General features: G+C 50.6%; 208 protein-coding genes, 1 tRNA gene, 1 pseudogene and 2 other annotated features (2 of these 212 cut by a window edge). Of the genes and pseudogenes, 111 read left to right on the forward strand and 99 right to left on the reverse strand.

The features are described from left to right. The 5 genes from hisB to hisL all read right to left on the reverse strand — a co-directional run. On the reverse strand, nt 1-983 hold the 5' portion of the coding sequence (gene hisB, locus I2D83_RS09570; RefSeq protein WP_180776973.1) for a bifunctional histidinol-phosphatase/imidazoleglycerol-phosphate dehydratase HisB. 85 nt of this gene lie to the left of the window's left edge; 983 of the gene's 1,068 nt are visible here — the first part of the coding sequence; it begins with the start codon at nt 981-983; its stop codon lies beyond the left edge, outside the window. A gap of 15 nt (nt 984-998) precedes the next feature. Next, nucleotides 999-2,072, reverse strand: coding sequence for a histidinol-phosphate transaminase (hisC, locus tag I2D83_RS09575; RefSeq protein ID WP_181846600.1), 1,074 nt, complete (start codon nt 2,070-2,072; stop codon nt 999-1,001). After that, a complete protein-coding gene (gene hisD / locus I2D83_RS09580; protein ID WP_180776971.1) occupies nt 2,069-3,397 on the reverse strand; it encodes a histidinol dehydrogenase in 1,329 nt (442 codons plus the stop codon). Before hisD ends, hisC begins: the two co-directional genes overlap by 4 nt. A gap of 5 nt (nt 3,398-3,402) precedes the next feature. Then, nucleotides 3,403-4,302 (reverse strand): ATP phosphoribosyltransferase, encoded by a 900-nt coding sequence (gene hisG, locus I2D83_RS09585; RefSeq protein WP_015839996.1) that lies wholly within the window; start codon nt 4,300-4,302, stop codon nt 3,403-3,405. A 122-nt stretch (nt 4,303-4,424) separates the two neighbouring features. Beyond that, nucleotides 4,425-4,546 (reverse strand) — a sequence feature (His leader region). Next, nucleotides 4,522-4,569 carry a his operon leader peptide gene (gene hisL, locus I2D83_RS09590; protein WP_106389040.1) on the reverse strand — a complete coding sequence of 16 codons (48 nt, stop codon included), beginning with the start codon at nt 4,567-4,569 and terminating at the stop codon, nt 4,522-4,524. Its footprint overlaps the feature before it by 25 nt. Before the next feature lie 284 nt (nt 4,570-4,853). On the opposite strand from hisL, the gene I2D83_RS09595 reads away from it, so the two are divergent. Continuing rightward, entirely contained in the window at nt 4,854-5,699 is an 846-nt protein-coding gene (locus I2D83_RS09595) for an SDR family oxidoreductase (RefSeq protein ID WP_205947999.1), read from the forward strand. 619 nt (nt 5,700-6,318) lie between these two features. On the opposite strand, the gene I2D83_RS09600 is transcribed toward I2D83_RS09595, so the two are convergent. Both I2D83_RS09600 and I2D83_RS09605 read right to left on the reverse strand, forming a co-directional pair. Further along, a complete protein-coding gene (locus tag I2D83_RS09600) occupies nt 6,319-7,020 on the reverse strand; it encodes a response regulator (protein WP_015839999.1) in 702 nt (233 codons plus the stop codon). A 106-nt stretch (nt 7,021-7,126) separates the two neighbouring features. Beyond that, entirely contained in the window at nt 7,127-8,731 is a 1,605-nt protein-coding gene (locus I2D83_RS09605) for an ATP-binding protein (protein WP_205948000.1), read from the reverse strand. Between the two features lie 420 nt (nt 8,732-9,151). Here I2D83_RS09605 and I2D83_RS09610 point away from each other — a divergent pair, with 420 nt between their 5' ends. From I2D83_RS09610 to I2D83_RS09655, 11 genes are all read left to right on the forward strand, one after another. After that, nucleotides 9,152-10,522 carry a 2-hydroxycarboxylate transporter family protein gene (locus I2D83_RS09610; RefSeq protein WP_015840001.1) on the forward strand — a complete coding sequence of 457 codons (1,371 nt, stop codon included), beginning with the start codon at nt 9,152-9,154 and terminating at the stop codon, nt 10,520-10,522. Between the two features lie 115 nt (nt 10,523-10,637). Next, nucleotides 10,638-11,522, forward strand: a complete 885-nt coding sequence (locus I2D83_RS09615) for a fumarylacetoacetate hydrolase family protein (RefSeq protein ID WP_181828403.1) — start codon at nt 10,638-10,640, stop codon at nt 11,520-11,522. 88 nt (nt 11,523-11,610) lie between these two features. After that, nucleotides 11,611-12,675: a [citrate (pro-3S)-lyase] ligase gene (gene citC / locus I2D83_RS09620; RefSeq protein ID WP_205948170.1), complete on the forward strand. Its 1,065-nt coding sequence runs from the start codon at nt 11,611-11,613 to the stop codon at nt 12,673-12,675. Nucleotides 12,676-12,698: 23 nt separating this feature from the next. Further along, nucleotides 12,699-12,989: a citrate lyase acyl carrier protein gene (citD, locus tag I2D83_RS09625; RefSeq protein WP_015840004.1), complete on the forward strand. Its 291-nt coding sequence runs from the start codon at nt 12,699-12,701 to the stop codon at nt 12,987-12,989. Continuing rightward, a complete protein-coding gene (gene citE, locus I2D83_RS09630) occupies nt 12,989-13,864 on the forward strand; it encodes a citrate (pro-3S)-lyase subunit beta (protein ID WP_014915099.1) in 876 nt (291 codons plus the stop codon). The genes citD and citE overlap by 1 nt, the downstream gene beginning before the upstream one ends. A 53-nt stretch (nt 13,865-13,917) precedes the next feature. Next, nucleotides 13,918-15,447, forward strand: a complete 1,530-nt coding sequence (citF, locus tag I2D83_RS09635) for a citrate lyase subunit alpha (RefSeq protein WP_205948001.1) — start codon at nt 13,918-13,920, stop codon at nt 15,445-15,447. 25 nt (nt 15,448-15,472) lie between these two features. Next, on the forward strand, nt 15,473-16,000 hold the full coding sequence (gene citX / locus I2D83_RS09640) for a citrate lyase holo-[acyl-carrier protein] synthase (protein ID WP_080516310.1): 528 nt from the start codon (nt 15,473-15,475) through the stop codon (nt 15,998-16,000). Continuing rightward, the gene (gene citG, locus I2D83_RS09645) at nt 15,978-16,883 is read left to right on the forward strand and encodes a triphosphoribosyl-dephospho-CoA synthase CitG (RefSeq protein ID WP_205948002.1); all 906 of its coding nucleotides are present in this window, start codon (nt 15,978-15,980) and stop codon (nt 16,881-16,883) included. Before citX ends, citG begins: the two co-directional genes overlap by 23 nt. 314 nt (nt 16,884-17,197) lie before the next feature. Then, a complete protein-coding gene (locus I2D83_RS09650) occupies nt 17,198-17,953 on the forward strand; it encodes a flagellar brake protein (protein WP_180776962.1) in 756 nt (251 codons plus the stop codon). Nucleotides 17,954-18,385: 432 nt separating this feature from the next. Then, entirely contained in the window at nt 18,386-18,592 is a 207-nt protein-coding gene (locus tag I2D83_RS22545) for a hypothetical protein (RefSeq protein ID WP_015840009.1), read from the forward strand. Beyond that, nucleotides 18,582-19,952 carry an APC family permease gene (locus I2D83_RS09655; protein ID WP_015840010.1) on the forward strand — a complete coding sequence of 457 codons (1,371 nt, stop codon included), beginning with the start codon at nt 18,582-18,584 and terminating at the stop codon, nt 19,950-19,952. Before I2D83_RS22545 ends, I2D83_RS09655 begins: the two co-directional genes overlap by 11 nt. Nucleotides 19,953-20,164: 212 nt before the next feature. Here the strand turns inward: I2D83_RS09655 and sbcB are convergent, their stop codons facing one another. Continuing rightward, on the reverse strand, nt 20,165-21,592 hold the full coding sequence (gene sbcB, locus I2D83_RS09660; protein WP_181844276.1) for an exodeoxyribonuclease I: 1,428 nt from the start codon (nt 21,590-21,592) through the stop codon (nt 20,165-20,167). Between the two features lie 266 nt (nt 21,593-21,858). On the opposite strand from sbcB, the gene I2D83_RS09665 reads away from it, so the two are divergent. The 12 genes from I2D83_RS09665 to I2D83_RS09720 all read left to right on the forward strand — a co-directional run bounded on the left by I2D83_RS09665 (nt 21,859) and on the right by I2D83_RS09720 (nt 35,123). Continuing rightward, a complete protein-coding gene (locus I2D83_RS09665; RefSeq protein ID WP_015840013.1) occupies nt 21,859-22,809 on the forward strand; it encodes a siderophore ABC transporter substrate-binding protein in 951 nt (316 codons plus the stop codon). Nucleotides 22,810-22,830: 21 nt separating this feature from the next. Beyond that, nucleotides 22,831-23,790, forward strand: a complete 960-nt coding sequence (locus I2D83_RS09670; protein WP_015840014.1) for an ABC transporter permease — start codon at nt 22,831-22,833, stop codon at nt 23,788-23,790. Then, entirely contained in the window at nt 23,780-24,787 is a 1,008-nt protein-coding gene (locus I2D83_RS09675; protein WP_181828406.1) for an iron chelate uptake ABC transporter family permease subunit, read from the forward strand. The genes I2D83_RS09670 and I2D83_RS09675 overlap by 11 nt, the downstream gene beginning before the upstream one ends. After that, nucleotides 24,784-25,542, forward strand: a complete 759-nt coding sequence (locus tag I2D83_RS09680) for an iron ABC transporter ATP-binding protein (RefSeq protein ID WP_015840016.1) — start codon at nt 24,784-24,786, stop codon at nt 25,540-25,542. The genes I2D83_RS09675 and I2D83_RS09680 overlap by 4 nt, the downstream gene beginning before the upstream one ends. 133 nt (nt 25,543-25,675) lie before the next feature. Further along, complete coding sequence (tmaR, locus tag I2D83_RS09685; RefSeq protein WP_005967626.1) at nt 25,676-25,993, forward strand: PTS system regulator TmaR; 318 nt, start codon at nt 25,676-25,678, stop codon at nt 25,991-25,993. Nucleotides 25,994-26,309: 316 nt separating this feature from the next. Continuing rightward, complete coding sequence (locus tag I2D83_RS09690) at nt 26,310-28,583, forward strand: ComEC family protein (RefSeq protein ID WP_205948171.1); 2,274 nt, start codon at nt 26,310-26,312, stop codon at nt 28,581-28,583. Nucleotides 28,584-28,620: 37 nt separating this feature from the next. Continuing rightward, complete coding sequence (msbA, locus tag I2D83_RS09695) at nt 28,621-30,369, forward strand: lipid A ABC transporter ATP-binding protein/permease MsbA (protein ID WP_181846926.1); 1,749 nt, start codon at nt 28,621-28,623, stop codon at nt 30,367-30,369. Continuing rightward, a complete protein-coding gene (lpxK, locus tag I2D83_RS09700) occupies nt 30,366-31,367 on the forward strand; it encodes a tetraacyldisaccharide 4'-kinase (protein ID WP_205948003.1) in 1,002 nt (333 codons plus the stop codon). Before msbA ends, lpxK begins: the two co-directional genes overlap by 4 nt. 112 nt (nt 31,368-31,479) lie before the next feature. Then, nucleotides 31,480-31,662 carry a Trm112 family protein gene (locus I2D83_RS09705; RefSeq protein WP_005967647.1) on the forward strand — a complete coding sequence of 61 codons (183 nt, stop codon included), beginning with the start codon at nt 31,480-31,482 and terminating at the stop codon, nt 31,660-31,662. Continuing rightward, nucleotides 31,659-32,411: a 3-deoxy-manno-octulosonate cytidylyltransferase gene (gene kdsB, locus I2D83_RS09710; RefSeq protein ID WP_015840021.1), complete on the forward strand. Its 753-nt coding sequence runs from the start codon at nt 31,659-31,661 to the stop codon at nt 32,409-32,411. The genes I2D83_RS09705 and kdsB overlap by 4 nt, the downstream gene beginning before the upstream one ends. A 303-nt stretch (nt 32,412-32,714) precedes the next feature. Further along, on the forward strand, nt 32,715-34,028 hold the full coding sequence (gene pelN / locus I2D83_RS09715) for a pectate lyase PelN (RefSeq protein WP_015840022.1): 1,314 nt from the start codon (nt 32,715-32,717) through the stop codon (nt 34,026-34,028). A 201-nt stretch (nt 34,029-34,229) separates the two neighbouring features. Beyond that, entirely contained in the window at nt 34,230-35,123 is an 894-nt protein-coding gene (locus I2D83_RS09720; RefSeq protein WP_205948004.1) for a YcbJ family phosphotransferase, read from the forward strand. On the opposite strand, the gene elyC is transcribed toward I2D83_RS09720, so the two are convergent. Next, complete coding sequence (gene elyC, locus I2D83_RS09725; protein WP_205948005.1) at nt 35,075-35,923, reverse strand: envelope biogenesis factor ElyC; 849 nt, start codon at nt 35,921-35,923, stop codon at nt 35,075-35,077. The two genes, I2D83_RS09720 and elyC, sit on opposite strands and share 49 nt — an antisense overlap. 166 nt (nt 35,924-36,089) lie before the next feature. On the opposite strand from elyC, the gene cmoM reads away from it, so the two are divergent. From cmoM to I2D83_RS09760, 7 genes are all read left to right on the forward strand, one after another. Continuing rightward, complete coding sequence (gene cmoM / locus I2D83_RS09730; RefSeq protein WP_015840025.1) at nt 36,090-36,875, forward strand: tRNA uridine 5-oxyacetic acid(34) methyltransferase CmoM; 786 nt, start codon at nt 36,090-36,092, stop codon at nt 36,873-36,875. After that, the gene (mukF, locus tag I2D83_RS09735) at nt 36,872-38,197 is read left to right on the forward strand and encodes a chromosome partition protein MukF (RefSeq protein ID WP_015840026.1); all 1,326 of its coding nucleotides are present in this window, start codon (nt 36,872-36,874) and stop codon (nt 38,195-38,197) included. The genes cmoM and mukF overlap by 4 nt, the downstream gene beginning before the upstream one ends. Continuing rightward, the gene (gene mukE / locus I2D83_RS09740; protein ID WP_010277044.1) at nt 38,178-38,900 is read left to right on the forward strand and encodes a chromosome partition protein MukE; all 723 of its coding nucleotides are present in this window, start codon (nt 38,178-38,180) and stop codon (nt 38,898-38,900) included. Before mukF ends, mukE begins: the two co-directional genes overlap by 20 nt. Nucleotides 38,901-38,951: 51 nt before the next feature. Continuing rightward, nucleotides 38,952-43,391: a chromosome partition protein MukB gene (gene mukB / locus I2D83_RS09745; protein WP_181838226.1), complete on the forward strand. Its 4,440-nt coding sequence runs from the start codon at nt 38,952-38,954 to the stop codon at nt 43,389-43,391. Between the two features lie 409 nt (nt 43,392-43,800). After that, on the forward strand, nt 43,801-45,531 hold the full coding sequence (gene ldtD / locus I2D83_RS09750) for a L,D-transpeptidase (protein ID WP_181844272.1): 1,731 nt from the start codon (nt 43,801-43,803) through the stop codon (nt 45,529-45,531). Between the two features lie 179 nt (nt 45,532-45,710). Further along, nucleotides 45,711-46,259, forward strand: coding sequence for a peptidoglycan L,D-endopeptidase MepK (gene mepK, locus I2D83_RS09755; RefSeq protein WP_015840029.1), 549 nt, complete (start codon nt 45,711-45,713; stop codon nt 46,257-46,259). A gap of 81 nt (nt 46,260-46,340) precedes the next feature. Continuing rightward, nucleotides 46,341-46,988, forward strand: coding sequence for an MBL fold metallo-hydrolase (locus I2D83_RS09760; protein WP_180776953.1), 648 nt, complete (start codon nt 46,341-46,343; stop codon nt 46,986-46,988). Nucleotides 46,989-47,066: 78 nt separating this feature from the next. Here the strand turns inward: I2D83_RS09760 and I2D83_RS09765 are convergent, their stop codons facing one another. The 4 genes from I2D83_RS09765 to pncB form a co-directional block, all read right to left on the reverse strand. After that, nucleotides 47,067-48,257, reverse strand: coding sequence for an amino acid aminotransferase (locus I2D83_RS09765; protein WP_205948006.1), 1,191 nt, complete (start codon nt 48,255-48,257; stop codon nt 47,067-47,069). 315 nt (nt 48,258-48,572) lie between these two features. Further along, nucleotides 48,573-49,682, reverse strand: coding sequence for a porin (locus tag I2D83_RS09770; protein ID WP_277395612.1), 1,110 nt, complete (start codon nt 49,680-49,682; stop codon nt 48,573-48,575). Nucleotides 49,683-49,977: 295 nt separating this feature from the next. Next, nucleotides 49,978-51,378, reverse strand: a complete 1,401-nt coding sequence (gene asnS, locus I2D83_RS09775) for an asparagine--tRNA ligase (RefSeq protein WP_015840033.1) — start codon at nt 51,376-51,378, stop codon at nt 49,978-49,980. 309 nt (nt 51,379-51,687) lie between these two features. Then, nucleotides 51,688-52,893 (reverse strand): nicotinate phosphoribosyltransferase, encoded by a 1,206-nt coding sequence (pncB, locus tag I2D83_RS09780; protein WP_181828414.1) that lies wholly within the window; start codon nt 52,891-52,893, stop codon nt 51,688-51,690. Nucleotides 52,894-53,116: 223 nt separating this feature from the next. Here pncB and pepN point away from each other — a divergent pair, with 223 nt between their 5' ends. The 3 genes from pepN (at nt 53,117) to I2D83_RS09795 (ending at nt 57,737) form a co-directional block, all read left to right on the forward strand. Further along, entirely contained in the window at nt 53,117-55,732 is a 2,616-nt protein-coding gene (gene pepN / locus I2D83_RS09785; RefSeq protein WP_205948007.1) for an aminopeptidase N, read from the forward strand. A 205-nt stretch (nt 55,733-55,937) separates the two neighbouring features. Then, on the forward strand, nt 55,938-56,948 hold the full coding sequence (gene pyrD / locus I2D83_RS09790) for a quinone-dependent dihydroorotate dehydrogenase (RefSeq protein WP_180776950.1): 1,011 nt from the start codon (nt 55,938-55,940) through the stop codon (nt 56,946-56,948). A 201-nt stretch (nt 56,949-57,149) separates the two neighbouring features. Further along, a complete protein-coding gene (locus tag I2D83_RS09795; RefSeq protein WP_205948008.1) occupies nt 57,150-57,737 on the forward strand; it encodes a cell division protein ZapC in 588 nt (195 codons plus the stop codon). A gap of 55 nt (nt 57,738-57,792) precedes the next feature. Here I2D83_RS09795 and I2D83_RS09800 read toward each other — a convergent pair whose 3' ends face one another. Continuing rightward, nucleotides 57,793-58,896, reverse strand: a complete 1,104-nt coding sequence (locus tag I2D83_RS09800) for a YcbX family protein (RefSeq protein WP_205948009.1) — start codon at nt 58,894-58,896, stop codon at nt 57,793-57,795. A gap of 109 nt (nt 58,897-59,005) precedes the next feature. Here I2D83_RS09800 and rlmKL point away from each other — a divergent pair, with 109 nt between their 5' ends. The 7 genes from rlmKL to I2D83_RS09835 all read left to right on the forward strand — a co-directional run bounded on the left by rlmKL (nt 59,006) and on the right by I2D83_RS09835 (nt 69,184). Continuing rightward, the gene (rlmKL, locus tag I2D83_RS09805) at nt 59,006-61,123 is read left to right on the forward strand and encodes a bifunctional 23S rRNA (guanine(2069)-N(7))-methyltransferase RlmK/23S rRNA (guanine(2445)-N(2))-methyltransferase RlmL (RefSeq protein ID WP_205948010.1); all 2,118 of its coding nucleotides are present in this window, start codon (nt 59,006-59,008) and stop codon (nt 61,121-61,123) included. Between the two features lie 3 nt (nt 61,124-61,126). Continuing rightward, nucleotides 61,127-63,055 (forward strand): ABC transporter ATP-binding protein, encoded by a 1,929-nt coding sequence (locus tag I2D83_RS09810; protein ID WP_205948011.1) that lies wholly within the window; start codon nt 61,127-61,129, stop codon nt 63,053-63,055. 226 nt (nt 63,056-63,281) lie between these two features. Continuing rightward, entirely contained in the window at nt 63,282-64,526 is a 1,245-nt protein-coding gene (gene pqiA, locus I2D83_RS09815; protein WP_241007296.1) for a membrane integrity-associated transporter subunit PqiA, read from the forward strand. After that, nucleotides 64,486-66,153, forward strand: a complete 1,668-nt coding sequence (gene pqiB / locus I2D83_RS09820) for an intermembrane transport protein PqiB (protein WP_413232269.1) — start codon at nt 64,486-64,488, stop codon at nt 66,151-66,153. The genes pqiA and pqiB overlap by 41 nt, the downstream gene beginning before the upstream one ends. After that, on the forward strand, nt 66,153-66,719 hold the full coding sequence (gene pqiC, locus I2D83_RS09825) for a membrane integrity-associated transporter subunit PqiC (protein WP_181828422.1): 567 nt from the start codon (nt 66,153-66,155) through the stop codon (nt 66,717-66,719). The genes pqiB and pqiC overlap by 1 nt, the downstream gene beginning before the upstream one ends. A 314-nt stretch (nt 66,720-67,033) precedes the next feature. After that, nucleotides 67,034-67,201, forward strand: coding sequence for a ribosome modulation factor (gene rmf / locus I2D83_RS09830; protein ID WP_010276992.1), 168 nt, complete (start codon nt 67,034-67,036; stop codon nt 67,199-67,201). Nucleotides 67,202-67,624: 423 nt separating this feature from the next. After that, nucleotides 67,625-69,184, forward strand: coding sequence for a methyl-accepting chemotaxis protein (locus I2D83_RS09835; protein ID WP_205948014.1), 1,560 nt, complete (start codon nt 67,625-67,627; stop codon nt 69,182-69,184). A 115-nt stretch (nt 69,185-69,299) separates the two neighbouring features. On the opposite strand, the gene I2D83_RS09840 is transcribed toward I2D83_RS09835, so the two are convergent. After that, nucleotides 69,300-69,389 (reverse strand) — tRNA-Ser (locus I2D83_RS09840). Nucleotides 69,390-69,667: 278 nt separating this feature from the next. Between I2D83_RS09840 and I2D83_RS09845 the strand changes: the two genes are divergently transcribed. Continuing rightward, on the forward strand, nt 69,668-70,405 hold the full coding sequence (locus I2D83_RS09845; RefSeq protein ID WP_194430108.1) for a phosphatase: 738 nt from the start codon (nt 69,668-69,670) through the stop codon (nt 70,403-70,405). A 64-nt stretch (nt 70,406-70,469) separates the two neighbouring features. After that, nucleotides 70,470-71,048 carry a TorD/DmsD family molecular chaperone gene (locus tag I2D83_RS09850; RefSeq protein WP_015840046.1) on the forward strand — a complete coding sequence of 193 codons (579 nt, stop codon included), beginning with the start codon at nt 70,470-70,472 and terminating at the stop codon, nt 71,046-71,048. Between the two features lie 93 nt (nt 71,049-71,141). On the opposite strand, the gene I2D83_RS09855 is transcribed toward I2D83_RS09850, so the two are convergent. The 3 genes from I2D83_RS09855 to mdtH form a co-directional block, all read right to left on the reverse strand. Beyond that, a complete protein-coding gene (locus I2D83_RS09855; RefSeq protein WP_015840047.1) occupies nt 71,142-71,708 on the reverse strand; it encodes a lipoprotein in 567 nt (188 codons plus the stop codon). Nucleotides 71,709-71,910: 202 nt separating this feature from the next. After that, on the reverse strand, nt 71,911-72,558 hold the full coding sequence (gene grxB, locus I2D83_RS09860; RefSeq protein WP_205948015.1) for a glutaredoxin 2: 648 nt from the start codon (nt 72,556-72,558) through the stop codon (nt 71,911-71,913). 181 nt (nt 72,559-72,739) lie between these two features. Beyond that, nucleotides 72,740-73,945, reverse strand: coding sequence for a multidrug efflux MFS transporter MdtH (gene mdtH / locus I2D83_RS09865; RefSeq protein ID WP_015840049.1), 1,206 nt, complete (start codon nt 73,943-73,945; stop codon nt 72,740-72,742). 315 nt (nt 73,946-74,260) lie between these two features. On the opposite strand from mdtH, the gene rimJ reads away from it, so the two are divergent. From rimJ to murJ, 4 genes are all read left to right on the forward strand, one after another. Next, entirely contained in the window at nt 74,261-74,845 is a 585-nt protein-coding gene (gene rimJ, locus I2D83_RS09870) for a ribosomal protein S5-alanine N-acetyltransferase (protein ID WP_015840050.1), read from the forward strand. Nucleotides 74,846-74,854: 9 nt separating this feature from the next. Beyond that, nucleotides 74,855-75,493 carry a YceH family protein gene (locus tag I2D83_RS09875; RefSeq protein ID WP_180776938.1) on the forward strand — a complete coding sequence of 213 codons (639 nt, stop codon included), beginning with the start codon at nt 74,855-74,857 and terminating at the stop codon, nt 75,491-75,493. 28 nt (nt 75,494-75,521) lie between these two features. Continuing rightward, the gene (locus tag I2D83_RS09880; protein WP_205948016.1) at nt 75,522-76,487 is read left to right on the forward strand and encodes a Gfo/Idh/MocA family protein; all 966 of its coding nucleotides are present in this window, start codon (nt 75,522-75,524) and stop codon (nt 76,485-76,487) included. A 127-nt stretch (nt 76,488-76,614) separates the two neighbouring features. Beyond that, nucleotides 76,615-78,150 carry a murein biosynthesis integral membrane protein MurJ gene (gene murJ / locus I2D83_RS09885; protein ID WP_205948017.1) on the forward strand — a complete coding sequence of 512 codons (1,536 nt, stop codon included), beginning with the start codon at nt 76,615-76,617 and terminating at the stop codon, nt 78,148-78,150. Nucleotides 78,151-78,263: 113 nt separating this feature from the next. Here the strand turns inward: murJ and argS are convergent, their stop codons facing one another. Next, nucleotides 78,264-79,994 (reverse strand): arginine--tRNA ligase, encoded by a 1,731-nt coding sequence (argS, locus tag I2D83_RS09890; protein WP_015840054.1) that lies wholly within the window; start codon nt 79,992-79,994, stop codon nt 78,264-78,266. A 657-nt stretch (nt 79,995-80,651) separates the two neighbouring features. On the opposite strand from argS, the gene I2D83_RS09895 reads away from it, so the two are divergent. Beyond that, entirely contained in the window at nt 80,652-81,197 is a 546-nt protein-coding gene (locus tag I2D83_RS09895) for a VOC family protein (protein ID WP_181828426.1), read from the forward strand. A 501-nt stretch (nt 81,198-81,698) separates the two neighbouring features. Then, nucleotides 81,699-82,457 (forward strand): copper homeostasis protein CutC, encoded by a 759-nt coding sequence (cutC, locus tag I2D83_RS09900; RefSeq protein WP_015840056.1) that lies wholly within the window; start codon nt 81,699-81,701, stop codon nt 82,455-82,457. 169 nt (nt 82,458-82,626) lie between these two features. Here cutC and cmoB read toward each other — a convergent pair whose 3' ends face one another. From cmoB to I2D83_RS09925, 5 genes are all read right to left on the reverse strand, one after another. Next, nucleotides 82,627-83,613, reverse strand: a complete 987-nt coding sequence (cmoB, locus tag I2D83_RS09905) for a tRNA 5-methoxyuridine(34)/uridine 5-oxyacetic acid(34) synthase CmoB (RefSeq protein ID WP_180776933.1) — start codon at nt 83,611-83,613, stop codon at nt 82,627-82,629. Continuing rightward, on the reverse strand, nt 83,610-84,353 hold the full coding sequence (gene cmoA / locus I2D83_RS09910; RefSeq protein ID WP_182099630.1) for a carboxy-S-adenosyl-L-methionine synthase CmoA: 744 nt from the start codon (nt 84,351-84,353) through the stop codon (nt 83,610-83,612). Before cmoA ends, cmoB begins: the two co-directional genes overlap by 4 nt. A gap of 173 nt (nt 84,354-84,526) precedes the next feature. After that, entirely contained in the window at nt 84,527-84,922 is a 396-nt protein-coding gene (locus I2D83_RS09915) for an MAPEG family protein (protein ID WP_014915147.1), read from the reverse strand. Between the two features lie 152 nt (nt 84,923-85,074). Further along, entirely contained in the window at nt 85,075-85,887 is an 813-nt protein-coding gene (locus I2D83_RS09920; RefSeq protein ID WP_080516295.1) for a DUF72 domain-containing protein, read from the reverse strand. A gap of 91 nt (nt 85,888-85,978) precedes the next feature. Next, complete coding sequence (locus tag I2D83_RS09925; RefSeq protein ID WP_015840060.1) at nt 85,979-87,196, reverse strand: EAL and HDOD domain-containing protein; 1,218 nt, start codon at nt 87,194-87,196, stop codon at nt 85,979-85,981. Nucleotides 87,197-87,670: 474 nt separating this feature from the next. On the opposite strand from I2D83_RS09925, the gene aspS reads away from it, so the two are divergent. From aspS to ruvB, 6 genes are all read left to right on the forward strand, one after another. Then, nucleotides 87,671-89,467, forward strand: coding sequence for an aspartate--tRNA ligase (aspS, locus tag I2D83_RS09930; RefSeq protein WP_181828429.1), 1,797 nt, complete (start codon nt 87,671-87,673; stop codon nt 89,465-89,467). Nucleotide 89,468: 1 nt separating this feature from the next. Next, entirely contained in the window at nt 89,469-89,912 is a 444-nt protein-coding gene (gene nudB, locus I2D83_RS09935) for a dihydroneopterin triphosphate diphosphatase (protein ID WP_010275904.1), read from the forward strand. A 23-nt stretch (nt 89,913-89,935) separates the two neighbouring features. After that, entirely contained in the window at nt 89,936-90,679 is a 744-nt protein-coding gene (locus I2D83_RS09940; RefSeq protein ID WP_015840062.1) for a YebC/PmpR family DNA-binding transcriptional regulator, read from the forward strand. Between the two features lie 63 nt (nt 90,680-90,742). Then, entirely contained in the window at nt 90,743-91,264 is a 522-nt protein-coding gene (gene ruvC / locus I2D83_RS09945) for a crossover junction endodeoxyribonuclease RuvC (RefSeq protein ID WP_015840063.1), read from the forward strand. A gap of 91 nt (nt 91,265-91,355) precedes the next feature. Further along, complete coding sequence (gene ruvA / locus I2D83_RS09950) at nt 91,356-91,973, forward strand: Holliday junction branch migration protein RuvA (RefSeq protein WP_205948018.1); 618 nt, start codon at nt 91,356-91,358, stop codon at nt 91,971-91,973. Nucleotides 91,974-91,980: 7 nt separating this feature from the next. Further along, complete coding sequence (ruvB, locus tag I2D83_RS09955; protein ID WP_015840065.1) at nt 91,981-92,991, forward strand: Holliday junction branch migration DNA helicase RuvB; 1,011 nt, start codon at nt 91,981-91,983, stop codon at nt 92,989-92,991. Nucleotides 92,992-93,069: 78 nt separating this feature from the next. Here the strand turns inward: ruvB and I2D83_RS09960 are convergent, their stop codons facing one another. From I2D83_RS09960 to I2D83_RS09970, 3 genes are all read right to left on the reverse strand, one after another. After that, entirely contained in the window at nt 93,070-94,449 is a 1,380-nt protein-coding gene (locus I2D83_RS09960; protein ID WP_205948019.1) for a carbohydrate porin, read from the reverse strand. Nucleotides 94,450-94,616: 167 nt separating this feature from the next. Further along, on the reverse strand, nt 94,617-94,922 hold the full coding sequence (locus tag I2D83_RS09965) for a PTS lactose/cellobiose transporter subunit IIA (protein WP_005967750.1): 306 nt from the start codon (nt 94,920-94,922) through the stop codon (nt 94,617-94,619). Nucleotides 94,923-95,087: 165 nt separating this feature from the next. Beyond that, entirely contained in the window at nt 95,088-96,416 is a 1,329-nt protein-coding gene (locus I2D83_RS09970) for a PTS sugar transporter subunit IIC (protein WP_015840068.1), read from the reverse strand. A gap of 461 nt (nt 96,417-96,877) precedes the next feature. Between I2D83_RS09970 and I2D83_RS09975 the strand changes: the two genes are divergently transcribed. Then, a complete protein-coding gene (locus I2D83_RS09975) occupies nt 96,878-97,837 on the forward strand; it encodes a LacI family DNA-binding transcriptional regulator (protein WP_015840069.1) in 960 nt (319 codons plus the stop codon). Nucleotides 97,838-97,925: 88 nt separating this feature from the next. Here the strand turns inward: I2D83_RS09975 and znuB are convergent, their stop codons facing one another. Then, a complete protein-coding gene (gene znuB / locus I2D83_RS09980) occupies nt 97,926-98,711 on the reverse strand; it encodes a zinc ABC transporter permease subunit ZnuB (protein WP_180776925.1) in 786 nt (261 codons plus the stop codon). Continuing rightward, complete coding sequence (znuC, locus tag I2D83_RS09985) at nt 98,708-99,466, reverse strand: zinc ABC transporter ATP-binding protein ZnuC (protein ID WP_015840071.1); 759 nt, start codon at nt 99,464-99,466, stop codon at nt 98,708-98,710. The genes znuB and znuC overlap by 4 nt, the downstream gene beginning before the upstream one ends. A 76-nt stretch (nt 99,467-99,542) precedes the next feature. On the opposite strand from znuC, the gene znuA reads away from it, so the two are divergent. The 3 genes from znuA (at nt 99,543) to lpxM (ending at nt 103,121) form a co-directional block, all read left to right on the forward strand. Then, nucleotides 99,543-100,562, forward strand: coding sequence for a zinc ABC transporter substrate-binding protein ZnuA (gene znuA / locus I2D83_RS09990; RefSeq protein WP_205948020.1), 1,020 nt, complete (start codon nt 99,543-99,545; stop codon nt 100,560-100,562). A 12-nt stretch (nt 100,563-100,574) separates the two neighbouring features. Continuing rightward, on the forward strand, nt 100,575-101,897 hold the full coding sequence (gene mepM / locus I2D83_RS09995; RefSeq protein ID WP_015840073.1) for a murein DD-endopeptidase MepM: 1,323 nt from the start codon (nt 100,575-100,577) through the stop codon (nt 101,895-101,897). Nucleotides 101,898-102,149: 252 nt separating this feature from the next. Next, the gene (gene lpxM, locus I2D83_RS10000; RefSeq protein WP_015840074.1) at nt 102,150-103,121 is read left to right on the forward strand and encodes a lauroyl-Kdo(2)-lipid IV(A) myristoyltransferase; all 972 of its coding nucleotides are present in this window, start codon (nt 102,150-102,152) and stop codon (nt 103,119-103,121) included. 134 nt (nt 103,122-103,255) lie between these two features. Here lpxM and pyk read toward each other — a convergent pair whose 3' ends face one another. Further along, nucleotides 103,256-104,698 (reverse strand): pyruvate kinase, encoded by a 1,443-nt coding sequence (gene pyk, locus I2D83_RS10005; protein WP_015840075.1) that lies wholly within the window; start codon nt 104,696-104,698, stop codon nt 103,256-103,258. A gap of 257 nt (nt 104,699-104,955) precedes the next feature. Continuing rightward, the gene (locus I2D83_RS10010; RefSeq protein WP_010275858.1) at nt 104,956-105,825 is read right to left on the reverse strand and encodes a MurR/RpiR family transcriptional regulator; all 870 of its coding nucleotides are present in this window, start codon (nt 105,823-105,825) and stop codon (nt 104,956-104,958) included. A gap of 398 nt (nt 105,826-106,223) precedes the next feature. Between I2D83_RS10010 and zwf the strand changes: the two genes are divergently transcribed. Together zwf and I2D83_RS10020 are read left to right on the forward strand one after the other, a co-directional pair. After that, nucleotides 106,224-107,699, forward strand: coding sequence for a glucose-6-phosphate dehydrogenase (gene zwf / locus I2D83_RS10015; protein WP_180776923.1), 1,476 nt, complete (start codon nt 106,224-106,226; stop codon nt 107,697-107,699). 168 nt (nt 107,700-107,867) lie between these two features. Next, entirely contained in the window at nt 107,868-108,509 is a 642-nt protein-coding gene (locus tag I2D83_RS10020) for a bifunctional 4-hydroxy-2-oxoglutarate aldolase/2-dehydro-3-deoxy-phosphogluconate aldolase (RefSeq protein WP_181828434.1), read from the forward strand. Nucleotides 108,510-108,710: 201 nt separating this feature from the next. On the opposite strand, the gene purT is transcribed toward I2D83_RS10020, so the two are convergent. After that, nucleotides 108,711-109,889: a formate-dependent phosphoribosylglycinamide formyltransferase gene (gene purT, locus I2D83_RS10025; RefSeq protein WP_205948021.1), complete on the reverse strand. Its 1,179-nt coding sequence runs from the start codon at nt 109,887-109,889 to the stop codon at nt 108,711-108,713. Nucleotides 109,890-110,089: 200 nt separating this feature from the next. On the opposite strand from purT, the gene I2D83_RS10030 reads away from it, so the two are divergent. Next, nucleotides 110,090-112,141: a S9 family peptidase gene (locus tag I2D83_RS10030; protein WP_205948022.1), complete on the forward strand. Its 2,052-nt coding sequence runs from the start codon at nt 110,090-110,092 to the stop codon at nt 112,139-112,141. A gap of 363 nt (nt 112,142-112,504) precedes the next feature. Here the strand turns inward: I2D83_RS10030 and I2D83_RS10035 are convergent, their stop codons facing one another. Beyond that, on the reverse strand, nt 112,505-112,735 hold the full coding sequence (locus tag I2D83_RS10035; protein WP_015840081.1) for a DNA polymerase III subunit theta: 231 nt from the start codon (nt 112,733-112,735) through the stop codon (nt 112,505-112,507). Nucleotides 112,736-113,105: 370 nt separating this feature from the next. On the opposite strand from I2D83_RS10035, the gene ftnA reads away from it, so the two are divergent. From ftnA to I2D83_RS10055, 4 genes are all read left to right on the forward strand, one after another. After that, nucleotides 113,106-113,612 (forward strand): non-heme ferritin, encoded by a 507-nt coding sequence (ftnA, locus tag I2D83_RS10040; protein ID WP_015840082.1) that lies wholly within the window; start codon nt 113,106-113,108, stop codon nt 113,610-113,612. A gap of 282 nt (nt 113,613-113,894) precedes the next feature. After that, complete coding sequence (locus tag I2D83_RS10045; protein ID WP_205948023.1) at nt 113,895-114,251, forward strand: YebY family protein; 357 nt, start codon at nt 113,895-113,897, stop codon at nt 114,249-114,251. A 557-nt stretch (nt 114,252-114,808) separates the two neighbouring features. After that, nucleotides 114,809-115,021: a cold shock protein CspG gene (gene cspG / locus I2D83_RS10050; RefSeq protein WP_010275831.1), complete on the forward strand. Its 213-nt coding sequence runs from the start codon at nt 114,809-114,811 to the stop codon at nt 115,019-115,021. 356 nt (nt 115,022-115,377) lie between these two features. Next, on the forward strand, nt 115,378-115,524 hold the full coding sequence (locus tag I2D83_RS10055; RefSeq protein ID WP_205948024.1) for a hypothetical protein: 147 nt from the start codon (nt 115,378-115,380) through the stop codon (nt 115,522-115,524). A gap of 42 nt (nt 115,525-115,566) precedes the next feature. On the opposite strand, the gene I2D83_RS10060 is transcribed toward I2D83_RS10055, so the two are convergent. Beyond that, entirely contained in the window at nt 115,567-116,049 is a 483-nt protein-coding gene (locus I2D83_RS10060) for a cupin domain-containing protein (RefSeq protein ID WP_181844200.1), read from the reverse strand. 274 nt (nt 116,050-116,323) lie between these two features. Continuing rightward, nucleotides 116,324-116,551 carry a YdgH/BhsA/McbA-like domain containing protein gene (locus I2D83_RS10065; RefSeq protein WP_181844199.1) on the reverse strand — a complete coding sequence of 76 codons (228 nt, stop codon included), beginning with the start codon at nt 116,549-116,551 and terminating at the stop codon, nt 116,324-116,326. Nucleotides 116,552-116,754: 203 nt separating this feature from the next. On the opposite strand from I2D83_RS10065, the gene I2D83_RS10070 reads away from it, so the two are divergent. After that, on the forward strand, nt 116,755-117,822 hold the full coding sequence (locus tag I2D83_RS10070) for a malate/lactate/ureidoglycolate dehydrogenase (protein WP_205948025.1): 1,068 nt from the start codon (nt 116,755-116,757) through the stop codon (nt 117,820-117,822). A 38-nt stretch (nt 117,823-117,860) separates the two neighbouring features. Further along, entirely contained in the window at nt 117,861-118,556 is a 696-nt protein-coding gene (locus tag I2D83_RS10075; RefSeq protein WP_205948026.1) for an extensin-like domain-containing protein, read from the forward strand. 244 nt (nt 118,557-118,800) lie between these two features. Here I2D83_RS10075 and I2D83_RS10080 read toward each other — a convergent pair whose 3' ends face one another. The 5 genes from I2D83_RS10080 to yebS form a co-directional block, all read right to left on the reverse strand. Beyond that, nucleotides 118,801-119,901, reverse strand: a complete 1,101-nt coding sequence (locus I2D83_RS10080; RefSeq protein WP_205948027.1) for a hypothetical protein — start codon at nt 119,899-119,901, stop codon at nt 118,801-118,803. A gap of 308 nt (nt 119,902-120,209) precedes the next feature. Beyond that, nucleotides 120,210-120,401, reverse strand: a complete 192-nt coding sequence (locus tag I2D83_RS10085) for a YdfD/YebW family protein (protein ID WP_015840090.1) — start codon at nt 120,399-120,401, stop codon at nt 120,210-120,212. 118 nt (nt 120,402-120,519) lie between these two features. Continuing rightward, a complete protein-coding gene (rsmF, locus tag I2D83_RS10090; RefSeq protein WP_205948028.1) occupies nt 120,520-121,974 on the reverse strand; it encodes a 16S rRNA (cytosine(1407)-C(5))-methyltransferase RsmF in 1,455 nt (484 codons plus the stop codon). A gap of 144 nt (nt 121,975-122,118) precedes the next feature. Then, nucleotides 122,119-124,761, reverse strand: coding sequence for a PqiB family protein (locus tag I2D83_RS10095; RefSeq protein ID WP_205948029.1), 2,643 nt, complete (start codon nt 124,759-124,761; stop codon nt 122,119-122,121). A 2-nt stretch (nt 124,762-124,763) separates the two neighbouring features. Further along, nucleotides 124,764-126,044 (reverse strand): membrane integrity lipid transport subunit YebS, encoded by a 1,281-nt coding sequence (gene yebS / locus I2D83_RS10100; protein WP_205948030.1) that lies wholly within the window; start codon nt 126,042-126,044, stop codon nt 124,764-124,766. A gap of 292 nt (nt 126,045-126,336) precedes the next feature. Here yebS and I2D83_RS10105 point away from each other — a divergent pair, with 292 nt between their 5' ends. The 3 genes from I2D83_RS10105 to prc all read left to right on the forward strand — a co-directional run bounded on the left by I2D83_RS10105 (nt 126,337) and on the right by prc (nt 129,721). Next, complete coding sequence (locus I2D83_RS10105; RefSeq protein ID WP_015840094.1) at nt 126,337-126,843, forward strand: GAF domain-containing protein; 507 nt, start codon at nt 126,337-126,339, stop codon at nt 126,841-126,843. 84 nt (nt 126,844-126,927) lie between these two features. Continuing rightward, on the forward strand, nt 126,928-127,686 hold the full coding sequence (gene proQ / locus I2D83_RS10110) for an RNA chaperone ProQ (RefSeq protein ID WP_205948031.1): 759 nt from the start codon (nt 126,928-126,930) through the stop codon (nt 127,684-127,686). Between the two features lie 19 nt (nt 127,687-127,705). After that, a complete protein-coding gene (gene prc / locus I2D83_RS10115) occupies nt 127,706-129,721 on the forward strand; it encodes a carboxy terminal-processing peptidase (RefSeq protein WP_015840096.1) in 2,016 nt (671 codons plus the stop codon). A gap of 138 nt (nt 129,722-129,859) precedes the next feature. Here the strand turns inward: prc and I2D83_RS10120 are convergent, their stop codons facing one another. The 6 genes from I2D83_RS10120 to potA all read right to left on the reverse strand — a co-directional run bounded on the left by I2D83_RS10120 (nt 129,860) and on the right by potA (nt 135,469). After that, nucleotides 129,860-130,717, reverse strand: coding sequence for an AraC family transcriptional regulator (locus tag I2D83_RS10120; RefSeq protein ID WP_205948032.1), 858 nt, complete (start codon nt 130,715-130,717; stop codon nt 129,860-129,862). 46 nt (nt 130,718-130,763) lie between these two features. Next, nucleotides 130,764-131,396 carry a YbhB/YbcL family Raf kinase inhibitor-like protein gene (locus tag I2D83_RS10125; RefSeq protein WP_205948033.1) on the reverse strand — a complete coding sequence of 211 codons (633 nt, stop codon included), beginning with the start codon at nt 131,394-131,396 and terminating at the stop codon, nt 130,764-130,766. 206 nt (nt 131,397-131,602) lie between these two features. Then, nucleotides 131,603-132,646: a spermidine/putrescine ABC transporter substrate-binding protein PotD gene (gene potD / locus I2D83_RS10130; RefSeq protein ID WP_205948034.1), complete on the reverse strand. Its 1,044-nt coding sequence runs from the start codon at nt 132,644-132,646 to the stop codon at nt 131,603-131,605. 90 nt (nt 132,647-132,736) lie between these two features. Then, nucleotides 132,737-133,513, reverse strand: coding sequence for a spermidine/putrescine ABC transporter permease PotC (potC, locus tag I2D83_RS10135; RefSeq protein ID WP_205948035.1), 777 nt, complete (start codon nt 133,511-133,513; stop codon nt 132,737-132,739). Next, nucleotides 133,510-134,370, reverse strand: a complete 861-nt coding sequence (gene potB, locus I2D83_RS10140) for a spermidine/putrescine ABC transporter permease PotB (protein WP_205948036.1) — start codon at nt 134,368-134,370, stop codon at nt 133,510-133,512. The genes potC and potB overlap by 4 nt, the downstream gene beginning before the upstream one ends. Beyond that, nucleotides 134,354-135,469: a spermidine/putrescine ABC transporter ATP-binding protein PotA gene (gene potA, locus I2D83_RS10145; protein WP_205948037.1), complete on the reverse strand. Its 1,116-nt coding sequence runs from the start codon at nt 135,467-135,469 to the stop codon at nt 134,354-134,356. Before potA ends, potB begins: the two co-directional genes overlap by 17 nt. Nucleotides 135,470-135,827: 358 nt before the next feature. Between potA and pepT the strand changes: the two genes are divergently transcribed. Continuing rightward, nucleotides 135,828-137,060: a peptidase T gene (gene pepT, locus I2D83_RS10150; RefSeq protein ID WP_015840106.1), complete on the forward strand. Its 1,233-nt coding sequence runs from the start codon at nt 135,828-135,830 to the stop codon at nt 137,058-137,060. A 76-nt stretch (nt 137,061-137,136) separates the two neighbouring features. Here the strand turns inward: pepT and I2D83_RS10155 are convergent, their stop codons facing one another. The 8 genes from I2D83_RS10155 to rluE form a co-directional block, all read right to left on the reverse strand. Further along, on the reverse strand, nt 137,137-138,258 hold the full coding sequence (locus tag I2D83_RS10155; RefSeq protein WP_205948038.1) for a ribosomal protein uL16 3-hydroxylase: 1,122 nt from the start codon (nt 138,256-138,258) through the stop codon (nt 137,137-137,139). Nucleotides 138,259-138,393: 135 nt separating this feature from the next. Then, entirely contained in the window at nt 138,394-139,848 is a 1,455-nt protein-coding gene (phoQ, locus tag I2D83_RS10160) for a two-component system sensor histidine kinase PhoQ (protein ID WP_205948039.1), read from the reverse strand. Then, complete coding sequence (gene phoP, locus I2D83_RS10165; RefSeq protein ID WP_015840109.1) at nt 139,845-140,534, reverse strand: two-component system response regulator PhoP; 690 nt, start codon at nt 140,532-140,534, stop codon at nt 139,845-139,847. Before phoP ends, phoQ begins: the two co-directional genes overlap by 4 nt. 382 nt (nt 140,535-140,916) lie before the next feature. Beyond that, a complete protein-coding gene (gene purB, locus I2D83_RS10170; RefSeq protein WP_205948040.1) occupies nt 140,917-142,287 on the reverse strand; it encodes an adenylosuccinate lyase in 1,371 nt (456 codons plus the stop codon). Between the two features lie 150 nt (nt 142,288-142,437). After that, nucleotides 142,438-143,076, reverse strand: a complete 639-nt coding sequence (hflD, locus tag I2D83_RS10175; protein ID WP_205948041.1) for a high frequency lysogenization protein HflD — start codon at nt 143,074-143,076, stop codon at nt 142,438-142,440. 2 nt (nt 143,077-143,078) lie between these two features. Then, the gene (mnmA, locus tag I2D83_RS10180; protein WP_015840112.1) at nt 143,079-144,185 is read right to left on the reverse strand and encodes a tRNA 2-thiouridine(34) synthase MnmA; all 1,107 of its coding nucleotides are present in this window, start codon (nt 144,183-144,185) and stop codon (nt 143,079-143,081) included. 138 nt (nt 144,186-144,323) lie between these two features. Next, nucleotides 144,324-144,770 carry an NUDIX hydrolase gene (locus I2D83_RS10185; RefSeq protein ID WP_181828453.1) on the reverse strand — a complete coding sequence of 149 codons (447 nt, stop codon included), beginning with the start codon at nt 144,768-144,770 and terminating at the stop codon, nt 144,324-144,326. After that, complete coding sequence (gene rluE, locus I2D83_RS10190) at nt 144,763-145,389, reverse strand: 23S rRNA pseudouridine(2457) synthase RluE (RefSeq protein ID WP_205948173.1); 627 nt, start codon at nt 145,387-145,389, stop codon at nt 144,763-144,765. Before rluE ends, I2D83_RS10185 begins: the two co-directional genes overlap by 8 nt. 131 nt (nt 145,390-145,520) lie before the next feature. On the opposite strand from rluE, the gene icd reads away from it, so the two are divergent. Continuing rightward, entirely contained in the window at nt 145,521-146,774 is a 1,254-nt protein-coding gene (gene icd, locus I2D83_RS10195; RefSeq protein ID WP_015840115.1) for an NADP-dependent isocitrate dehydrogenase, read from the forward strand. A gap of 49 nt (nt 146,775-146,823) precedes the next feature. On the opposite strand, the gene I2D83_RS10200 is transcribed toward icd, so the two are convergent. The 3 genes from I2D83_RS10200 to I2D83_RS10210 form a co-directional block, all read right to left on the reverse strand. After that, nucleotides 146,824-147,930 (reverse strand): 4Fe-4S binding protein, encoded by a 1,107-nt coding sequence (locus I2D83_RS10200; protein ID WP_205948042.1) that lies wholly within the window; start codon nt 147,928-147,930, stop codon nt 146,824-146,826. A gap of 443 nt (nt 147,931-148,373) precedes the next feature. Next, nucleotides 148,374-148,724 (reverse strand): Mor transcription activator family protein, encoded by a 351-nt coding sequence (locus I2D83_RS10205; RefSeq protein ID WP_180776898.1) that lies wholly within the window; start codon nt 148,722-148,724, stop codon nt 148,374-148,376. Nucleotides 148,725-149,208: 484 nt separating this feature from the next. Beyond that, nucleotides 149,209-149,943: an XRE family transcriptional regulator gene (locus tag I2D83_RS10210; protein ID WP_180776897.1), complete on the reverse strand. Its 735-nt coding sequence runs from the start codon at nt 149,941-149,943 to the stop codon at nt 149,209-149,211. A gap of 389 nt (nt 149,944-150,332) precedes the next feature. Here I2D83_RS10210 and I2D83_RS10215 point away from each other — a divergent pair, with 389 nt between their 5' ends. The 20 genes from I2D83_RS10215 to ihfA all read left to right on the forward strand — a co-directional run bounded on the left by I2D83_RS10215 (nt 150,333) and on the right by ihfA (nt 172,743). Then, a complete protein-coding gene (locus I2D83_RS10215; protein WP_015840119.1) occupies nt 150,333-150,590 on the forward strand; it encodes a hypothetical protein in 258 nt (85 codons plus the stop codon). Between the two features lie 395 nt (nt 150,591-150,985). Continuing rightward, nucleotides 150,986-153,154, forward strand: a complete 2,169-nt coding sequence (locus I2D83_RS10220; protein ID WP_181828455.1) for a sensor domain-containing phosphodiesterase — start codon at nt 150,986-150,988, stop codon at nt 153,152-153,154. A gap of 165 nt (nt 153,155-153,319) precedes the next feature. Then, complete coding sequence (locus I2D83_RS10225) at nt 153,320-155,065, forward strand: sensor histidine kinase (RefSeq protein ID WP_205948043.1); 1,746 nt, start codon at nt 153,320-153,322, stop codon at nt 155,063-155,065. Then, nucleotides 155,062-155,811 carry a LytR/AlgR family response regulator transcription factor gene (locus I2D83_RS10230; protein ID WP_182099653.1) on the forward strand — a complete coding sequence of 250 codons (750 nt, stop codon included), beginning with the start codon at nt 155,062-155,064 and terminating at the stop codon, nt 155,809-155,811. The genes I2D83_RS10225 and I2D83_RS10230 overlap by 4 nt, the downstream gene beginning before the upstream one ends. Before the next feature lie 184 nt (nt 155,812-155,995). After that, nucleotides 155,996-157,219 carry an L-lactate MFS transporter gene (locus I2D83_RS10235; protein WP_205948044.1) on the forward strand — a complete coding sequence of 408 codons (1,224 nt, stop codon included), beginning with the start codon at nt 155,996-155,998 and terminating at the stop codon, nt 157,217-157,219. 238 nt (nt 157,220-157,457) lie between these two features. Continuing rightward, entirely contained in the window at nt 157,458-158,795 is a 1,338-nt protein-coding gene (gene ugpB / locus I2D83_RS10240; protein ID WP_205948045.1) for a sn-glycerol-3-phosphate ABC transporter substrate-binding protein UgpB, read from the forward strand. A 30-nt stretch (nt 158,796-158,825) separates the two neighbouring features. Then, nucleotides 158,826-159,674 (forward strand): glycerophosphodiester phosphodiesterase family protein, encoded by an 849-nt coding sequence (locus tag I2D83_RS10245; RefSeq protein ID WP_205948046.1) that lies wholly within the window; start codon nt 158,826-158,828, stop codon nt 159,672-159,674. 166 nt (nt 159,675-159,840) lie between these two features. Continuing rightward, nucleotides 159,841-160,722 (forward strand): protease HtpX, encoded by an 882-nt coding sequence (gene htpX, locus I2D83_RS10250; protein ID WP_015840126.1) that lies wholly within the window; start codon nt 159,841-159,843, stop codon nt 160,720-160,722. Between the two features lie 341 nt (nt 160,723-161,063). Next, nucleotides 161,064-162,230 (forward strand): oligogalacturonate lyase, encoded by a 1,167-nt coding sequence (gene ogl / locus I2D83_RS10255; RefSeq protein WP_015840127.1) that lies wholly within the window; start codon nt 161,064-161,066, stop codon nt 162,228-162,230. A 214-nt stretch (nt 162,231-162,444) separates the two neighbouring features. Then, nucleotides 162,445-163,236 (forward strand): DNA-binding transcriptional regulator KdgR, encoded by a 792-nt coding sequence (gene kdgR / locus I2D83_RS10260; RefSeq protein WP_015840128.1) that lies wholly within the window; start codon nt 162,445-162,447, stop codon nt 163,234-163,236. A gap of 255 nt (nt 163,237-163,491) precedes the next feature. Further along, entirely contained in the window at nt 163,492-163,755 is a 264-nt protein-coding gene (locus I2D83_RS10265; protein ID WP_205948047.1) for a YebO family protein, read from the forward strand. Nucleotides 163,756-163,881: 126 nt separating this feature from the next. Next, a complete protein-coding gene (locus tag I2D83_RS10270; protein WP_241007297.1) occupies nt 163,882-165,261 on the forward strand; it encodes an amino acid permease in 1,380 nt (459 codons plus the stop codon). Between the two features lie 280 nt (nt 165,262-165,541). Continuing rightward, nucleotides 165,542-167,470, forward strand: coding sequence for a threonine--tRNA ligase (thrS, locus tag I2D83_RS10275; RefSeq protein WP_015840131.1), 1,929 nt, complete (start codon nt 165,542-165,544; stop codon nt 167,468-167,470). A gap of 3 nt (nt 167,471-167,473) precedes the next feature. After that, nucleotides 167,474-168,016, forward strand: a complete 543-nt coding sequence (gene infC, locus I2D83_RS10280; RefSeq protein WP_015840132.1) for a translation initiation factor IF-3 — start codon at nt 167,474-167,476, stop codon at nt 168,014-168,016. Between the two features lie 111 nt (nt 168,017-168,127). Then, nucleotides 168,128-168,325 (forward strand): 50S ribosomal protein L35, encoded by a 198-nt coding sequence (gene rpmI, locus I2D83_RS10285; RefSeq protein WP_004263702.1) that lies wholly within the window; start codon nt 168,128-168,130, stop codon nt 168,323-168,325. 43 nt (nt 168,326-168,368) lie between these two features. Next, nucleotides 168,369-168,725 carry a 50S ribosomal protein L20 gene (rplT, locus tag I2D83_RS10290; RefSeq protein WP_005968887.1) on the forward strand — a complete coding sequence of 119 codons (357 nt, stop codon included), beginning with the start codon at nt 168,369-168,371 and terminating at the stop codon, nt 168,723-168,725. A gap of 100 nt (nt 168,726-168,825) precedes the next feature. After that, nucleotides 168,826-168,949 (forward strand) — a sequence feature (Phe leader region). Next, nucleotides 168,831-168,875 (forward strand): pheST operon leader peptide PheM, encoded by a 45-nt coding sequence (gene pheM, locus I2D83_RS10295; protein ID WP_106120997.1) that lies wholly within the window; start codon nt 168,831-168,833, stop codon nt 168,873-168,875. Its footprint overlaps the feature before it by 45 nt. Nucleotides 168,950-169,056: 107 nt before the next feature. Beyond that, a complete protein-coding gene (gene pheS, locus I2D83_RS10300; RefSeq protein ID WP_205948048.1) occupies nt 169,057-170,040 on the forward strand; it encodes a phenylalanine--tRNA ligase subunit alpha in 984 nt (327 codons plus the stop codon). Nucleotides 170,041-170,054: 14 nt separating this feature from the next. After that, nucleotides 170,055-172,442, forward strand: coding sequence for a phenylalanine--tRNA ligase subunit beta (gene pheT, locus I2D83_RS10305; RefSeq protein WP_205948049.1), 2,388 nt, complete (start codon nt 170,055-170,057; stop codon nt 172,440-172,442). 4 nt (nt 172,443-172,446) lie between these two features. Beyond that, on the forward strand, nt 172,447-172,743 hold the full coding sequence (ihfA, locus tag I2D83_RS10310) for an integration host factor subunit alpha (RefSeq protein WP_009112984.1): 297 nt from the start codon (nt 172,447-172,449) through the stop codon (nt 172,741-172,743). Nucleotides 172,744-172,804: 61 nt separating this feature from the next. Here the strand turns inward: ihfA and I2D83_RS10315 are convergent, their stop codons facing one another. The 4 genes from I2D83_RS10315 to nadE all read right to left on the reverse strand — a co-directional run bounded on the left by I2D83_RS10315 (nt 172,805) and on the right by nadE (nt 177,152). Continuing rightward, entirely contained in the window at nt 172,805-173,236 is a 432-nt protein-coding gene (locus I2D83_RS10315; RefSeq protein WP_205948050.1) for a nitrous oxide-stimulated promoter family protein, read from the reverse strand. 137 nt (nt 173,237-173,373) lie between these two features. After that, nucleotides 173,374-175,092 (reverse strand): ABC transporter ATP-binding protein, encoded by a 1,719-nt coding sequence (locus I2D83_RS10320; protein WP_180776885.1) that lies wholly within the window; start codon nt 175,090-175,092, stop codon nt 173,374-173,376. A 132-nt stretch (nt 175,093-175,224) separates the two neighbouring features. Beyond that, complete coding sequence (yddG, locus tag I2D83_RS10325) at nt 175,225-176,112, reverse strand: aromatic amino acid DMT transporter YddG (RefSeq protein WP_205948051.1); 888 nt, start codon at nt 176,110-176,112, stop codon at nt 175,225-175,227. A gap of 215 nt (nt 176,113-176,327) precedes the next feature. Continuing rightward, nucleotides 176,328-177,152: an ammonia-dependent NAD(+) synthetase gene (nadE, locus tag I2D83_RS10330; RefSeq protein WP_205948052.1), complete on the reverse strand. Its 825-nt coding sequence runs from the start codon at nt 177,150-177,152 to the stop codon at nt 176,328-176,330. 226 nt (nt 177,153-177,378) lie between these two features. Here nadE and osmE point away from each other — a divergent pair, with 226 nt between their 5' ends. Further along, nucleotides 177,379-177,711 (forward strand): osmotically-inducible lipoprotein OsmE, encoded by a 333-nt coding sequence (gene osmE, locus I2D83_RS10335; RefSeq protein WP_015840139.1) that lies wholly within the window; start codon nt 177,379-177,381, stop codon nt 177,709-177,711. Nucleotides 177,712-177,806: 95 nt separating this feature from the next. Here osmE and I2D83_RS10340 read toward each other — a convergent pair whose 3' ends face one another. The 11 genes and pseudogenes from I2D83_RS10340 to kduI all read right to left on the reverse strand — a co-directional run bounded on the left by I2D83_RS10340 (nt 177,807) and on the right by kduI (nt 190,210). Continuing rightward, complete coding sequence (locus I2D83_RS10340) at nt 177,807-179,201, reverse strand: L-cystine transporter (RefSeq protein WP_015840140.1); 1,395 nt, start codon at nt 179,199-179,201, stop codon at nt 177,807-177,809. Between the two features lie 239 nt (nt 179,202-179,440). After that, nucleotides 179,441-179,947 (reverse strand): annotated as a pseudogene (locus I2D83_RS10345) (metal-dependent hydrolase); the annotation flags it as partial. 110 nt (nt 179,948-180,057) lie between these two features. Further along, complete coding sequence (paeX, locus tag I2D83_RS10350) at nt 180,058-181,020, reverse strand: pectin acetylesterase PaeX (protein ID WP_205948053.1); 963 nt, start codon at nt 181,018-181,020, stop codon at nt 180,058-180,060. A 354-nt stretch (nt 181,021-181,374) separates the two neighbouring features. Beyond that, on the reverse strand, nt 181,375-182,097 hold the full coding sequence (locus tag I2D83_RS10355) for an oligogalacturonate-specific porin KdgM family protein (RefSeq protein ID WP_194430141.1): 723 nt from the start codon (nt 182,095-182,097) through the stop codon (nt 181,375-181,377). A 247-nt stretch (nt 182,098-182,344) separates the two neighbouring features. Beyond that, on the reverse strand, nt 182,345-183,634 hold the full coding sequence (locus tag I2D83_RS10360) for an ABC transporter substrate-binding protein (protein ID WP_205948054.1): 1,290 nt from the start codon (nt 183,632-183,634) through the stop codon (nt 182,345-182,347). 15 nt (nt 183,635-183,649) lie between these two features. After that, a complete protein-coding gene (locus I2D83_RS10365; RefSeq protein WP_180776877.1) occupies nt 183,650-184,777 on the reverse strand; it encodes an ABC transporter ATP-binding protein in 1,128 nt (375 codons plus the stop codon). A 13-nt stretch (nt 184,778-184,790) separates the two neighbouring features. After that, nucleotides 184,791-185,696, reverse strand: coding sequence for a carbohydrate ABC transporter permease (locus I2D83_RS10370; protein WP_010299968.1), 906 nt, complete (start codon nt 185,694-185,696; stop codon nt 184,791-184,793). Next, entirely contained in the window at nt 185,689-186,579 is an 891-nt protein-coding gene (locus tag I2D83_RS10375; protein ID WP_005968854.1) for a carbohydrate ABC transporter permease, read from the reverse strand. The genes I2D83_RS10370 and I2D83_RS10375 overlap by 8 nt, the downstream gene beginning before the upstream one ends. 47 nt (nt 186,580-186,626) lie before the next feature. Next, a complete protein-coding gene (gene pelW, locus I2D83_RS10380; protein WP_181828466.1) occupies nt 186,627-188,258 on the reverse strand; it encodes a pectate disaccharide-lyase PelW in 1,632 nt (543 codons plus the stop codon). 272 nt (nt 188,259-188,530) lie between these two features. Continuing rightward, entirely contained in the window at nt 188,531-189,292 is a 762-nt protein-coding gene (gene kduD / locus I2D83_RS10385; protein ID WP_015840148.1) for a 2-dehydro-3-deoxy-D-gluconate 5-dehydrogenase KduD, read from the reverse strand. A gap of 81 nt (nt 189,293-189,373) precedes the next feature. Next, nucleotides 189,374-190,210, reverse strand: coding sequence for a 5-dehydro-4-deoxy-D-glucuronate isomerase (gene kduI, locus I2D83_RS10390; RefSeq protein WP_015840149.1), 837 nt, complete (start codon nt 190,208-190,210; stop codon nt 189,374-189,376). Between the two features lie 366 nt (nt 190,211-190,576). On the opposite strand from kduI, the gene I2D83_RS10395 reads away from it, so the two are divergent. After that, nucleotides 190,577-190,909, forward strand: coding sequence for a cupin domain-containing protein (locus I2D83_RS10395; RefSeq protein ID WP_010275594.1), 333 nt, complete (start codon nt 190,577-190,579; stop codon nt 190,907-190,909). Nucleotides 190,910-191,008: 99 nt separating this feature from the next. Here I2D83_RS10395 and hxpB read toward each other — a convergent pair whose 3' ends face one another. Then, entirely contained in the window at nt 191,009-191,680 is a 672-nt protein-coding gene (gene hxpB / locus I2D83_RS10400) for a hexitol phosphatase HxpB (protein WP_205948055.1), read from the reverse strand. A gap of 288 nt (nt 191,681-191,968) precedes the next feature. On the opposite strand from hxpB, the gene I2D83_RS10405 reads away from it, so the two are divergent. Then, complete coding sequence (locus I2D83_RS10405) at nt 191,969-192,517, forward strand: YniB family protein (RefSeq protein ID WP_205948056.1); 549 nt, start codon at nt 191,969-191,971, stop codon at nt 192,515-192,517. Nucleotides 192,518-192,596: 79 nt separating this feature from the next. Here the strand turns inward: I2D83_RS10405 and I2D83_RS10410 are convergent, their stop codons facing one another. The 5 genes from I2D83_RS10410 to I2D83_RS10430 all read right to left on the reverse strand — a co-directional run bounded on the left by I2D83_RS10410 (nt 192,597) and on the right by I2D83_RS10430 (nt 197,246). Further along, nucleotides 192,597-193,457: a fructosamine kinase family protein gene (locus I2D83_RS10410; protein WP_205948057.1), complete on the reverse strand. Its 861-nt coding sequence runs from the start codon at nt 193,455-193,457 to the stop codon at nt 192,597-192,599. Between the two features lie 270 nt (nt 193,458-193,727). Beyond that, nucleotides 193,728-194,585, reverse strand: coding sequence for a metal ABC transporter permease (locus I2D83_RS10415; protein WP_015840154.1), 858 nt, complete (start codon nt 194,583-194,585; stop codon nt 193,728-193,730). Continuing rightward, nucleotides 194,582-195,445 carry a metal ABC transporter permease gene (locus tag I2D83_RS10420; protein ID WP_180776874.1) on the reverse strand — a complete coding sequence of 288 codons (864 nt, stop codon included), beginning with the start codon at nt 195,443-195,445 and terminating at the stop codon, nt 194,582-194,584. Before I2D83_RS10420 ends, I2D83_RS10415 begins: the two co-directional genes overlap by 4 nt. Beyond that, complete coding sequence (locus I2D83_RS10425) at nt 195,445-196,335, reverse strand: manganese/iron ABC transporter ATP-binding protein (RefSeq protein WP_180776873.1); 891 nt, start codon at nt 196,333-196,335, stop codon at nt 195,445-195,447. Before I2D83_RS10425 ends, I2D83_RS10420 begins: the two co-directional genes overlap by 1 nt. Then, the gene (locus I2D83_RS10430) at nt 196,332-197,246 is read right to left on the reverse strand and encodes a metal ABC transporter substrate-binding protein (RefSeq protein WP_205948058.1); all 915 of its coding nucleotides are present in this window, start codon (nt 197,244-197,246) and stop codon (nt 196,332-196,334) included. Before I2D83_RS10430 ends, I2D83_RS10425 begins: the two co-directional genes overlap by 4 nt. Nucleotides 197,247-198,195: 949 nt before the next feature. Here I2D83_RS10430 and I2D83_RS10435 point away from each other — a divergent pair. The 3 genes from I2D83_RS10435 to rlmA all read left to right on the forward strand — a co-directional run bounded on the left by I2D83_RS10435 (nt 198,196) and on the right by rlmA (nt 199,501). Continuing rightward, nucleotides 198,196-198,312, forward strand: a complete 117-nt coding sequence (locus I2D83_RS10435) for a DUF2627 domain-containing protein (protein WP_085996916.1) — start codon at nt 198,196-198,198, stop codon at nt 198,310-198,312. 41 nt (nt 198,313-198,353) lie between these two features. Beyond that, on the forward strand, nt 198,354-198,563 hold the full coding sequence (gene cspE, locus I2D83_RS10440) for a transcription antiterminator/RNA stability regulator CspE (protein ID WP_005968829.1): 210 nt from the start codon (nt 198,354-198,356) through the stop codon (nt 198,561-198,563). 107 nt (nt 198,564-198,670) lie between these two features. Next, entirely contained in the window at nt 198,671-199,501 is an 831-nt protein-coding gene (gene rlmA, locus I2D83_RS10445; protein WP_205948059.1) for a 23S rRNA (guanine(745)-N(1))-methyltransferase, read from the forward strand. Nucleotides 199,502-199,564: 63 nt separating this feature from the next. Here rlmA and mntP read toward each other — a convergent pair whose 3' ends face one another. The 5 genes from mntP to manX all read right to left on the reverse strand — a co-directional run bounded on the left by mntP (nt 199,565) and on the right by manX (nt 204,020). Further along, entirely contained in the window at nt 199,565-200,137 is a 573-nt protein-coding gene (mntP, locus tag I2D83_RS10450) for a manganese efflux pump MntP (protein ID WP_015840159.1), read from the reverse strand. Between the two features lie 425 nt (nt 200,138-200,562). After that, nucleotides 200,563-201,021, reverse strand: coding sequence for a DUF986 family protein (locus I2D83_RS10455; protein ID WP_205948060.1), 459 nt, complete (start codon nt 201,019-201,021; stop codon nt 200,563-200,565). Between the two features lie 198 nt (nt 201,022-201,219). Beyond that, a complete protein-coding gene (locus I2D83_RS10460) occupies nt 201,220-202,062 on the reverse strand; it encodes a PTS mannose transporter subunit IID (protein ID WP_014699846.1) in 843 nt (280 codons plus the stop codon). A gap of 14 nt (nt 202,063-202,076) precedes the next feature. Beyond that, complete coding sequence (locus I2D83_RS10465) at nt 202,077-202,874, reverse strand: PTS mannose/fructose/sorbose transporter subunit IIC (protein ID WP_205948061.1); 798 nt, start codon at nt 202,872-202,874, stop codon at nt 202,077-202,079. 177 nt (nt 202,875-203,051) lie between these two features. Then, complete coding sequence (manX, locus tag I2D83_RS10470; protein ID WP_181844170.1) at nt 203,052-204,020, reverse strand: PTS mannose transporter subunit IIAB; 969 nt, start codon at nt 204,018-204,020, stop codon at nt 203,052-203,054. 567 nt (nt 204,021-204,587) lie between these two features. Here manX and I2D83_RS10475 point away from each other — a divergent pair. Then, nucleotides 204,588-206,144, forward strand: coding sequence for a TerC family protein (locus tag I2D83_RS10475; protein WP_015840163.1), 1,557 nt, complete (start codon nt 204,588-204,590; stop codon nt 206,142-206,144). Between the two features lie 108 nt (nt 206,145-206,252). Here the strand turns inward: I2D83_RS10475 and sdaA are convergent, their stop codons facing one another. From sdaA to pabB, 3 genes are all read right to left on the reverse strand, one after another. Beyond that, nucleotides 206,253-207,617 (reverse strand): L-serine ammonia-lyase, encoded by a 1,365-nt coding sequence (sdaA, locus tag I2D83_RS10480; protein ID WP_180776868.1) that lies wholly within the window; start codon nt 207,615-207,617, stop codon nt 206,253-206,255. Nucleotides 207,618-208,012: 395 nt separating this feature from the next. After that, the gene (locus I2D83_RS10485) at nt 208,013-208,606 is read right to left on the reverse strand and encodes a CoA pyrophosphatase (RefSeq protein WP_180776867.1); all 594 of its coding nucleotides are present in this window, start codon (nt 208,604-208,606) and stop codon (nt 208,013-208,015) included. Then, nucleotides 208,603-210,045, reverse strand: coding sequence for an aminodeoxychorismate synthase component 1 (gene pabB / locus I2D83_RS10490; RefSeq protein ID WP_205948062.1), 1,443 nt, complete (start codon nt 210,043-210,045; stop codon nt 208,603-208,605). The genes I2D83_RS10485 and pabB overlap by 4 nt, the downstream gene beginning before the upstream one ends. Before the next feature lie 130 nt (nt 210,046-210,175). Between pabB and I2D83_RS10495 the strand changes: the two genes are divergently transcribed. Continuing rightward, a complete protein-coding gene (locus I2D83_RS10495) occupies nt 210,176-210,415 on the forward strand; it encodes a YoaH family protein (protein ID WP_015840167.1) in 240 nt (79 codons plus the stop codon). Nucleotides 210,416-210,456: 41 nt separating this feature from the next. Here I2D83_RS10495 and I2D83_RS10500 read toward each other — a convergent pair whose 3' ends face one another. Next, nucleotides 210,457-210,801: a RidA family protein gene (locus tag I2D83_RS10500; protein ID WP_015840168.1), complete on the reverse strand. Its 345-nt coding sequence runs from the start codon at nt 210,799-210,801 to the stop codon at nt 210,457-210,459. A 192-nt stretch (nt 210,802-210,993) separates the two neighbouring features. Here I2D83_RS10500 and I2D83_RS10505 point away from each other — a divergent pair, with 192 nt between their 5' ends. The 5 genes from I2D83_RS10505 (at nt 210,994) to rnd (ending at nt 217,714) form a co-directional block, all read left to right on the forward strand. Next, a complete protein-coding gene (locus tag I2D83_RS10505; protein ID WP_205948063.1) occupies nt 210,994-212,931 on the forward strand; it encodes a DNA repair helicase YoaA in 1,938 nt (645 codons plus the stop codon). A 115-nt stretch (nt 212,932-213,046) separates the two neighbouring features. Continuing rightward, the gene (gene tsaB, locus I2D83_RS10510; protein ID WP_181828477.1) at nt 213,047-213,748 is read left to right on the forward strand and encodes a tRNA (adenosine(37)-N6)-threonylcarbamoyltransferase complex dimerization subunit type 1 TsaB; all 702 of its coding nucleotides are present in this window, start codon (nt 213,047-213,049) and stop codon (nt 213,746-213,748) included. Between the two features lie 99 nt (nt 213,749-213,847). Next, nucleotides 213,848-214,492, forward strand: coding sequence for a Slp family lipoprotein (locus I2D83_RS10515; RefSeq protein WP_228483918.1), 645 nt, complete (start codon nt 213,848-213,850; stop codon nt 214,490-214,492). 201 nt (nt 214,493-214,693) lie between these two features. Beyond that, nucleotides 214,694-216,379, forward strand: a complete 1,686-nt coding sequence (gene fadD, locus I2D83_RS10520; protein WP_155116470.1) for a long-chain-fatty-acid--CoA ligase FadD — start codon at nt 214,694-214,696, stop codon at nt 216,377-216,379. A 210-nt stretch (nt 216,380-216,589) separates the two neighbouring features. Further along, complete coding sequence (gene rnd / locus I2D83_RS10525) at nt 216,590-217,714, forward strand: ribonuclease D (RefSeq protein WP_205948064.1); 1,125 nt, start codon at nt 216,590-216,592, stop codon at nt 217,712-217,714. A 220-nt stretch (nt 217,715-217,934) separates the two neighbouring features. Here rnd and minE read toward each other — a convergent pair whose 3' ends face one another. Genes minE through minC form a run of 3 tightly spaced genes read right to left on the reverse strand, consistent with a single transcriptional unit; the run spans nt 217,935 to nt 219,727 of the window. Then, complete coding sequence (gene minE, locus I2D83_RS10530) at nt 217,935-218,204, reverse strand: cell division topological specificity factor MinE (protein ID WP_015840174.1); 270 nt, start codon at nt 218,202-218,204, stop codon at nt 217,935-217,937. 3 nt (nt 218,205-218,207) lie between these two features. Further along, the gene (minD, locus tag I2D83_RS10535; protein ID WP_015840175.1) at nt 218,208-219,020 is read right to left on the reverse strand and encodes a septum site-determining protein MinD; all 813 of its coding nucleotides are present in this window, start codon (nt 219,018-219,020) and stop codon (nt 218,208-218,210) included. Between the two features lie 20 nt (nt 219,021-219,040). Beyond that, a complete protein-coding gene (gene minC, locus I2D83_RS10540) occupies nt 219,041-219,727 on the reverse strand; it encodes a septum site-determining protein MinC (protein WP_010275486.1) in 687 nt (228 codons plus the stop codon). Nucleotides 219,728-219,863: 136 nt separating this feature from the next. Here minC and I2D83_RS10545 point away from each other — a divergent pair, with 136 nt between their 5' ends. The 3 genes from I2D83_RS10545 to I2D83_RS10555 all read left to right on the forward strand — a co-directional run bounded on the left by I2D83_RS10545 (nt 219,864) and on the right by I2D83_RS10555 (nt 221,935). Next, nucleotides 219,864-220,121 carry a YcgL domain-containing protein gene (locus I2D83_RS10545; protein WP_015840176.1) on the forward strand — a complete coding sequence of 86 codons (258 nt, stop codon included), beginning with the start codon at nt 219,864-219,866 and terminating at the stop codon, nt 220,119-220,121. Nucleotides 220,122-220,715: 594 nt separating this feature from the next. Continuing rightward, the gene (locus I2D83_RS10550) at nt 220,716-221,372 is read left to right on the forward strand and encodes a fumarylacetoacetate hydrolase family protein (protein WP_015840177.1); all 657 of its coding nucleotides are present in this window, start codon (nt 220,716-220,718) and stop codon (nt 221,370-221,372) included. A gap of 116 nt (nt 221,373-221,488) precedes the next feature. Next, nucleotides 221,489-221,935, forward strand: a complete 447-nt coding sequence (locus tag I2D83_RS10555) for a YcgN family cysteine cluster protein (RefSeq protein WP_015840178.1) — start codon at nt 221,489-221,491, stop codon at nt 221,933-221,935. 134 nt (nt 221,936-222,069) lie between these two features. Here I2D83_RS10555 and mgtS read toward each other — a convergent pair whose 3' ends face one another. After that, nucleotides 222,070-222,165: a protein MgtS gene (gene mgtS, locus I2D83_RS10560; protein WP_015840179.1), complete on the reverse strand. Its 96-nt coding sequence runs from the start codon at nt 222,163-222,165 to the stop codon at nt 222,070-222,072. A gap of 316 nt (nt 222,166-222,481) precedes the next feature. Here mgtS and I2D83_RS10565 point away from each other — a divergent pair, with 316 nt between their 5' ends. Beyond that, complete coding sequence (locus tag I2D83_RS10565; RefSeq protein WP_010275471.1) at nt 222,482-222,679, forward strand: DNA polymerase III subunit theta; 198 nt, start codon at nt 222,482-222,484, stop codon at nt 222,677-222,679. Nucleotides 222,680-222,770: 91 nt separating this feature from the next. Here the strand turns inward: I2D83_RS10565 and dsbB are convergent, their stop codons facing one another. Together dsbB and nhaB are read right to left on the reverse strand one after the other, a co-directional pair. After that, complete coding sequence (dsbB, locus tag I2D83_RS10570; protein WP_015840180.1) at nt 222,771-223,301, reverse strand: disulfide bond formation protein DsbB; 531 nt, start codon at nt 223,299-223,301, stop codon at nt 222,771-222,773. A 195-nt stretch (nt 223,302-223,496) separates the two neighbouring features. Further along, a complete protein-coding gene (nhaB, locus tag I2D83_RS10575; protein ID WP_205948065.1) occupies nt 223,497-225,077 on the reverse strand; it encodes a sodium/proton antiporter NhaB in 1,581 nt (526 codons plus the stop codon). Between the two features lie 231 nt (nt 225,078-225,308). Here nhaB and fadR point away from each other — a divergent pair, with 231 nt between their 5' ends. Continuing rightward, nucleotides 225,309-226,028, forward strand: a complete 720-nt coding sequence (gene fadR, locus I2D83_RS10580; RefSeq protein ID WP_015840182.1) for a fatty acid metabolism transcriptional regulator FadR — start codon at nt 225,309-225,311, stop codon at nt 226,026-226,028. A gap of 101 nt (nt 226,029-226,129) precedes the next feature. Here the strand turns inward: fadR and I2D83_RS10585 are convergent, their stop codons facing one another. The 6 genes from I2D83_RS10585 to I2D83_RS10610 form a co-directional block, all read right to left on the reverse strand. After that, entirely contained in the window at nt 226,130-227,671 is a 1,542-nt protein-coding gene (locus tag I2D83_RS10585) for a SpoVR family protein (RefSeq protein ID WP_181828480.1), read from the reverse strand. A 240-nt stretch (nt 227,672-227,911) separates the two neighbouring features. Beyond that, on the reverse strand, nt 227,912-228,811 hold the full coding sequence (locus tag I2D83_RS10590; protein ID WP_043881758.1) for a tagatose-bisphosphate aldolase: 900 nt from the start codon (nt 228,809-228,811) through the stop codon (nt 227,912-227,914). 36 nt (nt 228,812-228,847) lie between these two features. Beyond that, nucleotides 228,848-229,381: a P-loop nucleotide/nucleoside kinase family protein gene (locus I2D83_RS10595; RefSeq protein WP_205948066.1), complete on the reverse strand. Its 534-nt coding sequence runs from the start codon at nt 229,379-229,381 to the stop codon at nt 228,848-228,850. Beyond that, a complete protein-coding gene (locus I2D83_RS10600; RefSeq protein WP_181828482.1) occupies nt 229,378-229,815 on the reverse strand; it encodes a PTS sugar transporter subunit IIA in 438 nt (145 codons plus the stop codon). Before I2D83_RS10600 ends, I2D83_RS10595 begins: the two co-directional genes overlap by 4 nt. 6 nt (nt 229,816-229,821) lie before the next feature. Continuing rightward, nucleotides 229,822-230,100, reverse strand: a complete 279-nt coding sequence (locus tag I2D83_RS10605; protein WP_205948067.1) for a hypothetical protein — start codon at nt 230,098-230,100, stop codon at nt 229,822-229,824. A 60-nt stretch (nt 230,101-230,160) separates the two neighbouring features. Then, nucleotides 230,161-230,686, reverse strand: partial view of a PTS sugar transporter subunit IIC gene (locus tag I2D83_RS10610; RefSeq protein WP_181845017.1) — the final stretch only. 812 nt of this gene lie beyond the right edge of the window; only the last 526 of its 1,338 coding nucleotides appear in the window; its start codon lies off the right edge, out of view; it ends in the stop codon at nt 230,161-230,163.

Consider the following 230,686-nt stretch of genomic DNA (forward strand, 5'->3'; position numbering starts at 1 on the left):
CTTTCCACACGGTGATGATCGTTACGCCCCTTGGTTTTCAGGTGCAGCGTACAGGCCATGGAATAAGACAGCGAGCGGAAGAAGTGTTCGACCATTTCCGTGCTCAGGTCGCCCACGCGCTGGTAGCTGAACTCCGCCTTATATTCCAGATGCGGACGCCCGGAAATATCCAGCGCACAGCGTGCCAGACACTCGTCCATCGGCAGGACAAAGCCAAAGCGACCAATACCGCGTTTGTCACCCAGCGCTTTATTCAACGCTTCGCCCAGCGCCAGACCGGTATCTTCCACCGTGTGGTGATCGTCAATGTACAGATCGCCTTTCACTTCAATATTCATGCGGAAGCCGCCGTGGGTGGCGATTTGATCCAGCATGTGATCGAAGAAGCCGACGCCAGTGTTGATTTTGCTGCCGCCTTCCTGATCCAGCCAGACGTTCACGTCAATCGCGGTTTCGCGCGTAACGCGGTTAACGTGGGCATGACGATTGCGTTTGGTTAACTGGTTGGTAATCGCTTGCCAGTTCAACCCGCCGCGCTGGTAGAGCAGGCCAGTAATGCCCATGTTTTGCGCCAGTTGGATATCGGTCTGGCGGTCGCCGATGACGTAGCTATTTGCCACATCCATCAGGCCATTATTCAAATAGCTGGTGACCAGTTCGGTTCTGGGTTTGCGGCAAGCGCAGTTATCCGCTGGCAAGTGTGGGCAAATCAGCACTTGTTCAAACTGGATGCCCTGCGATGTCAGAATCTGCATCATCAGGTTGTGCGGTGGATCGAAGGTTTCTTGCGGAAAGCTTTCGGTTCCCAGTCCATCCTGATTCGTGATCATCACCAGCGTATAGCCAGCTTTTTGCAGCGCCAGCAGCGAGGGAATGACATCTGGTTCCAGCGCCAGTTTATCCAGACGGTCAACCTGAAAATCCTCAGGCGGTTCAGCAATCAATGTTCCGTCACGGTCGATAAAGAGGTATTTCTGGCCCACGTGAGCTCCTTAAAATTAAGCGTTGATGCCCGGCAGTGATTGTAATGCAGCAACAACGCGTTCGCATTCGTAGCGGTTGCCGATAGTAATGCGCAAACAGCCTGCAAGGCTCGGTTGCTTATTTTGGTCACGCAGAATAATGCCCTGATCCCACAGTGTTTTAAATACAGACGGGGAGGCGGTAAAACGAACCAGCAGATAGTTACTTTCGCTGGGGAAGACTTCTTCAATGCAGGGAATGTCTTTTAAGGCATCGCTCAGCCAGCGGCGAGCGGACGTAATCTCTTCAACATTCGCCTTCATTTTGGCGATCCCTTCACGGCTCAGCGCCTGCGCCGCAATATCTGCCACGGGGGTGGACAGAGGATAAGGGGCAATAACTTTCAGCAGAAGCTGAATCACTTCAGGGTTTGCCAGCGTAAAGCCACAACGCAATCCGGCGAGCGAAAAGGCTTTAGACAAGGTACGCAGAATTACCAAATGAGGAAACTCGTCCAGCCAGACCGCGGTAGTCGCCTGCGGGCAGAATTCAATATAGGCTTCATCGATAACGACCAGCGCTTTTCCCTGTGCCATCGTGAGCAGCTGGCGTAAATCTTCTCGTGCAATCAGGTTGCCGGTCGGGTTATTCGGGCTGCAAACGTAAATGACTTTGGTGCCATCCAACTGTGCCTCGATAGACTCAAGATCCAACTGCCAGTCAGCTTTACTGGCTGCGGTGCGACGTTCTACACCAAACGTTTCGGCGCTAACGGCATACATACCGTAGGTCGGTGGACAGAACAGGATGGCGTCTTTCCCCGGTTCGCAGAATGCACGGATCAGTAATTCGATGCCTTCGTCGGCACCGCGGCTGACCAGAACCTGCTCCGGCTGAACACCCGCATACTCGGCGTAACGATTGATGACCTGTACCGGCTGACATTCCGGGTAGCGGTTCAGCGTCTGTAGCGTCAACTGAAACGCGGGGGCTTCCGGGTATTCATTGGCGTTCAGCCAAACATCGCCGTTGCCGCCCAGACGACGGGCAGACTGGTAGGGGGTTAATGCACGGACGTTGGCACGTGCCAGTTGTTCAATGCTGCTCATGCTTGCTCCTTCAGTGCTGCGACACGCAGGGTAACGGCGTTTTTGTGGGCAGTTAGCTGTTCGGCCTGTGCCAAGGTTTCTATCGTCGGTGCCAGTTGCAGTAACCCCTGCGGCGTGAGCTGCTGTACGGTCATGCGCTTCTGGAAATCGGCCAGACCCAGGCTTGAATAGGTTGAGGTATAACCATAGGTCGGCAGAACGTGGTTAGTACCGGAGGCGTAGTCGCCAGCGGACTCCGGCGACCAGTCGCCGAGGAACACGGAACCGGCGCTGGTGATGCTATCAACCAGTGATTCGGCATCGCGCGTCTGGATGATCAGGTGCTCTGGGCCATATTGATTGCTGATCTCAACGCACTGCGCCAAATCACGTGCGACGATGACGCGGCTACTGGCAAGTGCCTGACGCGCGATGTCTGCACGGGACAGTTGCGTGAGCTGTTCTTCAACGGCGTCCGCCACGGCTTTAGCCATTGCTGCGTCTGGCGTGAGCAGAATGACCTGTGAATCTGGGCCGTGCTCTGCCTGCGACAGCAGGTCGGAGGCAACGAACGCGGGCGTTGCGCCGCTGTCGGCGATCACCAGCACTTCGGAAGGACCGGCGGGCATATCAATGGCTGCGCCATCAAGCTGCTGGCTAACCTGACGCTTGGCTTCCGTGACGTACGCATTGCCAGGGCCAAAAATTTTGTCTACTTTCGGCACGCTCTCTGTGCCAAACGCCATCGCAGCAATCGCTTGCGCGCCGCCGAGCTGAAAGACTTCTTTAATGCCGCACAGCTGGGCGGCATACAGAATTTCATCGGCAATCGGCGGCGGTGAGCACAGCACCACGCGACCGCAGCCGGCGATGCGCGAAGGCGTTCCCAGCATCAACACGGTTGACGGCAGTGGGGCGGAACCGCCAGGGATATACAGTCCGACGGTCGCGATAGGGCGAGTGAGCTGCTGGCAACGCACGCCCGGCTGCGTTTCGATATCGACAGTCGGCAGCTTTTGCGCGTTGTGGAATGTTTCGATATTACGCACGGCGATCGCCATCGCCTGTTTGACGTCATCACCCAGACGCGCCGCGGCTGCGGCGATCTCGGCATCGGTGACGCGAATCGCATCCACCTGAACTTTGTCAAATTGGGCGCTGTAGTCGCGCAGGGCGTTATCACCACGGCTTTTTACGTTTGTCAGAATGTCGCTGACGATGGCGGTAATGCGGTCTGACGCGGAAATGGCCGGGCGAGTCAGTAGCTGACGCTGCTCTTCTGCTGAGCAGCGCTGCCAGTCGACGAGCGTGCTGAAACTGCCGGTGCTGTTGGTGTTATCAGCCATCGTCATCACTCCATCATTTTTTCAATCGGCAGAACCAGAATGGAACTGGCACCCAACGATTTCAGTTTTTCCATCGTTTCCCAGAACAGCGTTTCGCTGCTGACCATGTGCATGGCGACGCGACTTTGGTCACCCGCCAGTGGCAGAATGGTTGGACGCTCGGCGCCGGGCAGCAGGGAAATGACTTCTTCCAGACGTTCGCTAGGCGCGTGCAGCATGATGTATTTTGACTCGCGCGCCTGAATCACGCCCTGCATACGGGTCAGCAGTTTATCGATCAGCTGTTGTTTCTCTGCGGGCATCTCGCCGTCGCGTTGAATCAGGCAGGCTTTGGAGCGGTAAATCACTTCCACTTCACGCAGGCCGTTGGCTTCCAGCGTGGCACCGGTCGATACCAGATCGCAGATGGCATCGGCCAGACCAGCACGTGGTGCAACTTCGACAGAACCGTTAAGCAGACAGGATTTGAAGCTGACAGATTTTCTGTCGAGATATTGTTTGAGCAGGTGAGGATAAGAGGTGGCGATACGTTTGTTTTGCAGACACTCAGGACCGGTATAGTCTTCGTCCAATGGCATCGCCAGCGACAGGCGGCAGCCGCCAAAGTCCAGACGGCGCAGCGTGAAGTAACGCGGATCTTCGCCCTGAGCGCGGCGGTTTAACAGTTCTTCTTCCAGAACGTTTTCGCCGATGATGCCCAGATCGACCACGCCATCCATCACCAGACCGGGGATATCATCATCGCGCACGCGCAGGATATCAATCGGCATATTTTCTGCGAACGCGATCAGGCGCTGTTGCTGTAAGTTGATTTTGATCCCGCAGCGCGCCAGCAGTTCGCGTGAATCGTCGCTCAGGCGGCCTGACTTCTGCATTGCTATCCGTAAACGTGTTTTATCCAGCATGGAAACCTCATTAACCTGTCAAATTTAAATTTTTGGAAATAGAGCGAGCATAAAAAAACGTCGGGAACGTTTTTTAACGTTGCATAGCAACGGCCTGCAAGGTGCGCGCAAGGATAGCGCGCATAAAAAAACCCTCGGAAGATGATCTTCCGAGGGCTCTCTTTGTGTTCTGCGCCACTGGAAGATCTTAACGTCTTCCAGCACCAACTGCCCGAAAGACTAATCAGGATGATGGTGATGATGGTGGTTAAACAGAACGCGTGTCATAAGTTGTCTCTTGGTTGTGTCAGTATTTATTAAATCAATAACGATTTGTCTGTCGAATAACCTAAACCATGTTCGGGTTGTTGTGCAACATTTTTTTAGCAGATGTAGGCAGTTCATTTTGGGTTGTGTGATGCGCCTGCCTAACCGCACGGGATATCGGCTTGTGATAGGCAGAAAGGGTTGCTGAAATCGGACAGGCAGCCGTAGCGATAGGTATGAAAGCCGTTTACTCTGTAGGCGTGCGTAGTGTTACTTAACAGGCTCCTTGCAGGGGAGAACGGCTGATGAAAAAAGTATCGATTGTTGGATTGGGCTGGCTGGGTATGCCGCTGGCTTTGACGTTGAATGGACACGGCTACCACGTAACGGGAACGAAAACCACTCAGGACGGCGTCGAGGCCGCACGTATGAGCGGCATTGAGTGCTATCAATTGTCTCTGACGCCAAAATTGGAATGTGACGCTGACGAGCTTAGCGCGCTATTACAACAGGTTGATGTCTTGATCGTGACGTTGCCCGCCAGCCGAACGGCGGAGGGGGGTGAAGGGTATGTGCAAGCGGTACAGCAGTTGGTGAATATGGCGCGTGTGTTTCATGTCCCGCGCATTATCTTTACCAGTTCAACGTCGGTCTATGGTGATGGTAGCGGTATAGTAAGAGAAACCTCGCCGCTACAACCGACGACGGTAGCAGGGAAGACGCTGGTGTCCCTCGAACAGTGGCTACAGCATTTACCCGATACGTCGGTGGATATCCTGCGTTTGGCAGGGTTGGTCGGCGGCGATCGCCATCCCGGGCGTTTTCTTGCTGGTAAAACCAATCTGCCGCGTGGCAATCATGGCGTGAATCTGGTGCATCAGGAAGATGTGCTGGCGGCTATTCTGTTACTGCTGAAACTACCGAACGGTGGACATATCTATAACCTGTGCGCACCGGAACACCCTGCCAGACAGGATTTTTATCCTGAACAGGCGCGTAGGTTGCACGTGTCTCCGCCGCAGTTTGCCCCCGTAGCCGAGAGCGATCGGGGTCGAATTGTTGATGGACAGCGTATCTGCCATGAACTTGGGTTTGACTATCAATATCCTAATCCATCAACAATGCCGCTGAACGAGGGGGCGCAGAGTTAAGCATCATATGCATCAGGGTTTTGATATCACGGTTTTTGATATCACGAATAGGATGTTTGATTTGCCCGGACGCACATGGAGCTATCCGGGCGTGAGCGGTTAAAAAGACGTCCAGTCGCTCTCTGGCGAGACGGTTTTTTTGTCTGCCGTTGGCACTAGTTTTGATAGCGCATGTCGTGGCGTAGAGGAAGACGCACGTAAAGCGGCGCGGTTGTCAGATTGGGACATGCGAAAGTGTTCGAGCAACTTCCTAATGATAATTCGTGAGGTTTCTCTCCTGCGGTTGGACAACGGCACTGCAAATTCAGGTTGAACTACCAATAAGCGTTACTGAAACCGTTTAAGAATAAACACAGATAATTTTGATTGTTTTTTAATTTTTAAAAAATAGAGAAGGAAATGGATGGATGAGAAACGTATTGAAAATACAAGTAGGGTAAAAATAACGAATGGTTAAATTTGGTATTAATGTCGGCGGATCTGACAGATCGATTAATCGCGTTATTCTTTTCCTGAGTTCTTATCGCATTTTTTATCTACCCTATCTTACATCGGCGTCTGTCTCTGCTGCATACCCTGTGACGGCACATTTCGCCGCCATAGGATAGGGATGTGGTACCTAGTGGGTGTGCTTTGTACGATACAGCCGACGTGGATGACCAATCTTTCCGTAACGCATTTCGATATCGAGAAACTGGTTTTCAACGCAAAACTCCAGATAGCGGCGCGCCGTCGTTTTACTCAACCCGGTTTTTTCGACGATATCATCGACGGAATACAGCGTCTCACCGCCATCGCTGGCAAAAATCTGCTTGATCAACCCCAGCGTGTTCTCCTCAATACCTTTTGTTGATGAGGAAGGCGCGGCACCGGACGATTGCAACTGATAGAGAATATCGACGTTCTGTTGATCGACAATTTTGTAGGTGTGCTGAGTTTTTACAAATTGAATAAATCGCTCCAGCGAAGAGCGCAGTCGCGGATAGGAGAGCGGCTTGATGATGTAGTCAAAGGCTCCGCAGCGAATGGCCTGAGCGCAGGTGTTCATATCGCTGGCTGCGGTAATAAAGATGACGGAACAGTCCATTCCTTTGAGCAGTTGGCTTTCAATCAGCGAAACCCCTTCGCCGTCGGGCAAATAGTTATCGAGCAGGATCAGGCGTGGTCTATGTTGTTGAAGGAGTTTTTTGGCTTCAAAAAGCGTCGCGGCAATCCCGACAACACGCAGATTGAAATGCTTTTCAATAAATTCAGCATGAATAGTTGCCAGCTTACTTTCATCTTCAACGATTAAGACATCGAAATGTTCAGTGTGCTGCATGGTGTGAATCCCTGTTAGTATCTGAAACATAAAAGAAGATCTGCTATCCGTTACACCTGTCATATTTCACGTTGCCTATGCGTCTTGCAACTTTTGGCAGATCAACTTATTTGGGGGATAGCGGTATAAATAGGGAAAATATGCTGCCATTCGGCTGATTGGTCGAGACTTCAATCATTCCCTGCGCCTGGTTAACGTAGCTAGACACCAGATGCAGCCCCAGCCCGTGATCGCCCTGCGTTTTACTGGTTACGCCCATTTCAAACAACCTATCGGCAATCGCCGGATCGATCCCCGTTCCCTGATCGGCGACCTCAATGACCAGTTCTTGTTCGCTATCATAGATATACACCTCGACAGGATAATGTGGGGCTGTAGTGGCTAATGTTGCTTCCATTGCGTTATCCAGCAAATTACCAATGATGGACATGAATTCCGTCTCGCTTAGCGCCGATGGAATATGGGTGAGCTGGCAGCGTGGATCGAAAACAATCTCAATGCCTTTTTCCCGAGCCGTTGCGTATTTACCCAGCAGTAACCCGCACAGTGCGGGCGAACAGAAGCGGCGGGAAACAAAATCCAGCACTACCTGGGCGCTTTCCGACTGTGCTTCAATATATTTTATCGCTTCGTCATAACGTTTTAGATGCAGGAGCCCGGCCAGCGTTGCTGTCCAGTTCAATTGCTCATGCCGCAGAATACGCAGACTGTTTGCATAACGCTTTACCTGACTAAGCTGCATGCTAAGCGTATGGATATCGTTTTTGCTGCGGAAGCTGATGACCCAGCCCTGAAGCTCATCTTCCAGCATAATCCGTACCCGACTGGCAATCACGGTGGCATGGTTAAAACGGCAGATCTCATCGTGGGTGTCGCTGTTCCACATGGCCTCGCCAGAGAAAAAAGGCACGGGTTTAATGACGGTATCAATCGGCTTGCCGCGCAACAGATAGGACGGTTCGTTCAGCCCGAGGATCTCTTTGGCCGCATGGTTAATGGCGGCGATGCGGTGCTGTTTGTCGATGGCGATGACCCCTTCATAGATCGATTCGAGCAGTGCTTTCTGTTGCCTGACCAACATGCGAATCTCAAGAGGTTCGAGGCCAAACATCTGCTTTTTCAGATTCCGCGAGAACCACCAGGAAAAGATAAACAGTGCGACAAAGAGCGCCAGAATGGCCAACAGAATGTGCGCCAGTTTACTGAAGGTCAGGTTGTCGATGTGAGTTTTCAGATAACCAACGGAGACAATACCGATAACCTGACCGTCAGCGATGATCGGTGCTTTGCTGCGTAGTGAGACACCTATGCTACCGTGACGCACGGTAATCACGCTTTTTCCCGCGAGTACGTCGAAATTATCTCCGCCGACCATTTGCGTGCCGACGAGCTTATCGCTTTCCGCGTATTCAGAATGAAACAGATGACGCGCCTGATTATCACCGACCACGATATAGCTGGCATCACTACGCTGTTTTAATTGCTGAGCTAGGGTATATATCTGTTTAATATCTCTATTTTTTACCGATTCCACCAGCGTTGGGATGATGGCGATCTCTCTGGCCTGCACCTGCGCGCGCGTACCCAACTCGGAATACAGCTGCTTATCGATATCGTGATAATAATAAATGCCTGTCATCAGAAGTAACGCAGAGAAGAAGACGATCAAATAGATAAATAATTTGATATGAAAGGAAAGTCTCAATCTCATGATATGCGGTTGCCTGACGGTAAATGAGAAATAGCTGATGAATTTATCACGAATGGTAATAAGAATGGACTGAGAGGAAAAAACTTGTGAGCAATAACACGTTTAAATAGGTTGCAAGCAATAGAGTGTCGGTAATAATAAGATAAAATTAAACGTATCCTTTTTGTTTAATAAACAACTTAATTACTTTTTATCAACATAATTATGTTTGGGAAATAAAAACCATAAACACCATAAAAACCTTAAAATTTATTTTGAGCGTAAATTCATCTAACTGCCTGCGTTATAAACGATTTTCGAATATAAACCATAAAAACCATAAACACCTTTAAAACTCATTTTTTAATTTGAAGGGAATCACATAATAATACGACCCTGAACCCTATGATGCGCTGACAAAATAAAACGGGGGAGTGAGTTATGAGTACGACTGATGATTCATATATTGTTGTAAATAATGAGGCGGCTGGGAAGGTCTCATTAAAGGAAAAATGGTGGCACATTCTGGATACCTATAAAGTAGGTATTATTCCGGTGCCGCTCTTTGTGCTGGCGGGGGTATTAATTGGTATCGACTGCCTGAATGGTAAGTTGCCGAGCGACATCGTTGTGATGGTGGCGACGCTGGCATTCTTTGGATTTGCCTGTGGTGAATTTGGCAAGCGTCTGCCAATTATCGGCAAGATGGGGGCAGCGGCAATCTGTGCGACCTTCATTCCTTCGGCGATGGTGCATTATGGCCTGCTGCCGGACGTTGTTGTTGAATCCACGACCAAGTTCTACAAAAGTACCAACATCCTATATCTCTACATCTGCTGCATTATTGTCGGCAGTATTATGAGCATGAATCGGCAGACGCTGATTCAGGGCTTCCTGCGTATTTTCTTCCCTATGCTGTGCGGTGAAGTTGCTGGGATGCTGGTGGGCATGGGCGTAGGTATTGCGCTGGGTCTGGATCCGTTCCAAATCTTCTTCTTCCTGATTCTGCCAATTATGGCGGGTGGGGTAGGTGAAGGCGCCATTCCGCTGTCTATCGGCTATGCCACGATTCTGCACATGGATCAGGGGGTGGCACTGGGCCGCGTCTTGCCAATCGTGATGCTGGGTAGCCTGACCGCTATCATCATTGCCGGTGTGCTGAATCAGTTGGGTAAACGCTATCCACACCTGACTGGCGAAGGCGAACTGATGCCGAATAAAGGCAACAATCTGGGCAACGGTGAAAGCAGTGCCCCTGCTTCTGCCTTTAGCGGTAAAGCCGATGTGACGACCATTGCTTCTGGCGCGCTGCTGGCCATCCTGCTGTATATGATCGGTATGCTTGGCCACAAAGTCATTGGCCTGCCTGCGCCAGTCGGTATGCTGTTTGCCGCTGTGCTAGTGAAGTTGGCTCACGGCGTTTCACCGAAAATGCTGGAAGGCTCTCAGGTGGTTTATAAATTCTTCCAGACTTCCGTGACGTACCCAATTCTGTTTGCCGTTGGCGTGGCGATTACACCGTGGCAGGAACTGGTGAACGCTTTCACGATTCAAAATCTGCTGGTGATTATTTCTACCGTAGTCACGCTGGTCGCGACGGGCTTCTTTGTGGGTAAAAAGATCGGTATGCACCCGATTGATGTTGCCATTATTTCCTGCTGCCAGAGCGGACAGGGCGGTACCGGTGACGTCGCGATTCTGACGGCGGGTAACCGTATGGTGCTGATGCCTTTCGCGCAGATTGCCACACGTATCGGCGGTGCCATTAACGTTTCGATTTCACTACTGGTACTCGCCAACTTTTTAGTCTGATGTCAGACAGAAAATAAAAGATGCTGAGCCAAGAAATCGTGTGTTGAAAAAATAAGTTGAGTTAACGAAATAAATTCCGCCAATACGCGTGGGTTTATTTTGCACAGGAAATATTATGAAACTTGCAAGCTATCGTTATAACGGTAAGGACAGTTACGGCATTTATACGCCAACGGGATTAATCGATCTCGGCAGTAAAATTGGTCACCGTTACCCCGATCTGAAAGCATTACTGGCGCAGAATGCACTACCTGTTGCGCATGAATTCAGTATGAATACGTCGGATATTGCGGTCGCCGATGTGACGTTCCTACCGGTTATTACCGCACCAGGGAAAATACTGTGCGTAGGAATGAATTATGCCGCTAAACGTCAGGAATTTAATGAGCTGAATCCTGCGCCAACGTTATTTGTGCGGTTTGCAGATTCGCAAACCGGACACGCGACGCCGGTTATTAAACCGCATTATTCCAGCGAATTCGATTATGAAGGCGAACTGGCGGTCATTATCGGTAAAGGCGGGCAGAATATTTCTCAGGATGTCGCGCTTTCTCATGTTGCTGGTTACAGCTGCTACATGGACGGCTCTGCGCGTGACTGGCAGCACAGTTGGTTTACCGCAGGCAAGAACTGGCAGAAAACCGGGGCGTTCGGCCCTTATCTGACCACCACGGATGAAATTCCCGATCCGCATGTACTGGCAATCCGCACGTATCTGAATGGCCGCATGGTACAGGACGACAATACCAGCAGCATGATCCACAAAGTGGCTGAATTGATTGAATACATCAGCACCTTTACTGAACTGAGTGCGGGCGATGTGATCATCACCGGTTCACCGGGCGGCGTGGGGAAAAAACGCAATCCGCCGCTGTTTATGAACGCCGGTGACTGTATTGAAGTGGAAATCGAAAACATCGGTCATTTACGCAACACGATAGTGGATGCCGCTGCGCCGTTGAAATCGACGCTGACTGCCGCTGAAGCTGCCGCACACTGAGCATAAGTGTAAGTACAAGGCTGCCGGTGTGAAAACCGGCAAGCCTGCAATGATGCCATAACCCATTCGAGTTGCAGGAAGAACCGTGATGTATGCCAATGATTCCGTCTTTTTTGACACGCTGGATGTGCGCCTTCGGGAGCAGGAGAGGGGCGCGGTACGTCAATTCCTTGCACACTGTCAGCTCGGCATGGATGACGATATTGACATCGTTGTGGTTGGCAAACTGGGCGGGCGACTGATCGCCTGCGCAGGGCTGGCTTCCAACACCATTAAGTGCGTTGCGGTCGATCCTGAATTCAGGCACCTCAATCTGGGCGTGCAGGTGGTGAATGAAGTGATGCAGCAGGCAGCACAGCGCGGCCATTTCCACCTGTTTCTTTATACCCGACCGGAAAATGTCGACATCTTCCGTGGATGTGGTTTCTATCCGCTGGCGTGCTATCAGGACAACGCAGTACTGATGGAAAATACGCCGATTGGCATTCAACAGTATTGCCAGTCTTTAGCTGCCTTCACACAGCCTGAAGCGCTTGCGACGCGGACAGATAAAAAGATCGGCGCCATTGTCATGAATGCGAATCCTTTCACGTTAGGGCACCGCTATCTGGCGGAACACGCGGCGCAGTCGTGCGACTGGCTGCATGTATTCGTGGTACGGGAAGATGTTTCTTTTTTCCCTTTCAGCGAGCGCCTGGAGATGGTGCAGCGTGGCGTGGAGCACATCCGCAATATCACGGTGCATGCTGGCTCGAACTACATGATCTCTAAAGCGACGTTCCCCGGTTATTTCCTGAAAGAAGAGAAGCTCATCACCCGCGCCCATGCGGCGCTGGATTTAATCATTTTCAGGAAATATATCGCGCCAGCGCTCGGGATCACCCAGCGTTTCGTTGGCACCGAACCCTTTTGCCCGGTGACGAATCAGTACAACCAGGACATGCACTACTGGCTGGAGAAAGACCAGACGCTGTCTTCCCCCGCATTAAGCGTGGTTGAAATTGAACGTAAACGGCAAACCTCAGGACTGGCCATTTCCGCTTCGGAAGTCAGGAAATTACTCAAACTTCGGCAGTACAGCCGTATTCAGGACATCGTGCCAGTCTCAACCTTTGAGCATTTACAGCACTACTACGAACCCGAATACGCGTAATTAAAATTAATCAGGATAAGTCTATGAAGATTGTTAAGGAGTCCCTGGCGGGCACCTTTGAATCCAGCGATCTGCTGGTCAAAGTGGCTCCGGCAGACGGGAAACTCACCGTGGTTATCAACAGTGAAGTCATGAAGCAGTTCGGCCACCAAATCAAACAGGTTGTGAATGAGACGCTGGCGGCGCTAGGCGTACAAGAAGGGACAATCATTGTGGATGACAAAGGCGCACTGGATTGTGTCATCCGTGCCCGCGTGCAAAGCGCGGTGCTGCGCGCGACAGACGGACAGCAGATTGAATGGGAGACATTATAATGAATAAACTTCGCCGCAGTATGCTGTTCCTCCCCGGTGCTAACGCCGCCATGCTGTCCAATGCATTTATCTATAAGCCTGACTCCATCATGTTCGATCTGGAAGATGCGGTTTCCCTGCGGGAGAAAGATACCGCACGCCTGCTGGTTTTCCATGCGCTACAACACCCGATGTACCGCGATATTGAAACCGTGGTGCGTATCAACCAGCTCAGTACACCGTTTGGTCTGCTGGATCTTGAAGCGGCGGTGCGCGGCGGTGCCGATGTGATCCGTCTGCCGAAAACGGACTCCACCGATGATGTGGATGAACTGGAACATCATCTGGTTCGTATCGAAAAAGCCTGCGGCCGTGAAGTGGGTTCTACGCGCATCATGGCAGCGATTGAGTCTGCGGTTGGCGTCATTAACGCGGTCGCGATTGCACGTTCTTCCGAGCGCATGATCGGGATTGCGCTGGCGGCGTTTGACTACGTGATGGATATGCAAACAGAGCGCGGCGATGGCACGGAGCTGTTTTATGCCCGCTGCGCGGTGCTGCATGCGGCTCGCGCTGCCGGTATCGATGCCTTCGACGTGGTCTATCCCAACGTCAATGACGATGCAGGCTTCCTGAAAGAGGTCGATCTGATCCGCAAGCTGGGCTTCAACGGTAAATCCCTGATTAACCCGCGCCAGATTGAGCTGTTACACAACGCCTATGCGCCTACGCAGGATGAAGTGGACTATTCCCATCTGGTGATCAAAGCCGCCGAAGAGGGCGAACGTGCCGGTCTGGGCGTTATTTCCCTGAATGGAAAAATGATCGACGGGCCGATTATCGACCACGCCAGAAGAGTGCTGGAACGTGCTCAGGCCTCCGGCGTTCGCAAATAGCCGTTGCGCGATTACACCGCAACGGCCGCTCTCAGGAATTACAGGATTAGACAATGAGTCATTTTATTGAAGCACTGCAAAAGCAGTACCCGGAAAAACGTCATCTGCAAGCTTTCGTCAACGCGAATCAAAATACACCGTGGCTGAATGATGTTGCCCAAAAGCATGAGCGCAAACTGTGTGCCGATCTGGAAGACGCGATTCGTCACAGCGGCCTGAAAGATGGAATGACGATCTCTTTCCACCACCATTTCCGCGAAGGCGATAAAGTGATTAATCTAGTGATTGATACACTGGCACGCATGGGCTTTCGCGACCTGACGCTGGCATCCAGCTCACTGATGAGCTGTAACGCACCGCTGATTGAACATATTAAGGCAGGTGTGATCAGCCGGATTTACACCTCTGGGATGCGCGGCAAGCTGGCCGACGCCATTTCCCACGGACTCATGAAAGAACCGGTACAAATCCATTCCCACGGCGGTCGTGTTCATTTGCTGCAAAGCGGTGAACTGAATATCGATGTCGCTTTTCTGGGCGTACCGTGCAGTGATGAATTTGGTAACGCCAACGGTACCGTCGGGAAATCCAGCTGTGGCTCGCTGGGCTATGCGATGGTCGATGCGCAGTTTGCCCGTAAAGTGGTACTGCTGACCGAAAGTCTGGTGCCGTTCCCCAATATGCCCGCCAGCATCGTGCAGGATCAGGTGGACTATATAATTCAGGTTGATGAAGTCGGCGATCCGGCCAAAATCAGCGTGGGCGCGGCGCGCGTCACCAGCAATCCGCGTGAGCTGTTGATTGCCCGTTCTGCGGCGGATGTGATTGAACATGCTGGCTATTTCAAAAATGGTTTTTCTATCCAGACCGGCTCCGGTGCGGCCTCTACGGCCTGTACGCGTTTCCTCGAAGATAAAATGCGTCAACAGAACATTGTGGCGCGTTTTGCCCTCGGCGGTATCACCGGCGGCATTGTCGATCTGCATGAAAAAGGGCTGATCGAAAAACTGATCGATACGCAATGTTTTGATGCCAATGCGGCGGCGTCACTGGCGAAGAATCCAGGCCATGTCGAGATTTCCACTAACGTTTACGCCAACCCAAGCTCTAAAGCGGCCTGCTGCGATCAGTTGGATATGGTGATTCTCAGCGCGCTGGAAATTGACACCGATTTTAATGTCAACGTGATTACCGGCTCCGACGGTGTGATGCGCGGGGCGTCCGGTGGGCACTGTGACGTCGCGACAGCCGCGAACCTGACCATTGTCGTGGCACCGCTGATCCGCAGCCGTATCCCGACCGTGGTGCGTCAGGTGACGACGCGCGTTACGCCGGGAGAAAGCATTGACGTACTGGTGACCGATCACGGCATTGCCGTAAACCCGGCGCGTCCTGAAGTTGCTGAACGTCTGAAACAGGCGGGGCTGACGGTGATGACGATTGAGGCGTTGTATCAGCGTGCGATTGAGTTGGTTGGTGAACCACGCGCTATCGAGTTTCATGACCGCATCGTCGGCGTCATTCGTTATCGCGATGGCAGCGTGATTGACGTCGTTCGTCAGGTGAAAGAAGCCGACGAATAAGCGTGAACGCATGAGGGAATCGATGATGACAAATGCTGTTTCCATTTCGCTGGAAACCTTACTCGCGGCAAAGGAATGCCGCGCAGTTCGCCAGCAAGAATGGCTCACTCGGCACGGTGCGACGCTGGTGTCGTTGACGCTGGTTACGCCGGGGCCAGTAAAAGATAGCGAAGGCTATCGACAGGTGATGGCCGAAGCGATCAAAGCATTCACGTTTCTGTGTCAGGCAAGAGGTTGGATGGTGCTGGAACAGCAGACATTCTGGTTGGCAACCGGAGCGGAAGCGCTGTGGGCCATCACCAAAGATGCGCTGTCGGTGAAAGCGGCGACTATTGCGCTGGAAGATAGCCACGAACTGGGGCGGCTATGGGATTTCGACATCTTCAGCCCGGAAGAGGGATCGATCGGTCGGTCGATGCTGGCGCACAGCGGACGCTCCTGCCTCTTGTGCAATCAGATGGCACACGCCTGTAGCCGTTCACGTCGCCATTCGTTATCTGAATTACTTGAGCACATTGAGGACAAGGTCAATGCCTACTTTACGCCAGCCTGACGGTGTACTGTCGGTCGCACTCTCTCATTCCGTCGTCAGCGAGTATCGGGAATGTGATTCGTTGCCGGATATCGACCAGCGTGTTGCGCATGCGTTGACGATGGAAGTAATGCTGACGCCGAAACCTGGACTGGTGGATCGTGCGAATAACGGTGCTCATCGTGATATGGATGTGGCGCTATTCCAGACCAGCATTCAGGCGATTTCGCCTTGGTTTCGGCATTTTACCGATGCGGGTTATCAGCACGCCAATATACCGCTAGCGCAACTGCTGTCTCAGGTTCGGCCTATCGGTATCGCTTGCGAACAGGCGATGCTGTCCGCGACGAAAGGCGTGAATACCCATAAAGGCGGAATTTTCGCGTTTGGCCTGCTGTGCACTGCCGCAGGCTGGTTGGCAGGGCGGGGAGAGCGTGTGACGCAGCGCAGCCTGTGCGACAGCGTTGCCGCAATGTGTCACGATCTGGTACGTAATGAGCTGGAAACCTGCTCCGGCGCGGCAACGGCGGGTGAGCACCTCTATCAGCGTCATGGGCTGACGGGCGCAAGGGGGGAAGCCGCTAGCGGTTTCAATACCGTATGTCAGTACGCACTACCTGCTTTGCAGCAGGCGATTGCCGCTGGGGCGGATAACGAAACCGCGCTGTTACGGACGCTGCTGGTGCTGATGGCCCACAATCCTGACACCAATGTCGTCTCTCGCGGTGGAATGGACGGACTGGCGTTTGTGCAAGCTTACGCGCAGAAATTACTGGTTGGTCCGCTGGATCGTCAGGCGCTAATCAAGATGGATGACGCACTGATTGCCAAAAACCTTAGCCCAGGCGGTAGTGCCGATTTGCTGGCGTTAACCTGGTTGCTGTATCACTATCCTGCCGAATAGCGTTGCGGGCCCATACACTGGGGCAGAATAGTCGCTTAATGGCAATATTGTACTCATCAACGATGTACAGAAAAACGCCATTATCTGGTCGCTTCTGCTCACCTTTTTTCTATTATTCCGCTAAAGTAGTTGGGCAAACTGCCGATATCGTTTGCACAAATCTATATCTTACGATTTCAGACACTCCGCATGATCGTTTTCAATATGCAGTCAGTACGGTGGCATCGTAGTGGCACACATAGACTTGAAAGATAACGGAGAGGCGTGCATCAATATAAGCCATTGACACATAATCCATGTAAATAATGGTGGGGATGAAAGCGGTGAATGAAAATTTGAAAGAGCAGTTTGTTAAGCGCAACAAACTGGCTATCTGTGCAACCCTGCGCGAATTAAAGAAGAATGATATTTCTCTGATGGTTCATCATTCTCACGGTCAGTTCATCAGTAAAATTCTTGACGTTGTACCGGACAACAACCTGTTTGTCTTCGATTTAGGCGGTATTGAGCGTGAAAATAATCGCGCGCTGTATGCCGGATCGCTCTCTTTTGTCGCAGAGCCTGCGGGTGCAAAGGTTGAATTTAATGCCGAAATTGCGAAAACGGTAACTTACGATGGGCTGCCAGCCTTCAGCGCGCAGATTCCTGAACTGCTTTATCTTATCCAACGTAGAACCTATTTCCGCATCAATACGCCACTCTGGCCGCCGTTGACGTGCCGTGGCGAACTGCCGGATGAAAGTGTTTTCCTGTTTACTATTAAAGATCTCTCGTTGGGTGGGTTGAGCCTGTATACCGACCGTGACACCACCGGGCTGTTGACCGAAGGCGACATCATTAAAAGCGTGGAAATGGATCTTGCCGATCACGGCTTCTTCTGCGTCGATTTGCAGTTCGTCGGTCAGGCAATGGTGAAAGTCGTCGATAACAAAGGCGAAGTGAAACTCACGCAGCGTTTGAGCTTCAAATTCCCTTCACTGAACGCGGCACAGGAGCGGGATCTTCAGCAGGTGATTTTTGAGCTGGAAAGATTACAAAACGAAAAGAAAAAGCGGTTCCAGGAATTGTAATTTTTAAGCGCGACCTTTTGTTTCGGCTTTACACATAACAGCAACGTTTTTCATTACAAGTATTAACGTATTTATCCTGAAATGATTCAGGCTGCGGAGCAAAATATGATTGTTTTGCATGCGAAAAATCAATACACACGCCGCTTGATGTATGACGGGGATAAATAAATTGTTTCCAACGTTCTCAGAGCCTTGTCAGATGAGATCGTCTGGTGCAGAATACGCGCCTTGCAAATAACCGACGTCTAATAGCGTCGGTTATTTTTTTACATTTATGCTCGTCAACCTTTCAGGTTACAGGGGTATTGGTGTGGTTTCTTACCTTCTCTGTGGCTCGGTTTGCTGGGTATAGGGTCTTCAACCAAAGAGGCCGGACAACGATCCGGATAGATAATTTTGTGTGTGCCTGTGAGCACAGTGAGGAAAGGAAAGATGGGGCAATCAGTAAGTTTCACACCGGTACCCGCCGGTTTGGGCTGCAATGGTATTGGTTATGGCGCGACGTCGTCGCAGGTTATTTCTGGTGCTGTTTCAGCTACCTCTTCTCATCGTGATTCAGGCAAGTCCTGTATCCATTCATTTGTTTCCGGTGCGTATGCCCCTGCCGTAATGAACGGAGGTGTACGCCATGTCGCTTGATACATCTCTGCCTAACGCTGGCGCAAAACGTGCTCAGTTAAAAAGAACGCTTACGCTGTGGCCCGTTGTTATGATGGGGCTGGCGTACATGCAGCCGATGACCATTTTTGATACCTTCGGTATCGTGTCTGGCCTGACCGACGGCCATGTGGCGACCGCCTATGCGTTTGCGCTGGTGGCTATTCTGTTCACGGCGCTGAGCTATGGCAAATTGGTAAAACGTTTCCCGTCAGCGGGTTCTGCTTATACCTATGCGCAAAAAGCGATCAGCCCGCACGTTGGGTTTATGGTCGGCTGGTCATCGCTGCTGGACTATCTGTTCATGCCGATGATCAACATTCTGTTGGCGAAAATCTATCTGGAAGCGATCTTCCCCGGCGTGCCGTCGTGGATTTTTGTCGCGGTACTGGTTGGATTGATGACGTTGTTTAATCTGCGTGGCATCAATCTGGTTGCTAACCTGAACTCCATTATCGTGGTAGTTCAGGTGGCTATCATGGCCGTGTTCCTGGGGCTGGTCATCCACGGTGTTTATCTGGGTGAAGGTGCAGGTACGCTGACCAGCACGCGTCCGTTCTGGTCTGAGAATGCGCATGTGGTGCCGATGATTACCGGGGCAACGATTCTCTGCTTCTCGTTCCTGGGCTTTGACGGCATCAGCTCGCTGTCGGAAGAAACGCAGGATGCCGGTCGGGTGATTCCAAAAGCTATCTTCCTGACAGCACTCATCGGTGGTGTGATCTTTGTTGCCGTGGCGTACTTTCTGCAACTGTACTTCCCGGATATTTCCCGCTTTAAAGAGCCGGATGCGTCTCAGCCGGAAATCATGCTGTATGTTGCGGGTAAATTCTTCCAGTCTATTATTCTGGTGTTCTCCTGCGTCACCGTGTTGGCGTCCGGTATGGCCGCACACGCCGGTGTTTCACGTCTAATGTATGTGATGGGACGTGATGGCGTGTTCCCTGAGCGCTTCTTCGGTTATATCCATCCAAAATGGCGTACCCCAGCGCTGAACGTCCTGCTGGTTGGCGTGATCGCACTGTCTGCGGTGTCATTCGATCTGGTGACGGCAACTGCGTTGATTAACTTCGGTGCGCTGGTGGCGTTTACGTTCGTGAACCTGTCGGTTATTTCACAGTTCTATATTCGTGAACGCCGTAACCGTACCGTGAAAGACACCATTAACTTCCTCGTACTGCCTGTACTGGGCGCGTTAACGGTAGGGGCGCTGTGGGTGAATCTGGAAGCCAGCTCGATGACGCTGGGTCTGGTGTGGGCAACGATCGGGCTGCTATATCTGGCGTTTGTGACGCGCAGCTTCCGTCAGCCAGTCCCGCAATGCAGTGAAGAGCCAGTGTAAATAACTGACGACGCGCATGAATGAAAGAGAAAAGCGGAGCCCGAGTGCTCCGCTTTTTTATGGCGAGTAATCCCTGGCTGCCACCCTTACGGGCCGTCGCAAGCGACGTTGAAAAACGTTCCCCACGTTTTTTTATGGCGGCAATTATTCTTGCCGCCGACATTCGGGTTGCTACTGCGCAGTGTTGAGAACGCGTCCTGCGTTTTTACACGTTATCCCACCAGTTCCTGCGCATAGGCGTACAACGCTTTTAACTGCGCCATCTTCTCTTTATCGTCTTCATGAAGCTGATACAGATTACTGAGCTCTGACAGATAATCCTGCAGACGTTCCGGCGTAAATACCGCGCGACGATGCTGCAGCCAGCGCTGCTGTTCACGATCGTCCAGCGTGCCGGGGAAATTGCGGGCGCGATAGCGGAAAAGCAGCGGTTCCAGTCGATTATCGGCAAACGTGAGATCCAATGCAGGGAGGTTCTGCGGAGCGGTCTCCTGAATAATCTTCATCGCCATACGGTCAGCATCGCCGAAGAAGCCATCATAAAGCCGTAAATCGACATCATCAGATGCGACAAATGCGGGCGCTTCAGCAAACAGCTCGACCACTTTTTCTCTGACGCTCGTGTTGTTGCGCAGCAGCGCCAGATTATCCAGACAGCGTTGACGATCGATGCCTAACCTTTCTGCGTCTTCGGGGCGTAAGGTATTGGCTGGTGCCAAGACCGGACATTTATTGATGTGCACCAGCTTGAGCGGAACCGCACTCTGATCGGGTTCCAGCGCATCCCGACGGGTATATAACCGTTCACGCAATGTCTCGCTGTCCAGTTCCAACAGCGGCGTCATATCGCCAGCCAGATCGCACATGATGACCGCATTACGGTTGTCCGGATGCCAGGCGAGCGGCACGACCCAACTTGTGTTGCTCCTTGCCGCGCCAAACATGCCAGATACGTGCACGAGCGGTTTCATCTGTGGGATATCAATCAGTGCGGAAATTTTGTTTTTGTTACGCAGCGTGAACAGATACTCAAACAGCTTGGGCTGTGCCTGCTTGAACAGTTTCGCCATGGCGATAGTGGCATAAACGTCGGACATCGCATCATGCGCCTGTTCGTGCGAGATGCCGTTGGCTTTCGTCAGATGTTCAAGGCGGAAACTGGGCAGGCCGTCATTATTATCGGGCCAGACGATGCCTTCCGGCCGCAGCGCATAGCAGGCACGTAACGCATCCAGTAAATCCCAGCGCGAATTGCCGTTTTGCCAGCTGTAAGCGTAAGGATCGTAGAAGTTACGGTAGAAAATATTCCGGCTGACTTCATCATCAAAGCGAATGTTGTTGTAGCCCATAATACAGGTGCCGGGCACGCTGAACGCGTCGTGGATCTGACGGGCGAACTCCGCCTCATTAACACCTTTTGCCAGCGCGACCTGCGGAGTAATGCCGGTGATCATCACCGCTTCCGGCTCCGGCAGGTAATCATCGGAAGGACGACAATAAATGACCAGCGGCTCACCGATAATATTGAAATCCATATCGGTACGAACCCCTGCAAACTGCGCAGGGCGATCGCGCGCCGGGTGTTTACCGAATGTCTCGTAATCGTGAATGAAAAAAGTGGGTTGTATTTTCTCGGCCATATATGCAGTTAGCTACGTGTGCGCGCTGAGCCTGAAATCAGGCAAAACAGTCTGGAAAACGGCAAGGATATCATTTAATCGACTTTTCTGCGGCGCTTTCCTGATTTGCATCACTTCTCTGACCTACATCAATAGGCAGGTGGAGATAATCGCTAGGCATGACTGTGTCCATTCGGTTACAATTTTTGTTTTAATGCGAATGATAATTAAATTCGATACTTTGCGAAGTTATTCGCACTGCTTAATACCGAAATAAGGAGAAAGGAATGCGGTTTCCCTCGATGATAAAAATGACGCTGCTGGCTTCCGCGTTAGTGGTGGCGGGCTGTGATCAGTCTGATTCAACACCTGCGGCCAGTAAAACTGTCGCGATCGAACATACAAAAGGTGTGACGCAGGTTCCTGTGAATCCGAAAAAGGTCATCGTGTTTGATACCGCTATTCTGGATACGATGACCGCGTTGAACATTGACGTCGCGGGCGTACCGCAGGGTGACGCAAAAATTTTCCCTGACGTTCTTGCCCAATATCGTGACAGCAAATATCTGAATGCGGGCACGCTGTTTGAGCCTAACTATGAAGCGATTAGCAGTGCCGCTCCCGATTTAATCATTGGCGGTGGTCGTGCTCGTGATGCCTATGACAAATTAAATGCTATCGCGCCGACGATCGCATTGGATATCGATGACCACCAATTCATGACCAGTTTTACGCAGCGAGTTGAACAACTGGGGGAGATTTTTAGCAAGCAAGACGAAGCTAAAGCCAAACTGGATGATTTTAAACAACGCATCGCCCAAACGCGTGAAAAAGCCGATAAGGCAGGTACGGCATTATTGGTGATGGTCACGGGCGGCAAAATGTCGGCATATGGCCCTAAATCTCGTTTCGGCTTTGTTTTTGACGAGCTGGGATTCAAGCCTGCAACGGAATTTCCTGATTCCGGACGCCACGGTAACGTCGTGACCTCTGAACTGCTGTTAAGCGCTAACCCAGATTGGTTATTCGTCTTCGATCGTGACAGCGCAATTGGGAACCAGAAGGAAGGCCAATCAGCAAAACAGGTGCTGGATAATCCTTTGGTGAATAAAACCAATGCCTGGCAGAACAACCGCGTTATTTATCTGGACTCCTCTTCGATTTATATCGCGGGCGGGCTGCAAAGCTATCTGCGTCTAATCGATGATGTCAATAAAGCACTTGATGCCAAACCCTAAGACTGCATCGTGACTTCGGCAATGAAAACGTTTTATTTTTCGGTTGGTATCATCTTCATGCTGGGGATGATTACCACCAGTCTGTTTATCGGGGCAGGGCAAGTCACGTTTAATGCGGTATGGACCGACCCGATGATGCGTGACATTTTCTTTATTAGCCGTGTTCCGCGCACGTTGGCTCTGCTGTTGGCGGGGAGCGCCATGAGCGTTGCAGGCTTAATCATGCAACTGCTGACGCAAAACCGTTTTGTCGAACCGTCACTGGCTGGCACAACGCAGTCTGCGGGGTTTGGCCTCCTGGTTGTGATGGTGATTGCCCCGTCGGCTTCACTGATGGTGAAAATGGTGGTCGCCAGCGCGTTTGCGATGGTTGGTACGTTACTGTTTATGATGCTGTTGCGCCGTATTGTCCTCAAATCGGCTCTGGTCGTGCCGTTGGTCGGGATCATGTTGGGCTCGGTCATCGGTGCGGTGACTACGTTCGGCGCAATGCATTATGACTTGCTTCAATCGCTTGGCAGTTGGGAAGCCGGGGACTTTTCCGGTATTTTACAAGGACGATATGAACTGCTTTGGCTGGTGGGGATTCTCACATTGTTGGCCTGTTGGACGGCGGATCGTTTTACCGTTGCCGGAATGGGGCGAGAGTTCTCTGTCAATGTCGGCCTGAACTACCGAAAAGTGATGCTGCTGGGGCTCTCTATTATTGCGGTGATTAGCGGTGTCGTTGTCGTCGTCGTGGGGGCATTGCCGTTTCTGGGGCTGATTGTGCCGAACCTTATTAGCATGATGATGGGGGATAACGTGCGAAAAACCATCCCTTGGGTCTGTTTGCTCGGCGGTGGGCTGGTGCTGTTGTGCGATATCATTGGCCGCGTGGTGCGTTACCCGTTCGAGATTCCCGTGAGTGTGATTTTGGGCGTGATTGGTGCCGTTGTGTTCCTTTTCCTGTTGTTGAGTCAGAGACGTCATGTCAGTTAATGAGTTCAAAGTTGATACCCCCACTGCCACTTCGTCTGTAGCGTGCAGCTCATCACCTTATCGGCGTTTATGGTGGCTGAGTGCGGTGGCATTAGCGGCCATCGTGGTGTTCATGACCATCAATCTGGGCGGTAACCTGCGCTACATCCTGATACATCGGGGCCAGATTTTATCCACGATGGTACTGGTCGCGTTTGCTGCTAGTGTGTCAACCGTCCTGTTCCAGACGGTGACGAATAACCGCATTCTCACGCCTTCTATCATGGGGTTTGAGGCGCTGTTTATCTTGCTGCAAACAGCGGTGCTGTTCTTCTTTGGGGTACAAGGTATTACGGCGGTTGGCGTGAGCGGCAAATTCATCCTTGAAGCGTTGCTGTTGGTGCTGTTTTCCTTGTTACTCTATCGTAGTCTGTTTACCGGGAGTCACAGTAATCTACATCTGGTTCTGCTGGTCGGGATCATCTGTGGCACCTTGTTTCGCAGTGCTTCCAGTCTGATGCAGCGGCTCCTGACCCCCGGTGAGTTTGCTGTGCTGCAAAGCAGAATGTTTGCCACCTTTACGCGTGCAGCGCCGGAACTGATTGCGCTGTCTGCTGCGATCATCTTGATTATTGCCCTGTGCGTATGGCGATTGCGTTTCCAATTGGACGTACTGGCACTGGGGAAAAATACAGCGATTAATCTAGGTATCTCTTACAAACGCCATGTAACGCTGGTGCTGTTGCTAGTGTCAGTGCTCGTCGCTGTGTCGACGGCGTTAGTGGGCCCGTTAACCTTTTTAGGATTTATGGTGGCGAATTTAGCCTATCTGATTGCGGGTTCCAGCCAACATCGCATTGTGCTGCCGACGGCGTTTTTGCTTGGCATCATCGCGTTAGTGGGAGGGCAGTTAATTCTGGAACATCTGTTGGGCATGGCGGGAGCGCTTTCCGTGGTGCTCGAATTTATCGGTGGTTCGCTGTTTATTGTGTTGTTACTGAAAAAGGTTTCTGTGTGATTGAGATCGGCAATGTAACTAAAACGTATAATAACGTGACGGTATTAGACAATGTCTCGGCGACGGTGCCTCGTGGCGGTGTGACGTCGATTATCGGCCCGAATGGGGCAGGGAAGTCGACATTGTTGTCCATCATCAGCCGCTTGCTGGAAGCGGATCGCGGACAGGTAAAAGTGAACGGCATGGATGTGATGACAACGCCAAGCGATAAGCTGGCGACGTGTTTGTCCGTGCTACGGCAGGAAAACCAGTTTACCAGCCGTTTAACGGTAGCGGAGCTGGTGGGTTTTGGCCGTTATCCCTATACCAAAGGACGGCTGAATGCTGACGATCGTGAACGCATCAGCGCTGCATTGGCGTTCCTCAATCTGACTGAGTTGAAAGATCGGTTTTTAGATGAGCTCTCCGGCGGTCAGCGGCAGCGGGCTTATGTCGCCATGGTGCTGTGTCAGGACACGGAATATGTGCTGCTGGATGAACCGCTGAATAATCTGGATATGAAACACGCGGTGGCGATGATGAAACAGATTCGTCGTGCGGCTGATGAGCTAGGTAAAACCATTGTGCTGGTTATCCACGATATCAACTTTGCTTCCGCCTATTCGGACTACATTATTGCGATGCGCAAAGGGCAGGTTATCTACACGGGGAAACCGGAGGACATCATGGTGTCCGACGTCCTGGAAGATATTTTCGATACCGAAGTTGCCATCGAAGAGGTTCATAATCAGCGCATCGCGGTATACTATCGATAATGGTTTGATGACAGATTATCCGCTCAGCGAGGCATTAGCGCAAAGCGCGTAAGCACTGCTTGAAAGACGCTGGGTATAACCTGTATGGTGAATGCATAAAGAATTTATGTATGACTTAAGGTAAGGGTAAAAGATGGATAAGGACACTAAGCCGTGTTTCCAGGATGTGCTGGAATTCGTGCGCATGTTTCGCCGTAAAAACAAACTTCAGCGTGAAATCGTCGACAACGAAAAGAAAATTCGCGATAACCAGAAGCGCGTCCTGTTGCTGGACAACCTGAGCGAATATCTGAAACCGGGCATGTCCATCGAGGACGTGCAAAATATCATCGCCAATATGCGCGGTGATTATGAAGATCGCGTTGATGACTACATCATCAAGAACGCCGATCTGTCGAAAGAACGCCGTGAACTGTCTAAAAAGCTGAAAGCGATGGGCGAAGTTAAGTAACCTGACGCGCCGTTTTTACGGTAAATAGCTACTGTAAAAGGATCGCTTCCGCGGTCCTTTTTTCTTTTTTATTCTCAATCAGTTCATTCCCTCCTCTTTTGGCCTAACCTCTTTTCAGTCAATCATTGTCGTATCGGACGCCTGAAAAACTGGAATCCAGCTCGCACGTCGAGTGCCATTTTTTGCAATTTAACCGCTTTCTTGCGAAGCGTTTCCCCACCTGAGTATTTCGTCCTGTTGCATGAACTTGAGTTACTGCAACATTCCCAAGCGATCAACAGGGAAAGAGGGAAGGGATTTGTCATGGCAAGGGACGATGTCGGTAAATAGTCTGGCTTGGGCTGGCGTGCTGGGTATTCTGCCGCTGCTTTTTTTGCCGCATATCCCGGTGCAAACGCTGTTGTGGTGGGGAATGGGGCTATCCATCTGTGTGATTCTGGGTGGATATCGTTATGCTGGGATGCGGTTTATCGCGCTTGTTGCTGTGAGTTTTTGTTGGGCAGCGTTGAATGCTCAAACTCTGCTGCTACAAATTGATCGTTTCACGCAGGATTCGGTTAACGCTGTCGCGACAATAAGCAGCATACGGTTCAGCGAACACGGTGATGGCGGGATCACGGTTCGGTTGGAAGAGATAAACCAGCAGCGGGTCTTTCCACCGCTATATGCTCAACTGACCCTATCATCGGCGATGGAAAACTGGTGCGGTGGCCAACGCTGGGCGATAACCGCCAATTTTCGACCTATTCATAGTCGACTAAATGAAGGCGGCTTTGATAGCCAACGCTGGGCGATAGCCAAACGACAACCGTTATCGGGTCGTGTGCTAACGGCAAAAGTGATAGATAGTCGCTGTGATTTCCGCCAGCGCACGATCGCGCAGGCGGAACAGCAGGTTCAGGGCTTACCATGGCGTTCTATTTTATTGGCACTGACGTTTGGCGAGATGAAGACGGTTAGTCCGGAACTCAAGGCGCTCCTTCAGAATACGGGTACGATGCACCTGATGGCGATCTCTGGCCTCCATATCGTGCTTGCGGGGCTGGTCGGATGGGGAATGGCGCGGGCGTTGCAGTATGGCTTTCCCGTTCAGTGGATTGGCTATCGTTTCCCATTGCTCACGAGTGCCGTGGTTGCCTGGGGATATGTCTGGCTGGCAGGGGGGAATCCTCCTGCGGTGCGATCGGCGCTGGCGCTCAGCGTGTGGGTTTGCCTAAAAGTCTGGAGCGTTAACTGCTCAGCCTGGCAGGTTTGGCTATGGTGCGTTGCGCTGATTCTGGTGAGCGATCCATTGAGCGTGTTGTCAGACAGCTTTTGGCTCTCTTGTCTTGCGGTGGCATCGCTCATTTTCTGGTTTCAGTGGGCACCGCTTCCCCACCGACTACAGACGCGGCAACGATGGTTCTGGCTACGCTGGATCCACCTGCAAACGGGAATCACCCTGCTATTGATGCCCCTGCAGCTTCATATCTTTCATGGTTTTAGCATTACCTCTCTGCCCGCCAACCTATGGGCGGTGCCTTTAGTGTCTTTCGTCACCACACCGCTCATTTTGCTGGCATTGAGCACGATGGCATTTGTACCACTAGGTGAAATGCTTTGGTGGTTGGCAGATATTTCGTTGCGTGTGGTGTTCGCACCGTTGACGTATCTACAGACAGGGTGGATCTATCTTGATGCATCGTTACTGCTAGGGAGCGTCGCGGGATGGGGTGCCGTCGTAATATGGCGCTTTCGCTGGTGGCGAATCCATCCGATGAGTATCGGCGCGCTGATTCTGGTTTTATTGGCTTTCCGCATAAAGAGCGATGAACCTGCCTGGCGTGTGGACATGCTAGATGTCGGCCATGGGCTGGCTATCGTGATTGAGCAGCGTGGAAAGGCGGTGCTGTACGATACGGGAAATCGCTGGGAAGGAGGCGATATGGCGACGCGGGAAATTCTGCCTTATCTGAGATGGCGGGGAGTCGACGTGGAAAACATTATCCTGAGCCACAGTCATATGGATCACATCGGGGGACTGGAGACGCTACAGGCAGCCTATCCTGAAGCAACGATCTATAGCGCAACCAATGCGATGAATCATCGTTCTTGCCTACGTGGCGAGCGTTGGCGCTGGCAGGATCTCACGTTTACCGTGCTGTGGCCGTTAGCACCCGTTGCACGAGCGGAAAATAACGATTCCTGTGTGATCCGCGTTGATGATGGCAAACACAGTGTCTTATTGACGGGCGATCTGGAATCAGATGCAGAAATGGCATTAGTGAGGTTAGAACGTAGTGCACTGCGTGCGAATTTGTTACAAATCCCTCATCATGGCAGTAAAACGTCATCCTCACCCCCTTTCATCCGCTCGGTTAATGCCGAGTTCGTTATCGCCTCTGCGGCACGTTATAACCCGTGGCGACTGCCTTCAGTAAAGATTGTTGAGCGATACCGACAATATGGTTACTCATGGATTGATACCGCGTCATTTGGGCAGCTAAGTGCTCGTTTTTTCAGCGATTCATGGCATATTCTGCGGTTCAGAGATCACATATCGCCTCGTTGGTATCATCAGTGGTTTGGCGTAGGGCGGTATAATGAGTAAAATGGTCGGCTATTTCTTCCCGCTTCAGGTTTACTACATGCTGAATGATAAAGATCTCTCCACCTGGCAGACCTTTCGACGCCTATGGCCGATGATCTCTCCTTTTAAAGCAGGGTTGGCAGTTGCTGCAATCGCACTCATTGTTAACGCTGCTGGCGATACACTAATGCTTTCTCTACTTAAACCGTTATTGGATGAAGGCTTCGGCAAAGCCGAACGCTCCGTATTGATTTGGATGCCGCTGGTCGTCATCGGGTTGATGTTAGTGAGAGGACTCTCTGGATTTGTTTCCAGCTACTGTGTCGCTTGGGTTTCAGGCAAAGTGGTGATGAACATGCGCCGCCGCTTGTTCTCCCATATTATGGGGATGCCTGTCGCGTTCTTCGATCAGCAGTCAACAGGAACACTACTCTCGCGCATCACCTATGATTCCGAACAGGTTGCGGCTTCGTCATCTGGTGCGTTGATTACAGTCATCAGAGAAGGGGCATCGATTATCGGCCTGTTCATTCTGATGTTCTACTACAGTTGGCAATTGTCCATCATTCTGATTGTGATTGCGCCGATTGTATCGATCGCCATGCGCGTGGTGTCCAAACGATTTCGCAGTATCAGTAAAAACATGCAGAATACGATGGGGCATGTAACCACCAGCACGGAGCAAATGCTTAAAGGGCATAAAGAAGTACTGATGTTTGGCGGCCAGGACGTTGAGACTAAACGTTTTGACCAGGTCAGCAACCGGATGCGTCAACAGGGTATGAAAATGGTATCCGCGTCGTCGATTTCCGATCCTGTTATTCAGCTGATTGCTTCGCTTGCGCTGGCATTTGTACTGTATGCCGCCAGCTTCCCTAGCGTGATGGAGACATTGACTGCCGGTACCATCACAGTGGTGTTCTCTTCCATGATTGCCCTAATGCGTCCGCTAAAATCTTTGACCAATGTGAACGCACAGTTCCAGAGCGGGATGGCCGCGTGCCAGACGCTGTTCGCGATTCTGGATATGGAACAGGAGCGCGACACGGGTAAACGCGAAATCGAGCGCGCGCAAGGTGAACTCGAATTCCGCCAGGTGAGTTTTGCTTACCCTGGAAGAGAAAATCTGGCATTAAAAAATATTAACTTGCATATCCCTGTAGGGAAAACGGTGGCGTTGGTTGGGCGCTCTGGTTCGGGTAAATCAACGATTGCCAGTTTGATCACGCGTTTTTACGATATTCAATCAGGAGAAATTCTACTTGATGGGCACGATCTACGCGAGTATCGCCTGTCGTCTTTGCGTAATCAGGTGGCGCTGGTTTCTCAAAACGTGCATCTGTTCAACGATACGATAGCGAACAATATCGCTTATGCACGCAATGAGCACTATAGCCGTGAAGAAATTGAGCGTGCGGCGAAAATGGCCTATGCGATGGATTTCATCAATAAGATGGAACATGGTTTGGATACGATCATTGGTGAAAATGGCGTAATGCTTTCCGGTGGACAGCGGCAGCGTATCGCAATTGCCCGCGCGCTACTGCGTGATAGTCCGATCCTGATATTGGATGAAGCTACGTCGGCGCTGGACACGGAATCTGAACGAGCGATCCAGGCTGCCTTAGACGAACTGCAAAAAGATCGTACGGCCTTGGTGATTGCACACCGTCTCTCCACGATTGAAAAAGCGGATGAGATTCTGGTGGTTGAGGACGGCAGAATCATCGAACGTGGTAACCATGTTGCACTCCTGGCGGAGAACGGTGCCTACGCTCAGTTGCATAGAATGCAGTTTGGCGAATGATTGAACGTATCTGGTCCGGTCGATCGCGACTCTATTGGCTGTTGCTGCCGTTGTCGTGGCTATACGGATTTATCACGTTTCTGATCCGCCAAAGCTATCGACTGGGGTGGCGGAAAAGCTGGCGATCTCCCGTTCCTGTCGTGGTCGTGGGGAATCTGACGGCAGGTGGCAATGGGAAAACGCCTGTCGTCATTTGGCTTGTCGAGCACCTGCAGCGCAGAGGCTATCGTGTCGGCGTGGTGTCACGCGGCTACGGTGGAAAAGCGGAGCGTTATCCTCTGCTTTTAGATTACGCGGTAACAACGGCGCAGGCAGGCGATGAGCCGGTGCTGATTTTTCAGCGAACCGGAGCACCCGTTGCGGTAGCTCCCTGTCGTCGGGACGCCGTGAGTGCGTTATTGGCACAGCACACGCTAGATGTTGTGATCACGGACGATGGATTACAGCACTATGCGTTGGAAAGAGATATTGAGCTGGTTGTGATTGATGGAATGCGGCGTTTTGGCAATGGATGGTGGTTGCCTGCGGGTCCAATGCGGGAAAGAGAAAGTCGTCTAACGTCGGTGGATGCTGTTATTGTTAACGGCGGCACGCCGCGAACAAATGAGATAGGCATGACATTAACGGCTGGGATGGCAGTTAACTTACTTTCTGGTGAGTCTCGCCCGCTGCGCCAACTGCATGATGTCGTTGCGATGGCGGGTATCGGACATCCCCCGCGTTTTTTTGCTACGTTGCGCGAGGCTGGCGTCAGCATTGCACGTGAAGTTGCCTTTGCTGACCATCAATCGTACCAACCAGAGCAGCTTGAATCGCTGACTCAGGATGCGACACAGCCTCTGCTGATGACGGAAAAAGATGCTGTGAAATGTAAGACGTTTGCCCAACGTAATTGGTGGTATCTGCCGGTCGACGCTATGCTCGCTGAGCCCCGAGCCACGCAGTTGCTCGATAAACTGGAAAACGTGATTAAGCTGCATACGAGTAACAGAACATAAATCGAACTTGTACCACGGTTTTAGATATCTTCCTGAAGGTATCGCCATAGTAGATCGCTGCCATAGCGAGAAAGAACATGCCGGTCATCGATCGGCCAAAGATGGAGGAAGCATGGATCACCGTTTACTTGAGATTGTTGCCTGTCCTGTTTGTAACGGTCGGCTGTATTTTAATAAAGAGAAACTGGAGCTGATATGCAAGGTCGATGGTTTGGCCTATCCGGTTCGTGATGGCATCCCCGTGCTGCTGGAAAACGAGGCTCGTAAACTCGGCGCTGACGAGATAACACAATGACCTATACCGTGATCATTCCTGCGCGTTTTGCGTCAAGCCGACTGCCGGGTAAGCCGTTGGCGGACATCAACGGTAAACCGATGGTCGTCCATGTGATGGAGCGGGCGCTGGAATCGGGAGCGCAGCGCGTGATTGTCGCCACCGACCATCCTGATGTTGAAACGGCCGTGAAGCAAGCTGGTGGTGAAGTGTGCCTGACCCGTGCCGATCATAATTCCGGTACGGAGCGCTTGGCTGAAGTTATCGAACGCTACGGTTTTACTGACGATGACATCATCGTTAACGTTCAGGGCGATGAGCCACTCATTCCTTCCGTGATCATTCGTCAGGTGGCGGAAAACCTCGCGGCCAGTAAAGCGGGAATGGCAACGCTTGCGGTGCCGATTGAAACCAGCGAAGAAGCATTCAACCCGAATGCAGTAAAAGTGGTAACCGACGCGGAGGGATATGCGCTGTATTTTTCTCGTGCGACGATCCCTTGGGACAGAGAGCGTTTTGCTCAGTCTAAGGAAACTATTGGCGATCATTTCCTGCGTCATCTCGGCATCTATGCCTACCGTGCCGGGTTTGTGCGTCGTTATGTCAGTTGGGCACCGAGCCAACTGGAGCAAATCGAATTACTGGAACAGCTGCGCGTGCTATGGTACGGCGAGAAGATTCACGTTGCGGTTGCGAAAGCGGTGCCTAGCGTCGGTGTGGATACGCCAGAAGATCTGGCGCGTGTGCGGCACGTTATGGCTAATCGCTAAGACCTATCACACCACGCGACTATGAATACTTCATGGGGAATCTATTCTTGCCGGAATAGATTTTCTCCATGAGGTTTTTTCTTTATATGACATATTATTTTTTAAATTATTTAGCACTTATTTAGATAAGTATTCTTAAAAACTCTCAAATTACGCTGTGCCGCTTTATTCCATAGGCGATTTATTTTCATTCTGAATTGATGAATAGCGAGTGAAACTTTTATTTTTATATTTAAATGCTACTATCAATTCGCCATGTTTTTGCATGGCGTTTTTATTATTTCAACTAAGGACGGTAATGATATGAATGCTAAACGTTATATCGCAAATTTTTTTCTCGGCGGTATGCTGATGGGGGCTGCGGCGGGCAGCAGCGCGGCGGTGTATTACATGGCGCCCAACGGCAATGACGCGAATAACGGCAGTAAAAACTCTCCCTGGAAAACGATCGATCGCGCACAGAAAACATTAAATCCCGGCGACCGCCTATGGATCCGTGGCGGTAACTACGTGTTTACCAAGGGGCTGAACGTCTGTGCAACGCGTACTGATGTGGTGAACGCGATTACGCTGAATAAGAGCGGTACCGAAGGTAAGCGCATTGAGTATTGGGCGTACAGCGGAGAAGTGCCCGTGTTTGATTTCAGTCAGATGCAGGATGATTGCCGCGTCAAAGGCTTCAACGTTGTGGCAGATTGGATCTCTCTGAAAGGACTGGAAATAACCGGTGTTCCGCAGCGCAATAACCTTAACCATGAATCCTGGGGAGTATGGATAAGGGGCAGCAATAATATATTCGAGCAATTAAATATCCACCATATTATGGGCACGGGTTTGTTTATCCAGCGCGGGGGATATAACCTGGTATTGAATAGTGACTCCCACCATAATTACGATCCGCTAACCTCTAATGGCGCTGGTCAAAGTGGCGATGGATTTGGTGCGCATATTCCGGCTAATCAGCCAGGTAATATTTTCCGCGGTTGCCGGGCATGGTCAAACTCGGATGATGGCTTCGATTTAATTAATGCCTATTCTCCGGTGCTGATTGAAAACTCTTGGGCGTGGTCACACGGTTATTTGCCGGGAACGACGCAGTCGCTGCCGGCAGGTAATGGTAATGGCTTTAAAGTCGGTGGCTACGGCGGCGTTTATGTGGCAAATGCGGTAAAGCATACCGTGCGTAACTCGGTTGCGTTTTTAAATAAAGCGGCCGGTTTTTATGCTAACCACCATCCGGTTGCGAACGATTTCTTTAACAACACCGGTTATAAAAATAACCCTAACTTTAATATCCGCGGTATTGATGCAAACGGAAAAGCGATTGGGCTAGGTACGCTACGCAATAACGTTTCTCATGGCGGTAAAGACCTGTCGTTCTCCGACGGTGCGAACATGCGCTATAACTCATGGGATCTGAAAATTGCGGTATCAGATTCTGACTTCGAGAGCGTTTCGGTGACCGGCTGGGATGCACCGCGTCAGGCGGATGGCAGCTTGCCAGTACTGAAGAGCCTGCATCTTGCGTCGGGTAGTGCGCTAATCAACAAGGGTGGGGATGTCAAACTGCCTTACAAAGGTTCAGCCCCAGATCTGGGTGCTTTTGAACGCGAATAATGGCGGAGTGTAAATACACTCGCCTGTCACTCACACTATTCCTCCGCTAACAGGCAGGGAATAGTGCGGCAATAACACCGGCAGGGCATGTTCCCTGCCGTCATTGATCCTCTTTTATTTGATCTGCGTTGAAGAATTTGTCCTTCGCTCGCCGCATCATGGTGAGTGGAGTCATTTGGCTCAACGGGGGTATAGCCGTTTATGGAACAGTTGAAATCGGAGCTCAGCACCGTGTTGGGGGAAAGCCTCAGCCGACTTGAGCGCATAAGCGAACAGCCCTATGCGGATCTGTATGCCTTGTATGATAAAGAAGGCAACGCCATTCCTTTGTTGGCTAAAAGCTATATTTGCCAGGGCGTCGCACAGCAAGAAGCCTACAAGCTCTCGATGCTGGCGCGTGAGGGCGATGTTCGTTTGCCAACCGTTTATGGGCTGGTTCTGACGCAGCAGCAGCCTTATCGTGAGCTGTTACTGATTGAGCGCCTGCGCGGTGTGTCGGTGGAGGCACCACCAAGAAGCGGTCAGCGTTGGACGCTGCTGATGGATCAGATTGTTGAAAGCGTATTAGCCTGGCACCGCATTGATAGTCATGGTTGCGTCGGTTCTGTCGATAGCACGCAGGACAACGACTGGGTCAGTTGGTACCAACAGCGTGTGGAAGTGTTGTGGTCGACGTTGCTCAATGTCAGTGCGCCACAGCTGACGCAACAGGATCGGGGCGTGCTTTATCGCTCTCGCCAGTGTTTAGCGATGCTATTTGAAGATTTTGAGGATGGCTGTGTACTGGTTCACGGCAATCTTTCGCTGCGCAGCATGTTGAAAGACGCCCGCAGCGATCAACTGTTGGCGATGATTAATCCAGGCATGATGCTGTGGGCGCCCAGAGAGTATGAGCTCTTCCGGCTTTGTGAAACCGGGATGCCGGAGCAACTGCTTTATCACTACCTAAAACAGGCACCGGTAGCTGAGTCTTTTGTCTACCGGCGCTGGTTGTATGTTATCTGGGAAGCCGTGGCTCGTTATATCCACACCGGTCAATTAGACCGTCAGCTCTTTGATGTGGCTTCCCGAGAACTGTCCCCTTGGCTGGAGTGAGCCTGTGGTTGTTCGGCACTGTGTGGTGTTGCCGACGTTCCCTTCAGCGCTTGCCAGAGGCGACCGAGTGTTTCATACCAAGCGCGTTCGCTGTGCGATAAATAGTAAGCGGAAGGAAAGACTTTCTCCCACGGGTTGAGCGCAGAGGTGATCGCCATCTGATTCGCCGGAGCCGGAATTGGCGCTAGCCCCTGAGCCTGGAAGAACCGTATGGCGCGAGGCAGGTGGTTTGCCGAGGTCACCAGCAAGAAAGGGCGATCGCCAACAATCTTAGCGGTTGCCGCCGCTTCTTCTTCCGTATCCCTTGGCGTATCCAGAATGACGATATCCTGTTGAGGAATACCCAGACTTTCTGCGACCAGCGCAGCGGTTTTCGCACTGCTAACTGGGTTACCCTGCGCCGCGCCGCCAGTAAAAATTAATTTTGCGCCGGGGTTGGCATGATAAAGGCGAATCCCTTCCGTCACGCGTGGGAGGCTGTTGCTGATCAAATTGGAACTGGGTGCCCATTCCACGTTATAGGTATACCCCCCGCCCAGCACGACAATATAGTCGGCTTTGCTCGCCTGCGGCGTTTGCCGCCAGGTTGGGTAGTGTGATTCCAGTGGTAACAGCAGCCTATCGGCGACAGGTTGCAGGCTGAGCAGAATCAGCGCCAGCCAACTGGCTAAGATTATCGTTCTTCCCGTGCGCTGCCGTTGGGTAAACCAGAGCAGTAGCAGGCCAACACCCATCAGAAGCAATAGCAATGGCAGAGGCTGCAGAAGGCCACCGACGAACTTTTTGAGTGTGAAAAGCATAAAATTGCATTCCTTTTGAGTGAAAAACCCGCATCCGGGAAGATATCATGCGGTAAGGCCATTTATTCTAAGCCAGCCTGTGCCAAAATGGCAGGCTGGAAAAATCGCATCGCGCAGACATGTGCTGCACGAGCTCCCCCGTTTATATGATGCGGAACAATGACTGATGCAGGATCGCAATTTTAACGATATCGCCGAAAAATTTGCTCAGAATATCTATGGCACAACGAAGGGGAGACTTCGGCTGGCGGTATTGTGGCAGGATCTTAGCGATCTTTTGACCCGACTTCCGGCACGACCATTGCGCATCCTTGATGCGGGAGGCGGTGAAGGGCAGATGGCGTGTCGTCTGGCGGCTTTAGGACATCAGGTATTGTTGTGCGATGTTTCCGATGAGATGATTCAGCGCGCCAAAAATGCGGCAGAGGCGCAGGGCGTGACCCATAATATGCGTTTTGTGCAGTGTGCCGCACAGGATATCGCGCAATATATGGAAAGCCCCGCCGATCTGATATTGTTCCACGCGGTGCTGGAGTGGGTCGCGCAACCGCAGCAGATGCTGAAAATATTGTATGATTGCCTGTCGCCAGGTGGTGCGCTGTCTTTGATGTTTTATAACCATCACGGACTGTTGATGCGTAACATGGTTCTGGGCAACTTTGATTATGTTCAGGCTGGCATGCCGAAGAACAAAAAGCGCTCGCTATCGCCAGATCATCCGCTGGATCCGCAAGAGGTGTACGGCTGGCTTGATGAAATGGGGCTGACCATTAGCGGGAAAACTGGCGTGCGTGTGTTTCATGACTACCTGCAGAATAAGCAGCAGCAAATTGATAAGTTTGCCGACATTCTGGAGCTCGAACAGCGGTATTGTCGGCAGGAGCCTTTTGTGAGTTTGGGCCGTTATATCCATGTCATGGCGCATAAACCCCATTTGAAGGATGCATTATGAGTGATTTTTCCCAGACTGTACCCGAACTGGTCGCCTGGGCACGAAAAAACGATTTCTCCATTTCCCTCCCTACCGAACGCCTGGCGTTTTTGATGGCGATCGCCACGCTTAACGGCGAACGCATGGATGGTGAAATGAGTGAAGGTGAGCTGATTGATGCCTTCCGCCATGTGAGTCAGGGATTTGATCAGACGAACGAAACCATTACCGTCCGCGCCAATAACGCGATTAACGATCTGGTGCGCCAGCGGTTGCTTAACCGCTTTACCAGTGAACAGGCGGAAGGCAATGCGATTTATCGTCTGACGCCGCTGGGGATTGGCATTACCGATTATTATATCCGGCAGCGTGAGTTCTCGACGCTGCGACTTTCCATGCAGCTCTCTATCGTGGCACAGGAACTCAGCCGTGCGGCCGATGCAGCAGAAGAAGGCGGCGATGAGTTTCACTGGCATCGCAATGTGTTTGCGCCGCTGAAATATTCCGTTGCTGAAATTTTTGACAGTATCGATCTGTCACAGCGTGTGATGGATGAGCAGCAGCAGGGTGTGAAAGACGATATCGCAGCGTTGTTAAATCAGGACTGGCGGGCAGCGATCAGCAGCTGTGAACAACTGCTGACGGAAACGTCGTCTACACTGCGTGAATTGCAGGATACGCTGGAAGCCGCTGGCGACAAGTTGCAGGCGAGCCTGTTGAGCATTCAGGATGCGATTATGAATAATGCGCATAATCTGGAATTTGTCGACAAACTGGTCTTTGACCTGCAAAACAAACTCGATCGCATTGTGAGCTGGGGACAGCAGACGATAGACCTGTGGATTGGCTACGACCGCCACGTACATAAGTTTATCCGTACTGCGATTGATATGGATAAAAACCGCGTCTTCGCCCAGCGCCTGCGTCAGTCGGTGCAGAGCTATTTCGATAGCCCTTGGGCGTTGACGTTTGCCAACGCCGATCGTCTGCTGGATATGCGTGACGAAGAGCTAACGCTGCGTAGTGAAGAAGTGACCGGTGAATTGCCGCCGGAGCTGGAATACGAAGAGTTTAGTGAAATGCGCGAGCAGTTGATCGCGCTGGTCGAGCAGGCGCTACATAAATATAAAGCGCAACAGATTCCGCTGGATTTGGGGGAAGTGATGCGTGAATACCTCGCGCAGCATCCTCGCTCGCGGCATTTCGATGTTGCCCGAATCGTGGTCGACCAGGCAGTCCGCCTGGGCGTAGCCGAAGCAGATTTCACCGGATTGCCTGCATTGTGGCGGGCAATCAATGATTACGGAGCCAAGGTGCAGGCCCATGTCATCGACAAATATTGAACAATTTATGCCAGTGAAACTGGCAACCGCGCTGTCGAATAACCTCTTTCCTGCGCTGGACAGCCAATTGCGCGCCGGGCGTCATATTGGCATTGAAGAGCTGGAAAACCACGTATTTCTGATGGATTTTCAGGAAGTGCTGGAGGAGTTCTACAGCCGTTACAACGTAGAGTTGATCCGCGCGCCGGAAGGTTTTTTCTATCTGCGTCCGCGATCCACCACGCTGATCCCCCGTTCTGTGCTGTCTGAGCTGGATATGATGGTAGGGAAAATTCTCTGTTATCTCTATCTGAGTCCGGAGCGCTTGGCGCACGAAGGCATTTTCAGCCAGCAGGAGCTGTATGAAGAGCTACTGAGTCTGGCGGATGAAAGTAAGCTGTTGAAGCTGGTTAACCAGCGTTCTACTGGTTCCGATCTGGATCGTCAGAAGCTGCAGGAAAAAGTCAGAACCTCGCTTAACCGCTTACGTCGGTTAGGTATGATCTACTTTATGGGAAATGACAGCAGCAAATTCAGAATTACCGAATCGGTGTTCCGCTTCGGAGCTGATGTACGCAGCGGCGATGATGCCCGCGAAGCGCAGCTACGCATGATTCGCGATGGTGAAGCGATGCCTGTTGAAGGTAGTTTGTCGCTGAAAGATGACAGCGACGATAACGATCGCACCGATGATACCGCGCCAGAAACGGGCGAGGATGAATAAGAGCGTATCCCATTCCTACTGGGGTAGGCTCTGTGTTGAGGATGAACAGGAATGATTGAACGCGGTAAATTTCGCTCACTAACGCTGGTCAACTGGAACGGCTTTTTCGCCCGCACCTTCGATCTGGATGAACTGGTTACCACGCTATCCGGCGGTAACGGTGCTGGGAAATCCACCACGATGGCCGCCTTTATTACGGCGCTGATCCCTGACCTGACGCTGTTGCACTTCAGAAACACGACCGAAGCCGGGGCTACCAGCGGTTCTCGTGATAAAGGCCTGCACGGTAAATTACGTGCAGGTGTTTGTTACTCCACGCTGGATGTCGTTAACTCGCGCCATCAGCGCGTGCTGGTTGGCGTTCGTCTCCAGCAGGTCGCGGGTCGCGATCGTAAAGTCGATATCAAGCCTTTCACCATTCAGGGATTACCGACAGCTATCCAGCCGACGCAAATTCTGACGCAGGTGGTCGGCGATCGTCAGGCACGGGTGCTCTCGTTGCAGGAGTTGAAAGATCGCGTTGAGGAGATGGAAGGCGTTCAGTTCAAGCAGTTTAACTCCATCACCGACTATCACTCGCTGATGTTTGATTTAGGCGTGGTGCCGCGTCGTCTGCGTTCTGCTTCCGACCGTAGCAAGTTTTATCGCCTGATTGAAGCCTCGTTATACGGTGGTATTTCCAGCGCCATTACTCGCTCGCTGCGTGATTATTTACTGCCGGAAAACAGCGGCGTGCGTAAAGCGTTTCAGGATATGGAAGCGGCGCTGCGTGAAAACCGCATGACGCTGGAAGCGATTCGCGTCACCCAGTCCGATCGCGATCTGTTTAAACACCTGATTTCCGAAGCGACGTCCTATGTTGCCGCTGACTATATGCGCCATGCCAATGAGCGACGCATCCATCTTGATGGGGCGCTGGAATTGCGCCGCGATCTGTTCTCCAGCCGTAAGCAACTGTCGAGCGAACAGTACCGTCATGTGGAAATGGCGCGAGAACTCGCGGAGCAGAGCGGTGCGGAAGGCGATCTGGAAACGGATTATCAGGCAGCCAGCGACCACCTGAATCTGGTGCAAACCGCGATGCGCCAGCAGGAAAAAATCGAGCGCTATAACGCCGATCTGGAAGAACTAAGCTATCGCCTCGAAGAACAGAACGAGGTGGTAGAAGAAGCGCGTGAGCAGCAGGCGGAAAACGAAGAACGCGCCGATGCTGCTGAGCTGGAAGTGGATGAACTGAAAAGCCAGCTTGCCGATTATCAGCAGGCGCTGGACGTACAGCAAACGCGTGCCATTCAGTACCAGCAGGCACAGCAGGCGTTGGAACGCGCTCGCACATTGTGCCAGTTGCCGGATTTAACGGCAGATAACGCGGACGAGTGGCTGGACAGTTACCAGGCCAAAGAGCAGGAAGCGACAGAAATTCTGCTGATGCTGGAACAGAAGCTGAGCGTGGCTGATGCAGCGCACGGGCAGTTTGAGCAAGCCTATCAGTTGGTGAGCAAGATTGCCGGTGCGGTTAACCGTAACGAAGCCTGGCAGGTCGCACGCGACTTGCTGCGCGACAGCTCTTCGCAACGCTATCAGGCGGAGCGAGTACAGCCGCTGCGGATGCGCCTGTCTGAACTGGAACAGCGCCTGCGTGAACAGCAGGATGCCGAGCGACTATTGCAGGATTTCAGCAAGCGCAACGGTCAGGATTATCAGCCGGAAGAACTGGAGTCGCTCCAGCAAGAGCTTGATGCCCGTATCGAGACGCTGTCATCGCTGGTGGCGGAAGCGGGTGAACGCCGCATGGCGCTGCGTCAGGAGCTGGAGCAAATCCAGCAGCGTATTCAGAAGCTGACGACGCGTGCGCCAGTCTGGCTGGCCGCTCAGGAAATGCTGACGCAGTTGAGCGAGCAAAGCGGCGAAACGTTTGAAGATAGCCGTCAGGTGACGGAATTCATGCAGCAGTTACTTGAGCGTGAGCGTGAAACGACCGTTGAGCGTGACGATATCGCTAGCCGCAAGCGACAGATTGAAGCGCAGATTGAGCGACTGAGTCAGCCGGGTGGTTCCGAAGATCCACGCTTAAACGCGTTGGCGGAACGCTTTGGCGGCGTGCTGCTATCTGAAATTTATGATGATGTGACGCTGGATGATGCGCCGTACTTCTCGGCACTTTATGGCCCGTCCCGTCATGCCATCGTGGTCGCCGATCTCTCGCTGGTACGTGAACAGCTTGCTGGTCTGGAAGATTGCCCGGAAGATCTGTATCTGATCGAGGGGGATCCGCAGTCGTTTGATGACAGCGTGTTTGCCGTTGAAGAACTGGAACGCGCCGTCGTCGTCAAAGTCGCGGAGCGCCAGTGGCGTTATTCCCGCTTCCCGGAAGTGCCGCTGTTTGGTCGCGCCGCGCGGGAAATGCGTCTGGAAAGCCTGCGTGATGAGCGCGAAGCGCTGGCCGAACAGTACGCGACGCTGTCGTTTGACGTGCAGAAAACGCAGCGCTTGCATCAGTCCTTCAGCCGATTCATCGGTACACATCTGGCTGTCGTTTTTGATGAAGATCCCGAAGCGGAAATTCGTACGCTCAGTTCCCGTCGCGGCGAGTTGGATCGTGCGATTGCCAGCTTTGATGGTGAGAACCAGCAGCAACGTCAGCAATATGAACAAGCGAAAGAAGCCAGCGTACAGCTGAATAAACTGATTCCGCGTATTAGCCTGCTGTGCGACGAGACGTTGCAGGATCGCGTGGAGGAGATTCGCGCGGAGCTGGATGAAACCGAAGAGTCTGCCCGTTTCATTCAGCAGCATGGTGCGACGCTGGTTAAGTTGGAACCGCTGGTTTCTGTCTTGCAAAGTGACCCGCAGCAACATGAGCAGTTGCAGGAAGATTATGCTCAGGCACAGAACGCACAGCGGCAGGCGAAACAGCAGGCGTTTGCATTGACCGAGGTTGTGCAGCGTCGCGCACACTTCAGCTATGCCGATTCCGCCGGCATGCTGGGTGAAAACGCTGGTTTGAATGACAAATTGCGTCACCGTCTGGAACTGGCTGAAGCAGAACGGACAAAAGCACGCGAACAGCTCCGTCAGCATCAGGCACAGCTGACGCAGTACAGTCAGGTTCAGGCGTCGCTGAAAAGCTCTTACGATGCCAAACAGGATATGCTGAAGGAGCTGACGCAAGAGCTTCAGGATATCGGCGTACGTGCGGATGCCGATGCCGAAGAACGTGCTCGTCAGCGCCGTGATGAGCTGCATGCGGCATTAAGTACCAACCGCTCGCGGCGTAATCAGTTGGAAAAACAGATTACGTTCTGTGAAGCCGAAATGGACAGTTTGCAGAAGAAATTGCGCAAGCTGGAACGTGATTATCACCAGATGCGTGAGCAGGTTGTCACTGCGAAAGCAGGCTGGTGTGCGGTCATGCGTTTGGTGAAAGACAACGGCGTTGAGCGCCGTCTGCACCGCCGTGAGCTGGCGTATATGGAAGGCGATGAACTGCGTTCCATGTCGGATAAGGCGCTGGGGGCGCTGCGTTTGGCGGTGGCGGACAACGAACATCTGCGCGATGTACTGCGGCTTTCGGAAGATCCGAAGCGACCAGAGCGCAAGATCCAGTTCTACATTGCCGTTTACCAGCACCTGCGCGAGCGTATCCGTCAGGATATTATCCGCACCGACGACCCGGTAGAGGCGATTGAGCAGATGGAGATCGAGCTCAACCGTCTGACTGAAGAGCTAACGGCGCGTGAACAGATGCTGGCTATCAGCTCACGCAGCGTGGCAAACATCATTCGTAAAACGATCCAGCGTGAGCAGAACCGTATTCGTATGCTGAACCAGGGGCTGCAAGCGGTAGCGTTTGGTCAGGTGAAGAGTGTTCGTCTCAACGTCAACGTGCGTGAAACGCATACCACGCTGCTCAATGTGTTGTCCGAACAGCAGGAAATGCATCAGGATCTGTTTAACAGCAACCGCCTGACCTTCTCGGAAGCGCTGGCAAAACTGTATCAACGCCTGAATCCTGAAATTGATATGGGACAGCGCACGCCGCAAACGATCGGTGAAGAACTGCTGGACTACCGCAACTACCTTGAAATGGAAGTTGAGGTTAACCGTGGCGCGGATGGCTGGCTGCGAGCGGAAAGTGGAGCGCTGTCTACCGGGGAAGCGATTGGTACCGGGATGTCGATTCTTGTCATGGTGGTACAGAGCTGGGAAGAAGAGTCCAAGCGCCTGCGTGGTAAAGATATTATTCCGTGTCGTCTGCTCTTCCTCGATGAGGCAGCGCGTCTGGATGCCAAATCGATCGCCACGCTGTTCGAACTGTGCGATCGTCTGGAAATGCAGTTGGTCATCGCGGCACCGGAAAATATCAGCCCTGAGAAAGGGACCACCTATAAGCTGGTGCGTAAAGTCTACCAGAACAACGAGCACGTCCATGTGGTCGGGCTGCGTGGTTTTGGAGCAGAAGCCCCTGAGACGCAGGAGCAAGCCTCATAGTGGAGTGATAAAGTTTATCGCAGCAAACCTTACTGCTCTTTTCCTCTATAATGATAAAGCCGCTTTTTTAAGCGGCTTTATTTTTACGTAAAAAGAATGCTGACAGTGAATAAGTTCATCAAGCTCGAAAGATAATAACCAGAAGAAGAAGCAAAAATATTTTTCTCTTTATATACTGACGGTAAAGCGATGGCAGGCTGCGGAAGGATTTGCGGTTGTATATTGTACAGTGACGACCGTGAATAACGGGCGCGATATAAAAACGATCATATTTCATTCTTTATCGTTTTCTACAATGGAAAACGAAAAATGAGTTTACGCCAGTGCGAGCGAATCCGGTTTGTTATTTCCATGTTCAATGTGGATTGTCGTAAAAGCATAGTGATTAATAAGTACAGGGGATAAATGGATGTTGTTGTTACATAAACGAAAAATGGTCAGGCTGCTGTTGCGCGTGGGTTGTATTTGGGTCGGAAGCCTGTCTCCTTCGTTTTCGGTGCTGGCAGCATCTCCGGCGGTGATATCTGGTTTATCGCAAAGCTCGGGCGCAGTTTCTGTAGAAAAGAGTCGTGCAGGGCTTCTTTCAGCGCTGCCGCACGGCATGTCGGTACATTATCTCTCTGATTTATCATCGCTTTATGCCCAACATCAGATGCAACCGATGTGGGCGGATAATCGCGCGGTGCAACAGTTTCAACAGCAGCTTGCCGAATTGGCGATAGCGGGCGTACAGCCGCAGTTCACTACGTGGGTGACCTGGCTGACCGATCCGCAATTGACCGGGTTTGCGCGCGATGTCGTGCTATCGGATGCAATGCTGGGTTATTTGCAGTTTGTTTCTGGCGTGGAGCGTAACGGCAATGACTGGCTGTACAGCAGCGTACCTTATCGTCTGCAATCGCCTGCGTTGAATATCGTTTCTCAATGGCAACAGGCCGTAAAATCCGGCACCAGTGCGGCCTATGTGGTTTCGCTGGCACCGCAGCATTCACAGTACGCCAAAATGCATGAGGCGCTGAAGACGATGCTGACGGACAATCGCCCGTGGCCGAGTCTGAATTTGACGGAATCTCTGCGTCCGGAACAGCAGAGCCGAGAGCTGGCAGTACTGCGTGAAATTCTGCAGCGAACTGGCATGCTGTCGTCAACGGAGAGCATTACGCTGTTTAACGAAAATACCGCCGCGACGACGATACCGGCAGGTCAGTCTCCGTTGGTCGAGAGTGGGGCTGCGATCTACACGGGTGAACTGGTTGAAGCGGTGAAACGCTTCCAGCACTGGCAAGGGCTGGAGGACGACGGCGTTATTGGTAAGCGTACTCGTGATTGGCTCAATGTTTCCCCACAAATGCGCGCGACGCTGCTGGCGCTGAATATTCAACGCCTGCGCCTGCTGCCGGATAATGTTCACACCGGTATTATGGTGAATATCCCCAATTATTCGCTGATCTATTATCAGGACGGCGCTGAACGCTTATCGTCACGCGTTATTGTTGGACAGCCCAAGCGTAAGACGCCGTTGATGAGCAGTTCGCTGTATAACGTGGTGGTCAATCCGCCGTGGAATGTCCCTACGACGCTGATTCGACAGGATATCATTCCTAAAGTAGTACGCGATCCTGGTTATCTACAGCGTCATGGCTATACGGTGTTGTCCGGCTGGAGTCAGGATGCAGAAGTGATTGATCCATCGATGATCGATTGGCAGATTGTGTCACCAGAGCGTTTCCCTTATCGCTTACGTCAGGCTCCTGGCGCGAACAACTCGCTGGGGCGCTATAAATTCAATATGCCAAATTCGGAAGCGATTTATCTGCACGATACGCCCAATCACAACCTGTTCCAGCGTGATATTCGGGCGCTGAGTTCCGGCTGTGTACGGGTCAATAAGGCATCGGAATTGGCTAGCATGCTATTGCAGGATGCGGGATGGAATAATAGTCGAATTTCTTCCACGCTGGATCAGGGGAACACGACCTTTGTTTCAATGAAGCACCGGATTCCGGTTAATCTCTATTATCTGACAGCGTGGGTAGCGGAAGATGGCAGGCCTCAATTCCGCACAGATATTTACAATTATGATGATACTGCCCGAGCCGGGACGAAAGTCCTCTCCAAAGCAGGGTTATTGCTTCAGTAAGTATTGAAAATACGGGCATTAGTCGTATTGGTATTTTATCGTTTTGCGGGGGATTGATGCGATCTCCCGCAAACCCGTAAGCAAAGCGGGTTGACTCACTTTTCTCTGGCAGTTAAGGTTCAAGGCGGTGCGTTTTTTGCCTCCTTTTATACCGTTATTTTAGCCAGGGTACTCGTTCTATGGATCACATTGACAACCATCGCCGTAAGTGGCTTGCACTGGGTGGTGCCGCGTTTGGTATCGCACTGCTTCCCGGTCAGGCATTTGCAACGTTATCTACGCCCCGACCACGAATTTTAACGCTGGACAATCTGAATACCGGAGAGCGGCTAAAAACGGAATTTTTTGATGGCAAACGGTATAACAAATCAGAACTCTCCCGCCTGAATCACTTTTTCCGCGATTATCGCGCCAATAAAATCAAAACGATAGATCCCCAACTTTTCGATCAGCTCTATCGCTTACAGGTCATGCTGGGCACCAATAAGCCCGTACAGCTGATTTCCGGTTATCGCGCGATCGATACGAATAATGAATTACGTGCGCATAGCAGAGGTGTGGCAAAGCAGAGCTACCACACGAAAGGGCAGGCGATGGATTTTCATATTGAAGGAGTTCAACTGGCCAACATTCGTAAAGCGGCGATGAAGATGCGTGCAGGTGGGGTTGGCTACTATCCGCGCAGTGATTTCGTTCACATCGATACCGGCCCGGTCCGCACCTGGTAAGTCGCTACCGCAGCATGACATTTTTCTGAGACGGTTCGCGAATACATCGCGAGCCGCTCAGTTTATTCAACATGGAGTGATATGAAATATCAAATTGTCCCAGTGACAGCATTTAGCCAGAATTGTACGTTGTTATGGTGTGAAAAAACGAATGAAGCGGCGATTGTCGATCCCGGTGGCGATGCAGAAAAAATCAAACGCGCCGTTGCGGATGCTGGGATTTCGGTTAAGCAGATTCTGTTAACACATGGTCATCTGGATCACGTTGGTGCGGCGGCGGAATTGGCCGAACACTATCAGGTTGCGATTATTGGCCCGCAGATTGAAGATGCATTCTGGCTGGAAGGGCTACCGGCACAGAGCCGGATGTTTGGCCTGGAAGAGTGCGCACCGCTGACACCATCGCGTTGGCTACAGGAAGGTGATGAGGTCAGCCTGGGGGAAACCACGCTGGCGGTTTTCCACTGTCCTGGCCATACACCCGGCCATATCGTTTTCTTTGATGCAGAATCGCGCCTGGCACAGGTAGGGGATGTCATTTTCAACGGTGGTGTAGGGCGTACCGATTTTCCACAGGGCGATCATCAGGCGCTGATTGCATCCATCAAGAATAAGCTGCTGCCGCTGGGTGACGATGTGACGTTTATTCCAGGGCACGGCCCGATGTCAACGTTAGGACATGAGCGCAAAACGAACCCTTTCCTGCGTGAAGATGCCGCGATTTGGTAGTTTCCCTCCCTTTATCAGCAAAAGGGTAGAAATGAAAAAGCCGACACACGGTGTCGGCTTTTTTGATCGCTAAACGGATTAGAGCACGGCAACAATCGCTTCGCAGAGCGGAGCCATATTTTCCGGCGTCATTCCCGCAACGTTGATACGGCCAGAATTCACCGCATAAACGCCGAATTCGTCACGCAGACGCAGAACCTGCTCTTTGGTCAGGCCACTGAATGAGAACATCCCATTCTGGTCGATGATGAAGGAGAAATCCTGCTGTGCGCCTTTTTCCTGCAAGGTATTAACGAACAGCTGACGCATACGCTGAATGCGCTCACGCATCGCCGTTAATTCCTGCACCCAAATGGTTTTCAGCGCGTCGTTGCCCAGAATGGTAGCCACAACGGTCGCACCGTGTGACGGCGGGTTAGAGTAGTTTGCGCGAATAGCCGCTTTCACCTGACTGAATGCTTTATCTGCCGTTGCGGCATCGGCAGCAACCAGCGTGCAGGCACCGACGCGCTCATTGTACAAACCGAAGTTTTTAGAGTACGAGCTGCATACGATCAGTTCATCGTGCTTCGCGGCGAAAATGCGCAGACCTTCCGCATCTTCTTCGAGGCCGCGGGCAAAGCCCTGATAGGCGAAGTCAAACAGCGGCAGCCAGCCTTTCGCTATCGACAGATCAGCCAACGTAGCCCACTGCTCAGCTGTAGGATCGATACCGGTTGGGTTATGGCAGCAGCCGTGGAACAGTACCACGTCACCCGCTTTGGCGGCGTTCAGGCTGTTCAGCAGACCATCAAAATCCAGCGCATGGTTCGCTGCATCGTAGTAGTCATACTGGCACACTTCCAAACCGACGGCAGAGAAGACGTTATTGTGATTTGGCCAGGTTGGGTTGCTGATCCAAATGCGCTTTGCAGATGTCTGATTGGCAATGAAATCCGCCGCTACGCGCAATGCACCCGTTCCACCTGGGGTTTGCGCCGTACGGGCACGTTTGTCGGCAATGATGGCATTCTGCTTGCCAAACAATAGCTCCTGCGTGCACTGACCGAATGCTGGCAGACCGTCAATGCCCAGATAGTTTTTGGTGGTTTCATTTTCCAGCAGATACTGTTCTGCTTTTTTTACGCTGGTCAGAACCGGAGTTTTACCGGTTTCATCTTTATAGACACCAATACCCAGATTGATTTTATTCGCGCGGTCATCGGCGCGGAAAAGATCGGTCAGCCCGAGAATAGGATCGGCCGGTGCGGCAGAGATATTTTCAAACATTGCCAGAATGTTCCATAACTGAGATGAAATAAGAATTCTCAGAGTACCGTCAGTAAAAGGCTTTGCCAACCGTTGATGTCAAAAAGAAAGGGAAATAACAGGGAGTAGGAGAGAGACGAAATAAAAGACTGGCTAGACGAGAATAATTGGCGCAGCGTGGCGTAAAGCAAAAACAAAAAACGCGGGAAGGGTTTTTCAACGTCGCTGGTGGCTGCTCGTAAGGTGCTGTTGAGCACACAATAAAAAAGACAGAGCCGAGGCTCTGTCTTTTTCTGCAATACGAACGATTAACTCGTTACGTTATGCTGGGGTAACTTAGAACTGGTAGATTACACCGACGTTCACGACATCGCCGTTTTCTTGACCGAATGATTTAGTCTGGTCTTTATCAAGCAGGTTGATATCGTATTCAACATAGGTAGAGAAATTCTTGTTGAATGCGTAAGTACCACCGACGCTTGCGTATTTAACAGAGTAGTCGTTTGCAACGTTATCAACTTTGTCCTTACGAGATACGTAAGCGATAGTTGGAGTCAAACCAAAATCAAAGTTGTACTGTGCAACCACTTCAAAGATTTTGCTTTCGTCAGCCAAACCATTAGCTAAGCTAGAAGAGCCAGTATTGAAGAAGTTACGGGCTTCACCGTAAGTTGCAGCAACGTAGATGTTGTTTGCATCATATTTCAGACCAGTTGCCCATACGTCAGCACGGTCACCTTTAGCGCTGCTTGAAACACGCTGATTTTCTGTACGTTCATAGGTACCGTAAGATGCAACCACACCTACACCAAAGTCAGTGTCATAGGACAGAGACGTTGCCCATGCATCACCATGGTTGCGTTCGATATTTTTGTTAGGGTTAGTAGTTGAAGCTAGGTTAACAGTAGAAGATGAATCATCTTTAGCAATGTATTGCAGGCCAAAACCTAAACCATCAACCAGACCGAAGAAGTTGGTAGTATTAAAGGTTGCTGCATTGCCGATACGGCCAGTTAGAGTATCAGTAACGCTGCTATCGCCGCCGTTTTCTGGCAGGACGTCAGTATAAGCCAAACCGTTGTACGCAACACCAGTGTTACGGCCATAGTCGAAAGAACCGAAGTCAGCAAATTTCAGACCAGCAAATGCTTTACGGGTTTTCCCAGCGCTGCCATTGTTATCTTCAGCCTTGTTAGCATCGAACTGGTATTCAAAAGTGCCGTAGCCAGTCAGGTCGCTGGCGATCTGAGTCTGGCCTTTAAAGCCCAGACGTGCGTTGGTGTTGTCTTCATTGTCTGTGCTTTGGTTATTGAACGTATAACCAGCGTGTACACGACCAGTCAGATCCAGCTTGTTCGCATCTTTATTATAGATTTCAGCAGCGTTGGCTGCGCCTGCGACTAACAGAGCTGGGATTACTACTGCAAGAATGTTGCGTTTCATCATTATTACCCTCATTGGTGTTATTTAGACACCTGCCACTGCCATAAATAATTCTTTACGGAACTATTCCTGAAAGTTTGGTGTCTTCCTGTGTCTGAACGCAGTTTTCCATTCACTCGCTAGTTAATCCACCCTAAAGATGCTACAAACTTCGTAATCGAGTAACAAATGGAAATTATGTGTGTCTAAATGTAAATATCAGGGAACTTTGTGAGACATAACAAAAATTAAAAAAAAAGAGCCGGGAAACCCGACTCTTCTTTTCTACATATTTGTTTTACTTATATTAAATTTTTATTTAGAAACTAGCGTTCCTCGGTGTGCGTGGGAAAGGAATCACATCGCGCACATTTTGTACACCGGTAACATAAGCAATCAGGCGCTCAAAACCTAAACCGAAACCGGAATGTGGAATGGTGCCGTAACGACGTAAATCACGATACCACCAGTAGTCTTCTTTATTCAGTCCCATCTCTTCCAGACGGCTATCCAACTCTGCCAGACGCTCTTCACGCTGAGATCCACCGATGATTTCACCGATTCCCGGCGCCAGAACATCCATCGCGGCAACAGTCTTACCGTCGTCATTCATACGCATGTAGAAGGCTTTGATGTCTTTCGGGTAGTTTTTAACGACAACCGGTGCTTTGAAGTGTTGCTCCGCCAGATAACGCTCATGTTCGGAGGAGAGGTCAACGCCCCAATAAACCGGATTTTCGAATTGCTTCCCGCAGTTCAGAAGGATCTCGACGGCATCGGTGTAATCCACCTGGGCGAAATCGGAGCTGACGAATTTTTCCAGTCGCGTGATGGCTTCTTTATCTACGCGTTCTGCAAAAAACGCCATATCATCGGCACGCTCGTTCAGCACGGCCTGGAAAACATATTTCAGCAGGTTTTCGGCCAGACCCGCGACGTCATCCAATGTGGCAAACGCAACTTCCGGTTCGATCATCCAAAACTCAGCCAGATGGCGGCTGGTGTTAGAGTTTTCAGCACGGAACGTGGGGCCAAAGGTATACACATTGGACAGTGCACAGGCGTAGGTTTCGCCATTCAACTGACCAGATACGGTCAGGAACGCTTCTTTACCGAAGAAGTCTTCGCTGAAATCCACTTTGCCCTGTTCGGTACGCGGCAGGTTTTCCAGATCGAGGGTAGAAACGCGGAACATTTCACCCGCACCTTCGGTATCAGATGCGGTAATCAGCGGAGTAGATACCCAGAAGTAGCCGTTCTCGTGGAAGAAACGGTGAATGGCCTGCGCCAGCGTATGACGAACGCGCGCAACGGCACCGATCAGGTTGGTGCGCGGACGCAGGTGGGCGACTTCACGCAGGTATTCGATGCTGTGACGCTTTGCCGCCATCGGATAAGTATCGGGGTCGTCAACCCAGCCGACGACGTTGACGTTGGTGGCTTGCAGCTCGAAGCTCTGGCCTTCACCCGGAGAAGCGACGACGTTACCGGTGATTTCTACGGAGCAACCAGTGGTCAGACGCAGTACGTCATCCTGATAATTGGAGAGATTATTATTAACGACAGCCTGTAACGGATTAAAGCAGGAGCCGTCATAAACGGCGATAAAGGAGATACCGGCTTTAGAATCTCTCCGGGTACGTACCCAGCCGCGCACGGTGACTTCGCTGTCAACGGCGACACGGCCTTGCAGTACATCGACTACAGGCACTACGCTCATAAAATTCTCTCTTTAATTAATCGTGTTTAAGAAATATATCGTGTTTGAAACGCCAAATGGCCCAATCCGAGCCATTTGCTATGTTACTTGCGATGCAACAGGACACAAGCAGAAATCACCGGAATGGCGCGAAGTTTTCGCGTATTACAGTGAATCTGCTGCAAAGTTGGTCAAATACCCGTCATACTTCAAGTTGCATGTGCGTTGGCTACGTTCACTCACCCGAATCACTTACTTAAGTAAGCTCATCGGGATTCCCTCTCTTGCCGCCTTCCTGAAACTCGAATTATTTAGGGTATACGGGAAAGCTTAACTGGCCTTTTTCACGCGGGGTAAGTCAAACGCTTTGCGTAACTCACACACAAAGTTCTGATCCTGACAGATGGTTTTACCTGGGCTATCGGAGAGCTTTGCCACCGGCTTGCCGTTGCATTCCACCAGTTTGATGACGATATTCAGCGGTTTCACGCCGGGGATATCACACGTCAGTCGCGTGCCGATGCCAAACACCAGATTCACGCGCTGCCCAAAGTGACGGTACAGCGCTAGCGCTTTATCCAGATTCAGATTGTCGGAGAAGACCAGCGTTTTACTCATCGGATCGATATTCAGGCGCTGATAGTGCGCAATGGCTTTCTCTCCCCAATCGACCGGATCGCCGGAATCGTGGCGCAGCCCCTGATAGGCCTCCGCGAACGGTAAATCGAAATCGCGCAGGAAGGCATCCATGGTGATGCAGTCGGTCAATGCGATACCTAAATGCGAGGGATATTCACGCAGCCACATTTGCAGTGCAGCACGTTGGCTGTTGGCCAACGTTGGACTGATTTGCTGGTGAGCCTGAAACCACTCGTGCGCCTGTGTGCCGACTGGCGTGATATCCAAACGGCGCGCCAGATCGTAATTGCTGGTGCCGATAAGGTAAGGGAAGTCAGTTTGCAGCGCCGTCACAATCGTCTGCTGGACATCACGAGAGAAACGGCGGCGTGTGCCGAAGTCCATTAGCTTGAACTGGCTAAGATCCACATCTGCGCTGTGCTGGCGGAAGCTTTCCAGTGAGGCTGACAATTGAACGAGCGCTTGTTCAGCCGTAACGTTGGGCGAACGATGCCGATGCACGACTTCACTGATCACTGCCAACAGAGGGACTTCCCACAAAATCACTTCACGCCACGGTCCGGTGATACGGATATCCAGCTTGCCCGCATTATTCTTGATCGAAACCTGCTGCGGATTGAAACGAAAGCCCCGCAGCCAGTGTAGATAATCCGGCTTGAAGAATGGCAGAGAAGAAAGATAGGTGAACTCATCGTCATTGAGTGACAAGAAACGCATCAGATCGACCTGATGGGCTATTTCGTCGGCGTAAACGCCTAATAACTCATCACCGCGACAGCGAAATTCAGCCGCAACGTCAACATCATAATAGTGATGATACACCGCCTGTTGCATATGCAGTTTGTAGGCATCGGTATCCAGCAATGAGTGTAGAATCGGGGAAGTGTGCAAAGTCATAATGCGTTACAGCATCCTCGTAAGATGCATATCCACCATCGGGACAATCAGCAATGTCCGGTCAGTATACCTTGATTATTTGCTTATTACATTACGACAACATAGCGAGACGTGCGGGAGCGAACCACGGTGCGATGATTATCCTCATTATTTTGTCGTGGTAACATTAAGATAACAGGCTTAGACTTGATCTTTGATGCTTATGACGAGGTGGAAACTTTATATGAATCAACAGCCGCAAATAAAATATCGCCATGACTACCGTGCACCGGATTACACCATTACCGACATTGCACTGGATTTCGATCTCCATGCCGAGAAAACTCGGGTAAAAGCCGTTAGTCAGGTGGTGTTGCAGGGGGACGCTGGCGTGCCGTTGAAGCTGGATGGTGAAGGGTTAACGTTGATTAGCCTGAGCGTTGATGGACAGCCGTGGACACATTATCAGCAGCAGGACGATGGCCTGATTCTGACGCAATTGCCCGCGCGTTTTACGCTCAGCATCGAAACGGACATCAATCCTGCCGCTAATAGCGCGCTGGAAGGGTTATACCTCTCTGGCGAAGCGCTCTGTACACAGTGTGAGGCCGAAGGTTTCCGCCACATTACCTACTATCTCGACCGCCCGGATGTGCTGGCAAAATTCACCACGCGCATCACGGCGGATAAAGCACGCTATCCTTATTTACTCTCTAACGGCAACCGTATCGCGCAAGGCGATCTGGAAGGCGGTCGCCATTGGATTGAATGGCAGGATCCGTTCCCGAAACCGGCTTATCTGTTCGCGTTGGTTGCCGGCGATTTTGATGTGCTTCAGGATCGCTTCACGACACGTTCTGGCCGTGATGTTGCGCTGGAGTTGTATGTTGACCGTGGCAACCTCGATCGCGCTGGCTGGGCGATGACCTCGTTGCAAAATGCGATGAAGTGGGACGAAGAGCGTTTCGGTCTGGAATACGATCTCGACATTTATATGATCGTCGCCGTTGATTTCTTCAATATGGGGGCGATGGAGAATAAAGGGCTGAACGTATTCAACTCTAAATACGTGCTGGCCAAAGCTGAAACCGCGACGGATAAAGATTATCTGAACATTGAAGCGGTGATCGGCCATGAATATTTCCACAACTGGACGGGTAACCGCGTCACTTGCCGCGACTGGTTCCAGCTTAGCCTGAAAGAAGGGCTGACGGTGTTCCGCGATCAGGAATTCAGCTCCGACCTGGGGTCGCGCCCGGTGAACCGTATCGATAACGTACGTGTGATGCGCGGTGCGCAGTTTGCCGAAGATGCCAGCCCGATGTCCCATCCGATTCGTCCCGATCAGGTGATCGAGATGAATAACTTCTATACGCTGACGGTCTATGAAAAGGGATCGGAAGTGATCCGTATGATGCACACCTTATTAGGTGAAGAAGGTTTCCAGGCCGGCATTCGTCTGTATTTTGAACGTCACGATGGCAGCGCGGCGACCTGTGATGATTTCGTGCAGGCGATGGAGGACGCTTCCGGTGTCGATCTTACCCAGTTCCGTCGTTGGTATAGCCAGTCTGGCACGCCGGTGCTGACCGTGCGTGATGATTACGATCCGCAGACACAACAATATCTGCTGAGCGTGAGCCAGACTACGCCAGTCGGTGCCGACAAACAACCCAAACTGCCACTGCACATTCCGCTGGATATCGAACTGTACGATCCGCAAGGGCAGGTGATTCCGTTACAGAAAGACGGCCAACTGCTGGCGTCGGTACTCAATGTGACCGAATCCGAACAGACGTTCATTTTCGATCAGGTACCTTGCCGCCCGATTCCTTCTTTATTACGTGAATTTTCTGCGCCGGTAAAACTGAACTATGCCTGGAGCGATGAACAACTGACGTTCCTGATGCGTCATGCGAGCAATGCGTTCTCTCGTTGGGATGCGGCACAGAGCCTGTTGGCCAACTATATCCGTCTGAACGTTTCACGCTATCAGCAGAAACAGCCGCTTTCCGTGCCGATGCATGTTGTCGATGCTTTCCGTGGCGTGTTGCTGGATGACAAACTGGATCCGATGCTGGCTTCTCAGATTCTGACATTGCCGAGCGAAAACGAGATTGCTGAGCTGTTTGATATCATCGATCCGACGGCGATCGCTGCCGTACGTGACAGCATGACGCATACGATGGCGAAAGAGATGGCGGATGAGTGGCTGGCGGTATACCACGCGAATCAGGCGCCACAGTATCGCATCGAACACGCGGATATGGGTAAACGTGCGCTGCGCAACGTCTGCCTGCATTATCTGGCATTCAGCGATGAGGCGCAGGCGGATAAACTGGTGCAGGCGCAGTTCCGTCAGGCGGATAACATGACAGATTCGCTGGCGGCGCTGTCGGCGGCAGTTGAAGCGCAGTTGCCAGTGCGTGATGAGCTGCTGACGCAGTTTGATAACCGCTGGCATCAGGATGGTTTGGTCATGGATAAATGGTTTGTGCTGCAAGCCACCAGCCCGGCAGCCGATGTACTGACCCGCGTGCGTGAACTGCTGCAACACCGTTCATTCAGTCTGAACAACCCTAACCGCCTGCGTTCGCTGGTGGGGGCGTTTGCGGCCGCTAATCCATCGGCTTTCCATGCCGAAGACGGTAGCGGCTATCGTTTCCTGACGGAAATTCTGAGCGATCTGAACACCCGCAATCCGCAGGTCGCGGCACGGATGATCGAACCGTTGATCCGCCTGAAACGCTATGATGCTAAACGCCAAGCGCAAATGCGTCAGGCGTTGGAGCAACTGAAGACGTTGGAAAATCTGTCTGGCGATCTGTTCGAGAAGATCAGCAAGGCACTGCAAGACTAATCCTGCCACGCGATTAGCACAGCCACACGCGGTATCCTGCCGCGTGTGGCGATTATTTCCACATCACGATTTCCACGTCCCGCAAACGTTTTACTTTCCGCAAAGATGGAATTACCATCACCGCCCGTGAGTTAAACCGTAATCCACGATTGCTTACTTTCAGCGTAGGCAAGATACCTTTGCGATAGGGATCTCAGGAGACAATATGTTCTATCCCGTTATCAAAAAAGCCCTGTTTCAGCTCGATCCAGAGCGTGCGCATGAGCTGACCTTCCAACAATTACGTCGTATTACCAACACGCCTTTTGAATTTCTCGTCCGTCAATCTGTTCCAACTAAACCGGTTACCTGCATGGGGTTATCTTTTAAAAACCCACTCGGTCTGGCGGCGGGATTAGATAAAGACGGCGAATGTATTGATGCATTAGGCGCAATGGGATTTGGTTTTATTGAAGTGGGGACGGTCACGCCGCGTCCACAATCCGGTAATGATAAACCGAGATTATTCCGCGTAGTAGAAGCGGAAGGATTGATCAACCGGATGGGATTCAATAATAAGGGCGTAGATTATCTGGTCGAGAATGTAAAGAAAACACGCTTTGGCGGTGTATTAGGGATCAACATCGGTAAGAATAAAGATACGCCTGTTGAGCAAGGTAAAGACGATTATTTGATCTGTATGGATAAGGTTTATGCTCACGCTGGCTATATCGCGATCAATATTTCGTCCCCCAATACGCCGGGATTACGCAGCCTGCAATATGGTGAAGCGCTAGACGATCTTTTGCTGGCGATAAAGAACAAGCAGGCGGAATTAAAAGAGAGACATCAAAAATATGTCCCTGTGGCGGTAAAGATCGCGCCGGATCTTTCGGAAGAAGAATTGATCCAAATTGCCGATAGTTTGGTGCGTCATAACATCGACGGTGTGATTGCCACGAATACCACGCTCGACAGAAAACTGATTCAGGGATTAAACCACTGCGGGCAGACGGGAGGATTAAGTGGACGTCCGTTGCAGACAAGCAGCACGGAGATTATCCGCCGTTTGTCACAGGAATTAGCGGGGCGTTTACCGATTATTGGCGTCGGTGGAATTGATTCTTTGGTCGCCGCACGCGAAAAAATGGCGGCTGGCGCATCGCTGGTGCAGATATATTCGGGCTTTATTTTCCATGGTCCTCGTCTGATTAAAGATATCGTTACACATATTTAATCCGAAATTCCTTTCATTTTTAGCTGGGGGTTTATTTATCCCCCCAGCTAGTCTATATTTTATCCGTTTGCGTAAATAATCTATCAACTGATGTCTGATCTTCTTACCGCAGCGTTTATGACGATGACCGATTATTGCGATGTAAGAAAACACAATCAGCCATTTCTGATATTTCTACTGTGAAGACGAAGGGTAAATAATATGAAGTTAAAACCTGACGATAACTGGCGCTGGTATTTTGATACCGAACACGACCGCCTGATGTTGGATTTGGCTAATGGCATGTTATTCCGTTCTCGTTTTCCCTCTAAAATGTTAACGCCGGATGCTTTCAATGAATGTGCCTTTTGCGTTGACGACGCCGCGTTATTTTTTACGTATAACGACAAATGTCAGAAAGCGGCGCTGCATCGCGATCTTCAAGGCGAATTAGTTTTGAACGCGCTGGTGGCAACCCGATTCCTGAAACCGTTAATGCCGAAAAGCTGGCATTTCATCCAACAGCCGGATGCCGCGACCTATTCACCGCAGGCGGGTGACGTTGTACAGGTGCAACTCACTGAGACCCATGAAACGGCTTGTTTTCTGGTGGCGGAAGCGGGGGATAAAGCCTGCCTCTGCTTGCTGGCGCAAGAACAGCTGTCATTAAATGGGAAGACGATGGTGCTGGGTGATGCCATAAAAATCATGCATGACAGATTAATGCCTGCCGCTATTCAAAATAGCGCTGAGTGGGAAACCGGATTAGGCGAAGGCACATCGGCATTTGAGTATGCCAAGGTCGTCTAGGTCCTCGGCTATACCCGTCATACTTCAAGCTGCATATACGCTGGCTTTTCTTTGGCTATTGCAAATGAAGGTCACTCTGTGGAATACAGCTACAGCTAAGAATCTCGCCGTTTCCTCTGATGGCGCTTTGCTTCAGAGCAGAAACGTCTCCGCTGACTAACGTCAATTTACAGCAACCGCACAGTCCTGCCCGACAAGAGTAGGGGACTCGAATGCCCTGTTGCTCCAGCTGTTCCAGTAAAATCTGCTGATTATTCCCTTGCAACGATTTTCCCTGATAGTGAATGGTAACGGCCTGTTCGCTTTTCTCGGGAACGACAAGGCTCTCGACCACCTGACCAGAACCATAAGGGCGCGGCGGCTTGGTTGCCAGGACTTCTAGCGTATCGCCTACGCGAATAATGCCCGTATTTCTGGCGACCAGATTTTGCCCAAAATCAACGTCGCCGTTTTCGGCCGTGCGGAACGATTGCAGCGTTGCCAGCGGTTCTCCTGATGGGTGCTTACGACCACGTTCAATGCTGACGGTGGTGAAAATGCAGCGGCTACAGGGTTTGACGACGTCAAAAATAATCTCGCCAATACGAATGGTTTTCCAACTATCTTCGGCAAAAGCGTCTGCACCCGTCACCACCAGATTGGGGCGAAACTGTTCGATCTTAATGCCGGCGGAACAGCGCTGACGCAGTGCCTGAAATGACGCGTCATTGATTAACAGAAACGGATAGCCGTCGGCAAATGCCAGGGGAACGTCTGGATAATGCTTAACCCGACGGGAGGGCTCATTACCCACCCAGCGAAGCTGGACGGTGCGCTGAAAATAGTGGCTTAGCCATGTGTTGATGGCATCGGGGGCGACGAGCGCCGTAAAGTGCGTGCCCCAGACTTCCGTCGGCTGAGGTGCTGCGGTGAAATCGGCAAAACGAATGGTTGCGGTTTGACCGTCCGGTGCAGCAATAAACAGTCCGTCCGGCAGCAACGCCGGTGTAAACAGCACCATTTGTGGATACTGGCGAGCGGTAATAAATGTTCCATCAAGTTCGGTAATCATGAAAGCACGATCGTTCGCCAAACCGCTGACAGACGCCATCGCGTGGGACAGCTGTAGCCCCCGCATCGATTTTACCGGATGAATATAAAGCCGCGTTACGCCAATCACTAACCTGTTCCTTGCCAAAGTAAAACGGCAACTTTATGACAAGCGTCTGGGATTAGCTATAATGCGCCTCAATTTCTTTTTTTTTACATATTTTGGTGATAGTGACGACATGAATGCTTTGTTTGCCAGCACGGCGCGGGGACTGGAAGAGTTATTGAAAAGCGAACTCGAATCATTGGGCGCGCAGTCCTGTACGGTGGTGCAGGGTGGTGTCCATTTTGAGGGTGACAACCGCCTGCTGTACCGGAGCCTGCTGTGGAGCCGTCTGGCGTCGCGCATTCTGCTGCCGCTGAATGAATTCAAGGTACACAGCGATCTGGATTTGTATCTGGGCGTGCAGGCAATTGACTGGTCAACGGTCTTCAGCATCGATAAAACCTTTGCCGTGCATTTTACCGGCACGAATGAAGATATCCGCAACAGTCAGTACGGTGCGTTAAAAGTTAAAGATGCGATTGTTGATAGCTTCACGCGCAAAACCGGACAGCGTCCGGACGTAGCGAAACAGCAGCCGGATATTCGCGTTAACGTCTTTTTACAGCGTGACACGGCCAGCGTGTCGCTGGATTTAAGCGGCGAGGGCTTGCACCAGCGCGGTTACCGCGATCTGGCGGGGCTGGCGCCGCTAAAAGAAAACCTGGCCGCGGCGATTGTATTACGTTCCGGTTGGCAAAACGGTACGCCTCTTGTTGATCCGATGTGTGGTTCCGGTACGTTGCTGATCGAAGCGGCGATGATCGCCTCCGATCGCGCGCCCGGTTTGCATCGTACGCACTGGGGGTTTAACGCCTGGCTGAAACACGATGCTGAACTGTGGCGCGACGTGACGGCGGAAGCACAGCTGCGGGCCCGTCAAGGGTTGCAGGCAACCACGTCACGCTTCTTCGGATCGGATAATGACCGTCGGGTGATTGACATCGCCAAAGCCAATGCGCGTCGTGCAGGCGTGGCCGAACTGATTTCTTTCGGCGTCAAAGACGCGGCACAGCTACAAAACCCGCTGCCGGAAGGTCCGAAAGGGACGGTCATCAGCAACCCGCCTTACGGTGAGCGTCTGGAAAGTGAGCCTGCATTGATCGCTCTGCATAATATGCTGGGCCGTAAGATGAAAAGCGACTTTGGCGGCTGGCAGCTCTCGCTGTTCAGCGCATCGCCGGAGCTGTTGAGCTGTCTGCAACTGCGTGCTGAACGCCAATTCAAAGCGAAAAACGGTCCGCTGGACTGCGTACAGAAAAATTATCAACTGGCAGAAACGCAGAGCGAATCCGCCGGGCAAATCGCGGAAGACTTTGCCAACCGCCTGCGTAAGAACCTGCGTAAGCTGGATAAATGGGCAAAGCAGCAGGGGATTGAATGTTATCGCCTCTATGATGCCGATCTGCCTGAATATAATGTGGCGGTCGATCGCTACGGCAGTTGGGTAGTCGTACAAGAGTATGCGCCACCGAAAACTGTTGATGCCCAGAAAGCCCGTCAACGCCTGTTTGATGTGATTAATGCGACGCTGAGCGTGCTGGAATTACCGTCGAACCGCCTGGTGCTAAAAACACGTGAACGCCAGAAAGGCAAAAACCAGTATGAAAAGCTGGCGCAGAAAGGCGACTTCCTGCTGATGGAAGAGTTTGGTGCCAAGCTGTGGGTCAACCTGACCGACTACCTCGATACCGGTTTGTTCCTCGATCACCGTATCGCCCGCAAAATGCTGGGTGAGATGAGCCGTGGCAAAGATTTTCTCAACCTGTTTGCCTACACCGGCACAGCAAGTGTACACGCCGGATTGGGCGGCGCACGTTCAACGACGACCGTCGATATGTCGCGTACCTATCTGGAATGGGCGGAGAAAAACCTGCGGGTGAATGGCCTGACCGGACGTCAGCACCGTTTGATTCAAGCGGATTGTCTGTCGTGGCTGCATAACGCCAATGAACAGTTTGATGTGATCTTCATTGACCCGCCGACTTTTTCTAACTCAAAACGCATGGAAGAATCGTTTGATGTTCAGCGCGATCATCTGGCGCTGATGAAAGATCTCAAACGTCTGCTGCGTCGTGGCGGCACCATCATGTTCTCGAATAATAAACGCGGTTTCCAGATGGATAGCGCCGGCCTGACCGCGCTGGGGCTGAATGCCAAAGAAATTACCGCGCAGACCCAATCGCAAGATTTTGCTCGTAATCGTCAGATTCATAACTGCTGGCTGCTAACGCATGCTGGTGAGGAAAAGTAACCGATGTCTTTAATCAGTGTTTCAGGTGCGTGGCTGTCGTTCAGCGATGCGCCGCTGTTGGATAACACCGAACTCCATATCGAAGAGAATGAGCGCGTTTGTCTGGTTGGACGTAATGGCGCGGGCAAATCTACCCTGCTAAAAATTCTGGCCAAAGAAATCCCGCTGGATGATGGTCGTATTACCTATGAGCAGGATCTGATTGTTGCGCGTTTACAACAGGATCCTCCGCGTGATGTTGCTGGTAGCGTCTTTGATTTTGTCGCCGAAGGGGTGGCTGCGCAGGCGGGTTACCTGAAAGATTACCATGCCATGCTGCGCCTGGTAGAGAGCGACCCGAGCGAAAAGAACCTGAATCAGCTGGCTAAGTTGCAGGATGTTCTGGAGCATCAGGGCCTGTGGCAACTGGAAAGTCGCATTCACGAAGTGCTGGAACAGCTTGGTCTGTCAGCCGATGCGCCACTGGCGTCGCTTTCTGGCGGCTGGCTGCGTAAAGCTGCGCTGGGCAGAGCGTTGGTGAGTTCACCGCGAGTTCTGCTGCTGGATGAACCGACCAACCATCTGGATATTGAGACGATTGACTGGCTGGAGACGTTCCTGAAAACGTTTCAGGGCAGCATTATCTTTATTTCCCATGACCGTTCATTTATTCGCAACATGGCAACCCGCATTGTCGATCTTGACCGCGGTAAACTGGTTTCCTGGCCGGGCAACTACGATAAATATCTGGAAGGGAAAGAAGAAGCGCTGCGAGTGGAAGATCTGCAAAATGCGGAGTTCGATCGCAAGCTGGCACAGGAAGAAGTGTGGATCCGTCAGGGCATCAAAGCCCGTCGTACCCGCAACGAAGGCCGTGTACGTGCGCTGAAGGCTATGCGTCAGGAACGTGCCCAGCGCCGTGAAGTGATGGGCTCGGCGAAAATGCAGGTTGAAGAAGCCGCCCGCTCCGGCAAGATTGTGTTTGAGCTGGAAGACGTGAACTATCTGGTTGATCAGGGCCCTCAGGGCGAAAGGAAAGTCCTGGCGCGCAATTTCTCCGCTCAGGTACAGCGCGGCGACAAAATTGCGTTGGTGGGGCCGAATGGCTGCGGTAAAACCACGCTGCTAAAATTGATGCTGGGTGACCTGGAACCGATCAGCGGCCGCGTACATTGCGGGACGAAGCTGGAAGTTGCCTATTTCGATCAGCACCGTGCCGAACTCGATCCAGAACGTACGGTGATGGACAATCTGGCAGAAGGTAAACAGGAAGTGATGGTCAACGGCCGTTCACGCCATGTGTTAGGCTATTTACAGGACTTCTTGTTCCATCCCAAACGCGCGATGACGCCAGTAAAAGCGCTGTCGGGTGGGGAACGTAACCGCCTGTTGCTCGCGCGTTTGTTCCTCAAACCTAGCAACTTGTTGATTCTCGATGAACCGACCAACGATCTGGACGTGGAAACGCTGGAATTGCTGGAAGAGTTAATTGAAAGTTATCAGGGAACCGTTCTGCTGGTCAGCCACGATCGTCAGTTTGTTGATAATTCGGTTACCGAATGCTGGATCTTTGAAGGTGAAGGCAAGATTTCCCGCTTCGTCGGTGGGTATTACGATGCGCAGCAGCAGCGGGCAACGGCAACGCCATTGAGAACGACGAGTGCGCCAGCGGCAACTACGTCAGCGACGGCCGCGAGCACCGCACCGTCCGCTAAACGCAGCGCGGGGAAATTAAGTTATAACCAGCAGCGCGAATTAGATCAGTTGCCGCAACGCCTTGAGCAACTGGAACAGGACATTGCGTCGCTGCAGGCGCAGATGAATGATACGGGTTTCTTTAGCCGCCCACGCGAAGAGACGCAGCAGGTGTTAAATGCTCTGGCGGAAGCGGAAAGCGCGCTGGAAGCCTGTTTCGAACGTTGGGAAGAGTTGGAAGCACAGAAAAACGGCTAATCCACGTGATTGCATGACCCCATCAAGGCAGGCGTGATGTCTGCATTGATGGGGTTTTCAGTCATACGCTGACGAGTTTTGAAGGAGATAATGCGTGTGTTCCCATCACGATCGACATGACCCTGATCTTCAACAAAAACAGAGTCATCAACACAAGCACGATCTTCAACATGAACCTGTTCATGGGCATAGCCCTGAACACGAACATCATCACCATGATGATTATATGCTTTGCCCGCAGTGTGACCTGCTGGTGGAGCTACCTGAACTCTTGCGCGGCCAGAAGGCGACCTGCCCGCGTTGCAAAACGGGACTAACCAGTCGACAGACGGAGCCACGTAAACGGCCGGTTGGCTATGCGGTGAGCGCGTTATTCATGCTATTGCTGGCAAACCTCTTCCCCTTCGTTTCTATGCGTGTGGCGGGAATCACCAGCGAAATAACCCTGATACAAATTCCTAAAGTGATGGTGGCGGAAGACTATGCCAGCGTCGCGACGCTGTTTATGCTTTTTGTTCAGTTGGTTCCGGCCTTAAGTATGCTGACCCTCATTCTGCTTTGCCTGCACGCCTCATTACCGCTGGTGTTGAAAAAAAGCATGGGTAAGATGCTGTTTCATCTCAAAAGCTGGGGAATGGCAGAGATTTTTCTGGCTGGCGTGCTGGTCAGTTTTGTCAAACTGATGGCCTATGGCGATATCGGTATTGGTACCAGTTTTGTGCCTTTTGTCCTGTTCTGTCTGTTGCAACTGCTGGCTTTCCAAAGCCTCGACCGCCGCTGGCTGTGGAATGATATCGTGCCGCCCCCGGCATTACCTGCGCCCCCGGTTCTGGGTAAAAGCGGACTATCGCAAGGGCTGCGTTCGTGCTCATGTTGTACCGCTATTCTGCCAGCCAGTCAGTTAATCTGCCCACGCTGCCACTCACGCGGACATGCTCGCAAGAAGCATAGCCTGCAATGGACGCTGGCTCTGCTGATTACCTCGGTGATGCTGTATATCCCCTCGAATCTGCTGCCGATCATGGTGACCGAAGCCTTCGGCGATCGCATGGGATCGACGATCATGTCGGGTGTTATTCTGCTGTGGGGAATGGGATCTTATCCTGTTGCGATGGTTATTTTTGTCGCCAGCGTCATGGTGCCATCGCTAAAAATGCTGGCCTTAGGCTGGCTTTGTTGGCAGGCGAATGGCAAAACCAAAAAAATGGAAGACAGCGAGCGGATGCATGTCATCTATGAGATGGTTGAGTTTGTTGGACGTTGGTCGATGATTGATGTGTTCGTGATTGCCGTCCTGTCTGCGATGGTGCGCATCGGTCGCCTGATGAGTATTTATCCCGCCGTTGGGGCGGTGCTGTTCGCGGCCGTGGTGATTTTGACCATGTTTGCCGCGATGATGTTTGATCCCCGTTTGTTGTGGGATCGTCGCAATGATGTTCTTCATAAGGAGCCTGCCGTTGGCGAAAGATAATCATGCCGTTGCGGATGTAGAAACGATTAAACGCTGGTCGCCGGTCTGGATTGTGCCGATTGTCACGGTGCTAATCGGCGTCTGGATACTGTTTTACCACTTCAGTCATCAAGGGCCACAAATCACGCTGATGACCAGCAACGCCGAGGGCATTGAAGCGGGCAAAACCGCCATCAAAAGTCGTAGCGTAGACGTTGGGGTGGTAGAGAGCGTGGTACTGAGCGACGACCTTCATCAAGTGGAAATCAAAGCGCGTCTGCATGATGGCATGGAGAAACTGCTAAAGCAGGACTCCGCTTTCTGGGTGGTGAAACCACAAATTGGCCGGGAAGGGGTTTCAGGTCTGGGGACGCTGCTATCCGGCGCTTATATTGAGCTCCAACCCGGAGCCAATAAGGATGAGAAACGCGAGTTTACTTTGCTGGATGCGCCGCCGCTGGCCTCGCCGGATGCGAAAGGCATCAGGGTAATACTGGATAGCGATCAATCCGGGCAACTGAATGCGGGCGATCCGGTTCTGTTCCGTGGCTATCGGGTGGGATCGGTGGAAACCAGCGAGTTCGATCCGAAAGCGCGCAAGATGCGCTATCAGCTGTTTATCTCAGCACCGTATGACGGGTTGGTTACCAGCAATGTTCGTTTCTGGAAAGACAGCGGCGTTGCATTTGATATGTCGGCACAAGGCATGCGTGTCGAAATGGGCTCGTTGACCACGCTGTTCAGCGGTGGCGTCAGCTTTGATGTCCCAGCAGGATGGGAACTGGGCGATGCGGCCAAGACCATGGCGCAATATCGGCTCTTTGATAGCCAGCGTAGCATTCAGGACTCGCTGTATACCGAATATAAAGAGTATCTGCTGTTCTTCAGCGAATCGATCCGGGGCTTACAGGCGGGAGCACCGGTTGAATTCCGTGGTATTCGACTGGGCACGGTTGCCGAAGCGCCGTTTTTCCCAAAAAATATGAAGCAAGATCTGGATGATGATTATCGCATTCCGGTGCTGATTCGTATTGAACCCGATCGGTTCGAGAAGAAGATTGGCGGCTCGTTTGATTTTGAACAGCACCTAAAACAAGCACAATCGTTGGGACTACGCGCCTCTATGAAGTCGGCTAACCTCCTGACGGGAGCGCTCTACATCGATTTCGATTTTTATCCAAAAGAGAAAGTGGATAAAAAGCTATTGGTTCTGGATGGCTACCCAATTCTGCCTACCATTGACGGCGGTCTGTCACAGATTCAGCAGAAGCTGATGGCCGTGCTCGATAAGGTGAACAACCTGCCGCTGAACCCGATGATTAATGAAGCGACGAAGACGCTGTCGGAAAGTCAGGCGACGATGCGTGAAATGCAAAAAACGTTGGCGACGCTAAACAAGCTCACGTCCAGCAAAGCGATGCAGGACCTGCCGGAAGATATGCAAAAAACACTGCTTGAACTGAATCGTAGCATGAAAGGCTTCCAGCCCGGCTCGCCAGCATATAACAAGATGGTGGCGGATATGCAGCGGTTAGATCAGGTGTTGCGGGAGCTACAGCCTGTGCTGCGTACCCTGAACGAGAAAAGCAACGCATTGGTGTTTGAGGCCTCGGGTAGTCAGGATCCTCAGCCGAAGAGGGCGAAATAATGATGAAAGCATGGACACTGGTTCTGGCGCTGGTATTGAGCGCGTGCAGCAGTAGCAGTACGCAGAAAACGTATTATCAACTGCCGATCATCGCGGATACCAACACAGTGCAGGCTGCGGTGATTCAGGGTCACCCGCTTTGGGTTGAACATGTCAGCGTGGCGGACTATCTCGTCAATGCGGGATTGGTCTACCAGACTAACGATGTGCAGTATGTCATTGCCAGTAATAACCTGTGGGCCAGCCCTCTGGATCAGCAATTGCAGCAGGCGCTGGTGACTAATCTAGGGCATAAATTGCCCGGTTGGGTTGTGACCACACAGCCGCAAGGAAGCGATCAGGCAGTGTTGAACGTGTCGGTTACGGGTTTTCACGGCCGCTATGATGGCAATGCTGTCGTGCGCGGAGAGTGGATGCTGACCTATCAGGGAAAAGTAGTTAAACGCTCCTTCAGCGTAGTACTACCACAAACGGAAGATGGCTATGACGCACTGGTCAGAACGTTGGCACAAGGCTGGCAGCAGGTTTCCCAGTCGATTGCCCAGCAGGCCGTGACGCTGAACTAAGCGTTAGCCATGCTCTGCATCATCCGATTGTGATTTGAAAACACGAAGTCCCCAAGACAGGTTTCTCGTTAATCAGGCCCTAAGAATGTAATGCTGTGATTGCATTATGTTTTTAGGGCTTTTTCATTATTTTCAATTGGTTATGATCTTTTGTGATGTAGGAGGGAAAATTCCTATTTTGGATCACAAATATGACACTGGCGTGAATTTTGCGCCTTGACCTTTGGCGACAGAATCGGTATTGATAGTCTGTGGTTGCTTATAAAGTAATCATTGTTTTCTTTCCACCAGATAAATAATGAGGGAAATAAGGCATGAAGAGACAGAAACGCGATCGCCTGGAACGGGCTCATTCACGTGGTTATCAAGCAGGTATTGTCGGTAGACCAAAGGAGTTTTGTCCTTATCAATCCATTAATGCCCGGTCCTACTGGTTGGGAGGCTGGCGAAAAGCCATGGAAGACAGGGCTGTTACCGCTTAGCGCGCCTTGTCATTAGAGGGAACGCCTCCGCTTTTGCGGAGGCTTTTGTTTTTTAGGGGCTAAATACCCGATTCTTCTTCTCCCTGCGTATTGATGTCGGGCCAACGACGACACCACCAACCGGCAGAATCAACGAACATAATCGACAAATGCGCTCGGGAAGTCTGAGGCCTCGGATAGCGCCCTGAGATCTTGCCATTTCCGTAACGTTATTTACCTATTAATTTCGATTTCGATCATTTTATTCATGATTTTTAGTCTTTATTGCTCGATATCGTCTTTAAATTGAGCGAATAAGGTGATTTTTCATTATTTTTTGTTAAAAAATCTATCATTACTACCTGGATGGTATGGTTCGGAGCGGCAATGTAGTGTAATTTTTTGTTCGGAATTTTCTGAAAAGCTGTTAGAGAGAAAAATATCGTGAAATTACGAACCAGAATTGCACTGCTATGCGGTACGACCTTGTTAGGGATGTTAATTTTATCCGCGGTGGCGCTGAATACGCTCTATAACACGATGATGAGCGAACGCGTCGGCCAGCTTTCTACGTTAGTTCAACTGGCTCATTCGGCGGCACAAAAAGCGTATGACCTTGAAAAAAGTGGTCAGTTGTCGCATGAGGACGCAGAAAAAGAGGCCAAACGGACGATCGGCAATTTCCATCAGGGCGATCGCTATTTCTTTGTGCGCGGTTACACGAATGATGTGAACTACGTTCATCCTAATCCTAAGCGTATTGGCATTGTCGATGCCAATGGGGGTAAAGAAGCGGGGGAACGCTATCGTGCTTCGCTTCAGGGCAATACGATCGGCACCGTGATTGCGGAAGGGACGCGCCCAGGGCAGCAGAATAAGGTTGAGAAGCTTTATGCCGTCATCAAATTCGAGCCTTGGGACTGGACGATTGGCTACGGCGATTACATTGACGATATCCAGCAAACATTCTGGCGTAATGCGCTGATCCTGCTGTCCTTAGGGCTGGTTCTGCTGTTAATCATTTCTGCATTTGCGTGGAATATGTTCCGTACGCTGATGCGTCAGCTCGGCGGTGAGCCTCAGTATGCCGTGGATGTCGTACGCGAAATTGCGGGAGGTAATTTACGCGTCGATGTTGAAACAAAGCAGGGCGATCAAACCAGTATTCTTTACGCTATTCGCGCGATGCGCGACAACCTGTCTCATCTGGTTAATCAGGTTCGCAGTAGTACCAACTCCATTGCTACTGCTTCAACACAAATCGCATCAGGTAACGGCGATTTGTCTGCGCGTACCGAATCACAGGCTAGCGCATTAGAACAGACGGCTGCGGCAATGGAACAGCTGACCGCGACGGTGAAACAGAATGCGGACAACGCCCGTTATGCGAATGAGCTCGCGGTATCAGCGTCGGATGTGGCGGTGCGTGGTGGTGATGTTGTCAGCCGGGTTGTTGTGACGATGGACTCCATCAGCCTGTCGTCATGCAAAATTGTGGATATTATCGGCGTTATCGACAGCATCGCTTTCCAGACAAACATTCTGGCGCTGAATGCGGCGGTAGAAGCGGCACGCGCCGGTGAACAAGGACGTGGCTTCGCGGTGGTCGCGAGCGAAGTCCGCACATTGGCGCAGCGCTCGGCATCCGCCGCCCGGGAAATTAAAGGCCTGATTGATGACTCTGTTGCTAAGGTGGGTGAGGGCACGGACTTCGTGAAGCAGGCTGGCGATACAATGAATGAAGTGGTTGAAAGCGTACACCGCGTAACGTCCATGATGGGTGAAATCAGTGTGGCGAGCGCGGAGCAGCGTTCTGGGATTGAACAGGTTAATCTTGCGATATCGCAGATGGATCAGAGTACTGAACAGAACGCTGCGCTGGTTGAAGAAGCGCTGGCGGCGGCACACTCGCTGAGCGAGCAGGCACAGGAATTGTCACGTACCGTTGAACAGTTCCGCGTCGATGAGTCAGCAGGCAGCTATCTGGCGCTGGGGGCAAGATAGCTGTAACAAAATGGCGGGGTTTAGGGACTACTCGAACCCTGCCAAGGCTTCTCATCCGTTCCAACGGTATAAAAGAAAACGCCCTTAACTTGCGTTAAGGGCGTTTTCTTTTATATGGCGGTGAGGAAGGGATTCGAACCCTTGATACGTTTTCACGTATACACACTTTCCAGGCGTGCTCCTTCAGCCTCTCGGACACCTCACCGTGGTCTCGCTGCATCGCATATCAGCGGACGGCGCTAATGTAGGTAAATTGCCGAACAGCGTCAACAAACTTCTGCATTCAATACGCGCAATTAGCTAAAGTTAGCGCAATTTGTTGCTTTGCTCACCATTTTTGCTCTTGTCTTCGTTCATTCCCTTTCGTTATGCAAAAAAACAATGTTTCATTTATGTTAATCATGCGTTGTAATTTCGCTCACTGGCTGCGGAATACCCCCGAAAATGGTATGCTGACTGGCAAACGTTGACCCAGGAGAACCTATGTATCCCGTCGATTTACATATGCACACCGTTGCCAGCACGCACGCTTACAGTACCCTGCATGACTACATCGCTGAAGCACAGCAGAAGAATATTCGCCTGTTTGCTATTACCGATCATGGTCCGGATATGGCGGATGCGCCGCATTACTGGCACTTCATGAATATGCGCGTTTGGCCGCGTCTGGTTGATGGCGTCGGTATCCTGCGCGGTATTGAAGCAAATATTAAAAACATTGAAGGCGATATCGACTGCACCGGGCCTATGTTGGATCAGGTGGATGTCATTATCGCGGGCTTTCATGAGCCGGTTTTTCCACCACAGGATAAAGAAACGCATACCGCTGCGATGATCGCGACCATGGCGCGCGGTGACGCGCATATCATTAGTCACCCGGGCAACCCGAAATATCCTGTCGATATCCGTGCAATTGCGGAAGCTGCGGCGAAATACAATGTTGCGCTGGAGCTGAATAACTCCTCTTTCATGCATTCACGCAAAGGCAGCGAACCAAACTGTCGGGCGATTGCTGAAGCCGTGCGTGATGCCGGTGGGTTACTTTCTTTAGGTTCTGATTCCCATATCGCGTTTTCTCTGGGAGACTTTACCCACTGCGAACGTATTTTGCAGGAAGTAAATTTCCCGCAGGATCAGATATTGAATGTAAGCCCTCGGCGCGTGTTGGATTTCCTCGAACAGCGGGGAATGCCTGCTATCGCTGAACTTGCTGATTTGTGACATTGTCACTTAAAAATGCTGTCACTTAAAAATACTGTTACTTAAAAAACAAACAGGGTTATCAATGAACGAATTTTCTATTGTGTGCCGCCTATTGGGCACGCTGTTTTATCGCCAGCCACAGGATCCTTTGCTGACGCCACTGTTCACGCTGATTAAAGAGGGGAAGCTGGCGCAACATTGGCCGCTGGAGCAGGATGCCTTGTTGGCCCGTTTGCAAAAAGGACTGGATTTACCTGCGATGGCGGCGGACTATCAGGCTCTGTTTGATAGCGAAAACGGCTCAGTTTCGCCGCTGCGTTCGTCCTATGAAAGCGATGCGGATGACGCAGAAATTCGTACCTTTTTGCAACAACGTGGCATGCCGTTAAATGACGGCGCAGTTGGTCATTTTGGTAGCTTACTGCTTGCGGCATCATGGCTGGAAGATCAGGCACAGGAAGACGAAACGACGGCACAGATTACCCTGTTTGATGAATATCTCTTGCCGTGGAGCGATCGTTTTCTTGGGAAAGTGGAAAGCCATGCGACTACCGCGTTTTATCGTACGCTGGCGATCGTGTGCCGTGAGGCGCTAGAAGCCATGCGAGATGAATTGGGTGAAAGCGACGACGAAGAAGACGAGTCAGAAACAGAAGAATAATACGGTGGTATGAAACCCCGCAGTATGAAACCTTGCAGTATGAAACCTAGTGCGCCGATAGCAGACATAGTGTGTGCTATCGGCGAGTAACTATTAGTCAGTAAACAGGATAACGATCTGGCCAGGTTTGATTTCGATGCCTTTCGCCATCTTCTTCGCCAGCGATTCCGTCGTGCTCTTATCTGCATTCAACACGTAAGCCGGTTTTTGGTCAAAATAGCTTTTTAGCGATTGATTGAGGTAAGGGCTTAGCGTTTTCATTACCGTCTGCATTTTTTCCGGCTGAACGGTGTAATCGACCAGTTCCATGTCTTTCAGGTAAATCGCGCCCTGAGTTTTATCAAATACCGGCTGCGCTTTCAGCGTTAGCTTCATATCGGCAGCCTGATTGCCTAACAGGGACGAAATATCGACCTTCGCATTGCCCGCTAGCGTGACTTTCCCCGGTTCAGCCCGGCCAATCTGGCTGGATAGCTCGGTTAACACGATATGCGCATCCACCACGCCAGGCACGCCAAGCTGTTTCTGGTAATCATTGTGCTTTTGCAGGTACTCATTCACTTCCTGTTCACTGAGCGTGTATTGCGTGAGTTTATTACAGCCGCTGAGTGTAAAAGCCAGCAGCACTGCGGCTGCTGCCATCCATCCTGATTTTTTCATTATTCTGACCTCTTAATGCTATTGACGCGCACAATCTACTCATCAGTGGCGTGTGTTCATACGGGTAATCTATTTGTGTGAGCAGTCAACACGAATTACACATCGGCAGCGTGCGCTTGATGTGCAGGGTAAACAATAGGATAGCACTGAAATAGCGGGAAAACGCCGCCTCACGACGAAGCGGCGGAGTAAAATCGAAGGGTTAGATTGCCAGACTGCTGAGTAGCGTGACCTGAGTCTGTTTCGCCATGTTATCCCGATAGGCTGCAACGCGCGAAGGGGGCGTGACACCCGCAACGACAGACAGCGATCGGAGCAGCGGGAAGAGGTCGATATCGTCCGTTGATAGTTCCCCGTTGCAGGCGTTTGGCTGGACAATCAGCGGATCCAGATCCTGTAAGTCATTGTTCAATTTCTTAATCAGCCCCTGAGAATGACTCAAGTGGTCAGCAAAATTGCCTAGTTGCGCTTCCTTCTTATTAATAAAGTATTGCCGGGCGGAAGCGGAGGCAAATTCTTCAAAGGCAGCCTGAGCAAAGCGAGGGATAATCAGACGTGGCGTATATTCGGTGACTTTGCGCAGCCAGGCGGTGATGGCGGGATTGGTGGAGCCGGTCAGCAGCGGCTTGCGGTCGTAATTATCGATGAAATGAACAATGTCCATGCTTTCAGGCATATGGCTGCCATCGTCTTTTTGCAGAATGGGCACCATTTTCTGACCGATCAGCCGCTCTGGTGTCGCGGTGTCATCGTTCGCCAGTATTTGTAATTCGACAGGGAGATTTTTCAGGCCGAAGATCATGCGTGCTTTAACGCAGTAGGGACAGTGATCGTAAATGTAGAGCTTCATACGTTGTCTCCTTAATCACAGGGTATAGACAAAGGCCGCGGTGCGGCCACGCGAGTAACCCATCATCAAACAAAGTAAACCGAGCGTGTGAGAAAGCCCGCGACTGAACAATTGTTTGAATGTATTAGGAAAGTATAGAAGGGCATTACCGACGAGATCAAACTCGTCGGTAAAATTCAGACTAATGACCACCCAGCATGGCAGGCTCGATGCGGCGTTGATTGAACTGCCAGTATAGTGCGGCTAACGTCAGGAACCCGATAGTGCCGAGCATAAACCACGGCAGTTCTGGCTGGTTCAACGCATGTCCGGTATCGAATAGCCAACCGCCGCCGCTGTAGCCAATCGCGCCGCCGAGCGCCAACCCAAGCCGACTGAACCCCATATAGCTGCCTCTGGCTCTGGCATCCGCCAGCGAGGCGCTCAGGGTTTCACGCGCGGGTTCGGCGATAATCGATCCAATGTAAAACAGGCAGATCAGCATCAGCAGGGTTTGTAGCTCTGTCGTCATCCCGATAGGGAACATACTGACGGACATAATGAACAGCCCTGCCATCAGGCGCTGTTCCAGCCGGAAGCGCTTTTCGCTCCAGCGGGCGATAGGGTACAACAGCGTCAGCGAAAGCGCTGCTTCAATGGCGTACATCCATTTCACCGCAGACGGCGTTCCGGCGATTTCGTTGACCATAATCGGCAGCATCAACAGCACCTGTACGGCCAACATGTAGTAACCCGTCAGCGTTAACACATACATCAGGAAACGGCGGTCGCGAATAACGCGTGTGAGGCCTTCCAGTATTGGCGTCTTGACTGTTGAGATGCGATAGGCTGGCAGCAGCCAGGCATTGAGCGCCGCCGCGAGTACGAAGATGACCGCCCCTGTCCAGCAGACGATCTCAAAATCATACTGGAGCAACCAACTGCCAATGAGGGCGCCGATAACAGCGCCAGCGCTATCCTGCATCATTAACAGCGAGTAAAAACGGCCGCGTTCCTGCGGACGAATCAATTTGATGACCAGTGCGGTGCGCGGCGGATCGAAGAGCGTGCCGCCGAGGCCGGATAGCGCACAAGACAGCCAAAGCAGCCAGGGTTCGTCGGCAATTGCCATGAACACAAAACCGGAGGCGCGTAGGAGCATCCCGGTAATAATCATCGGTTTGGCGCCAAACCGGTCAGCAATGGCCCCGCCGAAAATACCGAGCCCTTGCTGAATAAACTGACGCAATCCCAATGCGATACCGACTAATAATGCCGCCCAGCCGAGATCGTCGACAAAACGAATGGAAATAAGGGGGAAGACAACAAAGAATCCCAGAACCACCAGCATATTATCGAGTAATAAAAAATATTTACCCAAGCTCCGAGCTTGCGACATCAGAGGCATGTTTCACCACAACGAAGAAAGGAGGAAAATAACAGACGTGACTATTTTGTACTCTAATTCGACTTTGGTATAGCCTATTGTTGGATAATATTTTTTTATCGATTTAACGTTATCCGGGTAGCATTTCAGCGAGAAAAAACGGCTTTCCTGATTCAACTGCGCAATAACTCGGCGACGAGGATTTTACGTCTCTGAATTTATGTGGTTATAGTAAGGATTATCGGAAATGCCGATATTTTCTGCTTATGTGGAATAATTACTTTTTCAGCGGCGATGAATTTTACTTATCGATAACATGGAGAGGCAGGGGGAAAAATGTTTGGCTACCGTTCAACACCAGCAAGAGTGCAATTGACAACCGACAGGCTGGTGGTGCGTCTTGCCCATGAGCGCGATGCATGGCGTCTGGCTGAATACTATTCTGAGAACCGTGATTTCCTTAAGCCGTGGGAACCTGTGAGAGACGCCAGCCATTGCTACCCATCAGGCTGGCAAGCACGTCTGAGCGTTATTAACGATATGCACAAGCAGGGCAGCGCCTATTACTTCCTCCTGTTGGATCCGAATGAAAACGAAGTGTACGGCGTGGCTAATTTTAGCAACGTACTGCGGGGATCGTTTCACGCCTGCTATCTGGGCTATTCGCTCGGTCAGAAATGGCAGGGGCAGGGGCTGATGTATGAGGCGCTGCAACCAGCAATACGCTATATGCAGCGTCAACAGCACATGCATCGCATCATGGCCAACTATATGCCGCATAACCAGCGTAGCGGAGATTTGCTGGCGCGTTTGGGGTTTGAACGTGAGGGCTATGCGAAGAATTATCTGCTCATTGACGGCAAATGGCAGGACCATGTATTAACCGCGCTGACCAACGCAGAGTGGAAGTCTCCGCGTTAAGGAAAAATGATGAAATACCAACTAGATACTCGTGAAGCTCGCGTGATTGGCTGCATGTTGGAAAAGCAGATCACGACCCCGGATCAATACCCGATGTCGTTAAACGGCATCACCACGGCCTGTAATCAGAAAACTAATCGTGAACCCGTGATGGAACTGAGTGAAAGCGAAGTGCAGCAAACGCTGGATTTACTCGTGAAGAAGCATTTTCTGCGCACGCTTAGCGGTTTTGGCAATCGTGTCGTGAAGTATGAACATCGTTTTTGCAACTCTGAATTTGGCGACCTGAAACTCTCACCGGCGGAAGTCGCACTGGTGACGACGCTTCTCCTGCGTGGGCCACAGACGCCAGGTGAACTGCGCACTCGCGCGGCCCGGCTGTATGAGTTTTCAGATGTTAGCGAGGCGGAATCCACGCTTGAACAGCTGCAACAACGCGACGATGGCCCGTTTGTCGTTCGGCTGGCGCGGGAAGCGGGTAAGCGAGAAAGTCGTTATCGGCACCTTTTCAGCGGCGACGCCAGTGATGCTGCTGCTCCTGAAGAAGAAGGGACGGGCGACAATTCACATCAGTTGACTGAGCGGGTTGAGACGTTAGAGAAAGAGGTCGCGGAACTCAAACGTCAGCTTGCCGCGCTGTTAGCGTAATGGATCGGTATCTGGGAGAAAAATCGTTATGAAGCCTCAGATTACATCTGCGGAACGTGTCTCAGAGCAGAACATCGCTACCGAGCGTCCTCGTATCGGTGTTATCGGGTTGGGGTCTATCGCGCAGAAAGCGTATTTGCCGATTCTCAGTCAGGCCGAGCGCTGGGAACTAGTCGGCGTATTTTCTCCTGACCAACAAAAGACGCAGCGGATTTGTCAGCACTATCGAATGACGAGTTTCTCTGCGCTGGATGAGCTGGCTGCACAATGTGATGCCGTTTTTGTGCACAGCAGTACCGCCAGCCATTTTTCCGTGGTGAGCCAACTGCTTAAAGCTGGCGTCGATGTTTATGTGGACAAACCGCTGGCAGAGACGCTGGAGCAGGCGGAAGCACTGGTCGAATTAGCAGAGCAACGGCAAAAAATTCTGATGGTCGGCTTTAATCGTCGTTTCGCGCCGTGCTATCAGCAGCTAAAACAGCGGCTGGATCAGCCGGCATCTCTACGCATGGATAAACACCGGATTAATGGTATTGGGCCACAGGATGTGCGTTTTACTCTGCTGGATGACTACTTGCACGTGGTCGATACGGCGCTCTGGCTGGCGGGTGGCGATGCCCAACTGATTGATGGCGTTTTGCATGCTAATGCGGACGGTCAATTGCTGTATGCCGAGCACCATTTCCAGAGCGGTAGCTGTCAGGTGACGACCAGCATGCATCGTCATGCCGGAAGCCAGCGAGAATGGGTTCAGGCCGTGACCCATGGCGGGCTCTATCAGGTGGATGAGATGCGTGAATGGCGTGAAGACCGTGAAGGTGTGACGCTCCGCCCGGCCGTGCCATCCTGGCAAACCACGCTGGAGCAACGTGGGTTTGTCGGTGCAGTGCAGCATTTCATGGCGGCAATTGAACAACGGAAACCAGCGGAAACATCCGGTAACCAGGCGTTGCTGTCGCAGCGCATGATTGAAAAATTGCTGGGAAAAAGCTGAAAAGTTCAGCGGTTATGACAATGCGCGGTAGCTATTACTCGCGCAATGCGTAGACTAATCGCACCTCGCAATCAGGATGACCTTAACGGGTTACTAATCGGTCCTGAACCGTTCAGAACATAATCGGATGAATTTACTTAAATCACTGGCTGCCGTCAGTTCCATGACCATGCTATCGCGCGTCTTAGGGTTCGTGCGCGATGCGATCGTCGCTCGTATTTTTGGTGCCGGCATGGCGACGGATGCTTTCTTTGTGGCGTTCAAACTGCCTAACCTGCTCCGCCGTATTTTCGCAGAAGGCGCATTCTCACAGGCGTTTGTGCCTATTCTTGCCGAATATAAAAGCCAGCAGGGTGAAGAGGCCACGCGAACGTTCCTCGCTTATGTTTCCGGTATGCTGACGCTGATTCTGGCATTGGTCACCGTTGCGGGAATGGTTGCCGCGCCCTGGGTTATTATGGTGACCGCTCCCGGTTTTGCCGCGACGCCAGAGCGCTTTGAACTTACCTCGGCTCTGTTAAGAGTCACGTTCCCCTACATCCTGCTGATTTCGCTGACCTCTATGGTGGGGTCGGTGCTCAACACCTGGAACCGTTTCTCGGTGCCGGCGTTTGCCCCGACATTGCTTAACGTCAGTATGATTGGCTTCTCGCTGTTTGCCGCGCCGTATTTTAACCCGCCGGTAATGGCGTTGGCCTGGGCGGTGTTGGTTGGCGGTTTACTGCAGCTCGGCTACCAGTTACCGCATCTGAAAAAGATTGGCATGCTGGTATTGCCGCGCCTGAAATGGCGGGAACCGAGCGTCTGGCGAGTCATGAAACTGATGGGGCCTGCGGTTTTGGGTGTCTCGGTAAGCCAGATTTCACTCATTATCAACACTATTTTCGCGTCCTTCCTCAGCGAAGGGGCGGTGTCATGGATGTATTACGCCGATCGACTGATGGAGTTTCCTTCCGGTGTTCTGGGCGTGGCGTTGGGAACGATCTTACTCCCGTCGCTGGCGAAGAGTTTTGCCAGTGGCAATCATGACGAGTACTCCCGTCTGATGGATTGGGGGCTCCGCCTGTGTTTCCTACTGGCGCTGCCGAGTGCGGTCGCATTAGGTATTTTGGCTCAACCGTTAACGGTGTCGCTGTTCCAGTACGGCAAATTTAGCGCCTTTGATGCGCTGATGACTCAGCGGGCGCTGATAGCTTACTCGGTTGGGCTGATGGGATTGATTGTCGTTAAAGTGTTAGTACCTGGCTTTTATTCCCGACAGGATATCAAGACGCCTGTCAAAATCGCGATAGTCACGCTGATTCTGACGCAGGTCATGAACCTGATCTTTATTGGTCCGCTGCAACATGCGGGTCTGGCGTTGTCCATCGGTCTGGCCTCCTGCCTGAATGCAGGGCTGTTGTATTGGCAACTGCGTAAGCAGGACATTTTCCAGCCACAGCCGGGCTGGAAAGGTTTTCTGGTGCGTCTGCTGGTCGCGGTGATCGTGATGTCGCTGGTTTTGCTGGGGATGCTGTGGTGGATGCCCGCGTGGGATGACGGCAATATGACGATGCGAATTCTGCGTTTGCTGCTGGTTGTGGTCGCGGGTGCGGGCTCTTATTTTGCCACACTGGCGCTGTTGGGATTCCGCCCTCGGGATTTCGCCCGCCGTAGCGTGTAACAACGGCAAATCGTTATTCGGTTGTTTTTTGCCTGCAACGCAAAACGCCATTGGTGGCAGCACCAATGGCGTTTTGTTGTCAATCGACGGACAAGCTTTCAGTCGATGGAAGATTACATCTTCTCGACGGTTTCGATGCCCAGCGTATCCAGACCTTGCTTCAGCGTTTTCGCCGTCAGCAGCGCCAGTCTCAGACGGCTCTGACGCACGTCGTCACTTTCGGCATTGAGGATCGGGCAGTGCTCGTAGAAACCAGAGAACAGACCCGCCAGATCGTACAGGTAGCTACACATCACATGTGGAGTACCTTCACGGGCGACGGAGGTGATGGTTTCTTCAAACTGCAGCAGGCGTGTAGCAAGGGCAAACTCGCGCTCATCGCTCAGCGTAATCGGCTGCGTTAAGCTGTCTTCCTGTATTCCCGCACGTTTGAAAATAGACGCGACGCGGGTGTAGGCGTATTGCATGTAAGGTGCCGTGTTGCCTTCAAACGCCAGCATGTTGTCCCAATCGAAGACATAGTCCGTCGTGCGACTCTTCGACAGATCGGCGTATTTGATCGCACCGATAGAAACCACTTTCGCCAGCGCGCTTAACTCATCACTTTCCATTTGTGGATTTTTCTCTGCGATGAGTTTCAGTGCGCGATCGTAGGCTTCATCTAACAGCTCGGACAGTTTGATCGTCCCGCCTGCACGCGTTTTGAATGGCTTACCGTCTTTGCCCAGCATCATACCGAACATATGATGTTCCAGACTGACGGAGTCAGGCACATAGCCAGCTTTACGCACGATGGTCCAGGCCTGCATTAAATGTTGATGCTGGCGGGAGTCGATGTAGTAAAGCACGCGATCGGCATTCAGGGTTTCATAACGGTATTTGGCGCAGGCGATATCCGTTGTGGTGTAGAGGTAGCCGCCATCCTTTTTCTGGATAATGACGCCCATCGGTTCGCCTTCCTTGTTTTTATATTCATCAAGGAAAACTACCGTTGCGCCTTCACTTTCTACCGCCAGACCTTTTGCTTTCAGGTCGGCAACGATACCCGGCAGCATGCTGTTGTACAGGCTTTCACCCATCACATCCTGCTTGGTCAGCGTAACATTGAGGCGTTCATAGTTGATCTGGTTCTGCGTCATGGTGATATCGACGAGCTTGCGCCACATCTGACGGCAATATTCATCACCGCCTTGCAACTTCACTACGTAACCGCGTGCGCGCTCGGCGAAATCAGCGTCATCATCGTAGTGTTTCTTCGCTTCACGATAGAATGCTTCAAGATCGGACAGGTCCATCTCACTGGCATTTTCGTTTTGCATTTTTTCAAGGTAGGCAATCAGCATACCGAACTGCGTACCCCAGTCACCGACGTGGTTGGCACGAATAACATTGTGACCTAAAAACTCCAGCGTACGAGCGGCAGCATCACCAATAATGGTTGAACGCAGGTGGCCGACGTGCATTTCTTTCGCGACGTTGGGGGCAGAGTAGTCAATCACGATCGTTTGTGGTTCAACCGGTGTTAAACCTAATTTCGGTGCATTCAGTGCGTTCTCAACCTGACTCGCCACCCACTGCTTATCGAGAAAAATATTAATAAATCCCGGGCCTGCGATTTCTGTTTTTTCCGCAATGCCCTCCAGCGCCAAAAGCTGGACGACTTTTTCGGCCAATTGTCGCGGCGGCATGCCCAGTTTTTTTGCCACGGCCATGACGCCATTGGCCTGATAATCACCAAACTGTGCTTTTGCCGACTGACGAATCTGAGCTTCGCTGTCTGCTGGCGCGCCCGCGGCGGTTAACGCCTGGCTGACTTTTTCGGAGAGAAGAGCCTGAATATTCACCGGTTTACCTTAAATAAAAAATTAAGCCTTGCTTATACCATATTTGCCTTTCCTCGTCAGCAGACGGGGAGGGGCAACGGGACGTTCAGGCGAAAAAACACCCGCAAGCAGGATATGAAAAGGGAGCGATGATAGGGGAAAAACAGATAAGGAGAACACGACAAAAAAGAGAATGTAGTTTTAGGTAGAATAAAAATAAATAAAAATTACGGCCTTAACGTTTTCTGGATCGATTATTTACACCAATTTTATGTGAGTCTCTGGTTTTAAAATGACGAAAAATAGCGTATGCCGCAATAGCGATAAGCGCGATGGATATAATGAGTAAAACCATGATGATATCTCTGCGTTATTATTTGTGTTCTTAATTTATACGTTTTCTTTTAGGCGTTCAATGGGGCATCTATTATTTAAGATTCCTCCCAGAATAGGTTGCGAGACGTATCGCAGATTAACGCCGAGTAAAAAACATTTACGTTTATTAATCAAACAGCAGGGTTGTCTTTTCTTTGCATTTAATGCGTTTCATGTAACGAAGGTGTAAATAATTGTACAAGGGGAAAAGTAGAATTTAATTAGAATGCGCCACGGGTATGATATTCTCACTGCGTAAATGGTTATTGATAATGTGAGATGCCGCAAGGAGTTTTACCCGATATGTTACCCAATGATTTGATAACGGATTTAGCACGTTTTGAGCAGGAGTTACAGGAATTGGCCGATGTGCTACAGCTGGATTTAAGTGCATTTCATGCTGACCATATCTCTCTGCGTTGCCATCAGAATACAACGGCTGAATCCTGGAAGGCGGCGCTGTTAAAACGTGGCCGTTTGCTGTCTGAAAATCAGATCAATGGTCGCCCAATCTGCTTGTTTATACTGGATAATGCCATTCCGGTCGGCCCGTGGCAGATGACGTGTGTCGAGCTACCGTGGCCGGGGAAAAAGCATTATCCGCATGAAGGGTGGGAGCATGTGGAACTCGTGCTGCCTGGGGATGTGGAAACACTGCATCAGCGTGCGTTAGCCTGCTTGTCTGATGATGCGCTGCGTACGCCGGGCATCAAACTTAAATTCAGTTCTCCGCAAGGCGAAAAAGAACGCATGCCTAATCCGACGCTGGCGGTCACCAACGGGAAAGTGACAATAAAATTTCATCCATGTGATATACGCGATGTCGTCGCGAGCGAAATGTCTTCATGATGAAAATAGTAAAGCACTCGTATGCAGAGTAATCAGAAAGATAACATTGGCTGAAAGGTAAAATGACATGTCACATTATTCACGCCATTTTCTTCTACTTTATACCCTAAATAATTCGAGTTTCAGGACAAAACGAGTTCGTTTTGAATAACGCGGCGAGAGAGGGACAAATTCGTCGGGAACGAATTTGACCAGCCAACGGCTGGCCTTCGGTGAGAGACAGGACGTCTCTCATTTCATCCCGATGAGCTTACTTAGGTAAGTGATTCGGGTGAGTGAAGGTAGCCAACGCACCTGCAATTTGAAGTATGACGGGTATAGAACAGATTAATAAAACTGTGGATTATGTCATGTTTATTTCGGCAATGTATCGCGTTCATTGTGACTCCTGTCTCCTCACGATATGAATGTGAATGCCATAGTTATTACTTTAGTCGGTCTGATGATTCGCCGATTTTTCGCTAAAGAAAATAGTCTGAGAGTTTACATGGAGGAGCAGCGATGACGAAACTGGAAGTATGCTGTTATAGCGTTGATTGTGCCATAACAGCAGCGCAGTCTGGGGCTGACAGAATTGAACTCTGTGCAGGACAACGAGAAGGCGGATTAACGCCATCCTATGGCGCGCTGCGTAGCGCTCGTGAAAAAGTCGCGATTCCCGTTCACCCTATTGTGCGTCCGAGAGGCGGCGATTTCTGCTACAGCACGATGGAATTGGCTGCCATCAAATATGACATTGAACAGATTCGCGAGATGGGGTTTCCTGGCGTCGTTGTAGGCGTACTCAATGAAGAAGGGCACATTGATTTGCCCAAAATGCGCGAAATCATGGCGGTGGCTCAAGGAATGGCGGTGACCTTTCATCGTGCGTTTGATATGTGCCTGAACCCTTATGTTGCGCTGGAACAACTCACCGACCTTGGCGTATCGCGCATATTAAGCTCTGGGCAGCAACAAACGGCAGAAAATGGGCTGCGGTTATTACGTGAACTAACACAGGCCAGTCGCGGTCCAATTATTATGGCAGGTTCCGGCGTGCGACTGACTAACCTGCACAAATTTCAGCAGGCGGGTATTCGAGAACTGCACAGCTCCGCCGGGCAGTGGACGTCATCCCCCATGCGTTATCGCAAAATCGGTGTGTCGATGTGTTCTGAGACGGAGTTAGATGAATTTAGCCAGTATTGCGTGGATGGTGATGTGGTGGCCGCAATGAAACGGGCGGTGAGCCCCGACCGTGAAATGCAGTACGTGTCATAACGTAAGGCGTTTCACGGTGTAGTAGCGATATAGGTATTGCTATAAACAGCATTGCAATCAACACGACATCGTCATTCTTCGATTTTGCCGCGCAGCATACCATTCGGTTTGCATGGCAAGTACCAGGCCCCAGCGTGTTGCTGGGGCTTTTTTTGTCGCATGCAGTCATTTAGGGTTGGTAGATGCCGGGTTTACGTGCAACCAAGACGGCGCGTACCGGTGCGGGGTAGCCTTCCACCGTTTTTGACGGATCCTCAGGATCGAGGAATTCCGCCAGTGACTCTGTGATCATCCAGTCTGTCCGCCGCTGTTCCTGCGTTGTCGTTGTGCAGACATCGACGACGCGGACATCAACAAAGCCGCATTTTTCAAGCCATGTGGTCAAGGCCGCAGCAGAAGGAATGAAATACACATTGCGCATTTGCGCGTAGCGTTCTCCCGGTACCAGCACCTGGTTTTCATCGCCTTCAATGACCAGCGTTTCCAGCACCAGTTCACCCCCCGCCACCAGTTGATTCTTTAATTGCCACAGGTGATCGAGCGGGGAACGGCGGTGATACAGCACGCCCATCGAAAACACCGTGTCAAACGCCGCCAGTTCGGGGAGTTGCTCAATGCCGAGTGGTAAAACGTGCGCCCGTTGATCGTCACCGAGCAGTTTACGTACAGCTTCAAACTGACATAAGAATAATTGCATAGGGTCGATACCGACCGCCATCGTGGCGCCTTCACCGACCATCCGCCACAGGTGATAGCCGCTGCCGCAGCCTACATCCAAAATCAGGCGATTCTTCAACGGGCTGATGTGCGGGAGTACACGCTGCCATTTCCAGTCAGAACGCCATTCCGTGTTGATATCCACACCGTAAAGCGAAAAGGGGCCTTTACGCCAGGGCATCAGGTTACGCAGCAGCTTTTCAATGCCTTCACGCTGCCCCTCTGAAATATCGGGTTCCATGCGCGCAGTGACGCTGTCGTTCAAATCCAGAGTGGTTGGCGTCAGCGAGGGGAGATGTTCCAGCGAGTTAAACCAGAGTTTAAACTTACCGTGCAAGGATTCCTGCTGCCAACTGCTGAGCTGTGAAGGCAGCGTGTTAAGCCAGTGGCTGAGCGGGCCTTTTGCGATTTGCTGATAAAAATTGCCGAAATCGATCACGCCTTTTCCTCTGCTTTCACGGCTAATAACGAACCAAAATTAAAACATTGAAACCAAACTTCGCTGTGCTCAAAACCGGCGCTTGCCAGCCGAGCCTTATGGGCTTCTACCGAATCGGTCAGCATGACGTTTTCCAACATACTGCGTTTCTGACTGATTTCTAACTCGCTGTAGCCATTTGCTCGTTTGAAGTCGAGGTGCATGTTAAACAGTAATTCGCCGACGTCTTTGTCCGTAAAATTGAATTTTTCAGAGAGGACGAGCACGCCGCCGGGATTTAATCCCTGATAAATACGTTCGATGAGCACCTGTCGCTGGGAAGGTTCCAAAAACTGAAGCGTAAAGTTCAGCACCACCATAGACGCATTTTCGATATCAATGTTCAGAATATCGGCTTCTATAATCTCGACGGGAGTGTCGGAACGAAAAGCGTCAATATGGCTGCGGCAGCGTTTCACCATGGCCGGGGAATTGTCTACCGCGATAATTTTGCAACCTGGAACATGGATATTGCGTCGCATGGACAGCGTAGCTGCACCCAGCGAGCATCCTAGATCGTAGACGTGGCTATCCGGGCGGACGAACCGTTCTGCCAACATGCCAATCATCGAGATGATGTTGGAATAGCCGGGTACAGAACGTTGGATCATATCGGGAAAGACGTCAGCAACGCGTTCGTCGAATGTCCAGTCGCCTAAATTGGCAATTGGCACAGAAAAAAGCATATCGCGGTTTGGCATGGCAGAAGGTGCACTGAGAGTGATAGTAATTAAAGAGGGCATATTCTAGCAGAATACACCGTGGCCTTCACCTTTCACATTGTGTAGACGCATAGTGTGGACGCGTTTTTTGATTCCCGGGCGCATAAAGATTCGTACGACCGGGAGGGCAGGCATCGTGCTTGTTTCCGCTATCAATACAGCGTGAAAACCAGATCCCAGGGGAGATAATAGAGGTTTGCTGCAATCATCAGGATGAGTGAGGCATAGGTTGCTGCCATACCTGAACGCCGCCAGCGAAATTCACGGTGCCGGAGGCCGTAGTAGTGAACTAAACGTCCGGTAATCAATAAAATACCGCAAAAATGGATCATGATGATAAGGGCGCCGTTCATTTCCATCAGCACCAGCAAAATCGCCGCAATCGGGATATATTCGACCGCATTGCCATGTACCCGGATCGCCGTTTGCAATTCATAAAATCCGCCGTCGCCGTATGCAACGCGATACTGCATTCTGAGCTTCACAACATCAATAGACAGCTTTATCAACAAGATTGCGCCAAGCACGATATAGAGCGCACTTACCATGTTTTACTCCGTAACCTAACCGAAAACGGCTTGCAGAATAATAGCTTTCCCTAACGCAACTGTCGCCTGTAAAGGCCGATTTTTTTAGCGGAAATGCGTTGCGTTGCGAAAGGGTTTATAACCAAACGGGCTAACACCCGTCAGTTGGTGGATCAAAAGAGCGTCGCCTGCTGTGGCCAATCCGGCTGGGGTGGCAAGGTTGGGTCAATCTCGGCGAGTAACGGCCAAAGCTGTTGTGCCAGCGGCGGGGCATCACCGATATCCGGCGTGTGAATAAAAAAGAAAGGATTGGCTTCACGCCACTGCGGCAGCTTGTTACGCCATGACTCGAACCAGCGAAGATTTTCTTCCGGCGTTTCACTACCGATAAAGCGGATCAGCGGCTGTGTGGCCGTGAGCACGGCGTGTACCGGCACGCGAGGCTTCTTACGCTGGGCTTCACGCATGGCGGCACTGTCTGGCGCGGCATGATGAACCGGTCGACTGTCGAGAATCACGCGATTAATGCCACGCTGCTGTAGCCCCTGATTCAGTGCGCGCTCCTCATCGCCTTTGGCAAAAAACAGCGGATGACGAACTTCCACGCCGTAGCCGAACCCCTGCGGCAAAGCATCAAGAAAACGCCACAGAACGGGCAACTGCGAGGGACCAAAGGCGGCAGGGAGTTGCAGCCAGAGCTGTCCGATACGGTGTTCAATCGGCTCCAGGCATTGATAAAAGAGGCTGACATCGCTGTCACAATTTTGTAGGGCAGCTTTATGACTGATCGTTGAGGGAAACTTGAAGCAAAAACGAAAGTCATCATGCGTCATATCACGCCAGCGTAAGACAACCTCGCGTGAAGGCAACGCATAAAAGGTCGTGTTCCCTTCCACGCAGGTAAAATAGCGGCTGTAATCAGCAAGATCGTTTAACCCCAACCGACTCCAGGCAGAATGCTGCCATTGTGGTAATCCGATGTACATCATCGCACCATAACTTCATTGAGCTTCACGTAGGATGGCGGTGATTATCGCGTAATTGTCAGGACTGCGCGAGTGAGCCGAGAGAAATCGTTTATAAAATCTCATCCGCCCACTGTGTTGCCTCCATGATCATGGTGAAGAAGTTTTCTTCATCGATACCCAACTGGATTAAAAGTTGCTCAAGTTCTTCCCATTCTTGTTGTTCATATTTAGAAATTAACGTCAGATAAACCGCCAGCTCACCAGTATTTTCTAATAAGCTCTGGTTAATTTTTTCCGATAGGGCGATTTGCGAGAGCAATAGAGGCATCGGCGAATCTAATACGGCATCAAGCAGTGACAATAATCCGCACAAAAATGCATCGGTGGTATCCTCCTTCACATTAAAAGAGGCATACAATAATTCGAAGAATCTGGCGCGAATTAAGCTGGTACGATAAAGCTCGCTGGGTTTATTTTCGTTACTATTAGTAATGCTGATCAATGAGACAAAACGTTTAAGCTCCCGTTGCCCAAGGAGCATTGCCATGGAACGGAAAGACATTGATGTCGCGGTAATGCCAAAGCGGGTGTTGTATTTGATATTGGTGATGTGGCGCATCAATTTATAATAAAGCGAGAGATCGGCACAGACCAATTCTTCGATCGTGGCATAGTTGATTTCAGGCTTATTGACTTCTCTCAGTAGCCTGATGGTATTGCTGGAGTTATTGACCAGTTTTTTCGATCTGATCATCTCTGGATGGCTGAAAAAATACCCCTGAAATAGTGAGATACCCAGCTTTTTGCTTTGCAGATATTGCTCATGTGTTTCTACTTTTTCGGCCAGATAGGTTAATTTACGCTGTGCAGTTCTGTTGATGAAATTTTCAATATCACCAAACGTCGACAAGGTTAAATCAAATTTGATGATGTCGATGTAAGGCAAAAATCGATCCCAATCTGAATCCATCGAAAAATCATCCAGTGCAATTCTGAAGCCTTTTCTTTTTAGTTTTTTTACGGCGACAAAGAGATCGTTGTCGGGGATCGCATTTTCCAGAATCTCGATAACGACCTTTTCCTGTGGCAGGACTTCAGCCTGACCGTTGATCAGCATCTGGTGGGGAAAATTAATATAGTAAGGCTGCTCAGCCACGGATTTTGTCAGCGGATTAGTTAAAAATTGATCGGAAATGAGCTGTGCGGTTGCAAACTCAGGACTGACGTCAGGAAATCTATTGGTGACGTCCATGCGAAAAAGGAGTTCGTAGGCAACGGTTTGGAGGTGTTGATTTAAAATAGGTTGGCGGGCAACAAATGAATACATAGTTGTTCTCCATGTAAACCATACGCATTTGCCAATAATGGGAATGCGTTTTTTATTAAAATTTTTATAAAAATAAGCAGTTACTTGGTAATTTTAGCAGGTTTTATTAAAAGAGAAGGTCGGTTTCCGTAAATCCTCACGCTGTGCGTATTGGTGAGTTCTGTCTCTTTGGGCTGAGGCGTCGCGGTTTTTCGGACGCTCACTTTTGCAACAACTCAGTGCTGATTGGTGAACATTTCGTTAACCGGAAAGGAAATTTCATAAAAAGAGTAGGCGGCTGCGTCGCAGAGCGTTACCTTCATGCTTATCGTTCGGGCGAATATCCTTTATAATAGCCGCCTTTTTTCACCGGACAGTAACCCAGAAAAACCATACCGTGCAGCGAAAATGCCACTGTTTTTGTGCTGTGATCTACCGTGAAAAGTGATCTACCGTGAAACGTGTGAGCTGGCGGATGAGTAAAAGGACATCGTGATGCGTACTAATTATTGCGGGCAGTTGAATTCGTCCCATGTGGGCCAGGAAGTGACATTGTGCGGTTGGGTTAACCGCCGCCGCGATCTGGGTGGTTTGATTTTTATTGATATGCGTGACCGCGAAGGGCTGGTTCAGGTGTTTTTTGACCCAGACCGTCAGGACGCATTTAAACTGGCATCCGAGTTGCGTAACGAGTTCTGCATCCAACTTACCGGTGTAGTACGCGCCCGTCCAGAAAGCCAAATCAACAAAGATATGGCGACGGGTGAAGTCGAGATTTTTGCCAACGCCCTGACGATCGTTAACCGCTCTGAAGCGCTGCCGTTGGATTCAAATCAAACCAACACTGAAGAAGCTCGTCTCAAATACCGTTATCTCGATTTGCGCCGTCCTGAAATGGCGCAGCGCCTGAAAACGCGTGCCCGTATTACCAGTTTTGTTCGTCGCTTTATGGATGAGCACGGCTTCCTGGATATCGAAACGCCAATGCTGACGAAGGCGACGCCGGAAGGCGCGCGCGACTATCTGGTGCCGAGCCGCGTACATAAAGGTAAATTTTATGCGCTGCCGCAGTCTCCACAGCTGTTTAAACAGCTGCTGATGATGTCCGGTTTTGACCGTTACTATCAGATCGTCAAATGCTTCCGTGACGAAGACCTGCGTGCTGACAGACAGCCAGAATTTACCCAGATCGATGTGGAAACCTCTTTCATGACCGCGCCGCAGGTGCGTGAAGTGATGGAGAAACTGGTGCGTGAACTGTGGCTGGACGTGAAAGGCGTCGATCTGGGCGATTTCCCGATCATGACGTTCGCAGAGGCGATGCGTCGTTTCGGTTCCGATAAGCCAGACCTGCGTAACCCGCTGGAACTGGTTGACGTTGCCGATCTGGTTAAAGACATCGACTTTAAAGTGTTCTCCGGCCCGGCAAACGATGCCAAAGGCCGCGTTGCCGCTATCCGCGTACCGGGTGGCGCACAGCTGAGCCGTAAGCAGATTGATGAATATGGCAAGTTTATTGAAATCTATGGCGCGAAAGGTTTGGCTTATATCAAGGTCAACGAGCGTGCTAAAGGTCTGGAAGGCGTTCAAAGCCCGGTAGCGAAATTCCTGAATGCAGACATGCTGTCAGCGTTGTTGGATCGTACTGCCGCGCAAGATGGCGACATTCTGTTCTTTGGCGCAGACAGCGCGAAAGTGGTCACCGATGCGCTGGGCGCGCTGCGTCTCAAACTGGGCCGCGATTTGAGCCTGACGAAAGACGACAGCTGGGAACCGCTGTGGGTCGTCGATTTCCCAATGTTTGAAGAAGATGGTGAAGGCGGATTGGCTGCGATGCACCACCCGTTTACCGCGCCGCGTGACATGCTGCCTTCTGAGCTGGCTGCCAACCCGGTTTCGGCGATTGCCAATGCCTATGACATGGTGATTAACGGTTATGAAGTGGGCGGTGGTTCGGTACGTATTCACAACGGTGATATGCAGCAAACTGTGTTCAGCATTCTGGGCATTACCGAACAAGAGCAACGTGAGAAATTTGGCTTCCTGCTGGATGCGTTGAAATATGGTACGCCGCCGCATGCGGGTCTGGCGTTTGGCCTTGACCGTCTGGTGATGTTGCTGACGGGCACCGATAACATTCGTGATGTTATCGCCTTCCCGAAAACGACGGCTGCAGCGTGCCTGATGACGGAAGCGCCAAGCTTCGCCAACCCGGCCTCGCTGGAAGAGCTTGCCATTGCGGTTGTCGTGAAAGGGAAAGCGGCTCAGGATGGAAAATCCGAGAACGAATAAGATGGTATACAAGCGACCCGTTTCGGTTCTGGTGGTGATCTATGCCCGTGACACCGGACGGGTGCTGATGTTGCAACGGCGTGACGATCCCGAATTCTGGCAGTCGGTAACCGGCAGTATAGAAGAAGGGGAAAGCGCGCCGTATGCCGCACAGCGTGAAGTCAAAGAAGAAGTGAACATTGATATATCCGCGGAAGCGTTATCACTCTTTGATTGTCAGCGCTGTATTGAGTTTGAGCTATTTGCTCATTTGAGACGTCGCTATGCGCCGGGGGTTACGCACAATACCGAACACTGGTTTTGTCTGGCGTTACCTGCTGAGCGCGAGGTGCAATTATCCGAGCATCTTGCCTACCAGTGGTTGGATGTGCCCCACGCGGCACAGTTGACCAAGTCCTGGAGCAACCGGCAGGCGATTGAGGAATTTGTTATTTATCCGGCCTGAACAGGCTTTTTTCGGAGATTTTTATGGCAGGTCATAGTAAGTGGGCTAACACAAAGCATCGTAAAGCAGCACAGGACGCCAAACGCGGTAAAATCTTTACCAAGATTATCCGCGAACTGGTTACCGCAGCCCGTCTGGGCGGTGGCGATCCCGGTTCTAACCCGCGTCTGCGCGCAGCGATCGATAAAGCACTGTCCAACAACATGACGCGCGATACCCTGAACCGCGCGATTGCCCGTGGCGTCGGCGGTGACGAAGATGCCAACATGGAAACCATCATTTATGAAGGCTACGGCCCGGGCGGCACTGCTGTCATGGTGGAGTGCCTGAGTGACAACCGTAACCGTACCGTTTCCGAAGTGCGTCACGCGTTCACGAAGACGGGTGGGAATCTGGGGACTGATGGTTCCGTTTCATACCTTTTCACCAAGAAAGGCGTTATTTCTTACGCACCAGGTCTGGATGAAGATGCAGTGATGGATGCGGCGTTAGAAGCAGGTGCTGATGATGTCGTGACGTATGACGACGGTGCGATTGACGTCTTCACGCCGTGGGAAACGTTCGGTAACGTGAAAGATGCGTTGGATGCGGCGGGCCTGAAAGCCGAGTCAGCTGAAGTGTCGATGATTCCATCCACCAAGGCGGATATGGATGCAGAAACGGCACCGAAACTGATGCGTCTGATTGACATGCTGGAAGACTGCGACGATGTGCAAGAGGTTTACCATAACGGTGAAATCTCCGATGAGGTGGCTGAACTGCTGTAATGGCAGGTCGGTAATGCAAAGTAGAAGCAGTTACCCACACGCGCGAATCGACGGAGCGACACGATGACAATAATAGTTGGCATTGACCCCGGTTCTCGCGTGACGGGCTATGGCATTATCCGTCAGCAGGGGCGCCACCTGACGTATCTCGGCAGCGGCTGTATCCGTACCGTGGTGGATGATATGCCCACGCGGTTGAAGCTGATTTACGCTGGCGTCAGTGAAATCATTACGCAATTTCGTCCAGATTGTATGGCGATTGAGCAGGTTTTCATGGCGAAAAACCCGGATTCAGCCTTGAAGCTGGGGCAGGCGCGCGGTGTGGCTATCGTCGCGGGAGTCAATCAGGACCTACCCGTGTTTGAGTATGCGGCGCGTTTGGTTAAACAAACGGTGGTGGGAACGGGCGCGGCGGATAAAAAGCAGGTGCAGCATATGGTCCGCTCGCTGCTGAAATTGTCGGCCAGCCCGCAGGCGGATGCCGCCGATGCGTTGGCGATTGCCATCACTCACTGTCATTTTAACCAAAGCCTGCTGCGTACATCGGCGGCGAAAGTGAACCCGCTGGCAGGACGACTGCGCTGAAACAGGAGGCTGGATATTCATCCAGCCTTTTTTATGTTATATACTCGTCATACTTCAAGCCATTCATTCCCTAAGTAAAAGGAAGCGCAACGTGATAGGTCGTCTCAGAGGCATTATCCTGGAAAAACAGCCGCCGCAGGTGCTGATAGAAGCTAACGGCGTGGGTTACGAAGTCCATATGCCGATGACGTGCTTTTACGAACTCCCTGAGCTCAATCAGGAAGCGATTATCTTTACCCATTTCGTGGTCCGCGAAGATGCGCAACTGCTGTTCGGTTTTAATGATAAGCAGGAGAGGGCGCTGTTCCGCGAGCTGATCAAAGTGAATGGCGTTGGACCGAAGCTGGCGCTGGCGATTCTCTCCGGGATGTCCGCGACGCAGTTTGTCAGCGCGGTTGAGCGCGAAGAAATCGGTGCGTTGATTAAACTTCCGGGCGTAGGTAAGAAAACGGCGGAAAGGTTGGTTGTTGAAATGAAAGATCGCTTCAAGGGCTTGAGCGGCGATCTGTTTAATCCGGTCAGCGATATTCCGCTCGCATCGCCGGCTAGTACAGAAAGCCGTGCCAGCGATCCCGAAGCGGAAGCCGCAGCAGCACTGGTTGCGCTGGGCTATAAACCGCAGGAAGCTAGCCGCATGATTTCCAAGATTGCGCGCCCTGAGGCCGACTGTGAAACCCTGATCAGGGATGCACTGCGCGCGGCGCTGTGAGGTATTCATGATAGAAGCCGATCGTTTAATTTCCGCTGACGCTATTCCTGAAGAAGAATTTCTCGACCGAGCGATGCGTCCTAAGCTGCTGAACGAATATGTGGGCCAGCCGCAGGTGCGTGAGCAGATGGAAATTTTCATTCAAGCCGCCCGCAAACGTGGGGATGCGCTGGATCATCTGCTGATTTTTGGTCCTCCCGGACTGGGTAAAACGACGTTGGCGAATATTGTCGCTAATGAGATGGGCGTGAATATGCGTACAACGTCGGGTCCGGTGTTGGAAAAAGCAGGCGATCTTGCTGCGCTGCTGACCAATCTCGAACCGCATGATGTGCTGTTCATTGATGAAATCCATCGCCTCTCGCCCGTAGTGGAAGAAGTGCTGTACCCGGCGATGGAAGATTACCAACTGGATATCATGATCGGCGAAGGGCCCGCGGCTCGCTCGATTAAACTCGATCTGCCTCCTTTCACACTGATTGGCGCAACGACGCGTGCGGGGTCGTTAACCTCGCCGCTGCGCGATCGTTTTGGCATTGTGCAACGTCTGGAGTTTTATAATGTGGCGGATTTGCAGTATATCGTTGGCCGCAGCGCACAGTGTCTGGGATTGGATCTGACGCCGGAAGGCTCCCTGGAAGTTGCTCGCCGCGCGCGGGGCACGCCGCGTATTGCTAATCGGCTATTGCGCCGGGTACGCGATTTTTCCGAGGTTAAATCGGAAGGGGCGATTACCGGAGTTGTGGCAACGCAGGCGCTGGATATGCTGGCGGTGGATACCGAAGGGTTCGACTACATGGACCGTAAGCTATTGTTGGCGATTATCGATAAATTCATGGGCGGCCCCGTCGGGCTGGACAATTTAGCGGCTGCCATTGGCGAAGAGCGTGAAACCATTGAAGACGTGCTGGAACCGTTTTTGATTCAGCAAGGGTTTATTCAGCGTACGCCGCGCGGTCGGATGGCGACGCAACATGCCTATCGGCATTTTGGCTTAACGCGCGAAGATTTGGGCTAACGAGTAACTCTACATAGCGCCTCATAGAGGTTTTGCCAGATTCAGGGAGACCACCGGAGTCTCCCTGAATGTATGTGATTAGAACCAGGCTTCCCACATTGCCCCGACGTTGAACGAATCGAGTTTCGTGTTGACGCCAGTCGTTGTCCGCGCGGTATGCTTGTTATCCACTTCCCCACCAGTCACATAGAAGCGCAGCATCGGTCTGAATTCCGGCCCCATGGCGATCGAGACATTCTGCGAAAGCGTCAGTTTCCACCCTTTGTTATCACCGCCCTGACCGTAATCCACGTGCTGATAGCCTGCTTCAAGCCAGGTAGAATGCACATCATTCCAGAAATACATGGGTCGAACGATGGCATTGTAGTTACGACGGTCGTCCTGACTCGCTGAGTCGTTCGAGTAGTCGTGGTAGGCAAGCAGATATTCGACCTGCGTCTGCGGTGTGAATTTGTATTTACCTTCGAAGCTGGCATAGAAGGTTTTCAGGTTATCCGTTTTGTTGTAAACGCTGTTGTCCGCATGATTCGAGTAGCGAGTAATAAATTGATTAAGGCTATTTTTTCCTGTGTGGCTCAAGACCGCACCGCCTTGCCAGGCTTTCAGGCGCGCATTGTTATCCACTGCTTTTGAATCAAAACCGTAGTTCGCGTACAACGCAAGATCTAACGCCCCCAGCTTAATGCCATGTATTTTGGAGGTCAGTGCGTAATTACCTTTATCGCCCGTGCCGGAGCCACCGGTACAGCTGATGCGTGAGGGGTTCGAATTATTGGTTATAACCTGAGGATTACAGGACTCTACGGCACCGACGGCCGCCACATCAAATTGAATACCACCAAGTTCAAAATTCTTTATCCCCGCCCCCTGACCGTCATGGTTCATCCAGAAATAGTCGTTGATACCTTGCTGTGGACGCTGGTGGAAATCACGCCCTGCCCAGAGGTAGGCATTTGGCTGGGAAGCAAAAAGGTTGGTGACGCCGGCATAGGCTTTTTTCAGGTTAACTTCGTCACCCCAGTGGTCGATCATCACGACCACATCCCAGATTGCGCCGTTGTCACTCTTGAAGGCCTTGGAAAGCTGGAATTCACCGCCGTTGCCTTCGTTGCCCAGACGACCCAGCGCGGAAGCACCATTGTAGGAGCCGTCAACCGCAACGTATTTCTGGTCACCACTCTGGAATTGCGCGCCATAGCGAGCGTAACCGGTGAAGTTGATCCCGTAGGGGATCGCCATATCAGGCGTCTTGGGGGCATCCGGCGTGGTCAGCGGATCGACTTGTTTACTGGCGATGGCGTCTAATTTGGCTTGACGCTCCGCCAGCGCTTTTTCCACGGCTTGAGCAACGATGCGATCTAATTGCTCCTGAGTAATTGTTTCTTGTGCGAATGCGGAACCGGAGCAAAGGGCAGCCAGAACCGCCAGCGTAACTGGAAGTTTTTTGCAATTTGTCATAATCATCTCAATTCGGTAAGTTATTTTCAGACAATAACCATCCCGTTCTGAGTAGCGTGAATAATGACACGATGTTCAGAACAAGGTGATTGTTATTTTTTACAGCATCACGTAATTAAATAACTGACGTAATCGATCCTCCCTTTAAGAGGTATTTGTTATTTTTATTATTGCCGTTGATAAAGATGAATAATTTCTTCTGATAATTCTCGAGCAAGTAGCGATGTCATTAAATGATCTTGAGCGTGAACCATAATTAATGTCATCGGCTGTCTGGCTTCTCCTGCATCCTGTTCGATCAGTTGGGTCTGCATGTGGTGAGCTTTACGCGCATAGCCATCAGCTTCTTTCAACAGATTTTTAGCTTCATCAATGTTGCCTTTACGTGCAGCGTGCAGCGCCTCAAAGCACAGGCTGCGTGACTGCCCCGCATTGACGATAATTTCCATTACTGCATCTTCTAATGTAATCATCATATGACCTATTTTTATGTGACCAAATATTCGCAGCACATATTTTTCATGCCACGTTCTTAAATAGCATTCAGATCGGCGAGTATGAATAATGAAAATATGTAGCGCTGAATGCTTTATTTTCTTCTTTATTTAATTCCTTTATTTAATTCTTTATTAATGTCATTAATTGCTCCTCACCGTTTTTGTCAGCGATAAATCACCCTGTATTTTTTTCTCTTCGGTTTTCAGTAATGACCGTTCGTAGGCTCGCAGGAACGGCAAATACATCAGCGCGGAAAATACCATGCACAGCAGGCACATAATGAGTGGACTGAAACTCCAGTTTGCGGCCCATGATGCGCCAATGGGGGCGGGGGTTGTCCACGGCGTGAGCGAGACGACCTGCGCTAGCCACCCCATTTTGGTCGCGGTGTAAGCCAATACGGCATTCACCATCGGTACGAAAACAAAGGGGATGAACAGCATCGGATTCATGATAATCGGCGCACCAAACATGATCGGTTCGTTGATGTTAAAGAAGCTCGGTACGACGCCCATTCTGCCAATGGTGCGTAAATGCGTGACCTTGCTGCGTAACAGCAGGAATGCCAGCGGTAGCGTCGAACCGACGCCGCCAATCAACAGGTAGTGATCCCAAAAACCTTGTAAATAGATATGCGGCAGTACTTCACCGGCTGCCAGCGCGGCCTGATTTACAGCCAGATTGGTCATCCAGAATGGATTCATGATGCCTGTGACAATCAGCGAACCGTGGATCCCCGAAAACCAGAAAAGCTGGCACAGCAGCACAGACAGAAGAATGGCAGGCAGCGAGTCTGAGGCGGACACCAGCGGTGCCAGCAGGTGCATAATCGCTTCGGGAATGATCATGCCCGTTTGCGCTTCAATGAAAAGATTGAGCGGGTGCAGCGTTGCGACAATCACCAACACGGGAATGAGGATTTCAAACGAACGGGCGACACCCGTCGGCACTTCTTTCGGTAAGCGAATGGTAATGTTGTGTTGTTTCAGCGCTGCATACACACGGGTGGCGTAGATGGAGGTCAGTAAAGCGGTGAAGATCCCTTGTCCTGATAGATACTCGGTAGAGATTTTGTCATCGGCGTAAGGGGCGGCGACGAGCAGGAAAGCCATAAATGCCAGCAAGCCAGACATGACGGAATCGAGATTAAATTGTCGTCCCAGACTGGCACCCACGCCCACGGAGATGAAAAATGTCATCACGCCCATACTGAGCTCAAAAGGCAGCATCAGTTCTGCGCGGTAGGTGATAGAGAAATCCAGCCAGGTACGAGCAAATCCGACGGTCGTATCGGCAGAGAAGGGAGGGAAAATAAACACCAACATAAATGAACCGATGATCATAAAAGGGAGCGCGGCGGTAAAGCCATCGCGGATAGCGATCACATATTTTTGTTGCCCTAAACGTCCGGCCAGCGGGGTAATCGATTGTTCGATCGCGGCAATCGTTGATTGATATAAGGAACTCATGTGAACACCTTTTTCATGTGTCGCCGTAACAGCGACAGATCGTCATCAAGTATGTTACCGCCACGACTATTCCATAACACATTGAATAAAAATGTGTTCTTAGGTTCTATGCGTGGCGGCCTGTTATGATCGTGAGCCTATACCCGTCATTTTTCTTCCGCGGCGGACCGCATTTTCCGCTAAACAGAATGTAAAAAGTTATTGCTAGTATGATTGGATATCATATGGAAACCGTTTTCCATGCAAAGAAAAGAGAAGTGTGATGACCGTCAATATGTGATGATTTCTGGCGATATTAATTAGATTTACATCACATCTTATTGGTATGAATACGTATTGGATGTGAAACGGATAATCGGTTTCCATGCTGGATGGAAAGGGTTATACTGCAAAGTAATACAATGCGCTGTGGGTGTTCAGGTTTTTTTGAGTCGGATTTAGCGTTTTCCAGGGGCAAATAGATGTCTACAATCAACGATGTATCGCGTTTAGCTGGGGTGTCCAAAGCCACAGTCTCCCGGGTGTTGAGTGGTTCACGCGGCGTAAAGGAAGCCAGCCGTCTTGCGGTGTTAAAAGCGGTTGATGAGCTTAAATATCGGCCGAACGTCATCGCCCAATCGCTGCTGAGTCAGTCAACGGGCTGTATTGGTGTGATCTGCGCACAGGACAACATTAACCAGACGACCGGCTATCTTTATGCGCTGGAAAAACACTTTAGCCGGCATCAAAAGCATCTTTTGTTACGGTTTGCCAGCAGTAGGTCAGAAGTCATGAGCGTGCTTGATGAGCTGAGCAGCGGGCTGTGTGATGACATTTTAGTCATCGGCGCGCGCTTCCCGCTGAATCTGCCCGACAAGAACATTATTCTGATCGATTGTATGGAGACGGACACCGCAAACAGCCTGCAATTCGATCACGCTTTCGCCACGGAAACGGCATGTAATTACTTGATTCGACAAGGCAGGCGACAAATCGCGCTGATTAATCCCGCCGCCAGCAGTTCAGCGGAGCAGGTGCTTTTAGGGTACAAGCGGGCGCTGGAAAATAATTTCTTGCCGTTTAACCGCAACCTGATTTTTATGGATGCGTCTTCATCGTCGTCGGTGGCGCTGCAAGTGTTGCTCAATAACAGCACGACGCTGAATTTCAATGCGCTTTTGGTCGCGGATGAGCAGGAAGCCAAACGTGTTATTACACAGCTTCAGGCGTTTAATAAATCTGTGCCAAAAGACATCATGGTATTCAGTCTGGCAGGGTCTCTCGATATTCCTGGCATTCCGGCGATACCGGCCATTGAATATTCGATGGATGCGATAGCGGCCAGAATCGTGTCCTGGCTTAATGAGAAAACGCAGGACGTGCTGGGCTCGTATGTCTTGCGCGGTGATTTAATCATTCCAGATATGGCGAACCGGAAATAAACGCGTTTTTCACCATCTTTAAAATAGAAAGCCCTTCTGGACATGATACTCAGAAGGGCTTTTCCTTTTAATCTGTGCTACTGACAGGCTAGGCGGGCTGTCGCTTAAGCAGGCTGACAATAAACAGCAGCGAAGCGCACAGCACCACGGATGGCCCGGCTGGCGTATTGTAGCCAGCCGAGAAGGCCAGGCCGCCCGTCACGGCAATCATGCCAACAATAATCGCGATACTTGCCATTTGTTCCGGCGTCCGCGCGAATCGTCTGGCGCTGGCAGCGGGAATAATCAGCAGAGACGTAATGATCAGCGCACCAACAAATTTCATGGCAATGCCAATCGTTAATGCGGTGGTCAGCATCAAAAGCAGTTTGGTGCGCTGTAGTTTCACCCCGTCGACGTGTGCCAGCTCCGGACTAATCGTCATGGAAAGCAGCGCGCGCCATTGCCAACGCATAATAGCAACAACGACGATCACACCAGAACCGATGACCCACAGATCTTCTGTCGTGACGGAGAGCAAATCGCCAAACAGGTAAGCCATCAAATCCACGCGCACGTTGTTCATCAGGCTAACGACAACCAATCCAAGCGATAAAGCGCTGTGTGCCATGATGCCGAGTAATGTATCGACGGCCAGATAGGGACGCCGTTCCAGCCAGACAAGCCCCAGTGCCAGAATGAGCGTCACGGTGATGACGGCAGCAAATAGGTTGATGTTCAGCAGCAGGCCGAAGGCGACGCCGAGTAAGGATGCGTGCGCCAGCGTATCGCCGAAATAAGACATGCGTCGCCAAACGACGAATGAACCAAGCGGGCCTGCCGCAATAGCCAACAATATCCCCGCCAGCCAACCGGGAAACAGCAGTTCGATCATGCGTCGTTTCCGCCTTGTCTTTTCAGAATGATACGTCCCTGTAGATCGTGACGATGATTGTGATGGTGGCGATAAATCGCCAATTGCTCCGCGCCGCGGTGGCCAAACATCGCTAAGAATTCTGGGTGAAGGGAAACGACCTCAGGCGTGCCGGAACAACAAACATGTTGATTAAGGCACAGGACTTCATCGGTTTTCGCCATCACCAAATGCAGATCGTGCGAAACCATTAACACGCCGCAGTGGAATTCCTGCCGCAGCTGGTTGATGAGATCGTACAGCGCCATTTGTCCGTTGACGTCGACACCCTGTGTCGGCTCATCAAGAACCAGAAGTTGAGGCTGGTTGAGCAGTGCGCGTGCTAACAGTACGCGCTGGGTTTCGCCGCCGGAGAGTTTCTGCATCGGTTGTTCCAGCAGGTGTGCCGCCTGAACACGCTTAAGTGCAGGTAAAATATCCTGCTTTTTCACGCCGGGACGCAGTTGCATAAAGCGGCTGACGGTCAACGGCAGCGTGGTATCCAGATGCAACTTCTGTGGAACGTAGCCGATACGCAGCGCGGGATCGCGGACCAGCGAGCCGGAAGTCGGAGAAAGTAGCCCCAGAACTACGCGCACCAGTGTTGATTTCCCTGCACCGTTCGGCCCCAGCAGCGTCAGAATTCGACCTGCCTGCAAGGTAAGAGAAATATCTGACAAGACCTTCCGGCTGCCAAATGTAACTGAAATATTATTGAGTGATACCAATGTGGACATAGAATTCGGTTTGCACAACCCATGTGACGTTATATTATAACAAACAATACGATAAAAATCGATGGGATCGACTTTCATGCAGCTATCTATTCAACAAAAAAAATGTATTCAGCAGAAAAAATGGTTAAAAAGTGTGTTTGTTGCCAGCGCGCTACTCGCGAGCGGGATGTCAATCAGCGCGGCCTCTGCTGCGGTCATTACTTCAATTCGTCCGCTAGGATTCATTGCGTCGGCGATTGCCGATGGCGTAACGCCAACGGAGGTTTTGTTACCGGATGGCGCATCGCCCCACGATTATGCCTTGCGCCCGTCTGATGTCCAGCGTTTACAGTCCGCCGATCTGGTGATTTGGGTTGGGCCGGAAATGGAAGCTTTCCTCGGGAAGCCGTTAGCGAAAATTTCACCTGCGAAGCAGATCGCACTTTCCGCACTGCCAGCCATTAAATCTGCGCTGGAAAAAGACGCCGAGCACGATCATGAGAGTGAACATGAAACTGCGCATGATGACCATGAAAAAGGCCACGATCATAGCCATGCCGCCCATGATGATGGCGACGATGGCCACCATCATGGCGAGTACAATATGCACATTTGGCTGTCGCCGGAGATGACAAAACAGGCGGCAATTGCCATTCATGCAAAATTATTGGAACTTATGCCTCAGAATAAGGACAAACTAGACGCGAATCTGCTTTATTTCACGGATAAAATCGCGCAAGCAGATGAAAAAATTGTTAAGATGCTAGCGCCTGTGCAGGGTAAAGGCTATTTCGTGTTCCATGATGCCTATGGCTATTTTGAGAAACACTATGGGTTAAGTCCCCTGGGTTACTTCACGGTGAACCCCGAAATCCAACCCGGTGCACAGCGTTTACATCAAATACGAACACAGTTGGTTGAGCATAAAGCCGTATGCGTTTTTGCTGAACCACAATTCAGGCCAGCCGTTATTAATGCTGTTGCCAAGGGAACCGACGTGCGCTCGGGTGTGCTCGATCCATTGGGAAGCACTATTGCACTGGGTAGAGATAGCTATGCCGATTTCTTGTTGCAGCTATCGAACCAGTATGTGAGCTGTCTGGAGGAAAAATCATGAGGATACGAATAAGTGCAGCAGATAGTCCGAACTATCGCTCTGGCGTATAACAGCTTACCTCGACCCCATCGCGTCATGCTGGGGTCGCTTACTGTTGTAACATTGGCCGTTGCTGTTTGGCGGCCTTTTGTTTATCCCCACGTCGATGATGCGCCTGTCATCGTGAAAGATATCGACCTGGAAACCAGCCAACTGCGTACGCTAACGCCTGAAGCCAGTGAACCGATAGACCAACCCTCCCCGGATGACGACGTTCCACAAGATGAGTTAGACGATAAGGTGGCCGATGAAGGCGGCGTACATGAGTACGTGGTGTCTACGGGCGATACCTTAAGCAGCATTTTGACGCAATATGGTATCGATATTGCGGATGTCACCCAGCTCGCCGATCAGAATAAAGATTTACGGAACCTGAAAATCGGTCAACAAATCTCATGGGTACTGGGAGAAAATGGCGATCTGCAAAGCTTGACCTGGCAGATGTCCCGCCGTGAAACACGCATTTATGAACGCGTGGGTGCTGATTTCAAAGAGCGTATTGAGACGCTGAAAGGCGAGTGGCGCAACAGCGTTCTGAATGGTCGGGTGAGTGGTAGCTTTGTCAGCAGTGCAAAAAACGCCGGTTTGACCAGCACCGAAGTGCGTGAAGTCATCAAAGCACTTCAGTGGCAGTTGGATTTCCGTAAATTACGCAAAGACGATACCTTCTCCGTACTGATGTCCCGCGAAATGCTCGATGGTAAAAGTGAGCAGAGTGAACTGGTCGGCGTGCGTCTGAATACCGGTGGTAAAGATTATTACGCCATTCGCGCGGAAGACGGCAAATTCTACGATCGCGAAGGTTCCGGTCTGACGCGTGGCTTTATGCGTTTTCCAACGATGAAACAGTTCCGTATTTCCTCCAACTTCAATCCACGTCGTTTGAACCCGGTGACAGGGCGTGTCGCACCGCATAAAGGTGTCGACTTCGCCATGCCAGTCGGTTCGCCAGTTTTGGCCGTTGGGGATGGTGAAGTGGTGATTGCGAAGCGAAGTGGCGCGGCGGGTAATTATGTCGTGATTCGCCACGGCCGTCAGTATACGACGCGGTTTATGCATCTCAACCGTATATTGGTTAAACCTGGGCAGAAAGTGAAACGTGGCGATCGCATCGGGTTGTCCGGTAATACAGGTCGTTCCACTGGTCCTCATCTGCACTACGAACTTTGGATCAACCAGCAAGCGGTGAATCCGCTAACGGCTCAGTTGCCACGTTCTGAAGGGCTGGCAGGTAAAGAACGCCGTGATTATCTGGCGCAGGTGAAGGAAGTCGTGCCGCAGCTTAAGTTTGATTAACCATATCCGTCATACTTCAAGCTGCTTGTGCGTTGGCCGCCTTCATGCAACTTGAATTATTTAGGATAGATATACTGCATGTTATGCCGGTGGCTTGCTGCCGGCATTTTCATTTATAGAACACTTTATAGAGTACGGTTCCTGATTTTTTATTGTCGAGCAGGTATGTTTTTGCGTAATTGTCGGCGGGTGTTGCCAAACGCGGGGTGGCAATTATGATTATGTTTATTGATTGAGCTGAAGAGTTTAGGCATGGAAAAAGAAAAAAAATCGAACGCTGAATTTGTTCCCCAGTTTGAACGCGCCTTTTTTCATCCGCGCTATTGGGGCGTTTGGTTAGGCGTAGGGGTAATGGCGCTGGCTGCCTATATTCCTGCGCGGTTAAGAAACCCAGTGCTGGGTGGGTTAGGGCGTTTTGTCGGGAGAATATCAAAAGGCGCACGCCGCCGTGCCCGCATTAACCTACTGTACTGTATGCCAGAGTTAACGGAAGCACAGCGCGAAGCCATCATTGATGACATGTTTGCGACGGCCCCTCAGTCGATGATCATGATGGTGGAAGTGGGAATTCGGAACCCGAAGAAAATCGAGAAATATGTTCGCTGGCACGGCGAAGACATTCTGGATCGTATTAAAGAACAAGATAAGAATGTGATCTTTCTGGTTCCGCACGGCTGGGGCGTCGATATCCCTGCTATGCTGCTGACCTCGCGTGGGCAGCGTATGGCGGCGATGTTCCACAATCAGAAGAACGCGCTGGTGGATTACTGGTGGAATCGGTTACGCCGTCGTTTTGGTGGTCGTATCCATGCTCGTAACGACGGTATTAAACCGTTTATCAGCTCCGTGCGTTCTGGATGCTGGGGTTATTACCTTCCCGATCAGGATCACGGCCCTGAACATAGCGAGTTTGTTGATTTCTTTGCGACCTATAAGGCAACGCTGCCTGCTGTCGGACGACTGATGAAAGTATGCCGTGCGGATATCATTCCGCTGTTTCCAGTATATAACGCTAAAGACGGCTGCCTGGATGTGTATATTCGCCCGCCGATGGATGATTTGGCCGAAGCGGATGACGCCTATATTGCGCGACGCATGAATGAAGAAGTGGAAATTTTGGTCAGGCCGAATCCTGAGCAGTACACCTGGATTCTGAAGCTGTTGAAAACCCGCAAACCGGGTGAGATTGAACCGTACTGTCGGGATGATTTATACCGCAACTAGTTTATATCGCGTCACTAAGAGCAAGATAGACGGCGATAGTAAATAGAACGATAGATAAAAAAGCCGGACGAGAAATCGTCCGGCTTTTTACTGGAATGAACCGTCTGCCTGCTAGCGAACGGTTATGGCAAAGATTATTCCACGCGCAGGATACGGATCGTGTTAGTGGTGCCCACGGTACCCATGATGTCGCCCTGTGTGACGATAACCAGATCCCCAGACATCAGGAATCCTTTATCGCGCAGTCGAATCACTGCATCATTAGCGGCAGCCACACCGTCCGTGTAGCTATCGAAATGCACGGGGGTGACGCCACGGTATAGTGCCGTCAGGTTCAGCGTTTGCTCATGGCGGGACATGGCAAAAATCGGCAGCCCTGAACTGATACGGGACATCATCAGCGCGGTGCGACCTGATTCCGTCATGGCAATCAGCGCCGTAACCCCTTTCAGGTGGTTGGCGGCATACATGGCCGACATCGCGATGGATTCTTCCGTGTTATCAAACTGTACGTCAAGGCGGTGCTTGGAGACGTTGATGCTTGGGATTTTCTCCGCGCCTAAGCAGACTTTTGCCATGGCGGCGACGGTTTCAGCCGGATATTGACCTGCAGCGGTTTCTGCTGACAGCATGACCGCATCGGTGCCATCTAACACGGCGTTGGCGACGTCCATCACCTCTGCGCGCGTTGGCATCGGGTTGGTGATCATCGATTCCATCATCTGCGTGGCGGTAATGACCGCACGGTTTAGTTGACGAGCGCGACGAATCAATTTCTTCTGAATACCCACCAGCTCTGGATCGCCGATTTCAACGCCCAGATCTCCCCTCGCTACCATCACCACGTCGGAAGCCAGAATAATGTCATCCATCGCAGCATCTGAGCAGACGGCTTCAGCGCGTTCAACTTTTGATACGATCTTGGCGTTACAGCCGGCATCGCGCGCGAGGCGGCGTGCGTAGTTGAGGTCTTCACCGGTACGAGGGAAAGAGACGGCCAGATAGTCGACGCCAATTTTTGCGGCAGTAATAATGTCGGCTTTATCTTTTTCTGTCAGCGCTTCGGCAGACAGACCACCGCCGAGTTTGTTGATGCCTTTGTTGTTAGACAGCGGACCGCCAACGGTGACTTCGGTATAAACTTTCAGGCCTTCAACCTGAAGCACTTTCAACTGCACCCGGCCGTCATCCAGTAACAGGATATCGCCAGGTACTACGTCACTCGGCAAGCCTTTGTAATCGATCCCGACTTTTTCTTTATCGCCTTCGCCTTTCGCCAGATTGGCATCCAGCAAGAATTTGTCGCCGACATTCAGGAAAATTTTACCTTCTTTGAAGGTAGAAACACGAATCTTAGGCCCCTGTAGATCGCCAAGAATGGCAACATGGCGGCCTAATTTAGCCGCAATTTCACGAACTTTGTTGGCACGTAATTGATGATCTTCGGGTGTGCCGTGAGAAAAATTCATGCGTACTACGTTAGCGCCCGCGTTGATAATCTTTTCGAGATTATTATCACGGTCGGTAGCGGGCCCCAGGGTGGTTACAATTTTGGTTCTTCTGAGCCGTCTGGACATGTATAACTCCGTTCACTTGTGAAGCTGTAGTGTTGCGATTAAGCGTCGAATAACGGTGCAAAATGTCACTTTACAACAAAACTATTTCACCTGCGTTATCCGAACATCGTGTTGAGTCTGATTATCATACTGTACAGGTAATCCCCACCATCTTTCCATGCCTGTAATCTTTGGCCATATAAAGATGAAACGGGTAATGATACCGCTCATTTTTCATAGATATAACTAAAAACAAAGTACAACGTAAAACTTAGCGATCACCTGAAAGGATTAATCAATCGCTCGTCTTTATCAAAGCGAGATTCGCGCAAGGCCTCTTTGACTCGTTTCAGGTTATCACGAAATTTTTCGCCGCGGCGTAGCGTGAACCCCGTTGCCAGAACGTCGATCAGCGTCAGTTGGGCGATACGGGACACCATCGGCATATAGACATCGGTATCTTCAGGCACATCAAGCCGCAATGCCAGCGAGGCTTCACGCGCCAGCGGCGTACCGTCTGAGGTGATCGCGATAACGGTCGCGTCGTTCTCACGCGCCAGTTGTGCCATTTCAACCAGACTTTTGGTTCTACCCGTGTGGGAGATCAATACCACGACGTCGCCGTCGCTCGAGTTCATGCAGCTCATGCGCTGCATCACAATGTCATCGAAATAAACGACGGGGATATTGAAGCGGAAAAATTTGTTCATCGCATCGTGTGCGACAGCAGCAGAAGCACCCAGACCGAAGAAAGAAATTTTCTTCGCCTGCGTCAGCAAGTCCACGGCGCGGTTGACGGCGGTGACATCCAGACTGGATTTCACCTGTTCCAGGCCAGCCATTGCGGATTCAAAGATTTTACTGGTATAGGCATCAACGCTGTCATCTTCTTCAACGTTGCGGTTCACATAGGGTGTACCGTTTGCCAGACTTTGAGCCAGATGTAGTTTAAAATCGGGAAAACCTTTCGTTTCAAGGCGACGACAGAAACGGTTAACCGTTGGTTCGCTGACGTCGGCCATTTTGGCTAAGGTCGCGATGCTGGAGTGAATGGCTGTCTGTGGAGTGCTCAGGATCACTTCAGCAACTTTTCTTTCCGATTTGCTCAAGAGTTCTAGGTGACTCTGGATTTTTTCCAGCATATTCATACGACAAGGACCATGTAAGTTTTTTCCAATTTCAACTAAAGGTACAACTGGCGGTATTACGTGAAAAAATGCTACGTGAAAAAATGCAAGTCGTGAAAATATACTACGACCCTGTAGTGGTTGGCAGCGGGCAACACGCTAAGTTGGGTCCTTTTTTTGCCAGAACATGACATGTGTCTAACTTTCAGAAAAGTAATCGACTGTCAGAAACGACGAAAAATTTCGCTTTAGGGCGAATGCCTAAGTGATTTCAACCGCTGCACAGACCGATTTATGTGTGGTTTTCAGCCAGTAGTGACCATTATTTGGCATTTTTATGATGGGTTTACTGGCTGTAGTCAAAAAGAGTACATTATCGCTGTAATAAAATTACAGCATCCTGCAACGAGGAGATGAACATGGCGGTAACTTCAACAGCCCAAGCGTGCGATCTGGTTATTTTCGGTGCCAAGGGCGATCTGGCGCGCCGTAAATTGCTGCCTTCCCTGTACCAGTTGGAAAAAGCAGGCCACATCCATGCGGACACCAAAATTATCGGGGTGGGCCGTGCTGATTGGGATAGAGCGGAGTATACCCGCGTCGTGCGCGAAGCGCTTGACACCTTTATGAAAGAAGCCATCGACGACAAGTTGTGGGAAACGCTAAGCAGTCGGCTGGATTTCTGCAATCTTGATGTGGAAGACACGAAAGCGTTCAACAAGTTGGGCAAGATGCTTGACCAGAAAAATCGCACCACAATCAACTATTTTGCGATGCCACCGAGCACATTCGGGGCGATCTGCAAAGGGCTGGGAACCGCAGGGCTGAATAAAGAGCCGGCGCGCGTGGTGATGGAAAAACCGCTGGGAACCGATCTGGCGTCTTCTCGCGTCATTAACGATCAGGTTGCGGAATACTTCAACGAGTGTCAGGTTTACCGCATCGACCACTATCTGGGTAAAGAGACCGTTCTGAACCTGCTGGCGCTGCGTTTTGCCAACTCGCTGTTCTCCTCAAACTGGGACAACCGGACGATCGACCATGTGCAGATCACGGTGGCCGAAGAAGTCGGGATTGAAGGGCGCTGGGGCTATTTTGATAAAGCCGGCCAGATGCGCGATATGATCCAGAACCACCTGTTACAGATTCTGACGATGATTGCGATGTCGCCGCCGTCCGATCTGACGACTGACCGTATTCGTGATGAAAAAGTGAAGGTGCTGCGTTCACTGCGTCGTATCGACCGCTCCAACGTGCATGAAACGACCGTACGCGGCCAATATACCTCTGGTTTTGTTCAGGGACATAAAGTGCCGGGTTACCTGGAAGAAGAAGGCGCGAACAAAAGCAGCAGCACGGAAACCTTTGTCGCAATTCGTGTTGATATCGATGATTGGCGCTGGTCTGGTGTGCCGTTCTACCTGCGTACCGGTAAACGCTTGCCGACCAAATGTTCGGAAGTGGTGGTGTACTTTAAGAACCCTGCGCTGAACCTATTCCATGATTCTTACCAACAGTTGCCGCAGAACAAACTGATCATTCGCTTGCAGCCGGATGAAGGTGTGGAAATCCAGATTCTGAATAAAATTCCAGGATTAGAACACAAGCACCGCCTGCAAACGGTGAAGCTGGATCTGAGCTTCTCGGAAACCTTTAATCAGCAACATTTGGCCGATGCCTATGAGCGTCTGCTGCTGGAAACCATGCGCGGAATTCAGGCGCTGTTCGTCCGTCGTGATGAGGTTGAAGAAGCCTGGAAATGGGTGGATTCCATCATGGATGCGTGGGGAATGGACAATGATGCGCCGAAACCGTATCAGGCTGGAAGCTGGGGACCGGTGGCATCCGTAGCAATGATTACCCGAGATGGCCGTTCCTGGAATGAGTTTGAGTAATTATTTGATAATACGTCAGTAATTGAGATGCCGAAAACGATCGGCATCCCGCAGTTTTTTAATGTATGGCTAACGGTGCGGTTGGCATCTGCGGCGACGCAGATCCCTGTGGCAGGGGCGCGCTATATAATTAATGATGCCTTCGGGCATGACTGGAGATAACTTTTGATGAAAAACTGGAAAACGAGCGCGGAACAGATTTTGACAACGGGTCCCGTTGTTCCTGTGATTGTGGTCAACAAACTGGAACACGCGGTGCCGATGGCAAAAGCGTTAGTCGCGGGCGGCGTTCGCGTTCTGGAACTGACATTACGTACCGACTGTGCCATCGATGCAATCCGCGCGATTGCGAAAGAAGTACCGGATGCCATCGTGGGTGCGGGTACGGTGACAAACCCTGAGCAACTGGCTGCGGTAGTGGAAGCGGGCGCTCAGTTCGCTATTAGCCCTGGCTTGACTGAGCCGTTGCTGAAGGCTGCGACTGCAGGCAACATCCCGTTGATCCCAGGTATCAGCACCGTATCTGAACTGATGCTGGGTATGGATTACGGCTTGCGTGAGTTCAAATTCTTCCCGGCGGAAGCTAACGGCGGCGTGAAAGCGCTTCAGGCGATCGCGGGTCCATTTGCTCATATCCGTTTCTGCCCGACTGGTGGCATTACGCCGAAGAACTATCGTGACTATCTGTCGCTGAAAAGCGTGCTGTGTGTGGGCGGTTCTTGGCTGGTGCCGAACGATGCGCTGGAAAGCGGTGATTACGCGCGTATTACCGAACTGGCGCGTGAAGCCGTTGCGGGTGCAAAAGCCTAAGTTTGCTCGTTACTGAATGACGAAGGCCACTCATTGCGAGTGGCCTTTTTTATGACGGACATTCATGTCCGCCACCCTGCGTGCCGTCGCAAGCGACGTTGAAAAATGTTCCCCACATTTTTTTATGGCGGACATCCTTGCCCATCATCCTGCGGGTCGTCATCAGCGACGTCTCATCTCGCCGATTGGCAATAGAATCTATCAGCCGCTGACGGTTACGCCTGTAGCGACGCGCTTGGCGATTTCCACGGCATCTTCCGTGGTTTCTGCGCTGGCTAAGGCGACGCCCATACGACGTTTACCGCCGATATCAGGTTTACCAAACAGGCGAATTTGCGTATGAGGGAGTAGCGCGCTTTCCAGCCCCTGATAACGCACGTTGTTGCTCTCCAGTTCCGGTAAAATCACCGCGGAAGCTGATGCGCCGTATTGGCGAACCGCGCCAATTGGCAAACCCAGAAAAGCGCGAACATGTAGAGCAAACTCGGACAGATCCTGAGAAATCATCGTCACCATACCGGTGTCGTGCGGGCGAGGGGAGACTTCACTGAAGATGACCTCATCACCGCAAACGAACAGCTCAACACCGAACAGGCCATAGCCTCCGAGCGCTTTCACGACATCGCTGGCCATCTTCTGCGCGCGCTCCTGTGCCAACGCACTCATCTGCTGCGGCTGCCAGGATTCACGATAGTCGCCATCTTCCTGACGATGTCCGATAGGCGCACAGAAATGAATGCCGTCAACCGCATGGATGGTCAGCAGGGTGATCTCAAAGTCAAAATTAACCAGTCCTTCCACGATGACGCGTCCACCGCCTGCACGTCCACCCTGCTGAGCATAGTTCCACGCCTTATCTAACTGCTCCGCGGAGCGAATCAGGCTTTGCCCTTTGCCAGATGAGCTCATGACTGGTTTGACAATACAAGGGTAGCCAATCGCTTCTACTGCCTGACGAAAACTCTCTTCGCTGTCGGCAAAACGGTAGGTGGAGGTAGGAACGCCGAGCGTTTCGGCAGCCAGACGACGGATACCTTCACGGTTCATCGTCAGGCGTGTGGCTTCGGCGCAGGGAACAACATGGTGACCCTGTTTTTCCAGCGTCACCAGCATGTCGGTTGCGATGGCTTCAATTTCCGGCACGATGTAATCAGGACGCTCGGCTTCAACCAATGCTTTCAACGCATCACCATCTAACATATTGATGACGTGGCTACGATGTGCAATCTGCATGGCAGGGGCATCGGCATAGCGATCGACTGCAATCACTTCGATTCCCAGACGCTGACATTCAATCGCCACTTCTTTGCCTAATTCACCGGAGCCAAGCAGCATCACTCGTGTGGCATCCGCACGCAGGGCGGTTCCAATCGTTAACATAACCTTATACCTGATCGGGTTGTGAAAAATGGCCGCAGTATAAACGAAAACGTTTGCGTGCGCATTAAAGAGGGGATGCATTGGAATGCGGTGCGCAAAAGCGCACCAAGTGGTAAGGGTGTGACTTGGCATTGCCGGGCAATCGTGCCACTCTTCTTTCAGAGTAAAAATTTTATGTTAAGACAACGAGATCCGACGCGATGAAGACACCGCAAGCTGAAAAACGCCCTCATGTGATGAGCACGCATGGCGATACGCGTATCGACAATTATTACTGGCTGCGTGATGACCAGCGTACCGATCCGCAGGTGCTGGCCTATCTGGAGCAGGAAAATGCCTATAGCGATGCTGTTATGGCCCCTCATGAGGCGCGTAAACGGTCGCTGTATGACGAAATGGTTAAGCGCATCCCGTCGACGGATATGTCCGTGCCGTATGTTCGAAAAGGCTATCGCTACCAAAGTCGCTACGAGCCAGGCAAAGAGTACGCCATCTATCTGCGCCAGTTTGAGCAAGAAACGGACGCGTGGGACACGCTGCTGGACGGGAACCAACGTGCGGAAGGGCATGAGTTTTATAGCCTCGGCGCGCTTGAAGTTAGCCCGGACAATAGACTACTGGCACTCTCGGAGGATTTTTTATCCCGTCGGCAGTACACGCTTCGTTTTCGCGATCTGAACAGCGGCGAGTGGCTACCGGATGTGATCGACAATGTCACGGCGGGAGCGGAATGGTCGGCGGATTCGACGGTTCTGTATTACGTACGTAAACATGAGCAAACACTACTGCCGTATCAGGTCTATCGTCATCGGCTGGGGAGCGACTCTGCTCAGGATGAACTGGTATATGAAGAGAAAGACGACACCTATTATGTCAGCCTGAGTAAAACGACATCAGAGCACTACATCACCATTTATCTCAGTAGCACTACGACGACGGAGGTGTTATTGCTCGACGCGACACGCCCAGATGCCGTGCCGCAGGTATGCATTCCACGCAGGAAAGATCATGAATACGGTATCGATCACTATCAGGGCAAGTTTTATCTGCGCTCTAATCGGGAAGGAAAAAACTTTGGCCTCTACCGATCGGACAGACCTGATGAACAAACGCTGGAAACGCTGATTGCACCACGTGAAAATCGCGTGCTGGAAGGATTTGAACTTTTCCGTGACTGGCTGGTGGTCGAAGAAAGAGAACGCGGGCTGACCAGCCTGCGCCAGATTCATTGGCATACGCAGGAAGAAAAAGCGATCACCTTCAATGACGCGAGCTATGTGACGTGGTTGTCTTACAACCCTACGCCAGAAACGGCATTGATGCGGTATGGCTATTCATCAATGACAACCCCCAGCACGCAGTATGAATTGAATCTGGATACGGGCGAGCAGCAGTTACTTAAACAAGCCGAGGTGAAAGACTTCTCTTCGGACAATTATCGAAGTGAACGCTTATGGATCACCGTTCGGGATGGCGTCGAGGTTCCCGTTTCTCTTGTTTACCATCGCGATCACTTTAGCCCAGGCAAAAACCCGATACTGGTCTACGGCTATGGCGCTTATAGCCATAGTATGGATCCGGATTTCAGCGTTAGCCGTTTGAGTTTATTGGACAGAGGGTTCGTTTTTGCCTTAACGCACATCCGCGGGGGCGGTGAACTGGGGCAACAATGGTACGACGATGGCCGGTTACTCAATAAAATGCATTCCTTCACGGATTTCATCGATGTATCGCGAGCATTGATAGAAAAAGGTTATGGCGACAGGAAAAACATGTTCGCAATGGGAGGCAGTGCGGGAGGATTATTGATGGGGGCGGTAGTGAATATGGCGCCCGAACTGTTTAAAGGTGTTGTCGCCCAGGTTCCCTTCGTTGATGTGTTGACGACGATGTTGGATGAGTCTATCCCGTTGACGACCGGCGAGTATGACGAGTGGGGCAATCCGAATGAGCAAATCTACTATGACTACATCAAACAATACAGTCCTTATGACGGCGTTATCGCACAGCGTTATCCACATTTACTGGTGACGACCGGGCTCCACGATTCGCAGGTACAGTATTGGGAACCCGCGAAGTGGGTGGCGAAATTGCGTGACGTTAAGACGGACGATCGTCTGGTGCTGTTGTACACCGATATGGATGCGGGACACGGCGGAAAATCCGGTCGTTTCAAACGCTATGATGATATCGCGTTGGAATATGCGTTTCTGCTGATGGTGCTTGAAATGTCTGAGGACGATCGCGGATAAGGGATAAAAGCGGTATCGATGAGGGTAAACCCATTTTCGGGTTTACCCGATAGGTACATTGCTTAGGTTACCAGAGAGTAGGTTATCAATCCCTAAGTAATGTCAGCCTGCGTTTTCTTTGCTTTTTTGTCGGCTCGCTTTTCGGCGGCAGTTCTCAGCGGTTTCTTCTTACTGTTCTTTTTGCTATCCAGTCCTTTACTCATATCTTGCCTCGCTTGATAAAAGGTTAGGTTGCCTGTCCATTAACCTCCTGTGCGGGCCGATATGCAAGTAGAAAATTGTTTTTGCTGTGTAAGAATGTAACCCGTGGAAAGGGATATTTTCCACGGTACAGTCGGCGCAAACTGGAATGACGGGATAGGGCTATTTAGCCTTGGGTTCGTAGGGTAAACGAGAGAACTGCAGCGAGCGTTGGCGATAAAACATCACGCGCTCACGAAAGTAGTTGCGTAGGTGCTCGGGCTGTTCTCTCTCAACAGCTTCTGGAATGACCGGCATATTGTAACGTTCTTTGAAGGCAACACCTGATGCCGCCAAATCTACGTTCACTTTATCCATATCCTCTTTGGACAATTCTGCCAGATTATATCCCATACCGTTTTCTCCTGCTGATCGATCACCGACTGATGTGTGCCACGGTAAAGTAGCGACAGGAAAATGGCAAGTGTTCGCCCGATCATGTGGATGTTTATTATTCTCATTACGAAATGGGAATCATTTTTAATACGACTTTCTCGTAACTAATATAAATTCCGTTGTTATTTTTGATAATAAAAATGATTCGCAATAATATATTTATCTAAGGTTTAAGTGATAATGAATATCACTTAAATTTAATGTAATTTATTGTTTTTATTGGTTATTTAAATATTTATTCCTCAATGTTAATAAAGTGTTTTTTATTTTGTTTTTTCAGGCATAATGCCCTAAATAATTTCACCTGCCGGGAAAATAGGGAGTTAATATGTTAAAAAAAGAAATGATTCAGAAGCTGAATGAGCAACTTAATCTGGAGTTTTATTCCGCGAATTTGTATCTGCAAATGAGCGCATGGTGCGGTGATAAAGGTTTTGAAGGCGCATCTAGTTTCCTCAAAACACATTCTCAGGAAGAAATGCAGCATATGCAGCGTCTGTTTGACTATCTGGACGACACGGGAAGCCTGCCTGTGTTAGGTGCGATTGCTGCACCGCCAATTGATTTCGATTCATTGGCTGATGTCTTCAAACTGACCTATGAACACGAACAACTGATTACGGCAAAAATTAATGAGCTGGCCCATGCGGCGATGGCGTTGCAGGATTACTCCACGTTTAACTTCCTGCAATGGTACGTTGCTGAACAGCATGAAGAAGAGAAGCTGTTCCGTTCCATTCTGGACAAACTGGCTCTGGTCAAAGCCAGCGAAGGCGGCCTGTTCTTCATCGATCAGGACCTGAAAAAAATGTCTGCGGCGGCACCGTCAGCCTAACGACAGGCGACGCTTCTGTCGGCCAATCATGATTTGAATGATGCGGGATACGGTTTTCTTTATCCCGCCATTTTCCCTCCTGAACGACTTTTCTGATGGTACCAGACCGTCGATGTTATTCCTGACGTCGTGCTCGACTTCATCTCCCTCTGTCGTTATGATCGCCTCAGTAGTGATATACAACATTCTGTTTTATAAGGTTTGAGGCTGTCTTTCTCTGATTCGGATAAGGCTGCAAAACTTACACACATCATTGTCTGAATACGCCATGTCGGGAATACCATGATGAAGAAATTCTTGCTATCTATCGTGCTTACCACACTTTCTGTGAATGCTTTTGCTGCTGCCAAACTGGCAAATATCAGCCGGCTGGAATACGGCGATCGCTGGGCTTTCACGCGTGAAGAAGTTCAACTGATTTGCCGCCCTGGCAATGCGCTGTACGCTTTACATACCGGGACGCTGATGCAATATCCGTTAAACGATGTTGCCATTGCGCAGATGAAGTCCGGGCAGGTGAGTGCACAACCGATAGACGCTATCTGGCTGGACGATCCTAAACATCCTGGACAGAAAAAAAGCCTTCAGCCATTTATCGAGCGTGCAGAGCAACTGTGTCAGCCAGATGCTAAGCCATGAAGTGATTGATTCATTTGCCAAATGTTAATTTTTAATGCATTTACGGTTAAAGCAAAGTGTGAAATCTGTTCCATTTGTGATAATTGCGAGCGGATTGAAGCTGGAAAACGTGGAGGAGTTGGCTAAGCTTAAATCTACAGGGCTAGTACAGCTTGTATAAATGCCAACTTTTAGCGCACGGCTCTCCCAAGAGCCATTTCCCTAGACCGAATACAGGAATCGTATTCGGTCTTTTTTTGATTTAGAACGCCAATGAATGAAAAACGATCTTTAACCTACTATCTCCTTGGTTTATTTTTTTCAGAAACTGGCGAATTTTGTCTCTGTAGGCCTTTTAAGGCATATTTAAAAATAAATGCTTGCTAAAGATATTTATACATGCGTTAATGAGTGGTCGGTTTGATTCGCAGACCTAAAAGCAGTTTAGTAAAGCAGTTCTCATTTCTAAGTGTTATCCATAGATATCCCTTCTTTTGAGCCTCCTTATTGTTGCTAATTAAATTCTGTGCACAGGCCCTATTTGCCGGAAGGCGCTATAAAAAATTAAGGTAATTTCTATGTCTAATAAAATGACTGGTTTAGTAAAATGGTTTGACGCGGGTAAAGGTTTTGGTTTCATTACTCCTGACAACGGCAGCAAAGATGTATTCGTACATTTCTCTGCTATTCAGAGCAACGATTTCAAAACTCTGGACGAAGGCCAAAAGGTTGAGTTCACCATTGAAAATGGCCAGAAAGGCCCAGCAGCTGGCAACGTTGTTGCACTGTAATAAAGTTGCACTGTAATAAAGCCAAATTGCATTAATGTTTCTCTTGCGATAGCGATGATGGTTTAAACCGGAGCAGTCAAGAAAAACACTAAAAACCCCTAGCATAAAGCTGGGGGTTTTTATTTGTATCTTATACTAACCTTCAGCAGATTTTATTTTCAGAACTCATCGGAAATTATGTCTTGCTTTGTATCACCTACAGATATTCACCCTCGCTGACTGTTTCAGAGAGAGAGAAATTAATTGTTCTCTTTTATTATAGAATACCTTTTATCATGACTGAATCGGCAGATTCATGCCCCGTTTGTAGCGATTATCGACTAAATTGATAGAACACGACGTGATGGGAGGAAGCAATGACGGATAAACATACGAGTACCAAACACAAGGATGAAAACGATCATCCAGCAAAAGACGCGCCGAAGGATCAGGGTGAGATTCCTCGCAAACGTGATGACAGCAAGGATGATGTTGAAGATCCCTTCGATGCGAACGAGGATTAATAGGTTGGCGACAGGCTTCTGTCGCCAATGTACTGCGGAAAATTAGTGCGCTTTGGCAAGTGCGGCGCTTGATGCCTCGGGAGTGAAATAGTCGCTGTCATCCACAATCGGAATATAAATTCTGACCCACTCGCTGCCTTCAACCATCTCCCAGCTATGTCCTTCCCCTTGCGTATCAGCGGCAATCAGCACCGTTCCGGGAGAAAGCAGAAAAGTAGAACCATCGCTGACCCGGAATTTCAACGTGCCTTTCAGCGTGATGACATATTGCTTGCGCGGGGCTGGGTGGACATTCTTCTCCCAGTCTTCAGTAGAATTACTGAGCCAAAATTTCTGTGCGGTGATTTTTTCCAGAGCTGGCACGCTGCCTGTTACGAAGGCCGAGTGATTATCGGGTGTATTGATCAGTTTGATAGCGGGTATCCGTGCTTCCTCCGCGTGAGATGAGGGAGGCGCTGCGGAATAAGTCGTAACGGAAACCAACAATCCGGCAAGTGCCAGAATAAAACGCGATGTCTTTTTCATTTAAATAAAATCCATATTATCTATGTCCGATGAGCAGGCAAAACCCTATATATGTCAGCCGTATCTGTGTACGTCTTACAACGTCGGGGATGGTACTGCTGAGTAGGAGCCTTCACCAGATGGTTAAAGCAATCGCACTGATTGGTATCGCACTTGATTTGTCTATATTTTCGCCATGATGGAATGAGAAGGTGAGAAACAGAAACGTCAGGCGGGAATATTGTGAGGGTGATACGACAGAGGAGCCCTGAGGCTCCCTGACGTCTGGTACGATTTATTTGTACAGAATTGCGGTGCCGCGTAATTGATTATTACCGGTTGCAGAAACGATGCGATATGACGACGCGCCTGCTTTTTTGGCTTTTTGGGCGACCTGTGCTTCGAAGGCGTCTAATGATTTAGCTCCGCTAACAGACACCGTTGCGATTTCTTGTGCTGCAAAAGCGCCGAAAGATAAGGTAGAGAGTGCGATAACTGCGATAAAATTTTTGATGCTTTTCATGATTCATTCCTTCACGTTTTATTGCGTTGATTAGTTATGCTGCCTTGATGTGAAAAATGATATCGCTGGATGCTGACAATGAATATCAGAGAGATTTGCTTTTCTATTTCAAAAATATTGATGTTTATTCATTGTGCCATTCATCCCCGTTCCGCAGTAGGATGAATCCTGTGAACATTCATCAATAAATAAAGGGAAGAGGCATGCAGATTTCAGCCAGCCGTCTGATGGCCACGGTACAAGTCATATTGCAAAAAGCAGGATGTGAAGAACATGAAGCCCGTACAGTCACCGAGCATCTCGTGGCGGCTAACCTGAAAGGGCATGACAGTCACGGCGTGGGGATGCTGCCACACTATGTGGAATTTATTGGGAAAGGCATTATGCACCCGAATACCCCGGCGCGTTTACTGCGTGATAGCGGAGCGGTGCTGCAATTTACTGGCGATCGTGGTTTTGGTCAGCGCACGGGAAAAGAAGCGATGCAGGCGGCCATTGACCGCGTGAAAACGACGGGCGTGTGCTTAATGACGCTGTCATCTACCTGCCATTTAGGGCGTATCGGCACCTATGGGGAAATGGCGGCGGATGCCGGGCTCGTTTCGATACACTTCGTCAATGTTAACGATCTCGACCCGATTGTGGCTCCCTGGTGCGGTAGTGAGGCTCGTTTTGGGACGAACCCGATCTGCATTGCATTCCCGCCAACGGAGCATAACGCGGCCTTTGTTCTGGATTTCGCCACCAGCGTGGTAGCGTTGGGAAAAACCCGTGTCGCGTATCTGGCAGGCAAAACCTTTGATGAAGACGTCATGCTGGATTGCCACGGCGTTTCCACTAATGACCCAAAAGTCATGTGGGAAGGTGAGAAGCACGGTGCCTTAAAACCGATTGCGAAACATAAAGGCGGCGGATTGATTTTAGCGGCTGAAATGCTGGCGGGATTGCTGTCTGGCGGTGGAACCATTCAACCGGAAAACGCGCGCCAGGGAGCGATAGTGAATAACATGACGACGATTGTTATCGATCCCTCCAGTATGGTTTCTATGGCGTGGCTGCAGAAAGAATATGATGCAATGCTGGACTATGTTCGTTCTTCAACGGCTCCCGATCCGGCACAGCCTATTTTAATCGCTGGTGAACCAGAACGTATCTCTCAGGCGCAGCGCCACGCAGACGGTATTTCTCTGTCCGATCAGGAGTGGCAGAAAATTGTGGAGGCGGGGGTATCACTGGGAATGAATCCGACTGAGTTTGCGTTAATGGCATAATATTACTCAGGAGAAGACAATAATCGGGGACGATGCTGATGCGAGGATGGTTGATATTTTTGGTAATTCTGGGGACGTTAGTGGCGTTGGCTCCCTGGATCCAACGTCACCTTCCCCCTGGTTACGATCCCTTCTCTCCACTGTCTGTCGATGATCCGCCCACGTTTATCACCCGGCTGAAAATGAAATCGGTCGCCAGCGATCCTGATGCCTGTTTGGCGGTGTTAAAGCAGGCACAGGAAAGTGGGAGACTTCGCTTCTCTGAGGCTAATGATGTCAGTGGACAATGTCCGGTGGTGTCGCCCGTTCGGGTACAAGGTTTTGGCGCGGTCGCGCTGAGTTCCAGTTTCCTTGCGAGTTGCCCGCTGGCGCTGAGTAGTACCATGTTTGTGGCGCAGGTTGCGGGGCCGCAGGCACAATCACTCGGTTCATCGCTGGCGCGTATCGACCATATGGGCAGCTACGTCTGTCGCAATGTCTATCATCGTCCAGAAGGACGCTTGAGTGAGCACGCGACGGCGGACGCGTGGGATATCGCGGCGTTCCGTCTCTCTGATGGACGGCAGGTGAGCGTCCTGAATCAGTGGTCGGCAACGGACGAACGTGGCAGCTATCTGCGCACCACGTTCAGGGAAAGCTGTCGCTTTTTCGGTAATTCGCTGGGGCCGGAATACAACGCCGCACATGCTAATCACTTTCATTTTGGTATGCGCGGTTTTGGCGTGTGTCGATAAAAAGATGGCGTTGAGATGAAGCTGAGGGGGCATAGGGGCTCTGCTGCTCAGAAAAGAGCGTCTTGCCACACATTGAACCGCTTGTGCATTGGTGATAATCGACTTAATTTGAGCTATGTTCTTGAGTAGGGGGCCAAAGGGTGTTCATACCTGTGGCACTGATTTGTCCGGTCCCCTAATAACTGACTTAGGTTGGTTACAGGGGATGATGGGTCTCACAAGTGAGGCCCATCCTTCGGTCTTATTACCCAACGTTTCCGGTATCGACATTTCCCTTGAACCCACCAGTATTAGACCAATTCGTTTTATGTTGCTCTTTTCCTCCAACCAGCTCACCTTGCAGTTGTTCAGAAAATTTTTCTTTAATGGTCACATTATTACTTGTCAGAATAGGTTTTTCTTTCATATTCCAGGTGTTTTGTTGATAGGCATCGCTTTTTATATAGGGATCATCAGCCGATACGGCATGAATGGCTGTTGCTTCTCCAGACACATTGTTGGCGTAACGCATTGACATCATATCCCACAGAATATGGGGAACGGAGTCTTTGGGGGTTGGAATAAGCGCTTTTGCTCCGGTTTTGGCTAATCCCGTTTCAGCTAGCATGTCAACGCCACTGCTATTAATCCCTTTTTCGATCAGTTCTTTTCTGGGAGCATAATTTTCAGGGCTTGATTCCGTTCCTGATGTATATTTGAACCTTTCCTTAAGATAAGAAAAACTGTCTGCCTCGCCACTATAATTGTGTAGTGCATGGCCACCTTGAGTCATTTCTAAAGTGGTGCCAGAATTTTTTTCCGCCATAGATTGTGCTGTGAGCATTGCAGAATGTATAACCTCCCCATTTTTTATTGTACTTCCACTCCAGAAGTAAGCTCCATTATGAGGGGAATTCATGTCTGCTTTTGCAGTAAATTCACCTATCTTTTCTAATTCTTTATTGCGGTTAAGGACAATGCTAATCGCGTCTTTAAGCAGCATTTTTTCTGAGTTATCTGGGGACCCTTTCTGCTTGTTTCTTAGCGTAGACTGTGCCTCATCTGCTTTGTTACCATAATGTTTTGCGATAGTAAGGTCATGATCTTTTTTATGTTCATTATTGGCACTAAATATCTCCTTATTTAGGCCTTTTGATAATGAGGATAATGCCTTTCCCCTGATTTCCTCGGGCGTTGCTTCTTTGATATTTGGATTGCGATTTTTTACAGTATCGCTTTCTTTATTTTGTTCATTACTTTCAGCTTTTGGTTTTTCTTCGCTTTTCTTCTCTTGCGTAGAGGCAGATGCTGTCTCTGCCCGATTGTAATTTGTATGTGATATTGACGTATTTAATGATACAGGCATAAATTTTCCCCTTTAAATATGAGTTTCAATGGTAAAAAATAGTAAAGGTAATGGTGAGTCTTCCTCATTTTCCATATTGCTACGGGTATCAATCACCGAATAGAAATGCTTCCAACGTGATTGATGCAAATTGAGTGGCAGGAATTAAAAAAATGTTCCCGACATGAAGAAATATTTTCTGATTGAGAAAAATTCAATTTTCGTACGGAAATGTGCCGTTCAAATGAGAAACGTTAGGTATGTTAGTGCTGGTATTGGATGATTGCCCAACCAGAGTTGTACTGCGAAAACGGGCTCAAATGGACATGTTAAAAATCAGCATACTCCTGTGCGGGAATCCAGAAGCCATCAATATACTCTTCGATGGGGAAACAGCCCGCGCGGCGCAGACGTTGTTCGTCCATCGCTTGCAGACACTGCGCTTCGGTGTTGTAGGCACCGACGACCACATCGTCACAACCATGCCCGAGATAACAAACAAATATCACTAACGCAAACATGCCGTTCTCCAGACGTTACTGATTTTCTCTCTAGAGATGATAGATGAAAATCCATGAGGAAAGAGAGAACGCGCGGTTCATCAGGTGGTTTTATCACCACCTGATGCAGAAACCGCATTTATTCTTTAGCAAGTTGCTGGGCGGAGGATGCGCCATCTCGCACTAAATCGCGCGGCAGGCTGTTTTTTATCCGGCTATTGATACGCTTGGCCAGACCGACTGGCGTGTTCTGGTAGGTTAAAATCAGCTCATCTGCAGTAGGCAGCGGTTCGGGATAGCAGTCTTTGCCCTGGAACCACTCGCAAGCGATGTCATCGGTCAGTGCGTAGGCATTATTTGCGTTTGGATCGGCCAGAGCGACAACCGCTTCATGTTGCCAACGGAAACCTTTAGGGAAGCGTTCGGCGAGTTTAATGCCAATACGCGAGAATTTGATGTTGCCAAAAGCGGAGGTTAGCGCCGCAGGGAAAAGCCAGATCTCGCTATCACGCTGCCATAGTTGCAGTAACGTCTCATCCCAGTGAATGCCTTGTTTATGTGCCGCCTGTATGAGTGGCACGTAATCTTTGGGGGCAACCGGAGAGAACGGGAATTTACCGACTTTATAACCCGGGCGCGGCAGCAGCGGCACACTAGCGGTTTTCCGCAAACGGGCAACAAAAAAGCCTTCGCTGTCATAAATCTGCGGGAAGACGTGCAGGAAGCCGTCTTCCGTTGTGGCGCGTTCGGCATCGGTGAAGAGATCCCGTAACGATTCAAATTCACACGCATCGGGAAATTGCGCCTGTAGCCAATGGCAGACCTGCTGGTTTTCCTGCTTATTTAGCGTACAGGTGGAGTAAATCATCACGCCGCCGGGCTTCAGGGCATGGAACGCGCTCAGAATCAGGTCGCGCTGGGTGGCGGCAATCTCGGTAATACTTTCCCGCGACCAGTGGCTCATCGCCGCCGGATCTTTACGTACCACACCTTCACCAGAACACGGCGCATCCAGCAGTATTGCATCAAAATACTCCGGCAGCGCTGCGCCAAAAACGCGTCCGTCGAAGTGTGTCATCGCGGTATTGCTGACACCGCAGCGGCTGATGTTGGCATGCAGCACTTTTACCCGGCTAGCCGAATATTCGTTGGCGACGATAGCCCCTTTGTTATCCAGCCGTGCTGCGATTTGCGTTGTTTTAGAACCCGGTGCAGCCGCGACGTCCAAAACCGTTTCCAGCGCTTCGTTACGATGAAATAGGGCGCTGACGGGCAACATGGAGCTGGCTTCCTGAATGTAAAACAGCCCGCTCAGGTGTTCCAACGTATTACCTAGACGCATGTTTTCCTCTTCTGCATTCAGCAGCCAGAAACCTTCCTGACACCAGGGAATCGGCTCAAGCTGCCAGCCATAAGGCTGCACGAGCCGAAGAAAGGCCTCGACGCTAATTTTTAACGTATTGACGCGGATGCTCCGGCGCAGCGGACGCTGGCAGGCGGCAATGAAATCGGCCATCGAAAGCGATGAAGGCATGATGTCTCGCATCGTGTCGAGAAATTCAGCAGGCAGGTTGGCTGGGGTAAATTTTGCCACGGCGTGGTTCCGTACAGGTTATTCAGTAAAACGAGGGGAAGAAGCGGCGAAGTGTAGCACGGATCTTTCATGCATCATGCGAAAACGACAAGGCGGCGCGTGAAAACGACAGGGCGATCATCGTCGCCCTGTCAGGTGTGAGCGTTAATTATTGGAGGGATTTGGAATCGCTGTACCCCATTGCCGCCACTCTTTAGGTTCCTCGTTTCGTAGCAGGAAATGTTTCCCTTCCTGCGCCTTAGGCGCGAGTGGCGTGCTAGGCGGCGTGGCGAAAGCGATACCGCCGCGAATAAACTGCTGGAAGGTTCCGCTCTTGATGACGCCACCAACCAATCCGAATTCCAGGTTGTAACCCGAAGCCTGCCAGAAGACGGAATTATCTCGCACCAGATGCTGATAGCGTTTGCTGATGCGTAGCGACACGGCGATACGGTCGGAGAGCGTACCCAGTGACAGCCCGGTTACCGTACCGACTTCAATGCCGCGGAACAGCACCGGTGTACCGACCTGCAACGCGCCGGCTTCCGGTGCATCAACGCTGATATTCAGGCCGTCCTGATAGCGAGAATCGGAGATGGTGGCCTGTTGCAGTTCAAAATTGCGCGTGACGCTACCGTTGCCCGGCTCGACGTTGATATAGGGCTGGAATAGCGTTTCCAGATGGTTTACACCAGCCGCGGAGATTTCCGGCGTGACGACGGAAAAACGCGTTCCGGCACGGGCGAAATTACGCACATACTCAGGATAGAGCACGGCCTGCACCAGCACTTCGTTGCGTTGTTCGGACAGCTTCAGCGAATCCAACTGACCTATATCAATGCCCAGATAACGGATCGGCATGCCCGGCGCGAGCTTACTGGCGTCGTAGGTGCGCAGAATGATGCGGCTGCCCACGGCGCGCGCCGCCGTTTCGTTGTTGTACAGGACGCGTTTACCGCCTTTAATTTCCGGTGCGCCTTCCAGATTATCAAAACTGATAGCCCCCTTAAGCGCCCGATTCAGCGGGGAAGCTTGCACGGTCAGACCCGAGGTATTCAGCTGTACACGGGCTCCGCCTTCTGCCCAGAACACGCTGTTTTCCGTCAGTAGCTTGCGGTATTCGGGACGAATATAAACGTCAACCTCAAAGGTATCGGCTTTCGGTCGCACCCGCATGATTTCGCCTACCTGGAATTTACGGTACAGCACGATAGAACCGTCCTGAATATCCGGCAAGCTATCGGTCACTAGGGTGAGGGTGGGAGAGGGGGTGGAACCGCGAATACCTTCTTCGGCTTTTTCGAGATCGCTGAACAGCGGGTAACGCACCTGCACGTCGCCTTTGCTGCCCGGTAAAACCTGAATGCCGCCGTTGACCCACTCTTGCGCGCTGGCACCCAGCACTTGAATCCCATCCAGCCCCATCTTCACATTTACGCGGCTGTTAACGATGAATTTGCTGTCGCGGTGCAATAACTGGCGATATCGCGGCTCGATCACCAAAATGAAGCTGACGCCTTGTTCATCCAACGTGCGTTTCACGACCTGACCGATCTGCACGCCGTGCAGCAATACGGGTTGACCGCTATCAATGCCATAGCTTTGGGCCGCCGTAAGCTGAATAGATAGCGCGCCGGGTTGGGTGAGTTGCTGTTGTCCGCTATCCAGCACCGTAAAATGCTGACGCGGTTCGCCTTCGCCGGGAATGAGTGTCAGCGTTGGGCCACTCAGCAGACGTGAAACATTCAGATCGCTGAGCGAAAGCTGGGGTTTGCTGAGTTCGATACGCGTGCCTTCCCGCATCAGCGAAACCACGGAAGGATCGATGATCAGCTCTCCGCTGACCTTGCTGTCGTCTGGGTTCAACGTGATTTTATTCAGCGTGCCGACTTCCAGCCCCTGATACATCAGCGGCGTGCGACCTTCAGATAGACTGTCGCCCGAAGGTAAATCCAGCGTGATTTTTACCCCGCGCTGGCTCTGTGCCAGATCGGGATAGAGGCGATAGGATTGCTCGGCACTCGCGTCTTCGCTCTCTTCCGGTGAATCGAACGCGATTGCTCCGTTAACCAGCGCCGCCAGATTCTCCATCTCAATTTTCGCACCGCTGACGCTGATGTCTGCATTAAAGCCGGACACGTTCCAGAAGCGGCTATTCTTCTTCACCAGATGAGTAAAACGGCGTTCGACCAGCACGTCAATCATGACACCGCGGCGATCCTGAGACACCGTATAATCATAGACTTTTCCCACTGGGATCTTACGGTAGTAAACCAGCGAGCCCGTATTCAGTGAGCCGAGGTCGTCCGCATGGAGATGGATCATCAACTCTCCGGTATTCACGCGGTATTTCGGCTGTGTATCCAGCGCGGAAAAGTGCTCTTGTGCCTCGCCAGAACCGGGCATCATACCGATGTAGTTACCGCCCACCAGCGCATCCAATCCTGAAACCCCGGCAAGAGAGGCTTTCGGCGTCACCAGCCAGAATTGTGTGCCACTGCGCAACGCTTCCTTCATATCGCTTTTGATACTGGCTTCGACCTGTATGGTGCGCAGGTCTTCGCTCAGCTTGATGTTTTGCACCGTGCCGACTTCCACCCCCTGATAACGCACGGGAGTACGCCCGGCGACAATCCCATCGGCGGAGACGAAATCAATGGTGACGGTGGCGCCACGCTCTTGCTGATTGGTGTAAATCAACCAACCAGCAATCATCAGTGCAATCAGCGGCAGCAGCCAAAAAGGTGACAGGCGACGCTTGTTTTTCACCGTCGCTTCGGTTGGTGTCTCGGACGTATTATCTTGCATTGTTATTCCACATCAGTGTTATCCCACATCAGTCGGCTATCCAGCCATTCAACGGCAAGGATAGTGAGAATCACCGCTGCGCCAAAGTAAAAAGCAGCAGGCCCCATGGTGAAAGCGAGTAGTTGATCGCGGTTGACGAGTGACATCGTCAGGGCAATCACAAATAAATCGAGCATAGACCATCGGCCGATCCAGCGAATCACGCGCAGCATCTTCATGCGCATCATGATATTGGCTTCTGACCGGAGATGGATGCTCACCAGCAGCCCGAACAACACCATCACTTTCGTAAACGGCACCAGAATACTGGCGATAAACACCACCAGCGCGACGGGAACATTGCCTGATGCGAGTGACAGAATGCCGGAGAAGATCGTGTCTTCCGTGCGGGCACCGTTGACATAAATAATCGATATGGGTAGCAGGTTAGCGGGGAACAGTAAAATGATGGAAGCAATCAGTGCTGCCCAGGATTTTTGCAGACTTTGCCGCTGGCGTAAGCGAAGCGGAATATGGCATCGAGGGCAGCGCCCCCGGTTGTCCGGTGAACTGGTGAAATGGCAGGAAAGGCAGATTCGATAGCGATCCGGCGCAATCAATGGCCTCATGCGTGGATAAAAACGCTGCCAAAGCTGGTCGGTATTTAAGTGAATCAGCGTCAACAGACTTAAGATCATCAGTGCCAGAAAGGCGACCAGCCCAATGCCGGCCTGAACATCCGCGAATTCTCGGACCTTGATTGCTGCGACAGCCATGCCAACCAGATAGATATCCAGCATCATCCACTCTTTTAGCCGTTGCAACATGAGCAGGATGGGCCGCAGATTCATGCCGATTCGGGGAGCAAAGAATAGGTATAACAGCGAAAAGACCAGCGTGAGCGGCGCACCAACGGTACAGAAGGCAACCATGCTTGCCGTGAGCGGATGCCCCTGACGGGTAATTTGCCAAATACCTTCAAACAGGCTGGCATTGATGGTGACGCCCAGAAGACGAATGCTGATTAACGGTTCAGTGAAGGCAAACGGCATCAATACCAGCATGGCAACGGCCATTGCAGCCAGTCGGGAAATCGGCCAGTCTCTGCCTGAGCTGACTTTGGCATCGCAGCGTGGGCAGTTCGCTGTCTGGTTACGCTTCAACGGCGGCAGCGCAAAAAAAGCATCACATTCTGGGCAACGATGATAACGATCGATTGCGTGTACGGTACTTTTCGCCCCATCGGTTAACGGCGGTCGGGGAGAGGGGTACGGCGCAGGACTGGCGATAGTATGTATTTTCATTGTTCCTGCGATCCGGTAGAAGGTGTTGAGATCCGTTATATTCACGATAGATAACGTATTCACAGCTATTTAGTGTAACTGAAGGCTCACCGAATGATAAATTCATAATAAGGCTCTGATCTCTGCCCGATATTATTTTGCAGGTGGAAATAGCACGATATGCGCGACGGCAGTACAGTAAAGCGAATGATTCTTCGCGCGAAGGCGCTAATCTTATGGCATTCTGTAACCGATGCTAATGCAGTCTGTGCGGGAATTGTTCGCACCGTTTTGAAAAGACAATGATTATTTTATGAATAAACAAGAGTTTTATCAGGATCTCATTCGCGACATGTCATCGCTTATCGCGGATGAAAACCGTTTTATTACGATCTTATCAAACAGTAGTGCGCTGCTGTTTGAGCGTTTGGATGGGGTTAACTGGGCAGGGTTTTACCTGTTGGATAACGACACGCTTTTCCTGGGGCCGTTTCAGGGCAAGGTTGCCTGTGTGCGTATTCCTGTTGGCAAAGGTGTATGCGGTGCGGCGATAGCTGAAAATCGCATTCAGCGCGTGGATGATGTCCATGCGTTCCCCGGTCATATCGCCTGTGATGCCGCGAGTAATGCGGAAATCGTGCTACCGCTTGTCGTTAACGGGCAACTGATCGGCGTTCTGGATATTGACAGCACCCTTTATCAGCGTTTTGACGCAGATGATGAAGAAGGGCTGAGGGCCGTAGTTAGCGTACTTTGTGCTCAACTGGAAGCGAGTGATGTGATGACATTCATCAATTCTCTCACGTTGAGACAAGGTTAACGTGGCAATTGCCGATGGCGTCATTATAATGACGCCTGTTCATGCCTGCGCCGGTTGGCAAACCCGTTGTAATCAGGAAATTTCATGGAAAATCAACCTAAGTTGAACAGTAGTAAAGAAGTTATTGCCTTTTTGGCAGAGCGGTTCCCGCTTTGTTTCACCACTGAAGGTGAAACTCGTCCGTTAAAAATCGGTATTTTTCAAGATCTTGTTGAGCGTGTACCCGAGTCCGATAACGTCAGTAAGACGCAATTACGCTCTGCGTTGCGCCTTTACACCTCAAGCTGGCGCTATCTGTACGGTGTAAAATTGGGTGCTCAACGTGTCGATCTGGACGGTAATCCGTGTGGCGAGTTGGAACAGCAGCATGTCGATCATGCCCGCACGCAGTTAGAAGAAGCGAAAGCGCGAGTTCAGGCTCAGCGTGCTGAGCAACAGGCGAAAAAACGTGAAGCAGCCGGAGAGTCGGCCGACGCAGCGCGTACCCCTCGTCCTGCTCAGAAACGTGCGCCGCGTCGCGATGGTTCAAACAATCCATCTCGAAGCAACTCGTCTCAAACCCATGCATCGCGCAAACCTCGTCAGCCTTCTTCCGGTCAATCGCAGTCCTCTCCTCAGCAATCAGCCAATGCTCAACAGCGTCAGGAAAAACCTGCCAGCAATGAGCGTCAGCGGGTTGCGGTTACGGATGTTTCCAAACTGCAAATCGGTCAGGAAATCAAAGTCAGAGCCGGCAAAGACGCCATGGATGCCACCGTGCTTGAAATTGCCAAAGGCGAAGTCAGAGTACAATTGGCTTCTGGACTGGCAATGATTGTACGCGCAGAACATTTGCAGTTCTGATACGGAGGCCAACCTGGGCATGAACAACTTAGTCAGAATAACCGCCATCGCAGGCTTACTGCTGGCGGGCTCTAGTTTTGCAAATGAAAATATTACGCGTGTTGATCAGATTCCTCAGCTACATCAGGAGCCTCAACATGCCACCGTTAGCGACCGGGTGGCCTCACGTTTTCTGCGTTCGCATTACCGCCAGTTTATGCTGGATGCGCAGTTCTCTGAGAAGATTTTTAACCGCTACCTCAACATGCTGGACTACAGCCACAACGTGCTGTTGGCCTCTGATATCGCGCAGTTTTCCGGGCAAAAAGCCCAGTTGGGCGATGCGTTGAAATCGGGCCAGCTGGATGTGCCGTACGCGCTGTACAATCTGGCGCAGAAGCGTCGGTTTGAGCGTTTTCAATATGCACTGTCGCTGCTGGATAAACCGGTCGATCTGACGGGCAATGACACGTTTGAGCTTGACCGCAGCAAGGCCCCTTGGCCGCAGAATGTCGGTGAGCTTAACCGCCTGTGGGATGCCAAGGTAAAATATGACTGGCTCAGCCTGAAGCTGACCGGTAAAGATGATAAAGACATCAAAGAGACGCTGACCAAGCGTTACCAATTTGCGATTCGCCGCTTGGCGCAGAGCAACAGCGAAGATGTTTTCCAACTTGTCATGAACGCCTTTGCGCGTGAAATTGACCCGCATACCAGCTACCTGTCACCGCGTAACACCGAGCAATTCAACACCGAAATGAGCCTGTCGCTCGAAGGGATTGGTGCGGTGCTGCAGATGGATGACGACTACACCATGATTAATTCTATGGTGCCCGGTGGTCCGGCTGCGAAAAGCAAAAACATTACCGTGGGTGACCGTGTGGTTGGCGTCGGCCAAAACGGCAAGCCAATGGTGGATGTCATCGGCTGGCGTCTGGATGATGTGGTCGCACTGATCAAAGGACCGAAAGGCAGTAAGGTGCGTCTGGAAATTCTGCCCGCAGGCAAAGGGACGAAGACCCGTATTGTTACGCTGACGCGCGAACGTATCCGCCTTGAAGACCGTGCGGTCAAAATGTCCGTCAAGACAGTTGGCAAAGATAAAGTCGGCGTGCTGGATATCCCCGGTTTCTATGTCGGCCTGACGGATGACGTAAAAGTTCAGCTCCAGAAGCTGGAAAAACAGAACGTCAGCAGCATTGTGATTGACTTACGTACTAACGGCGGCGGTGCGCTGACGGAAGCGGTAGGACTTTCCGGCCTGTTTATTCCTAGTGGCCCTGTAGTTCAGGTGCGCGATAATAATGGCAAAGTGCGTGAAGACAGCGACACCGACGGCATTGTGTATTACAAAGGCCCGCTGGTGGTACTGGTAGACCGCTTCAGTGCTTCCGCTTCCGAGATCTTTGCGGCGGCGATGCAGGATTATGGCCGTGCCTTGATCGTGGGTGAACCGACGTTTGGTAAAGGCACCGTGCAGCAGTATCGCTCGCTGAATCGGATTTACGATCAGATGCTACGTCCCGACTGGCCAGCGCTGGGTTCCGTGCAATACACGATTCAGAAATTCTATCGCATTGACGGTGGCAGTACTCAGATGAAAGGCGTGACGCCTGATGTGATGATGCCAACCGGCACGGAAACAGTGGATACTGGCGAGAAGTTTGAAGACAACGCGCTACCGTGGGACAGCATCAAAGCGGCTAACTACACGAAGAGTGGCGATCTGAAAGCGCTGATTAGCACACTGAATGAGCATCATCAGGAGCGTATCGCCAAAGATCCTGAGTTCCAGTACGTCGCGCAAGATATTGCCCGCTACAACGCGCTGAAGGATAAGCGCAACATCGTGTCGCTCAATCTTGCTCAGCGTGAGAAAGAGAATGATGATGATGAAGCGATGCGTTTGAAGCGGATTAACGATCGATTGGCGAGAGAAGGTAAGAAACCACTCAAATCGTTGGAAGATTTGCCGAAAGATTATCAGGCTCCCGATCCTTATCTGGATGAAACAGTGAAGATCGCTCACGATTTAGCGCAGGAACAGAAAGACTGATACGCTAAAATCGCCCTGATTGTCTGAGATCGTCAAGCGCCCTGTGGGTTATCCAACAGGGCGTTTTTTTGAAGAGCACCGTTGTTTACATTGCCGTGGCGTTGAATGTGGCAGGATGCGCAGTGCAGTAAATGACGATTAACGAATCTTGGTGGGTGAACAGCCAAAACGGGTTTTGAACCGTTCGGAAAAACGCGCCGAGGATTTATACCCGCAGGCTTCAGCCAGACGCTGCATACTCCATGACGTCGTCTGTACCAGCATCATCGCGTGTTGCATTCGCGTCTCCAGCAGCAGCACCTCAAAACGTGTCTGCTCGGAGGATAGCCTCCGGCGCAGCGTGGCTTCGCTCATCGCCAGCCGTCGCCCCGCAGACTGTGCCGTCCAGTAATATTCCGGTTCTTCGCTGATAAGCGCACGTAGCTGTGCCGTAATGCCAGGCTGCGGCGGTGCGCCAAAATGGTATCCCCGTTCCGACAGCACCAGCAGCATATCCATCAGACGCAGTTCGAGACGCGCTTCGGTCAGCGTGTTGTCTGTTATTCCCTTCACCAGATACTGCAGTGTGCAGGTCATATCGTCATCCAGCGCGAGGGGCGTGAAGGGGGCAGAATGGTGTGCTGACGTCAATTTTTCAGGATAGCGATGATAAAACTGCGCCAGAAGCGTGGATGAAAACGTCATGAAGATTGATCGAAAGACAGAGTCATGACCGCTGGGCGTCTTTGTTAAATCTGCACTTGCACCAGATGTAATCAGGCAAAGCTGAGACGGGGTATCGACAACCGTCGTGTTGTGCTGTTCGAGAAGGGTCAATTGACCAGAGAGAACCAGCAGAAGCGTGGCCTCATAAAAATGAAAACGCGTTGCCTGCTGCGGTGTACGCAAGTGAGGTTGCGCTAATGCACACAGGCCATACCGCTGTAGCGGCTGGCCTGACGGCAATGTCCAGTCCGCCTCACGAAGAGGCGGAGTCGCTGAGCGTAATACGGTCACGCTCGTAGCCTGTCATGCTTATAATGCGTCATTATCGTACTTATTATCACAATAATGCTGGGTTCAGCGTATACAGCCCAGTGAGTTTCGCTTCTGCTAATACGGGGGCGTTAGCGAGCGCAGCACGGACATTCGCTCCGTTAAGCTCACCTTCTATCGCTAAAGATGGCGTTGCGAGGGCGTAAAGCGTGAAGACGTAGTGATGGACCAGCGCATCATTCCACGGCGGGCAAGGGCCATCATAGCCATAGTAGGTGCCTTTCATCTGCTCGTCTGTGGCAAACCAGGCGGTGTAATCATTAATGCCGTGTCTGAAGCCTGTTGGTGCATCCGGGCCTGCTTTCCCGCGTGGGGTAATCGTATTGGAATGCGAAGCGGCGGGAATCTCACTGACGTTGGCCGGAATATCCAACAATAGCCAGTGGTAGAAATCGACGCGTGGTAGAGACGCGCTAACCTCGCGGCCTTCCTGATTCACATCGTCACCACGGCTGGGGACATCCGGGTCGTGGCAGATCAACACAAAAGACTGTGTCCCTGCGGGCGCGTCGCGCCAGGCAAAGTGGGGATTATGATTAGAAGACAGCGCAATGTGGTTATTTGCATCCGGTACGGCAAAGGCAAACTCGCCTGGGATAGTTTCGCCGTCCTGAAAACTGTGGCTGGAGAGTTGCAGCATGGTGGTGCTCCTTATCGTCGTGATTCTTGTGGGTGTGGAATCATTATAGAAGAAGCGACGCGCAATTATTTTCCTAATACCGTCAGGATAATGCTTTTCGCTGTCAATTTGAGGGCTTTAGATGCTATGAAGCAATGTGAAAAAACGGCTTCCGATAAGGGAAGCCGTTATGACGTAGTTGGTGTGTATCGCGATAGCGTGTGCGATTAACGACCCGCTTTTAGCTGCTGGAAATAGGTTTCATACAGCGTACTGGCGCTGCCAACGTCGTTCTGCCATTCACCTTTTGCGATGGTTTCCTCATCCGGGTACAGCGTTTTGTCTCCTGAAACCTCCGCCGGCAGTCGTTTTTTCGCTGCCAGATTCGGCGTTGGATAACCGATAGTTTCCGCAACCTGTGCCGCCACTTCCGGGCGCAGCAGGAAATCGATCAGCTTCATCGCGCCGTCAACGTTTTTGGCGTTGGCTGGAATCGCTAGGCTATCCATCCAGAAGATGCCGCCTTCTGCTGGCCAGATAACATCTAGCGGTGTACCTGCCTGACGCGCCACGTAGGCAGAGCCGTTCCACACCATACCCAGATTGACTTCGCCTTCGATAAACGGGTTGCCAGGGTTGTCTGAATTGAACGTCAGCACATTCGGCATCAGCGCTTGCAGTTCTTTATACGCGGCCTCAATTTCTTTCGGATCGGTGGTATTCGCGGAGTAACCCAGCTTACGCAGGGCGATTTGGAATACCTCGCGCGCATCGTCCGTCAGCAGCAGGCTGTTTTTATACTTCGTATCCCACAGGTCGGCCCAACGGGTAACGCTGGCGGGGTCAATCACTTCATGATTAACGCCAATCGCCGTCGCGCCCCAGATATAGGGAATAGAGTAGTCATTGTTCGGATCGAAGGACTTGTGCAGCAGGTTCGGATCGAGATTATGGAAGTTGCTGAGTTTGCTGGTATCAATCTTTTGCAGCATGCCTTCTTTGCTCATCTTGGAGATGAAATAGGTTGATGGCACAACCAGATCGTAGGCGCCGTCCTTATAGGTTTTCAGCTTGGCATACATACTCTCGTTGGATTCATAGGTGGAGTAAATCACCTTGATGCCCGTTTCTTTAGTGAACTGTTCCAACAGGCCCGGCGGCACGTATTCGGTCCAGTTATAGAAATAGAGCGTTTTACCGTCGTTGGCATTGGCGGTGCTGATGCCAAACGCCAGCGCGCAGGCTACCAGTAGGTGTGGCCACTTTTTCATTATATTTACCTCCATATAGGTCCCAAAGAAAATACCTGCTTGATATCAAACGGTATGAAAATAGCGGTATTCATCGCGTGAGTCGCTGCCTTATTTTCCGGTGCGGTCACGTAAAATCAGCTGGCTACTGAGCACCAGCACGAGCGATAGAATAAGCAAAATCGTCGCCAGCGCGTTGACTTCAGGGGAGACGCCAACCTTAACCATCGAGTAAATCTTTAGCGGCAGAATTTCATACGCGGGGCCGGTGACAAACGAGGAAACCACCACGTCATCCATCGAGAGCGTAAAGCTGAGCAGCCAACTGGCCGCTACTGCTGGTATCGCCAACGGCAGAATGATTTTGCGCAGAATAATGACTTCACTGGCACCCAGGTCGCGCGCGGCTTCCAACATCCGTACGTCAAAACCTTTCAGACGCGAATAGACGGTGACCACCACAAACGGCAGGCAGAACGTGATGTGGGAAAATAGTAGCGACCAGAACCCAAGCGAGATGCCCAGTAGCATAAATAGCACCAGCAGAGAGATGGCCATAACGATATCCGGCGACATCATCACCACGAACAGCATGCCGCCGACAAAAGGTTTGCCGCGAAAGCGATAGCGATACAGTGCGACGGCGGTCAGGGAGCCAATCAGCGTCGCGAACGTTGCGGAAAAAATGGCCATCGTCAGTGAGTGCTGCGCGGCCTGAAGCAGGCTATCGTTGTTCATCAGTAGCCGATACCAGTCCAGCGTAAATCCCTGCCAGTTGATGCCGAAGCGTGCCTGATTAAAGGAGTTCACGATCAGAATAATGATCGGGATGTACAGGTAAGCGTAAATGATGGACATAAACCCACCGCGGATTAAGCGTCCGGTCATTCCAGCTCTCCTTTTTTATTCAGCAGGCGGGCTGTACGGTAGTAGATAAACAGCAGCACGCCCATGACCAGCGTCAGGCAGATACTGGTCGCGGCACCAAACGGCCAATCGCGGATATTGAGGAACTGGCTTTTAATGACGTTACCGATCAGCAGATTCTTGGCACCGCCCATCAGGTCGGCCACGAAAAACAGTCCCATGGCGGGCAGCAGCACCAGCAGGCAGCCAGCGATAATTCCCGGCATGGTCAGCGGGATTACCACGCGAATAAAGGTTTGCCACTTATTGGCACCCAGATCGCGAGCGGCTTCAAGGTAGGATTTATCGAGCTTTTCAATGCTGGAATAGAGCGGCAGCACCATAAAAGGCAGCAGGATGTAAATCAGGCCGAGAATGACCGCTTCGGAGGTGTACATGATCCGTAGCGGCGTATCAATCAGGCCAGTCCAGAGCAGAAATTCATTCAGATGGCCGCGTGTACTGAGAAAGATTTTCAGCCCATAAATGCGGATCAGCGAGTTGGTCCAAAAGGGCACAATCAGCAGAAACAGCATCAGTGGCTGAATTTTTTTCGGTAAGCGCGCCAGAATAAAGGCAAACGGATATCCCAGCAGCAGACAGCAGAGCGTGGCGATAACCGCCATGTTCAGCGAATGCAGTAGGACTGATGCATAAAGCGGATCGACCAGTCGCGTGTAATTTTCCAGCGTAAAGACCAGGCTGACGAAATGCGTGTCATCGCGCGTCAGAAAACTGGTTGCGATGATCATCAGGTTGGGCAGGAAAACAAACAGCACCAGCCAGGCAACGATAAGTGTGATAATGGTGTTTTGAAAGCGTTTACGCGACTTCTTCATCGTGCAGAACGACCTCCCAGCTTTCCACCCAGGTGACGTCGACTTTCTGGTTGAGTGAATGGTCGAAGTCGGGATCGTCTTCGTTAAAGAACTCGCTGACCATGACCATTTTGCCGTTTTCCAACTCGATATTGGATTCCAGCGTCATGCCTTTATAGTTGCGTTCGCGCACGTAGCCCACCATGCCTTCCGCCTGCATACCGTCGCCCAGTTCTTCGACGCGCAAATCTTCTGGTCGTAACAGCACGTTGAGGTGTTGGCCGACGGTGACCGGGAAACTGACGGTAATAGTGCACTCGTGGCCTTCGACCTGAGCGCGAACCCGCTGTTCGTCCAACGGTTTCAGTACTATGGCATCAAAAATATTGATTTCACCGATAAAGCTGGCGACGAACAAATTTTTCGGTTCTTCGTAGATTTCACGCGGCGTGCCGTCTTGCTCGATGCGTCCATCACGCATCACCACGATACGGTCGGACATGGTCAGGGCTTCTTCCTGATCGTGCGTGACGAAAATAAATGTGATACCCAGCTTACGTTGCAGCGCTTTCAGCTCATTCTGCATCTGCTTACGCAGCTTATAATCGAGCGCGGACAGGGATTCATCCAGCAGCAGAACTTTTGGTTGATTGACGACGGCGCGGGCGATAGCCACGCGCTGTTGCTGGCCGCCGGACAACTGGTGCGGGCGACGTTGCGCCAGTTCTTCCAACTGCACCATTTTCAGCGCGTCAATCACGCGTGGTGCAATCTCTGCGGCGGGCGTTTTTTGCATACGCAGACCAAACGCCACGTTCTCAAACACGCTGAGGTGAGGAAACAGGGCGTAACTTTGAAATACAGTATTAACGTGTCGCTGTTCGGCGGGCTGGTGGGTGATGTCCTGCTTTTCCAGCATGACATTGCCGCTATCGACCGTTTCCAGACCGGCAATCAGGCGCAGTACGGTGGTTTTGCCGCAGCCGGATGGCCCGAGGATCGTTAGGAACTCACCGTTATTAATGGTGAGATTAAAATGTGAAATGATGTCTTTACCATCAAAGCCTTTATGGACGTTGAGCAATTCAACGACCGGCACAGCCAGGGAGTTTTCTTTCATTAGGTAGCGTTCTATTTCCTGATTTGGCCGATCAACGGTATCGCCGTTGCGATCGTACCAAGGGTTATCACCTTTCAGACAGCGTGCGTAGTAAGGGCCGTATTTTACGGGAAACGTTGCTTAACGCCAACTTGTGTGGCCCTACGTCTGGCCAACTGGTGGTGATTCAGTCAATGAATTTACGTATATGTTTCTCGATTGTTACTTGATTTGGGCACTCTTCGTGATGGGTGAGCCGCTTTTTGGCCTGAATTCTGATCTGACAGTTTGTTAAATCGGAAAAAAACTGACCTGACGCAATATCTACCGGGGTAGCCCTATCCATAATGCCTTTCAGGGTTCAGGGGGCATAAATAAGATGGATAAATTACTCGACAGATTTTTGAACTACGTTTCATTTGATACACAGTCTAAATCCGGCGTTCGGCAGGTGCCGAGCACCGACGGTCAACTGAAACTGGCGCGTGCGTTGCAGCAGGAATTGCTCGAACTGGGATTTGAACAGGTTGTACTCAGCAAGCAGGGCTGCCTGATGGCGACGCTTCCGGCTAACGTTGCCTGGCCCGTTCCGGCTATCGGCTTTATTTCACATATGGATACGTCGCCGGATTTTAGCGGCAAAAACGTGAATCCGCAGATTCTGGAAAACTATCGCGGCGGCGATATTGCCTTGGGCGTGGGGGACGAAGTGCTGTCACCCGTGATGTTCCCGGTGCTGCACCAGCTACTGGGGCATACGCTGATTACCACCGATGGCAAAACGCTGTTGGGAGCGGATGATAAAGCGGGGATTGCGGAAATCATGACTGCGCTGGTGCGTCTGAAAAAAAGTCAGCTCCCGCACGGCGATATTCGCGTTGCCTTTACGCCGGATGAAGAGATTGGCAAAGGTGCACAGTTCTTTGATGTTAAAGCATTTAACGCACAGTGGGCCTATACCGTGGACGGCGGTGGTGTAGGGGAACTGGAGTATGAGAATTTTAACGCCGCCTCGGTTCAGGTGAAAATTGTGGGCAACAATGTGCATCCCGGTAGCGCCAAAGGCGTGATGGTTAACGCGCTTACGCTCGCCTCTCGCTATCACCAGCAGGTGCCAGAGAGCCAATCACCGGAGCAAACGGACGGCTATCAGGGGTTCTACCATCTTCACAGCATGAAAGGCTCTGTAGAGCGTGCAGATTTGCATTACATCGTTCGGGATTTTGACCGCAACGGCTTTGAACAGCGTAAACAAACCATGCTGGATATTGCGGAGAAGGTTGGCGCGGGGCTGCACCCGGATTGCTACATTGAAGTCACGATTACCGATACCTACTACAACATGCGTGAGCAGGTTGAGCAGCATCCGCACATTATTGCACTGGCGCAGCAGGCGATGCGGGATTGCGATATTGAGCCGAATATGAAGCCGATTCGCGGTGGCACTGATGGCGCACACCTGTCATTTCAGGGCTTACCGTGCCCGAATCTGTTTACCGGCGGCTACAACTATCATGGCAAACATGAATTTGTCACGCTGGAAGGCATGGAAAAGGCGGTTTCTGTCATTATGCGTATTGCCGAATTGACGGCGCTGCGTGCGAAGCCGTAACGCTTCTATTCTATAAAAACGAATAAGGCGGGAATATCCCGCCTTATTATTGTGTAAACCGCTATTCAGGTTGGCCTTAATCCGCGAAGTACCAATAACCGCTGTTGATCAACACGGTGAGTTGCGCAAGGAAAGAAGGGTCTTCCAGTGCATCACCCAGTTGTTCCGCATCAATAGTTGTGTGCTCAGCTAATGCAAACAGCGCCGCCTTGTGCGTACTGTTCACTTTCTCTCCGTTAACGAAGCAGCTATCCCCAACGCAGATGACACGCAGGCCGCCTAAACGACGCAGTGGTTCACCCTGTTGCAGATATTCATACACTTCGCCTGCCTGATAAGGCGGTTCCGGCGGAGAGAGGTCAAGCTCATGACGGGACTGGGAGATGAATTCACCAAACCAGTTCTGGAAATGTTCCGGCTGCTGCACCAAATCCAGCATCATTTTTTGCAGTGCATCCAGCTCTTGCGGCAGCACGCTGGCAATATGTTCACGGGAAGGAATATCAGGATCGCTGTAACGATAGCTGCCGAGCTCGCGGGAAAGCACATAATCCGCAAAACCACTCACCAGCTCGCGCGCATTGGGCGCACGGAAGCCCACCGAGTAGTTCAGCGAATTCTCCAGCGAATAGCCTTCGTGTGGGAAACCCGGTGGAATGTAGATGATATCGCCCGGTTCCAGTTCTTCATCAATAATGGCTTCAAACGGTTCGACCTGCAGCAGGTCTGGGTGCGGACAGTGCTGCTTCATCGGTATTTTTTCACCAATGCGCCAGCGGCGACGTCCCGTACCCTGAATGATGAAAACATCATATTGATCCAGATGTGGCCCAACGCCACCGCCGGGAACGGAAAACGAAATCATCAAATCATCAGTACGCCAGTCCGGCAGTTGCCGAAATGGCTGCATCAAGGCAGAGGAGGGCTCATGCCAGTGATCGACGGCCTGCACCAGCAGCGACCAGTTACTTTCCCCCAGATGGTCGTAGCTCTCGAAAGGACCGTGGCTGACTTGCCAACGTCCGTTCTGATGGCTGACCAGACGGCTATCGACCTCATTTTCCAACGCCAGACCAGCGAGTTCGTCAGGTGAAATCGGATCGATAAAATTCGTGAAGCCGCCTTTAATCAGGAGCGGGCGCTTTTGCCAGTAGTTCGCTAAAAAATCCTGCCAATCGAGATTGAGCTGATAGTCCATACTGTTTTCCAGAAACTCGTTTTTGAGGAAATGACTGTTCTTGAAGACATGATTTTTCTTGAAATAATCAGTATTTTAAAACAATCCGCATTGTGGCAATAAGTATAGCGGAAGCATCGCGCGCTGTACTGCCTTTCACCCCTCATTCTGACTCAGGTTCTGGCGAGAGAAAATGGCTTCGACTCGGGCGCCGCCCAGTGCGCTGTCGCTGATGAGGATCTCACCCTGATACTGTTCGATAATTTCGACGGCGACGGCCAGGCCGATACCTTGCCCTGGGCGCATGCGGTCAGCGCGCTGCCCACGCAGGAAAATCATTTCTCGTTTGCTCTCGTGGATGCCTGGACCATCGTCATCGACAATCAGATGCAGCTTGTGATCGGAGTACTGCACGCTAATTTCGACAAATTCCAGACAGTACTTACAGGCGTTATCCAGAATATTGCCCAGCACTTCCATGAAGTCATTCTTCTCACCGACGAAAGTGAGCTCGGGCGGTATATCGAGCGTCAACACCACGCCTTTGCGCTGATACACCTTATTCAGCGCGGAACACAGGCCATCCAGTAGCGCTGGAACCGAGTGTACCTCACGTATCAGTAAATTATGTTCGGAACGCACGCTGGCACGATGGAGGTAATAGCCTATCTGCTGCGAGATGCGACTGATCTGCGCCAGCATAATGGGCTCAGCCTGATCGATAGTGATCTCTTTACCGGTACGCAGCGCGCGTAACGTGGTCTGTAAGACGGCCAGTGGCGTTTTCAGACTGTGGGTGAGGTCGGTGAGCGTTGTGCGGTACTTATGGTAACGCTGGCGTTCGTTATTCAGCAGGATATTCAGGTTTTTCACCAGACTGAACAACTCTCGCGGCGGATTTTCATCCAGCTGTTCGCGCGTGCCTTTTTCCAGCTCGGCAATCTGTTTTACCAAGTGCTGAATAGGGCGCAGGCTCCAGTGAGCACCCAGCCACAGCAGGGGAAGCACCAGCAGCAGGTTGGCGATCAACACATAGCTGAACCATTCCCATACGACGTCTTGCTGCTGAAGCTCTTGCGGAATGCGATCGACAACAACAATCGTGATGGAGGGAAGATGATCGGTCTTTGGATAAACGTTCACGGCGATGGAGTGCGTTAGCGCATTGCTTTGTGTGCCGTTCAGCGCTCGCAGACTGCTCAGCAGCAAGGTGTTGCCCGTGAGTACCGCGCTGCTGGTATCGGTGTCGGTATCCAACTCATGATAGGCCGTTTTATTCAGCCATTCTGGTTTGATAAGCGCTTCCAGCTCAGGAACGTGCTTTTCACGCCAGATCATGTTGCCGTGTTCATCGTATATCAACACCAGTGTGGGAAAGTTGATATCAACGTCGGGCGGCGTGATGATGTTCAGTTGGTTATCGCGCCACTGTGCGAGGCTGTAGTAGAGGTTACTCTCACCGCGCAGCAGGCGGAATGAGGTTTTATCAAAGTTGACGCTGTAGCCGATAATGGCGACGACGCCATAGGCTAGCGACAACGCCAGCACGATGGCCGCTGTCGCGAGTAAAAAACGAATACGAAGCGAGAAGGGCAGCCTCTTATCTCTCATACTGAGCCTGACGGCGTATCAATATCAAAACGATATCCTTGTCCACGCACGGTAGTGATCACATCCGGCGCTTCAGCCTGCTGAATTTTCTTACGCAGTCGCCCCATTAGCACGTCGATGGTATGACTTTCCCGTAGTTCTGCATCCGGGTACAGCTGTAGCATCAGCGACTCTTTGCTGACGACTTTTCCTTTGTTGCGAATCAGTGTCTCGATAATGGTGTATTCGAACGCGGTGAGCTTGATAGGCGAACCGTGGATCACCAGTTCTCGGCGCGATAAGTCGATCTCAAAGGGCGGCAGGCTGATGACTTGCGATGCCAGGCCGCTGTTGCGCCGCATCAGCGCTTGCAGGCGCGCAACGACCTCTTCCATATGGAACGGTTTCGTTACGTAATCGTCGGCTCCCGCTTCCAGCACGGCCACTTTGTCCTGCCAGCCTTCACGGGCCGTCAGCACCAGAATCGGGAGTTTGACCTGATGAGTGCGCCAGCGGCGAATCATGCTCATGCCATCTTCATCGGGCAACCCGAGATCGACAATCGCGATGTCCGGCATATTCTCATGCAGGAAGTAATCCGCTTCTTTGGCGTCAGACGCGGCGTCAACCTGATGCCCCATTTCGTTCATCTGAACGGTTAAGTGATGACGCAATAATACATTATCTTCAACGACCAGAATCCGCATCGTTATATCCTCTGTCGAATAGATAGGGTCATATTCCCGTCATGCTTCAAGCTACATGTGCGTTAGCAATACTTGGCTCATCTCTGAGCTTCGCCCTTGCGGGTCAGCGCGTTACGTTGTTCAAAACGTAGACGTTTTGTCTTGCAACTTGAATGATTTAGGGAATTGTATTCGAAATACTTTTATGCACGCTATCTTTCACGTATGCCACTGCTACTTCCGCGTATCAACATTATACGCAGAGAAAGCTATTTATTTTATTTGCTAAATTATCCACAGGGAGGGTAAACCGGGTTTAAACAGGCTGGAAATGCTTGGTCTTATACAAAATTGGCGGGCAGGGCGCCCGCCAGAGAGAGATTGCGATCGGGATTGAGAACGGTTATTTCAGGTCATCGACCATCGCAATCGCGCGGCCGATGTAGTTAGCTGGCGTCATGGCTTTCAGACGCGTTTTTTCCGCTTCCGGCAATGCCAGACCATCGATAAATTCCTGAATACCCGCGGCATCCACGCGTTTGCCGCGCGTCAGCTCTTTCAATTTCTCGTACGGTTTTTCAATCCCGTAGCGGCGCATGACCGTTTGGATCGGCTCTGCTAACACTTCCCAGTTGTGATCCAATTCGTCAGCCAGACGATCGCGGTTCACTTCCAGTTTGCTGATGCCTTTCATCGTGGCCTGATACGCAATCAGCGCATAGCCAACGCCGACGCCCAGATTACGCAGCACGGTCGAGTCAGTAAGGTCACGCTGCCAGCGAGAAACCGGCAGTTTGCTGGCCAGATGCGCCAGAACGGCATTTGCCAGACCCAGGTTGCCTTCCGAGTTTTCGAAATCAATTGGGTTCACTTTATGCGGCATGGTGGAGGAGCCGATCTCGCCTGCAATGGTTTTCTGTTTGAAGTGATTCAGTGCGATGTAGCCCCAGATATCACGGTCAAAGTCGATCAAAATCGTATTGAAACGCGCGATGCAATCGAACAACTCGGCGATGTAATCGTGCGGTTCGATCTGCGTGGTGTACGGGTTCCAGTTGATGCCCAGCGAGGTGACAAAGCTTTCGCTGAACTGATGCCAGTCCACTTCCGGGTAGGCCGCCAGGTGAGCGTTATAGTTACCGACGGCGCCATTAATTTTGCCCAGAATCTCAACCTGTTGCAGTTGACTATATTGGCGTTCCATACGGTAGGCCACGTTCGCGAACTCTTTACCGATGGTGGATGGCGTGGCGGGCTGACCGTGTGTGCGGGAAAGCAGCGGGATATCGCGGTATTCCTGCGCCAGCGTTTTCAGCGCATCAATGATTTGACGCCAGTGCGGCAGGATGACGTCGCGGCGAGCAGAATCCAGCATCAACGCATGAGACAGGTTGTTGATATCTTCTGAAGTACAGGCGAAGTGAATGAATTCGTTGACGGCGTGCAGTGCTGGAATCGCAGCAACTTTTTCTTTCAGGAAGTACTCAACGGCTTTCACGTCGTGGTTGGTCGTACGCTCGATAGTTTTAATGCGAGCCGCATCTTCTTCACTGAATTCGGCGACAATTTTATCAAGGAAAGCGTTTGCGTCAGCATCAAATGCAGGAACTTCCTGGATCTCTGCACAGGCTGCCAGTTTTTGCAGCCAACGTACTTCAACCTGCACACGGAATTTCAGCAAACCGAATTCGCTGAAAATGGTGCGCAACGTGCTGACTTTATCGCCGTAGCGTCCATCGATAGGGGAAACGGCGGTCAGTGAGGATAATTCCATCGCAAGCAACTCCTGAGATTGGTTTCAATAACGATTAGTTTCAATAAGAACGGCGAATTTCAATAACAATAAGCCATTTCAATAACAGCAACGGGTTTAGTGACGCTGGCGTTAATCACACCAGCGTCAGGCATAGCGGCAAGAATACCATCAAACGGATGGGCAACGCGCCAATATCTGTTTCGCTTCTTTGACCAACTGGCCGCGTGAAAACATCAACTGCAAGCGCCCGCCGCCAATTTGCTGCCAGAGTACCGCAGAGCGGATACCGGCCAGCAGCGCAGCGCGCACTTTCGCCTGCACCTGACTGTTTTTCAGCACTTCCGGTGAACCGGTAACCTGAATACGTGGCCCCAGCGTACTGATGACATCTACGTAAATCGCCGCCAGTGCGCTCACAATCGTTTCGGAAAGCAGGTCAAAATGCTCCAACTGGCGCTCTAACTGCCCGATGCGTTTGCCCAATTCGTCAAGCGCGGCAGGCTTTGCTTTTAGCTTGCGTTCTAACGCAATCAGGCTGAAGGCATAGCGTGATAATTCAGCCCCCGCGCCTTTATTACTGCTGGTGTTCAGAATGCCTAACAGCGCTTCCAACCCAACTTTCAGGTTTTGCTCGTCATTACCGTAAACGGCCAGCGTGGACGCCGGATTGAGGTTCAACACGCTGTTCAGCGAGGTATGCAGCACATCGTTATTACAGTGACCCGTATGGGCCAACTGCTGGACGATATGCGCTGATTGGCAAATGCCCGCTAACGCCAGCGTAATCTCATAATAATTCTTAGCCACGGTTACTCCTGTAAGCGTTCTTCAATGATGCCGCCGCCAAGGCACACGTCGTCCAGATAAAAAACGGCGGATTGGCCGGGCGTTACGGCTGCAACGGGCTCATCAAAACGCACGGTAATACGATCGTCACCAAGCGGCGTGACGGTGCAAGGGATGTCCGCCTGACGGTAACGGGTTTTCACCGTACAACGTAATTCAGCGGTTAGCGGCTGACGGTCAACCCAATGCAACTGCTGTGCGATTAAGCCGTGCGACATCAGGCGAGGGTGTTCGTGGCCCTGTGCGACATACAGAATATTGTTGGCGACATCTTTATCCACCACATACCAAGGATCTTCGCCGCCATCTTTGACGCCGCCGATGCCCAAGCCTTTACGCTGTCCTAACGTGTGGTACATCAGCCCTTGATGTTGTCCCATCGGTTTGTTGTCGTCGACGGACAGAATCGGACCCGGCTGTGCGGGCAGGTAACGCGCCAGAAAATCAGTGAATTTGCGCTCGCCGATAAAGCAGATACCGGTAGAGTCTTTCTTCTTCGCGGTTGCCAGCTCGAGCTCTTCGGCGATCTTGCGCACCTGCGGTTTTTCCAGTTCACCGACCGGGAACAGACTTTGTGCGATCTGCTCGTGGCTCAGCGTATAAAGAAAATAGCTCTGGTCTTTGTTGCCGTCCATGCCGCGTAGCAAACGGCTTTTGCCGTCAACGTCGTGACGACGAACATAGTGACCTGTCGCGATATAGTCGGCTCCGAGATCCTCGGCGGCGAATTCCAGGAAGGCTTTGAATTTGATTTCTTTATTGCACAGGATATCGGGATTGGGAGTACGGCCCGCTTTGTATTCTTCAAGGAAGAGTTCAAACACGTTGTCCCAATATTCAGCGGCAAAGTTGACGGTATGTAATTCGATACCCAGCTTGTCGCAAACGGCCTGCGCATCGGCGAGGTCAGTGGCTGCTGAGCAATATTCCGTGTCGTCGTCCTCTTCCCAGTTCTTCATGAACAGGCCTTCAACATGATAGCCCTGTTGCTGTAACAGGTAAGCGGAAACGGAGGAATCAACACCGCCGGACATACCGACAATCACTTTTTTCTGGCTGTTATCTGACATGGAAGTCTCACGAACTGAAATTTACTGACGCATTGATGCGAAAAACAAGCGGCGTATTTTAGCATGTTGAACCGAGGGCTGCATCGCTATTCCTGCCATGCGCTGGCTCGCTCGCGCATGGCAGGAATAGCAGAATGCCTAGAACGGCCAGTTGAACGCGCCCAGTACCGTTAACGGATAGCGTTCTGGCTGCTGATAGCAGCGGATACTTTCAGCCACCAGCGGCGAACGAAGCTGGCGAGAATGCAGAATTTCCTCGGCGGTCAGCCAGCGGCAGCATTCGATATCACTGTCATGCGGCTGGGTTGCGACCCGCTCAGGCAGATCGAGTGCGAAGCAAAAGCGTAAAAAGGGCGTGCTGTCGGGCGCGATCCATTGGTGCAGACGTAAGAAACTCTGCGGCGTGGCCTGAATGCCGGTTTCTTCCCACAGTTCACGGCTTGCCGCCTGAATCAGCGTTTCGTCCGCTTCCAGATGGCCTGCCGGCTGGTTCCACAATAATTTATCGTTAATCAACTCTTCGACGACCAGAAAATGGTTTTCGGCCTGTACCACACAGGCAACTGTCACATGGGGCTTAAACATCCGCTATCTCCTTCCATTCACCGGGTAACAGGTTTTCTACCGTCTGATTGGCCATGCCGTACCGAATCAGACGCAATGTAGGATAACCGATATTCGCCGTCATACGACGGACCTGTCGATTACGACCTTCATACAGCGTTATTTTTAGCCAGCAGTCAGGGATGCTTTTACGTTCACGTATGGGGGGATGACGCGGCCATAGCCAGCTAGGCTCGGGTACGATTTCTGCCCCAGCGGGCAGCGTTTTGCCATCATTCAGATCCAGACCCCTACGAAAGCGCGTCAGTGCGGCATCGTCAGGTATACCTTCGACCTGAACATAGTAAATTTTGGCCGTTTTTTGCGTTGGCTGGGTCAGTCGAGCCTGAAGTTTGCCGTCATTGGTGAGAATCATCAGACCTTCGCTGTCGCGATCCAGACGACCGGCGGCATAAATACCGCTAACCGGAATGTAGTCTTTTAGCGTGCGGCGTCCGGCTTCATCAGTGAATTGTGGCAGGACATCGAAGGGTTTATTGAACAAAACGATTCGGCGCGGCGCATTGTCAGGTTGCCTTTTTCTTGCCGGCTGTGAGCTGAATCGTTTAACTTTGTGATTTTTAACAGGGAATTTATTCATCATCTTTATAGTCGCGGAAAACAAAAGCATTATACTCGAAATGGTTTGCGATTGGCGCGGGCTAAATATTCAAGTAGTATTGACACGCATCTTACAAGTCATTAACAAAATTGCGCTCGAAGGAGAGGTTAATGGAAAGCAAAGTAGTTGTACCGACAGAAGGTCAGAAAATCACGGTTGATGCTCAAGGCAAACTGGTTGTTCCAAACAATCCGGTTATTCCTTTTATCGAAGGTGACGGCATTGGTATCGATGTAACGCCTGCCATGATCAACGTCGTTGACGCCGCCGTGAAGAAAGCCTATCAGGGCAAGCGCGCGATTTCCTGGATGGAAATCTATACCGGTGAAAAATCCACGCAGGTTTACGGTAAAGATGTCTGGCTGCCAGACGAAACGCTGGATTTGATCCGTGAATACCGTGTGGCGATTAAGGGCCCGCTGACAACGCCAGTCGGCGGTGGTATTCGTTCTCTGAACGTTGCACTGCGCCAACAGCTGGATCTGTATGTTTGCCTGCGTCCGGTACGCTACTACGAAGGTACACCTAGCCCGGTTAAACAGCCTGAGCTGACCGACATGGTGATCTTCCGTGAAAACGCCGAAGACATTTATGCAGGTATCGAGTGGAAAGCGGGTTCTGCTGAAGCAGACAAAGTGATCAAATTCCTGCGTGAAGAAATGGGCGTTAACAAAATCCGTTTCCCTGAGCAGTGTGGTATCGGCGTGAAGCCGTGTTCCGAAGAAGGGACCAAACGTCTGGTTCGCGCCGCAATCGAATACGCGATCACCAACGACCGTGATTCCGTGACGCTGGTGCACAAAGGCAACATCATGAAATTCACCGAAGGCGCGTTTAAAGACTGGGGATACCAGTTGGCGCGTGAAGAATTCGGCGGTGAGCTGATCGATGGCGGCCCATGGGTGAAAATCAAGAACCCGAACACCGGTAAAGAGATCGTCGTAAAAGACGTAATCGCCGATGCATTCCTGCAACAAATCCTGCTGCGTCCTGCTGAATACGATGTGATCGCCTGTATGAACCTGAACGGTGACTACATTTCTGATGCCTTGGCGGCACAGGTTGGCGGTATCGGTATTGCCCCTGGCGCGAACATCGGTGACGAATGTGCACTGTTTGAAGCCACGCACGGTACGGCACCAAAATATGCCGGTCAGGATAAAGTGAACCCAGGTTCCGTTATTCTGTCTGCTGAAATGATGTTACGCCACCTGCAATGGTTCGAAGCGGCTGATCTTATTGTTAAGGGCGTTGAAGGCGCGATCAAGAACAAGACCGTGACTTACGATTTCGAACGTCTGATGGAAGGCGCTAAGCTGCGGAAATGTAGCGAGTTCGCGCAGGACATCATCGACAACATGTAATCTGCTATTCAGCGCAGATGAAAATCAGGGGCCAATTTGGCCCCTTTTTTTATGGATGACCAATGCTCTGTGAGCCGGGAATGAGCCGGAAATACATGTGCTCGGGAATCGGACTGTCCCAGCCGCCGCTGTACATCGCAAAACCGATCATGCCGAAAAGAATACCGAGTACCAGCACCGTCATCGTAATACCGGACAGCGCGGTTTGTCGCCATAGTGGTTTAGTTGCTTCGCTGTCTGCCTGCGAGCCTGAGGGTTTTGTAAGCGAAAAATGGAGCGTTGATGCCACCGGGCAGGATTCGACGCAGGTCATGCAGGCCGTGCATTCCGCCGTTCTCACCTGAATTAGCTTATCCACCGGAATGTTAGACGGGCAGGCTCTGGCGCACTTACCGCAGTCGATACAACTGGTGGTGTTGCGACGAATTTTGAAGGGGGACAGCAGCGAAAATATTCCCATGAGCGCACCGTAGGGACAGAGGTAGCGACACCAGAAATGACGGACAAACAGGCTGGCAAACGTGAAGAGAAAAACGCAAACCAGCGTGATAGTGCCGATATTGCGGAAGAAGCCGAGCATTTTAACGTCGGCGATCAGGCCATAGGGCGACATCAGGAACATATAAATGCTCTGTGCCGGCATCGATAAGGCGATATAAAGGAAAAAGCCTAGTAACAGATATTTCAGGCTGCGCAGCGGAATATCCAGCCACTTCGGAAGAATGAAGTGACGGCCAACTATTTTTTTCCCCAATGCACCTACCCATTCGGAAATCGTGCCGATAGGGCACAGCCAGGAACAGAAGGATTTTTTCAGCAACAGGCTAATAAGAATAAACGCAACAAGTAATAGCATTGACGCAAGGTGGATAGGGGGGAAATGGCCCGTTTCCCATGTGAACTTAGCGTTCATCAATCCAGCAATGGGCAGCCAGCTTTCAATGCCGCCTGGCCTTGTCATATAAAGGCTCGTCCCACCGGTTTCAAAGTAGCGAACCCAAAAATAGAAGGTGATACCGATATAAACGTTGATCGCCAGCAGAAGAATTTGTATTGCTCTACGCCAGGTCAGAGCATTGCGCCAATCGTTCCAGAGACGTTTACCGCCGATGGTTCCAGAACGGCGTTGCCACCGCTTTCTCGCTTTTTCACTCATTGCTCTCAATTGCCCCCATTTATTTTTTTCACTCGACACTCTCAACATGCCGGCGGGATTGTGGGGCAACGTTATCACGCGTTTAATAGTTAAAAATTGATTTGTGCATTATAAATGCAAGTTTATGATTTTTTTAGCTGAGTGATTTGAATAAGAAGAGGGGAAAGAGTGCAGGAAGATCAAAAATGCTGGAGATATAAAAAGAATGGATACGTAAACGTACCCATTCTATTAATTACCAAAAGTTACTATAGTTGTAGGTATCTACCATACATCAAATTGCATGTGTTGCACGGGATCCGCGTATAACAATACCTTGCTGCATTTGCCACAATTCTAATGATTTAATTTGTTTTTAATTAAAAATAGAAACTATCGTTGTTATTAGATCATCGTTTTTATTTTAATTATCGCCTGATTTTTTAATTTATGACTTTTTTGCATTATGCCTGAGAGTGTTGCTTGGCCTGTAATTCCTCTTTTCGCATTGTTCTGACAATCTTATAAATCCATTGCAGCGAGACATTATATTTTTTGGCCAGCGCACTGTGATTGCGCCCGTCAAATTCTTCATAGATTTGAAGATCGCGCTGAGAAGCACGCCAGGATATTCCCATTGGGAAATAAACGTTTTGTCCGCCCCAGACGGTCATCATATGTTTGGCAACGGCATTGCCGACCAGCTCGGCTGTTTGCGGATCCAACTCTGTGACGTTTTTGACCGTATCGGCCACGTGTTGAGAAAGTTCGACCAGAAGCTCAGGGCCTTTACTGCGAAATTGTGGTTCAGTCATAAATCACCTTATTGTTATGCATGTGTGTTGTTACTGACGTGAAAACTGGGTTGTTGCCTTTGCAGAGATTGCTCTGCTGCTATGTGTCTATTTAAAACTATAGTTGTTTTCATGTCAACATCTTTAGTTTTAATTTGAGTTGTTTTTGGTTGTAAAAAGAAATGACAACCTGCGAGGCTGCGCACATAAAAGGCCAGATGAAGGACAAAAAAATCCCGCCATAAAGGCGGGAAAGGAACACAGAGACAGGATGAATAACACAACATCAACAAGGGTTGATGAAACAATAGCATGGTGATTGTATAAAACTGTTGCGTGTGGGTAAGGTTATCTGGGAGAGGGTAAACGTTTTTTAGCGGCGCAGCGTTTATTCGTAACGCGGCTATTAGCGGCAGCAACACAAAGCCGGTGTCCGTATCGATCCACCGGCTTTGGTAAGAGGAAAAGAGAGACGACTATGGCACGGATACCGCCAGTATCGGGACTATAGCAGCACCGAATACCAGAATACGCGGCCAATGATCTCGACTTCTGATTCGTAAGCTTCTTCGTCAGCCTCGCGATTGAAGCTATGGATGACGAGAAGGCCGCCAGGTTTACGGTAAAGCTGCTTGATTCGCTTGAGCTTATCGTTACCACCGCCTTCCTGAGCGATAGCGTAGAGCTTTCCATCGATGATGCGTTTGTTGTTGGTATCAACCGCGACGGTGGTTCCATCTGGAATTATGGGTTCCATACTATCGCCAGCCGCCGGGAAACAAAGCACGCCCGAACCATCCGTATTGGCGCCAACCTTACGCAGCGTTGCTTTAGAAAAACGGAGTTTAAAGCCGTTGTAATCCTCGCTTTGAATGCGTCCGTCGCCGCAGGCAAACTCAATATCCTTTAAAAAGGGCACTTCCACCTCGTCCTCTGATAGTTCTGTCGTGCTGTCCCAAGCTGATACGGTGCCCCATTCTGATTTTGGCGGAATGCTCGATTCCTGAACTGGTCGAGTCACCCCGTCGCTACGCATTGGGTCTTCGCCGTTTGCCAACCATTCAGGGCGAACATGTAGTGCATTGGAAAGCTCAACAATTTTGGTTGTCTGCGACGCTTTCCCCACCTCGATCTTCTGTATGGCGGCCTGAGATACGCCAATCAGGTCGCCAAGCGCTTTTTGGCTAAGCCCCTGTGCGATTCTGGCGGTCTTTAATCGTTCTGCAAGTGTCGTTTTCATCCGTTCAATGTACAACTTAGGTTGTTGCTTATCAAGCAAGTATTAATCTTGTTTAAAAAAAACCAAAGTTATCTCTCATTGATAGGGGCAAGATTTGCTGATGAATACAACTTAGAAACGATTTAAGTTGTTTTTTGGGGGCAGCAAACTCGCTTGGATAAGTGAGACAACGTCGGCATTACTGACGACTATCAAAAATCCTAATAAATATCATGCAGTCATAGTATCATCTTATTCCACCCCTGATTTGCTTTAAAGGTGTATTTCACTTGATCTAAATCACAATCCGACCGCATGCATTTTGCTCTTATGAAAATCCCGCTGTGGGAAATATAACCAATCAATTCGTTTCATTAAGCATGCGCATGACTGCGTGTCGCGGAGGATGTATGTCTGTAATTCGCACGTGTTTAAGTCTGTTTGGTGGTGATACGGTAATTGTTCGATGTGCAAATACATTTGAAGTACAAATGAGCAATGGTGAACAGGAAGCGCTAGCTGAAGAGAATAGTGCTACGCAGGATTCTATTTGCTGCCATGCGGAAGGCGAAGTGTATTTAACGGTACCTTATACTGGGATTTGGGATGTCGTGATCCGAGCAAAAAATGACACACCTGAGCATTCAATAACCTATTTCCCTGCCTGATGATTCTCCGGTTGGTTATATTCTGTTAATAACTTGATAATATGTTGTCGTTATCCTGTCGTGAAGGCTTGAATATACCAACCGTTCCCTTTCTTTTTGGCCTCCATCGTTCAACGTTGTGAGTACGTCGCTATCTTTCTATTTCGCTTTTCATCTATCATCTTAATTGACACTTCCACTTGTTATTATTAATGATTCGAAGGGATGATAGAGTCTGGATCTTTTGCCATACTCAACACTCAGCCACCGCGCGTCGTGATTCTAGGCAAGAGAAGGGGCTTTGGTTTGATAACGCGGGCCCGCTGTTCTTATCGTGCTCATTGCTGCAACATTTTGGATTTATAGCTAAATTTTTGTCTAATCTGAACATTAAATACGATGGGAGGGGGGAACCCATGAGCCGTGCCCCAGTAAGCAAAGATGAAGACAAACGTCTTGCTGCTCTTCGTGAGTATGGAATTAAGAACGTATTATTTGACCCGAGTCTGAGTAACCTGATTAGCCTGGCCGCTAACATCTTTAATGTGCCCATCGTTTTGGTGTCGTTAGTGGAGGCTGAACGCCAACTGTTTGCTGCCAGCGTGGGGGTTCCTTTTTGTGAAACGTCTCGCGATATCTCTTTCTGTGCGCATACGATCCTGAAGAAAAAGATCATGGTGGTGCCTGATGCACTCAAGGATGCGCGTTTTAGAAATAACCCGCTGGTGGTGGGCGTTCCTTACATTCGTTTTTATGCTGGCATTCCTTTAATTACGCCGTCCGGGCATGCCATTGGCACCTTATGCATTATCGACTTGAAACCCCGATCGACATTCACTAAACGTGATGAGCATAATTTGCAGGATTTGGCTTCATTAGTGATGGACAAGCTGGAAATGCGGCGTCTGGAGCTGGCGCGTAAAGCCAGTCAGGTTCGTTTTGAAAATATTGCCAATACCTCGCCTGATACCATTCTGTGCGTTAATGAGAAGGGGATGATTACCTTCTGGAATACCGCTGCGGAACATATGCTGGAATATACTGACGAAGAAATCATTGGCCGCAGTATTAATACCATCGTGCCCGATGCCTTTGTTGTGCAGCTTAATCACCTGGTTACCGATCGTGATTCGCTGATGAAAGGCGTGACGCTGGAACTGAATGTGCAAGCCAAAAGCGGTAGCCTGGTTCCGGTTGAATTGTCGGTTTCAATGTGGGAAGACAACGACAATATTAGCTATGGCGCAATATTGCGTGACATTACAGAGCGGCGGCGCAACGAAGAACGCCTGTTTTTGCTGGCGCATTTGGATCCGTTAACCGGATTGGCAAACCGAACGCTGCTGACATCCAATCTGGAAACAGCGCTAAAGAATGAACCTGCGGTCTGCATCATGATGGTGGATCTGGACGGGTTTAAAGATGTGAATGACAGCCTGGGGCATTCCAGCGGCGATAATATTCTGGTGCACGTTGCTAAAAAAATAAAAGCTACGGTTCGCTCCGGTGATGTGGTGGCGCGAATGGGCGGGGATGAATTTGCGCTGTTGTTTCCCGGTCTGAATGATAAAAAAGTCGCGGGCAAAATTGCTGAGCAAATTATTCATGAAATTTCGCAGGCGATGATTATTGACGATCATCAAATCAATATTAGCGCCAGCATTGGCGCGGTGTTGTATCCAGAATATGGGCTGACCGTGCAGGATCTTTTGACCAGCGCGGATTTAGCACTGTATCAGGCGAAATCCGAAGGTCGAAACTGTTACCGCTTTTTTACGCGCGAACTGCTTGAAGTCTTTCAGGCCAAGCATGCCTTCCAGCTCGAGTTTGTGCGGGCTTACGAGCAGCATGAATTTGAGATGTTTTATCAGCCACAGGTGAAGCTGGCGACAAATGAGATTGTTGGCGCAGAGGCGCTGCTGCGCTGGCGTCACCCGGAAAGAGGGTTACTTAGCCCTGCCGCCTTTCTTACCGCGCTGGAGAATGGCCCGTGGGCTGAGCGAGTCGGTGATTGGATCGTCGAAACGGCATGCCGACAGGCGGCGGAATGGTGTCGGGAGAGTGACCGCTATTTCCGCATCAGCATTAATCTTTTCAGCGCACAGTTTCGTACCGGCATGTTGGCGCAAAAAATTATGGATATCCTTGCGCGTACAGGATTGCAGCCAAGCTCGCTGGAACTGGAAATCACGGAAAATATCATCCTGCGTTATGATGAAAATATGCTGCAACCGTTGAAGGCGCTGCGTGACGCGGGAATCGGTATTGCCTTTGATGACTATGGGACGGGCTATGCGTCGCTCAGTATGCTGAAAAACTACCCGGTGACGCGGTTGAAGATCGATCAGACTTTTGTCAGAACCATGTGTGAATCTCCGCCTGACGCGGCGATTGTCCGGGCGATCCTGTATCTCGGGAAAAGTTTTGGCTTGGGCGTAATTGCAGAGGGTGTGGAAACATTAGAACAGAGCGAACGACTGCGGGGCAAAGGGTGTGAGGAAGCACAGGGATACCTGTTTGGGCATCCGATGCCTGCGGAGGAGTTTACTCAGCTACTGAAATTGAATAAGCCCATAGACGTTTAAGTTCGTAAATAGACGGATAACGGTGTGCGAGCTCTCTTTTCTCAAAAGCCAGCGTTCGCTGGCTTTCATACTTTCGCGCTGCACACGAAGCTAACAGACTAAAAAGTGGAATCCGGATCACATTTTTTCTATAGTGCAGGCTTGTAAACCTGTACCGGATGTCCCGTGCACGAAATATTTGAGATGCTCCTTGCGGTCTTTGACCGCGCCGCGCTGATGCTGATTTGCCTGTTTTTCCTCACCAGAACACGCCAGTTCCGGCAATTACTGCAAAAAGAGCAACACTCGCCGGGAGAGCGAGCGACGGTGACCGCCATCTTTTCACTGTTTGCGCTGTTCGGTACCTATTCCGGTATTAATGTTGAAGGGTCGCTCGTCAACGTGCGCGTCATTGCCGTGATGTCTGGCGGTATTCTCTTCGGCCCCTGGGTGGGGATTGCGACGGGTATCATTGCGGGAGTGCACCGTTATCTCATTGATATCGATGGTATCACTTCCGTGCCTTGCCTGATTACCAGCATCATCGCCGGTATCACTTCTGGCTACATCAATAAGAAAGTCAAAAAAGAGCAGCAGTGGAGCATCGGGATTCTGGGCGGCATGTTGTGTGAGTCGTTAACTATGCTGCTGGTTGTGGCATGGGCGACGCCTATCGCGTTAGGGCTGGATATTGTTTCAAAAATTGCGGTGCCGATGATTCTCGGCTCTGTTTGTATTGGCCTGATCGTCTTGCTGGTACAGAGCGTGGCGAATGAAAAAGAGGTGATTGCTGCCAGGCAAGCCAAGCTCGCACTGGATATCGCGCATAAAACTCTGCCGTATTTCCGCAATATTAACAGTGATTCACTGACGGCTATCTGTCGCATTATTCGCACCGAGATTAATGCGGACGCGGTGGCGATAACGAATACGCAGCATATTCAGGCTTATGTGGGGATTGGGGAAGAAAAATATAATATCGGCCACGACATTATCAGTCCAATGACGCAACAGGCGATTCATGACGGGAAAATCATCATTAAAAATAATGATGAACAGCACCTGACGCCGGAAATCCATTCGATGATTGTCATTCCGTTGTGGGAACATGGGCAGGTGACCGGGACGCTGAAAATTTATTATCGTCATGCCCACAAAATTACCTATTCATTACGCGTGATGGCCGTCGGTTTATCACAAATCATGTCAACGCAAATTGAGGTATCCCGCACCGAGCAACTGCGTGATATGGCAAATAAGGCGGAACTGAGAGCGCTGCAAAGTAAAATCAATCCGCACTTTCTTTTTAATGCGCTGAACGCGATCTCCTCATCGATTCGTATTAATCCCGATACCGCGCGTCAGTTGGTGATCAATCTGTCTCGGTATTTGCGCTATAACCTTGAGCTTAACGATGATGCGCTGATCGATATAAAAAAAGAGCTGTACCAAATACAGGATTATATCGCGATTGAGCAGGCGCGATTTGGCGCCAAGCTCACGGTGATTTACGACATCGATGACGATCTGGCGTATAAGATCCCCAGCTTATTAATTCAGCCGCTGGTAGAAAACGCGATTGTGCATGGTATTCAGCCTTGCAGAGGTAAAGGAACCGTGGTGCTGTCCGTGAAGGAGCAGGGCGACAGATTGCTGGTGGCGGTAAAAGACACGGGGCACGGCATCAGTCAGGAAACGATGGATCGCGTCGCGCGCAATGAACTACCAGGGAATAAAATCGGCCTGCTGAATGTCCATCACCGGGTTCGCCTGCTCTATGGCGATGGTCTGCATATTCGCCGGTTGGAACCCGGAACCGAGATTTATTTCTACATCCCACGAGAAGATAAAATACCGTCGGCCTTGCCGGATACCGTTCAGGTGCCGCAGCCGGGATATTCTGCTGCTGAACAAACAGGAGGCAACCCATGAAAGCCATTATTGTTGAAGATGAGTTCCTCGCGCAGCAAGAGCTGAGTTACCTCATCAAACAGCACAGTAATATTACGATTGAGGCGACATTTGATGACGGACTGGATGTACTGAAGTATCTGCAACATAACGAGGTCGATGCGATCTTTCTGGATATCAATATTCCCTCGTTGGACGGCGTCTGGCTGGCGCAAAATATCAGCAAATTTGCACATAAGCCCTACATTATTTTTATTACCGCGTACAAAGAACATGCGGTGGAAGCCTTTGAGGTCGAAGCCTTTGATTACATTCTTAAGCCGTATCATGAATCACGTATTGTCACGATGCTGCGTAAGCTGGAAGCAACCTGGCAACAGCAGAAAATGGCATCCGCTGTCGAAACCGGCGCGGCGTCTGGCGCACCGAGAAGCGCACAGCACACCATTAACCTGATGAAAGACGAGCGAATTATCGTGACGGATATTAACAATATCTATTACGCCGCGGCGCAGGAAAAGGTCACGCTGGTTTATACCCGACGTGAGGAATTCATCATGCCGATGAATATTACGGAATTCTGTAGCCGTTTGCCGGAAGAGTACTTCTTCCGCTGCCACCGTTCTTACTGCGTCAACCTGACGAAAATCCGTGAAATTGTGCCGTGGTTTAACAATACTTATATCCTGCGATTGAACGATCTGGATTTTGAAGTGCCGGTAAGCCGGAGCAAGATAAAGGCATTCAGGTCATTGATGCGTCTTTAAAGGCATTTCATTCCGCGTTTCAGGCATCTCATTCCCCATTCGATCAACCACTGTCAGCCCGCTTGTATACTGGCCTCAGCCCATAAGCTGACAGTGTTTTGATAGATTTTTTCTTCTCCACATCAGCTTATATTTTTTAGCGTACCGAGTGAATCGGACCACTTTTTGATGTAGGGGAAAACCCATGAATACCAAACCTGCTAATCGGGGATTGATTGTCCTCGGAACCATTATCACCCAAATGGGACTTGGCACTATTTACACCTGGAGTTTGTTCAATCAGCCGCTGGTGGACAAATTTGGCTGGACGCTGAGTTCAGTAGCAACAACGTTTTCCATCACCAGTTTCTGTCTGGCATTTGCCACGCTATTTGCCGGTAAGTTTCAGGAGCGTATTGGTCTGCGTCGTTTGACCATGGTTGCTGGTATTGCGCTCGGGGCAGGGCTGATGGCGAGTGCGGTGAGCCCGTCGCTGACGCTGATTTATCTGCTAATGGGCGTGGTTGTTGGTTTTGCTGACGGTACGGCTTACATCACGACGCTGTCCAACCTGATCAAATGGTTCCCTAATCGCAAAGGGTTAATCGCGGGGATTTCTGTTGGCGCATTTGGTACCGGAAGTCTGCTGTTCAAATACGTAAACAGCTTTTTGATTGCGGAAGTCGGTGTGTCGGAAGCCTTTTTCTACTGGGGCGTTATCGTCATGGCGATGATTCTGGTCGGCAGCTCACTGCTGAAAGAGCCTGCTGCGGTTCAGGTTCAACAGACTGCGGTTCAGGGACAGACGCGTGATTTCTCGCTGGCTGAAATGTTGGCAACGAAAGAATCGTATTTGCTGTTTATTATCTTCTTCACCGCATGCATGAGTGGCCTGTATTTGATCGGTATTGTAAAAGATATCGGTGTACAAATGGCCGGAATGGATATGGCGATGGCGGCGAATGCCGTGTCGGCGATTGCAATTTTTAATACCGTGGGACGTATTGTGCTTGGCGCGCTTTCTGACAGTGTCGGGCGTATGCGGGTAATCAGCTTTACGCTGTTCGTGACGATTCTCGCGGTCTCCGTGATGACATTCCTGCCGCTGAATCCGGTGCTGTTCTTTATCTGTGTCAGCGCGATTGCTTTCTGCTTTGGTGGCAATATTACGGTATTCCCTGCGATTGTCGGCGACTTCTTTGGCCTGAAAAATCACAGCAAAAACTACGGCGTCATTTATCAGGGATTCGGCATTGGCGCGTTGTCTGGCTCGTTTATCGCCGCTCAGCTAGGGGGCTTCCAGGCTACATTTATGGCAATCATCATTATGTCTGTCGTTTCTCTGCTGATTACCTTGTGGGTCAAACCACCTAAACATCAACCGGTCAGCACTTCACTACGTGCGGATATGGCACACGCACAAAGTTAATTGCATATCGTGGCGGGCAGACGACGTTCTGCTCGCCACAAGATTGTCCTGTCATAGCCCTCTCTTACTTGCTGAAATATCGCGATACAGTTCACCACTTCCCCAGTCATCTCCATGTCACAGGTAAATCCTAGCGTCGTTATCAGCGCCGCATTTTCCTAAAACACATTTTCCAAAACGACACTTTCCTAAAAGCAGCGATTTTTTCCTAAAAACAAAGAGTACCGGAGAAAACATCATGACGATTCGGTTTAGGTTCACGTCCGTTTTTCTGATGCTGTTAAATATGGTCTTGCTCGTCCCGCTGTCTGCCAGGGCAGCCGTTGAACTGACGTTTTGGCATGGCATGGACAGTAACCTGAACACGGAATTGATACGGTTGGTCAACCGATTTAACGAATCTCAGACCCTGTACCATGTTGAACCCATCTATAAGGGCAGCTATGAACAGACGCTGGCCGCGGGTATTGCCGCTTATCGCACCGGTAACGCCCCGGATATTTTGCAGGTTTATGATGTTGGTACGCCGAATATGATACACAGCGGGGCGGTTATCCCGGTGTTCGACCTGTTCAAACAGGTGGGTATCGATAATGACGAAAAAGCCTTTCTGCCCGCAGTGGCGCTGTTTTACAGCGACAGCCAGACCGGACATCTGATTTCCCAGCCGTTTAACAGTTCAACGCCCGTTCTTTACTACAACAAAGATGCGTTTATTAAGGCAGGGCTCGATCCTGATAAGCCACCGCGAACCTGGAATGAGCTGGAGTACGATGCGGCGCGATTGCGTCAGAGTGGGATGACGTGCGGCTACACGAATGCGGGGCAGCAGGGCTGGATATTACTGGAAGCGTTTAGCGTGTGGAACGGGCTGCCGATCGCGACGAAAAACAATGGTTTCGACGGTGTCGATGCGCATCTGTTGGTGAACGGTCCGTTGCAGGTCGCACACATTACCCAGCTTGCGGAGATGATGAAAAAGAACGAATTCAGCTATTTCGGCCGCAATGATGAGGGTACTGCGCGCTTTTATAACGGCGACTGCGGCATCTTGACCACCTCGTCGGGCGGGCTACGCAAGATTCAGAACTATGCCAAATTTCACTACGGTGTTGGCATGCTGCCCTACAGTGAAGAGGTTAAAGGCGCGCCACAGAATACGTTTATCGGCGGAGCAAGCCTTTGGGTCATGAAAGGGAAAGCGACCTCGCATTATCAAGGTATTGCTGAATTCCTGCATTTCCTGACGCTGCCGGAAAATGCGGCCGAATGGCATCAGATGACGGGCTATCTACCGGTGACACAACCCGCTTACGAACTCACGCGCGAGCAGGGGTTTTATGTCAGATACCCCGGCAGCGATGTTGCTATGAAACAGCTTACCAATAAACCGCCACTGCCTTATACGCGCGGGTTCCGCTTGGGCAATATGCCGCAAATTCGCACCATCATGGATGAAGAGTTGGAGAAAGTCTGGGCAGAACAGGAAACGCCACAACAGGCGCTGGACAATGTGGTTTCGCGGGGCGATCTCCTGTTGCAGCATTTCGCGCAGTCGGTTTCCCGTCATTCGTGATATTCCCCGTTTATTTGGAGCTTTCGACTGATGACAAAGCACAATAAAGGTATGACTCAGAGTGTGATCGCGGCGCAAAATGCGACGGTTCTGGCCGTCGCACATCGCGGCGTTTGGGCATCGGCACCGGAAAATTCGCTGGCAGCGCTACGCGAGGCGATTCGTCTGGGCGTTGATATCGTAGAGATTGATGCGCAATTGACGGCAGATAGCCACGTTGTGGTGATTCATGATGACACGCTCGATCGCACGAGCGATATGCGCGGTCACGTTAGCCAGATGACGCTAGCCGAAATTCGTCGAGCGCGTCTGCGCGGGAGTGACGGCGATTTGGCATGGCCATTGAGTGACGAAAAGGTGCCGCTGTTGTATGAAGTTCTCGAAGAGGCGCGAGGACGGGTTGTCATCAACGTGGATGTTAAACATGTGCGAGAATTTGATGTGATCGCCCGCGATATTCGCGATAAAGGTTTGAGTTCCGGCGTGATCATGAAAAGTCCGGTTGATCTTGCTTCTGCCTCTTTTCCCATTGCATCACCGTCGCGGGATACCCAGATACCCTATATGCCGATGATCCACCTCAAGCGGGGAGAAACTGCCGACATTCTGAGGCAGGTTGATGACATTGGCATCGCTATTGTGGAGGCCAATTTTGATCATATTGATGCAGTGATCGAAGCGTATGCCGAGTTTCAACGGCTTGGGGTGAGGATTTGGGTGAATACGCTGGATTGCTCGCATTCTCTCGACTATAGCGATACGCGCGCCTTAGCGGATCCGGAGGCCGTATGGGGAGCATTAATTCACGCTGGGGTGGGGGCAATTCAGGTCGATCACGCTGATGCGTTTATTGATTTTCGATCGGCGCTGTCGCGCTGATTTGCCGCAGGATTAACAGCAGGCAGGACGCTGCTTTCCTTTTGAAAAATGTAAAGTTATGTGGATTTAGTAACTGAAAAGTTAAGAATGCTTGAAAATGCCACGGCAACCCATACGATGTAGGTGTTGCAAACTTTATTTTTCTGCGAGAGGAAATCAGACCTTTATGATGCGTATTGCGCTTTTCCTGATCACCAACCTGGCGGTGATGTTGGTTTTCGGGCTGGTACTCAGCCTGACGGGAATTCAGTCCAGCAGTGTCCAGGGCTTAATGATTATGGCTGGGCTGTTTGGCTTTGGCGGTGCGTTTGTTTCACTGCTGATGTCTAAATGGATGGCGTTACGGTCCGTTGGCGGTGAAGTCATTGAACAACCACGTAACGAAACTGAACGTTGGCTGGTGGAAACCGTTCGTACACAGTCACAGCAGGCAGGGATCGCGATGCCGCAAGTGGCAATCTACCATGCGCCGGACATCAATGCGTTTGCGACGGGCGCCCGCCGTGATGCATCGCTGGTGGCAGTCAGTACCGGTTTGTTGCAAAACATGAGCCGTGACGAAGCAGAAGCTGTTATCGCGCATGAAATCAGCCACATCGCAAATGGTGACATGGTGACCATGACGTTGGTTCAGGGGATAGTGAACACTTTCGTTATCTTCGTTTCTCGTCTGATCGCTCAGGTCGTTTCCGGTTTCCTGTCCGGCAACCGTGATGAAGGTGAAAGCAGTAACGGCAACCCGCTGGTTTATTTTGCTGTCGCAACCGTGCTGGAACTGGTGTTTGGTATTCTTGCCAGCATTATTACCATGTGGTTCTCACGCTACCGTGAATTCCATGCGGATGCGGGTTCCGCCAAGCTGGTGGGGCGTGAGAAAATGATCGCTGCACTGCAGCGCCTGAAGACCAGTTATGAACCGCAAGAGGAAAGCAGCATGATGGCTTTCTGTATCAACGGTAAATCAAAATCCTTCAGCGAACTGTTTATGTCTCACCCGCCGTTGGATAAGCGCATTGAAGCGCTGCGCTCCGGTGATTACCTGAAGTAATTCACGATATTCTCTTCCCAAAGGCCCATTCGGGCCTTTGTTATTTCTGCGTTTATTGATTTAGCCAACCTGTGCTTTCTCTCTCCATGTGTTTTCATTAGATCTGAAACAGGTGGTGAAAAGAGAAAGAATGTTTTATAAAATAAAACCACGATCACGGAAAAATGAAACATTGTTTCTATAATGCCGATATAACAGGCGTCTCGCGTGAGATTGGTGGCCTGATTTTTGAACAACCGATGTCGGGGTAACCCGTTTGTCTGGCGTTCGGAATGTCAGGTTGTCGAAGAGTATCTGCGTGTGGCGTCAGATTCTTCATGACAAGTTCTAAGGATTTACGGATGGCCAAAGGTAACAAGATCCCCCTAACGTTCCATACCTACCAGGATTCAGCAACCGGCACCGAAGTTGTGCGTTTAACCCCGCCCGATGTTATCTGCCATCGCAATTATTTCTACCAGAAGTGTTTCTTCAACGACGGCAGCAAGCTGCTGTTTGGTGCTGCGTTTGACGGCCCGTGGAACTACTATCTGCTGGATTTAAAAGAGCAGAGCGCTACGCAGTTGACAGAAGGTAAAGGCGACAACACCTTCGGTGGTTTCCTGTCTCCGAATGACGATGCGCTGTATTACGTTAAAAATACCCGTAATCTGATGCGTGTCGATCTGGCTACGCTGGAAGAGAAAACAATTTATCAGGTGCCTGACGATTGGGTCGGCTACGGTACCTGGGTTGCCAACTCCGATTGCACCAAAATGGTCGGTATTGAAATCAAAAAAGAAGACTGGAAACCACTGACCGATTGGAAAAAATTCCAGGAATTCTACTTCACTAATCCTTGCTGCCGCCTGATTCGTGTCGATTTGGTCACAGGCGAAGCGCAGACTATCCTTCAGGAAAATCAGTGGCTGGGTCACCCAATCTACCGTCCGGGTGATGACAACACGGTTGCTTTCTGCCACGAAGGCCCGCATGACTTGGTTGATGCCCGTATGTGGTTCATCAACGAAGATGGCACCAACATGCGTAAAGTGAAAGAGCATGCTGAAGGCGAAAGCTGCACCCACGAATTCTGGGTACCAGATGGTTCCGCGATGATCTATGTCTCTTACCTTAAAGACGACAGCAATCGCTATATCCGCAGCATCGATCCGGTTACGCTGGAAGATCGTCAACTGCGTGTCATGCCTCCGTGTTCTCACCTGATGAGTAACTATGATGGCACGCTGTTGGTTGGTGACGGTTCCGATGCACCAGTAGACGTACAGGACGATGGCGGCTACAAAATCGAGAACGACCCGTTCCTGTATGTTTTCAACCTGAAAACCGGCAAAGAACACCGTATTGCACAGCACAATACATCATGGGAAGTATTGGAAGGGGATCGTCAGGTAACTCACCCACATCCTTCTTTCACGCCGGATAATAAACAAGTCCTGTTTACTTCTGACGTAGATGGCAAACCTGCGCTGTATCTGGCGAAGGTTCCTGATTCAGTCTGGAACTAATAATACTAATAAATCCGCGTCACATTTTATGGCGCGGATTATTTTAAAATATTTACTTACATATTATTTTATTAAGTCTCTGACGCGGTTATTTCTCAAACTTAACTTGATTATCGTTATTGCTCCATTGCCATAATCAAAGCGTTCCCTTTATACTAAAACCATTGTTCTATTTTTTTTAAAACAAAAAAACCTGAGTAGGGTAACCACAAAAATGGCTATTGCAGATTTAGATAAACAACCCGATTCCGTGTCGTCCGTTTTAAAGGTTTTTGGTATTTTGCAGGCATTAGGTGAAGAGAGAGAAATTGGTATTACCGAGCTTTCTCAGCGAGTCATGATGTCTAAGAGTACCGTTTACCGCTTCTTGCAGACGATGAAATCCCTGGGCTATGTCGCGCAGGAAGGTGAATCAGAGAAATATTCGCTAACGCTCAAGTTGTTTGAACTTGGTGCAAAAGCATTGCAGAACGTAGATTTAATCCGCAGTGCGGATATACAGATGCGTGAGTTGTCTGCACTAACGCGGGAAACGATCCACCTTGGCGCGTTGGATGAAGACGGCATCGTTTATATCCACAAGATTGATTCGATGTATAACCTGCGCATGTATTCGCGCATTGGTCGTCGTAATCCGCTGCACAGTACCGCAATCGGTAAAGTGCTGTTGGCATGGCGCGATCGTGGCGAAGTGGCCGAAGTTCTGTCGACTGTCGAATTCACCCGTAGTACACCGCACACATTGTGTACTGCTGAAGATCTTCTCAACCAATTAGACGTTGTCCGCGGACAAGGTTACGGAGAAGATAACGAAGAGCAGGAAGAAGGACTGCGTTGTATCGCTGTGCCAGTATTCGATCGCTTTGGCGTTGTGATTGCTGGCCTCAGTATTTCTTTCCCAACGATTCGTTTTTCAGAAGAAAACAAACACGAATACGTGGCTATGCTGCATACTGCCGCCAGAAATATCTCTGAGCAAATGGGCTACCACGATTACCCTTTCTGATATTCACTATCGATTCCTGAGCCTGTCCTTGTCGACAGGCTTTTTTATGGAATGCCATCTCTGCCGCCACCCTGCGGGTCGTCGCAAACGACGTTGAAAAACGTTCCCCACGTTTTTTATTTTTGCACCAATACGATAGCGATGCGCATTGATACGATATGAGTAACGGATAGGGTTGGGTATCGAACTTGGCTATGCCACGGTGTTAAGATAGCCGACAGGTACCTGTCATAAGTGGTTATAAGTGGAGTCGTTGTGAACATATTAGAAGTGGTGTTTGTCTTGCTGGTGGTGCTGCTGGCCGCGCTGGTCTGGTTTTTTGTTAATCGAGCGAGCGTCAGAGCGAATGAGCAAGTGAAATTGCTGCAAGAGATCGTGGAACAGCAGCGCCAGCAGTTAGCGTTATTGAAAAAATTGCTGCCCCAAACTGCAGAGAAAAGTGAGCCCGAAACGCTGGCCGCCGAGTTGGAGCGTGATGACGTGGAGTTAACGTTTAAAAGTGTCATCCCTGAACGTTAATGGTTTATCACCTTGTCGCGTTTAAACCCCTATCCCTTTGCCTGCTTGCGTCATCCTTCATAGTGATGACGTGAGCGGGCATTGTTATAAAAATGAAGAAGGCTTTACAGGAAGCACAAAAACAACATGGCAAATGCGCAAAACAACATAGCAAATGATCAGCAGGAGTTGGTTTTAAAACGAGGGTTAAAAAACCGACATATCCAACTGATAGCGCTGGGTGGCGCTATTGGTACCGGATTGTTTTTAGGAATATCGCAGACAATCCAAATGGCAGGGCCGTCCGTTTTATTGGGCTACGCGATTGCGGGAATGATTGCGTTTCTGATTATGCGACAGTTGGGTGAGATGGTGGTGGAAGAGCCTGTAGCGGGTTCATTTAGCCATTTTGCCTATAAATACTGGGGCGATTTTGCGGGCTTTCTGGCTGGTTGGAACTACTGGGCGATGTTTATTCTGGTAGGGATGGCTGAACTGACGGCCGTGGGGATTTATATCCAATATTGGTGGCCTGAGACGCCAACCTGGCTGTCCGCCGCAATATTCTTCGTACTGATTAACCTGATCAATTTGGTGAATGTGCGGATGTTTGGTGAAACGGAATTCTGGTTCGCCATTATCAAAGTGCTGGCCATCGTCGGGATGATAGTCTTCGGTAGCTGGCTGTTGCTGAGTGGCAATGGCGGCGAAACGGCCACGGTGCGCAACTTATGGATTCATGGCGGATTCATGCCGAATGGCGCAAGTGGATTGATCATGGCGATGGCCGTGATTATGTTTTCATTCGGCGGACTGGAATTGGTAGGTATCACCGCTGCAGAAGCTGCCGATCCGAAACGTTCTATCCCTCAGGCGACTAATCAGGTGGTTTACCGCATCCTGATTTTCTATATCGGTGCGTTGTCTATCTTGTTATCGCTTTATCCGTGGGGGAATGTCGTCGATGGCGGTAGCCCGTTTGTTCTTATCTTCCATGCGCTGAACAGCAATATAGTGGCAAACGTACTTAACATCGTGGTACTGACAGCCGCGTTATCGGTTTACAACAGCGGCGTGTACTGCAATAGCCGGATGCTGTACGGTTTGGCAAAGCAGGGGAATGCGCCGAAGTCTCTCGCGAAGGTCAACGCGCGCGGTGTTCCCGTTCGCTCTATCGCGCTGTCAGCCTTAGCGACATCCTTCGGTGTGGCGATCAACTACCTGATGCCAGGCAAAGCCTTTGAGCTGCTGATGGCACTGGTGGTGTCGACGCTGGTGATTAACTGGATCATGATCTGCTTTGCGCACCTGCGTTTCCGTCAGGCGATGATTGAGAAGGGGATTGTTCCTGCGTTTAAAGCCTTCTGGTATCCGTGGGGCAATTACGTGTGTCTGGCGTTTCTGGCGGGGATTTTAGTGATTATGCTGCTGTCGCCGGGAATTCGCATTTCGGTCATTTTAATTCCGTTCTGGATTGCTGTTATTTGGCTTGGTTTCCGATTTTCCCGCAAAATAACGCGGCGTTGAAATCGACGCAAACACAGTAAACACTTCCGTGGCCTGTTCATCATGCGGTAACGATGCGCAGGCTACCCATCCGGCTTTAACACACCACTTATAAGGTGTATTATTGTCGCCGACGTTATCCATGTCACGCTAGTGCATGCCTTTAGTCGTGTGCATCATGTGTATATATTTCACAGAGTACAGAGGAATAGCATGGTTAACACTTTTGATTTTCAATTGATATACGATTTTTTGCATGTGAGCTTTCGTGTGGCTCACCACTGTAAATAAGGGAATTATAATGCCAGTTATCACCCTTCCTGATGGAAGTCAGCGTCATTACGACCATGCCGTTTCTCCCCTGGATGTTGCACTTGATATCGGTCCCGGTCTGGCAAAAGCCTGTATCGCCGGACGTGTCAATGGCGAGTTAGTTGACGCCAGCGATAAGATCGATACCGATGCGCAGTTAGCCATCATCACTGCCAAAGATGAAGCGGGTCTGGAAATTATTCGCCACTCCTGTGCTCATTTGTTGGGTCATGCGATCAAGCAATTGTGGCCAGATACCAAAATGGCGATTGGTCCGGTTATCGATAACGGTTTTTACTATGACGTAGATATCGACCGTACCCTGACTCAGGAAGATATTGAACTGCTCGAAAAGCGTATGCACGAGCTTGCTGACACTGACTATGACGTCATTAAGAAAAAAGTCAGCTGGCAGGAAGCGCGCGACGCATTCGCTGCACGCGGTGAGACCTACAAAATGGCGATTCTGGATGAGAACATCAGTCGCGATGATCGTCCGGGTCTGTATCACCATGAAGAATACATCGATATGTGCCGTGGTCCGCACGTACCGAATATGCGTTTCTGCCATCATTTCAAATTGCAGAAAACGTCAGGCGCTTACTGGCGCGGCGACAGCAAAAACAAAATGCTGCAACGCATCTACGGCACCGCCTGGGCAGATAAAAAGCAGTTGGCTTCTTACCTGCAACGTCTGGAAGAAGCGGCTAAGCGCGACCATCGCAAGATCGGCAAACAGCTGGACCTGTATCACATGCAGGAAGAAGCGCCGGGTATGGTGTTCTGGCACAACGACGGTTGGACGATCTTCCGGGAGCTGGAAGCGTTTGTGCGTATGAAGCTGAAGTCGTACCAGTATCAGGAAGTAAAAGGTCCATTCATGATGGATCGCGTGATGTGGGAAAAAACCGGTCACTGGGAAAACTACAAAGAAGCGATGTTCACGACCTCATCGGAGAACCGTGAATACTGCATTAAGCCGATGAACTGCCCGGGTCACGTACAGATTTTCAATCAGGGATTGAAATCATACCGCGATCTGCCGCTGCGTATGGCTGAGTTCGGTAGCTGTCACCGTAATGAACCATCAGGCTCTCTGCATGGCTTAATGCGCGTGCGTGGCTTTACCCAAGACGATGCGCACATCTTCTGTACGGAAGAGCAGGTTCGCGATGAAGTGAACAGCTGCATCAAGATGGTTTATGACATGTACAGCACCTTCGGTTTTGAAAAAATCGTGGTGAAACTGTCTACACGTCCTGAAAAACGTATCGGTAGCGATGAGATGTGGGATCGCGCTGAAGCCGATTTGGCCGCAGCGTTGACTGAAAATAACATCGAATTTGACTATCAGCCGGGTGAAGGGGCGTTCTACGGCCCAAAAATTGAATTTACCCTGCATGACTGTTTGGATCGTGCGTGGCAGTGTGGTACGGTGCAACTCGACTTTTCATTACCGGGTCGCCTGAATGCGTCTTACGTTGGCGAAAGCAACGAACGTCAGGTGCCAGTTATGATTCACCGGGCTATTTTGGGATCAATGGAGCGTTTCATCGGTATTCTGACCGAAGAATTCGCCGGTTTCTTCCCAACCTGGTTAGCTCCGGTTCAAGTAGTGATTATGAATATCACGGATACTCAGTCTGATTATGTCAACGAATTGACCCGAAAACTGCAAGAAGCGGGCATTCGAGTAAAAGCAGACTTGAGAAATGAGAAGATAGGCTTTAAAATCCGCGAGCACACTTTACGGCGGGTTCCCTATATGCTGGTTTGTGGCGACAAAGAAGTTGAGGCAGGAAAAGTTGCTGTCCGTACTCGTCGCGGTAAAGACCTGGGGAGTCTGGATGTCAGTGAAGTCATCAGTAAGCTGCAGCAAGAGATTCGCAGCCGTAGTCTTCATCAATTGGAGGAATAAGGTATTAAAGGCGGAAAACGAGTTCAACCGGCGCGTCCTAATCGCATCAACAGAGAAATTCGCGCACATGAGGTACGCCTGACAGGCGTCGAAGGCGAACAGCTTGGCATTGTCAGTCTGAATGAAGCATTAGAAAAAGCCGAGGAAGCAGGTGTTGATTTAGTTGAAATCAGTCCGAACGCCGAGCCGCCGGTTTGCCGAATCATGGATTACGGCAAGTTCCTCTATGAGAAGAGTAAGGCCACAAAGGAACAGAAGAAGAAGCAAAAAGTTATTCAGGTCAAGGAAATCAAATTCCGACCTGGTACCGATGATGGCGACTATCAGGTCAAACTACGCAACCTGATTCGCTTTCTGGAAGATGGTGACAAAGCCAAAATCACACTGCGTTTCCGCGGTCGTGAAATGGCGCACCAACAGATTGGTATCGAAGTGCTTAACCGCGTTCGTGACGATCTGAGTGAACTGGCTGTCGTCGAATCCTTCCCTACGAAGATCGAAGGCCGTCAGATGATCATGGTGCTAGCACCGAAGAAGAAACAGTAAGGCATTCAAGTAACAGGACCGCACTGCTTTTCTTGCGTTAAGCAATAAATTTGTGCGGTTTTGTTCGCCTTATCTGATTCGTTTTATTAACAATGCGAAGTGGAAATAAAAATGCCAAAGATTAAAACAGTACGTGGCGCCGCTAAACGCTTCAAAAAAACCGCCGGTGGTGGTTTCAAGCGTAAGCATGCTAACCTGCGTCATATTCTGACCAAAAAATCGACTAAGCGTAAACGTCACCTGCGTCCGAAAGGCATGGTCTCCAAAGGAGATCTGGGCCTGGTTGTCGCATGTCTGCCGTACGCATAAGTAACCTTTTTTTAATTCAGAATAAGACTTTAGGAGAGAGCATATGGCTCGCGTAAAACGTGGTGTAGTTGCCCGTGCACGTCACAAGAAAATACTGAAACAAGCGAAAGGTTACTACGGTGCCCGTTCGCGTGTTTATCGTGTTGCCTTCCAGGCAGTAATCAAAGCTGGTCAATACGCTTATCGCGACCGTCGTCAACGTAAACGTCAATTCCGTCAGCTGTGGATTGCACGTATCAATGCAGCAGCCCGTCAAAATGGCTTGTCTTACAGCAAATTCATCAACGGCCTGAAAAAAGCCTCTGTTGAAATTGACCGTAAGATTCTGGCTGATATCGCCGTATTCGACAAATTAGCGTTCAGCGCTCTGGTCGAAAAAGCGAAAGCAGCCCTGGCGTAAGTCAGTTGAGAGAGGGAGCTTTGGCTCCCTCTTTTCGTCAAGTGCCACAGGTCGTTTTATTATTTTCGACACTTTTTGTGATTCTCAAGACAAGGTAACGCAAGTATGAATGCTGCTATTTTTCGTTTCTTTTTTTACTTTAGCGCCTGAACTCAGGGGGCTTTGCGCGTAAGAAAAGAAACGAAAAGTAGCGCTTAAGCCTCCCTTAGGGAGGCTTTTTTGTTTACAACAATCGGTTTTTGCTATTGTTTTTAGTAATATTCATCGCTTTAGTAAAACGACATTCTTCAATCATGACCGTTGGCCACATAGGCAGAAAAAGAGGAACACAATGCCACATCTCGCAGAGCTGGTTGCTAAAGCCAGAACAGCTATAGAAGAGGCCCAGGATGTTGCCGCACTGGAAAATGTGCGTGTCGAATATCTGGGTAAAAAAGGTCACTTAACCCTTCAGATGACCTCGCTGCGCGAGTTGCCGGCTGAAGAACGCCCTGCTGCGGGTGCCGTCATTAATCAGGCTAAGCAAGACGTTCAAGACGCGCTGAATGCCCGTAAGCACACGCTGGAATCCGCGGAGTTAAATGCGCGTCTGGCGCAAGAAACCATCGATGTATCTCTGCCGGGCCGTACGATTGAGAACGGTGGTCTGCATCCGGTAACGCGTACTATCGATCGCATCGAAACCTTCTTCGGCGAACTGGGCTTCTCCGTTGTAACCGGGCCTGAAATCGAAGATGACTACCACAACTTTGATGCGCTGAATATTCCTGGGCATCACCCTGCGCGCGCTGACCACGACACGTTCTGGTTCGATGCGACACGCCTGCTGCGTACGCAGACGTCTGGCGTTCAGATTCGTACGATGGAAAAGCAACAGCCGCCTATTCGTATCATTGCGCCGGGTCGCGTTTATCGTAACGATTACGATCAGACCCACACGCCAATGTTCCATCAGATGGAAGGGTTGATCGTCGATAAAGACATCAGCTTCACCAACCTGAAAGGTACGCTGCATGATTTCCTGCGTAATTTCTTTGAGGAAGATTTGCAGGTCCGCTTCCGTCCGTCTTATTTCCCGTTTACCGAGCCGTCCGCTGAAGTGGATGTGATGGGTAAAAACGGCAAATGGCTGGAAGTTCTGGGTTGCGGCATGGTGCACCCGAATGTCCTGCGTAATGTCGGTATCGATCCAGATGTGTATTCCGGCTTCGCGTTCGGTATGGGTATGGAGCGCCTGACGATGCTGCGCTATGGCGTGACCGATCTGCGTGCATTCTTCGAAAACGATCTGCGTTTCCTCAAACAGTTTAAGTAAGGCGGGTATACATCATGAAATTCAGTGAACTCTGGTTACGCGAGTGGGTAAACCCGGCGGTTGACAGTGAAACGCTATCCGAACAAATCACGATGGCAGGGCTGGAAGTGGATGGCGTTGAGCCGGTTGCTGGCGCATTCCACGGTGTGGTTGTCGGTGAAGTGGTTGAATGTGGGCAACACCCGAATGCAGACAAACTGCGTGTAACGAAAGTCAATGTAGGTGGCGATCGCCTGCTGGACATCGTGTGCGGCGCGCCGAACTGTCGTCAGGGTCTGAAAGTAGCGGTGGCGACGGTAGGTGCCGTATTGCCGGGCGATTTCAAAATCAAAGCCGCCAAACTGCGTGGCGAGCCGTCTGAAGGCATGCTGTGCTCATTTTCCGAATTGGGGATTTCCGACGATCACGACGGCATTATCGAACTGCCAGCCGATGCGCCAATTGGCACGGATATTCGTGACTACCTGAAGCTGGATGATAACGCGATTGAAATCAGCGTGACGCCAAACCGTGCAGATTGCCTCGGCATCATCGGCGTAGCGCGTGATGTAGCCGTGTTGAACCAACTGGCGTTGAATGCACCGGCTATTGAACCCGTTGCTGCAACCATTCAGGATACTTTCCCGATTCAGGTCGATGCGCCGCAGGCATGCCCGCGTTACTTAGGCCGTGTGGTGAAAGGCATCAACGTTAAGGCGGCAACGCCGTTGTGGATGCGTGAAAAGCTGCGCCGCTGTGGTATTCGTTCTATCGATCCGGTGGTGGACGTGACGAACTACGTTCTGCTGGAGCTCGGCCAGCCGATGCACGCATTCGATCTCGACCGCCTCAATGGTGGCATCATCGTGCGTATGGCGAAAGAGGGCGAAACGCTGACGCTGCTGGATGGTAACGAAGCGAAGCTGAATGCAGATACGCTGGTTATCGCTGACCAGCAGAGCGCGCTGGCAATGGGCGGCATCTTTGGCGGCGAGCATTCTGGCGTCAATGAAGCCACGCAGAACGTTCTGCTGGAATGCGCCTATTTTAATCCGCTGTCAATTACCGGGCGCGCACGTCGCCACGGCTTGCACACCGATGCTTCCCACCGCTACGAGCGTGGCGTCGATCCGGCGTTACAACACAAGGCTATTGAGCGCGCGACTCGCCTGCTGATCGATATCTGTGGTGGCGAAGCGGGGCCGGTTGTTGATGTAACCAGCACGGCAGATCTGCCGACGCGCGCAACGATTACGCTGCGCCGTGAGAAGCTGGATCGTTTGGTTGGACATGTGATTGCCGATGAGCAGGTTAGCGATATTCTGCAACGTCTGGGCTGTAATGTGACGAAAACCGACGCAGGCTGGCAGGCGACGGCACCGAGCTGGCGCTTCGACATGGAAATTGAAGAGGATCTGGTTGAAGAAGTCGCGCGTATTTACGGCTACAACAACATTCCGAATATTCCTACTCAGGCTCCGTTGATCATGACCTCGCATCGCGAAGCGTCACTGTCATTGAAGCGTGTGAAGACATTATTAGTCGACCACGGCTACCAGGAAGCAATTACTTACAGTTTTGTTGACCCGAAAATTCAGGGATTAATCCACCCTGATGAAGCGTCATTAAGCCTGCCGAGCCCGATTTCTGCAGAAATGTCGGTGATGCGTCTGTCGCTGTGGAGCGGCCTGCTGAGTGCGGCGGTGTATAACCAAAACCGTCAGCAAAGCCGTCTGCGTTTGTTTGAGAGCGGCCTGCGTTTTGTACCGGACAGCAGTGCCGACCTGGGTATTCGTCAGGATCTGATGCTGGCGGGTGTGATTACCGGCACGCGCTATGAAGAGCATTGGGATCTGGCGCGTCAGGCTGTTGACTTCTATGATTTAAAAGGCGATTTGGAAGCTGTACTGGCATTGACGGGCAAATTGTCTGAAACCGAATTCAAGGCCGAAAACAATCCGGCATTGCATCCGGGACAAAGTGCTGCTATTTATCTGGGCGAAGAACGTATTGGATTTATTGGCGTTATTCACCCAGAACTGGAGCGCAAGTTGGATCTCAACGGGCGCACCGTGGTGTTCGAACTGTTGTGGGATAAGGTCGCAGACCGCGTATTGCCTGAGGCGAACGAGGTTTCCCGCTTCCCAGCGAACCGTCGTGATATTGCCGTTGTGGTCGCTGAAAATGTCCCTGCTGGAGATATTTTGGCCGAGTGTAAGAAAGTTGGCGCAAATCAGTTAGTTGGCGTAAACTTATTCGACGTGTACCGAGGGAAGGGCGTAGCGGAAGGTTATAAGAGTCTGGCTATCAGTCTGACCCTGCAAGATACCACGCGTACACTGGCAGAAGAGGAAATTGCTGCTACCGTTGCAGAATGTGTAGCAGCATTAAAACAGCGATTCCAAGCATCCTTGAGGGATTGAACCTATGGCGCTTACTAAAGCTGAAATGTCAGAATACCTGTTTGAGAAGCTCGGGCTGAGCAAACGGGATGCCAAAGAGCTAGTCGAGCTGTTTTTTGAAGAAGTTCGTCGCGCTTTGGAAAATGGCGAGCAGGTCAAGTTGTCAGGTTTTGGCAATTTTGATTTGCGAGACAAGAACCAACGTCCGGGACGTAACCCAAAAACTGGCGAAGATATTCCGATTACGGCGCGCCGTGTGGTCACGTTCCGTCCGGGGCAAAAGCTAAAAAGCAGGGTAGAGAACGCCTCTCCCAAAGAGTAATCGTGTCACCCAAAAAGGCCGCGCAAGCGGCCTTTTCCTATTTGATTCGTCTTCACTTCATCTATCTCAATGTCGCGTCGGTATCCACCGGTGCCGTTTGCTGCGAGGCTAAACGGGTTGCCCGCTCGGTTGACGCTTTTGGCGCGATCTCTTTCTTCGGCTTCGGATAATCCGGCACTGGTCGATGATCGTCGATCAAGTGACGTATTGCCAGAATCGGGTGACGTAACAGCATCCGCGGCCCTGACCAGCGCATAATCGCTTTTATTGCTTCACGTCTGGCAGGTTGATAGCAGTGGATAGGGCAATGCTTACACGCAGGTTTATCTTCACCGAAATGACAGCGCTCCAGACGCTTGATGGCATAGCTGAATAAGTCTTTATACTGCGCGTTATCGTCGGTTTCAGGGTGGTGCTTTTCATACAATTCAATCATCAATCCGACGGTACGGATCTCCCGCTGTCGGTATTTTCCCAGGGGTTTTCTCGCCATGTGCGTCATGTCCTGATGAAATCATAATAGGTGTATTTTAAATGCAATTTATTGCAAGAGAAACCTCTTAAGTCACATCGATGCATAAAAGGAGAGAGAAAAAGGCGAGGAGAACCCTCGCCGAAGGAGGTGAAGAATCAGGCCTGGCCGAACTGTGCCTGATGTAATCTGGCATAAATACCGCTTTGTTCCAGCAGCCCCTGATGGCTACCTTGCTCAATGATGCTGCCGTTATCCACCACCACAATACGTCCGGCATTCTGTATGGTTGCCAGCCTGTGAGCGATGACCAGCGTGGTACGTCCTGCCGAAAGTTCGCTGAGAGACTGTTGTATTGCCTGCTCCGTTGCCGTATCCAGCGCGGATGTTGCTTCGTCAAGAATCAGAATCGGTGGGTTTTTCAGGAAGATGCGTGCGATCGATAGACGTTGTTTCTGCCCGCCCGACAACTTAACGCCGCGCTCACCGACCACGGTATCCAGTCCATCGGGCAGATTCTCGATCAGTTCATCTAACCGTGCACGTCGTGCGGCTTCCATGATTTCGTCATCGCTGGCATCAAGTTTGCCGTAGGCGATATTTTCCCGAATAGTGCCGCCGAACAGGAATACATCCTGCTGTACGATGCCGATTTGGCTGCGCAGTGACGCCTGTGTCATCTGACGGATATCCATACCGTCAATAGTGATGGCTCCGCTGGTTAAATCGTAGAAGCGGGGAAGCAGAGAACAAAGCGTCGTTTTACCCGCGCCGGATGGGCCGACAAAGGCTACGGTTTCCCCGGCGCGAATCGACAGGTCGATATTGCTGAGAATCGGGCGATCGGCAGAATAGCCAAAGCTCACCTGATTAAACCGGATATCGCCTTTCAACTGCCCGGCATCACGTGCGTCGGGGGCATCGGCAATCTCGGGAACGGTATCGATCAGCTGGGTAAAGCGTTTGAAGCCCGCAATGCCTTTAGGGTAGCTCTCCAACACCGAGGTAATTTTTGCCACTGGGCGGAAGAAAACTTCAATCAGCAGCAGGAAGCCGATAAAACCGCCGTAGCTGAGTTCACCCTGAATGACATACCAAATACCTGCCAGCATGACGATAAGCTGTATCAGACGCGTGCTGAGGTAGCTGAGCGTTAGACTGGCGGTCATGATGCGATAGGCCTGCAATTTGGTTCGGCGGTAGTTTTCGTTATCGTTAGAGAACAGTTTTTTCTCATGTGCTTCATTAGCAAACGCTTTAACGACGCGGATACCGCCTACGCTCTCTTCAATCCGGGCGTTGAAATTGCCAACCTGACCGAAGAGTTGACGCCAGGTTTCCGTCATGCGGGCGCCATAGCGGCTGACGAGATACGTCATGAAAGGCACGATAATAATCGTCAGCAGCGCCAGGTTCAGGTGAACGGTCGCCATCAGGATGAACGCACCGATGAAGGTCATGATCGCGAGGAAGAGGTCTTCCGGACCGTGGTGGGCGATTTCTCCGACTTCTTCCAGATCTTTGGTGACGTGGGTGATGATATGCCCGGTCTTCATATTATCGTAGTAGCGGAACGGCAAATTTTGCAGGTGCTCAAAGGCCTGCCGCCGCATATCGGTTTCAATACCTACGCCCAGCGCATGTCCCCAATAGTTGACGATGGCCATCAGCGCGGTATTCAGCAGATAGATCGCCAGTAGCGCCACCGACGCTAGCAGGATTAGCGACCAGTCCTGAGCCGGTAACAGTTTGTCGATGAACGCTTTAATCGCCATCGGAAACCCTAATTCAAGCAGGCCAGCGATGATGGCGCAGCCGAAATCGAGAACGAATAACCCTTTGTAAGGGGAATAGTAAGAGAAGAAGCGTCTTAACATGTGTGACTGTTTTTAGGTAACCAAATGTGAGGGTGACTATAACAGCTTAGCGAGAGGAATGTGACCGCGTGCAGATTAAGGTTTTTATTGGCCGGGGAGTTCTGACTGAAAACAGAGGGGGACGACAGCGGATCAGTTCGTGGGCGTCCGTGTAGCATACCAGCAGAGCAGTGAACCTGCTGTAACCATGGCGACACCTTGCCAGAACGACATGGCGGGCGTGATGTTGAGCCAGAGTGCAGCAAGCAACGTGGAAAGCACGGGCGTAAAGTAAGATGCGGCTGCCAGTAGCGTCAGGTTGCCGTGCTGAATACCGATATTCCAAGCGGAATAGGCCAGAGCGGTCGACGCGCCCATAAAAATCAGTTGCAGCGAACTCGGCAATGTTAATGAAATCGTACCTTCGGTGCTGAAGGAATACTGAATCCATAGTACGAGGGAGGAAACGAAAAAGAACAACGATACGCCGCTTTTTCCCTGTCCGTAACGCTTAGTGATATTGCAATAGAGTGCCCAGGTCAGTGCCGCAGAAAATGCCAGACTGTAGGCTAGCGGGTTGGCAAGAATGTTGTTCCACAGGAGTTCTGGTGTCCAGTTGCTATCTCCTTTCATAATCCACACAATGCCGCCCAGCGCGAGTGCGAGGCCCGGCCAGAGCAGGAAACGGCTTTTTTGCTGATTGATAAAAAGAGAAAAGAAAATGGTCAGACTGGGCCATAAATAGTTAATCATCCCGATTTCTATCGCCTGCATGCGGCTATCCGCTAACCCAATCGAGAGTGATAGAAATATCTCGTAGCAGACAAACATCGCACCACCGGCGAACAAATAGACTTTGGGCAGTGTTTTAATACGAGGCAAACCATAAAAAGCGACTAAACATAGTGTGCTGGTGGAATAAATCATCGCGGCACCACCGATGGTGCCAAGCGCTTCTGTCAGGCTGCGGATAAGCCCAACGGATGTGCTCCATAGCATGATTGCCAGTAACCCCGTGAGCGTGGCACGTTGTGGCGTCATATTTATTCCTGTCATCCTTCAGACTGCCTTTGCACTGACTATTATTCTCGGCCTTTCTATGGGGCTCGCTCTTACGGGAAATGTTTCGCCTTGTTCCAAACGCTAGCGTTCTGTTCCGCCACTCGAATGATTGGGAGAACCGTGAAGCGTGTGCAGAAGAAATCAAGAGCAAACCGGGTGCCATTATCCGCGCCCGATTTGCTCACTGCGATGATTTATCGCCAGAAATCATCAAAAACGGTAATCGGCGGACGGCGCTTATGTTCGGTTTTGCGATACCAGTTTTCGATAATGGCCGCATCCTTAGCCTCAATCTGCTTGCCTTCCAGATAGTCGTCGATCTTTTCATAGGTGACACCCAGCGCGACTTCATCCGGGAGAGACGGGCGATCTTCTTCCAGATCGGCGGTGGGGGCTTTGGTATAAAGATGAGAAGGGCAGCCCAGTTCGCGCAGCAGCGCTTTGCCTTGACGCTTGTTCAGTCGGAAAATCGGGTTGATATCGGTACCGCCATCACCGTATTTGGTGAAAAAGCCCGTTACCGCTTCTGCGGCATGATCGGTGCCGACGACTAGCCCGGCGTTCATTCCCGCAATACTATACTGCGCTTTCATCCGTTCTCTGGCTTTCTCGTTGCCTTTGACAAAATCGGAAAGCTCCACGCCAATGGCGCGCAAGGTGGCTTCACTGGCTTCAATGGCGGGCTTGATGTTGACGGTTAACACGCGATCCGGTTGGATGAAGGCGATGGCATCCTGACAGTCGGCTTCATCCGCCTGTACGCCGTAAGGCAGTCGAACGGCGATGAACTGATAGCGAGCGTTCCCCGTTTCATTGCGTAATTCCGCGATAGCCGTCTGACACAGTTTGCCGGTCAGCGTAGAATCCTGACCGCCGCTGATTCCCAAAACTAACGACGTAACGAACGGGTGAGCATTCAGATAATTCTTTAAAAAATCAACGCTAACGCGGATTTCCTGTGCTGGTTCGATACTGTTTTTCACTCCCAACGCAGTGATAATGTCGTTTTGTAATGACATGCCATCCCCCTCCTGAACTTATTGATACTGCAAAAGAATTATTACGATTGCCTGAGTGTAAAACGAATTGGCGTGAAGAAAAAGAACAAGCTGTCAGGTAGTCATTTTCCCTATAGGTAACCGATTTTTGACTATCGGCCAATATGTTACATATCCACGTTATGATTTGAAAAAGTGGTTGCCGCCGACTAGCCTTAGTGTGACCCATTCATAATGAGGTGATGAGATGAAGAATAACAGATTACTGATGTGTATTGCGGCAGCAGGTGCTGTCATGTTGGCGGGATGTTCGGCTTATAACAAAGCAGAAAGCTATGTCAATGAGCCTGTGGTGAAAGATGTGAAGGTGGGAATGACGAAGCAGCAGGTTCATCAGATTGCGGGGACGGGCGGCACTGAGAAACGTTTGGTGAATGCCAAGGGCACCTGTAGTGATTATCTGCTGAAAAACCGCGATGGTACCGCGCAGAACTATTTCGTGAGCTATAACGACACGGGGCATGTTCTCAATAAAGGCTTCCAGAGCTGCCAGGCTTACGATACTAACCCACAGCGCTAGTTAACCTGATAGCACGATATCGTTATTAGAAAAGTGTTATAAAAAACGCCGACAGCTCCAGCCGTCGGCGTTTTCTTTTGTGCAGCAAGCGTGGCTTAACGGTGTGTCAGTTCCGCGTCATCCTGCGCGTTGAAAACCGTTTTATCTGTTTGTTTCATCAGTTGGCTGGTGACGGTACCGGCCGTCATCGAACCGCTGACGTTAAGCGCAGTACGGCCCATATCGATAAGTGGCTCAATGGAGATCAGCAGCGCAACGAGGGTCACTGGCAGCCCCATAGCAGGCAGGACGATGAGTGCGGCAAAGGTTGCGCCGCCACCGACACCGGCTACGCCGGCAGAACTGATCGTGACGATACCGACCAGCGTCGCGATCCAGACAGGATCCAGCGGGTTAATGCCGACCGTTGGGGCGACCATGACGGCCAGCATTGCTGGATAAAGCCCTGCACAACCATTCTGACCGATGGTCGTACCGAAAGAGGCTGCGAAGCTGGCGATAGATTGCGGTACGCCAATACGGCGCGTTTGCGCCTCAATGCTGAGTGGGATCGTCGCTGCACTGGAGCGGCTGGTAAACGCGAACGTCAGCACTGGCCAGACTTTACGATAAAAACGCGCCGGATTGATACCGGTGAAAGACAGAATCAGCGCATGGACGCCGAACATAATCGCCAGCCCCAGATAGGACGCGACAACGAAGCTACCCAGCTTGAGGATGTCTTGCAGGTTAGAACTAGCGACCATTTTGGTCATTAACGCCATGACGCCGTATGGAGTCAATTTCATCACCAGGCGGACGAGCTTCATCACCCAGGATTGCAGCGTATCAATGGCGGTTAACACACGTTCGCCTTTCACCGCGTCATCTTTCAGTAGTTGCAGGGCAGCCACACCAAGGAACGCCGCGAAGACGACGATACTGATAATGGACGTCGGGTTAGCGCCGGTTAGCTCAGCAAACGGGTTTTTAGGAATGAATGACAGGATAAGCTGAGGAACGTTAAGGTCAGCAACTTTACCGGCATAGTTGTTTTCAATCGCCGTTAATCGCGCGGTTTCCTGTGCGCCTTGCACCAACCCGGTAGCCGTCAGGCCAAACAAGTTAGTCACAAAGACGCCGACCAACGCAGAAATCAGCGTGGTGATCAACAGGGTGGAAAGCGTTAATAGGCTGATTTTCCCTAATGACGACGCATTATGCAGCTTGGCAACAGAATTCAGGATGGAGATAAATACCAGCGGCATGACGATCATCTGTAACAGCTGCACATAGCCATTACCGACGATGTTAAACCATGAGATGGACTGTTTAATGACCGGGTTGTCGCCGCCATAAATCAGATGCAGCGCCAGACCAAATAATACCCCGACAACCAAACCCAGCAACACTTTCTTTGCCAGACTCCAGGAGGGGTTACGGCTGGCGTAACCTAGTCCGAGTAGTAATACGACAAATAGCAGAATATTTATGAGTAGCGGAAAATTCATCCGGCTTTGCTCCCTATCAGTGAATCGCACCACATTGGCCACGCCCTGCGTCACAACGCAGAACGGTAGAGGCAGTGTGATCTTTTGCGATAAAAAATAACAAACGCGCACAGGATAACAGGTCTTTTGCCATCATGTTACAGACATATGTCTGACGGTAGGTCACGCGGCTATTTCACATATTGAAAGAGGTACGTTTGGGCTGACTGCAAAAAGCGAAATGACTGCTCGTAGGTACAGCAATTCAAATTCTTCTGCGGTTGATACAGTGAAAAACCGATACAGGCAATGCACAGGAATCGCTCCAGTTGATTACCTTTTTGGCTGTTTAAGAGCGGTAAGCGGAAACGCCAGCGGCAGGGCCAAAGCAGGGGAACACCGGAGGGGGTCAGCATGTCAGCAAGGATGTGGCTCAAATAGCCGACGATCATGGCATGGTAAGCATCAGTCGGAATCGGCCAATCTGGCGGCAGACGCGTTTGAATAAAGAAGATACCGGCGGCGATAGCAAGGAGGCTGTGCGTAAACCCTCGATGACCAAAGAGACGGGCAATCGGCGCGGAAAGCCACTTAAGGCGCTGCCCGAGGACAGATTTGGGGTGATCGATATCGGGCAGCAGCGCGGTAAGGAGTGCACCGGGAATAATGTGCCACCAGTCTCCGGCAGCCAGCGCGGGCGATAATTCAACTTTTTTAGCCAGAATCGCGCAGGCAACAGAAAACAGCAGGTGTCCTTCCGCAGTCATGAAACGTCTCAAATAAAACTGTTATTTTATACAGTATAAGAGATTATCCCTGCCTGCGGAAGCGGTGACGGCGTAACGATTTATTTCGGCTATGGTGTGCTTGCCGCCTTTTATGGCGCGGCTTTCGGCTGTTCTGTGCTTACCGGTAAAACACGCAGCCAGTTGTCCAGTAGCTGAGGCCAGGCAGCGGCAGGCAGCCCTTTGGTACCGCGCAGGCCGAAACCGTGTTTACCTTTCTCAAAGAGATGCATTTCAACCGGAATTTGTTTTGCCCGCAGTGCGCTGAACATCACCAGACTGTTATCAACCGATACCGAAGGGTCATCAACCGCATGCACCAGAAACGTAGGGGGTGTTTGCGCGGTAACCTGTTTCTCTGGAGAGTAACGCAGCACCTGCGCTTCTGTCGGCTGTTCGCCGATCAACTGTTTGCGCGAGCCTGCATGCGCAATATCCGCCTGCATCGAAATCACGGGGTACATCAGCACCATGAAATCAGGACGTGCACTTACGCTATCAATGGCATCTGTCGCGGGGTAAACGGACTGCGCAAATCGGGTTCCGAGGCTGGCAGCAACATGACCACCGGCGGAAAACCCCATAATACCGATGCGCTGTGGGTTAATGTGCCATTTATCAGCGTTGGCTCTCAGGGTTCTGATAGCACGCTGTGCATCGGCCAATGGAGCATCAGCGCCTTCTTTATGGCCTTCACCGGGCATACGGTAGGTCATCACAAAAAGTGTGTATCCCTGCTGATTAAAGAAAGGGGCCAGATCGCTGCCTTCCTTATCCAACACCACGCGCTGGTAAGATCCGCCTGGTGTAATGAGCAATGCCATGCCATTGGGCTTCTCTGCTGGATAAACGGTAATTTCGGGGCTGCGAATACCGGTTGCTGCCCGATCGGGAAGAGAGGGATCTTTGCTTCGTTCGACCAGTTGCGGCTGTGCCGTTGAAGAAGAGGCTCCCGGCGCTTCGCCGTGTGGCCAGACAGGAAAAACAGGTTGGGCGTAACTGAATCCATTTACAGACATCATAATGGCCCCGACAAGCAGAGAACGAACAATCATGATAGATCACCTGACAAAGGGAAGGAGGGGGGAAATCGTTGGGCGATGGTAAAAAAATAGGGTAGCCATCACATCGGAGAAAAAATGACCACCCTGAACCGTAAATTTTAATAAAGAAATAACATTCATACACGAAGAGGGTAAATCAGACACAGTAATTCCAACAGCTAAAACGCATGTAACTAAAACATATTTAACTAGAGCGTATGTCACAAAGAAACGTAACTAACCTGCTTAACCTACGACGAACATCATAATAAAGGGATGTTAATGATAAAATAAAACCAGTAAACCCATTAACAATAACATCCCTTTTTCTTACTAATAATGCTTATTTAGATAATAAGGCCGTTATTAGAAGCTATATTGTACACCAACACGGAAACGGGTTTGACGATGATCTGTTTTTCCATCTTGAGCAACGTTACCAACAGCAGTGTATGGTTTCCAATTTTTATCCCACTTATAAGAAAGTTTTACGTCGTGATCGAAGTTATCATTGTCGTTATCGTAAAGAGTTTTCCCAGCTTTAGTTGCTTTTTTATAATCTAACTCATAATCAACTTGAAAATCTTTCAGGAATTTATAACTTAAAACAGTCGTTAAGTTATAGCCTTTCTCGACAGAAGGATCTCCATTTTTTCCGTTAATTTTTAGCCCACTCTCTCTGAGGTAATATGGACGATAGCGGAAAGAAACAGAAAAATCATCAGTAACAGCCGCACGGCCACGTAGATAAGGGCGGTAGTTGTTAGAAGTAGAACTTGAATCTAAAGAGAAACCTGGTTCAACTTGGAAAGTTTTATTAATTTTGTACACATAGCTAGCAACTACTTCGGTGCCGTTGCTGACGGTTTCATTAAATGGCTTATCAGGCGTCGTTTCGTTACTTGCTTGACGCCATTTTGCTTCGGCTGAAAGACCAAAACCATTATCAAAACGATGAGATATTGATAGACGGTCCCGGTGATCTCTAGTTGGAGTGTCTTTCATTTCATGACGATAATCGATCGTTACAGCCATTGCGTTCACACTAATTAATGACGTAACTGCCAGAGCTAGTAATTTAACTTTCATTGTTATATTCCCTATTGGTTAGGATATCTCTAATAAAAAACACGCATTATGCTTTTTGGGACAAGTTCTATTTTATTTATTATTAAACTACGTTCTGTGATCGAGATCGTCTTGAGTAACAAAAAGTAAAATGGGGTTTCAAATTGTGAGGGAGATCGAATTGAATATCGCGGTTGTTTTAATTTAAATGAAAAATCCCTGCCGTCAGTGCGGCAGGGATGAATTACAGAGTAAATCGAGTACTACATTATTTCATTGCGCGTTTCAGAATACGCTCAGATTGACGCTGGAAGTATTTCGCTGCGTCTTCCACAGATTTCTGACCGTAATCGATAGACTGGATGGTATCACCAAACAGAGAAACGATTTGTGGATCGTCGAAATAAGGAGAAACGGCAACGTCATGTGGCAGAGACAGCGCCAGTTTCAACCCGGCAACCGCTGGTGCATCGTCTTTGATGACGCCATCAGCAGTCAGCTGAGCAACAGCCGCTTTACTCAACGGAACACCACGTTCCAGACCCAGAGCCTGAGCACCTTCTTTACTGTTCAGCAGGAAATTGATCAGCTGAGCAGACTCTTTAGGATACTTAGTCGATTTACCGATAGACAGCATCTGTGCAGGTTTGAAGAACAAGCCGGCATCTTTCGCGCCTGGCAACATTGGGTAGTTACCCAATTCCAGTTTTGCTGGTGGTTGCAGGTTGTCAGAGTACTTGGTAATGGTGGAGTTCCACATGTAAGTACCAGACCACTCGCCGTTGATCCATGGCTTCATTTCATACATGTTGCTCTTGCCGAAAGAGGCATAGTACTTAGCATCAGGCATGACATGGCTGTCGATCAGTTTTTTATACATGCCAAAGAATTCAGCCCATTGCGCATCGGTATAGGCGAATTTCTGACCTTTTACATCAATCGCTGGAATGTTGTACTTCTGAACCATATAAGAGTTCAGCAGTGCCAGAGAATCCTGGTGTTCCAATACGATAGGGTAGTATTGGTCGCCCAGTTTCTCTTTGAACACTTTACCGGCGTTCAGCAGTTCGTCCCACGTTTTCGGATATTCCAGACCGGCTTTTTTCCAGCTTTCGGTATTGAAATAGAACACGCGAGCAGTAACGGAAATCGGAATACCGTTCAGTTTGCCGTTGACCGTGGTGTTTTGCAGTTCTTTGGATTCGAACTGGGTCAGATCCAGAGAATCTTTAACCTTGTTCAGATCGTAAAAACCATCGCCGTTTTTAGAGAAAATCGGCAGCCAGTTCCAGTTGGTCTGCATCACATCTGGCTCGGTATTACCGGCAATCTGCGTTGTCAGACGAGACAGGTGACCATCCCAGCCCGTGTATTCCGCTTTAACGGTGATGTTTGGATGCTGCTTATGGAACTCTTCAATGGCTTTGAGCGTCTGCTGGTGACGGCTGTTGCCGCCCCACCAGGACATTCTCAATTCCACATTATCAGCGGCTAAAGACGGCATTGCCACTAACGCCAGAGATGAAGCTATTAACGTGTGTAGGATCGCTTTTTTCATCGGTTACTACTCCTGTTAAAGAGAGATATTTTTTTCTGTTTTTGCATCAAAAATATGGCATTTTTCCATGTCGAACTGGAAATATACCGGACGATGCAGTCCCTTCTCGATAATCAGCCGACCTTCGTCATAAGGAATGCGGCTGGTTAATTCAAAGCCATCGACTTTAATGTACATAAAGAATTCGTGACCCATGTTTTCTACGCGAACCAGCTCACCCTGTGAGTGGCTGCCTTCAAATGGCGTATCTGACACGGAAACATAGTCTGGACGAACACCGAAGAATACGTCTTGTCCGATATAGCTGCGGACTTTGTCTTGCTTCGCACTGCTTAATACCAGCGCGTTATTACCCACAACAACGCCAACCTGACCGTCTTTCTCGACCAGTTTGCACGGCTTAATGTTCATTTCTGGTGAGCCAATGAAGCCAGCAACGAACATGTTGACAGGGAAGTGGTACAGGTTATCTGGTGTGTCGACCTGCATGATGTGACCGAGTTTCATCACGCAGATACGGTCACCCATGGTCATGGCTTCAGTCTGATCGTGGGTAACATATACGCTTGTCGCCGCTTTACCGCTTTTCTTCAACTGCTTGTGCAGGTCGGAAATACGGATACGCATGGAAGCACGCAGTTTGGCATCCAGGTTTGACAACGGTTCGTCAAACAGGAATACATCGGGTTTTTTAACGATGGCGCGGCCTACGGCTACACGTTGTGCCTGACCACCAGACAGCTGGCGCGGCAGACGATCCATCAGTTCTTCCAGCTCCAGAATTTTGGCGGCTTCAGCTACCTGCGCTTCGATTTGCTCTTTAGGCAGTTTGCTCAGCTTCAGACCAAACGCCAGGTTCTCTTTTACCGTCATGTGAGGGTAGAGGGCATAGTTCTGGAACACCATTGCAATCCCACGCTCTTTTGGCGCCAGATTGTTAACAACGCGCTCACCGATGCGAACTTCACCGCCGCTAATGGTTTCCAGGCCTGCCAGCATGCGCAGCGTGGTGGATTTCGCACAGCCAGACGGGCCGACGATAACCATGAATTCGCCGTCTTTAATCGTCAGGTCGATGCCGTGAACAGCTTTGAAACCGTTGGAGTATACTTTTTCCAGTTTATTGAAAATAACTTCAGCCATGATAAATCCTCTATTAACCTTTAATTCCGCTGCTGGTCACGCCTTGTACGAAGTAGCGCTGTGCCAGGAAGAAAACAATAATGGATGGCAGAATGGAGATGCTGGACATGGCCAGAATTTCATTCCACGGAGCGCCTTCAGTAACGTCGATAGACATTTTCAGCGCCAGCGCAATCGGATATTTATCCACGCTATAAACATAAATCAGCGGACCGATGAAGTCGTTCATTGACCACATGAACTGGAACAGCGCAACAGAGATGATGGCTGGTTTCAAAATCGGCACGACCACATACCACAGAACCTGGAAAGAGTTACAACCATCGATCTGGGCCGCTTCTTCCATATCACGTGGTACACCACGCAGAAACTGGATCAGCATGAACACAAAGAACCCTTGTGTTGCAAACGCTACCGGCAAGTACAGTGGCAGATAGCTGTTCAGCATGCCCATTTCACGGAACATGAGGTACTGAGGAATCAGCAACACGGTGCTTGGTAGCAGCATGGTGGCAATCAGCGTGGCAAACCAGAAATTCTTCCACGGAATGTCAAAGCGAGCGAAACCATAAGCCACAATCACCGAGGAGATGACGGTCAGAACCACTTTCGGAATCACATACTGGAAAGTGTTAATCATGTAGTGACCGAAATTGTATTCCGTACCGGTTTTCCAACCGTTAACGAAACCGTCCCAGGTAGCGTGAGCAGGCCACAGACCCAACGTAGTGAAGATCTCATGATTCGGCTTGAACGACGCCGAGAACATCCACGCCAATGGATAAAGCATCAGTAAACCAACAAACAGCAGTATCACGTAACGGATAGCGGCACTGAGTTTTTCTTTACGCAGCGTGCGGCGTACTTCTGCAGCAGCAACTTCTTGTGCTGTAGTCAGGTTTGAATGCATGTCAGCCATTTTTTCCTCCTTTATCAGCGGAGTAGAACACCCAGTATTTCGACGACTTAAAGGAGATAGACGCAAATACTGCAACAACCAGGAACAGAACCCATGCCAACGCAGCACCGTAACCCATATCGAAATACTTGAACGCCGTATCGTAGATATAGAGCGAGAACAGGTAGGTGTAGTGTGTTGGACCGCCGCCAGTAATGACGTAAGGCGCCGTAAACTCCTGGAATGCCTGAGTGGTCTGCATGATAAAGTTAAAGAAGATAACTGGTGTAATCAGCGGTACCGTTACTTTCAGGAACATTTGCCATTTGGATGCGCCATCGATCATTGCCGCTTCATACTGTGATTGCGGAACGTTCTGCAATGCAGCTAGGAAGATAACCATCGCGGAACCGAACTGCCATACGCGCAACAGTGTTACCGACATCAGTGCCAGAGACGGTTCGCCCAGCCAGTTGATGGCGTCAAAGCCAAACACGCCGAGGAAGCTGTTTAACAAACCATCGATGGCGAACAGTGCACGCCACAATACGGCGATTGCCACGCTGCTGCCCAGAATAGAAGGCACATAGTAAGCAGTACGGAAGAAACCGATACCACGCAATTTGAAATTAAGTACAAACGCAATTAACAGCGCGAAGATTAATTTCAATGGAATGGTCAGAAATACATAGGCAAAGGTAACGCCCATTGATTTCCAAAAGAGGTCATCCTCCAGGAACATGCGGTGATAGTTTTCTAGTCCCGTAAATTCAGGCGGATTTATCAAATCATACTCAGTAAAACTGAGGATAAATGACGAAACAAAGGGGAAAGCGGTAAAAACTATCAGCCCTATAATATAGGGGGAGATATAGGCTAACCCCAGCATTCTGTTTTCATTCATAATGCTTACCTATTGATTAATTGTGAACCATTAAAAAAAACATAAAATTAAGCTGTTAATAACTCTGGATAAATTAATTCCACGTCATAAACAATTCTATTTTCCCCGTTAACGTGAAAATCACCGTGAACATATCCACCCTGTGTCAGGTACGGCGGGATATCGTTTAATTTGTTGCGACAAGCGGCAACGAAAGTCAGTAAAGCCAGCGGATAGGTATCATCCAGACGAACATAACGATGCTGTGCGGAGCGAACAAACAGACCACGATGGAAATGTTGTTCAAACAAAACGTCAGCCAACTGCGCGGCGTAATGTGCCCAAGATTCTGATTGCTTGTGATCGGCCAGTTCGATGACGGTTAACAACAGTAACGGACTGGCGATGGATTGAATGTCTTCTTTATTCAGTCGCGTCAGCATGGTGTTAACCAGTGCGTACAGGTCCTCATCACCGCTCAGGCGATAAGCCCGAACCAGCGGTAATAAATAATCACCTTCTAATGCGAACGGTTTTAACTCCGTTCCTGCTTTGCCGTAGTAGCCATCACGTTTAAAACGGTAGCCTGTCATGTCCTGACCGTTGTTCCACATCGGGCGCAGCGTATTGCTGGTGACATCATAAGCGTATTGGTAGTAATTTTTTAACCCTGAAATAACCCAATCCAGTATTTCGGCATCAGGTTGCGTGCGGAGAATATCCAGCATTGCCAGTGGGTTATCAATCAGCAGGGGGCGCATATCGCGGAACAGCACATTGGCTTCACGCGCGATTTTACCGAACTCCGGACCAAACTGGCGTTGCGCGCGATCGCCAAACCAAGACTGCGTCTGGTTGTCATCTTCCGGCACCGGCTGGCGCTGCTGTGGTGAACTGAATTGATACACGGGCATACCGGTTTCTGGGTTGCGCGCCAAAACGTATTGGCGATAAAGGTGCTTACCCCAGGCTGCGGCGTGGCTGTCGCCCGTGTATTCTGCATATTTGAATGCGGCGTAAATCAGGTCTGTGCCTGCATTAACAAAAGTCAGCCCCTTGGTTAATGGCAGAACAGGCCACTGCGCCGGATCGACGACATCATGGCGGGCATGCAGGAAAACATTCGGATCGCGTTTCTTGCTGTAATCGCCATGGCGACCCAGATCCAGTGAATCCCAGTCTTCAACGTGCGCGTTCCAGAACCCCTGAAAGAAGTTCAGCGTCTTTTCCGCATTCACATGATGTAACAGCGCATAATAGGGCAGGTGGTGCTTTAATTCGTGCACCTGAGCTTTAGATTCTGGACCTTCACCGTCCAGCGTATCCAGATTAATAAAACGGTGACCACCCCAGTAGAATAGGCCGCTATTATCATCAACGAAGTGATCCAGGAAATATTCGCTTTGTGCGATAGCGTGCTGCTGGTAACTATCATTACCTGTAACTACGCTCATGGCGCACAGCGTTCTTAACCAATTTTGCTGGCTGGCAAAATTAGAAATAGGTGCGCTATGGCCATCCGGAAATTGCCACATTACTGGTGCATAATTTTCAACATCAAAACCGTCAGCCAATAATAGCGTCGGCTTAGTTTGGCTGCGGCCTTTATCCTGCACACAGGCAATATGACTATCAAGTGCTGCAACCCATTCGTCGAGCTGCGATTTCCTGCTGGTGTATAAGTTTTCAAAAATACTCATGGAGTACCTTCTTATGGAACCGTGGAACAGTTCCTTATAAATAGAAACACTGTTTTGATTGATTATATTGCGCTATTAACCTTGTCGTCATGCACGCAATATCGAAAGTGTGATCAAAGTCGGAACGTTGTTTTGATTTTTTTTAAGAAAGGATTGTGGCAGGAGAAAGAATCGTAAAAAGAGAAATAACAGGTTGAAAAATAAATAAAAAGCACAACCGAAATTGTGCTTTTTATCGTAAGTTGGCGAAATGCCGCTAAGAAAAACTGCGCTTAGCGAGCCAGCCAGCCGCCATCAACAGCAATCGTGTAACCGTTGATGTAGTCAGATGCGCTGGAAGCCAGGAATACTGATGGGCCCATCAGGTCCTGCGGTAAGCCCCAACGACCTGCCGGGATACGATCCAGAATTTCTTTACTGCGTTCTTCATCGGCGCGCAGCTGCTGGGTATTGTTGGTAGCCATATATCCCGGCGCAATTGCGTTGACGTTGATACCGTGTTTTGCCCATTCGTTCGCCATCAAACGAGTGATGCCCATAACGGCGCTTTTTGACGCAGTATAAGAAGGTACGCGGATACCACCCTGGAAGGACAGCATAGAAGCGATGTTGATGATCTTGCCGCCTTTACCTTGTTTGATGAACTGGCGCGCAACGGTCTGAGACATAAAGAACACGCTCTTAATGTTCAGGTTCATTACGTCGTCCCAGTTTTTCTCGCTGAAATCGATCGCATCTTCACGACGGATGATACCGGCGTTGTTGACCAGGATGTCAACGTGGCCAAATTCAGCAACGGCTTTTTCTACCAGTTCAGCATGACCAGCGACGTTGCTCATGTCAGCGGTCAGGCTCAGGAAACGGCGTCCCAGTGCAGTGACTTTTTCGATGGTGTCTTTCGGTTCAACGATGTTGACGCCGACGATATCACAACCGGCTTGTGCCAGACCGATAGCCATACCCTGACCCAAACCCGTATCACAACCAGTGATAAGAGCAACTTTACCTTGCAAATCAAAAGAATTTAAAATCATATCTCTAATCTCTCTATAAGCGACAATAATTAGTCGTTAGCTGTTACTGTAGGGAACACCGGTAATTCCGGTTGAAAGCGATTAACGTAACTCGCTAACCTTGACGTGATCCATGTCACCGAAAACCTGATTCTCGCCAACCATGCCCCAGATGAAGGTGTAGCGTCTGGTGCCAACACCGGAATGAATCGACCAGCTCGGTGAAATCACCGCCTGCTCGTTTTTTATAACTATGTGACGGGTTTCTTGCGGTTGACCCATCATGTGGAAAACGGCCGTTTCATCGTCCATGTCAAAATAGAAATAGACTTCCATTCGGCGCTCATGCGTATGGCAAGGCATGGTGTTCCATAGGCTGCCTTCGGCCAGCTTGGTTAATCCCATTGTGAGCTGGCAGGTCGGCAATACATCGGGAACGATGTATTTATTAATTGTACGGCGATTGCAACTGGCATCTTCACCCACAGTTTGTGGTGAGGCGTCAGCCTGAGTAATCTTGCGGGTAGGGTATGTCGTATGTGCTGGCGCGCTGTTGTAGTAGAACTTGGCGGGATTAGCCGCATCGGCGCTGGTAAATTGCACGTCTTTCACGCCCATACCAACATAGATTGCTTCTTCATTACCCACGTCATAGCGTTCGCCATCGACAGTCACGATGCCTGCGCCGCCAATGTTGATGGCGCCGAATTCGCGGCGTTCCAGGAAATAGCTGACGCCGAGTTGTTTGCCCACTTCACCGCCAATCGTCACGGCGCTGTGTACGGGCATAATGCCACCGACGATGATTCGGTCGATGTGGCTATAGGTCATAGTGTAGGCATCGGCAGAAAAAATCTGCTCGATCAGGAATTCACGACGTAGGCCGGCGGTATCCAGTTGCTTCGCGTGATCGCTGTGAATGCTTTGACGAACTTGCATTGCTTAGCCTCTCTTTCAGAGAAAAACAAAAATCAGGCGCGATTCCTGAAGCAGGAATCATTCCTGGTGAAAGCGCCGGGCGAAACAGATGATGTTGCGTGGCAGTGACAACGTCACCTGTTCCTCAACGTGCCCGGTTCTTTCTTGTTATGCGGGATGATAGTTTGGATGGGATGTTAATTCAATAAAAATGAAATAATGTTTTATTTATTTCTTGAGGGCCGTCATGGTTTTGCTTATTTTATGTTTCTTCTGGTACTGATGTGGCTAAAATGTCGCAATCCATAGTCATACACTCGTTGTCGTGCACGGTTTGTTGACGCAATAGAAGGTATGGGCAATACAAGCGTTAGAGGAGAGATGATAATGAGAAGATACTTTATTGATGATGAAACCCCGTGGGAAGAGCTGGGCGGTGGCATTAAACGTAAGATCATGACCTGGAGCGATGAGCTGATGATGGTCTATGTGCACTTTGATAAAGGTGCCATCGGTACGCCGCACTTTCATGAAATTCACGATCAGATCGCTTATGTTGCCGCTGGCAGCTTTGAAGTCGTGATCGAAGGTGAAAAACGTATCCTGAAAACCGGCGACGCCTATCTGGCGGTGAAAAACGAGATGCACGGCGTGGTCTCGTTGGAAGATGGTAGCGTCCTGATCGATGCTTTCTCGCCTAAGCGCGCTGATTTCCTGTAATACCTAAAGCGTGGTCAGTCGATTGGCTGACCACGCTTTCGTTATATCCTGCAATGTTTGTTTTCTATTCTTTCGCTTCTTTATTCCTACATTAAATTCCTACACTAGCAGCAGGTGTTCAGCGGTCAGCTGATTCAGGGAATCCAGCTTATAATCGGCTAACGCCCAGCGTGCATCAGCGCGGAATTCGGCCTGCGGAATAACGATTGAACGCATGCGTGCTGCCTTGGTGGCGATCATGCCATTCACCGAGTCTTCCAGCGTCACGCATTGCGTGGGGGAAACGCCGAGCGCGTTTGCTGCATTCAAATACACTTCAGGATGCGGTTTGCTATACGGCAGCGCTTCGGCTGACATTAAGACATCAAAGTAGTGATCCAGGTTAAACATGCGCAGCACCTGCTGCTGCATATGGAGCGGTGACGCGGAAGCCAGCCCAATTTTGAGATTCTGTTCACGGCATAGTTGAAGCGCATGCTCGACGCCGGGCAGAAGCGGGCGTTGTTCGGCAACGAGTTCAATGGCGCGTTCGATAATACGGCGAACAACCTCGTCCCGGCTTGGTGTCGTCCAGGGGGAGTACTGATACCAAAGTTCAACAACCATATCGATGCGCAGGCCCAGCGTGTCTTTCATTGTGTGTCGCAATGAAATATCAACGCCCAGCGAGGCGATCACCTCCAGCTCTGCTTTATCCCACAACGGTTCTGAATCAATCAGCAGCCCATCCATATCGAAAATCGCCGCTCGTATAGAAGAATCAAAGGACATACCACTGGCTCCGTCAGCAAAGAAAAAGGAAATTTAATGGTAAACTATACCCTAAAGAAGTCGAGTTGCAGGATAAAACGCGAAGCGTTTACCCATCAGGACAAGTTCCATGGACAGGCGAGGAATACAGTCAATACGCTCGCTGCTATATGAGAGGGGTAATGTCGCCATTGTGGCTTATCAGGCGGTGGGGGAGATAAAGTGTTGACTGCTCGTAAACTTACAGTAGGCTACCCGTCGTACTAAAACGATATATTACCGATGTTGCGTCGCTAAGAAGGGGTTCTCATGACGTATCAACAGGCTGGCCGTATTGCCGTCGTTAAACGCATTGCCGGATGGATCCTTTTTATTCCCGCGCTGCTTTCAACTTTCGTCTCGCTGGCTAACTATCTCTACGCGTATACCCAGAAAAAACAGGGTATTGACGCTGTTCTCTTGGATTTTCTGCATTTGATGGTCGACATGGTGCGCTTTAATACGCCTTTCCTGAACATTTTTTGGTTCAATTCGCCGGTGCCGGATTTTACGCGCTTTTTTAGTGCCGCGACGCTGATGTTTTGGCTGATCTACATTCTGATTTTTATTGGCCTAGCTTTGCAGGTTTCGGGTGCCCGGATGTCGCGTCAGGCGAAGGCAATAAAGGAAGGCATTGAAGATCAACTGATTCTGGAAAAGATGAAAGCGGATGGCGGGAACACGCGTGAGACGTTGGAATCACGCGTCATTGTTCCTGGGCATACGATTTTCGTGCAAGTCTTTCCGCTTTATATCCTGCCGGTGATTATCGCTGGTGTGGGTTATCTGGTGCTGCGCTTGTTAGGGCTACCCGTCTGAATGACGGTCTGGCGCAATGGTTGCGCCAGACTCCGTATCCTTCCTGTCCCATCTCTCATCTTAGAACAAACGTCTCACCCTAGATTAACAACTGCCGCTCAATGAGTTGTTGCGCCTCAACGATATGTTTGCCGCCGAAAAGATTGGCGCGGTTAAGCAGATAATAAATCTGGTAAATAGGCTGGCGATCGATAAAGCCTTTATCCAGCGGCCATACGCTTTGGTAGCCATCATAAATTTGTGCGGGCAGGGCTGGGTAGCGCGGCAACATCGCCAAATCACATTCTCTGTCCCCCCAATAGCAGGCCGGATCGAACAGATAAGCGCCATCCTGGCTATTCGCACAGTTATCTGGCCACAGGTCGCCGTGCAAGAGAGACGGCTGTGGCTGATGCCCCGCCAGACGTTCTTCTACGCGTGCGATCAGTGTTTCAATGTGACCAAAATGCATCCCTTTTTCTGCTGCTAGCTGTAACTGCCATCCAATACGCTGTTCGGCAAAAAAGGTCGCCCAGCGCCGCTGCCAGCTGTTTGGCTGAGGCGTGGTTGAGAGATCATTGTCGAAATCCAGTCCAAATTGCGGCTGGTCGCTCCATTGGTGCAGACGCGCTAACTGCTCGCCCAGACACCAGGCACTGTGGGCATCCAACGGTTTAACGGGCAGGAATTGCAGAAGCAGGAAGCTGTGATCGCGTGAACTACCGACACCATAAACATCTGGCACACGCACGGTATTGCTGCGGCTTAGCAGGTGCAGTTGATCGGCTTCAGCAGTGAATTTAGCCAACATTTCACGACTATCGCATTTTACGAAGACGTCATGATCGCCGTAACGGACATACCAGGCTGGATGTATTTCACCACCGGGCAGTTCGCGGTGTTCCTGAATATCCGCAGTACCGTGATGCTCTTCCAAAAGTCGGCTGATAGCTTGCCACATAAGGTCATCCTCCCGTTGATGTTGCCGATACCCTGCTATTCACTGGGGTGATTCGTTTACGGTAACCCATTGAGCGCAATAAAAATGGAATCTATAGCACACTGATAACAATAGGCGCAGATAGCGAGAAACAAGTATAGTCGGAATTAAAAATAGCGGGGTTAGGATAACGACCAATCTGCCGGATGAAGGCAGAGAATCGTGATGAGTGACGTAACCGGCAGCGATCTTCCGGTTACGTCAGGCTAAGAGGCTTGCAGCGAGTAAGCGCTATAGCGCGTCGGTGACAACCTGAGATGCCGACTGACGACGCAGTTTTAGCTGGTGGTACGTCAGCGCCAGCGTGAAGAACAAGGCCTGAACGATAACGATGCAAGGGCCTGTCGCGCCATCGATATAGAAACTGATCAGCGTACCAGCGATACAGGAAATGACGGAAACCAGCGTGGCGACAAGCACCATGCGCTCGAAGCGCTTGCAGACCATAAAGGCAATAATGCCCGGCGCAATCAGCATCGCAATCACCAGAATAACGCCGACAGCCTGTAGTGATGCGACAATCGTCATCGCCAGCAGGCTTAGCAATCCATAGTGCAGCAGCTTAACGGGCAGGCCGATGACTCGGGCATGGTTGGGGTCGAAGCAGTACAGCATGAAATCTCGCCGTTTCAATAAGACAATACCCAGCGTCACCCCGGCAATCAGTAAGATTTGCGTCAGCTCTTGCTGAGTGATGCCCAGCACGTTACCAAACAAGATATGGTTTAGATGCTGATCGGTATCAATACGCGCGAACATGACGAGCCCCAGCGCAAACATACCGGAAAAGATGATCCCCATTACCGTATCTTCTTTTACACGGCTGTGTTCTTTCACGTATCCCGTCGCGACTGCACAAAAAATACCGGAAACGAAAGCGCCGATGACCAGCGGGATCCCCAGTAAAAACGCGACAACGATACCGGGCAGCACGGCATGGGAAATGGCATCACCCATTAGCGACCAGCCTTTCAGCACCAGATAGCACGACAGTACCGCGCAGACCGTACCGGTGACGACGGCGGCAAGTAACGCACGTTGCATGAAGGGATAGGTCAGTGGGTCAATTAACCAGCTCATCAGCGTCATAATGCATCTCCTGATTGATCGCGTAGCCGCAGGCGGCGCGATGCCAGCAACCCGTGCTTGGGGGCAAAGACAAACGCCAACAGGAAGACGACGGTTTGCAAGGTGACAATCACGCCGCCAGTTGCGCCATCAAGGAAAAAGCTCAGATACGCACCCACGGCGCTGGTAATGGCGCCCAGTGCAATAGAAATCACAACCAGACGACCAAACCGATCGGTGAGCAGGTAAGCGGTAGCACCCGGTGTAATCACCATTGCGATTACCAAAATCGCCCCGACGGTTTGCAACGCCGCGACAGTACAGGCGCTCAACAGCGTAAAGAACAGAATTTTCAGCTTCAGCGGCGAAAGGCCAATCGAACGGGCGTGATTTTCATCGAAGAACACGGCTAGCAGATCTTTCCACAGCAGGCAGAGAATCAGGAACGTTACACCAATGATGATTTCAACTTGCAGAATATCTTCGTCGGCAATGCCCAAAATATTGCCGAAAATGATGGATTGCACGTTAACCGATGTCGGATTAAGCGAAATGATCAGCAGACCGACAGCGAAAAACGTTGAGAAAATAAAGCCGATAATCGCATCTTCGCGCAATCGGGTAATGTGACGGATGAGGGTCATCGCCAGCGCGGCGAGCATTCCGGTAAAAAATGCCCCCGCCGCGTAGGGCAGGCCCAACGCATAGGCACCTGCAACACCGGGAACGACAGAGTGGGAAAGCGCATCGCCCATCAGCGACCAGCCTTTCAGCATCAGGTACGCCGAAAGAAAAGCGCATACGCCGCCGACAATCGCGCTGACCCAGATCGCTTTGACCATGTAGTTATAGCTGAATGGCTGCAACAGGATATCGATCATCAGGGCTGCTTCTCCTCCGGTATTGTACGCGACGCAGGAGGATCGCTCTTGGTCGAACCGTAGAACACAGCCGGACGTTCATCGTCTGTCAGCACTGTCACCGAGCGTACATCGTCATCATCGTGAAGATGAGATCCGCCAAGGTTGATGTGTCGCAGAACGCCACCGAACGTTTTCTCCAAATTGCTTTGTGTGAAGGTGCTGTGCGTCGGCCCGGCAGCTAAAACGGTACGATTGACCAAAATAACGTTGTCGCAAAACTCTGGAACGCTGCCAAGGTTATGGGTTGCCACCAGAATCAAATGGCCTTCATCACGCAACGTGCGCAGCAGATCGATAATGGCGTTCTCTGTTTTAACGTCTACGCCGGTGAAAGGTTCATCCAGCAGTAACACGCTGCCTTGTTGAGCCAGTGCCCGCGCCAGAAATACCCGTTTTTTTTGACCGCCGGAGAGTTCACCGATTTGGCGATGTTGCAGCGTCGATAGCCCAACGCGTTCCAGTGATTCCGCGACAATGGTGCGATCCTGTTTACTCGGGATGCGCAGGAAATTCATCCGTCCGTAGCGTCCCATCATGACAACATCGGACACCAGAACGGGAAAATTCCAGTCTACATCCTCTGTTTGTGGAACATAAGCAACCAGATTCTGTTTCAGCGCCTGATAGATCGGTTGCTGATTGAGCAGTACCTGCCCAGAGGTAGGCTTGACCAACCCCATAATGCTTTTGAACAGCGTCGATTTTCCACTGCCGTTTACGCCAACCAATGCGCAAATCGTACCGCCGGTCAGGGAAAATGAGGCGTGGCGAATAGCTTGATGCCCGTTGCTGTAAGTAACTGAAACATCATTGACTTCTAATGACTGTACTGCTCGATCGCTACTCATTGATTAAATCCTTTCGCGATGGTTTCCACCGTCACTTGTAACAGGTCGATATAGGTTGGCACAGGGCCTTTTTCTGTAGACAGCGAATCAACATACAGCACGCCGCCATATTTAGCCCCCGTTTCCTTGCTGACCTGTTTGGCTGGTTTATCGGAAACGGTGCTTTCGCTAAATACCACAGGAATAGATTTTTCGCGCACGGTATCGATAACCCGACGCACTTGCTGCGGAGAGCCTTGCTCGTCGGCATTGATTGGCCAGAGGTAGACCTCATTGAACTGATAATCCTTCGTCAGATAGCTGAAGGCGCCTTCACTGGTGACTAACCAACGCTGTTGCTCTGGAATGCGGGAGAGACGCTCACGCAGCGGTGCGTCGAGAGCCTTAATTTTTTCTGCATAGGCTTTGGCATTACGATTATATGTCTCTGCATTAGCAGGATCGGCTTGCACCAGGCCTTTGCGGATATTTTCAATATAGATTAATGCATTGGAGGGAGACATCCAGGCATGCGGGTTTGGGTTGCCATTATAAGCACCTTCGCGAATCGGAAGCGGCGTGATGCCTTCCGTTACTACAACGGCGGGCACATTTTTCACGTTTTCAAAAAAGCGCGTAAACCAGCGCTCAAGATTCATTCCGTTCCACAGTACCAACTGCGCAGACTGTGTTTTCACAATATCGCGCGGTGTCGGTTGATAATCATGAATCTCGGCACCGGGTTTGGTGATGGATTCGACGGTCGCGGCATCGCCTGCAATATTCTGTGCGATATCCTGAATGATGGTAAAGGTGGTGATGACTTTAAGCTTTTCAGCCGCTTGAGCGGAGGTACCAGCTAAAAGCAGTAACACGCACGGCAGTGCGATGCGACGAAACAGGGCGGGTAAACGGGCGTGAAAACCAATCATGAGGATATCCTTACAAACCGTGAAAGTGTTACTTGAGAATAATTATCAATATCATTTAAGTCAAGAGGCAGAAAAGGGCAGGGAGGCAATATTGGAGGGTGTCTCATGACACAATAAATCACTGTTCGCAGGCTCGTTGCACGCGCTTGCGCGGGTAAGGAACGCATCATGCTCCTTTAGTAACAGAAATGTTGCTTTAATTTAATGAATCGTACTTAAGGTTACAACGAAAGTCTAACGGTAACGGTAGTGAACTGTCGCGCGACTATACATAGTTATACACATGGTGAAATTTACGCCAAAAAAAGAGATAAATCTGATGTAACCTTAAGAAAACAACGGTAGCTGCCGATAAACCATAAAGAATGTGAGAGATGTCTCTATTTTATACGAAAGGATTGTAAGTGATATGAGCACAAAATCAGAACGACGTTGGAAGCTGGCAAGTTTGGTCCTATTGACTTTTTTAATGGCATTATTAGTGTTGTTGGTTCAAACAAGTTAATTCCTGACGTAACGAAAGGTTAGGTTATAAATAATTTCTATTATGTAATGTATTAATGCAAAAGATATAGATAGCATAAAAATGGCAATCGATTTTAAGCATTGATATAAGCAGTGACTGCTATCGGGCACGCGTGTTGTTAGCGTTCAATATCTCTTCATCGTCGCCCGCCAATTATAGCTTTTTGTTATGATTACTGGTGCGACTGTGTCAGAAATGCGACGGTTGTCGCGTATTTTTCTGCATAATAGAATCCAGTGGGCGCTTATTGTACGGGGGCAGAAGCAACCTCTGAATATAGGCGCCAGCTAACCTTATCGTGTATTAATGAATCAGGGATGACGTGAATTTGTGCGGCATGTCCACGACTGATAAAAAATGCCTTGCCATTGATTACATAGTGTGTAATAACGCTTCTGGGTAAAACGAGGTACAGTTCTGTATATGAATGGCATTTTCAGTAAAGAAGACTTAAGTACAACCTTTAGCGTTGCATGCTGCTTCTCTGCCGATCCTTATCTTAGTGCCTCAAGCAGTAACGACTTTGGTTTGTCTGTATAACGCCTTTTTGGCGGTTTAAACAATTAAAGGAAATATTTGAAATGGCAAAGATTAAAGGTCAGGTTAAGTGGTTCAACGAGTCTAAAGGCTTTGGTTTCATCACTCCTGCTGACGGCAGCAAAGATGTATTCGTACACTTCTCTGCAATTCAAGGCAACGGCTTCAAAACTCTGGCTGAAGGCCAGAACGTAGAATTCGAAATTCAGGATGGCCAGAAAGGTCCTTCCGCAGTAAACGTCACTGCGCTGTAATTTTACAGCTCTGTTGCAAAACCCGCCATGGTGCGGGTTTTTTGTTGTCTGCGTTTTATCTTTACCCGTGACGCAATAAAGATGTTTTTAATGAGGAAAATGTGCCGATGAGTTATCAGTGTCCGCTATGCCAGTTACCTCTGGAGCGACACCCGCGGCAATGGACGTGTGGTAAACATAGCTTTGACTGTGCGAAAGAAGGGTACGTCAACCTGTTGCCGGTGCAGTTTAAGCGTTCAAAACAGCCTGGCGACAGTGCCGAAATGATGCAGGCGCGGCGCAGTTTTCTGGAAGCCGGTCACTATCAACCGCTACGCGACGCTGTTGCACAACACGTTGATACTATTGTGGCAAGTGACGCTACTGCACTGTTGGACATCGGCTGTGGCGAAGGATATTACACCGCGGAGCTGGCGCATCGTCTCACCTCGCACAGAACGATGACGGTCTACGGACTGGATGTATCCAAAGCGGCGATTCAGCGTGCGGCAAAGCGGTATGAAAGTGTTGAGTTTTGCGTTGCATCCAGCCAGAGACTGCCTTTTCGCGACGCATCCCTTGATGCAGTGGTAAAAATCTACGCGCCGTGTAATGACGCTGAGCTACAGCGCACCATTAAGGTGGGTGGTTGGGCTGTGACGGTGTCTCCGGGGCCGCGACACCTTTATCAACTGAAAGCGGAAGTCTACGATGAGGTGTTATTACACCCGAGTAAAGATGAAGTGCTCGCTGGCTTTCAGCTTATGGATCAGCAAACGCTCGCGTACCCGATGCAGTTATCCGGGAACGAGGCTGCCGCACTATTGCAAATGACGCCTTTTGCCTGGCGGGCAACGCCAGACGTTAGCGAGCGATTGCGAGCGACTGCCGTATTTAGTTGTGAAACGGATTTTATTATTCGCTTGCATCAGCGTGTTGATAGCGTCGTCGTCGCTTAATTAAGCAGAATAAAAAACGGGCAGCGCGATAGTCGGGCTGCCCGTTAGTGTAGATGTGTTTTATCAGGCGGCGTAGCCGAGATGCTCATACAGGATATTACATCCGATACCAATCAGAACCAGCCCACCCATCACTTCTGCTTTTTTACCAAGAATTGGGCCAATATAGCGGCCAATCATCATTCCAAGCGTAACCATAATCATAGTGGCGCAACCAATCACCATCGCAGTATGGAGAATATTGACCTGAAGGAAAGCCAGACCGACGCCGATGGCCATGGCATCCAGACTGGTGGCAATAGCTGTGCAGACCAGCAGCGCCAGGCTATGATTTTTTACTTTTTCGCAGCGACAGTCTGAAGAACCTTTGAATCCTTCAACGACCATACGTCCGCCTAAGATCAGTAAGAGCGTAAAGGCAACCCAGTGATCCCACTCGAGAATATATTGGCTGGCAAAGAAACCAAGTGCCCAACCGATGAGTGGGGTGATAGCTTCAATAACGCCGAAAATGAGACCAGTACGAATGGCATCACGGAAACGAGGATTATGCAGGACGGCACCTTTACCGATTGACGCGGCGAAGGCATCCATTGACATACCAAATGCTAGGATAAGTGTTGCTGACATATTCATTGTAAATAGCCTCGGCTGGACGATTAACCATATACACGCAGATCATCCCCAACCCGAACGACGATCTTACGTGTCTATGGTCTCGCCTGCCAATCACGCTTGGCCGCCCGCACCACGTTCATGCTCCGGTAAATTAGGAGATAAAACGAGTATGTTGATACGAGCATTTCTGATTAGTTCGGTGAATATTAATTAATCAGAAATCGGCTACTCCCCAATGACGGCGCAACCTTACCATATTATTTATGCAGTAAACAACACTAAAAGTTTTACGTGTTAATAATGCAATTGATAATTATTTTCATTTGATTGCTGAAATCGACTAATCGTATAAAATAACGACAAGGTTATTGGGGTTAAAATACCACCAGGAAATCAGGTGTATATTATTGGCTATTTTAAATAATTTCCCTGATAAGCTTACCTCATTGATTCTCAATCATAAATTTATATATTTTTTCTAAATCATCAAGCTGCGTAACCTGTATCAATAAACGGCGTTTTTCAAGAGCAATGACTAATACGCCATCCTCAGATAAATTCATATTTTTAATTCTGGCATAAGGAATGAATATATTTGCATAAAAGAAACCGGTTGATTTAAAAACCAGTTTAGGTCGACGAATATAAGCCAGATAACACGCCATGAAAGCGAGAGAAATCAAAAGATAGGTAGTGAGAATAGCGCCATTACTCATCACATTTTGATAAATAAGAATCCCCACTAAGCCGATAAAAATCAGCGTATCGAGCCGATTCGTCCGTTTCAGCGGGACGAAGAGCAACGTTTTCCCTTTGCGTTTATCCATGATGAACTCATCATAGATGGAGTAAATCAACGCTAATGCAATCAACACGACCAGCGCGATATCTGTCATTGTCATTCGTATTACCCTTGCCTGTTATGTATCTGTATTCGCTAAGCATTCATATCCGTTAAACATCCATATCCGTTAAACATCCCGATAATAAAAAGCGCAGGGAACATTTTTCAACGTTGCTTGCGACGGCACGCAGGGGGGCGGACAAGGATGTTCATCATAAAAAAATGGCCGGACGTATTGGCGCCCGGCCATTGAATATTACACGCCGAGCAGACCGATCCAGTATCCGAAGATACCAATGGCGAAGAAGCCCATAATCAGCCACAGTGCGTTCACTTTGCGCCGTAACAGCCACATACAGCCGAACGTCAGCAATAGGGGAACGAGCCCAGGCATAAGCTGATCAAGGATGGATTGAACGGTTGTCACCGTGGTTTCACCGTTCTGGTTCGTCACCGTCGACACCACCATCGGAATGTTGACGTGCGTCCATTTATTGACCAACGCCCCCATGACGAATAGACCGAGAATAGAGGCAGCCTCGGTCATTTTTTGCAGGAAGCCGCCGCCCATATCGCTAACGATATCAATTCCTTTACGGTAGCCGTAAGCGACGCCATAGTAGCGCACCAGCAGGCGAACCAAATTGAACAGGACGAAGAAGAGGACAGGCCCTAACAGGCTGCCGCTCATGGCAATCCCCGCGCCCAGTGCAGCGAATACCGGACGGGCGGTGCCCCAGAATATCGGGTCGCCGACGCCAGCCAGTGGCCCCATCAGCCCGACTTTCAGGCCGTTTATTGCCGCGTCATCAATGGGAGCGCCATTCGCGCGTTGCTCTTCCATCGCCATCGTTACGCCGAGTACCGGAGCCGCAACAAAGGGCTGTGTATTGAAGAACTCCAGATGGCGCTTGATCGCCTGTTTACGCTCTTCCGAGTTTTCAGGATAAAGACGGCGAATTACCGGCACCATGGAAAAACAGAAGCCGAGTGCCTGCATACGTTCAAAGTTCCAGGAGCCTTGAAACAGGTTGGAACGAATAAACACCGCGCGGATGTCGCTGTCAGTGAGTTTTTTGACATTCGTGTTTTCGACCATTTTTCTCACTCCTGTTAATCCAGTTCGTTATCAAGGTCGTTATTGCCTGATGAAACCGGCTGGCCTTGAACCTTGTTATATTTCGGGCTGAGCTGGATATACAGCATCGCCATCACAATACCGATTACGCCCAGCGCCACCAGATTGAACTCGGTGAACGCAGCGGTAACGAAGCCAAGATAGAAGAACGGCATCAGGTAGCCTGCACGCATCATGTTGATGACCATCGCGTAACCGACGACGACAATCATGCCACCGGCGATATTCAGACCGTTGGTGACCACTTCCGGGATAGAATTCAGCATGGCGTGGACGGCATCGGTGCCGACGGAAACCGCGACAATGACCGCAGGGATCGCGATGCGCATCGCTTGTAGCAGCAGTGCGGAGACGTGAATCCAACTGATGGCTGTCAGATTACCTCGCTCTGCCGCGCTATCAGCCGCATGTTGGAACGCGACTGTGATGGTACGAACAATGATGGTTAATACTTGTCCGGCTGCGGCGAGCGGAATCGCCAGCGCAATCCCGGCGCCGATCCCCTGACCGCCGGCAATAACCAGAATGGTTGAAATAATCGAGGCCAGGGCCGCATCCGGTGCGACGGCCGCACCGATGTTCATCCAGCCTAATGCGATCATTTCCAGCGTACCGCCAATAATGATCCCGGTTTTTAAATCACCTAATACTGCGCCAATCAGCGTACAGGCGACGAGTGGACGGTGGAACTGGAATTCATCAAGAATTGAACCCATCCCCGAAACACACGCGACGAGAAATATCAGCACAATTTGAAGTGTGGTAATCTCCATCGTACTTCTCCTATAAAATGTGTCTGAGTAAAAATAAATCGCCATCCCCATTGTTTTTCTATATCGACATAAAGCGTTGCAATATCGACATAAATACCTATCTTGAAAATCGCCAGGGCTATAAAGCTATTATTGATGGTGACATTCGCGTTAATCACATTCGCATTGCGATAGGTATCAGCGCGGCATTTTGTTAATTAAATCCATCATTTTAAGCCGGGTATCGGTTGAGACTTTTCGAACCTCCAATTCAATTCCGCGTTTATCTAATTCTCGGAATGCAGCGATATCCTTCTCATCGATAGAAACAGCGTTATTGACCTGCGTTTTTCCCTGTTTGAATGCCATTCCGCCAATATTGACCGAAGTGATTTTTACGCCATTTTCGATCAGCGTTAATACATCCGTCGGATTGGTGAACAGTAACATCACGCGATCGGCGGCATATTTGGGGTTGTCATAAACACGAACGGCTTTTGCCACATCCACCACGTGAGCGGTAACGCCCGGTGGCGCAACCTGAGTCAACAACGTTTTACGCACGTGATCGGCGGCGACTTCATCGCTGACGACAATAATGCGCGAAACATTGGTTTCTTTCGTCCATCGGGTGGCGACCTGACCATGAATCAGACGGTCATCGATACGCGCCAGTCCTATCTTCATGTGTTCACCGGATCCTGCTGGTGTGGGAACGGCGTTGGCTTTTGGAGCTGGTGGAGGGGAAGGGGGCGTTGCCTTGGGTTTTTCCTGATGCTTCAGCGCTTTTACGCCATCTCTACCGGCTTCAAGAGCGATGGAAACCAGAGCGGAGAAGGAAGGATCATCATCCCGAGCCATAAAGGTTTCTGCCAACATGGGGATATTCACGCCAGCGATAACATCATGGTTTTCTTTGTCGGTGACGAGGCGACTGGCGGCGTTAAACGGGCTGCCGCCCCAAGTATCAACGAGAAACAGCACGCCTTGCGATGTGTCCAACTGCGTGAGTTTTTCCTGATATTTTTCTATCAAGGTTTCGGCGTTTTCTCCAGGAACGAAATCGATCCAGGCGACGTTACTTTGCTCGCCAAGGATCATTTCTGCTGTCTTTAACAGCGGTCCCGCAGTGGCGCCGTGAGTGCATAACATTATGGCAATACTCACTTGCTACCTCCTCACGTTCACGATCAAAAAGAGTCAATGTGTCAGGAAACAGGGTTAACGCTGAGCTACTGAATGTTAACCGTCGCGGTATTAGTATGGCTGCAAGAAAAAATTTTACCGTGGATTCATGACATTCACTGTGTTCCTCCAGGTTGTCAGGCGAGAAATCGTGACTGACAGATTTATTTTACTTATCGAAAAAATAAATAGTGTGATGATGCTCTAATGCTGACCAGTTAGGCGTGCGCCTAAAAGGGGGCAAAATAGGAAAATTAGAACGCGTTATCAATGCGAAGCAGGTCTAAGAAATTCTTTGTGAAAATTGGTAACAACCTGTTAGAGTAAACGTCCCTTAAATTGCTTAGGAGCACCGGGCATCAGCCCTTCCCATGGACTGTCACCGACAAAACGTTCTCTGTTTTCCCGCTAATGCTGGCGGTTTTCTGTACTCAGCTGGTCACTCAGACCACACTCAGAATCTCTCTGATTCACATCAACTCTTTTTATTACCATTCAATGCGGCTCATGCATTGATGTCATCTGCTCGTTCATTTTCTGGAGTCTGACATGGAATTTTTGCTAGATCCTTCAATCTGGGCAGGCCTATTGACGCTGGTGGTACTTGAAATTGTTCTGGGTATCGACAATTTGGTGTTTATCGCTATTTTGGCGGATAAATTACCCCCCAAGCAGCGAGATAAAGCCCGCATTATCGGTTTAAGCCTGGCGTTGTTAATGCGTCTGGGTCTGTTGTCTTTGATTTCCTGGATGGTCACCCTGACGCGTCCATTGTTTAGCCTTGGCGATTTCAGCTTCTCAGGTCGTGACCTGATTTTGCTGTTCGGCGGTATGTTCCTCTTGTTCAAAGCCACGATGGAGTTGCATGAACGGTTAGAGAACAAAACGCACGATGGTAACGGCAATCGCGCTCACGCCAGTTTCTGGGCCGTGGTGGCGCAGATCGTCGTGCTGGATGCCGTGTTCTCGCTGGACGCCGTGATTACTGCCGTGGGAATGGTAGATCACCTGGGCGTGATGATGACGGCGGTGATCATTGCGATGGGCGTCATGCTGATTGCTTCTAAGCCACTGACTCGATTCGTCAACGAGCATCCAACCGTGGTTGTTCTGTGTCTCAGCTTCTTGCTGATGATTGGTCTGAGCCTGATGGCGGAAGGTCTTGGCTTCCACATTCCGAAAGGCTACCTGTATGCCGCGATTGGTTTCTCTATCCTGATCGAGCTGTTTAACCAGATTGCCCGTCATAACTTTATGAAGCATCAGTCGCACCGTCCTTTGCGTGAGCGTACCGCAGAGGCCATTCTGCGCCTGATGGGCTCGCGGAAAAACACGGATGATCTGGATGCGGATGAACCGCAGAAGAAACTCACGACAGAGGAATTCGCTGAGGAAGAGCGCAATATGATCAGCGGCGTGCTGACATTGGCGTCGCGTTCGCTGCGCAGTGTGATGACGCCACGTACGGAAATTTCCTGGGTGGATAGCGAAAGTTCTGTCGAGCAGATCCGTATGCAATTGCTGGACACACCTCACAGCCTGTTCCCAATATGCCGCGGTTCTCTGGATGAACTTATCGGCGTTGTCCGTGCTAAAGATCTGCTGGTGGCGTTGGAAACACAGACCGATGTGGAAAGCTTTGCCGCAGCGAATCCGCCAATTGTCGTACCAGAAACGCTGGATGTGATAAACCTGCTGCCCGTTCTGCGCCGTGCGAAAGGCAGTCTGGTCATCATCGCCAACGAATTTGGCGTGGTACAAGGGTTGGTAACGCCGCTGGACGTGCTGGAAGCGATTGCGGGTGAGTTCCCGGATGAAGACGAAACGTTGGATATCATCCCTGACGGCGAAGGCTGGCTGGTAAAAGGTGGAACGGATCTACACGCTCTGCAACAGGTGGTGGATAGCAGCGATCTGGTTGATCCGAAGGAAGATTATGCTTCACTGGCTGGTATGCTATTAGCGCACAGTGATGAGTTCCCGAAAGTCGGTGCCATCATTGAGTTGTACAACTTACGCTTCCATATCATTGAGGTTTCCGAATACCGCATTGAACTGGTTCGTGTGGAACGCATTGTGGATGAGGATGACGCTGAAGAAGCGTAATGCGATCTGCGTAAGTGAACTGCAAAAATAAAGCCCCGCCAAATTGGCGGGGCTTTTTGTGATCTACGGTAAAAGCCGTGACGAGAACGGATTAATCACACTGCACTTTTAATCACACTGTACTTTGATCGCCAGCCCGCCTCGTGAAGTTTCGCGGTATTTGGCGTTCATGTCTTTACCCGTTTCGTACATGGTTTCAATAACCTTATCCAGCGAGACGCGCGGTTCGCTGGTGCGGCGGGTTGCCATGCGAGCGGCGTTAATCGCCTTAACGGAAGCAATCGCGTTACGTTCGATGCACGGAACCTGTACCTGACCAGCAACCGGATCGCAGGTTAAGCCCAGATTGTGTTCCATACCGATCTCGGCAGCGACGCAAACTTGTTCCGGGCTGGCGCCCATCAGTTCTGCCAGTCCCGCGGCGGCCATCGAGCAGGCCACGCCGACTTCACCCTGACAGCCCACTTCGGCACCGGAGATGGAGGCATTCATTTTATACAGAATGCCGACCGCGCCTGCCGCGAGGAAATAGCGGATATAAATGGTCGGGCTAACCGGTTCGATAAAGTGGTCGTAATAGGCGAGAACAGCGGGGACGATGCCACACGCGCCATTTGTTGGCGCGGTAACCACGCGGCCGCCTGCTGCGTTTTCTTCATTCACCGCGAGTGCGAACATATTAACCCAGTCCACCACGTTCATTGGGTCGTTGGACAGCTTGTCGGAAGACACCAGCATACGACGCAGTGCAGAGGCACGACGCGGTACGCGCAGCGGGCCCGGCAGCACGCCTTCGGTGTTCATGCCGCGATCGATACAAGCACGCATCGTCTGCCAGATATCGGCAAAGTACGCGTCAATCTCCTGACGGCTGTGTAGCGCCAGTTCGTTACGCATCACCATTCCAGAAAGCGAAAGGCCGCTCTGTTTACAGTGCTCCAGCATCTCTTTGGCAGAATGGAATGTGTAAGGAACGGAGACGTCAGTGGCGGTGTCTTTGCCAAAATGCTCTTCATCGACGATAAAACCACCGCCGATGGAGTAATAGGTTTTGCTATAAACTTCTTTATTGCTGGCAAAGGCGGTGATGGTCATGCCGTTTTCGTGCAATGGCAGATTTTCACTGCGGAAAACCATGCCGCCTTCGCGTGGGAAATCGACTTCATGCTGCCCATTAGCCAGCAGCAGGCGTTCGCGTTGCTCAACATCGCGGATAAAGCCGGGGATGGCATCGATATCAACCGTATCCGGCATGTTGCCCGCCAGACCCATGATGATGGCGATATCTGTGTGGTGACCTTTACCCGTTAGCGACAGCGAGCCATACACATCGACGGCAATACGCGTCGTCGCGGTCAGTAAATCCTGGTTGATCAATTCATCGACAAATTGCTTACCGGCTTTCATCGGTCCAACCGTATGAGAGCTAGAGGGGCCAATACCGATCTTAAACATGTCGAAAACGCTTATCACGCGAAACTCCTCAAAGACTCAGGGTTGTCTCCACCCTTTATTTTCCGATCGTCTACGTCCGGTTCCTTCACCACAATCAGCTGTTTATGCTGCTAATTATCTGGTTTTTTCGGTTCTGGCGAGACATGACCTGAATTTTAGTGGATATCTACCCAAAGATTAGAATAAAACTCGTCAAATCGCGCTATTGTAGTGTGGAATATGTTGTGTGGCTTTCTTTTTCGCATGAAATAAACTTATGGCACGGCACAATTTAACTTATCTCAAATGTGCGCTAAGTCATTGTAAATTATCTCAGCGAATGCTTTTTGAGCAGGAAGCCCACTTTTAAAATAGGGATATTTAGTGAGGGAAAAGAAGTGGTGAGCCAAAAGCCGCGCTATGCGGCTGTAAGTTTAGGGTCTGTCGGAAATCTGTAAGGCGAGCTGGTGGATGATGGCAGCCGTCAGCCCCCAGACAAACTGTTGCTGATACCAGGAGAGATAAACCCGATGGCGCTGCTGTTTGCGCTCGATATCCAGCGGATAATAGCGTGTTAGCGCGAAAGCCTCGTCCAACGGCATTTCAAACAGCTCGGCGACTTCGTCTTCATTGGGATGGAAGCGGGTCTGTGCGGCGATGAGGCCGACAACTGGCGTGACCTGAAAGCCGCTGACGCTGTCCAGCGGCGGTAATACACCCAGCACCTGAACGTTTTCTGGTGGGATAGCCACTTCTTCCTGTGCTTCACGCAGCGCCGTTTCGATGAGCGAACGGTCGGTTTTGTCTGCCGCCCCGCCGGGGAACGCCACTTGGCCTGCATGTTTACGTAAGTCTGCAGAACGTCGGGTCAATAACAGCGTGGGCGTAGGATGGCAAATAATTGGCACCAGAACTGCGGCCTGACGCTGCTGGTGCACAGGCCGCAGCGATGGCGGAAGCTGTAGCTGAAAGCGCGTAATAAAGTCGTTCAGCGCAAAGGCCGTTGGCGGCAAGACGATCTCACTCATTGATTCGGTACCTGAATTGTCTGGGAACCATCCAATAGGGGAAGAATACGGCCCACTTTATCAAACGTTTCCTGATATTCAGCCTGTTCTTTACTGTCAGCAACGATGCCGCCGCCCGCCCAGCAGTAAATTCTACCGCGTTCGGTTAATAACGTCCTGATGGTGATATTGGTGTCCATCGTGCCGCACAGACTGATATAGCCGATGCTACCGCAGTAAGCATTGCGGCGTTGAGGCTCCAGCTCTTCAATGATCTGCATGGCGCGGATTTTGGGCGCACCGGTAATCGACCCCCCGGGAAAACAGGCGCGTAGCAGCGTGGTTGCAGGACAATCATCCGGTAGCTGTGCCTCGATCGTACTGACCAGATGGTGCACGGCGGGAAAGGGTTCGACAACAAACAGTTCCGGCACGCGGACACTGCCCGGAACCGCGACGCGCCCGATGTCGTTACGCAGAAGATCGACAATCATCAGGTTTTCTGAACGGTCTTTCTCTGAAGCAGCCAACCGGGCTGCCTGCTGTTTATCCGCTTCCGAATCTACCAGGCGCGGCAGCGTGCCTTTAATTGGGCGCGTTTGAATGCGCTGATCTTCCAGCCAGAGAAAACGTTCTGGTGATACGCTGATAACGGTATTTTCCGGTAGACGCAGGAAGGCTGAAAAGGGCGCTTTATTGCCTGCGGACAGGCGTAAAAACGCCTGCCATTCATCGCCATGGTAAGCCGCAGAAAAACGCTGCGCCAGATTGACCTGATAACAGTCTCCCGCCAGAAGGTAGTCCTGTATTTTGCGGAATTTTTCGCCGTACGCATCGCGTGACATATTCGGCTGCCAGGCACCGGCGAGGGTGAAATCGGCTTTCGGGGCGCTAACGGGTGGATTGGCTAGCCAGTCGAGCCGCGCCTGAAGGGAATGATGTACGATCAGCGTTAACGTCTGTCGGTGGTGGTCGGCAACCAGCGCCCAATCGTATAAACCGACTGCCATATCCGGCAGGTCGATGTCCCGTTCAGCCTGAGTAGGCAGCGCTTCAATCTGACGACCCAAATCATAGCCGAACAAACCCAGTGCGCCCCCCTGAAAAGGGAAATCAGAATGTGCGTCAGCAGGCAATGCCAGCGTATCAATCTGCTGTTGCAGCAGAACAAATGGATCTCCCTCTACGGGATTCGTTACGCCGTCACGTGTGATTTCAGTCCTGTTTCCCCGCGTGCACAGCGTGACTCGCGGATCCGCGACCATAATATCGAAGCGATTGTGCGGATGATCGGCAAACCCGGAATGCAGCAACATCGCCCATGGCTGTTGGGAAAAGGGGGCAAAGCGATCGAGCAGCACAGTCGGGTAGTAAGGCAGCGTGTGATAGAGAACGGCGGAGCCCATCGCGGTGGCCGAATCGCTGATGTTGGTTACGTGGGTCGTATTGGCGGCAGTCATGTTCTTCGTGTTGTGTCTATTATTAGGGTGTCGATTTCACTGACCACAGCGTACCACAAAGCAGAAATGCTGGTGTATGCCGAAGCGGGCATGCGATGATACGTGCGAATTTATCAACCAGGAAACCACCATGATTGCAGGTATGCCCGCGCTGACGCACAAACAACAGCAAGATGCCGTAGAGCGTATTCAGGAACTGATGTCTGAGGGCATGAGCAGCGGCCAGGCGATAGCACAGGTTGCGGCCGAGATCCGTCAGGAACATCAGGGTGACAACGTTGCGGTGATGTTTGACGAAGACGACGACACCGTTAATGACAGCGACGAAGAACACTATTTTGACGATGGTGAAGAGGAAGACGAGCAGTAACGTCCATCCTCTTCGTTAGGAGATGAAAAAGGGATATACGGTTATATTGCCGCAATCGCTTTTATTTCGACTTTAAATTTCGGATGCATCAACTTAGCCTGTACGGTGCAGCGTACGGGCGCGCTGCCAGCCACGACCCAGGCATCCCACGCGGCGTTCATCGCGGCAAAATCATCTGCATCGGCGAGAAAAATCGTCACGTCCAACAGCTTACTCTTATCCGTTCCCGCCTGTTGTAGGATGGCATCCAGCGCGCCCAGCGCGTTCTCCGTTTGCGCCTGTGCACCGTCATCCAGATTCTCCGGCACGCTGGTGTAATACAGCGTGTTGTTGTGGATGACGGCGTCTGACCAGCGAGCTTCAGGATTAATACGTGTGATCGCCATGAGATGAATTTTCTCCATTGTGGGGATAAGTAAAATAGAAACATCAAGCAAAACCAGTCGCCAAGCCTAACACAGCGGGGGGCGACACGCTTTCCTGATTTAGGGTGGTAGCGCCGGGTGACTCTTGGCATAATCAGCGCGATATTTTTGCCGTGACCTGAAACGGTTAGTGGCGACAGACAATGTTTTCCTATGAGAAAGAGAGCAGGCGTGACGAACGATCGGGTAATCGATGATTTTGCGAATGACGGCGCGCTGGCGAAAGCGATCACGGGTTTCAAACCGCGTGAACCACAGCGGCAGATGGCGCAGGCGGTAATGCAGGCCATCGACGATAAAACGGCGCTGGTGGTGGAAGCGGGAACCGGAACCGGTAAAACCTATGCCTACCTTGCGCCCGCCTTGCGCGCCGATAAAAAAGTCATCATCTCGACAGGTTCAAAAGCGCTACAGGATCAGCTCTACAGTCGCGATTTACCGACGATTGCGCAGGCGCTGAAGTACAAAGGTAAACTCGCACTGCTGAAAGGCCGCTCGAACTATCTCTGTCTGGAACGGCTCGAACAGCAGTCGCTGGGCGGCGGTGATTTACCCGCTGAAACGCTGAGTGAACTGGTCAGGCTGCGCGGCTGGTCATCGGAAACGACGGAAGGCGATGTTACGACCTGCTCAGGCGTCGCGGAAGACAGCGCGATCTGGCCGTTAGTGACCAGCACCAACGATAACTGTCTGGGCAGCGACTGTCCGCACTACAAAGAGTGCTTCGTGGTGAAAGCGCGACGCAAGGCGATGGATGCCGATATCGTGGTGGTTAACCACCATCTTTATCTGGCGGATATGGTGGTAAAGGAGACCGGCTTTGCGGAGCTGATCCCGGAAAGTGATGTCGTGATTTTCGATGAAGCCCACCAGATACCTGACATTGCCAGCCAATATTTTGGTCAGCAGCTTTCGAGCCGCCAACTTCTGGATTTGGCAAAAGACATCATCATTGCTTACCGCACCGAAGTGCGCGATGCCTCTCAACTGCAAAAAAGTGCCGATCGCCTGACGCAAAGTACGCAGGATTTTCGGCTGGCGTTGGGCGATCCGGGGTTTCGCGGTAATCTGCGCGATGTGCTCGAACAGCCGTCGCTTCAGCGTGCGTTGCTGCTACTGGATGATGCGCTGGAGCTGTGTTACGACGTCGCGAAACTGTCGCTTGGCCGATCTGCGCTGCTGGATGCCGCTTTTGAGCGCGCCACGCTCTATCGCAACCGACTGAAGCGGCTGAAAGAAGTACAACAGCCGGGCTATAGCTACTGGTACGAATGCAATTCACGCCATTTCGTGTTGGCGCTGACGCCGCTGTCTGTCGCCGATCGTTTTCGCGAACTGATGAAGGACAAGCCTGCCGCCTGGATATTTACCTCCGCGACCTTGTCTGTTAACGATCAACTCTTCCACTTCACCGATAGGCTGGGGTTGGATAACGCGAACACACTCCTGTTGCCCAGCCCATTTGATTATGCCAATCAGGCGCTGCTCTGCGTTCCCCGTCATTTGCCGGAAACCAACCGCCCCGGTGCGGCGAAAAGGCTGGCGGCGATGCTGCAGCCGTTGATTGAAGCAAATCAGGGGCGCTGCTTTATGCTGTGTACCTCGCATCAGATGATGCGGGATTTGGCCGCCGAGTTCCGTGCCATGCTAACGCTGCCGGTGCTGCTACAGGGAGAGACCGGCAAGGCACAGCTGCTGTCGCAGTTTGTATCGGCGGGCAATGCCTTACTGGTGGCGACCAGCAGCTTCTGGGAAGGTGTGGATGTGCGTGGCGATACGCTCTCGTGCGTCATTATCGATAAACTGCCGTTTACCTCGCCGGACGATCCGCTGCTGAAGGCGCGTATCGAAGACTGTCGGCTGCGCGGCGGCGAGCCTTTTGACGATGTGCAGGTTCCCGATGCGGTGATTACCCTGAAGCAAGGCGTGGGGCGCCTCATCCGTGACGTTGAGGATCGCGGTGTGATTGTGATTTGCGATAATCGACTGGTGATGCGTCCGTATGGCGCAGTGTTTCTCAACAGCCTGCCGCCAACGCCGCGGACCCGCGACATTCGGCAGGCAATTAATTTCCTGACGCGTAACACATAATCCCTCGCTGGCGATAGTCGTATGCCCTGACCAATAGGGGGAAGGGCTGCGGTACGGCAGGGGCTTATGCTATGATACGGGTTGTTAAGATTTATTTATCCTGCCTGAGGTTGGCATGTCTACGCGAATTCTAGCGCTTGATACCGCAACGGAAGCCTGTTCCGTCGCACTCTGGAATGAAGGCGAAATTCATTCTCTGTTCGAAATTTGTCCCCGTGAGCACACACAACGCATTCTGCCAATGGTTCAGCAGGTGCTGGCCGATAGCGGCCTGACGCTCAACGATCTTGATGCACTGGCCTTTGGTCAGGGACCGGGAAGTTTTACCGGCGTGCGGATTGGTATCGGTATTGCACAAGGGCTGGCGCTGGGCGCGGATCTACCGATGCTCGGTGTATCGTCACTGGCGACGATGGCGCAGGGCGCTTTCCGCCTGACGCAGGCGACACAAGTGCTAGCGGCCATTGATGCGCGAATGGGCGAAGTGTACTGGGGCCGCTATCAGCGCGATGCTGACGGTATCTGGCTGGGCGAATCCGAGGAAGCCGTATTGAAACCTGAGCAGGTGCAAGCCTTAACGGCTGCTCTGTCAGGCGAATGGGCCACGGTAGGAACCGGGTGGGAAACCTACCCTGAACTGGTAAGCCATTCCTCGCTGGTGTTAGCGAAAGGCGATGTACTGCTGCCGCAGGCGCAGGATATGCTGCCGCTGGCCTGTCAGCTATGGCAGGCAGGAAAGGCAGTCAGCGTCGAGAATGCACAACCGCGTTATCTGCGCAATGAAGTGACCTGGAAAAAACTTCCCGGCCGCGAATAAACAGACTACCTATTTGGTGCGGCGTATAACTTCTATAAACAGCAACTTATTCGATGCTGAGCAGTCTAACTATCAGATATCTGAAGAGGGGGTTGTGCCATGTTTGTACCAATGAAGCATGTACAGATAAAAAGTGTGCGAATTAAAAATCTGCATCTGAATCAGAAAAAAGCACGACTCTGTCTGGTTGCGGCGGCAGCGCTGCTGCTTTCAGGCTGTGTCACGATACCGGATGCGATTAAAGGCACGTCTCCAACGCCGCAGGACGATCTGGTACGCGTGATGAATGCGCCGCAGATTTATGTCGGTCAGGAGTCACGCTTTGGCGGGCGGGTGGTTAGCATCCGCAATGAAGCGAATAAAACGCGCCTGGAGATTGCCAGCATGCCGTTGGATAGCGGTGCAAAACCGCTGCTGGATATGCCGTCAGAAGGGCGTTTTATTGCCTATGTGAATCGTTTTCTGGAACCTGTTGATTTTAAAGACCAACTGGTCACCGTTGTCGGGCCGATTGTCGGCACCGAACAGGGCGCTATCGGCGATAAGCCTTATCGCTACGTCGTGATCGACGCGCAAGGCTACAAACGCTGGAATGTTGTGCAGCGTCTGATGATGCCACCCGGCGGCTATGGTTATGGCCCGTGGGGATGGCGTGCAGGTTACGGCTATGGTTGGGGACCCGGATGGGGATTTGACGGCGGCTGGCCTGGTCCAGCACGGATTGAGAATGTCGTGACAGAATAAGAATCTACTCAGTAGGACTATTGAGATCAGGCGACGCAGGTTGCCTGATTTTTTTTGAATAAAGAATAAATTAGTGATCGCTCTCGCAACCTTAACATTGTTTGTTAGCTAACTGGTAGGCTGAGTTAAAATAATGTTAATAACAATAAGCCTCTGAGGGCGACGACGATGCCACTAAAAAAATATCTCGGGAGTGACGTCTTGGAAAAAATTTGGTTATCACGCTATCCGGCGGACGTGCCGGCGGAAATCGATCCGGATCGCTATTCGTCGTTGATTGAAATGTTCGAAACTAGCGTGAAGCGTTATGCCGACCGACCTGCATTCGTCAACATGGGGGAAGTGATGACGTTTCGCAAGCTGGAAGAGCGGAGTCGGGCGTTTGCGGCCTATCTGCAAAACCAGCTTAAATTGCAAAAGGGCGATCGTGTGGCGCTGATGATGCCCAACCTGCTGCAATATCCCGTTGCGCTGTTTGGCGTGTTGCGCGCGGGTCTGGTGGTGGTTAACGTTAACCCGCTGTATACGCCGCGTGAGCTGGAACATCAGCTAAAAGACAGCGGGGCCAGCACGATTGTCATCGTGTCTAACTTCGCCCATACGCTGGAAAAAGTCGTCCATAACACGGCGGTGAAACACGTAATCCTGACCCGTATGGGAGATCAGCTCTCCACGGCAAAAGGCACGCTGGTCAACTTCGTGGTGAAGTACATTAAGCGACTGGTGCCTAAATACCATCTGCCGGATGCGATATCGTTCCGTCGTGTTTTGCAGGAAGGACGGCGTCAGCAATATATTCGCCCCGATATTATCAATACCGATCTGGCATTTCTGCAATATACCGGCGGCACCACGGGCGTCGCTAAAGGCGCGATGCTGACGCACCGCAATATGCTGGCGAATCTTGAACAGTGTAAAGGGGCATACGGCGCTATTCTGCAAGAAGGGAATGAGCTGGTGATCACGGCGTTGCCGCTCTATCACATTTTCGCGCTCACGGTGAACGGCCTTTTGTTCCTTGAATTGGGCGGGAAGAATCTGTTGATCACTAACCCCCGCGATATCCCGGCGGTTGTGAAGGAACTGAAACAATACCCGTTTACGGCTATCACTGGCGTCAATACGTTATTTAACGCACTGCTTAACAACAAAGAATTCCACGAGCTGGATTTCTCAACGCTGCGTTTAGCGGTCGGCGGTGGGGCATCGGTGCAGCAAGCGGTGGCAGAACGTTGGGAAAAACTAACGGGTAAACATCTGCTTGAAGGATATGGGTTAACGGAAAGTTCACCTCTGGTGGCCGTAAACCCTTACGATCTCAAACATTACAGCGGCAGTATCGGGCTACCGGTGTCATCAACGGACGTCAAAATCATTGACGATGACGGCAACGATGCTGGGCCGGGTGAGTCTGGCGAGCTGTGGGTGCGCGGGCCGCAGGTGATGTTAGGGTATTGGCAGCAGCCTGCCGCGACGGATGAAGTGTTAAAAGACGGCTGGCTGGCAACGGGTGACATTGTCACCTCTGATGATGAAGGGTTCCTGCGTGTCATCGACCGCAAGAAAGATATGATCCTGGTGTCCGGCTTTAACGTCTATCCGACGGAAATTGAAGATGTTATCAGCCGTCATCCCAAAGTGTCCGAGTCGGCGGTGATTGGGGTGGCGAATGAGGTATCCGGTGAAGCAGTCAAAGCCTTTGTGGTCAGGCGTGATAACTCGTTAACGAAAGAGGAACTCATTACCCACTGTCGCCGAAATCTTACCGGTTATAAAGTGCCGAAAGAGATCGAATTCTGCGACGATTTGCCGAAATCTAACGTGGGGAAAATCCTACGCCGCGAATTGCGCGACGATAAGAAGGTGAAGAAAGACGCTGCCGCCTGACGATTTTCCATGAAAACGACTGCCAGAGAGAGGCAGGACGCGATATGATGTTTTCACGCCGGTTTATCCGGCGTTCTTTTTTGTGGCGAACTTATACCCGTCACCCCATGGGCCGTCGATTGCGACGTTAAAAATGTCCGCCGTAATTTTTTACGGCGATACGGATTTGACCCAGAACCGTAAAGTAAAAACAACCAAGAGAATGACGTTTTGAATTATCAGTTGATCACTTCCGACATCGGGTTACAACAGGTTTGCGCCCAGGCGCGACGTTTTCCGCAGGTGGCATTGGACACGGAGTTCGTCAGAACCCGCACGTATTACCCGCAATTAGGGTTGATTCAATTGTATGACGGCGAACAGCTTTCACTTATTGACCCGCTAACGATTACCGACTGGGCTCCTTTTCAGGCGTTACTGCGTGATGACCAGGTCACCAAATTCCTGCATGCGGGCAGCGAAGATCTGGAAGTGTTTCTCAATGCGTTTGGAACACTGCCGGTGCCGTTCATTGACACACAGATTCTGGCCGCATTTTTAGGGAAGCCGCTTTCCTATGGCTTCGCTGCGCTGGTGGCGGACTATATGGGCGTGACGCTGGATAAAAGCGAGTCGAGAACGGACTGGCTTGCTCGCCCGTTGAGCGAAAAACAGTGTGATTACGCGGCCGCCGATGTGTTCTATCTGTTGCCAATGGCCGCGCAGTTAGTGGCGGATACGGAAGCCGCAGGGTGGATGAACGCTGCGTTGGACGAATGTCTCCTGCTTTGTCAGCGTAAACAGGATATTTTGGCACCGGCGCTCGCCTATCGCGAATTTGGCAATGCCTGGCAACTGCGTGGCCGGCATCTGGCTTGCCTACAGCGTCTGGCTGAGTGGCGCTTGCGTAAAGCGCGTGAGCGAGACAGTGCGGTGAATTTTGTCGTACGTGAAGAGAACCTGCTGCAGGTGGCGCGTTGTTTGCCAACTTCGCTGGGTGAACTGAGTTCACTGGGGCTGAGCGGCCCGGAAATTCGCTACCACGGGAAAACGCTGCTGGACTGTGTTGCACAAACGGACGGTATTAGTGACGCGGATTGCCCGCCACCGGTCATTAATTTGATCGACTATCCCGGCTATAAAAAAGCGTTTAAAGATATCAAAGCGCTGGTACAGCGCGTGAGCGAACAGAGTGGATTATCCGCCGAGTTATTGGCATCACGTCGTCAAATTAACCGTCTGCTGAACTGGCACTGGAAATTAAATGGGCAAGACGCAGGGACCCCGGAAATGTTATCTGGCTGGCGCGGTCAGTTATATGGCGATGAACTACGTGACATTGTGCAAGGCTATTAATCACCGGTAAGCACGTCTTATCAATACGCCTTATTTGCTGTGATGATGCCATCATGAAAAAAGCAGCAAATAGGGTGACAAAAAGACGACGAAAAAACAAAACAAGAAATAAAAGACTGGCTAAATATACAGTCTATTATGGAATGAAGTGCACGTAATTTGAAGTATGACGGGAATAGCTATCCCCTGCGTAAAAGCAGGGGATATCACAGCAGAAAAATCATTTAGGCGTTTCTTCCGCTTCCGGTAATGTCACGTTCAACTCAAGCACGGAAATATCATCTCCTTTTTGCTCAAGTTGAACTGTCACCATCTCAGGATCAATCTGTACATATTTACAGATAACCTCAAGAATATCCCGCTTTAATTGCGGCAGATAATGGGGTTCACTATCTCCCCGGCGTCGCTCCGCGACAATAATTTGCAGCCGTTCCTTGGCGATATTGGCTGTCGTTTTTTTGCGGGACAGAAAGAAGTCCAGTAAAGCCATAATTTATCCCCCAAAAAGTCGTTTAAGGAAACCCTTCTTCTCTTCTTCAATAAAACGGAAAGGACGCTCTTCGCCAAGCAGACGTTCAACGGTGTCCGCGTAAGCTTTGCCAGCATCAGCTTCAGCATCCAGAATGACAGGTTCGCCCTGGTTAGAGGCGCGGAGTACGGACTGGTCTTCAGGGATCACGCCAACCAGCGGAATCCGCAGAATCTCAAGCACGTCTTCCATACTCAGCATGTCGCCACGGCTCACCCGGCCTGGGTTATAGCGTGTCAACAGCAGGTGCTCTTTGATCGGATCTTCAGAACGTTCAGCACGGCGTGATTTCGAGGACAGAATGCCCAAAATACGGTCGGAGTCGCGAACGGAAGAGACTTCTGGGTTGGTGGTGATAATCGCTTCGTCGGCGAAATAGAGCGCCATCAACGCACCCGTTTCAATCCCGGCAGGGGAATCACACACGATAAAATCGAACTCCATGTCGCCCAGATCGTTGAGCACTTTCTCCACGCCTTCATGCGTTAACGCATCTTTATCACGCGTTTGTGAGGCAGGCAGAATGTAGAGGTTGTCCGTTCTCTTATCTTTGATTAACGCCTGATTCAGCGTGGCATCACCCTGAATAACGTTCACGAAGTCATACACCACGCGACGCTCACATCCCATGATCAGGTCGAGGTTACGCAGACCAATGTCAAAATCGATGACAACCGTCTTTTTTCCTTTCTGGGCTAAACCGGTAGCAATGGCCGCGCTTGATGTGGTCTTGCCAACGCCCCCTTTACCCGATGTAACAACAATGATGCGTGCCATAAATGTTTCCTTGGGAGATTCTAGTCTAGAGGTTTTATCGTTAAAACATTGTCCAGCTGGTTCAGGTTGATCCGCGCTGGCTGCCCAAAATACGGTTCAGGAATCTGGTCGCTCAGCCAGTAACGGCCAGCGATAGAGACCAGTTCTGCGGCCAGATGCGTACAGAATATCTGGCTCTGAACATCGCCAGAAACGCCTGCGAGGGCTCGACCGCGCATCATGCCGTAAATATGAATATTGCCGTCGGCAATCACCTCAGCCCCCGCGCTGACGCTACTTGTGACAATCAAGTCACAGTTCCGGGCGTAAATCTGTTGGCCGGAGCGAACGGGGGTGTTGATGACTTTCGTTTTCACCGCGGCAGGAACGGCGGCGACGGGTTCGACTACCCGGCGTTGTGCTTTACCTTCGCTCAGAAGGGGAAGTCCCGCCTGCGCAATGGTTTTCTTTAATGCATCGTCGGTGCATCCACTGACGCCAACGACATGCAGACCGGTTGATGAAATGGCCTGCTGTAATTTTATCCAGTCAGTCTCCGCAGTTAATGCGGCAACGTTAATGACAACGGGGGCATTTTTCAGGAAAGCAGGCGCTTGCTCTATTTTTTCCTGTAGTGCCTGGTAAATTACCTCGGGTTGGGAATCATGCAAATGAACAACCGATAAGGTAAAGCTGCTGCCTTTTAACTCTATTGGCGTTTGTGACATCTATCCTGACTCAGTTTCAGCATCTTTTAATCCCTAGAGTAACATTTAAGGCATGATATTCCAGAGCGCTGTAAGCATGTTATAGTCACAATTATATACAGGCAAGATGGCATTCCCATCAAATAGAGTAAAAAAAATGTTTTGTGTGATCTATCGAAGCGCTAAACGCGATCAGACCTATCTTTATGTTGAAAAAAAAGACGATTTCTCACGCGTGCCGGAAGAATTAATGAAAAGTTTTGGCACGCCGCAGTTAGCCATGGTCTTACCGTTGGATGAGCGTAAAAAACTGGCGAATGCTGATATAGAAAAAGTGAAACTTGCGCTACAGGAACAGGGCTTTTATCTGCAAGTTCCACCTCCGGTCGAGAACTTATTAAACACGCCGGTGTAAGTGTAAAAAAATAATACCAAGGCGTATTTTCAGATAAAGCCGCAAACATAATTTGGCGTGGAATATCTTAGCCATTGACATGATATTCCGCGCGATAAATATTCATTTTTCTGGTTTTACTCCGCCACAATTTAATTGTTTCCCTTCTTGATGGGTTATGACGTCTCTCCAGACCACACGAACGCCCGCCTTGTTCTCCTGAAATCTGTTGGGTGAACCCCTGTTGCGATGATATAACGATGGTTTTGCACCATCGTGTTCTTATAACACCCTAAATAATTCGGGTTGCAGGAAGACGGCAAGCGAAGGACAAATTCGTCGGGAACGAATTTGACCAGCCAACGGCTGGCCTTCGGTGAGAGACAGGACGTCTCTCATTTCATCCCGATGAGCTTACACAAGTAAGTGATTCGGGTGACTGACAAATCTGCCAGAGGTAGGTTTGAACGCTGCTTGCAGCGGCCCCAATGGGCCGAGTAGCGTAGCCAACGCACATGCAGCTTGAAGTATGACAGGTATAGCTGTTTTCTTTTTGGGCAGATTCTGCACCACGAAGGCAGCGAGTAATCCAACAGACAGGGCAGGAGAATACCCATGTACCAACACAGAGACTGGCAGGGCGCGTTGCTTGATTTCCCAGTAAATAAAGTCGTTTGCGTCGGAAGCAACTACTCAGAACATATCAAGGAAATGGGCAGTGCGACTCCGGGTGAACCCGTGTTATTCATCAAGCCTGAAACCGCACTGTGTGATTTACGCCAGCCCGTTGCCATTCCTAAAAATCTGGGTTCGGTTCACCATGAAGTCGAGCTGGCCGTGCTGATCGGTACGCCGTTAAAGCAGGCGAATGAAGAGCGCGTCGCCCGGGCGATTGCGGGTTATGGTGTGGCGCTGGATCTGACGCTGCGTGATTTGCAGTCCGAATTCAAAAAAGCGGGACAGCCGTGGGAAAAAGCCAAAGCATTTGACGGTTCCTGCCCGATCTCCGGTTTTATTCCGGTGGCCGAGTTTGGCGATCCGCAGCAAACCGAATTGGGTGTAAAAGTGAATGATGAAGTGCGCCAGCAGGGCAACACGCGTGATATGATTACGCCGATTCTGCCGCTGATTGCCTACATGAGCCGTTTCTTTACGCTGCGCGCGGGCGATATTATTTTGACGGGTACGCCAAAAGGGGTCGGTCCGATCCTGTCTGGCGATATGCTGACGATTACGGTGAATGACCGGACGTTGAGCACGCGTATTATCTAACGCCTCTGGCTGCCCGTGTTGAACGACGGGCAGCAAAACCTCCCCGCCGTGCCTGCCAGAATCACGCATCTTTGTTTACAATATTCACAACGCAACATAAGTTAACTGGAAGAAACATGACTGAACGCCCTTTTTGGCAGCAAAAAACGTTGTCTGAGATGTCTGACGATGAATGGGAATCGCTGTGCGATGGCTGCGGTCAGTGCTGTTTGCATAAACTGATTGATGAGGATACGGAGGAGATCTACTTTACCAACGTCGCCTGTAATCAACTGAATATTAAAAGCTGTCAGTGCCGTAACTATGAGAAACGCTTCGAGTACGAACCCGATTGCATCAAGCTGACGCGAGAAAACCTGCTGACGTTTAACTGGCTACCGGCGACCTGTGCGTATCGTCTGATTCATGAACGTGAAGATTTACCGCAGTGGCATCCGCTGGTCTGCGGCACCAAGACAGCCATGCACCGCGAGCGTATCTCCGTGCGCCATATCGCTGTACGTGAGACTGAAGTGGTGGACTGGCAGGATCATATACTGAACAAACCTGAATGGGCGAGATAGTGATGGTTTGGCGTGGTCGGTTGCCTGATTGAAACGATTTCCCGGTTAAAGCTGGTTACTGGTTAAAACAAGAAGCCCCTCAATCTGAATGACTCAGAAGAGGGGCTTTTTATCGGGGGGAGCGTCAGTGTTCATTAATCATCCCATTTGGGGCTTAAGTACGCCGCCAGGAAGCTGAGAAAAAGAATGCCGCCCAATACGGCGATGAAAACATTGATATTGTCTAACATGGTTGTTTCTCCTGAATAAATTAATTGCGATAGAAATACCTCATAGGGTGGGAAGTCATCGTTGACCTGCGATAGGCACTATAGGCTTGAGGCGCAGGTTAATGAAGAAAAAACGCTCAGAAAGAGGGCGATGGTTTACCTATCGTTGAGTTAGAAAACGCCGTACTTCACTGCTGGAATCGGAACGCTTATTTGCGTTTTGCCTGCCACTTCACATTTTTCTTTTTCCTTGTGCGAATCATGCTGTCACCTCCGGCATAAATCGTGACGTGTTGTATAATTTTAGAGCAGCATAACCAGCAGAGGGGGAGAGCATGTGATTAACTTTGAGAAAATCATTCTTGAGTACAGCGAGCAGTACACCGACTTTGCTGCCTCCACGATTGCTTTCATGGAAAGTCAGGAAAAAAAGATCGACGCAGATGAAATATCACGAAGAATCCCGCAGGAAAAAAGGCCTTTCTTCAACGAGCGATTAGGCCATTATCGCGATATCTACAGACCACAACAGTGAGCGTCGTAGCAAGCCTGTGAGGCGTAGAAACAGTTACCAGAAGCCCGACAACAGTGTCGGGCTTTTCGGTTTATGCCTAACAGATTATGGATTAACGGCTGAAGAGGTCGCGGCGTTTGGGACGGAAAGGCTGAGCGATCAATACCAGCACGGCAACCACCAGATAGGCGACAAAGATGCCAAGCAGCCATTGCGGCATTTCCAGAGAGAGGAATTCCCACTGACGCACTGAGCAATCCCCTGTCGCATTGAAAATGGCCGGGAGCCATTTGTCTAAAGGCAACCATGATGGGAAGCTGACAAAGAAATCACAGGTGGTAAATGGCGACGGATTTAACAAAATATCCGTGTGTTTCCAGGCCAGTCGAACGCCTTCGTAAGAACTGTATATCCATAACGCGATGGCCGGGTAACGCAACGCCGTTGATGGTGCGATGGCACCAACAATACCCGCGGCGAACACGCCCCACAGCGCGCAACGCTGATAAATACACAGCACGCAAGGTTTTAATAACATAACATGCTGAAAATAGAGCGCAGTCAATTCCAATGCTAAAGCAGTAAACGCCAGCAGCAGCCACGCACCACGTCCGCGTGAGCAACGATTAAGAAATCGTAACATAAAAATATTCCATGCTAAACATGATTAAAGCAGCAGTGTAAACCGTTCTGGCTTCACTGCCATCATTTCACTGTGCAAAACGTAACGATATGTTTATTTGATGCTTTTTCTGTCATTTTACGGCGGCGAAAATCGTATTGATAACATCATCAAGACGGAAATTGTCGCCACCGTGATTACTATACACGATCGTGATTATGAGTGACTGCCTGATAGGGTCAAATTTGGCAAAGAAATCCAGTGATTATTCATCAAAAAGTCAGTAAACGGCACTAGCGTGAACTCAACGCAAAGTAACCCGACCAGTGTCATCACAATGGTGTAAGGCAGCGCCATGATCACCATACGTCCGTAAGACAGGCGGATAAGCGGAGCCAGCGAAGATGTCAGCAGAAACAGAAACGCCGCTTGCCCATTCGGCGTGGCGACAGAGGGCAGGTTGGTGCCGGTATTGATCGCCACAGCGAGCAACTCAAACTGGGGTAACGAGATTTTGCCGTTTTCAAAGGCGTTGCGTGCTTCGTTGATATAAACCGAACCAACAAAGACGTTATCCGATATCGATGAGAGCAGGCCATTAAACAGATAAAACTGCGTCAGTTGTGCACTCTCAGACGATTGCAGGACGTAATGGATAATCGGTGAAAACAGCTGTTGATCGATAATGACGGCGACAATGGCAAAGAAAACCGTCAGCAGCGCGGTAAACGGCATGGCATCCTGAAATGCTTTACCGATGGCATGCTCTTCGGTCACGCCGCAGAATGTCGTGGCCATAATAATCACGGAAAGGCCAATCAATCCGACCTCAGCCAGATGAAACGCCAGCGCGACAATAAGCCAAATGCCAATCACCGCCTGTACGAGCAAGCGCACTTTATCCTGCGGCGTGCGTTTTTCTGTCATGTCCCGATCGTAATCCTCAAGCACGCGTCGCACGTTGTCCGGCAGACTTACGCCATAGCCGAAGACTTTAAAACGCTCAACCAGCACGCAGGTTAGAATCCCGCAAATAAAGACGGGAACGGTCACGGGTGACATATGCAGGAAGAAGCTGACGAAATCCCAGCCAGCGCTTTTCGCGATGATCAAATTCTGAGGTTCACCAACCATCGTCATCACGCCGCCCAGTGCAGTACCTACGCCAGCATGCATGAGCAGGCTGCGCAGGAATGCCCGGAACTGTTCCAGCGTATGACGATGTTCCTCGCTGCTTAGCGCGCTATCATCGCTGATATCCGCTTCGTTCCCACCCTGTTGGGACGCGAAACGGTGGTAAATACCATAAAATCCGATAGCGACGCTGATAACGACGGCGATCACGGTCAGAGCATCAAGGAATGCGGAAAGGAAAGCGGCGGCACCGCAGAAGGCGAGAGATAACAGTGCCTTGGAATGAATGCGCAGCAGCAGTTTAGTAAAGACAAAGAGCAGCAGTTGCTTCATGAAATAGATGCCTGCCACCATAAACACCAGCAGCATGAGAACTTCAATATTCCCCGTAACCTCATGCCACACCTGCTGCGGGCTGGTCATACCGATGAGAATGGCCTGTAGTGCCAGCAGCCCACCGGGTTGTAGCGGGTAACATTTCAACGCCATGCCTAGCGTAAAAATAAACTCCACGACTAATAACCAACCTGCCCAAAATGGGCTGACAAAATAGAACAGCAGCGGATTAACCAGCAAGAAGCAAAAAATAGTCAGTTTGTACCAGTCTGGCGCGTATCCCAGGAAATTTTTTAACAGCGCGCGGTGGAGGGGCATGCCGATCATAATGGGAGAGAAATCCTTATTCGTTAGAATAGTTTGATGGCTCTTATCATATAGTAAAAACTTTACAAACGGTCAGAAGTCTAGCGTTCTATGCGGCGAGAGGGCGGTTTGCAGTCACAATTTTTCATTGAAATGGTTCGGTGCCTGAGTGCGGCGCTATATCATGATTCTTTCGTCTGGTATCATGGTTCAGCTTTTTTTCAGCAATCACCGCTACGGATTATTAAACACATGGTTATAAAGGCGCAAAGTCCGGCTGGATTCGCGGAAGAATACATTATCGAAAGTATATGGAATAACCGTTTTCCTCCTGGCTCTATTTTGCCCGCGGAAAGAGAACTTTCCGAACTGATCGGCGTGACCCGTACTACCCTGCGCGAAGTGCTTCAGCGCCTGGCTCGCGATGGTTGGCTAACGATACAGCACGGGAAGCCAACAAAAATTAACAATTTTTGGGAAACTTCCGGGCTCAATATCCTGGAAACGCTGGCACGGCTCGATCACGATAGCGTGCCGCAGCTGATCGATAACCTGCTGGCCGTGCGAACCAACATCGCCGCCATCTTTATTCGGACGGCGTTACGGCATAACCCGGAAAAGGTGCGTGACGTGTTGACTCAGGCAAACGCGGTAGACGATAGCGCTGAAGCCTTTGCTCAACTGGATTACAACGTGTTCCGCGGTCTGGCTTTTGCTTCCGGCAATCCGATTTATGGCCTGATCCTGAACGGTTTGAAGGGGTTATATATTCGCGTAGGGCGCTACTATTTTTCCAACCCGGAAGCCCGCAAGCTGGCGGTGAATTTTTACGGTCGGTTGGAAGCATTGCGCAGTGAAGAGCTGTACGATCAGGTAATGGATGTCGTCAGACATTACGGTAAAGAAAGCGGAGCGATCTGGCACAGTATGCAGAGCGCTATCCCACGGGATATCGCGGAAGTTCGCCGCTAAGGTTTATACCGCGTCGCTGCATTGTTAAACGGAACATGTGAAAAGGGGATTCAGGTAACAACCTGAATCCCCTTTGTCTTTGGCTGTGTAGCCGTGTTCCGCTATGTGGATGCTGTTCCGTTACGCGGCGGGCAGCGTTCAAGCAGCTCAACGCTGCCATCTGCGTTAGCCTGTTCCAGATAGACGTCAAAGCCCCACAGGCGGTGGACGTGCTTCAACACTTCCTGGCTGCTTTTATCCAGCGGGGCGCGATTATGCGGAACATAGCGCAGCGTTAGCGCCCGATTGCCGCGCAAATCCACATTCCAGACCTGAATATTCGGCTCCAGATGGCTCAGGTTGTACTGTGCGGAAAGCTCCTGCCGGATCAGGCGATAGCCTTCTTCGTCGTGAATCGCCGCGATTTCCAGATAGTTGTTTCGATCGTCGTCCAGCACCGTAAATAGCCGGAAATCACGCATCAGCTTAGGCGACAGGAACTGGCTGATGAAACTCTCGTCCTTGAAGTTCTGCATCGCAAAATGCAGCGTATCAAGCCAGTCTTTACCGGCAATATCGGGGAACCAGTAACGGTCTTCGTCCGTCGGCGACTGACAAATGCGCTTGATATCCTGAAACATCGCGAAGCCCAGCGCATAGGGGTTGATTCCGCTGTAATACGGGCTGTTATACGGCGGTTGATAGATCACATTAGTATGGCTGTGCAGGAATTCCATCATGAAGCGCTCAGTGACCCGGCCTTCATCATAGAGATGGTTCAGAATGGTGTAGTGCCAGAACGTAGCCCAGCCTTCATTCATTACCTGCGTCTGCTTTTGCGGATAAAAATACTGACTGACTTTCCGCACGATACGCAGAACCTCACGCTGCCAGGGCTCCAGCAGCGGCGCGTTCTTCTCCATAAAATAGAGCAGGTTTTCCTGCGGCTCTTGTGGAAAGCGTCTCGCTTGCTCCGGTGCGGCACCTTGTTCACGTCGCGGTAATGTCTTCCAGAGATCGTTAACCTGGCTTTGCAGGTAGGCTTCACGGCTTTTCTGGCGCGACTTTTCCTCTTCAAGCGAAATTTTTTGTGGGCGCTTGTAGCGATCAACGCCGTAATTCATGAGCGCATGGCAGGAATCTAACAGGCGTTCCACTTCGTCCACGCCATAACGCTCTTCGCATTGCGCGATATATTGTCGGGCAAACAGCAGATAATCGACAATGGAGCTGGCATCGGTCCAACTGCGGAACAGGTAGTTGCCTTTGAAGAACGAGTTGTGTCCGTAGCAGGCATGCGCCATGACGAGCGCCTGCATCGGCAGTGTGTTCTCTTCCATCAAATACGCGATACAGGGATCGGAGTTGATGACGATCTCATACGCCAGCCCCTGCTGTCCGTGTTTGTAGCGTTGTTCGGTTTCGATAAATTTCTTCCCGAACGACCAGTGGGCATAGTTGATCGGCATTCCTATACTGGAATAGGCGTCCATCATTTGTTCTGAGGTGATGACTTCGATCTGATGAGGATAGGTCGACAGACGATACAACTTGGCCACCCGATCAATTTCATCAAGGTAAACCTGCAATAACTCAAACGTCCAGTCCGGTCCATCACTCAGGCGAAGTGTTTTTTTTACCTGATTATCCGTGGATATAGCCATCAGCGCGCCCCCTAATATAGCAAACCTGTACGTGAGATTCCGTTTACTGCCTTCCGGTTGGCCCAGCCAAAAAAACCATCGTTGTTCATTTAGTTATAGCTGAGCTTTGGTGGCGCGGCAATTGAGGAATCGAACGTGTGTGATGGTAAGAGGTTGTCGGTAGGGTAAAAAATGCACGCGTATGTACGGGAGAAAAGGGAAGTGCGCTCTCCTGAGAGAGCGCAAAAAATGCAGGCCGGATTAGGGGCGTTGATAGCGTTTTAGGAGTGCCTGAATATCCCTGAGTCGCGAGACGGCGACGGTAGACAGTTTCTCTTTTGAAATTGCACGTTCGAGGGATATACAGTCTTTCCAGAGTGAACGTCCGGCAATGACGCCAGATGCGCCATTTTTCAACGCGCTTTCTACCTGAGGGAGAAACGTTGCGTGATCGACACCCGCAGAGAGGACTGCCCAGGGGATGTTACCGCAGAGCGCGGTAACGTGCGCGCAGGCTTCATCAGATCCAGGATAAGGAATTTTTAAAACCTTTGCGCCGGCCTCGATACAGGCCTGACAGCCTGCTGGAATGAGTTCGGGCAGGAGACGCGTGTAGGTGTCGCGAGATTCATTTTCCAGAGAGTAGGTCAGAAATTCGACGACGAGCAGTAAATCTTCCTGCGCAAAATCCTGTATCACGGTACGGAGTGTTTCAAGGTTACGGGTATTGGCATCCGGTCTATCTGGACGCAGGTAGATCATAATTTTCCCCCCTGTCGCTCCCCATTCACGTACTTTACGCGCCGTGACGCCCTCAACCAGCGTGGAGATCCGATACCCTTCTGGCGTCGTTTCCCAGCCTGACGCATCAAGCCCGATGAGCAGACCGGTATCACGAGGCAAGATGTTTTCATCGATCAGACCGGGTATGGCGCAAATAGGATCAACCAGCACGCATCCTGCCTCTGCCGCCAGATAACGTGTGATGTCATATTTTGTTTTTCCTAATGTTTCATTAGTAATGGCCGCCTGTGCTTCAGGGGTCGATGCTAATAATGTTCGCATCCCGCCACGTTGATCGCAGGCAATAACCATCATTGAGCCCGTTGCATCACAAATTAATTGATATCCCCGGTATTCAGCCGTGGTCATGGTGTTCATCATAATTATCCTCATAAAATTAATATCAATAATCGATTAATCCAGGTGGTTTTTAATCCATTGAATGAGTTCCTGATAATTAATGTCCTTATCCTGATCAACCGTGTAGCACTTACCAATACTCATCGGGTTAGCCTGATGTGCGAGTGCCATTAATTCCGGAAGGTATTCATCACCGGGATGGCCTTTTATTCTTTTATGCACTCTGGCCTGATAACGTTCTGCTACTCGTTCGGGGGAAATTGCATTCCATATTTCAAGCGTGTGCTGGATGTCACACGCAGTGATATATTCTTGTAATCGTGATTTTTCGCGAAACCCAAACCAGGCATCAAGAATAATGGTGCTGTTTTTCGGTGCCTGCTGAACGATATTAAACATGGCTTGATACGCAGCATACCCTAGCTTTCTGTTTAACGTTCTATCAATGGTGTCGCAAAGTTGCACCATGAAAGGCTCTTTTATTTCATCGAGACTCAACAGAGGGAGATGTAATTCATCTGCAATGACTCGAGCTACCGTACTTTTCCCCGATGCTGGTATACCATTTACTAAAATAAGTTTTTTCATAATACCCCGGCAATGTCATCGGATGTTATGGCGGTTCGAATACGAGAGATCATGTCGTCTTTTTCCAGTAAATTGACGATAGAGGCAATGCCTTCCGTAATATGTGCATCACTGCTAACGCCACCGAACATAATTAAAATATCCACGGGTTCACTTCCCTGAATAGAGATCGGTGTTTGTAACGTCAGTAAACTGAAACAATTCTCCCGCACCCCGCATTCAGGGCGAGCATGTGGAATCGCGATGCCTTCATCAAAAACATAATAAGGACCATATTCCTTCGTGTTTTTTATCACCGCGATGGGATACTTCTCCGTGATAAATTTTGCATCAATTAATGGTTGTGCGGCACAATATATCGCGTCTTCCCACGTTTTACATACCACGCCAAGTTGAATACAGTTATGTTGTAACAGGAAGTTTTTTATGCTCATAACGCCTCATATACTTTTACGAATGGTGTTTCTGAGTTCATCAATTTTGATAAAAATATCATCAACGCGATGTCGATAATCAGGATGCCCAGAAAATAACTGGATGGCCTGGTTGTATTTAATCATTAACATTTTCTGCGTTTCACTATGGTTCGGATCTTGTATTAAGCGAGATTCCAGCTCTGCTAATTCTTTTTCCATTTCTTTGGCAAGATTGTCATTCACATGACTACGACGATCGGCAGAGGATCCGGAAGATAAAAAACGCCTGAGAAAAGAAAACATAGTGACCCCTTAACCCGTTTACATAACATTAATGACGACAGACCATCGAAAGGCCATGCGCTATTGCGATAATTTACGATTCGCAATAAAGGCAATGAATGCAACGAATGCGACAAACGCAGCGACAAATAACCAATCTTGTTGGAATGCGTGCCCTAATATCAGACCTGTACTGATGACATCAGAATCACTAAAGGTCACGCCGGTAAACCCGAAGACTTCCAGTAATGGCACCAGAATGGCGGGCAATAGGGTAATGAAAAGACCATGAACGACGCCTCCGATGACGGCGCCACGACGTCCTCCCAGTGCGTTGCCGAAAATACCCGCTGTCCCGCCAGCAAAGAAGTTGGTCAATAACCCCGGCAGAATCATCGCCAACCCAAACATTGGGAAGATCAGCATCCCCAGAACAGAACCGACGGTGGTAGCAAGAAAGCCGACAATCACGGCGTTGGGCGCATAAGGGAAGAGCACCGGGCAATCCAGCGCGGGTTTGGCGTTGGGTACCAGACGCATCGCGATGCCGCGGAATGCGGGAACTAATTCATTAAGCAGCAGACGTACACCGCTGTAGAGAACAAAT

It is taken from the genome of Pectobacterium aroidearum (assembly GCF_015689195.1).
Taxonomy (GTDB): domain Bacteria; phylum Pseudomonadota; class Gammaproteobacteria; order Enterobacterales; family Enterobacteriaceae; genus Pectobacterium; species Pectobacterium aroidearum.

Bases quoted from the DNA above. Each gene is read 5' to 3' on its own strand.
- I2D83_RS10085 (WP_015840090.1), bottom strand. From the start codon at position 120,401: ATGTTTGCGTTAGTGATATTTGTTTGTTATCTCGGGCATGGTTGTGAC.
- I2D83_RS09915 (WP_014915147.1), bottom strand. From the start codon at position 84,922: ATGGTAAGTGCGCTCTATATCGTGCTTGGCGCAATCTTGTTGATAAAG.
- pepN (WP_205948007.1), top strand. From the start codon at position 53,117: ATGAATCAACAGCCGCAAATAAAATATCGCCATGACTACCGTGCACCG.
- I2D83_RS10320 (WP_180776885.1), bottom strand. From the start codon at position 175,092: ATGTTAAGACGCTTCTTCTCTTACTATTCCCCTTACAAAGGGTTATTC.
- I2D83_RS10545 (WP_015840176.1), top strand. From the start codon at position 219,864: ATGTTTTGTGTGATCTATCGAAGCGCTAAACGCGATCAGACCTATCTT.
- I2D83_RS10600 (WP_181828482.1), bottom strand. From the start codon at position 229,815: ATGAGCATAAAAAACTTCCTGTTACAACATAACTGTATTCAACTTGGC.
- pabB (WP_205948062.1), bottom strand. From the start codon at position 210,045: ATGACTGCCGCCAATACGACCCACGTAACCAACATCAGCGATTCGGCC.
- mukB (WP_181838226.1), top strand. From the start codon at position 38,952: ATGATTGAACGCGGTAAATTTCGCTCACTAACGCTGGTCAACTGGAAC.
- I2D83_RS10270 (WP_241007297.1), top strand. From the start codon at position 163,882: ATGGCAAATGCGCAAAACAACATAGCAAATGATCAGCAGGAGTTGGTT.
- nhaB (WP_205948065.1), bottom strand. From the start codon at position 225,077: ATGATCGGCATGCCCCTCCACCGCGCGCTGTTAAAAAATTTCCTGGGA.
- I2D83_RS09600 (WP_015839999.1), bottom strand. From the start codon at position 7,020: ATGCAGCACACTGAACATTTCGATGTCTTAATCGTTGAAGATGAAAGT.
- I2D83_RS09705 (WP_005967647.1), top strand. From the start codon at position 31,480: ATGGATCACCGTTTACTTGAGATTGTTGCCTGTCCTGTTTGTAACGGT.
- sbcB (WP_181844276.1), bottom strand. From the start codon at position 21,592: ATGGCCGAGAAAATACAACCCACTTTTTTCATTCACGATTACGAGACA.
- kdgR (WP_015840128.1), top strand. From the start codon at position 162,445: ATGGCTATTGCAGATTTAGATAAACAACCCGATTCCGTGTCGTCCGTT.
- I2D83_RS10210 (WP_180776897.1), bottom strand. From the start codon at position 149,943: ATGAAAACGACACTTGCAGAACGATTAAAGACCGCCAGAATCGCACAG.
- ftnA (WP_015840082.1), top strand. From the start codon at position 113,106: ATGTTAAAAAAAGAAATGATTCAGAAGCTGAATGAGCAACTTAATCTG.
- I2D83_RS09810 (WP_205948011.1), top strand. From the start codon at position 61,127: ATGTCTTTAATCAGTGTTTCAGGTGCGTGGCTGTCGTTCAGCGATGCG.
- I2D83_RS10465 (WP_205948061.1), bottom strand. From the start codon at position 202,874: ATGGAGATTACCACACTTCAAATTGTGCTGATATTTCTCGTCGCGTGT.
- I2D83_RS10410 (WP_205948057.1), bottom strand. From the start codon at position 193,457: ATGTGGCAAGCTATCAGCCGACTTTTGGAAGAGCATCACGGTACTGCG.
- I2D83_RS10485 (WP_180776867.1), bottom strand. From the start codon at position 208,606: ATGAGTGAGATCGTCTTGCCGCCAACGGCCTTTGCGCTGAACGACTTT.
- rplT (WP_005968887.1), top strand. From the start codon at position 168,369: ATGGCTCGCGTAAAACGTGGTGTAGTTGCCCGTGCACGTCACAAGAAA.
- znuA (WP_205948020.1), top strand. From the start codon at position 99,543: ATGCAGCTATCTATTCAACAAAAAAAATGTATTCAGCAGAAAAAATGG.
- yebS (WP_205948030.1), bottom strand. From the start codon at position 126,044: ATGAAAATACATACTATCGCCAGTCCTGCGCCGTACCCCTCTCCCCGA.
- I2D83_RS10055 (WP_205948024.1), top strand. From the start codon at position 115,378: ATGACGGATAAACATACGAGTACCAAACACAAGGATGAAAACGATCAT.
- I2D83_RS10515 (WP_228483918.1), top strand. From the start codon at position 213,848: ATGTTTGTACCAATGAAGCATGTACAGATAAAAAGTGTGCGAATTAAA.
- I2D83_RS10550 (WP_015840177.1), top strand. From the start codon at position 220,716: ATGTACCAACACAGAGACTGGCAGGGCGCGTTGCTTGATTTCCCAGTA.
- I2D83_RS10360 (WP_205948054.1), bottom strand. From the start codon at position 183,634: ATGAAAAAAGCGATCCTACACACGTTAATAGCTTCATCTCTGGCGTTA.
- purT (WP_205948021.1), bottom strand. From the start codon at position 109,889: ATGTTAACGATTGGAACCGCCCTGCGTGCGGATGCCACACGAGTGATG.
- potD (WP_205948034.1), bottom strand. From the start codon at position 132,646: ATGAAAAAGTGGCCACACCTACTGGTAGCCTGCGCGCTGGCGTTTGGC.
- I2D83_RS09650 (WP_180776962.1), top strand. From the start codon at position 17,198: ATGAAAGCGGTGAATGAAAATTTGAAAGAGCAGTTTGTTAAGCGCAAC.
- hisD (WP_180776971.1), bottom strand. From the start codon at position 3,397: ATGGCTGATAACACCAACAGCACCGGCAGTTTCAGCACGCTCGTCGAC.
- I2D83_RS09615 (WP_181828403.1), top strand. From the start codon at position 10,638: ATGAAACTTGCAAGCTATCGTTATAACGGTAAGGACAGTTACGGCATT.
- I2D83_RS10205 (WP_180776898.1), bottom strand. From the start codon at position 148,724: ATGACTGAACCACAATTTCGCAGTAAAGGCCCTGAGCTTCTGGTCGAA.
- I2D83_RS10425 (WP_180776873.1), bottom strand. From the start codon at position 196,335: ATGAGTAGCGATCGAGCAGTACAGTCATTAGAAGTCAATGATGTTTCA.
- citE (WP_014915099.1), top strand. From the start codon at position 12,989: ATGAATAAACTTCGCCGCAGTATGCTGTTCCTCCCCGGTGCTAACGCC.
- pncB (WP_181828414.1), bottom strand. From the start codon at position 52,893: ATGACTTTGCACACTTCCCCGATTCTACACTCATTGCTGGATACCGAT.
- hisC (WP_181846600.1), bottom strand. From the start codon at position 2,072: ATGAGCAGCATTGAACAACTGGCACGTGCCAACGTCCGTGCATTAACC.
- I2D83_RS10060 (WP_181844200.1), bottom strand. From the start codon at position 116,049: ATGAAAAAGACATCGCGTTTTATTCTGGCACTTGCCGGATTGTTGGTT.
- hisG (WP_015839996.1), bottom strand. From the start codon at position 4,302: ATGCTGGATAAAACACGTTTACGGATAGCAATGCAGAAGTCAGGCCGC.
- cutC (WP_015840056.1), top strand. From the start codon at position 81,699: ATGACGAAACTGGAAGTATGCTGTTATAGCGTTGATTGTGCCATAACA.
- rimJ (WP_015840050.1), top strand. From the start codon at position 74,261: ATGTTTGGCTACCGTTCAACACCAGCAAGAGTGCAATTGACAACCGAC.
- I2D83_RS09770 (WP_277395612.1), bottom strand. From the start codon at position 49,682: ATGATGAAACGCAACATTCTTGCAGTAGTAATCCCAGCTCTGTTAGTC.
- cmoA (WP_182099630.1), bottom strand. From the start codon at position 84,353: ATGCCAAACCGCGATATGCTTTTTTCTGTGCCAATTGCCAATTTAGGC.
- I2D83_RS10585 (WP_181828480.1), bottom strand. From the start codon at position 227,671: ATGGCTATATCCACGGATAATCAGGTAAAAAAAACACTTCGCCTGAGT.
- I2D83_RS10105 (WP_015840094.1), top strand. From the start codon at position 126,337: ATGAATAAACAAGAGTTTTATCAGGATCTCATTCGCGACATGTCATCG.
- potC (WP_205948035.1), bottom strand. From the start codon at position 133,513: ATGACCGGACGCTTAATCCGCGGTGGGTTTATGTCCATCATTTACGCT.
- I2D83_RS09670 (WP_015840014.1), top strand. From the start codon at position 22,831: ATGAAAACGTTTTATTTTTCGGTTGGTATCATCTTCATGCTGGGGATG.
- I2D83_RS09965 (WP_005967750.1), bottom strand. From the start codon at position 94,922: ATGATTACATTAGAAGATGCAGTAATGGAAATTATCGTCAATGCGGGG.
- cspG (WP_010275831.1), top strand. From the start codon at position 114,809: ATGTCTAATAAAATGACTGGTTTAGTAAAATGGTTTGACGCGGGTAAA.
- I2D83_RS10420 (WP_180776874.1), bottom strand. From the start codon at position 195,445: ATGATCGATATCCTGTTGCAGCCATTCAGCTATAACTACATGGTCAAA.
- citD (WP_015840004.1), top strand. From the start codon at position 12,699: ATGAAGATTGTTAAGGAGTCCCTGGCGGGCACCTTTGAATCCAGCGAT.
- I2D83_RS10045 (WP_205948023.1), top strand. From the start codon at position 113,895: ATGATGAAGAAATTCTTGCTATCTATCGTGCTTACCACACTTTCTGTG.
- paeX (WP_205948053.1), bottom strand. From the start codon at position 181,020: ATGATTGTTCGTTCTCTGCTTGTCGGGGCCATTATGATGTCTGTAAAT.
- hxpB (WP_205948055.1), bottom strand. From the start codon at position 191,680: ATGTCCTTTGATTCTTCTATACGAGCGGCGATTTTCGATATGGATGGG.
- pqiC (WP_181828422.1), top strand. From the start codon at position 66,153: ATGATGAAAGCATGGACACTGGTTCTGGCGCTGGTATTGAGCGCGTGC.
- pqiB (WP_413232269.1), top strand. From the start codon at position 64,486: ATGATGTTCTTCATAAGGAGCCTGCCGTTGGCGAAAGATAATCATGCC.
- pelW (WP_181828466.1), bottom strand. From the start codon at position 188,258: ATGAGTATTTTTGAAAACTTATACACCAGCAGGAAATCGCAGCTCGAC.
- aspS (WP_181828429.1), top strand. From the start codon at position 87,671: ATGCGTACTAATTATTGCGGGCAGTTGAATTCGTCCCATGTGGGCCAG.
- phoQ (WP_205948039.1), bottom strand. From the start codon at position 139,848: ATGAGAGATAAGAGGCTGCCCTTCTCGCTTCGTATTCGTTTTTTACTC.
- mukF (WP_015840026.1), top strand. From the start codon at position 36,872: ATGAGTGATTTTTCCCAGACTGTACCCGAACTGGTCGCCTGGGCACGA.
- I2D83_RS10500 (WP_015840168.1), bottom strand. From the start codon at position 210,801: ATGGCGATCACACGTATTAATCCTGAAGCTCGCTGGTCAGACGCCGTC.
- rmf (WP_010276992.1), top strand. From the start codon at position 67,034: ATGAAGAGACAGAAACGCGATCGCCTGGAACGGGCTCATTCACGTGGT.
- I2D83_RS09970 (WP_015840068.1), bottom strand. From the start codon at position 96,416: ATGAGTTCCTTATATCAATCAACGATTGCCGCGATCGAACAATCGATT.
- dsbB (WP_015840180.1), bottom strand. From the start codon at position 223,301: ATGTTACGATTTCTTAATCGTTGCTCACGCGGACGTGGTGCGTGGCTG.
- ldtD (WP_181844272.1), top strand. From the start codon at position 43,801: ATGTTGTTGTTACATAAACGAAAAATGGTCAGGCTGCTGTTGCGCGTG.
- I2D83_RS10415 (WP_015840154.1), bottom strand. From the start codon at position 194,585: ATGACGCTGATGAGCTGGTTAATTGACCCACTGACCTATCCCTTCATG.
- pepT (WP_015840106.1), top strand. From the start codon at position 135,828: ATGGATAAATTACTCGACAGATTTTTGAACTACGTTTCATTTGATACA.
- I2D83_RS10125 (WP_205948033.1), bottom strand. From the start codon at position 131,396: ATGCTGCAACTCTCCAGCCACAGTTTTCAGGACGGCGAAACTATCCCA.
- I2D83_RS10365 (WP_180776877.1), bottom strand. From the start codon at position 184,777: ATGGCTGAAGTTATTTTCAATAAACTGGAAAAAGTATACTCCAACGGT.
- proQ (WP_205948031.1), top strand. From the start codon at position 126,928: ATGGAAAATCAACCTAAGTTGAACAGTAGTAAAGAAGTTATTGCCTTT.
- mnmA (WP_015840112.1), bottom strand. From the start codon at position 144,185: ATGTCAGATAACAGCCAGAAAAAAGTGATTGTCGGTATGTCCGGCGGT.
- I2D83_RS09920 (WP_080516295.1), bottom strand. From the start codon at position 85,887: ATGTACATCGGATTACCACAATGGCAGCATTCTGCCTGGAGTCGGTTG.
- I2D83_RS10430 (WP_205948058.1), bottom strand. From the start codon at position 197,246: ATGATTGGTTTTCACGCCCGTTTACCCGCCCTGTTTCGTCGCATCGCA.
- I2D83_RS09605 (WP_205948000.1), bottom strand. From the start codon at position 8,731: ATGAGATTGAGACTTTCCTTTCATATCAAATTATTTATCTATTTGATC.
- pelN (WP_015840022.1), top strand. From the start codon at position 32,715: ATGAATGCTAAACGTTATATCGCAAATTTTTTTCTCGGCGGTATGCTG.
- I2D83_RS22545 (WP_015840009.1), top strand. From the start codon at position 18,386: ATGGGGCAATCAGTAAGTTTCACACCGGTACCCGCCGGTTTGGGCTGC.
- rpmI (WP_004263702.1), top strand. From the start codon at position 168,128: ATGCCAAAGATTAAAACAGTACGTGGCGCCGCTAAACGCTTCAAAAAA.
- I2D83_RS09880 (WP_205948016.1), top strand. From the start codon at position 75,522: ATGAAGCCTCAGATTACATCTGCGGAACGTGTCTCAGAGCAGAACATC.
- minE (WP_015840174.1), bottom strand. From the start codon at position 218,204: ATGGCTTTACTGGACTTCTTTCTGTCCCGCAAAAAAACGACAGCCAAT.
- lpxM (WP_015840074.1), top strand. From the start codon at position 102,150: ATGGAAAAAGAAAAAAAATCGAACGCTGAATTTGTTCCCCAGTTTGAA.
- I2D83_RS10010 (WP_010275858.1), bottom strand. From the start codon at position 105,825: ATGAATATGCTGGAAAAAATCCAGAGTCACCTAGAACTCTTGAGCAAA.
- ihfA (WP_009112984.1), top strand. From the start codon at position 172,447: ATGGCGCTTACTAAAGCTGAAATGTCAGAATACCTGTTTGAGAAGCTC.
- I2D83_RS10395 (WP_010275594.1), top strand. From the start codon at position 190,577: ATGAGAAGATACTTTATTGATGATGAAACCCCGTGGGAAGAGCTGGGC.
- I2D83_RS10605 (WP_205948067.1), bottom strand. From the start codon at position 230,100: ATGTTTTCTTTTCTCAGGCGTTTTTTATCTTCCGGATCCTCTGCCGAT.
- I2D83_RS10080 (WP_205948027.1), bottom strand. From the start codon at position 119,901: ATGCCTGTATCATTAAATACGTCAATATCACATACAAATTACAATCGG.
- kduD (WP_015840148.1), bottom strand. From the start codon at position 189,292: ATGATTTTAAATTCTTTTGATTTGCAAGGTAAAGTTGCTCTTATCACT.
- lpxK (WP_205948003.1), top strand. From the start codon at position 30,366: ATGATTGAACGTATCTGGTCCGGTCGATCGCGACTCTATTGGCTGTTG.
- elyC (WP_205948005.1), bottom strand. From the start codon at position 35,923: ATGCTTTTCACACTCAAAAAGTTCGTCGGTGGCCTTCTGCAGCCTCTG.
- citF (WP_205948001.1), top strand. From the start codon at position 13,918: ATGAGTCATTTTATTGAAGCACTGCAAAAGCAGTACCCGGAAAAACGT.
- I2D83_RS09940 (WP_015840062.1), top strand. From the start codon at position 89,936: ATGGCAGGTCATAGTAAGTGGGCTAACACAAAGCATCGTAAAGCAGCA.
- ugpB (WP_205948045.1), top strand. From the start codon at position 157,458: ATGACGATTCGGTTTAGGTTCACGTCCGTTTTTCTGATGCTGTTAAAT.
- purB (WP_205948040.1), bottom strand. From the start codon at position 142,287: ATGGAATTATCCTCACTGACCGCCGTTTCCCCTATCGATGGACGCTAC.
- I2D83_RS10230 (WP_182099653.1), top strand. From the start codon at position 155,062: ATGAAAGCCATTATTGTTGAAGATGAGTTCCTCGCGCAGCAAGAGCTG.
- kdsB (WP_015840021.1), top strand. From the start codon at position 31,659: ATGACCTATACCGTGATCATTCCTGCGCGTTTTGCGTCAAGCCGACTG.
- phoP (WP_015840109.1), bottom strand. From the start codon at position 140,534: ATGCGGATTCTGGTCGTTGAAGATAATGTATTATTGCGTCATCACTTA.
- I2D83_RS10030 (WP_205948022.1), top strand. From the start codon at position 110,090: ATGAAGACACCGCAAGCTGAAAAACGCCCTCATGTGATGAGCACGCAT.
- rlmKL (WP_205948010.1), top strand. From the start codon at position 59,006: ATGAATGCTTTGTTTGCCAGCACGGCGCGGGGACTGGAAGAGTTATTG.
- icd (WP_015840115.1), top strand. From the start codon at position 145,521: ATGGAAAGCAAAGTAGTTGTACCGACAGAAGGTCAGAAAATCACGGTT.
- I2D83_RS10155 (WP_205948038.1), bottom strand. From the start codon at position 138,258: ATGGACTATCAGCTCAATCTCGATTGGCAGGATTTTTTAGCGAACTAC.
- I2D83_RS09610 (WP_015840001.1), top strand. From the start codon at position 9,152: ATGAGTACGACTGATGATTCATATATTGTTGTAAATAATGAGGCGGCT.
- cspE (WP_005968829.1), top strand. From the start codon at position 198,354: ATGGCAAAGATTAAAGGTCAGGTTAAGTGGTTCAACGAGTCTAAAGGC.
- I2D83_RS09665 (WP_015840013.1), top strand. From the start codon at position 21,859: ATGCGGTTTCCCTCGATGATAAAAATGACGCTGCTGGCTTCCGCGTTA.
- I2D83_RS10235 (WP_205948044.1), top strand. From the start codon at position 155,996: ATGAATACCAAACCTGCTAATCGGGGATTGATTGTCCTCGGAACCATT.
- I2D83_RS10065 (WP_181844199.1), bottom strand. From the start codon at position 116,551: ATGAAAAGCATCAAAAATTTTATCGCAGTTATCGCACTCTCTACCTTA.
- I2D83_RS10340 (WP_015840140.1), bottom strand. From the start codon at position 179,201: ATGAATTTTCCGCTACTCATAAATATTCTGCTATTTGTCGTATTACTA.
- rluE (WP_205948173.1), bottom strand. From the start codon at position 145,389: ATGAATAAATTCCCTGTTAAAAATCACAAAGTTAAACGATTCAGCTCA.
- thrS (WP_015840131.1), top strand. From the start codon at position 165,542: ATGCCAGTTATCACCCTTCCTGATGGAAGTCAGCGTCATTACGACCAT.
- htpX (WP_015840126.1), top strand. From the start codon at position 159,841: ATGATGCGTATTGCGCTTTTCCTGATCACCAACCTGGCGGTGATGTTG.
- I2D83_RS10035 (WP_015840081.1), bottom strand. From the start codon at position 112,735: ATGGGATATAATCTGGCAGAATTGTCCAAAGAGGATATGGATAAAGTG.
- pqiA (WP_241007296.1), top strand. From the start codon at position 63,282: ATGCTTTGCCCGCAGTGTGACCTGCTGGTGGAGCTACCTGAACTCTTG.
- pyrD (WP_180776950.1), top strand. From the start codon at position 55,938: ATGTTCTATCCCGTTATCAAAAAAGCCCTGTTTCAGCTCGATCCAGAG.
- I2D83_RS09855 (WP_015840047.1), bottom strand. From the start codon at position 71,708: ATGAAAAAATCAGGATGGATGGCAGCAGCCGCAGTGCTGCTGGCTTTT.
- I2D83_RS10405 (WP_205948056.1), top strand. From the start codon at position 191,969: ATGACGTATCAACAGGCTGGCCGTATTGCCGTCGTTAAACGCATTGCC.
- I2D83_RS09595 (WP_205947999.1), top strand. From the start codon at position 4,854: ATGAAAAAAGTATCGATTGTTGGATTGGGCTGGCTGGGTATGCCGCTG.
- I2D83_RS09875 (WP_180776938.1), top strand. From the start codon at position 74,855: ATGAAATACCAACTAGATACTCGTGAAGCTCGCGTGATTGGCTGCATG.
- minD (WP_015840175.1), bottom strand. From the start codon at position 219,020: ATGGCACGCATCATTGTTGTTACATCGGGTAAAGGGGGCGTTGGCAAG.
- prc (WP_015840096.1), top strand. From the start codon at position 127,706: ATGAACAACTTAGTCAGAATAACCGCCATCGCAGGCTTACTGCTGGCG.
- kduI (WP_015840149.1), bottom strand. From the start codon at position 190,210: ATGCAAGTTCGTCAAAGCATTCACAGCGATCACGCGAAGCAACTGGAT.
- I2D83_RS10370 (WP_010299968.1), bottom strand. From the start codon at position 185,696: ATGGCTGACATGCATTCAAACCTGACTACAGCACAAGAAGTTGCTGCT.
- I2D83_RS10315 (WP_205948050.1), bottom strand. From the start codon at position 173,236: ATGGCGAGAAAACCCCTGGGAAAATACCGACAGCGGGAGATCCGTACC.
- pheS (WP_205948048.1), top strand. From the start codon at position 169,057: ATGCCACATCTCGCAGAGCTGGTTGCTAAAGCCAGAACAGCTATAGAA.
- mepK (WP_015840029.1), top strand. From the start codon at position 45,711: ATGGATCACATTGACAACCATCGCCGTAAGTGGCTTGCACTGGGTGGT.
- I2D83_RS10555 (WP_015840178.1), top strand. From the start codon at position 221,489: ATGACTGAACGCCCTTTTTGGCAGCAAAAAACGTTGTCTGAGATGTCT.
- tmaR (WP_005967626.1), top strand. From the start codon at position 25,676: ATGGATAAGGACACTAAGCCGTGTTTCCAGGATGTGCTGGAATTCGTG.
- potA (WP_205948037.1), bottom strand. From the start codon at position 135,469: ATGAAAGAAAACTCCCTGGCTGTGCCGGTCGTTGAATTGCTCAACGTC.
- I2D83_RS10245 (WP_205948046.1), top strand. From the start codon at position 158,826: ATGACAAAGCACAATAAAGGTATGACTCAGAGTGTGATCGCGGCGCAA.
- mdtH (WP_015840049.1), bottom strand. From the start codon at position 73,945: ATGCCTCTGATGTCGCAAGCTCGGAGCTTGGGTAAATATTTTTTATTA.
- mntP (WP_015840159.1), bottom strand. From the start codon at position 200,137: ATGAATATGTCAGCAACACTTATCCTAGCATTTGGTATGTCAATGGAT.
- I2D83_RS09760 (WP_180776953.1), top strand. From the start codon at position 46,341: ATGAAATATCAAATTGTCCCAGTGACAGCATTTAGCCAGAATTGTACG.
- citG (WP_205948002.1), top strand. From the start codon at position 15,978: ATGCCTACTTTACGCCAGCCTGACGGTGTACTGTCGGTCGCACTCTCT.
- I2D83_RS10355 (WP_194430141.1), bottom strand. From the start codon at position 182,097: ATGAAAGTTAAATTACTAGCTCTGGCAGTTACGTCATTAATTAGTGTG.
- I2D83_RS09655 (WP_015840010.1), top strand. From the start codon at position 18,582: ATGTCGCTTGATACATCTCTGCCTAACGCTGGCGCAAAACGTGCTCAG.
- zwf (WP_180776923.1), top strand. From the start codon at position 106,224: ATGGCGGTAACTTCAACAGCCCAAGCGTGCGATCTGGTTATTTTCGGT.
- pyk (WP_015840075.1), bottom strand. From the start codon at position 104,698: ATGTCCAGACGGCTCAGAAGAACCAAAATTGTAACCACCCTGGGGCCC.
- ogl (WP_015840127.1), top strand. From the start codon at position 161,064: ATGGCCAAAGGTAACAAGATCCCCCTAACGTTCCATACCTACCAGGAT.
- I2D83_RS09765 (WP_205948006.1), bottom strand. From the start codon at position 48,257: ATGTTTGAAAATATCTCTGCCGCACCGGCCGATCCTATTCTCGGGCTG.
- fadR (WP_015840182.1), top strand. From the start codon at position 225,309: ATGGTTATAAAGGCGCAAAGTCCGGCTGGATTCGCGGAAGAATACATT.
- I2D83_RS09850 (WP_015840046.1), top strand. From the start codon at position 70,470: ATGAACGAATTTTCTATTGTGTGCCGCCTATTGGGCACGCTGTTTTAT.
- rlmA (WP_205948059.1), top strand. From the start codon at position 198,671: ATGAGTTATCAGTGTCCGCTATGCCAGTTACCTCTGGAGCGACACCCG.
- nadE (WP_205948052.1), bottom strand. From the start codon at position 177,152: ATGTCATTACAAAACGACATTATCACTGCGTTGGGAGTGAAAAACAGT.
- ruvC (WP_015840063.1), top strand. From the start codon at position 90,743: ATGACAATAATAGTTGGCATTGACCCCGGTTCTCGCGTGACGGGCTAT.
- citX (WP_080516310.1), top strand. From the start codon at position 15,473: ATGACAAATGCTGTTTCCATTTCGCTGGAAACCTTACTCGCGGCAAAG.
- I2D83_RS09845 (WP_194430108.1), top strand. From the start codon at position 69,668: ATGTATCCCGTCGATTTACATATGCACACCGTTGCCAGCACGCACGCT.
- I2D83_RS09690 (WP_205948171.1), top strand. From the start codon at position 26,310: ATGTCGGTAAATAGTCTGGCTTGGGCTGGCGTGCTGGGTATTCTGCCG.
- mgtS (WP_015840179.1), bottom strand. From the start codon at position 222,165: ATGTTAGACAATATCAATGTTTTCATCGCCGTATTGGGCGGCATTCTT.
- I2D83_RS09675 (WP_181828406.1), top strand. From the start codon at position 23,780: ATGTCAGTTAATGAGTTCAAAGTTGATACCCCCACTGCCACTTCGTCT.
- murJ (WP_205948017.1), top strand. From the start codon at position 76,615: ATGAATTTACTTAAATCACTGGCTGCCGTCAGTTCCATGACCATGCTA.
- I2D83_RS09895 (WP_181828426.1), top strand. From the start codon at position 80,652: ATGTTACCCAATGATTTGATAACGGATTTAGCACGTTTTGAGCAGGAG.
- I2D83_RS10495 (WP_015840167.1), top strand. From the start codon at position 210,176: ATGATTGCAGGTATGCCCGCGCTGACGCACAAACAACAGCAAGATGCC.
- I2D83_RS10220 (WP_181828455.1), top strand. From the start codon at position 150,986: ATGAGCCGTGCCCCAGTAAGCAAAGATGAAGACAAACGTCTTGCTGCT.
- I2D83_RS10075 (WP_205948026.1), top strand. From the start codon at position 117,861: ATGCGAGGATGGTTGATATTTTTGGTAATTCTGGGGACGTTAGTGGCG.
- I2D83_RS10590 (WP_043881758.1), bottom strand. From the start codon at position 228,811: ATGAACACCATGACCACGGCTGAATACCGGGGATATCAATTAATTTGT.
- grxB (WP_205948015.1), bottom strand. From the start codon at position 72,558: ATGAAGCTCTACATTTACGATCACTGTCCCTACTGCGTTAAAGCACGC.
- I2D83_RS10505 (WP_205948063.1), top strand. From the start codon at position 210,994: ATGAGAAAGAGAGCAGGCGTGACGAACGATCGGGTAATCGATGATTTT.
- znuB (WP_180776925.1), bottom strand. From the start codon at position 98,711: ATGATCGAACTGCTGTTTCCCGGTTGGCTGGCGGGGATATTGTTGGCT.
- znuC (WP_015840071.1), bottom strand. From the start codon at position 99,466: ATGTCCACATTGGTATCACTCAATAATATTTCAGTTACATTTGGCAGC.
- I2D83_RS10215 (WP_015840119.1), top strand. From the start codon at position 150,333: ATGTCTGTAATTCGCACGTGTTTAAGTCTGTTTGGTGGTGATACGGTA.
- I2D83_RS09960 (WP_205948019.1), bottom strand. From the start codon at position 94,449: ATGACAAATTGCAAAAAACTTCCAGTTACGCTGGCGGTTCTGGCTGCC.
- I2D83_RS10435 (WP_085996916.1), top strand. From the start codon at position 198,196: ATGAATGGCATTTTCAGTAAAGAAGACTTAAGTACAACCTTTAGCGTT.
- ruvB (WP_015840065.1), top strand. From the start codon at position 91,981: ATGATAGAAGCCGATCGTTTAATTTCCGCTGACGCTATTCCTGAAGAA.
- I2D83_RS10375 (WP_005968854.1), bottom strand. From the start codon at position 186,579: ATGAATGAAAACAGAATGCTGGGGTTAGCCTATATCTCCCCCTATATT.
- citC (WP_205948170.1), top strand. From the start codon at position 11,611: ATGTATGCCAATGATTCCGTCTTTTTTGACACGCTGGATGTGCGCCTT.
- I2D83_RS10185 (WP_181828453.1), bottom strand. From the start codon at position 144,770: ATGTTTAAGCCCCATGTGACAGTTGCCTGTGTGGTACAGGCCGAAAAC.
- I2D83_RS10200 (WP_205948042.1), bottom strand. From the start codon at position 147,930: ATGAGTGAAAAAGCGAGAAAGCGGTGGCAACGCCGTTCTGGAACCATC.
- cmoM (WP_015840025.1), top strand. From the start codon at position 36,090: ATGCAGGATCGCAATTTTAACGATATCGCCGAAAAATTTGCTCAGAAT.
- yddG (WP_205948051.1), bottom strand. From the start codon at position 176,112: ATGACGCCACAACGTGCCACGCTCACGGGGTTACTGGCAATCATGCTA.
- asnS (WP_015840033.1), bottom strand. From the start codon at position 51,378: ATGAGCGTAGTGCCTGTAGTCGATGTACTGCAAGGCCGTGTCGCCGTT.
- I2D83_RS10020 (WP_181828434.1), top strand. From the start codon at position 107,868: ATGAAAAACTGGAAAACGAGCGCGGAACAGATTTTGACAACGGGTCCC.
- pheT (WP_205948049.1), top strand. From the start codon at position 170,055: ATGAAATTCAGTGAACTCTGGTTACGCGAGTGGGTAAACCCGGCGGTT.
- I2D83_RS10460 (WP_014699846.1), bottom strand. From the start codon at position 202,062: ATGGTCGAAAACACGAATGTCAAAAAACTCACTGACAGCGACATCCGC.
- msbA (WP_181846926.1), top strand. From the start codon at position 28,621: ATGCTGAATGATAAAGATCTCTCCACCTGGCAGACCTTTCGACGCCTA.
- I2D83_RS09925 (WP_015840060.1), bottom strand. From the start codon at position 87,196: ATGTATTCATTTGTTGCCCGCCAACCTATTTTAAATCAACACCTCCAA.
- I2D83_RS10475 (WP_015840163.1), top strand. From the start codon at position 204,588: ATGGAATTTTTGCTAGATCCTTCAATCTGGGCAGGCCTATTGACGCTG.
- I2D83_RS09795 (WP_205948008.1), top strand. From the start codon at position 57,150: ATGAAGTTAAAACCTGACGATAACTGGCGCTGGTATTTTGATACCGAA.
- I2D83_RS10070 (WP_205948025.1), top strand. From the start codon at position 116,755: ATGCAGATTTCAGCCAGCCGTCTGATGGCCACGGTACAAGTCATATTG.
- I2D83_RS10095 (WP_205948029.1), bottom strand. From the start codon at position 124,761: ATGCAAGATAATACGTCCGAGACACCAACCGAAGCGACGGTGAAAAAC.
- mukE (WP_010277044.1), top strand. From the start codon at position 38,178: ATGTCATCGACAAATATTGAACAATTTATGCCAGTGAAACTGGCAACC.
- potB (WP_205948036.1), bottom strand. From the start codon at position 134,370: ATGAAGAAGTCGCGTAAACGCTTTCAAAACACCATTATCACACTTATC.
- tsaB (WP_181828477.1), top strand. From the start codon at position 213,047: ATGTCTACGCGAATTCTAGCGCTTGATACCGCAACGGAAGCCTGTTCC.
- I2D83_RS09975 (WP_015840069.1), top strand. From the start codon at position 96,878: ATGTCTACAATCAACGATGTATCGCGTTTAGCTGGGGTGTCCAAAGCC.
- I2D83_RS10455 (WP_205948060.1), bottom strand. From the start codon at position 201,021: ATGACAATGACAGATATCGCGCTGGTCGTGTTGATTGCATTAGCGTTG.
- I2D83_RS10595 (WP_205948066.1), bottom strand. From the start codon at position 229,381: ATGAAAAAACTTATTTTAGTAAATGGTATACCAGCATCGGGGAAAAGT.
- minC (WP_010275486.1), bottom strand. From the start codon at position 219,727: ATGTCACAAACGCCAATAGAGTTAAAAGGCAGCAGCTTTACCTTATCG.
- nudB (WP_010275904.1), top strand. From the start codon at position 89,469: ATGGTATACAAGCGACCCGTTTCGGTTCTGGTGGTGATCTATGCCCGT.
- I2D83_RS09720 (WP_205948004.1), top strand. From the start codon at position 34,230: ATGGAACAGTTGAAATCGGAGCTCAGCACCGTGTTGGGGGAAAGCCTC.
- osmE (WP_015840139.1), top strand. From the start codon at position 177,379: ATGAAGAATAACAGATTACTGATGTGTATTGCGGCAGCAGGTGCTGTC.